We start from the raw sequence: 230,686 nt of genomic DNA, 5'->3' as shown, positions 1-230,686 counted from the left end.
TGTTGCTTGATAAAATTGTTTACCACGGCATAGGACTTGCCGCTGCCCGGCGTACCCAACACGATGGACGCACGGAAGGGATTAACTACATTGATCCAACCGTTGTTCCAGCGTTTCCTGTAATAGAAACGTGTCGGCAGATTGACCGAATACTCGCTTTCGATAAGCCTCGTTTCCTGCATGAAACTCTCGTTCTCGTTGTTGAAAACATCCTCCATCAAATTGTGTTTCAACAGGCGGCTCATCCACAGACCACCCATCAACAGGCAGACATAGCCCGTTCCAATGGTAAGGACATACAGTCCCGTCACCGCTTCAAGCGGCAGCGGCAGGGGCAGCAACCACCAGTTCAGGAAAAACAGCACGAACCCGACGGCAAATGCTGTCCAGATTCTCCCCCAAGTGATTTTCTCACCCTTGACACCCTTCGTACCCAGACAGGACAAGGCAAGCAAAAGGACGGAAAACAGCTTCGTGTAGAGAATGGAATGGAACAGCCCCGCCGTGCGGTCGAAGTTCAGAAGGATTTTGTCCACCACGCCGATGTTCACGCCCCACAGCCGGATGGCTTCGTAGCAGAACCAGTACACGTTCATGACCACTAAAATGATACTCACGGCACGCAGAAAATCCATGATTTTCGCCAATGCCCTCAAATCGTCTTCTTGTTGTGACATACATTGATTTTTTAATTGTTGATACTCTGATTACATACCCAAGCCCTTGCGTTTTTTCTTCTTTTTGCGCTTCATCGCCCGGATGAAAGCCTCTTCCTCGGCATCTACCGCCGGACCTTCGGGAGTGAGCAAGCCCATACCGCCCGATATATCTTCACTGTCGTAGGCGGTCTGCCCGTGTGCCTTGTCCGCAGCATCCACAGGGATGGATAGCGGTATCGGCGGTTGTCCGGCGTATGGCAGGGTGAAGTGTTCCTGCAAGGCATTCGCCGAAAGCTCCTTACCCATGCGCGAACCGTTCAGCACGCATCCCGTGCGGTGGTCGATGAAGGTAGCCCCATAGATGCGCCCTTCCTCTGTGTAGCGCAGTACGGTGTCGATGCCCTTCTCTTTGAGTTGGGATACAAATTTGTCCTTGTCATAAGTGCCTTGCAGCACGGAAAGGACGGTGCGTTTCGTCATGTCTGCCAGTTTCCTATCCTTGATTTCCGATTTGGAACGGACAAACTTCTTCTGTACGGCTTCATAGCCTGCGGACTTCCCGAAAAGCGAGGATTTGAACGGGTTGCCCACCTTGTTACCCTTGTCGTCCGTGACGGAATAGACCAGCCCGTGATACTCCCGTCCGCGCACGTTGCCCCTCGCTTCCTCCACCGTCATATTATATAAGGAAAGGAGCGCACGGTATTCGCCCATCGTCTGGAAACGGTACTGCCCATTCAGAGCCTTCACGGTGTTGCCTACCTGCTTCTTCACATCACCTGCCGATGCGGCCACCTTGCGCAACGGATTATCCAATCTCTGATTTTTACGTTCTGCCGGATGCAATCCGTACTTCTGTTCCAGTTCCCTGCGGATACGGTCGCTGCGGCGGTAGAGAAAATCCCGGTTGAGCCTTTTCCCGTTCTCGTCCACGTTGACCGTCACGATGTGCAGGTGGTGGCGGTCGATGTCCTCGTGCTTGAATACAAGATAAGGCTGGTTTCCGAAACCGAGTTTTTCCAGATACTCGCGGGCGATATTCTGCAACTCAATATCGGTCAGCACATCCTCCGGGTGCGGGTTGAGAGAGATATGCACCACCGGCTTCTCGATCTTCATCTGCGGTGGCAGGAAGGTGAGAAAACCCTCCATCGCCTTGCCTATGTCCACCGTTCCCGAACCGTCATTGTAGATGCGGTTGGTGGTGAGAAGCCGCCCCTGCGCCTCGTTAATCTTCTCCCCGTTGTAGGCAATCGCGCCGTACAACGAACTTCCTACACTGATTTTTGCGACCATTTTGCCTCCATTTCCCTTGAAAGTTCCACAATCCGGCGGCTCAGTTTCACGAGTTCGACGGTGTGTTGCTCTAATTTGTAGAGCAACGCCATCGCCTTTTTCTCTGAAAAATGCAGCCTCAGTTCCTTCACGACTTGGTTGTAATTCGTACCCACGGCACGGAATTGTGCATGAAAATCCGACAGTTTGGTGTAATAGTCCACCAACGTCTTGTCCACCTTCAGCACCTTGAACGGTTGCCCGAAGAAGTGCGCTTTGAGGAAAACAGACCGTGCATAGACACCCGATTTTCCGAACATGGCGAGGAAACGGTTGTGTTCCTCCTCGTTGAAACGGACGGTGTACCGGTACACCGCCGGATCAAGTTTGGGATTTCTCCCTGATTTGCTTTTCCTTTTCTCTTTCATATTACTTTGGATTTAGCGGATTGACGGCATAAGCCGCCGCTTCGGATTACAGCACCGCAGTTCTGAAAGGCTTCCCGACTTCGGAGGGAAAGCCCGCCCCCTGCAAGGGCAAGTGCTTTTCGTGGCTGCTCAAAATATTTTGAGCGGCTGAAAAGACATCTTGCTATGTTCAGGTGAACATAAAAATCCGTCAGGGGACGGATTGGGAAAATACCTTTCAGGACTCCGGGCCGCGCGTCATCGGCGAACCCTGCTGTCCGGGTGCAAAGTTACGCCCTTAAAGCGGTATCGGACAGATGCTTGACCCGGTCAATGACTGCCAACCGGCGCAACGTGCCGCCACTTGCCGGAGAAGTGATACAGGTTCCAAAATATACTTGTTTATTTGCAGCATGATTCAAGAAACGAACGATTTGAAGATATGATAAACGGAACATTCAAATACCCGGAAATCCGCTTCTTCGGATACTTGCCGAAACGGATACCCGAACCGTCGGAAACCCGGTTCTCCGACAATTCGGTGACGTATGGATTCAATGACTTCATGACGCAATGTCGTCAATCACCATTTGTCCGACGCACCGCTTCACCACAGAACCGGATACGCGACGACCCGCCTGCGTGTGTAGTCACGGAAGCGGATGGTGCGACAGCCAAATCCGTATGGAAACAGAAAAACAAATCATCAACAATTAAAATAAATGGAACTATGAGTAAGGAAATCTTCGTTGCATTCGCAACACAGAAAGGTGGCATCGGCAAATCCACTGTCACGGCACTTGCCGCCAGCTACCTGCACAACGTGAAAGGCTACAATGTCGCCGTCGTGGACTGCGACGACCCGCAGCACAGCATCCACGGGCTGCGCGAACACGAAATGGGGCTTATCGACAGCAGCACCTACTTCAAGGCTCTCGCTTGCGACCATTTCCGCCGGATCAAAAAGAACGCCTACACCATCGTCAAAAGCAATGCGGTGAACGCCCTCGACGATGCCGAGAGGATGATTGCCACTGAGGACGTGAAACCCGACGTGGTGTTCTTCGACATGCCCGGCACACTCCGAAGCAACGGCGTGATAAAGACGCTCTCGCAGATGGACTACATTTTCACTCCGCTGAGTGCCGACCGCTTTGTCGTGGAGAGTACCCTGAAATTCGTCACGATGTTCCGCGACAGGCTGATGACTACCGGACAGGCGAAAACAAAGGGGCTGCATCTGTTCTGGACGATGGTGGACGGCAGGGAGAGGAACGACTTGTACGGCATCTACGAGGAAGTGATAGCCGAAATGGGCTTTCCGGTACTTTCCACCCGCTTGCCCGACAGCAAGAAGTTCCGCCGTGACCTTTCGGAAGAGCGCAAGAGCGTTTTCCGCTCCACCATCTTCCCGATGGACACGGCACTGCTGAAAGGGAGTGGCATCCGGGAGTTTTCCGAAGAGATAAGCGACATCATCAGACCGCAGTGAGCATGGGCAGCAGGAAAGTGAACACGGAAGGCATCGACGAGGAACTGCTGTTAGCCTCCATCGGGCGGCGCACACAGGACGGGACACTGCGCCCCGCACAGGAAGTACCCGCAGCTGCACCGACCGAAGAGGACACCGCCGCACCGGAACCATCTCCTGTGCAACCCGTAACACGGGAAAAAGCGCAGAGGGAAAGTGGACGCTGGAAAAGGCAGGACGAGGACTACAACGAGCTATTCCTGCGCCGCAACGAGATAAAGACCCGCCAATGTGTCTATATCAGCCGTGACGTCCACGGCAAGATCCTCAGAATCGTGAACGACATCGCCGGAGGGGAAATCTCAGTAGGCGGATATGTGGATACCGTGCTGCGCCAGCATCTGGAACAGCACAAGGAGAGAATCAACGAACTGTACAAGAAACAACGTGAAGATCTGATTTGAAAATGGAAAAAGAAATGACACCGAATGAAAAAAGACCACAGCAAGACTGCGGAGGTATGTTTACCCAAGTGCAGGCGAGTGTGGAAATACTGTCGCCTGTCCCGGTAAGCGGCAAATGCAGTGAGAAGGACTATGAACGCCTGTTCATCCGCGACCCGGAAGTAAAGGCACGTGAGGGGAAGATGGCGTATGTGCGCCCGGAGTACCACGAGCGTATCATGCGTATCACCCGTGTAATCGGGCATGACCGGCTTACGCTGTCCGCTTACATCGACCATGTGCTGACGCACCACTTCAACCAGTGCGAAGATGCGATAAAGAGCCTTTATGCCCGAAATTACAATTCAGTATTCTAACCAAAAACGGAAGGATATGAATTACACAATCAGCATGACAGACATTCTGCTGGCGGTATCGGTCGGCTGCAACCTCTGGTTCCTGTTCCTGCTCCTTTACGAGCGCATCATGGACACGCGGATTGTCCGCTTCTTCAAGGGCATTGTCGGATTATGGCGGTCACTGGACGGGAATGAGGCTAAACGCATAGCGGCACACGAGGAAGTCCCTGCGGAAAAGGCGGACATCATCGGCAAGAGCCGTTTCAGGATGGCATCCACCCGGACAACCGCTGCCATACCGACGCAAGAAGCCGCCACTATTGAAAAAGGCATTGAGCTGTCGGAGGAAGAGGCTACTTTTGACGACGGAAAAACGGGAAACGCATCCCGCCCGGCACAAGTCCCGGAGGAAAAACTCGATGAGACCTTCACGAGCATACCGCCGGAGGAACTGGGATACGGGGACGACGAACCGGAAGAGGACGCCTCGGACACGCCACGGGCTTCGGGCAGCAGCTTTGACGAGATTGACGACGCCTGCAAGACCGCCAAAAACCCGGACGCGACACAGGCGGAACGTGAAAAGGCGGCTAAGGTGTTCACCGACATGGAGGGCACGGAGTTGTACGAGAAAATGATGGAAGGCTCTTCGGAGATAGGCATCCGCATCAAGGGGCTTATCGAGATTCGGCTGAAGAAATCTGAAAAGGAGTTCGTCGTGCCGGACAACATCGAGGAGTTCGACATTCGCAACTATGTATGACAACAATAAAAGAAATGAACATGAAAGAATGACATCAACCCACGCGGCGAGGAAACGCAAGGCGCATCCCCATCCGCAACGGACACGCCCACGTCCGTGGAAACAAACGGGCATCCACTAAAACCAAAGTAAAGAAACAAAGTATCAACCGCCCGACAAAGGACCATCCACCCTTTTGACGGCAAAAAACAAGAACAGTTTATGAACAAGAACATCTTGAAAAACAGAAAAGCAATCCTCTCCGCGGCACTTGTCATCGCCGCAACCGCCTCCGCTTTCGCGCAGGGAAACGGCATCGCGGGCATCAACGAAGCCACCTCTATGGTGAGTTCTTATTTCGACCCCGGAACTAAACTGATATACGCCATCGGTGCAGTCGTCGGGCTTATCGGGGGCGTAAAAGTGTACGGCAAGTTTTCATCGGGCGACCCCGACACCAGCAAGACAGCCGCCTCGTGGTTCGGCGCGTGCATCTTCCTGATTGTTGCCGCCACCATCCTGCGCTCATTCTTCCTTTAATAAATAATGTATGGCTGAATACCCAATCAACAAGGGTATCGGCCGTCCGGTAGAGTTCAAGGGCTTGAAGGCACAGTACCTCTTCATCTTCTGCGGAGGTCTGCTGGCTCTCTTCGTCCTGTTCGTCATCCTCTACATGGTCGGTATCGACCAGTGGATATGTATCGGCTTCGGCGCGGCATCGTCCTCCCTCCTTGTATGGCAGACCTTCGCGCTGAACGCCCGGTACGGTGAACACGGGCTGATGAAATTAGGAGCGGCACGGAGCCATCCCCGATACCTTATCAACCGGCGGCGGATAACCCGTCTGTTCAAACGACAACGAAAGGAAGAAAGACAATGAGGAATACATCGAAAATGACAACACTGGAAAACAGGTTCCCACTTTTAGCGGTGGAGCATGGCTGCATCATCTCAAAGGACGCCGACATCACGGTGGCTTTCGAGGTGGAACTACCGGAACTTTACACCGTGACGGGTGCGGAGTACGAGGCGATACACAGTTGCTGGTGCAAGGCTATCAAGGTGCTGCCGGACTACTCCGTCGTCCACAAACAGGACTGGTTCATCAAGGAACGCTACAAACCGGAGCTTCAGAAGGACGACATGAGCTTTTTAAGCCGCTCTTTCGAGCGTCACTTCAACGAGCGTCCGTACCTGAAACACACCTGCTACCTCTACCTGACCAAGACAACAAAGGAGCGTAACCGGATGCAGAGCAATTTCAGCACGCTGTGCCGGGGACATATCATCCCGAAGGAGCTGGACAGGGAAACCACGACCAAGTTCTTGGAAGCCTGCGAACAGTTCGAGCGCATCATGAACGACAGCGGGCTTGTCAGGCTGCGCCGCCTCTCCACCGATGAGATTGTGGGTACTGAGGGAAAGACGGGACTTATTGAACGCTACTTCTCGCTCATGCCGGAAGGTGACACCACCTTGCAGGACATCGAGCTTTCGGCAAGGGAGATGCGCATCGGCGACAACCGCCTGTGTCTGCACACCCTCTCCGACGCGGAAGACCTGCCGGGCAAGGTGGCTACCGACACCCGTTACGAGAAGCTCTCCACCGACCGGAGTGACTGCCGACTGTCATTCGCCTCCCCGGTGGGGCTTCTGCTCTCCTGCAACCATATCTACAACCAGTATGTGCTGATAGACAACAGTGAGGAAACCTTGCAGAAGTTCGAGAAGTCCGCCCGTAACATGCAGTCGCTATCTCGCTATTCAAGGAGCAACAGCATCAACCGCGAGTGGATAGACCAATACCTGAACGAAGCCCATTCCTACGGACTGACCTCGGTACGGGCACACTTCAACGTCATGGCGTGGAGCGACGATGCGGAGGAACTGAAGCATATCAAGAACGACGTGGGCAGCCAGTTGGCAAGCATGGAATGCGTGCCGCGCCACAACACCATCGACTGCCCGACACTCTACTGGGCGGCGATACCCGGCAATGCGGCGGACTTCCCGGCGGAAGAGAGTTTCCACACCTTCATCGAACAGGCGGTGTGCCTGTTCACAGAGGAAACCAACTACCGCAGCTCGCTCTCGCCCTTCGGCATCAAGATGGTGGACAGGCTCACGGGAAAACCGCTGCACCTTGACATCTCCGACCTGCCCATGAAGCGAGGTATCACGACCAACCGCAACAAGTTCGTGCTGGGTCCTTCGGGCAGCGGCAAGTCTTTCTTCATGAACCACCTCGTGCGCCAATATTATGAGCAAGGCGCACATGTGGTATTGGTGGACACGGGAAACTCCTATCAGGGCTTGTGCGGCATGATCCGACGCAAGACAGGCGGAGCGGACGGTGTGTATTTCACCTACACGGAAGATAAGCCCATCAGCTTCAACCCGTTCTACACCGACGATTACATCTTCGACGTGGAGAAGAAGGACAGCATCAAGACCCTGTTGCTGACGCTCTGGAAGTCGGAGGACGACAAGGTGACAAAGACGGAGAGCGGCGAGCTGGGCAGTGCCGTGAGTGCCTATATTGAGCGCATCCAATCCGACCGTAGCATCGTGCCGTCGTTCAACACCTTCTACGAGTATATGCGTGACGACTACCGCAAGGAACTGGCACAGCGTGACATCAAGGTGGAGAAGTCCGACTTCAACATCGACAACATGCTCACCACCATGCGGCAGTATTACCGGGGCGGGCGTTACGATTTCCTGCTCAACTCCACGGAGAACATCGACCTGCTCGGCAAGCGGTTCATCGTCTTCGAGATAGATTCGATTAAAGAAAACCGCGAACTGTTCCCCGTCGTGACCATCATCATCATGGAAGCTTTCATCAACAAGATGCGGCGGCTGAAAGGCGTGCGGAAACAGCTTATCGTGGAAGAGGCTTGGAAGGCCCTCTCATCGGCGAACATGGCTGAATATCTGCGCTATATGTATAAGACGGTCAGAAAATATTACGGCGAGGCAATCGTGGTGACGCAGGAGGTGGACGACATTATCAGTTCTCCGGTGGTCAAAGAGAGCATTATCAACAACTCGGATTGTAAAATCCTGCTTGACCAAAGGAAATATATGAACAAGTTCGACCAGATACAGGCGTTGCTCGGACTGACGGAAAAGGAGAAGTCGCAGATACTCTCCATCAACATGGCGAACAACCCTTCACGGCTCTACAAGGAGGTGTGGATAGGCTTGGGCGGCACGCAGTCGGCGGTCTATGCCACGGAGGTCAGCGCGGAAGAGTATCTGGCGTACACCACCGAGGAAACGGAAAAAGTGGAGGTTTACCGTCTGGCGGAGAAGCTGGGCGACGACATCGAAGCCGCCATCCGGCAGCTTGCCGAAAGGCGGAGAAACAAGGAATAACTAAAAAACAGAATGTATCAACCAAAAAAGAAAAACGCGTATGAATTTACCAAAAGTGAAAATGCTGCAAGTCAGCAAGTGCCTTATCGGATTGGCGGTCATGATGCTGCAATCCTGCGACGTGGCCGACAACCGCCGCGACATGCTGTGCGGGAACTGGGAGAGCGTGGAGGGAAAACCTGACGTGCTTATCTACAAGGAGGGCGAAGCCTACAAAGTGACGGTGTTCCGTCGTAGCGGTCTGCGCCGCAAGCTCAAGCCGGAAACCTATCTCTTGCAGGAGGAGAACGGCAACCTGTTCATGAACACCGGCTTCCGCATCGACGTGTCCTACAACGAGGCCACGGATGTGCTGACTTTCTCGCCAAACGGGGACTATGTGCGGGTGAAGCCGCAGCCGGGACATCCGACCGAAGAATAACAACCACTAAAATCCAAAGTAACATGAGAACAAGAATAACAATGATTATCTGCCTGTGCCTGCTTTTCGCGGGCAGGGCAAGCGCACAGTGGGTCGTAAGCGATCCGGGCAATCTAGCGCAGGGCATCATCAATGCCTCCAAAAACATCATCCATACCTCCAAGACCGCCACGAACATGGTGAGCAACTTTCAGGAGACGGTGAAAATCTATCAGCAGGGCAAGAAGTATTACGATGCCCTCAAATCGGTGAACAATCTGGTCAAGGACGCCCGCAAGGTGCAGCAGACCATCCTGATGGTGGGCGACATCACAGACATCTATGTGAACAGTTTCCAACGGATGCTCCGTGACGGGAATTTCAGACCCGAAGAGCTTTCCGCAATCGCTTTCGGCTACACGAAACTGCTGGAGGAAAGCAACGAAGTGTTGACGGAACTCAGGAACGTGGTGAACATCACCACGCTCTCCATGACCGACAAGGAGCGCATGGACGTGGTGGAACGCTGCCACTCGAAGATGAAGCGTTACCGCAACCTCGTGAGCTACTACACGAACAAGAACATCTCCGTGAGTTACCTGCGTGCGAAAAAGAAGAACGACCTCGACCGCATCATGGGGCTGTACGGGAACATGAACGAAAGATACTGGTAGCCTATGAAGTTCGACAACCTTCATCAGATTTTACGTTCACTTTATGAGCAGATGATGCCGCTGTGTGGGGACATGGCTGGTGTGGCGAAAGGCATCGCCGGGCTGGGTGCGCTGTTCTACGTCGCCTACCGGGTATGGCAGTCGCTGGCGAGAGCTGAACCGATAGACGTATTCCCGATGCTCCGTCCTTTTGCCATCGGTCTGTGCATCATGTTCTTCCCGACTGTGGTGCTGGGCACGATAAACAGCATCCTCTCACCCGTCGTACAGGGCACGGCAAAGATGCTGGAGGCGGAAACGCTGGACATGAACCGATACCGGGAGCAGAAGGACAAACTGGAATACGAGGCGATGGTACGCAACCCCGAAACCGCCTACCTCGTGTCCAACGAGGAATTTGACAAGCAACTGGAGGAACTCGGCTGGTCGCCCTCCGACATGGTGACGATGGCGGGAATGTATATCGACCGGGGAATGTACAACATGAAGAAGAGCATCCGCGACTTCTTCCGCGAGATACTCGAACTGCTGTTCCAAGCCGCCGCCCTCGTGATAGACACCGTCCGCACCTTCTTTCTCGTGGTGCTGGCGATTCTCGGTCCGATAGCCTTCGCCCTGTCGGTATGGGACGGTTTCCAAAACACGCTCACGCAGTGGATATGCCGCTATATACAGGTCTATCTGTGGCTACCGGTATCGGACATGTTCAGCACCATACTGGCGAAGATACAGGTTCTGATGCTGCAAAACGACATCGAGCGGATGCAGGCAGACCCGAACTTCTCGCTGGATTCGAGCGACGGGGTGTATATCGTATTCCTCTGCATCGGCATCATCGGCTACTTTACCATTCCCACCGTTGCGGGCTGGATTATCCAAGCCGGAGGCATGGGCGGTTACGGTCGCAACGTGAACCAGATGGCGGGACGAGCCGGAAGCATGGCGGGCAGCGTGGCGGGTGCAGCCGCAGGAAACGCAGTCGGACGTGTCGGCAAATTGCTGAAATAATCAATGTGCAATCATAAATTGGAAAATATAAATGGAATTCAAATCACTTAGAAACATCGAATCGTCGTTCAGGCAGATACGCCTGTTCGGTATCGTCTTCCTCTCGCTGTGCGCCGTGGTGACGGTGTGGAGCGTGTGGAACTCCTACCGTTTCGCAGAGAAGCAACGGGAGAAAATCTATGTGCTGGACAACGGCAAGAGCCTGATGCTCGCCTTGTCTCAGGATTTGTCGCAGAACCGCCCGGCGGAGGCACGGGAACATGTGCGCCGTTTCCACGAGATGTTCTTCACGCTATCACCTGAAAAAAGCGCGATTGAACACAACGTGAAACGTGCCTTGCTGCTGGCGGACAAGAGCGTGTACCACTATTATTCGGACTTCGCGGAGAAGGGGTACTACAACCGCATCATCGCCGGGAACATCAACCAAGTGCTGAAGGTGGACAGCGTGGTGTGCGACTTCAACGCCTATCCCTACCGTGCCGTGACCTACGCCACACAGAAAATCATCCGGCAGAGCAACGTCACCGAGCGCAGCCTCGTGACCACCTGCCGCCTGCTGAACGCATCGCGGTCGGATGACAACCCGAACGGTTTTACCATCGAGGGTTTCACCATCATTGAGAACAAGGATTTACAGACTATCAAACGGTAACAGGACATGAAAAGTATCAGAAAATCAATGTGGGGCATGTATTGGAAACTCCACGACAAACGGAAACGCTTGGCGGCAAGTCTCAAAGGGTATCTGGACGGCTTGCCGCCGGAAACACGCCGCCGCATCGTGCTGGGGATGTTCGCCGCCTTCGCGGTGCTTGCCCTTTACACCTTCGGCAGAGCCGTCTATGACATCGGCAGGAACGACGGCTCACATATGGAAACGGGACACGCCGGACGGGTGGAACTGCCGACCCCGGCGGAAACAGGCAATCACTTAACACCTTATTTATATGGAACAGACAAAGAATGAACCGACGAAAGAGAACAAAGCTGCTCCCGAAACGGGGAAACCGAAAAAGGAGCGCGAACCGCTGACAGAGGCGCAACGGCTGAAACGGCAGAAGATGATCGTGCTGCCCGCTATGGTGTTGGTGTTCATCGGGGCGATGTGGCTGATATTCGCCCCGTCCTCCGGCAAGGAGCAACCGCCGGGAACGGACGGATACAACACCGAGATGCCCGACGCTGACAAGGCGAACCGGCAGATTATCGGCGACAAGCTGAAAGCCTACGAGCATGGGGAGATGGAAGAGCGTCAGGAGAGCCGCAACCGTGCCATCGGGCAGCTGGGCGACATGTTCGACCGCGAGATAGCGGGAACGGAGAACGGAGTGGACTTCGACCTCGCCAATCCGGGCGGCAAGGAAGAAAGGGCAAAGCCAGCCACGCCGCAGACCATCCAGTCCTCCGCAGCCGCCTACCGTGACCTGAACGCCACGCTCGGAAACTTCTACGACCAGCCGAAAAACGACAATGCGGAGATGGACGAATTGTTGGAGCGCATCGCATCGCTGGAGTCGGAACTGGAAAGCGAGAGGGGCAAGGCTTCCTCTATGGACGAGCAGGTGGCTCTTATGGAGAAGTCCTACGAGCTGGCGGCAAAGTACATGGGCGGTCAGAACGGAGGACAGCCATCGGCGGAACAGAGGGCAGAGCCAACTACCGTGCAGAAAGGGAAGAAGAACAAGGCAATGCCTATCAGACAGGTGGAGCATCAAGTAGTTTCTTCACTCTCACAGCCTATGAGTAACGCGGAGTTTGTCGCCGCCTTATCGCAGGAACGCAACCGGGGTTTCAACACGGCTGTCGGCACGGCGGAGGTATTGGACAGGAACACCATACCGGCGTGCGTGCATGGGGCGCAGAGCGTGACGGACGGGCAGACGGTAAGGCTGCGCCTGCTGGAGCCTATGGCGGTGGCAGGCAGGACAATACCCCGGGGTGCGGTGGTGGTCGGCACGGGCAAGATACAGGGTGAGCGGCTCGACATCGAGATTACCTCGCTGGAATACGACGGCACGATTATCCCCGTGGAGCTTGCGGTCTATGACACGGACGGACAGCCCGGCATCTTCATCCCGAACTCGATGGAGATGAACGCCGTCCGGGAGGTCGCCGCCAACATGGGCGGCTCGCTGGGAAGCAGCATCAACATCTCCACCAATGCCGGGGCGCAGCTCGCCTCCGACTTGGGCAAGGGGCTGATACAAGGCACGAGCCAGTACATCGCCAAAAAGATGCGAACCGTCAAGGTGCATCTGAAAGCCGGGTACAGGGTCATGCTTTACCAAGAAAAATATTGAAAACAATAAAAATTACCACTAAAATCCAAAAGTAATGAGAAAAGTAATCATCATGTTTGCCCTCGCTATGGGCATCATAACTGCCAACGCGCAGGAGAATGTAACCGTTGAAACGACCAACGGAAGTGAACAACCGACCTTGACGAAGGAGGTCTATCCGCAGAAGGAGGCGGACGGCGACCTATATCACGGGCTGTCACGCAAGCTGACCTTCGACCGCATGATACCGCCGCACGGTCTGGAAGTGACCTACGACAAGACCGTCCACGTCATTTTTCCGGCGGAGGTGCGCTATGTCGATTTAGGCTCGCCCGACCTGATTGCCGGGAAAGCCGACGGAGCGGAGAACATCATCCGTGTGAAGGCTACCGTAAGGAATTTTCCCAACGAAACGAATATGTCCGTCATCACGGAGGACGGCAGTTTCTACACCTTCAACGTGAAGTACGCCGCCGAACCGCTGTTGCTCAACGTGGAGATGTGCGACTTCATCCATGACGGCAGCACGGTGAACCGCCCGAACAACGCGCAGGAAATCTATCTGAAAGAGCTGGGCAGCGAAAGCCCGATGCTGGTGCGCCTTATCATGAAGTCCATCCACAAACAGAACAAGCGCGAGGTGAAGCATATCGGCTGCAAGCGTTTCGGCATCCAATACCTGTTGAAAGGCATCTACACGCACAACGGCTTGCTTTATTTCCACACGGAGATAAAGAACCAGAGCAACGTGCCTTTCGATGTGGACTACATCACTTGGAAAATCGTGGACAAGAAGGTTGCGAAGCGTACTGCCGTGCAGGAGCAGATTATTCTGCCGCTCCGCGCGCAGAACTACGCCACCCTCGTGCTGGGCAAAAAGAGCGAGCGCACGGTCTTCACGATGGCGAAGTTCACCATCCCCGATGACAAGTGCCTCGTGGTGGAATTGAACGAGAAGAACGGCGGCCGTCACCAGTCCTTCGTGATTGAGAACGAGGATTTGGTACGCGCGGGTACCATCAACGAACTTCAAGTACGCTGACCATGAGAAAGTACATCGCAATAATCATCGCGTCGCTTGCCCTTTTTACAGGGCAGGCGCACGCCCAGCGGTGTCTGCCGAAGATGCAGGGCATCGAGGTGAGGGCGGACATGGCGGACGGCTTCAATCTCGGCGGCAAGGACGGCGGGTACAGCTTCGGGGCGGCTCTCTCCACCTACACGAAGAAGGGGAACAAGTGGGTGTTCGGTGGCGAATACCTGTTGAAGAACAATCCCTACAAGGACACCAAGATACCCGTGGCGCAGTTCACGGCGGAGGGCGGCTATTACTTCAAGATACTGTCGGACGCCCGAAAGATTGTTTTCGTCTATGCCGGGGCTTCGGCTCTCGCCGGATATGAGGCGGTAAATTGGGGGAAGAAGGTGCTGCATGACGGCTCCACGCTGCACGACCGGGACGCCTTCATCTACGGCGGTGCGCTGACGCTCGATGTGGAGTGTTACGTGGCAGACCGTATCGCCCTGCTTGCCAACCTGCGGGAGCGTTGCCTTTGGGGTGGCGACACACGGAAGTTCCACACGCAGTTCGGGGTCGGTATCAAGTTCATCATCAACTGACACGGGCATGGAAAGGACGGAAATAGATGCTGTCAGAAGGATGCCGCTTGCGGATTTTCTCGCACGGCTGGGGCATGAGCCTGTCAGAAGGAGCGGTAACGAGCTGTGGTATCTTGCCCCGTACAGGGGCGAGCGCACATCCTCTTTCCGTGTGAACGTGGCGAAACAGCTCTGGTACGACTTCGGTTTGGGCAAGGGCGGCGACATCTTCACGCTTGCCGGGGAGTTTCTGCAAAGCGATGACTTCATGAAGCAAGCGAAGTTCATAGCGGAAGCCGCCAATATGACGGTTGCCGGATGGGAAAAGCCCGTCTATCTCTCGAAGCCGACCGAATCCGTTTTTGAGGATGTGGAGGTCGCTCCGCTGCTCCGCTCACTGCTGACGGAGTATTTAGAGGAACGGGGCATCCCTTACGCCATCGCATCCCGTCACTGCTGCCGCTTGAACTACGGTGTGCGTGGGAAACGGTATTTTGCCGTTGGCTTTCCGAACATGGCAGGTGGCTATGAAGTCAGAAGCCGATATTTCAAGGGTTGCATACCTCCGAAGTCTGTATCACTGGTAAAGGCGAATGACATCCCGGCTGACGAGTGCCTCGTGTTCGAGGGCTTCATGGACTTTCTCTCTGCCGTGACGCTTGGTGTAACCGGTAACGCTGACTGTCTTGTGCTGAACTCAGTCGCCAACGTGGAGAAGGCGGCGGGATTGCTGGACGGATACGGGCGCATCGGCTGCTTCCTCGACCGTGACGAAGCCGGACGGCGGACGCTTGCCGCACTTACCATGCGATACGGGGAACGTGTCACCGACCGTTCCTCCCTCTATGACGGTTGCAAGGACTTGAACGAGTACCTGCAACTGACAACGAAAAAACAGAAAAACAACCATCTAAAAATCGAAGAACAATGAACATACTGAACAACAGAAACAAGAGAACATCAATATTCAAGGCAGTGGCGTTATGCCTGATAGCCGCCATGTCATTCACCCTCGTGTCATGTGACGATGACATGGACATCCAGCAGTCCTATCCCTTCACGGTGGAGGTCATGCCCGTGCCGAACAAGGTAGTAAAGGGGCAGACAGTGGAAATCCGCTGTGAACTGAAAAAGGAGGGCGACTTTTCGGGTACGCTCTATACCATCCGCTATTTCCAGTTCGAGGGGGAAGGCTCGCTCAAAATGGATAACGGCATCACCTTCCTGCCTAACGACCGCTACCTGCTGGAGAACGAAAAATTCCGCCTGTACTACACGGCGGCGGGTGATGAGGCGCATAATTTCATCGTGGTGGTGGAGGATAACTTTAGCAACTCCTACGAACTGGAATTTGACTTCAACAACAGGAATGTAAAGGACGACGATCTTACCATCGTTCCCATCGGCAACTTCAGCCCCTTGTTGAAATGATGCGTGTATTCATGACAATGCTCTGTTCACTTCTGACGGTCTGTTCTGTGTCCGCGCAGATCAGCCGCCAAGAGGGAACGGACGGGCAGGCGGCAATCTACCGACTGCCGCTTATGGAACGTGCTTTTTTATGCTGCCGCTACTTTGAAGGCTGGCACTCAGAAAAACACTACCCATACGTCGGTTGGGGTCACAAACTTTTGCCAAACGAGAAGTATTCGGCACGAACCATGACAAAACGGGATGCGGATGAACTTTTGCGGAAAGACCTGCGCAAATTTGTCGCCATGTTCCGTAAATTCGGGGTTGATTCGATTTTGCTTGGCACGTTAGCTTACAATGTGGGACCGGCGAAGCTGTTAGGCAGCAAAACAATCCCCAAAAGCACCTTAATCAAGAAGCTGGAAGCTGGTGACAGGAACATCTACCGTGAGTATATAGCCTTCTGCAACTACAAAGGAAAACGCCACGCCATGCTGCTCAAACGGAGAAAGGCGGAGTTTGCGCTGTTGTATATCCCATAAAAGGACTGACAAAACTGGCAAAAGACGTGCCATATTTAACTTGGCACGTCTTTTGCTCTATCACTTGATAGATTATCGTAGGATTTTCTCGTTAATTGACATCGTTGAGCCATTTTTGCCTATCGGTTTCCAAATGACACTTCAAGTTGTAAGTGTTGTGAGAGCAATACAAAACATAGTTATTAACCATAAAAAGTATAGCGAAATTATGAAGAAAGTATTTAGGAAAATTCAGAAAGGAACAACAAAAATGATTGAACGTATCAAATCGTTGGGGGAAATGGAGACGAAGCAGAAATGTGTAGTTCAACGGTTCGAGATTATCATTCCCCTCCACCAAAAAATAACGACCCAATATATAGCCTCCGCAAGTTTTACTTGCGGATTTTTTAGTTATCGCAGATTGGACAAAGGTTTCTTTGCTACTTTCTTTGTCCGCCATCATGCTCACTGAAAGAAAGTAGGGCGGCTCTCGCCGCCCCGCCACTCAAAAGCGTGTGTAAAGTCCCGTCACCATCGTGAACATTTCCTCCAGCATATCAAAATAGATACCCTCGTGTACGGCAATGTCCTTTGTCTTGCACTCAAAGGTCTTTTTGCTGAACGTCCTGCGGTAGAAGCGCATATTGTAGAGGTCTGCCCCTTCGTCATAGATGATGTCAAGGCGGTTGGCACTTGTTTTGTTCCTTGCAAGGCTCATCCGTAAGCCGTTGCCCATATCTATGAAATCACGGCTACCTGTCATGGCGGTGAAGCGTTTTCCGCCTATCTGCTGTAATATCGTCTTGGCTATCATATCTTTTGTTTTTAGGGTTTTAAGTATTGGCGGTGCGGACACCGCCATCCCGTTCAAAATTCTCGCATTTCGGAAATGGGGGTCTGCCGTTGTAGCCACTCTTTCACACATTCCATATTGTACTCGCTCGTGATGACTGCCGTATGGCTGTCGGTGGCGGTGAAACGTGTGCTTTCGTAATCATCTATCCACCCCTTGAGGGTGTCCGTTCCCCACGCTCCGGTATCGTCAAAGATACCGTCCAATGCCGTGATAGGTTCGCTGAACTTGACTATCAGCGTTTGATAGGTCGTGTTCATAGTCTGTCCTCCTTTCCCTTCTTTGCGTTCAGCCACTTGTCCCGTGCGGCTCGGCACTCGTCCAACGTGGGTTTGACACAAGAGAACAATTCTCTGTCTATGGGGTGGCGGTAGTCGTACTGCACAAGTGTCCGCCTGCGTCTTCCGATACCCGATTGGAAACGCTCGTATTTCTCCGTACCTGCTTCCGCGCAGGTGCTTACTCCGTTGATGGTCATTCGTGTTGTCATAATGTTGCTTTTTAGATGGTTAAAAATGTACTGACAGAACTCTGTTCTTCATCACCATTTCGGGGTTGCTTGTGTAGCGTTGGTGCAGGTAGAAATGGTGTGAGCCGAAGCCGTAAAGGAAAAACTTGTCAAGTTCGTGCTTCTCGGCAAACTCCTTTACGCTCTTTCTCAATTCCCCCTCACTCGTTGTGAGAGTGAGGAGGTTCACAAATTCAAGGAACATCGTGGGGATTGCATCATCCCACACACAAATCATACTTTCAATTCTTACTTCCATATCAATGTTGTTTTAGGGGTTATGCTATGCCGCTTTCATCCGCTCACGGATAAGGTTGGCGTTCTTGTTCACAAGGTCTATGATGCGCTCGTGATATTCGGTGTCCTGGTTGTGCTTGCCGTGGCACTGCACCACTTCGAGGGTTCGCAAGTCCACCTCTACGGTTTCAATAATCTCATCGCCAATCCTTGCCGATAGTATGAGGGTGTCGGCTTTCTTGTAGTATCCACTGCCAAACACGCAGATGCCCTGCGTCTTGCCCTCGTTGTAATACTCGTCTATGCTTTCAAGCACCTTGACGATTATTTCCTCGTCCGTGATTACCAAGCCGAAGAATTTGGATTTGTTGGCGATGAAATCCTCCGCATCTTTCTTTCGTTGGAGTTGTCGCTGTTGCTCACGCTCACGCCTTTCAATCTCCCAACGGCGTTGCTCTGCGGCTCTTTCCTTCTCGTGTATGGCTTCAATTTTTCGGGTTGCGTTGTCGTGTGCCGCCATGAAATCTTCGGGACAGATGTTCTTCGGGTTACGGAGGTCTTGACCGAGTTTTTTGAGCATACGCAGATAGTCGCACCACATTGAGAGGTTGTCTATCTGATACTTGTGACGCTTGGCAATCAGATATGATGCCCAACATTCATCGGCAGTACGGGTATTGAAAAGAAAGTGTTTCATGACCTCAATCTCACCGCCTTTCATAAGGGTTTCAATTCTTGGGTCTGAAAGCAAGGCTTTGAAAAGACGCACGGGGGAGATGCCGTGGAAATCGCCCTTGAAGCCGTTACGTCTGAGTTGGGGCAATATCCTCATCTTTGGATATGCACAGCTTCTTGCCACCACATCATCGTATAGGCTGTTGTGCGGTCTTACCTCCATATCGCTGCCTAATGCCCACACATCGCAATAGCAGAAAAGGAAGCCACGGAGCAACGCCATGTCCGTAACCTTGCCGTCGGGTGAAATCCAACGCTGCACGACCTCGTGGCAGTAGAAACGCATCGGTTCGCCTTTCCTGCTCTCGCATCTGACCTGCGCCACGCGGATTACCTGATACCCTTTGCAGGTGGTTATCACGCTGAAATTCTGCGTTTCCTTGTAGATGCGTCTGCGTGTGTCCTGCACTTTGAGTTCGGCATGGCATTTGGGGCAGGTGCAGCCTTCAAGGGTGTCGCATAGTCCGCTGTCGCTGTGCCACTCGTGACCGCAGTCGGAACAGGTGATGTTCCCTTTCTTGGTGCGGTAGCCGATATGCTCAACGCAGTGGCGGTATGCCCAATCTATTTGTGTCGCTGATATGGGGCGAAGGTTGGCGGAAAGTCTTGCCACCTCTTTCTGTATCTTGGTCTTCGGTTTCATAAGCCTAAATCAAATAATGAGGGTTGGGGTTGGTTTTCTTTTCTCGCTGACGGTCTGTGGCGGTTCTGCAACTTGCGGAGTTCCTCCTCTTGGTATTTGCGGACAGCGTTCTGACGTGCCTCCGCCTTTTCCTCTGCCGTGAGTTTCACAACGTGGTTCACAACCACTTGGCAGTCCATCGGTTTGCCCACCTCTATCTCGTTTTCCTCATAGTAGTGGATGGCTTGCCCGAATATCTCTCCGTCCGTGAAACCGTTGCAACCGCTTTTCTGCACATAGTTCAGAATGTGGGTCACGCACTCGTCCATGTTCTTGGCAGGGTTGCGGTACTTCTTTGCAAATAGCGCATCTTCCTCCGCACGCTGTTCCAAGTACATATATATCGTTCTCTTGAAATGGTCTGTTCCTTTCATATCGCTGTCATTTTTAGATTATCTGTTTCAGTATCTCTCTCCAATAGGTCGGCTCTACCTCGCTGAGAAGGAAGTCCATGAAATCCCTCCGTGCGTCCTTGTTCAGTTCGTGGTACAATCTTCGGAAAGTTTCAAAATTGCCGTTGATGTACGTTTCCACCATATACACGAAGATGTTGTCCACCTCGTAATATCTGCACTGCTGCGCTGCCGTCTTGCTGTTTCTTTTTGCCATGTCGGTAAGGGTTAAAGGGTGAATAACCAAAGGATGAAGCCAAAGAAGGCAATGGTGGAAAGGATAGCCACGATTACACCTATCGCCACTCGGAACACTCCGTTTACAATCTCTCTGATGATGCCCCAAAGGATGCCGAACACCCCGAAGGCGGTGCGCATCATCAAGCCGCATATCGCCAACCCGATGTGTTGCGCCATTTGTCTGAAATTTGCCGTTGCCGTCATATCTTCGCTGTTTTTGATTTTTTTGTTTTTAATGCGGATTCAAGAGCTGAGGGAGTTGAGTTTCAAACTATCTTATCTGCCTCTCGTTTATCCGACATTTTTTTTATGCGTCTTTCTGTCGCATCGGTCGTTTTCGTTTCGGGTGCTTGAAAAGGTAGGGATTAGGGAATGCAAGGTTTTTCGGTCAAAATACTACCCGCAGGGCTGGAGATTTTTACCGAAAACAGGAGGCTTGACCTTGCTTTCCCGTCCAATCCCGGAATTACCTTTGCGCCCAGAACGAAAATGACTGACTGATGCGGCTTACTGAAAGGCGCAAAATGGAGGTAAACGAAAACAGAGGCAGATTGTGTAGAAAAAAACTTCAGGGGAAAATCCGTAAAAAAAAGAATCACCAAAAGGAAAAAGACATCACCGGAAGCGTGAAAAGGGCAAACCACAACAAAGGAAGTATGATTGTTTCCGATCCGACGGAACTTGTTCAGCCGGGTGGCAACAATCATTCTTCCCGGTTTGTCCGGCTGTGTGTGGGCGCCTGTTTCATTCATGGGGCAGGCTGACACACTCTGCATTCACTTTCCGCTTCCGGCAAAAGAGACAGCGAAAAAAGAAAAATCATTTGAAAACCCGTAAAAGCACCTCTTGGCATAGGCGCAAAAGAAAGGGGCATTGCTTCATCTGTCTAAACATCGTTTAGGCGTGAGGCAATGCCCTTTTCTCCAGCTATGCGGTAGTCGGCACACGTTTGTTCCAAACTCGTTTTGGGCAATGGTGTGCCGACGGACAATACCGCTTTTACGGAAAATTCTTATGAATGAGGGGATAAAAAACGGGAGTTTATATCAAAATCTCGAATTAAATAGCTACTTTTGCATACGAAGAGTTCTTTGAAGGTTACGCAACGCGCAGAAGGATAATGCAGTAGATAACTAACTAAATCGTAACCTATTACTATCAAGAGCAATTAACCTACGCTCATTTCCAATAAATTACACTCTTTTCGTAACTTCATGTTGCAAAGATACGAAAATTAATTGAAAAATAGCACTCAACCAACAAAATAAAGTTTTGTAAGAAATAAACATACTTTTCTTATTAAAAGTTTGGAGGTTGTGGTAAAAATTATTATCTTTGCATCAAATTTACACAAAGTATATGAAAAAAAAATATTTCCTTTTCCCTCTTTTGATTGCAGTGTTGACTCTTATGAGTTGTGGAAGTTCCAAAAAGGTTGTTTATTTTCAGAATGCAGACGAGGTTAGTCTGGAGGCTTCTCGTATGCTTTATGATGCAAAAATAATGCCGAAAGATCTGTTGTCTATTTCTGTGCATACTACAGATCCACAGGCTTCAGCTCCATTCAATCTTAATTCCGGTCAGGGAACACAGGGGACAGGAGGTGCGAATAACGGTGGTTACCTCGTAGACAATGAAGGTAATATTGAGTTCCCTATATTGGGCAAACTTCATGTCTCCGGACTGACAAAAAACCAATGTCAGGATATGATTGCAGCCAAACTGAAACCGTATTTCTTAAAAGAGGAATCCCCATTGGTTAAGGTAAGTATGGCAAATTACCGTGTAACAGTTCTTGGAGAAGTATCAAGTCCTGGAGTTGTTCCTGTGTCGGCTGAAAAGATGAGCATTCTTGAGGCTATTGCCGAATCAGGTGACTTGACTCTTTACGGTAAGCGTAATAATATATTACTTATAAGGGAAAATGAATTTGGGGAGAAGACAACGCATAGACTTGATCTGACGGATGTCAATATTGTCAACTCTCCTTATTTCTATCTTCAACAGAATGATATTGTTTATGTAGAACCAAGTAAAAACAAGTCTGGATCTGTTGTATTTGGTCCAGCAACAACAATGTGGCTTTCGCTTGGAACATCATTATTATCCATTGTCTCTCTGGTTGTCGCCATTACAAGAAGATAATAATACTTAGATAAAGAGATACAGGGGGCTGTATCTCTTTTCATTTCATAATAGATAAATTAAGGTTAAATTAATTATAGATATAAAAATAAAATCATGTGTGGCATTGTAGGTTATATAGGAAAGCGACAGGCTTATCCTATTCTTATTAAGGGACTTAAAAGACTAGAATATCGTGGTTATGACAGCGCAGGAGTTGCACTGATAAATGAAAATAACGACCTTGGAGTTTATAAAGCCAAAGGAAAAGTCTCTGTATTGGAAGCTGTTGCAGAGAAAGGTGATACAACCGGTTGTATGGGAATTGCGCATACACGTTGGGCAACACATGGTGTGCCGAGTGAGGCGAATGCTCATCCTCATGTGTCACAGTCCGGTAATCTGACTCTTGTGCACAATGGTATTATCGAAAACTATGCAACTCTTCGCGAACAGCTTATAGAGCGTGGATACCAATTTAAGAGTGAGACAGACACAGAAGTCCTTGTGCAATTGATAGACTATATCATGACGACAAATGATGTCAATCTCGCTACAGCTGTGCGTAGTGCTTTGAATCAAGTGTTTGGCGCTTATGCTATAGCAGTGATAGACAGCCGTCATCCGGAACAATTGATAGCTGCAAGGAAATCTTCACCTTTGGCAGTTGGTGTAGTAGAGGATAATTCGGAGTTTTTCCTTGCGTCAGATGCTTCCCCGATAGCAGAGTATACAATGCAGATTGTATATCTCAATGATGAAGAAATGGCTATTATGGAATGTGGCAAACCTTTGCAGGTTTTCAAACTCAATGGTGAGGCTACAGATGCTGTCGTCAAAGAAGTCGATGTTGATTTGTCAATGCTTGACCATGAAGGATTCCCTCATTTCATGCTGAAGGAAATCTTTGACCAACCGAATGTTCTTAAGGATTGTATGCGTGGCAGGATTATAGAGTCACCTTACTCCCACCAACCGGAAGTCCTTCTCTCTGCAGTGAAGAATCACCGTCGTGAACTTTTGCAGGCAAAGCGTATTGTGATAGTGTCCTGTGGCACATCATGGCATGCAGGACTGATAGGTAAACAGTTGATAGAGCATTTCTGCCGTGTTCCTGTAGAAGTAGCGTATGCTTCAGAATTCCGTTATTCAGACCCGGTCATAGAGCCTAATGATGTGGTAATGGCTATATCACAGTCCGGAGAAACTGCAGACACTCTTGCAGCAATCAGGCAGGCAAAAGAGAAAGGTGCCCTTATATTTGGAATAGTCAATAGTGTTGGCTCCAGCATTGCGCGTGAATCCGATACAGGAACATACATCCATGTCGGTCCGGAAATCGGTGTAGCGTCGACCAAGGCGTTTACTGGTCAATTGGTTGTCTTAACAATGATAGCTTTAGCTCTTGGAATGGCTAAAGGCACTGTTGGGCAGGAAGAATATGAAGAAACAATAAACGAACTTGTTGCAATACCTGAGAAGATGAATAAGATTCTTGAGCAGAACGACAAGATTCATGCGTTGTCACAGAAATTCACTTATGCGCATAACTTCCTCTATCTTGGACGTGCATGGAACTATCCTGTGGCATTGGAGGGGGCACTTAAACTGAAGGAGATATCATATATACATGCAGAAGGATACCCTGCTGCAGAAATGAAGCATGGACCTATCGCTTTGATAGATGCAGAGATGCCTGTTGTCTTTATTGCGACGCATCATTCTCTTTATCAGAAGAATATCTCCAATATGCAGGAGGTTATTTCGCGTCAAGGACATATTATTGCCATTGTGACGGAAGGAGATGAAGAAATAAAGAAAATGGTTGATGAAGTCATTGAGGTTCCACAGACATTGGCTTGTCTTGCCCCTCTGTTGAGTGTTATTCCATTACAGTTGCTGTCTTACCATGTTGCAGTGGCAAAGGGACTGAATGTCGACCAGCCACGTAATTTGGCAAAGTCTGTTACAGTGGAGTGATTTTTATTATATGAATTAGAAATGGAAAATGTAACACTTATCCTTCAAGATGGCACTGAATTTCATGGCAAGTCATTTGGTTATGATAAAACGGTAGCCGGTGAGGTCGTTTTCAATACAGCTATGATGGGTTATCCTGAATCTCTTACGGATCCGTCATATGCAGGTCAGATTGTGGTTCTTACATTCCCTTTGGTAGGAAACTATGGTGTTCCGGCGTTTTCTTTTGAGGATAATGGTATTCCAACCTTCATGGAAAGTGACAAGATCCATGCTGTGGCATTAATCGTATCTGATTATAGTGAGAGCTATAGCCATTGGAATGCCAAAGAGAGTCTCTCCGATTGGCTCAAGCGTGAAAAAGTCCCAGGTATAACAGGCATAGATACTCGTGAACTGACAAAAGTATTGCGTGAACATGGTGTGATGATGGGCAAGATTGTTTTTGACAACCAACCTGGCAATATTCCTGAAGCAGAGTATGAGGGTGTGAACTTTGTTGAGGAGGTTTCGTGCAAGGAGATCATCCGTTATGCAGCTGCGAATGTGACAGAACACAATGAAGCGAAGACTGCTGTGCTTGTAGATTGTGGTGTTAAGGCGAATATCATAAGATGTCTTATCAATCGTGGAGTAAATGTCATAAGAGTTCCTTGGAACTATGATTTTACAGACATGGAATTCGATGGTCTGTTTCTTGCCAATGGTCCTGGTGATCCAGACATGTGTGTTGAGGCTGTTGAGAATATACGTAAGTTCATGGAGTGTGAACGTGAGAAGTCTGATAGTGCTGTGCGCCCAATTATGGGTATATGTATGGGCAACCAATTGCTGGCAAAGGCGGCGGGTGCAACTGTGTATAAATTGAAATATGGGCACCGTTCACATAACCAACCTGTGCGTATGGTTGGAACAGAAACATGCTTTGTCACATCACAAAACCATGGGTATGCTGTTGATTCCAAGACGCTTGGTTCTGATTGGGAACCTTTTTTCGTGAATATGAATGATGGATCTAACGAGGGTATAAGACATAAGAAATATCCTTGGTTTTCTGCCCAATTCCATCCGGAAGCATGCTCAGGTCCGGTTGATGCAGAATTTCTGTTTGACCGATTTGTGGAATTGCTTTAAGGCTCATATCCTTTTGGCATGAACCTGTTTGTGAAAATCTTATAAACTTATTTCATTTAGAACATGGTTGATAAAGATATAAAGAAAGTTTTGCTCCTTGGTTCAGGGGCTTTGAAGATAGGTGAAGCCGGTGAGTTTGACTATTCCGGTTCACAAGCGCTGAAAGCTCTTCGCGAGGAAGGGGTTAAGACTGTGCTGATCAATCCAAATATAGCAACAGTGCAGACCTCAGAAGGTGTCGCAGACCAAATTTATTTCCTTCCGGTGCAGCCGTATTTTGTAGAGCGTGTTATTGAGAAGGAACGTCCTGATGGCATACTTCTTGCATTTGGAGGACAGACGGCCCTTAATTGCGGTGTGGAACTGTACAAGAACGGTGTGCTTGAGAAATACAATGTCCGAGTCTTAGGTACTCCAGTGCAAGCGATTATTGATACAGAAGACCGTGAACTTTTTGTGAAAAAACTTGACGAGATAAATGTCAAGACAATCAAATCTCAGGCTTGTGACAATATAGAGGATGCCCGCAAGGCGGCTTCGGAACTTGGCTATCCGGTCATAATCAGAGCTGCATATGCCCTTGGAGGATTAGGTTCAGGTTTCTGTGATAATGAAGAGGAACTTAACACTCTTGCTGAAAAAGCATTCTCTTTCTCACCACAGGTTCTTGTGGAAAAATCTTTGAAAGGGTGGAAGGAAATAGAATATGAGGTAGTGCGTGACAGATACAATAACTGTATAACAGTCTGCAACATGGAAAACTTTGACCCATTAGGTATACATACCGGAGAGTCAATAGTCATAGCACCATCTCAGACACTTACAAATTCAGAATACCATAAACTGCGTGCCCTTGCCATAAAGATAATCCGTCATATAGGAATTGTTGGTGAATGTAACGTACAGTATGCTTTTGACCCTCAGTCGGAGGATTACCGCGTCATTGAAGTGAATGCACGCTTGTCACGTTCTTCTGCTCTTGCCTCAAAAGCTACAGGCTATCCGCTTGCATTTGTTGCAGCAAAACTTGGTATGGGATACGGGCTTTTTGAACTGAAGAATTCGGTCACAAAGACAACGTCTGCATTTTTTGAACCTGCATTGGATTATGTTGTGTGTAAAATCCCGCGCTGGGACCTTTCCAAGTTTCGTGGTGTAAACAAAGAGCTTGGCTCTTCGATGAAGTCAGTCGGAGAGGTTATGGCTATTGGTCGTAACTTTGAGGAGGCTATACAGAAAGGCTTGCGTATGATAGGGCAGTCCATGCATGGGTTTGTGGAGAATAAAGAACTTGAGGTTGCAGATGTTGAGACAGCTTTGAAAGAGCCTACCGACAAGCGTATTTTTGTCATCGCAAAGGCTATGCAGCGTAAGATTTACAACGTTGAGCAGATTCATGAAATAACGAAGATTGACAGATGGTTCCTTGAGAAACTTCAGCATATAGTGGACATTGATACGCAATTACGCAATTGCACTTCTGTTAATGTGCTTGATAAGGAATTGGTGCTTACTGCAAAAGTTTATGGATTTACTGATTTCCAAATTGCCCGTGCAGTTGGGCTTGAAAAGGAAATGGGCAATATGCATAAAGCGCTTCTTACTGTGCGTGCTCTCCGCAAATCATACAATATCTTGCCTGTTGTGAAACAGATAGATACCCTTGCCGCAGAATATCCGGCACATACAAATTATTTGTATATGACATATTCCGGCACAGGAAGTACAGCAAAACCTGCACATGATATCAAGTTCGAGAAAGACAATAAAACTGTGATAGTGCTTGGCTCTGGCGCTTATCGTATCGGGTCTTCTGTTGAGTTTGACTGGTGTGGCGTACAGGCACTCAATACTATACGTAAAAGCGGATATCGCTCTGTTATGATAAATTATAATCCAGAGACAGTATCCACTGATTATGATATGTGTGACCGTCTTTATTTTGACGAACTGACATTTGAGCGTGTTATGGATATCATCGAGTTGGAGTCTCCTCATGGTGTGGTTGTTTCAACTGGTGGTCAGATTCCTAACAACCTTGCCATGAAACTCGATAAGGAGAATGTGCCTATTCTTGGAACTTCCGCTAAGGATATTGACAATTGTGAGGACCGTGCACAATTCTCGTCAATGCTTTCGAGAATAGGTGTTGACCAACCTGAATGGTCAGCATTGACTAGTATGGACGACATCAATGACTTTATTGATAGGGTAGGTTTCCCTGTTCTTGTCCGTCCATCCTATGTGCTTTCCGGAGCAGCGATGAATGTTTGTTCCAATCGTGAGGAGTTGGAGCGTTTCCTTCAGCTTGCCGCGAATGTATCTGCGGAACATCCGGTGGTTGTATCCAAGTTTATCGAGCATGCCAAGGAAATTGATTTTGACGGTGTTGCAAAGGATGGTGAGATAATAGCTTATGCCATTTCTGAGCATGTGGAGTTTGCCGGAGTGCATTCAGGTGATGCAACTTTGCAGTTTCCTCCACAGAAACTTTATGTTGAAACCATGCGTCGCATAAAGCGTATAACGAAGCAAATTGCACGCGAATTGCATATCTCCGGTCCTTTCAACTGCCAGTATATGGCGAAAGACAATGATATTCTTGTAATAGAAACCAATCTTCGTGCCAGTCGCTCGTTCCCATTCGTTTCCAAAGTCTTGAAACTTAATTTTATAGACCTTGCTACGAAAGTGATGCTTAATGTTCCGTTTGATATGCCGGACAAGAATCTGTTTGACCTTGATTATGTAGGCATAAAGTCAAGCCAATTCTCCTTTAACCGTTTGCAAGGTTCTGACCCTGTGCTTGGTGTGGACATGGCGTCAACGGGAGAGGTTGGCTGTATAGGGGACGATACTTCATGTGCCCTTTTGAAGGCTATGCTTTCAGTGGGTCACCGTATTCCAAAGAAGACTGTTCTGCTTTCAACAGGTGCCACAAAGCAGAAGGCTGAAATGCTTGATGCTGCACATGAACTTATAAAGAATGGTTATGTGCTTTACGCTACCGGTGGCACGCACAGGTTCCTTTGTGAGAATGGTGTGGAAAATGTTGAAGTGTTCTGGCCGTCTGATGAGGGAAAATATCCGCAGGCACTTGAAATGCTTCATGAGAAGAAAATAGACATGGTGGTCAACATACCAAAGAACCATACAGCTCGTGAGCTGGACAATGGATACAAGATTCGCCGTGCGGCAATAGACTTGAATATCCCACTGATTACTAATTCTCGGCTTGCAAGTGCGTTCATACACGCTTTCTGCACTATGCCAATAGAAAACATTGCAATAAAATCTTGGTCAGAATATAAATAATGGCAATAGTTTCACCTTCGCTGCTGGCAGCGGATTTCCTTCATTTGGAGAAGGATATAGAGATGATAAACAAAAGTGGGGCAGATTGGCTTCATTTGGATATTATGGATGGAATGTTTGTGCCGAACATTTCGTTCGGGTTCAGCGTGCTTGATGCCATAGCAAAGGTTCTCGATAAGCCAATGGATGTGCATTACATGACAATGCGTCCGGAAGATTACATTGAAAGAACCGCAAAACTTGGCGCAAAATCCATGAATGTTCATATTGAGGCTTGTGGTGAAAGGCTGCCGGATATAATCCGGCGCATCCATACTGCAGGAATGAAAGCTGCCGTTACCATCAGTCCGGACACTCCGGTTGAGGCTGTCCGTCCATACATAAACGATGTTGAGATGGTTCTCGTAATGAGTGTTTATCCCGGTTTTGGCGGACAGAAATTCATCGAAGCCACCATAGGACGCATTCATGCCCTGCGGAACATGATTTCGGAATGTGGCAGCAAAGCCTTGATTGAAGTCGATGGAGGTGTTGGTGCTTCAACAGCCCCACGCCTTGTCAAAGCAGGTTGTGATGCACTTGTATCCGGTTCATATATATTCAAGGCAGATAATCCAATAGAGGTGATTGATTCACTGAAACAGCTAACCTTATAATCTTAAACAACTATGAACATAAAAGTTCGTCTGACTATCATGAACTTCCTGGAGTTTGCTGTCTGGGGAGCGTATCTTACATGTATGAACAATTATCTTGCGAATGCAGGTTTTGGTTCTATAATCGGATGGTTCTATTCCATTCAGGGAGTTGTGAGTATTTTTATGCCAGGCATAATGGGCATTGTCGCTGACCGTTGGATACAGGCACAGCGGCTTCTCTCCTTGTGTCATCTTGTCGCCGGAGCTTTCATGGCAGGCGCTGGATTCTACGGAATGTCTGATAACTGTGACATAAGCGTACTTTTCACCTTGTATGCAATCAGTGTTGCTTTTTACATGCCTACACTGGCATTGTCCAACTCTGTAGCTTTCAATGCCTTGACAAAAGCCGGATTGGATACCGTGAAAGATTTCCCGCCAATCCGCATTTTTGGAACAATCGGCTTTATCTGTACTATGTGGCTTGTGGACATTTGTGGTTATCAGTCAACAAGCCAGCAGTTTATAGTGTCGGGTGCTCTTAGCCTCATTCTTGCAGTCTATGCACTTACTCTTCCGGCATCACCAGTAAAAGCAGCTTGTGCGACATCAGGCAATTCTGAAACTATTGTCCAGAAACTCGGTTTGGACGCCATACAGCTTTTCAAGAAGAAGGAAATGGCCATATTCTTCATCTTCTCAATGTTCCTTGGAGTAAGTCTGCAAATCACAAATGGCTATGCCAACACTTACATATCATCATTCAAAGACATTGCGGAGTATGCTGATACATTCGGTGCACAGCATGCGAATATCCTCATTTCCATTTCCCAAATCAGTGAGACATGCTGCATCCTTCTGATTCCCTTCTTCTTGAAGCGTTTCGGAATAAAGAGTGTAATGATGATTGCAATGGGAGCATGGGTGCTTCGCTTCGGACTTTTTGGCACAGGCAATCCCGGAACCGGTGTATGGATGTTTGTGCTCAGTTGTATTGTCTATGGTGTTGCATTTGATTTCTTTAATATCTCCGGAGCATTGTTCGTGGACAAGACTACAGATTCCAATATTCGCTCTTCCGCACAGGGACTGTTCATGATTATGACAAACGGACTTGGAGCCACAATAGGAACTCTTTCCGCACAAGCCGTCGTAAACAATTATGTGTTCTATCAGCCGGAGAGTCTCCAGCTTGAAGGATGGCGCACTTGCTGGTTCATCTTTGCGGGCTACGCTCTTTTGGTTCTCGTCATGTTTGCAATAATCTTCCACCCAAAGAAAATAAACTAATGAAAAAAATACGAAAGCAGGGGGATGAACAGAATCTCCCTGCTTTCATTATTTAATGTTACGTTAATAAAACAAATTCATCTTCTTTATGCAGGAAAAAGTAGAGTTGAAGGTTCACAGTGTTTCCGAGATTGTCGGCAATCCTGAAGTTGGCATTGTCGTACTGACAGATAAGGAGGAAATCATGCAGATTGCCATTGTTTGCGACAAGGCGATGAAAGAATCCCTTCACATGCATATATCAAAGCAGAAAGTGTGCAACACAATGCTTCCTGATGTTTTGGCAAATATACTTCTTAATCAAGTAGGTTACAAATGCGAACTTGTAATCAACGACATAGTTGACGGTGTTTACAAAGCGATGATTATTAACACGGAGACCTCCCAGCCGTTGTCTCTTCGTGCTTCGGATGCAATCCTTATGCATGTCATAACCCGAGTTCCGCTCTACGCCACTCTGCAGTTGATGAAGCGCCAGGCAGTCCCTGCCACAACTGGAGGCATCTCAATGGCACTTCCCTACAATGCCTTGTCGGACAAGATGCTGCAGGATGCGATGCAAAGTGCTGTAGAGCAGGAAAAGTATGAGATGGCTTCCGCGATTCGAGACGAGCTGAAGAGGAGAGGGAAACTTTAGCCTGTCGACTCTTTGTTATGGAAAAACTTTTCCTCATAGACTGTTTTTATATAAACTATGGGCATATACCTTCAAACTAATAATTCATTCATTAAATGAAAGAAGTCCGCTTTTTTTACGCTCCTGAGGCGACAATAACCGAAGAACTGCCACAGGACGAGGCAACACATGCCATTCGTGTCTTGCGTCTTCAGTCAGGGGACGAGATATTCTTTATGGATGGCAAGGGCGCATTCCACCGTGCAGAGATAACACTTGTAACGAACAAGAAGTGTATGTACCGTATTGTAGAGACCATGCAACAAGAACCAACTTGGCGTGGACACATACATCTTGCCATAGCCCCTACAAAGATGATGGACAGGGTTGAGTGGATGGTTGAGAAAGCAACAGAGATAGGTTTTGATGAGATTTCGTTCCTCAATTGTCGTTTCTCAGAACGAACAAAAATCCGTACAGACAGGATTGAGAAAATAGTCGTGTCGGCTGTTAAACAGAGTCATAAAGCCTGGAAACCTATAGTCAATGAGATGCTGGATTTCAAGAACTTTATCTGTCAGCCACGTGAAGGGCGTAAATTCATCTGCCATTGCTATGAAGAAGTTTCAAAGGAGGATTTTTTCAGTTTGATAAGTTCTGTTTCACAAGAGGAATCTTTGCATGAAAGTGACGATATAACCGTACTTGTCGGACCGGAAGGTGACTTCAGCATAGATGAAGTCCGCATGGCGTTGGACAACGGCTATGAGTCTGTCACACTCGGCAAGAGCCGTTTGCGTACAGAAACTGCCGGCCTTCAGGCTGTATCCATGTCCAATCTTGCAAGAAGGATTTGAGCCAATAGGGTAGTGTAACATCGGTTCGGAATAAAATGTGTTCCACGACAGTTCCTTGGTTGTCATAAGCCAGAAAGGAACCTGATATTACATGAAATTCGGAAGATAATGAGTGACATAATAAAAGGTTATCTTCTGCATTGTAAAAGGTAACGCTTGATTTAATGAAAGGTAACACTTTGCACGGCAAAGTGTTACCTTTCATTGTATATATAATATTTTAACATCTGTTGTGTTTTGTGTTTATTAAAAACAACAGGATGTGTGACAATTTGCAATTAGTTGTCCAATTATGATTGCAGATTGGCAAACCATAAAATCTCCGGCTTTGAAAGGGGCTTTCTTGTCACAAATTTGCTCAGATTATAATGGAATAAAGGTGGATTTTTTGTACACCTATAGCCTATTACACTTCATCTGAAGCGTATATGAAAGCATTTGATACAGATTTATAGTCGAAGATTTCTTCGTCCTTGAAGAACCGTTTTAATTCAATTGCAGCATTCTCAAGTGAGTCACTTGTATGCACGATGTTTTCTTGTGACGACATGGAGAAGTCTCCGCGTATTGTTCCCGGGAGTGCTTTGCGTCCGTTGGTTGTGCCTGCCATCTGCCTTACGACATCAACGGCTCCTACACCTTCAAAACAGCAGACAATAACAGGTGTTGCCATCATGGCGTCCTTCAACAGTTGGAAGAAAGGGCGTTCGGCAAGGTGGGCATAGTGCTCACTGAGAACATCGTCTGTCAGTTGGCACATTTTCATTCCTGCCAAACGCAGACCTTTTTGTTCGAATCTTTTTGTCACTTCACCGACAAGTCCACGCTGTAGGCATGACGGTTTGAGGATTACTAATGTTTTTTCCATTTTGTGTTTAGTTAATAGGATGTTGGATTATACTATGTATTCTTACAGACATACAATGTCTATACTGTTGAGCGGAATACTTTTTTTCTTGTTGCTGTCAAGATTGCTCCACGGATAAAAAGGTAGCAGTTGAATGCTGCCCACAGTCCGTGATTTTTCAAAGTAGGGTAGAGTATGTAGTTGAGAGACAGAAACATCGCCATTCCTATAGCTGTGGACAGCAGCATGTAGCGTGTGGCAGCAGCACCAATGTAGATGCCGTCCCAGATGAACGCCGCCATGCCACATATTGGGAACAGGAGAATCCACAGCCTGTAGTCCATTGCGGAGTTGCGCACATCGGCATCATCTGTCAGCATACTGATGAACCATTGTCCTCCGATAAGGTATGTCAATGTGAATGCAGCAATCATTATGCCTCCCCAAATGAACAGATTGCGTACAACAAGGTTGTAGCTTTTTCTGTCCTGTGCCCCTATGGTCTTGCCGGCAAGAGCTTCTCCTGCAAATGCGAAGCCGTCCATGAAATAGCTGTATAGTGTGAACAGCTGCATGAGGATTGTGTTGACGGCAAGTGCCGTATCACCGAGTCGTGAGCCTGCCGCAATGAATGTGAAATGCACAGTGATAAGGCAGATTGTCCTGAGGAATATATCTTTATTTATTGAGAAAAATATGGATAAATCGTTTCTGGAAATCAATTTTATGGCATCTGTAAGCCGGCAAGTGTTGGAGAAAAGAATATTCTGATATTGCTTTTTTAGCATGAAGAGAGCCATGACAAAGCCGCCCCATTGCGCTGTCACGGTCCCTAAAGCTATTCCTTCGACTTTCATTCCGAGTCCATAGACAAGGGAAAGGCTGATGACGATGTTCAAAATGTTCTGTGCTATGGCTACGAACATCGGTGTGCGGGAATTCTGCATTCCTATAAGCCAGCCGTTGATAGCGAACAATCCCAATGATGCTGGCGCTCCAAATATACCTATATTGAAGTATATGCGTGCAAAATCACCAACCTCTGCTGATGGAGCGATAAAGAATAAAGCTGTCTCTCTGACAACAGCTGCCAGTGCTATAAGTATGATGGATATCAACAATGCAATTCCAAGACTGCACAAAAGGTGTTTCCTTATCTCCTGAAAGTCTTTCCTGCCATAGGCTTGCGCAGTCATGCCGCTTGTTCCCATTCGCAGGAAAGCAAACATCCAATATATGATATTGAACAGTGTTCCTCCGACAGCGATAGCCCCAATGTACGCAGGCGAGCCGAGATGTCCTGTGATTGCGACATCTATCAGTCCGAGCAGTGGTACTGTTATGTTGGAGATTATGCTGGGGAGGGCAATGTCGAGGATTTGTCTGTTCATGGCGAAAGGATGTGAGCCGGAAAATTCTATGCAGGAATGTGAGGGGAGGTCCAACCGGCAATGTGCATATTGCTACATGAGTTCGAGACCAAGTTCCTTGACAAGGAAATTGAACGATGGCAGTTGGCTCTTGAATTTCGCAAATAGTTCCGGCGGTGTGAGGATTTTCTTTAGTTCCGTGTTCTCAGCCAGACGGTAGGATATGTTTATCTCGGAATTTGCAAGTTCTTTTGCCAGTGTTGCCCAAATCCTTGTATGGATTTGCTTCAGTTGGTCAAGTAGGATACTGTTTGTAACGACTATTTCCACATTCGGAAAGTCCGTGATGTGTGGTTCAAGGTTCCGCATGCTTGTTGCAAGCCCGATGTATTCGCGTTTCTGTGCCATGCGGTTGCACATAGCCATCCATTGCAATGCAAGTTCGTCATTGTTGAAAACTTTTGCTTTGCCGTTGTCTATAACCTTTGTTTCTACGTTGGCGGCTTGTACATTGTCCTTTTTGGTAAGAGAACTGAATGTTCCGCCAAGCGCACCGAGTTTCATTTTTGGCATACCGGTAGCGGTCTTTGCCATATCATGATGCTTGTTCTCTGAGACTGCTGTTCCGGCATTTGTTGCAGATACGGTTACTCCGCTTCCTTGCTGTGCTGTCTGCTCTGCGTTCTGCGAGGAAGTCACAGCCCCGGCCACCTGCTCTGCCGGTTTAGGCTGTTTGGGAGTGATGTTCTTAAACAGGGATTTCAATCTTCGCCCCAGACGGGGCGCACCGTCGCTGCTGTCTGCCGGTTGTGTTATCTGGGCGACTTCTATGAGTGTAAGTTCGACGAGAAGTCGCTTGTTGCTGCTTTGGCGGTAGTTAAGGTCGCAGCGCGTAAGTATCTGCAGAGCCTTGTAGAGGAACATGGCTGAGCATTTTTGCGCTTGCTCCTGATAACGCTGTGCATAACGTTTGCTTGTCTCAAGGAGCGGGATGGTCTGTGCATCCTTTGACATCATCACGTTGCGTATGTGTTCGGCAAGTCCGCTGACAATGTTTCCGCCATCCATACCGTCGGAAAGCATTCTGTTGAGCAATACCATTGTCTCCGCACATTTGTTTTGGAGTGCAAGGTCTACAATTTGGAAATAGTTTTCTATATCCAGGAGGTTAAGGTCTTTGACAACTTTTTCCAATGTTATGTCTCCCTGACAGAATGATGCTGCCTGGTCAAAGATGGAAAGAGCGTCGCGCATTCCGCCGTCCGCTTTTTCTGCAATGACTTCTAAAGCCTCCTCCTCATAGGTATATCCTTCCCTTTCGGCAACCATTTTCAGATGATTGACAGTGTTTGGTACTGTCATTCTGTCGAAGTCATAAATCTGGCAGCGCGATAGGATTGTCGGGAGAAGTTTGTTCTTCTCTGTCGTTGCAAGGATGAATATAACGTAAGATGGCGGTTCCTCAAGTGTCTTTAGGAATGCGTTGAATGCCTGTGTGGAAAGCATATGGACCTCATCGATGATGAAGACTTTGTATCTGCCAACTTGTGGTGGAATGCGTGTCTGCTCCATCAGTTGCTTAATGTTCTCGACAGAATTGTTTGATGCAGCGTCAAGTTCGAAGATGTTGTAGGAGCGTTGCTCTGCAAAAGCCTTGCAACTCTCACACTCTCCACAAGCTTCACCGTCGGCAGAAGGGTTCTCACAATTGATGGTTTTTGCGAAAATGCGTGCACATGTTGTTTTTCCCACACCACGTGGACCGCAGAAAAGAAATGCGTGTGCAAGTTTTCCAGACTTGATAGCGTTTTTCAGCGTGGTAGTCAGAGCTTCCTGTCCTACGACAGATGCGAAGGACATGGGGCGGTATTTGCGTGCTGAAACTTGGTATTCCATAATTCAGTTGTCGGTTATTGTTATTTTTCGCAAAGTTACGAAAAATGGATGAGATATTAAATAAGGTATTTGATAAATTAAGAAATTATAAGGAACAGGTGATTTTACAAACAAATCTTAATTATTGCGCTTGGTGGTGGAAAAGTACAGGAAATTTGCGTACTTTTGCAAAGATGATTTTTTGTAATGTGTTTTCATGAATAGAGCGGCGATACATAGCATCCTTTCACGATATAAATATCTGATAACTTTCGTTATTGGCACCATTGTCGTCGGTTTTGCGGATTCCAACAGCCTCTATCATCGTGTATTGCTCCAATATGAGATTTTGGATTTGCAGTCAGAGATAGAAAAATACACCAAGATTTACGAGAAAGACAAAAGCCAGCTACGTGACCTTGAGCGTAATCCAAGAAACATAGAGCGCATAGCTCGTGAACGTTATTTTATGAAGACAGACAACGAGGATATCTTTGTGCTCAGTACAGATCCGCGTTATATCAACGATTTCCAAACGAATAAAAGTGAAGAAGAAAATGAATAAATCAAATGGTATAGTTATGCTCATCGGTGGGCTTCTGATGGTAATAAGTACAGGTCTTCTCGTGGCTTCAATGCTAATGTCGGGACATGATTGGGCTTCTGTTGCTGCGAAAATTGTACCATGGACATATATAATAGGTTCTGTTGCGTATGTTGTAGCACAGCGTAGGGATGCTACTGATAACGGAACATTGACACTCAGACGGTTGTATTCTATCCAGCTTGTTTCCGGAATTTGTTTTGTTTTAGCCGGTCTGTTGATGGTTGAAAATGTTTATCATTTCCTGCGTCCACTCATTGCCAGCAGTATTGACGGTTATTTCACATATATCCAGTTTGTTCACAACAATTGGGTTGTGCTGCTTCTTGTTGGTGCAATATTGCAGATGTATACGACTCACAGAATAACGTCAGAGATGAAAAAATAGTCTTAAAAACCTATAAAACATGGTGGGAGAAAATTAAATTGAATAAATTTTTTTTCATTCTTGAATATATCATAGTACCTTTGCAACGCAAAAGCACTTATATTTTTTACCTTAATTCGATGAATAAAATACTATACACCATACTGACAGTTTTGACTTGTACTTCCTGCGCTAAGACGTTTGAGGTGCAGGGAACTTCTAACATATCTACACTTGATGGTCAGATGCTGTATTTGAAAGCTATCAAGAACGGTGAACTGAAGAATATTGACTCTTGTGAGGTTGTACATGGACAGTTCAAGTTCTCTGGCTCAACAGATTCAGTATATATGGCAACTATATTTATGGATAACGAAAGTGTCATGCCTATAGTTCTGGAGGAAGGTAAAATATCCATTCAGCTTAATAATACAAAGCAGAACTGTACAGGCACTGCGCTTAATGACAAACTGTCACATTTTATAGACAACTACAATAGACTGCAAAGTCAGTATAACGACCTTTCACATCGTGAGAACCAAGCGATTATGGATGGTGCAGATATGAATGATGTCTATAAGAATCTTACTGCTGATGCTGAGCGTATAGCTGTAGCGCAGGATAAGTTGATAACAGGATTTATATGTGATAATTTTGACAATATCCTCGGTCCTGGCGTGTTTATGATGATTACGTCTGTATATGAGTATCCGGAGTTGACCCCATGGATAGAAGACATAATGAGTAAAGCGACAGATACGTTCAAGACTGACAGCTATGTGAAGGATTATATGGACGCTGCACAGCGTAACCAGAATATAATGAACGGTATGGAAACTCCGGCTCCTCAGCCACAAGCTCCTATAAGTTCAACTGAATCCATGCCGCCGACTCCGGCTGATATGGCAACTCCGGTAGAGTAGGACTATTAATAAGAAATAACATTGAGAACACTTATAAAGAATGGCACTGTTGTCAATGAAGGACAGTCTTTTGCTGGCAACATTATTATAGAGAATGACAGGATAAAGTCTGTTCTGCCGTTGGAAAATACTCCCCGTGGTGTTTATGATAAGGAAATAGACGCCACGGGGTGTTTTGTTATTCCAGGAGTGATAGACACTCATGTGCACTTCAGAGAGCCTGGACTTACCCACAAGGCTGACATTGAAAGTGAAAGCCGCGCTGCTGCTTACGGGGGAGTGACGACATATTTCGATATGCCTAACACTCAACCTCAAACAACAACTCTGGAGGCTTTGGAGGAAAAGTTCCGTATTGCAGAGGGGCAGAGTCATGTCAATTACAGTTTCTTTTTCGGTGCAACGAATGATAATGTAGAATTGTTTTCCGGTCTTGACCGCCACCGCATTCCTGGGATAAAGCTATTTATGGGTAGTTCCACAGGAAACATGCTTGTAGATAGTGGAAAATCATTGGAAAATATATTCAGAGTGTCAAAAGAGCTGTCCCTGCCATTGATGGCACACTGCGAGGATACTGACATCATAAACTCCAATATGGAGAAAGCCAAAGTACAATATGGTGAAGACCCGCATGTTACATTACATCCTGTCATACGCTCAAAAGAAGCATGTATTGTGTCTGCGACAAAAGGGTTGGAACTCGCAAAAAAATATGGTACACATTTTCATTTGGCTCACGTCTCAACACAAGAGGAACTTGCTCTTGTGAGTGAACTTAATGCCAACTATGTATGTGAAGGAACTCATGACAGCAGTCTTCCACAAATAACATGCGAAGCAACAGTAAGCCATTTGATGTTCTGTGATAAGGATTACGAAACCTTGGGAACACGTATAAAATGTAACCCTGCAATAAAAGGGTTTGCTGATAGGGAAGCATTGCGTAAAGGACTTTCCAATGGAACTGTATTTACCATAGGAACTGACCATGCTCCACATACTCTTGAGGAAAAGAAAGGAGGTGCAGCAAGAGCAATGTCTGGAATGCCAATGTTGCAGTTTTCTTTGGTGACAATGTTGTCGCTTGTTGATGAGGGAGTGTTGTCAATAGAACGTATGGTAGAGTTGATGTGCCATAATCCGGCACGGCTATTCTGTATTCGGGACCGTGGCTTCCTTCGTGAGAACTATAAGGCGGACATAGCCATTGTTTCAAAGAATGTGCCGGAATGGACACTTTCTGCTGCTGATGTGCAAAGCAAATGTCATTGGAGTCCGTTGGAGGGAAAGACTTTCAGTTGGCGTGTAATCCACACATTATGCAATGGTAATCATATTTTTGCTGACGGTGTGTTTGATGAAGAATCGCATGGTGAGGAGGTTCTTTTCCGTTAGTCGTATAATAGTTTTAATAAAGAGAATATGAAACATTACTATAACAACACCCCACAGGATTATTCTTATATTCAGGTCGAGTATGAAGCTCCATTACTTGAGTATCTCTTGAAAAACGTGAAAATGTCACGCAATAAGATAAAGGATACTTTGCAGGGGAGGGGAATAAAAGTTGGCGGCAAGACTGTCACTCAGTTCGACTATCCATTAAAGCGTGGAATGAAACTCGCTATCTCAAAGTCAAAGCGTAATGACACATTCAAGTCAAAGTGGGTTAAAATAGTCTATGAAGACCGCTATCTTATTGTTGTGGAGAAAATGCCTGGAATACTTTCCATGGCAGGTGCACACACAACACTTAATGTCAAAACTGTCCTTGATGAATATTTCTGCAAAACCAGACAAAAGTGTCGTGCGCATACTGTCCACCGCCTTGACCGTGATACAAGTGGATTGATGGTCTATGCAAAAGATATGGAAACTGAGCAGATACTTGAGCACAATTGGCATGATATAGTATTTGACCGTAGATATGTTGCTGTGGTGTCCGGTGAGATGGAGGAGGACCAAGGTACTGTTGCAAACTGGCTGAAGGATAACAAAGCATACGTGACTTACAGTTCTCCTGTAGACAATGGTGGAAAATATGCTGTGACACATTATAAGACTTTAGCACGCACAACTGAGCATTCGCTTGTAGAATATAAATTGGAAACAGGACGCAAAAACCAGATTCGTGTGCATACAGCCGACCTTGGGCATCCTGTATGTGGAGATGTGAAGTATGGCAATGGGGATGACCCATTGCACCGCCTGTGCCTACATGCATATATGCTGTGCTTCTATCATCCTGTCACACGCGAACCAATGGAATTTTCAACCCCGATACCTTCCACTTTCCGTAGACTTTTCAAGTAACTACTGACATTCTGTTTTATAAATATGAATCTACAGTCTGCAGGAACAAGCAAAACCACAAATCAAATAATATAACATGGAAAATTTAACATATTATGCCCTCTGCATTGTAGCCTTTATTATTGGAGTATGGCTTCTGAAAAGATGTGTTGGATGCCTGATACGCACAATCATAACAATCATTATTCTTGCAGGGTTGGCATATATTTATTTCAATTTTTACTCATAAAACTGCAAAAAAACATTAAATATGCTGTTACAGTAAATGATATGTAGTGTTAATTCGCTAAAAATGAGTAACTTTGCATTCACTTTCACGTGTTGGAAGCATATTATCTAATTATTAACCGCGGCACGTGTGCCGCACAAAACAATTATTTAACTCATGGCAACAAAAATTCGCCTCCAGCGTGGTGGTCGTAAGGGCTACGCATTCTACAGTGTTGTAATCGCAGATTCACGTGCTCCACGTGACGGTCGTTTCATCGAGAAGCTTGGAACTTACAACCCAAACACAAACCCTGCAACTGTTGACATCAATTTCGAGCGTGCTCTCCACTGGGTAGAGTGTGGTGCTCAGCCAACAGACACAGTACGCAACATCCTCAGCAAAGAGGGCGTTTATCTTATGAAGCACCTCAAAGGTGGTGTGAAGAAAGGCGCATTCGATGAAGCTGCTGTTCAGCAGAAGTTTGACGCTTGGAAGCAGGCTAAAGTAAACGGTGTTGATGCAGCAAAGGCTGCTATTGCAAAAGCAAAGGAAGCAGCAAAGGCAACACAGCTTGCAGCAGAGAAGGTACAGAATGAAGCAAAGGCTAAGGCTGTAGCAGAAAAGAAGGCTGCTGCTGTTGCTGCACAGGCTGAGGCTGCAGCAGAAGAGACAGAGACAACTGAAGCTGCTGAGGCTTAATCTCTCTCTTCTTCTCCAAAACCAAAAGAAATCTTTTGTCAGGAAATGCTTTTGCAATTTCTCTGCAAGAAACTTAAATCCGCACATATCCATTGGGAAATGGAATATGTGCGGATTTCTTGTTTGATTGTAGTTCTGCCTATTAAGGATTGTGTGAATGTTCGTATGGATTCTGACATTTTAGTTTATCCATTTCTGTCCCATACAGCAAACTTTCCATAATAAGCACAATGGAATTGTGACAAGCACAAGAGGGATTCAGATAGGGAGGCGTGATATTCGTTTTGGACAGTTTAGAAATAGACATTCCTCTGATTCCAATTATTCAGCACATTCTCTGCTTTACTTTTTATTTCAGGACTACCATACGCTATTGCTTTATTCAAATACTCTTTCGCTTTTGTTTGAGCAGATTTGCGATTTCTGAATTTGTACTTGCATCCTTTACGCCAGAAAGTCATAAGTGCAATACGGTAAGCGGCATTTCCATCTGTTGGTGCTCTGCTTACCAATTGTTCATAATAATCATACGCTAAATCATAATTAGCTTTTGAATAAGAATAGGCGGTACGGGCTCTTAATTGGTCTATGGTTAACTGAGTACGCTTTACTGGTGGAACATTATTTTGGCAAAAATATGCCATACACTCATAGTGATTCCCAACACGATGGATATTATCAATACGAACTACGTCTGCGTCTGTAATTTCAATCTGCGAATAAGTTCTGTTCTCGCGAAGATTTATCAAATACCGTTTTTGCATAATTCGTGATTTTGTGGAACGATACTTGCTTGATATTTCCATACGTACTGCGCTCTTTATCACGTCCCTACACAAGTCTTCATCAGATACTTCATAGTTTTCACCTTCTCCAATGAACAATTTTAGAGCTAAAGTGTAAGCGTTATCTTTCACTGCGCGACTTGTTGACAATTTGTCACTTAGTTGTTTGAGGTAATACTGGTATTCATCAACTTTGTTCTTTACACGTGTCTGAAGAAGTTCTTTTTCTTCAGCTGTTAACTGCTGGGCATAGCTTGGGAGGTAGAAGTGTAATGCTGATAATACAACTACAATTTTTAATATTAAGGTATTCATAAGTTATTGTTTTTATCGTGAACGTATTTCGTGGACAGACATAATGCTTCCATTTTGTTCTACAATATTAACTTGTTCAATATATGGAGACATGGTAATGCGCATAAGAAATGTATTGGGGTCTTCATGGTCAACCACGGTTGTCATATTTCTTGCCAGAGTGCGTACCAACTGGACTGAAGAAAAATGATTTGACATGATTGAAGGGATCATGTTCAACCTACTGTCAATACTTTTTGATTTATCTAAAAGGGAATTGATGGCATCGCTTATAGAAGAATTCGTATCTCCATTTTTCTTATCTTTCTTGATGTTAGATACACCTTCACAACTAGTGTTCACCCTATAGTCAGGATGTTGATATGCTATACCATTCTCTGCATGTATTGCAATAGAACTGACGTATTCTTGAACATTTTTGCAAAGAATATTCCAGTCGGCATCAATCATTCCTTCGCCAACGCCATTCATTACTGTCCAAAAAACATGACAAAAGAAACTACCGCCATCACCTGTGTAAGAGTACTCTTTTGCTCGACTACTCGTCATCTGTACCCAACCAGTGTTGTCTATGAAAAGTTTTTTGTAATACTCATGATTCTTTTCTTTCTGAACAGTATAATTTTGTCCTTGTACATATACGCTTTTAATGGATATTTCAGAACCTTCAGAATTACAACAGCCAGTAAGAACAACCGTAAGTCTTGTTTTTTTCCTCAAAATCATATTTCTTACCAAAGTTGCAGGGATGTAATTGCTTGGACCTTCAGTTAGGCACATTTGGGGAAATGGATCATCATCATTCAATGCACGACCTCCATGACCGCTGTAATAAAATATCACAATATCTTCTGGAACCACTTGAAGCTCATCGATTGCTTTCATAACATTGGACTTTGTGCAATTTAGCCCATCATATATGGCATGACCATCAAAATCATATCCATATGTCTCTAAACTTCTGGCAATAGTCTGTATTTCGTTTAGTACGATTCTCTCCTCGGATATCATGCCTTTCTGGATATTCTTTCCTGTTGTGTTGAAGAAACCTATAAAGCTGATTTTTTTGTGCGTCAATAGACAATACTACCAGAACACACACACCTATAAGTAGTAAACATTTTTGCATCTTCATCTTTTAATTATTTTTTTGCAGTAGTACTTATTAATAAGTTCATTGCAATATCGACTAACAACTTTGGTATCTACATAGTCATAGTTGAATAAAGTCTTATTGCCAGATACCACGGTCCAAGTCATATCTGATGTTGATATAATAACACTTGCCTTAAGGCTACCTTGCTTAATAAACAGGAATTCAACACTTGGCAAATAAGGTGCTTGGACTCTTATGGAATCATGCGAATAACTTCTATAATTATTCATAAGAACATACTGTAACACTACTGTCTGTTCTTTGCTTAATCTACAAAGAAACCTATCACGAATGAAATTATCATTAATATCCTTTTCCTTGTCGACTGTATCTCTATAAGCTAAATGATAGCATTTTACGCTGTCAAGAGAAAATAGAATAGAACTTAGTCTTTCCCCAAAGTGTCTGTAGACAGATGAATCTGGCTTTAGCCACGGCTCGTATAAATCTTTCGTACTCGTTTTTGTGCCAAAACATCCAGTTACCGCACAAGATGTTGAAGCAATGATGAGTAAATTAATAAATTTTCTCATGACTAATTGATAAAGTGCCTATCAAACTCCCGAATTTAGCCCTAAAAACATTAACGATTGTTGATTTATAGGTACAAAAAAGACGTGGGAATTTGTACTCTCTGCCTATCCCAGTCTCAGGCTTCTCGCATTGCCTCCCCAAAGGATAGACAACACAGTTAGCCCACGTCATGACATATTATAATACATACAAATTCCTTATCAAAAGACAAAGAGAGGTATGGGTATAATACCTCCCACGCGGACGTTCATGTTGCCGTATCTCTTTTGGGTGTATCAAACTTTGCGAGAATTTGAGACCAAAAGATAACGTTCGTAAACGTCTTTTTTATGTGCGCTTCGCATTGGCATTCATGGCTACAACCCACGTTCAATCCCTTTGCTTCACGCAACATTTACCAATATGTTTAACCCACAAGCCCATGAGGGCTAACCGGATTTGCAGACAAAGTTATTAATTTTCTTTCAAATTTGCAAAACAAATCAATAAAATATTTTTCAAAAAGTTTAATCCGCTTATAAATTCGCCTATAATATGTAACATATATAAACAAGGAACAGGTTCCGTCTCACGACGAAACCTGCCAACAACACAAACACAAAATAGGCTCTCAGGGACAAGCCCGTCAAGCCTATTTTTATTATCTTTAGTTGAGTCCGAAAAGAACTTTCAGACCACCATCTACACCGGAGAAGCCCATAAAAGAGAGGGCAAGCAAAGATGCTGTAATAAGAGTTATGGAAACTCCTTTCACTCCCTTCGGTATATTTGCAAACTCCTGCTGCTCACGAAGTCCTGCAAAGAGAATCAGGGCAAGACCGAAGCCTAATGCTGATGCGATAGCATAGTCTATAGACATGAGGAGTGAGTAGTCCTTCTGGATTACAGAGATTGCCACACCGAGTACGGCACAGTTTGTTGTAATCAGAGGAAGGAACACGCCGAGAGCCTGATAGAGTGGAGGAGAGACTTTCTTAAGAACAATGTCCACCATCTGTACAAGAGCGGCGATTACAAGGATGAATGAAAGTGTCTGGAGATAACCAAGTCCGAATGGATTGAGTACAAACATCTGAAGACACCATGTCACCAAAGTAGCAACGAACATGACTGCGGCAACCGCTCCGGACATGCCCAATGCTGTGCTGACTTTTTGGCTGACACCAAGGAATGGGCAGATGCCGAGAAACTGTGACAGGACGATATTGTTAACGAATATCGCTGCGATAAATACCAATATATATTCCATAGTTAAGCCTTCTTGAATTTGTTAATGACTGCAATGATATAGCCCAGTGTGAGGAATGCTCCTGGAGGCAGGACGAAAATCAGAATAGAGTACTCGGAAGGAATGAGTTCAACCCCAAACACTGTACCGTTGCCAAGAAGTTCACGGCAGATACCGAGTATTGTAAGACCGATTGTAAAACCAAGTCCGATGCCTATACCGTCAAGTGCCGAGTCAAGAGCGTTGTTCTTACATGCGAAAGATTCTGCGCGACCAAGAATGATACAGTTCACCACGATAAGTGGGATAAAGAGTCCGAGGGACTTGTTTATCTCTGGAGCATAAGCCTGAAGACATAACTGCACAATGGTCACGAGTGTGGCGATTACGACAATGTACACAGGGATATGCACCATATCCGGAGTGAGTTTCTTGATGAGTGAGATTACAATGTTCGAGCATATAAGCACAACCATTGTTGCAAGTCCCATCATCATACCGTTTATGGCACTTGTGGTAGTGGCCAAGGTAGGACACATACCAAGCATCAGCACAAAGGTAGGATTCTCCTTTACGATGCCATTAATGATAATTCCAATTTTTGACATAATGTGTTCCTCCTTTATTTGTTTTCCTTAAATGTGTTGAATGCCTGCTGTACAGCGCGAAGGAAAGAACGTGATGTGATTGTTGAAGCTGTTATAGCGTCAATCTCACCGCCATCCTTTGATACTGTAAGGTTGCTCTCTGCCGGATTCATGCCAACAATGCATCCAGGCTGCTCTTTCTGGAACCAGTCTGAAGCTTTTGCGCCAAGTCCCGGAGTTTCAGCATGTTCAAGGACAGTGTAGCCAAGGATTACACCATTCTCATCAAAGCCAACAAGAACCTTAAGATTGCCACCGAAACCATTAGGGTCAGTAGACTGCACAGCAGTTCCTTTGTCAGTAGTGTAGATAACAAAAACCTGGTCTTTGCCGTCAATGTTGCGTGTGACCTCTTTTGTATCCTGTACAGTAACCTGGTCAGCAGCAAGGACAGCCTTTATGCCGTCAGCAAGAGTTTTCTCAGCCTGCTTGTCAATGGCAGGCTTTGTCGTCTGATTGACAAATGCGAGGAGACCGCCACAGATGACTGCCACAGCTACGAGGACAATCACCATATTCTGAAGATTTGATTTGAGTTTTTCCATATCTTTGCCTCCTGTTTATTTGTTAGCCGGAACCTCTCCAAAACGCTTTGGTTTGGTGTACATGTTAATGAGTGGTGTGAATGCGTTCATTATAAGGATTGCGAAAGACATTCCTTCCGGATAAGCACCCCAGTTACGTATGATAACAGTCAGTGCACCGATTGACACACCATAGATAATCTGGCCTTTCGCACACATTGGAGATGTGACATAGTCTGTCGCCATGAATATGGCACCCAGCATAAGACCACCGGCAAAAAGCACTTGGAACGGATTAGCATAAGTATTACAGTCGCAAAGCCAAAGAAGACCGGCAAGTACGAATACTGTGCCAATGATTGATACAGGAATGTGCCAAGTGATGATTTTCTTCCAAAGGAGATAGACGAGTCCGAGGAGGAGTGCCAATGCACAAATCTCACCGATTGTTCCTGCGCCGGCTGTTGCATTACCAAGGAACATGTCTGTTGCAGAAGGAAGCTGCTCCAATGCCGAAGTATCACCCTTTATCGCCTGCTTCATGAGTGCGAGAGGGGTTGCACCAGTCTCTGCGTCAAGGTAGCTTGTCATCTGTCCCTGAAGAGGCCATGATGTCATGGCAGTAGGGAAGCTGACAAGCAGGAAGCAACGTCCCACAAGTGCAGGGTTGAAAGGATTCTGCCCAAGACCGCCGAATGTCATCTTGCCCACTCCGATAGCGATGAGAGCACCAACGACAATCATCCATATAGGGAGGTTGCTCGGAAGGTTCATACCCAATAGAAGTCCGGTGAGAGCGGCAGAACCGTCGCATACTGTCATACGCTCCTGCTTCAAAATGAATTTGCTTATTGCCCATTCGAAGAACACACAGGCAATGACGCTTGTGGCACACACAATGGCGGAACCAAGCCCAAAATAGTAGAAGCTGACGAGAAGGGCAGGAACAAGTGCGATGATTACACCGTACATATTCTTGCTCACACTGTCAGTTCCGTGTGCATGCGGAGAAAATGAAACTATAAGATTTCCCATTTTTATTATTCAATTTTATAAGGGATTTAAATTGATTTGAGTGATTTCATATCAGCCGGCTTGCATCCTGCCGGTAAGTTTACAGGCTTGTTTGCCGGTTTTACTGTCGGTATTGAAGTAGGAACGAATGGTTTGTCAGCAGTAGACATAGGCTTTGCTGTTCCCTTTCCTGCCGGTGCTGGTGCACTGCCACTCTTTGCCGGCGCAGGAGCCGGTGCTGCGTTGCGTGAGCGTATGATGCCCATTACTGTAGACTTTCCGACTCGTATGTTGTCCAGGAGAGGACGATGCGAAGGACATGTGAACTGGCAAGAGCCACATTCGATACAAGATGTAATCATCTCTGCTTCAACCTTATCCCACATCTTCTTTGAAGAACAAGTTGCAAGGAGGTAAGGCTCAAGACCCATAGGACAAGCGCCTACACATTTTGCGCAGCGGATACAAGGGTCTATCTCCTTGCGCTTAGCGTCAGCATCAGTGAGGACAGTGATACAGTTCTGACCTTTTCCTACTGTAACGTCAAGCGTATTGACGGCACGTCCCATCATGGGACCACCCGCAAGAACCTTGTTGTCGCCTGCCGGCATGCCGCCACACAGGTCTATAAGCTCCTGGAACGATGTGCCCATACGCACCAAGTAGTTGGAAGGAGTCTTTATCTGCTTGCCGGTAACAGTTGTGTAACGCTCAAAGAGAGGCTTATTCTTCATGACTGCCTCATACACAGCGTAGGCTGTCGCAGCGTTCTGTACGATTGCACCCACATTGACAGGTATTGCCGGAGGTGCCGGAACCTGACGGCGTATGACAGCATCGACAAGCTGTTTCTCGCCACCCTGTGGATATTTCTTAGCAAGAGGGACAACCTCTATGTTTGTGATGTTCTTCTCCGCAATCTTCTCTGCTATGAGTTTTATTGCAGCAGGCTTGTTCTCCTCAATGCCGATATAGCCTTGATTCACTTTCGCACCCTTCATGAGGATTTTCACGCCCTCAATGAGTTCGTCCGCTTTCTCAAGCATAAGGCGGTAGTCAGAAGTGATATAAGGTTCGCACTCCACACCATTGATTATTATGCACTCTGCTGTTGCAGTAGGTGGAGGGCAAAGTTTGATGAATGTAGGGAAACAAGCACCACCCATACCCACGATACCTGCATTCTTGATGCGGTTGACAATTTCCTCTGGTGTGAGTTCCGGATGCGCTTCCAGTGTCTCAAGCTTGTCTGAACGGTCAATTGTTGGCTCCCATTCGTCACCTTCCACCTTTATATATACGGCAGGTCTGTTTGCACCTACGGCATCAACAGCCTCACCGACCTTTATCACAGTACCGGAAACAGAGCTGTGGACAGGAGCACTGACGAAGCCACCGGCTTCAGCAATCAATGTTCCCACCTTGACCTTGTCACCTTCTTTGACAACAGGTTTTGCAGGAGCTCCGATATGCTGTGTCATCAGCAATACAGCCTGCTTAGGAAGTGGAGCAGGTTTTGTAACGGCGTCATTGCTCAGTTTGTTCTCTTCCGGATGGACGCCACCAAGTCTAAAAGTACGTACTTTCATTTGCTATACCTCCTTGAATTAAATGGTTTTGAGTGATTTCACGTCTGCAGGCTTGCATCCTGCCGGCATATTCACAGGCTTGTCGCAAGGCTTCACGGTAGGAACGGCAGTAGGAACGAATGCCTTTTCCACAGGAGCAGGTTTGAAGGACTTCTTTGCTCCGCTTTCCGCTTTTGCAGCAGGCTTTTCAGCAGGTGCAGGATTAGCTGCAGCCGCACCGAGCAAATCAACAATCTTTGACATAGTGTCCTCACCTCCGACCGGACATGAAAGCCCGTCTATTGAGCCTGCATTAGACCCTTTGATGAGAGCATTTGCCAGACCGGCACAACCGGGGAAGCCGCAGCCACCGCAGTTGGCGCCAGGGAGAGCCTCGATGATGAGTGGCAATCGGGCATCCTCCTCAACAGCAAACTTCTTGGAGAGAACATAGAGCAACACCGAAGCGATGAGCGCTATGACACCCAAGACGAGTACTGGAACGATAATCTCATTCATAATGTTTGTTTATTTTGTTAGTTATTTATGTGTAGTTTTCACTTTTCTTCAATAGTGAACCGGAATTTCAACTGTATCAGGTTCTTGCAGAAATAAAGCACAATGTAGTATATTCCGAATACAGCCATTCCGCCAATAGCGGCATAACCTTGGTTGTATGGCTCTGCAACAGGGCATAGTCCGTCAGGCTCTGTCATGTTAAGGATAGAGAGAATTGCAGCGACAGCCAGCACAACCGGTATGACAAATGCTATAAGTACCGCTGTCAGACCCATTTTTCCTCCCATTACGACACAGACATTCTGACCGACATGATATTTGCCGGATTTGCGTGTCCAGACATCGATGATTTTCTCTTTGCTGTCTGCGGAATTGCAGTGACGTGTAATCTTGCAATGCAGGCATGCAGCCGTCTGGGCGATGCGCACCTGTAGGTGCTCGCCTTCAATGGAAATGATTACGCCATCATGTTTTATTTGTTCGTTCATTGTGTTCTCTTGCGTGTCGCATACAAGCGTATATGTATTAAAATATGCACATGTATGATTTAAGGCAATAATGTTGCTTGCAAAGTTATATTATTTTTTTGAATAATGAAAGAAAAATAACAGATTTTCACAATGAAAAGATGAAAACATGCTAAAAAATCTTCAATTCTTCGTAAATTCTTTGTACAGGCAGTCCCATAACATTGAAATATGAGCCTTCGAGCTTTGTCACGCCAATATAGCCTATCCATTCTTGAACGCCATAAGAACCGGCTTTGTCAAGAGGGTGGTAGTTTGATACGTAATATTCGATTTGCTCGTCTGTAAGGTTGGCAAAAGTGACATCGGTTTTCACGCTGAAATGGCGCATTTTCGCTTTTGTGCGGAGGCAGACTCCGGTGATGACATGGTGGGTTCTGCCACTGAGTTTGCGCAACATAAGGCACGCATCCTTCTCGTCTTTCGGTTTTCCCAGCACTTCGCCGTTAAGGATGACGACAGTATCGGCTGTGAGTATAATGTCCTCATCGGTGAATTCGCCGATATTTTCATCATTGAAATAGGGAATAGTCTTCTTTTGTGCTATGTATTCCGGGACAACTTCCGCTTTCATTGTACTAGGGTAAGACTCGTCGATACCCAGGATGACCCATGTCCTGAACTCCATGTCCAGTCCGCCAAGAAGCTCTTTTCGTCTTGGGGAATTACTTGCAAGGATAATCATTTGTGTGTTTAAGAATATGGTTTCTGTATGTTGTTTTATGGCTGTTGTGTATGTTTCTTTTGTATACTACGACAGGCGTCTTGAAATGCAGTGTGAGAGATGGTGTTGCGAAAGGTAACCTTTTGCATTGTCAACCGTAATCTTTTGTATGGTAAAAAGTAACCTTTTATGTGGTAAAGTGTTACCTTTTGTTTTGCAGTGTAAAGTTTTGGGTGAAATAAAGTATCACAACTCACTATATAACAGATATATAAACTAAAATTTACCGATATGAACATTCTCCCATTTTAACCTGTCTTCGTTCTGTGGCTTGCGTTCATCCGTTGCAAAACCAAATGCGAGTACACAAAGGATGTGCTGCTCCTCAGGAATGTCCAGTATGCCCCGGATGACCTCGTTGGCACTTGTACCGTCGCTAAGTCCGCGCTTGTCCATCTGTGCCCAGCATGAACCGATGCCCAATTCTTCTGCCTGGTACTGCATGCTTATTGCCGCGATAGAGCAGTCCTCTATCCAGCAGTCCGATTCGTAAGGGCTTGCCGTGACGACGATTGCGAGCGGAGCATTCTTGATAAATGTACCGCCGAGGTCTTTTGCGTCAGAAAGTTTCTCAAGGTCAGTCTTGTCCTCCACAACGATAAAATGCCATGCGCGTGTGGATTTGCTTGTTGGCGCCATAAGCCCGGCACGAAGTATCAGTCTTACGTCCTCTCCGTCAAGCGGTTTCTCTGAGAATTTGCGGTGCGAACGTCGCGTCTGCACCAGTGTTTTGAAGTCTGTCATAATCCTTATTGTTGTCGGTTGCTGTGAATTATTGTGAATTTTTTGCAAAGTTACAAATTAATGTCAATAAAGGAAGCATGAATTATGTTTTTTTTATTACCTTTGCAAAGATTTCCTGAAAAATGACATATAATATAGTACACGTTATTTGATTATGATAAAGAAATTATTGGCAGTCATCGTGTTATGCTGTGCTTTGGCCGCATTCCTGTTTTTCGCCCCGATGTCAAACGCCGAAGGCATTCGTTATGTCTATGTTGACGCAGACGATAATGCCGACTCTGTCTACGCAAAGCTGGATACGATAAGCCACGGCTATTCGCTTGCTGCTTTCAAGTGTCTGTCTTCAGTGTCAGGCTATGCAGGACATGTCCGTACCGGACGTTATGCCTTGGAGAGTGGGGTGGGTGCGTTGCAGATGCTGCGCCACATGCGCAATGGTCAGCAAGCTCCTGTCATGCTGACCGTTCCTTCAGTAAGAACCATTGACAGATTTGCCGAAGAAATGTCCAAGCGGCTGATGATGTCAGAGGAAGAACTGCTGTCCGCGCTTACCGATGAAGTGACATGCGAGAAATACGGTTTCGACACTCTGACGATACAGTGCATGTTCATCCCTAACACTTACGACATCTACTGGAATGTCCCTGTAGAGAAATTCCTTGACAGGATGAAGAAAGAATCCGACAGATTCTGGACTTCCGAGCGCAAGGCAAAGGCGAAGGAGGCGGGAATGACGCCTGTTGAGGTTATCACACTGGCAAGTATTGTCGACGAAGAGACTGCAAACGATGGCGAGAAACCCATGGTTGCCGGCATGTATGTCAACCGTTTGAAGAAAGGAATGCCGCTCCAGGCAGACCCGACAGTCAAGTATGCTTGGAAGCGTTTTGACCTGAAACGCATCTACAACAAGCTGCTTTTTATCGATTCGCCATATAACACATACCGCAATGCCGGTCTTCCACCGGGACCAATACGCATCCCTTCCGTGGCAGGCATAGACGCTGTTCTTAATCATGTCCGCCACGACTACATGTATATGTGTGCAAAAGAGGATTTCTCCGGCACCCACAATTTTGCCGTGACTTACCCTGAGCACCTTAAAAACGCTGCGAAATACACGGCAGCCCTTAATGCACGTGGCATAAAATAAATGTTTACCCTATGATTTCAATAGACAATCTTCACGTAGAATTCAGCGCACGCCCCTTGTATGACCATATCTCGTTTGTGATAAACGACAGAGACCGCATCGCCCTTGTGGGCAAGAATGGTGCGGGAAAATCTACACTCCTCAAAATAATCAGCGGCATACAGACTCCGACAAGTGGCAATGTCACGATTCCTAATGGTACTACGGTCGGCTATCTTCCGCAGGTGATGAAGATCCAGGACGACACCACTGTCCGCGATGAGACACGCAAGGCGTTTTCCGACACAATACAAATGGGCAAGAAACTCGAGGCGATGCAGCAGGAAATGGCTGAGCGCACAGACTATGAGAGCCGGGAGTACATGGACCTTGTGGAGCGTTTCACCAACCTCCATGACCGCTATATGATGCTGGGAGGGGAGCAGTACGAGGCAGAGATGGAGCGCACGCTTCAGGGACTCGGCTTCTCACGTCCTGACTTGGACAGACCGACGGCGGAGTTTTCCGGTGGCTGGCGCATGCGTATAGAGCTTGCAAAGATTCTGTTGCAGAAGCCTGACATCCTGCTGCTTGACGAGCCTACCAATCATCTTGACATAGAGTCTATACAATGGTTAGAGCAGTATCTGGCACAATCGTCATGTGCTGTTGTCCTTGTGTCCCATGACCGTGCTTTCATCAATAACGTAACAAACCGTACAATAGAGATTGTCTGCGGGCATATCGAGGACTATAAAGTAAAGTATAATGAATATGTTGTTCTCAGAAAAGAGCGCCGCGAGCAGCAGTTGCGTGCTTATGAGAACCAGCAGAAAGAGATTGCGGACACCAAGGCGTTCATCGAGCGCTTCCGTTATCAGGCAACCAAAGCAGTGCAGGTTCAGCAGCGCATCCGCCAATTGGAGAAGATTGTGCCGATAGAGGTTGATGAGGTTGACACTTCCGCCCTGCGCCTGAAGTTCCCTCCATGCCTGCGTTCCGGCGATTATCCCGTGATATGCGAAGATGTGGAGAAGACATACCAGCATCTGGTCTTTGAGAATGTCAATCTCATCATCAAACGTGGCGAGAAAGTTGCCTTTGTCGGCAGGAATGGCGAAGGAAAGTCTACGCTTGTGAAATGTATCATGGGTGAGATACCTTTTGGCGGAACACTGAAAATAGGGCATAACATCCAGATTGGATATTTTGCCCAGAACCAGGCACAGATGCTTGACGACGAGTTGACTGTGTTTGAGACGATAGACCGTGTGGCAAAGGGAGAAGTTCGTCTCCGTATCAATGATATCCTCGGGGCTTTCATGTTCGGTGGTGAAGCGTCAGAGAAGAAAGTGAAATTCCTTTCCGGTGGTGAGCGTTCTCGACTTGCCATGATTCGTCTTCTTTTGGAGCCTGTCAATTTCCTTATCCTTGATGAGCCGACCAATCATCTCGATATGCAATCAAAGGATGTGCTGAAAGAAGCAATCAAGGCTTTTGATGGCACAGTCATTGTTGTGTCCCACGACCGTGAATTCCTTGACGGACTTGTCGACAAAGTCTATGAATTCGGTGGAGGTAAGGTGCGCGAATACCTTGGCGGTATATACGATTGGATACGTTCTCATGAACAATCAAAGGCGGAAATATCACAACCGAAAGCAAAAGAAGTTGTGGAAACTCCTGTGCAGAATGACGTTGCGCAGACGGAAGAACCTTCAAAGGACGACATACTGAGCTACGCGGAGCGTAAGGAACGCAACAAGAAAATCTCCAAATTGGAAAAGTCAATCAAGGAGGTGGAGGGGAAAATAGAGACTCTTGAAAAGCGTATCAAGGAGTTGGATGCTGTACTGTGCTCGCCGGAAGGAGCAAGTGACATGGCTGTTGTCAGTGAGTACACTTCCACCAAGCAAGTGATTGACGCAGAGACGACCCGTTGGGAACAACTGTGCGAGGAACTTGAAGGATTGCGTTAATGGTAAGGCTTTTGAGGAATGTGTCTGACAAACCTATTTATATTATAGTGAACATATATCGAATTATATAAACAAAGAAAATGAATTTCAAAAACTTAATGGCGATAATGACTATCGCAGCAGCACCGGTTGTTGCCGGAGCACAAGAGTTTGGAGCCGGAATCAAGATGGAAAATCTTGATAAGACAGCTAATCCGACAGAAGATTTCTATCAGTATGCTTGCGGAGGTTGGATGAAACTCAATCCACTTCCTGCGGCTTATTCACGCTTTGGCAGCTTTGACCAGCTTGGTGAGGATAACAACAAGCGTGTTAACGCCATCCTTGACGATATGCTCAAAGGCAGTTTCAATGAGGGAACCATTGAACGTAAATTGGGTGATTTTTATAAAATGGCTTTGGACCAGAAGCGTCGCAACAAGGAAGGTGTCAAGCCGGTAATGCCAATCATCAATGACATTGAGGCAGCCAAGAGTGTCGCTGACTTGCAGGCTCTCCAGTTGAAGTACACTCCGTTCGGCTATGGTGTGCCAATGGGAATGGGCTTTGGAGCTGACGAGAAGAATGCAAAGATGAACATTCTCAATGTTTACCAGGGCGGTCTGACTCTCGGACAGAAGGAGTATTATCTTGATGACGATAAGGCTACAAGCGACATCCGTGCCGCTTACAAGCAGCATGTTGTAAACATGTTCCGGTTGTTCGGCTTTAAGCAAGCTGTAGCTCAGAAAAAAATGGAGGCTGTCCTTAAGGTTGAGACAGCATTGGCAAAGGTTTCCAAATCAAGAACTGAACTTCGTGATGTAGAAGCCAACTACAATAAGATGACTCTTAAGGAGTTCAAGGCTAAGTATCCTAATGTGAAACTTGAGGAGCTTATGAATGCCGAGGGCGCAAAGAGTGAGTATATGCAGGAACTTATTGTAGGTCAGCCGGCGTTTGTAGAGGGTGCCAATAAGGTGCTTGGCGAGATGACTGCTGATGAAATGAAGGCATATATGGAGTGGGATGTCATCCATAGCGCAGCGAACTATCTCAGTGACAAGGTGCGTCAGGAGAACTTTGATTTCTTTGGCAAGACCATGCGTGGCAGCAAGGAAGAGCACCCGCTTTGGAAGCGTGCTACCGCACAGGTGGAAAGTGTCATGGGAGAGGCTCTTGGCAAAATCTATTGTGAGCGTTATTTCCCTGCATCGTCAAAGGCAAGAATGGAGAAGCTTGTTGAGAACCTTCAGGTTTCACTTGCAGAGCGCATCCTTGCCCAGGACTGGATGAGCACAAAGACTAAGATGGCTGCTCTTGAGAAGCTAAGCAAGTTCTATGTAAAGATTGGTTATCCTAACAAATGGAAGGACATGAGTGGTCTGACAATAGACCCTTCAAAGTCATATTATGAGAATGTCAAGGCTTGCCGCGCTCACTGGAACAGTGTGGAAGTCAAGGAGAAAGCCGGTCAGCCTGTCGACAGAGATGAGTGGTTCATGACTCCTCAGACTGTAAACGCTTATTACAATCCTACAACCAATGAGATTTGTTTCCCGGCAGGAATCCTTCAGTATCCGTTCTTTGACCCGGCATCGGATGACGCATTCAACTATGGTGCTATCGGTGTTGTCATTGGTCATGAGATGACCCACGGCTTTGATGACCAGGGCTGTCATTTCGATGGTGACGGAAACATGCGTGACTGGTGGACAAAGGAGGATGCAGAGAACTTCAAGAAAATCGGCAACCAGTGTGCGGACTTTTTCTCTGAAATCAATGTGCTTCCTGATCTGAAGGCTAATGGCCGCTTTACTTTGGGTGAGAACCTGGCTGACCATGGAGGACTTATGGTAGCATTCAATGCATACAAGAACGCTACAAAGAATGCTCCGTTGAAGACCATTGATGGTCTGACACCTGAACAGCGTTTCTTTTTGGCTTATTCCGGTGTTTGGGCTGGCAACATCACAGAGAAGGAAATCCGTAATCGTACAAAGAGCGATCCTCACTCCCTTGGTCGCTGGAGAGTGAATGGTACGCTTCCGCACATCGATATGTGGTACGATGCTTTCAACGTCAAGTCTTCTGACAAGATGTACATCGCTCCTGAAAAGCGTCTGAAACTTTGGTAATAGAATATACAGATGATAATAAAGACAGCAGAATATTCAATATCTTCTCCGACTGTCGGACAATGTCCGAATGATACAAAGAACGAGTTCGCATTCATCGGTAGGAGTAATGTCGGCAAGTCCTCGCTAATCAATATGCTTTGCAGGCATCGAGGACTTGCCAAGACATCTGCTACACCGGGAAAGACATTGATGATAAACCACTTCATTATAAATAAGGAGTGGTATCTTGTGGACCTTCCAGGATATGGTTTCGCAAAACGTTCTAAAACTGTTCAGCAGAAACTTGAGCAGATGATTGCCGGATACATCCTCCAACGGCAGCAGTTGGTGTGCACTTTCGTGCTTATCGATGTCCGTCACGACCCACAACTTATAGACCGTGAGTTCATCGATTGGCTTGGAGAGTCGAACATACCTTTTGCCATAATCTTCACAAAGGCGGACAAACTCGGAATTGTCAAGGCTCGTGCAGCGGCAAGCGCATGGATGGAGAAAATGCGTGACCGCTGGGAAGAACTGCCTCCATATTTTATAACCTCGTCAGACAAAGCCATAGGCAGAGATGAGGTTCTTGACTATATTGAATCAATCAACAACGAATTGGCAAATGGCTAATCCTGTTCTTGATGTACAGAATCTGACAAAATCCTTCGGCGAGAGAGTGCTGTTCCGTAATATCAGCTTTTCTATCGCCGAAGGACAGCATGTCGGTCTTATTGCTCAGAACGGCACGGGCAAATCAACCCTTCTCTCTATGCTTATGGGCATTGAGGGATCTGATACCGGTTCTATTATTTATCGCAATGATACAAAGACCGGCTTCCTCTGCCAGACTCCGGACTTTGATCCGGAAAAATCAGTATTGGAAACTTGTACGGCAGGGCAGACAGAGCATGAACAGCATCTGAATGCAAAGCAGATTCTTACACAACTCAAAATCCGTGATTTGAATCAGCCCATGGGGCAATTGTCCGGCGGACAGCAGAAGCGTGTCGCCCTTGCAGCCGTTTTGATGACAGACCCGGATTTCCTGATATTGGATGAACCGACAAACCACCTTGACCTTGAAATGATAGAGTGGCTTGAAGGATTTCTTTCTCGTGGCAACAAGACCATTCTTATGGTCACACATGATAGATTTTTCCTTGACCGTGTATGCTCTGTGATACTTGAACTTGACGGTGGAAATCTTTATACTTACCGTGGTAATTATTCGTACTACCTTGAGAAACGTCAGGAACGTATAGACAATCAGCGTGCCGAGATTCAACGCGCAAACAATCTCTACCGCCGTGAATTGGAGTGGATGCGCCGCCAACCACAGGCACGTGGACATAAGGCACGCTATCGTGAAGAGGCTTTCTATGAATTGGAAGCTATTGCAAAGCGGCGTATGGAAGAACGCCAGATACGGTTGAAGGCATCAACGGTATATATTGGTTCAAAGATTTTCGAGTGCCAGTACATCAGCAAGTCATGGGAGCGTGAAGGCAAAGAACCGCTTGTGATTATGAAGGACTTCTACTACAATTTCACACGTTTCGAGAAAATGGGTATTGTAGGTAGTAATGGTGCCGGAAAGTCAACGTTTATCAAGATGCTCCTTGGTCTGGAAAAGCCTGACGCAGGACGCTTTGACATTGGCGAGACTGTGCGTTTCGGCTATTTCTCACAGGAAGGTTTGAAATTCCGCGATGACCAGAAGGTTATAGATGTCATCCGTGAGATAGCCGATTATATAGACTTGGGACAGGGACGCCATCTTACAGCATCACAATTCTTACTGTATTTCTTGTTTACTCCTGAACAGCAATATAATTATGTATATAAACTTTCCGGAGGAGAAAAGAGAAAACTGTATCTGTGCACGGTATTGATGAAGAATCCAAATTTCCTTGTTCTTGACGAACCTACCAATGACCTTGACATTAAGACGTTGCAGGTTCTTGAGGAATATTTACAGGATTTTCCGGGATGCGTGATAGTTGTTTCCCACGATCGTTATTTCACGGATAAAATTGTTGACCATTTGCTTGTGTTCCATGGCAATGGTGAAATACAGGATTTCCCCGGCAACTATACACAGTACCGTGAATACCAGAAGCTATTGCCGAAAGAATCTTTGTCTGTCTCTCGTTCAGACTCAGCCTCTCTGCAGACAGTCTCTAAACAAACCGGCGGTCGACGTGATGGGGGAGAAAACAGACGGCGCATGTCGTTTAAGGAAAAACGTGAGTTTGAACAATTGGAAAAAGACATAGAACAACTCACAAAAGAGAAAAAAGACATAGAAAGCGCATTATCCTCCGGAACGGCAAGTGTGGAGGAAATCACTGAAATGTCGAAAAGATTCCCGATAGTTAACGAGGAATTGGATATGAAGGAACTCCGTTGGCTTGAACTGAGTGAGCTTCTATAAAAACGAATTATTAAAATGAAAATCCGTTAACGGGTTATGAATACATTTAAAGTAGCATTATTCGACCTCGATGGTACTCTTATGGACACTGAGGGACAGTACACTGTGTTTTGGGGAAAGATGGCTGCGAAGTATCGTCCTGATGTTCCCAATCTTGAACAGATTATCAAAGGCACAACGCTTACTCAGATTTTTGAGCGTTATTTCCCAGACAAGAATTGGCAGGAGGAGATAACATTGGCTCTTGACGAGTGGGAGAAGCAGATGGATTATGTCTTCATCCCAGGCGCACTTGACTTTATCCATGACATTAAAAGTCATGGAGTGCGTTGTGCCATAGTTACCAGTTCCAACATAAAGAAGATGGAGGTTGTTGCCGATAAGGTTCCTGAATTCCGCACCCTTTTTGACCGTATCCTCACGTCTGAGGATTTCGCTGCGTCAAAACCTAATCCGGATTGCTATCTGAAAGGTGCATCCGTATTTGATTGTAAAAAGGAGGAATGTGTCGTATTTGAAGACGCCTTTACAGGCTTGCAGGCAGGTATGTCTGCCGGGATATATACAATAGGATTGGCAACAAACAATAGCCGTGCTCAGATTCAGGACAAGTGCAACCATGTCCTTGACAATTTTGAAGGACTGACATACGATAGAGTTACGGCTCTGATTAACGAATAATCTACTTTTATTAACCATTTAATCAACTTATGGCAAAGAAGAAAGTAGAAAATGTTGAGACTACGGTCTCAGAACAGCCGAAATTACAGGAGGATGAAAAGAAAACTCCTGCAAAACGCACTTCGCGTAAGAAAACAACAAAAGAGCAGAAAGACACTTCTGCAGAAGAAACTGCCGGTACAGAGGCAAAGCCGAAACGTACGGTTCGCAGAAAGAACACCAAGAAAGCAGAAGTGAAGCAAGAAGAAATAAAGGTTGAGGAAGTGCTTCCGGAGCCAACTGTGGAAGTGGCTGATGCAGTAAACACAGCCAAACTGGAAGAACAATCTTCTAATAATCATACTGAAAAGAAACAAGAACCAAAACCAGTACCACCATGTCCTACATTGCTTATAAAGGATATTGTAGATCTTGTCAATGCTCCACAACGCCAGCTGCTCTTGAATGACCAGCAGATACAGCTGCTGACCGCAGAAGAGGCTGCAAAACGTTTCCGTTGGATAGAAGGCACTCTTGCGCTTGTGCTGAATTACGATGTTGTCCTTTCTGATACGAATATTTGGATAGAACTCCTTACAGGGCACACCTCTTCCCACTCTGATCCGCGGTTTAATGCACGCCTGCAGTTTGAGCGACAATTGGAATTCATCTCAAGACTTTCAAAATTCCGTGGTGCCCGTTTCTCCATGATGTCCGAGACGTATGAGGAGATTGACCGTTTTGCCACACAAATGGAACCTCCGGCAGTAGATGCAGATATGAAAGACGAGGTTGTTTGCAGGAATATAGCAGCACGACTTGCCAAGCGTCTGATACTTTCGCAACAGCGTGAGAACCGTCTACGTATAGAAGGCATCGGAGCCGAGAGCCATCATAGTGCTTTCGCTGACCCTGCCATCATCCGCCGTTGTGTGGAACTGTTCGCACAAGGAAAGAGGGTTCTGCTCCTCACGAATGATGCATCTGTTGCAATCCGCTCTATGGGAATGTGCGATGACCTTCAGAGAACCAATGGGATAGATGACGAGACTTGGGATAGCGTTTATGCACCGCTTCGTCCGATGGTAATGACATTTGATGACCTGAAGATTCTCGATGCCTACACCCGCCAGTATCATTTCTTGCAGATGGCAGCCGGAAAGCAGTGGATGGAAGATGTGCCACAGCAAATGTGCAAGTCTGTTGTAAATCCGTTGGAACTGTGGATTGACGGATTCCGTCCGGGCGACCGCCATTCTGACAAACAAGGAAATAAGCAGAAACATGGCAATGAGCAGAAAAACCGTGCGAATGCCAATCAAGGTCAGAGGCAGAAACAAAATAACGCTCAGGAGCAGAAGAAAGAAAACACAAAGCAACAGAAGAAAGCAGAACAGGTGCAGACTCAGGAAGAGACACCAAAGACAGACACAACTACACCTGTGTCACAGGCAGAAACCCCACAGCAGACAGAGGAACAACAGGAAAAGAAAACAAAGCACCGTGGTGGACGGCGTGGTGGACGTAAACCGAAAGTCCAAAGTCAGGAGCCTGTCAGTGTACCGTAGCAGAAATAAACGTTAACAATATAAATATGGGACGTAATAAATATTCTCAACACGAGATAGACATCATCGGAATGCTTCTTAAAAAGAAATGTTCCGGAACTCGTTTCCAGCAGAAACTCATACGACATCAGTTGCGGACAAATTTTGAGTTCAACATCTCTGATTTCAATGAACCGGGAAAAGCGTTTGGTTATGATGAACTGCAGGCTGCAATCCAACGAGGTGCTATCCGCATTCTTGATGATGCAACCATCGCTGATATGAAGGCGAAGCGTCAAAGAGACCGTGAACATGATGCTGCATTGGCTGTGGAACAGGCTATTGACAATGGTGAACAGACTGATTGGCAAGAGGCTATGCGTGAATGGGAAGAATGGGAAAACTCCAATAAAGAATAATTCCACAACGGCAATCATGATGGAACTTACATTTGTCAGCATAATAGATTATATAGGAACTTTCGCTTTTGCGATAAGTGGAATACGTCTTGCATCGGAAAAGAACTTCGACCTCTTCGGTGCATTTATCGTTGGCATGGCAACAGCCTGTGGTGGTGGCACTTTGAGAGATATTATGCTGGGTATGAATCCGTTCTGGATGACACAGTGGGTATATCTTGCCATCACAGGTTTCGCAATTCTCCTTTATATTCCGTTTCACAAGTTCATAAACAAGATTGGAACGACAATGTTTCTTTTCGATTCCATCGGTTTGGCACTGTTCACCGTCGTCGGATTCCAGAAAACCATGGATGCCGGCTTCCCTTTCTGGACGGCAAACATAATGGGTGTAATGACCGGTGCAGCAGGAGGTGTTATTCGTGATATTCTAATCAATGAGGAACCGCTTATCTTCCGCAGGGATATATATGCCCTCGCATGTGTTGTCGGTGGAATAGTCTATACTGTAGTACTTCTGTTAGGACTGTCAACCATCACAGCACAGATAGCATGTGCCGTTTCTGTAATTGTAATGCGTGTTGGTGCAATAACATACCATTGGCAATTGCCAATATTAAATGAAGATTGAAAATGAAGTATAACAATATTATATGGGACCTTGACGGGACTCTCATGAACACACTGGAAGACTTGGCAGATGCAACAAATTTCGCATTGCAGGCTTTCGACATGCCTGAGAGAACAATAGATGAAATCCGGCAGTTTGTAGGCAATGGAGTCAGAACACTGATAATCCGTGCTGTTCCCGATGGTGAGGATAATCCTCGGTTTGAAGAAGTTTTTGCAAAGTTCAAGGAGTATTACATGATACATTGCCAAGACCATACAGACCTTTATCCGGGCATTGCGGACACGTTGCAAGAGTTGCATAAGAAAGGTTTCCGAATGGCAGTCGTCAGCAATAAAATACAAGAAGGCGTGTCAGAACTTCATGAAAAGTTTTTCAAAGATACAATTGCCATAGCCATTGGCGAACGTCCGAATGTACAGAGAAAGCCAGCTCCGGACATGGTGCATATCGCAATGAAAGAGTTGGGTTGCACTGCTGAAGACACGATATACATAGGAGATTCGGATGTGGACATTATGACAGCAAAAAACTCCAGAATACCTTGCATCTCTGTCCTTTGGGGATTTCGTGACAAAGAATTCTTACTTGCCAATGGCGCAGAAAATTTTGCAGCAGTCCCTGCTGACATCCTAACAATGGTGGAGTAGGGCTATTTCATTAATCCACCTTTTGTTTGTTGCAATGGTCATAGAGCTTGCAACCGGCACATCCTCCATTGCATTCTGTCGGGTTCTTGAAAGAAGAATATATTCTCCTTGCCATAAAGATAATGGCAAGGAGAATTATAATACCAACGATAATATATTGTATCATTTCCATACGTTTTTGTTAAATACACTTACAATATAAGTAGTCCAATCCGGTATACCAAGGCAGAAACTATCCATGCCACAGCAGTGGTATATATAATTGCAAACACTGCCCACCACCATGAGCCGGATTCGTTTTTTATTGCGATTATGGCAGCCGTACAAGGGAAATACAGCAGCACAAACAACAGAAAGGCAACTGCACTCAATGCTGTTATACCCTCTGCTTCCATCTTTTGACGAAGGAGACTGTACTTTGTATCTCCGCTAACGACTTCCTCGTCGTCACCAAACGAACTGTCTCCGGAATACAGCACTCCTATTGTGGAAGCGACAATCTCTTTTGCACCGACACCGGCAACCAGTCCCACATCAAGTTTCCAGTTGAATCCTTGTGCATAAAATACAGGTTCTATGGCTTTGCCTATCCTGCCTATATAGCTCTGCTCCTGATGCTGTGACAACGGAGTGCCTTCAGGTGTCCGCGGGAAATAGCCGAGAGCCCATACTATTATAGATGCCACAAGAATGATGCCACCCATCTTCTTCAGGTACTGCTTGCCTTTTTCCCATGTATGGCGCAGGATTGCTTTTGCCGTAGGGAAACGATACGGTGGCAGTTCCATTACAAACGGTGTATCTTCCCCTTTTACAAGAAAACGTGAGAGTATACGGCTTGCCAAGACTGCAGTCAATATACCGGTGGCATATATGCAGATAAGGATAAAAGCCTGATATTCGACAGCAAAGAATGCTCCTACAATCATTATATATATAGGCAGGCGCGCCGAACATGACACGAATGGCATTATAAGCATGGTTATCAGACGCGACCGCCTGCTCTCCACCGTGCGCGTAGCCATTATTGCAGGGACATTGCATCCAAATCCCATAATCAAAGGAATGAACGATTTTCCATGCAATCCCATTTTGTGCATAGGCTTGTCCATGATGAAGGCAGCACGTGCCATATAACCGGAGTCTTCCATGAACGAAATGAATGTATACAGGATGAGAATCTGTGGTAGGAAGACTATCACAGAACCAACACCACCAATAATGCCATCTATGGTCATGTCCTTCAGCGGACCATCCGGCATGTATGTACTTACATAGTTTCCGAACCATGCCACAGCCTCTTCAATCCAGTCGGCAGGATATTGCCCAATGGTGAATGTCACTTCAAACATGAGGAAGATAACGGCAAAGAACAGTGGGAAACCAAGATATTTGTGCGTGATGACATGGTCAATAAGGTGTGTCACCTCGTATGTGTCCTGTTTTGCCCCAATGCCATATTCCGTTTCTTGCAGTGCGCCATTGATAAACCCATACTTAGCGTCCATTATGGCAGTCTCTGCATCCGTTTTCAGTTCTTGTTCTATCTCCTTGGCAGCCTTGTCTCTTACAGTGAATATCTCTTCTGCATGAGGGAGTGTCCGTGCATATTCTTCTATCTGGCTGTCACCTTCAAGGAGTTTTATTGCCACGAAACGAGTAGAGTAGCGACGCTTCACACCTTCATACGTATATAGCAAGTCGCGCACATCCTCGATACCTTTTTCTATATATTTTCCATGATTGATATGTATATGCCCCTCTTTTATCTTTCCTTCATAGATTTCAATTATTGTATGGAATAGTTCTTGCACACCTCTGCCGGTCTTGAACACAGTCGGCACCATAGGTATTGCGAGAAGGTTTCCCAAACTTTTGTGGTCAATGCTGTCGCCACGTTTCTCAGCCTCGTCAAACATGTTGAGAGCGCACACCATACGCAAGTGCATATCAATCAGTTGTGTCGTAAGGTAAAGGTTTCTCTCAAGGTTTGATGCATCGAGAACATTAAGTATTACATCAGGAGTATGGTTTACAATCTGCTTTCTCACATAGAGTTCTTCCGGGCTATATGCTGACAGGGAATAGGTTCCGGGCAAGTCGACGATGTGGAACTCATAGTCCTCAAAATAAGCGATACCTTCCTTGGCGTCAACGGTCACACCGGAATAATTGCCGACACGCTCATGCGCGCCTGACACATAGTTGAACAATGAAGTCTTGCCACAGTTCGGATTTCCCACAAGTGCAACGTCTATATGGTGGCGTTTCTTCTTTGCCATTTCATACATGGCTTCTTCTTTGCCACAGTCAAGCAGCAAGTCTTGCACCTCTTGCTGATTCTGCACCTTCTGTATGTCCTGTGACGAGACGACCTCAATCATGTCTGCCTCATCCCTGCGCATGGAAACTTCATATCCCATAATGAGATATTTGACAGGGTCTTGCAAAGGAGCATTAAGCAACACTGTGATTTCCTTTCCTGTTACGAAGCCCATCTCAACAATACGCTTGCGGAAACCTCCATGGCCAAGCACTTTCACAATGACTCCTTTTTCACCTGTATGTAGCTCTGATAATCTCATGTTCTTGATAATTTTGAATGCAAAATTAATTATTATTTATGAGATAATCAAATGTTTTCCACCATCACAAACCACAAATACCAACTATTAGGTATGAAATGTGAAAAATGTTTACATCAATTTGGGAAGATTTGGAGTTATAGCGATAAATTTGTAACTTTGCAGAAAGATGAATACATTTGATTGGTTGGTTTAATATTATGCGGATATGATTGATTTTGATGTGCCGGAAGAGAAACAGTATAGCGCACGTATAAGCCGTCAGAAACTCATGGAAATAAAAAACGGCGTCCAGAAGTATGTTTTTGCAGGGCGACGCTACAGAAATGTCAATTTCACGGCTGCGCAGCTGGCGAAGAATATTGGCACCAACACGCGATACCTAAGTGCTGCGATAAGGCTGCACTACGGATGCAATTTTTCGGAACTTGTCAACAAACTGCGTGTGGATGAGGCAAAGCAAATCATGCTTGAGCCCCACAGCACTCTGACCATGGAGGACATATCTTACTCTGCCGGTTTCTCCACACGTCAAAGTTTTTACAATGCCTTCAACAAGTTTGTTGGAATGAAGCCTAAGGAATGGCTTGCCAATGAATTGGAAAAGAAACGCGAAGAGGAGGAGAAGCAGCGCGAAGAGTTAAAGGCTACTGCGCCTTTTGGCGGCATTGCTTTTGAATGACATCTTACAAACAAGGATTATTATTATTACATATTATGGAACGTTTTGCTGATATTCAACTATTAAGATACAAACTGAAAGACTTTGAAACACTCACCATTCGTCAGAAGCGTTTGGTGTATTGCTTGTCGCAGGCGACATTATGGGGTAGGGACATAACTTTCGACCAACATGGAAGTTACAACCTGAAGATAAGGAAAATACTTGAAATATGTTTCCCTGACTCTGAATACCTGAAACGAGTATGGTTCTCAAGTGGTATACATCATCACTACAGCTGTCAGAAATTCTTACCGGATTTTACGAAACAGGATTTCATTCAGGCTGTCATGTCATGCCCTAAGGAGAACCTTCCTTTGGATAAAGGGCAGACTGTGGATGACCTTATAGCGGAGCTTCTTCCGGTGATGTTCGATTCGGAAGTTATGCCACAGCGTGTCAACCAACGCCAAGGGGAAGACCTCGTCGCAACGTCTGCATGCAATTTCTATAACGGTGTCACGCAAGAAGAAGCTGTTTCATTCTACGAAAACAAGAAGAAAGAATGGGTAGAGAACCATCCTGAGGCATCGAAGGATGAACTACCGTCTTTCGGACTGAACTCACGTCTTGTGAAAAACGGCACGGACATAACAGAAGAAACATATAAAATAGGTGGAAAATACTCTGCATATATAGAGAAAATCGTATTCTGGCTGGAGAAGGCAATAGAATTTGCAGAGGATGAATCCCAAAAGGAAGTGATTGCCTCGCTGGTCTCCTATTACAAAAGTGGTGACCTTAAGGAATTTGATGAGTATTCCATAAAGTGGGTAGGGCAGACCTCTCCGCGAGTAGATTTCATCAATGGCTTCATAGAAGTCTATGGCGACCCAATCGGATTGAAAGGTTCATGGGAAGGCATCGTGCACTATAAGGACCTTGAAGCGACACATCGCACAGAGATACTGGCAGAAAATGCTCAGTGGTTTGAGGACAATTCTCCTGTTGACAGCCGTTTCAAGAAGCCTGTTGTCACAGGTGTTACGGCAAACGTTGTATGCTGTGCCATGCTTGGCGGTGACGAATATCCGGCGACAGCGATAGGCATAAACCTTCCTAATGCCGATTGGATAAGGGCAAAGCACGGCTCTAAGTCAATCACAATATCAAACATCACTGCTGCTTACGATAACGCTTCCAAGCACAGTGGCTTCAGGGAAGAATACATTGATGATGCGGATACTCTGCAACTCATCGGAAAGTACGGATATATAACGGACGATTTGCATACAGACTTGCATGAATGCCTTGGTCATGGTTCAGGACAAATGGCATCGGGAGTTTCGCTTGACATGCTGAAATCCTATGCATCGACAATCGAGGAAGCACGTGCAGACCTTTTCGGGCTGTATTATATGGCAGACCCGAAACTCGTAGAGCTCAGTCTGCTGCCAAATGAAGAGGCTTATAAAGCACAGTATTACACATACATGCTTAACGGTCTGCTGACACAATGCGTACGCATTCCTATTGGCGAGGACATCCAAGAGGCTCACATGCGTAACCGTGCCATTATTGCCAATTGGGTTTACGCAAAGGCAAAATGTGCATGTGAGGAAAAATCGTCACAAAAACCTTGTGTTGAATTGTACGAGGTGAATGGAAAGACGTATATGCGTATCAATGATTATCCTGCGCTCCGCACGCTTTTTGGAGAGCTTCTTGCTGAGGTGCAACGCATAAAAAGCGAAGGTGACCATGACGCAGCACGTGACCTCGTTGAGACTTATGGCGTGAAAATTAATCAAAAGACGCATAAGGAGATAAAGAACCGTTACGAGAAACTTGGGATAGCTCCATACAAGGGCTTCATCAATCCGGTACTGACAGAGGTCGTTGATGCAGACGGAAATGTCACAGACGTAGTTGCCAACTATACAGAATCTTACTCAGAGCAGATGATGCGCTATTCAAAAGAATACTCTGCATGAGACATTGCAAACCATATTCGCATGCAATGTGTTTTCTGTGTTTTGCAGAAGTGCCAGCAACTGGTTTGCAAAAGGTTACCTTTCATCGTACAAAGTGTTACCTTTGGCATGCCAAAAGGTTATCTTTTGGCGGGTGAAGTGCCACCTTTTGTGTAGTGTGGAATTATGCTTTGATTTTCAAGTTGTTATGAATAAATTATAAGTTATGAACAGTCACGAGACAGCAAGGGATATTCGTTCGCGTTTTCGTTCGCTTATGGACGGTGTGGTTTCCGAGAACATGCGTAACAGTGGTGCAAGCTACCGTATTAATTGGGGTGTGTCACTTATGCACATCAAGGATTTGGCAAAAGACTATGAGCCTGATTTCCATGTAGCATTAGAGTTGTGGAAGGACAATGTCCGTGAATCAAAGATTATGGCTCTCCTGCTTATGCCGGCAGAAGAGTTCACTCCTGACATCGCCGGTGTATGGGTGGATGACATAAAATCGCAGGAAATAGCGGAGATGGCGGCAACACTATTGTTCTCGAAAGTGGAGTATGCTCCTGAAATGGCATACAAACTGATTGCACAGGGTGATGCCATGTACCAAATACTCGGCTACAACATCCTTTCACGCTTGTTCTCCGAGGGGAAAATCCCTGACGCACGGGGACTTGAAGAACTGATGGACCAAATTGGTCTTGCATTGAAAGATGATGGAATATCTGTCAGGCATGCTGCCTATAATTGCTTCCTGAAACTTGACACGTGTGACAAATTGGCAGACAGCCCGTATTGGCATGCTTTATGTAAGTCAATCCTGTAGAACATTACAAATCAAAAATAACAGAATTATGACAATTAAACCATTAGCAGACCGCGTATTGGTACAACCAATGGCGGCAGAAGAAAAAATCGGAGGTATCATTATTCCTGACACAGCAAGTAAGGAAAAACCTATCCAGGGAACTGTTGTCGCAGTAGGAAACGGCACAAAGGATGAGGAGATGATTCTCAAAGCCGGTGACAATGTGCTTTACGGAAAGTATGCCGGAACAGAGGTTGAGTTGGAGGGCGAGAAGTATCTCATCATGCGTCAGTCTGATGTACTGGCAGTTTTAGCATAATAGAATCATAACAGAACTAACAAAAGAGAAGAAAAATGGCAAAGGATATTAAATTCAATAGTGACGCTCGCGAACTTTTGAAGCGTGGCGTTGACCAGCTTGCAAACGCAGTGAAAGTGACTCTTGGTCCTAAGGGACGCAATGTTGTCATTGAAAAGAAATTTGGTGCACCTCAGATTACAAAGGACGGTGTTACTGTCGCTAAAGAGATTGAACTTGAAGACAAGTTTGAAAACACAGGTGCACAGCTCGTTAAGAGTGTTGCTTCAAAGACTGGTGATGATGCCGGCGACGGAACAACAACAGCAACAATCCTCACACAGTCTATTGTCAATGAGGGACTTAAGAACGTTACCGCAGGTGCAAACCCTATGGATTTGAAGCGTGGTATAGACAAGGCTGTCAAGGCTGTTGTGGAGCACATTGCAAAGAATGCAGAGAAGGTTGACGACAATTATGAAAAGATTGAGCAGGTTGCTACAGTGTCTGCCAATAACGACCCTGAAATCGGCAAACTTCTTGCAGAGGCTTTCCGCAAGGTCAGCAAGGATGGTGTCATCACAATTGAGGAATCAAAGTCTCGCGAGACATACATTGGTGTTGTCGAGGGTATGCAGTTCGACCGTGGCTACTTGTCCGGCTATTTCGTAACTGATACCGAGAAAATGGAGTGCCAGTACGAGAACCCATACATTCTTCTTTATGACAAGAAGATTTCAAACATCAAGGAGTTCCTGCCAATCCTTCAGCCTGCAGCAGAGAGTGGACGTCCGCTTCTCGTTATAGCAGAGGATGTAGACTCTGAGGCTCTTACCACACTTGTTGTCAACCGTCTTCGCGGTGGCTTGAAGATTTGTGCTGTCAAGGCTCCAGGTTTCGGTGACCGTCGCAAGGCTATGCTTGAGGACATCGCTACATTGACAGGTGGTGTTGTAATCTCTGAAGAGAAGGGTTTGAAACTCGAGCAGGCTACAATAGAGATGCTTGGTTCTTGTGACAAGGTTGTTGTTGGAAAGGACAATACAACGATAGTCAACGGTCACGGTGAGTCACAGATGATAAAGGATCGTGTTAACCAGATAAAGAACGAGATTAACTCTACAACATCTTCTTACGACAAGGAGAAACTTCAGGAGCGTCTTGCTAAACTCGCCGGCGGTGTAGCTGTGCTTTATGTAGGTGCAAACTCTGAAGTGGAGATGAAGGAGAAGAAGGATCGTGTTGATGATGCTCTTTGCGCTACTCGTGCAGCGATAGAAGAGGGTGTTGTCGCAGGTGGCGGAACAACATATATCCGTGCACTTGAAGCTCTGAATGGCTTGAAGGGAGATAATCAGGACGAGGAGACAGGTATCCGTATCGTTGAGCGTGCCGTTGAGGAGCCATTGCGCCAGATATGCTTCAATGCCGGTGTTGAGGGTGCTGTCGTTGTCAATAAGGTCGCTGAGGGTGAAGGTGACTTTGGTTATAATGCTCGTACAGGAGAATATGAGGATCTTCGCAAGGCCGGTATCATTGACCCGGCAAAGGTTAGTCGTGTCGCTCTTGAGAATGCAGCATCGATTGCAGGCATATTCCTGACAACGGAGGCTTGCATCTGTGATGCTCCGGCACCGGAAGCACCAATGCCTCCAATGGGTGGCGCACCTGGAATGGGTATGATGTAATAGCCATAATACAATATAGAATTGGTTTATAATGGAAATCCCTGCTTTGTTTTGCATGCAAAGCAGGGATTTGTTTGGTTATAGAACTTTATTAACGCTTGGCAGGTGTTATGCCTGTTTCTGGATTGTGGATGTATTTGCTTTTACATTATTCTTATTGCTGTATGCCATGAACATTACGGCACAGAGGATAAGGACAATGCCGATAATGTTTCCACCTGTTATAACTCCACCGAATGCAGCAAGTGATACAGCCAATGCTGTGATAGGTTCGAGTGCACCAATTATGCTTGCCGGTGTGCTGCCAATGATATGTATGGATTTGGTTATGAGCAATAATGATATTACTGTCGGGAAAACAGCCAGGCCAAAAGCGTTGCCCCATGATTGCATGTCAGGCAGGGGAATTATGTCCATACCAAAATTGCCGGAAATGAAGAATACTATCGTTCCGAATGCCAAAGCAAAGAATGACAGGCGTGATATGCTCATGTCCTTTAATATGCTTCTGTTTACACCAATAAGGTATATTGCGTATGTCAGTCCTGACAGTATGGCTAATGTCATTCCTATCAGACTGAAACCGCCACCTGCCCCATCTTGTTTCAGCATACATATACCTAACGATGTGACAATTATGCAAAGGAATGTGGTGCGTGACATGTGCTCATGAAACACAAGCCATGAAAGCAAGGCGACAAACAATGGATAGGTGAATAATATTACTGAAGCAAGTCCGGGATCCATGTATTTGAAACTGTAAAAGAGTCCTGCCGATGAACTTGCGAACAGTGTTCCCATAATTATTGTTGCCAATGCTTCGCTTTTGGTGAGCCGGAAGGATTTTCCTTTAGCCAGCATATAGATGCCTATTATTGCTGTTGATATTGCATAGCGATAGAACAATACATTCATTGGGGTGATGCCATCGTTATAAAGTGGTATGGCAAATAATGGGTTCAGTCCATAGCAAGCGGACCCGATTACTGCCAACATATACCCCCAAACCAATGACATTGTGTTTTGTTTGAGTCTCATGGAATATGCTTCATAGTTAATTTTAGCAGACAACAGTGTGTTTGTCTGCTAATTAAAGGGAAGAGAAAATAAGATTGTATAAGGAGTTTGCTTATCGGAATGAATCGGTAAGTAGTTTTATCTCCACTTGTGGTGCGATGCGTTCATATAATATATTGTGTACGGCATCAAGGATTGGCATGTTGACATGCATTCTTCGGTTTATCTCTGTCATACACTTTGTTCCGAAATATCCCTCTGCTATCATTTCCATCTCTATCTGTGCCGATTTTACAGAATATCCCTTGCCAATCATCGTTCCAAAAGTGCGGTTGCGTGAGAAATGAGAATATCCTGTCACAAGGAGGTCACCCATGTATGCGGAATCAACAGTGAACGAGTATTCTTGGTCTTCTGCTGCGCATACCACTTGCAGGAAGCGGTTCATTTCCTGCAGAGCATTAGAGATAAGTACGGCTTGGAAATTGTCTCCGTATTTCAGTCCGGAGCATATTCCGGCAGCTATGGCATAGACATTCTTCAGGACAGAGCCGTATTCAATTCCGAGGACATCGGATGATGTCTTTGTCTTTATTGAATTTGATTTCAGTACCTCTGCAAATGCTTGGGCTTTTGCAGTGTCGGCACAGCCGATGGTAAGATATGTGAGACGGTCCAATGCCACTTCTTCTGCATGTGACGGTCCTCCTATGCAGGCAAGGTTTGCGTATGGGACATCATAAACCTGATGAAAGTATTCAGAGCATACCAGATTCTCGTCAGGGACAATACCTTTTATGGCAGTGACAATAAATTTGTCAGATATTCGCGCACGCAGTTTATTCAAGTGGTTCTTGAGGTAAGGTGAAGGTGTGACGAACACTAATGTGTCATAGTTCTGTACTATCTCGTTGAGGTCGGAAGAAAAGAAGATTTCGTTTATATTGAAATGAACGCCTGTGAGGTATGCAGGGTTATGCTGCAGATTCTTGAAATCCTCTATGCGGTCATTCCTTCGCATGTACCAGCCGATGTGATGTGTATGTGCGACAACAATCTTGGCGATAGCTGTTGCCCAGCTACCGCCTCCGATTATTGCTATTTTTCCACAATCAAACATAAGTTTAAGTGTTATGCGTTGGCTTTTTCAATCATTGACTCAAACTCGTCTACCTTAGGATTCTCAAGTCCGAGTTTGTACTTTTTGTTTACGCCGCAAACATCCATCTGAAGCTTTTGTGCTTTGACATTCTTGATGTCTGAAACGAGATAATAACCTGCTTTGTTGAAGAGCGGCACCCATTCCTCCGGCACTCCGACAGCTGCCCATTCAGCATTTGTTGAGCGCGGAGCTTTCTTCTCAGGCTTCATCTGAGGGAAGAGCATTATCTCACCGATGGCGAACTTTCCGGTCATGAGCATCACAAGGCGGTCGATACCGATACCGATACCTGATGTCGGTGGCATACCGTATTGCAAAGCACGAAGGAAATCATGGTCGATAATCATTGCTTCGTCGTCACCCTTGTCAGCAAGTTTCATTTGGTCGATGAACCTCTCTTCTTGGTCGATAGGGTCATTCAGCTCAGAGTAAGCATTAGCAAGCTCTTTACCGTTGACCATGAGCTCAAATCGCTCTGTAAGTCCCGGCTTTGAGCGGTGCATCTTTGTAAGCGGGGACATTTCGACAGGGTAGTCAGTGATGAATGTCGGCTGTATGAATGTTCCTTCGCAAGTCTCGCCGAAGATTTCGTCGATGAGCTTTCCTTTTCCCATAGTCTCGTCAACCTCGACACCGACTTTCTTTGCCACTTCGCGCATTTCGTCCTCACTCATTCCGTTGAGGTCATAACCGGTCTTCTCCTTAATCGCGTCAAGGATAGGCAGACGGCGGTATGGTGCTTTGAAGGAGATGACCTTGCCGTCGATTTCCACTTCCGGCTTGCCATTCACTGCAACACAGATTTCCTCGAGCATCTTCTCCGTGAAATTCATCATCCAGTTGTAGTCCTTATAGGAAACGTACAGTTCCATACATGTGAATTCCGGATTGTGGGTCTTGTCCATTCCCTCGTTGCGGAAGTTCTTTCCCATCTCATAAACACCCTCGAATCCACCGACAATTAGTCGCTTCAGGTACAACTCCGTGGCGATACGCATGTACATATCCTGATTGAGAGCGTTGAAATGCGTGATGAAAGGACGTGCGCTTGCACCGCCGGCGATGTTCTGCAGTATCGGAGTGTCAACCTCTGTATATCCCGCCTCATCAAGTATTCTGCGCATGGTGCGCACTACGGTAGCACGTTTGAGGAAAGTGTCCTTCACGCCTTCGTTGACAACAAGGTCGACATAACGTTGGCGATAACGCAGCTCAGGGTCATCGAACTTGTCATAAGCCACACCGTCCTTGTACTTCACGATAGGCAGTGGCTTCAAACTCTTGCTGAGCACAGTCAGTTCCATGGCATGAACGGAAATCTCACCAGTCTGTGTGCGGAACACATAGCCTTTGACACCGATGAAATCGCCGATGTCAAGGAGCTTCTTGAACACTTTGTTGTAAAGGTCTTTGTTCTCGTCAGGGCAGATTGCGTCACGCTGCACATAAACCTGTATGCGTCCCTTGGAGTCCTGTATCTCGGCAAAAGCTGCCTTGCCCATGATGCGCTGTGACATCATGCGTCCTGCTATGCATACCATGCGGGAGTTCTCCGGTGTCGCCTTTCCGGGGATTTCGTTTCCTTCCTCATCCTTTTCTTTAGGAAGGTCGACAAAGTTCTCTATGATTTCTGTGGAGAAAGCGTCTGTCGGGTATTCTGCCGCAGGATATGGATCGATTCCCATATTGCGCAATTCTTCGAGTGACTGACGGCGTACAATCTCCTGTTCTGAAAGTTCTAAAATGTTCATATCTCTTCTTGTTGCTTAATGTTCTGATTTTACTTTAGTTTGCAAATTTAATGATAAATAATGTAATGACAAAACCTTCCCATGTTATTTTATTAAAAATTAAGGCAAATGATTGTGCGCTGACATATAGTAGGTGTGCTACATGCATCTGATTGCAAAACCTTTGGATTTTGAGTGCACACCTCAATATATTTATGTAACTTTGCACACGAAAAAATATCCTTTCAGGGGTTGGGAAAATCAAATGTTTATTGTCATATAATCAAACAACACGACAACAATGCATACTACAGAGTACGACATAGACATTATTTACAAGAAAAATCAAAGCAAGATGCTTCGTTTGGCGACGCTTCTGCTGAAGGACATACAGGCTGCGGAAGATATTGTCGGCGATGTGTTCCTGTCATTATCCGACTGCGGCATTGACAATGTTATAAACATTGAAGGCTATCTCATTACGACGGTTCGCAACAGATGCTTGAACAGACTCAAGAGTCTGAGCTACAGGGAAAAGGTGAAGAGATGCCTGCCTATAGAGAGCGTTCCGGACAATGTTTCATGCAATGATTATAGCATGGAAGCGGAAGAGCGAATGCAAGCTGTTGAGGCATTCATCCTCGAACAACTCACTCCGCAGACGCAGACAGTGATGCGGATGCGATTCCAAGAGAACATGAAATATGCGGAAATAGCAACTGAACTGAACATCAGCGAGGCTGCTGTATATAAACACCTTGCGCAAGGAATCCGAAAGTTGAAACAGAGATTCAATCCATAATAGTACCAACCTTGAAAAAGATAATTCAATGGAGAAAACAGATATTATACTCAAACTTATTGAGAAGCCGGAGAATTTTACCGAAGAGCAAATCGCAGAGATACTCTCCGATGAGGAATGCCTCAAATTGTATCTCACCGTGTGCGATGTTGACAGTATGTATAAGGCATCACGCCGCAGCAAGAAGAAGTCTTTTGTGCAAAGATACCAGTGGGCAGCGTCTCTCGCGGCACTTTTTGTGTCGGGAATAGCTATTGCTGCTGTGAGCACCGGCTTCTTCCGCCATGATGATGGTTCTGCCGGACAGAATGAAAACGTGAAAAGCGAGCGGCAAGTGACACTGGCAAAGCAAACAGTGCCGTCAAAGACAACAACCTCAAACGCAATACGGAAAACATTCGACAATGCCACACTTGAGGATGTTTTCGCAGAGATGGCGCGCCATTACGGTTTTACTGTTGTATTCGAGGATGAGAAAGCGAAGCAAATCAGAATCTTCTACGAATGGGACAGCGCAATGCCACTCTCTGATGTTGTCAAAGAACTATCCAATTTCAATAAAATCTCCCTGTCTCTGACAGAAGACAACGAGCAGATTTTGCTTACCGTCAAATAAAACGCATACCATAGTCATGAACAGAATTATTTTCACAATAATATTATGTGCAGCGCTCTTCTCTGCACACGCACAGAAGATTGTCCGCAATTACCACGGCACACCATTGCTGGAAGTTCTCAAGGATTTAAGCAAGACAACAGAGAAGAGGATAACATTCATTTACAACGATTTGGAAGACTTCTCCATTACAAAGAGGATAAAGCGCGACAAAGTGGCGGATGCCATACGAGAGGCGGTGGGATTCTACCCGATACGCATTGTGGAGAGCGACAGCCTGATTTGCGTGGAGTGCATCAATAGCGACCAAAGCCGTCTTGTCGGCCAACTTGTCGACAGTAAGAACAAGCCCGTGGCTTATGCCAACATACAATTGCTCAACCCGAAGGCCTCAACGTACATCACCGGTGGCGTGAGCAACGAGGTGGGACGCTTTGTCATTCCTTCTCCGATAAAGCAAGTGCTGGCGAAAATCAGTTGCGTAGGCTTCAAGACAATCACTAGTCTGTATAATGTCACCGACATAGGCAAGGTTTCCATGCGTGAGGCGGGCATTATGTTGCAGGCAGTGCAAGTTGAGCAGAAGGAGGCTGTGCGCGATGGCGATAGGGTGAAGTTCTATCCTTCAAAGGATTTGAAAAACAATGCTTACAATGGATACAGTGCGCTTTCTTTGATGACTCTTCCAGGCATCGATGTTGATGTTGTAAACAAGAGCATCACAAAACTTGGTGCGCCCGGACTCCTCATTTGTCTCAACGGACGCCCCGTTGAGAGCGACGAGATTGAGACAATCAATCCAAAGGATATTGAGCACATCGACTACTATCCTTATTACAACGCTGACTATCCCACAGCAGGTACAGTTATTGATTTCAGGGTAAAGCGCAGAGACCACGGCGGACAGATGTATCTCCATGCAGGCGAAGACCTTAACATTGTCTCAGGCAACGACATTGCAGACTGGAAGATATATAGCAAAAACACAGAATATCCAGCTGTCGATAGACCTTCAGCAACGCTTTGTGAACGTTGACAACAGCATCATGTCGTACAACAAAAGCTATTTCACTCCGAAGGCGTACATCACCATCGAGATGCCAAAGAGCAGCCAGCTGTCTTTGGGTGCTTTCATGGGAGTGTTCAACCCTGACTTCAATCTCTATGACACAACGGTGAAGTCCATCGACCCATACCAGACCCTTACCGGCAACCCTGATTTGCCGATCAGAGACGTGTGGTCGGCATACTATAGCTTCTATATGCAGCGAAACTGGGGCTATCTGCAGTTGTACGGCAGTTATGAGCATTCAAGCGATGTCATCTATCAGACGACTGTCTATGATTCTCAGGAAAACGTGTTCCGTCACTCTTTCCTAAGCGGTGGCAAGAAAGAAGATTTGGGAATCAATGCCAACGGACAGCTTAACATCATTCCAAAGAAACTAAAGTTTTCAATGGGATTGACATACAAACACAAGACAGAGCACGGCGTGCCACGCAACACTGTGGACTTTCTCTGGCAGTACTACGGGCTGACATACATCGCGAAGAGGTTCAATGCGCAGTTGTCATACAAGTCTGAGTCAAAATACATCAGCCTTGGCAAGACTGTGACAATGCCAGCCTTACTCAGATTCTCTGCAGGATACAACTACAAAGGCCTAAACCTTAACTTCAGCACTAGGAATCCGTTCATGCGCTGCCACACTAAGAGGGTCTACTCCGTTGATGGCTTCAACCAGACGTCACGCTCTTATACACCGTACGAATCCTACGACTTCTTCAACATCAGCGTATCTTATCGCTTCAACTACGGCAAGAAACACAAATTCAATGACGTGGATGTCGATACGCAAAAGAAATCAGCGATATTGTGATGTCATTATGCAGAAATACCTTTACACTGTTTAGTTGTTAAAACGGTGTAAAGGTATTTCTGTACAACGACACTATGCCGGACAGCCTCTTCTAAAAAGCATATTCTTCCGCGGCAGGTTTCGTGACAATGCCTTTTTTCTTCATGCCGTCAATCTTTGCTACCAATGGGCTTTCAAGTCTGATGTGGCGGATGTGTTTTGTCTCGTTGTGTGCCGGCAGGCTGTCAAGCCATTCCTTGTCAAACAGTCCGTCATCCTTGTATGGGTTGATTGTGAAATAAGCAACGCCAAGTGAAGTGAGGTTCTGGAAGAAATGCGTGCCTTGTGAAGGGTCAATGCGGTAATTTGTTAAGCCACATTCGACAATCACCCGTGCACCGGAGATGGCAGGCCATTTCACCGGGATGCCGAGCCAAGGATCGCTTGAGCCCCATCTTCCGGGACCTACAAGGATATAGCCTTTCCCCTCCTGAAGCATACTGTCATTGATTTTCTCCATTTCGTCGGCAATTTCAGGATTCATGGAAGCGTTGTATCCGTCTGTCTTGACATACACAATATCATGCAGGTCGGACATTATGCCGTGTCCTATCGCACTTTCGGAGCGCAGTACAAGGTCTTCGTCATTGACAGCGTCAAGGTCTTCGTCAAGCATCATCTTGTTGTCAACCATCGGTCGGATTTGCAGTAGATAGAACTCGCCGGTCTTGTCATCATTGACTGTGCAGGCAAACTCTATCTCCACGGGGCGCATCATTTCCTTTGCGCCATATTCAAGAATTTTCTGAAGCACTTGTGGCAATGGCAGCACGTTGTACTGGAGGATGCCGCTGAAGGATATAATCTTGCGGTTTCTCCCTTCATAATATCCGTCGCGTATCACCTGGTCATACGGGTCAAACGTGGAGCACAGCCATTTCAGCACTCCGTCCTTGTCAGCCTGACGCACGGAAAGGTTCAGTAAATTGAAGCCGTCGTCTGTCTTGAAGTTGAGCTTTGTCTGTGCAAGGTCAAGCGCAAGGAACCGTGTCTGTGTCTCACGCAGTGCGATTTCCATTTCCGACAACTGCATAATCTTTTTCGGCAAGTAAGGGTCAACACGCAGATTCTCGCCTCCGTCCACGATATATTTGCCGAGACCGAGAGCCATGTTCACGATTCCGTCCTCTGCCTTCTGGTCTTCGACGGGATAGTAGTTTATGGAACGCGCCACGCCCGATATGTGCGGATAGAAGCGTGTCTCGTGAGTCTGTCCCACAAGTTCCTGAATGATGACCGCCATCTTCTCCTGGTCGATGATGTTTGCCGTAGCAGTCATGTATGCTTTGGAATCCTTGTAGAACACTGATGCATAAACAGCCTTTATCGCATCGGCAAGCATTTCGAGACGCTCACCGGTATCTTCTGTGGGAGGAATCATGTAGGTTGAATAGATTCCAGCAAACGGCTGATAGTGTGCGTCTTCAAGAAGTGAGGAAGAACGTATTGCGAGTGGTCCTTGTACCACATCGACAAGGCATTTGAAGTCCTCCTCCAGCCTTTGGGGAAGATGCGCTTTGATGAACGCGTCAAGAATCTCCTCGTCGGAAGCATTGGACAATGCCATGGGGTAAAGGTCGTTTTTCTCCATGAACTCGTCAAAGACATCCGTACACAAGACCACAGTCTTCGGTATCATGACCGGCAACTGCTCAAAGCTGTTCAGGTCGGCGTGCTTCTTTATCAAGTGGTCAAGGAAGGCAAGTCCGCGTCCTTTTCCTCCAAGTGAGCCGTCGCCGATGCGTGCGAAATTGGAGAAATGGTCGAAGCGTTCGCGGTGGAAGACCGCCACAACACCCTGGTTCTTCATTCTGCGGTATGCCACAATGGCATCGTAGATAATCTGCCTGTGCTTGTCAACATCCTGCAATGACTGCCACGTGATTTTCTTAAGGAATTCCGAAATAGGGAAGAGTGCCCTTGAGCAGAGCCATCGGGAGACATTGTTGCGTTGGATGTGCATCAGCAACGCCTCGCGCGGAAGAGTGAAGATGTTGTCCTGCAGCTCCTTGAGGTTGTGAATTCGCACAAGCGGCTCGAGAGTTTCTGAGTTGCGGAAGATGAAATCTCCGAAACCAAACTTGTGTAGGATGATTTTCCTCAGGTCATGGTCGAGTGACTTTGAGTTCTTGTTGATGAATGAAGCGTCACACGATACTGCCGCTTTCACATTGCTTTCTTCGGAAGAGTCCATAATCAACGGCACGAATCTGTCAACGGCACGGACGGCGCGAAGCAGCTGCACACCGGCATCGGGCACAGCCTTGCCACCGTCAGTCATAGGGAAACGACAGTCGGAAATCACTCCTAAAGTATTGTCTGAGTATTTTTGGTATAACTCCCATGCTTCCCGGTAATTGCGTGCAAGGACAATTTTTGGTCTTCCACGCATTCGAAGCGTCTCCAAAGTGTTGTTCAATGCTTCGGACGCGAAGTTCAATGACTGTTGCAGAATGAACTTGTAAAGTATGGGAAGGAAAGAAGAATAGAAGCGTACGGAGTCCTCTACAAGCAGAATCATCTGTGCTCCGGCAGACAAGTCTTTCTCCAGATTCATCTTATCCTCCATGAGTTTGATGATGGACAGCAGCAGATCGGCATTGCCAAGCCAGCAGAAGACATACTCGAAGGCAGACAAATCCTCGTTCTTCATGCGCTCATTCACACCGTGGGAGAATGGTGTGAGCACAACGATTGGAAGGTTTGGATAGGCGGCTTTTATCTGACGTGCAATGTCAAATACGTCGTTTGACTCCGTACTTGGCATGCAGATAATCAAATCCGGCTGCTTGTCTGTCCATTTCTCAACATCTTCACGTGAATAAGCACGGAAGAAACGTGGCGGATAGCGTAGTCCGAGACGTACATATTCATTGAAAAGTTTCTCGTCGATACGCCCGTCATCCTCCAACATAAACGCATCGTATGGATTTGCGACAATGAGCACATTGAATATTCGCCTTTGCATCATTGACATGAAGTCTGTATCTCTGAGAGTCAGTCTGTTTTTCTTAGGTAACACCTCTGTTGGCTTCTGTTCTTCCATTGTATTCTTTTGTTTTCGTTCCTTTGGCAAAGTTACTAAATAAAATCAAGGTTTATTAAAATAAAAAGGAAAAATTATAATTTGTTTGCAGAGAAGCGGAGCGACCAGTCTGCCTTTCTGTGCAATCATTGGTTGGATTTTCTTTTTGTGGACGATGTGGAATGTCATAATGAAAGGTAACGCTTCATTGTGTAAAAGGTAACACTTGACTTGGTGAAAGGTAACGCTTTGCATGGTTAAGTGTTACCTTTCATTGTATATGTGGTGTTTTAATGTCTGTTAGTTTTTTTAGTTTGCCAAAAGAGGTGGTGCGCAAGACAAATTGCAAGCGTCTGCCCTGTATTTGTGGCAAATTGTCAAACGACAATGCTTTTGTCTTTTAACGGGGCTTTCTGTTACCAACTGTCACTCTCTAAATATGATTTTTGCACACCAAACGGTAGTCTGTAATATATGCGAAATGTGCCCCATTTCATTCTTTAGGCTTGTATTTATGGTGCTTCACCGCTTTTTGCGGAGTGATATCCATAGGCGAGGAATGCGCCTGTCCTCTGTATCCGGCGTATCTTTGCATTATCTTGCTGACATAGCCAACTGTTTCCGTACCTCGCATATAGCCGTATTTCACAACAGGGTCATTATAATATTGTGCTTGGGACAGCTTCAGCACATACTCTTGGACATTACTCCATTGGTGGTGATCCTTGCCGTGTTTTTGTGTCAGAGCCATTGCGTCGCGTATATGATGCTTGCCTCCATTGTATGCCGCCAAGGCGAAACGTATGCGGTCTCCATTGCGCGGGATGTCCCGGAATTCAGACATCAGCATCTTCATATACCGCATTGCAGCAGCTATGTTATGCTCCGGAGAATAGATGTCCTGCATGGACAGCCCAAGCACCTGTGCCGTCGACGGCATTATCTGCATCAGTCCGCATGCTCCCGCCCATGAGTGGGCGCGTGGGTCAAAGCACGATTCCTGATAGCATTGCGCCGCAACGAGCCGCCAATCAAGCCGCGCCGTCGGGGCGTATTTCCTGAACATGCCGTCCCACCGTGAGATGATGCCTTTCTGCCTGTCCATCATCGGTTGGTAGACATGGCGTGTCACGCCACCGGTGGCAAGCAGCGATTTCTGCATTTTTTCTGTTTCGGCAAGCATACTGTTATGATACCATTGCTTGATACTTTCAGCCACATCCCTGTTGTTTGTCAGCCATTTTGGTCCACAACTGTAAAGCCCTTTTCCGGCTTTGACCTTTGATTCCGGGACAATTACAATGTCCCCCTCGCCGGAAGCAAGTTTGCCAATCATTTCAGCACTGTCACGACATACTTCAACACGCAGCTTGACTCCAAGTCTCTGAGCATACTTTTCGGCAAGAAGATAATGCAGCCCCATCCCGTGACCACGGTATTCATAATAGGTGTCAGGACCATTTGTCGTGAAAGCGATGAGTTCACCTTGGGAGACAATGTCGTCAAGAGACAATTCTGTGGCAGAATCAGCCTCAACTTCTTCTGTAACAACATCACCCCATGGAGTCTCTATTTCTTCATGTGACTGTTTCTGTGTGCACGCAGTTATGACAAATGGCAATATTAATAAAGATATATATTTCATTTTTATATTTAACAAGTACAAAATTAGACATTTTATTGCGCATGTCAAAATTTTATTGTAACTTTGCCACGAATTATAAGATTTATTTACACAACAGGTGCTTCTGTTCAGGGGTGCCATTTTCAGGAACAACAAATATGTTAAGAATCGCTGTACAGTCAAAAGGCCGCCTTTACGAGGATACAATGAACCTCCTTAAAGAGACGGGAATCAAAATCAACAGTGCCCGCCGCACACTTCTTGTGCAATCGGCAAATTTCCCATTGGAAGTGCTTTACCTCCGTGACGATGACATTCCGGAGTGCGTTGCAAGTGGTGTTGCGGACATAGGCATTGTGGGTGAGAACGAGTTTGTCGAGCGTGGAGAAGACGCAAACATAGTGAAACGTCTCGGCTTCTCCAAGTGCCGCATTTCGCTTGCCATACCGGAGGCTGTGGAATATACCGGTGTGAAATGGTTTGACGGAAAGAAAATCGCGACATCTTACCCGAACATTCTCAGGAAATTCGCTGAAAAGGAAGGCATAAGCATGGACATCCACGTCATCCAAGGCTCTGTGGAGATTGCTCCCGGCATCGGGCTTTCGGATGGAATCTTTGACATTGTCAGCTCCGGTTCAACACTTGTCAGCAACAAGTTGCGCGAAGTGGAGACAGTCATGAAGAGTGAGGCTTTGCTTATCTGTAATAAGGAACTGACTACGGAGAAGCAGGCTGTTTTGGACGAACTGCTTTTCAGGATGCAGTCTGTCCTTGTTGCCGATGACAAGAAGTATGTCCTTATGAACGCTCCTTCGGATAAGGTGAAGGATATTTGTGCCATACTTCCCGGCATAAAGTCTCCTACAATCCTTCCTTTGGCGACAGAAGGCTGGACATCAATCCATACCGTGATAGACCAAAAGCACTTTTGGGAGATTGTAAACCAGTTGAAGACTGCAGGAGCAGAAGGTATCCTTGTGCTTCCTATCGAAAAAATGATTCTTTAGTCCAATATGCCTGTTGCCATGAATGGCAAGCGCGTTTTTGGTGCAGGCTGTATTTCATATTTGTTTCCGGAAATGAATATAATAAAGTATCCGACTGTATCTGAATACAAGAAAATATGTGAGCGTCCTCATTTCGACGCTACACAGTTGAATAAGGTTGTCTGTGGCATTCTTGATGATGTGCGTTGCCGAGGCGATATTGCCGTAAGGGAATATTGTGAAAAGTTTGACAAGGCATGCATTGAGGACCTTTTGGTTACCAATGCGGAAATAGAAGAGGCGTACGACTCTGTAGCCCTGGAACTTCGTGATGCCATCATCCTTGCTCACAAGAATATCAAGGAGTTCCATGAGTCGCAACGGTTTGAGAGTAAACCTGTTGAAACAGCTCCGGGCGTTGTCTGCTGGCAGAAATCAGTTTCCATAGAGAAGGTTGGGTTATACATTCCCGGTGGCACTGCCCCTTTGTTCTCTACGGTTCTTATGCTTGCCACTCCGGCGAAGATAGCGGGATGCAAAGAGATTGTACTGTGCACTCCGCCTGACAGAGAAGGTAAGGTAAACCCTGCCGTCCTTGTTGCTGCAAAGGTTGCAGGAGTCTCCAAAATATTCAAGATTGGTGGTGTGCAGGCCATCGGAGCAATGGCTTATGGCACGGAGTCAGTGCCGAAGGTCTATAAGATTTTTGGTCCGGGAAACCAATATGTCATGGCAGCCAAGCAGCAGGTTTCACTCTCTGATGTCGCAATCGACATGCCGGCAGGACCGAGTGAGGTGTGTGTCGTTGCCGATGAGACAAGTAATGCAGAGTTCGTTGCTGCCGACCTTCTGTCACAAGCAGAGCATGGCGTGGACTCGCAGGTGATTCTTATATGCACATCCGAGGACAAAGTCAATGAAGTGCAAGCAGAGGTTGCCCGCCAACTGGCATTGCTGCCACGCAAGGAGATTGCAGCAAAGACACTTGAAAATTCACAGTTTGTGCTTGTGGAAGACACGCATGCTGCCATGGATTTATCCAATGCCTATGCACCTGAACACCTTATTATATGTACCAAGGATTATAATGAGTTGGCAGGCATGGTTGTCAATGCAGGAAGCGTATTCCTCGGGGAATACGCATGTGAGAGTGCGGGCGATTATGCTTCAGGCACGAATCACACATTGCCCACCCACGGGTATGCGACGACATATAGCGGCGTGAATCTTGACAGTTATAACAGAAAAGTAACCTTCCAGCATTTGACAGAAGAAGGCGTGAGGTCAATAGGGCGCGCGGTAGAGGTGATGGCAGAGAATGAGCATCTTGACGCTCATAGGAATGCCATGACAGTGCGTCGGGTGAAAGTGGAGGGGATGTAGTGTTGAATAAAAGGAAATTGCCGATAAATGAGACAGTTAAAGGAACTTGTAAGAAAGAATATTTGGGCTTTGAAGCCTTATAGCAGTGCACGTGACGAATATAGCGGGCATGTTGCTCATGTGTTTCTTGACGCAAATGAGAATCCGTACAATGGTCCATACAACCGTTATCCGGACCCTTTGCAGCATGAAGTCAAAGATGCACTATCTAGGATAAAAGGTGTTTCCTCTGATTGCATCTTTCTTGGGAATGGATCTGACGAGGCAATAGATTTGGTTTTCAGATGTTTCTGCGAACCGGGTATCGACAATGTCGTCGCCATAGAGCCGACGTATGGAATGTACAAGGTTTGTGCAGACATTAATGGTGTTGAGTACAGACCGGTCTTGCTTGATGCCAACTATTGCATGTCATCAAGTGCTGTCCTTTCAGCTTGCGACAAATATACAAAGGTTGTGTGGATATGCAGTCCCAACAATCCATGTGGCAATGACATCGACAGGGAAGAGATAAAAAAAGTCATAGAAGGCTTTTCCGGAATTGTTGTTATTGATGAGGCTTATTCGGATTTCTCCGCACAAAAGACTTTCAGAGCAGAACTGGATGCTTATCCTAACATTGTAATACTCAATACGATGAGTAAGGCGTGGGGATGTGCGGCGATACGTCTTGGCATGGCATTTGCATCAAAGGAGATTATTGGCATTTTCAATAAAGTGAAATATCCTTACAATGTCAATCTTATGACTCAGCAGAAAGCACTTGAGATTCTGCAAGCCAATGCAGATGTCTGCCATTGGGTGAACATATTGTTGGAAGAACGTCATCGTGTCATTGCTGCTTTCAAAGAGTTGCCTATATGTGTGAAGACTTTTCCGACATCGGCAAATTTCTTCCTTGCGAAAGTCTCTGATGCACAAGGTATTTATGATTATTTGGTAGACAAAGGTATTATTGTTCGGAATCGTACAAATGTACAGTTGTGTGACAACTGTCTCCGAATAACGATAGGAACTCGCACAGAGAACAATGAATTGCTGGGTGCATTACGTACATATACAGCAAACAACTGATTTGTGCGAAAACAGAACATGTGTTTTTGCTGATTAATGTTTCTGAAATGATAAAGGAATTACAAATACGTGTATCGCCACAAATAGCTTCGCAGCAAAGTCTGATTCGCGATTATATTAGTCGTGAACATGGAATTGATGCCAGGACGATAACCCATATACGAGTGCTGAAACGCTCTATTGATGCCAGACAGCGTCAGATTTATATAAATCTCACATTACGGATGTATATAAATGAGGAGCCACAGGATGAAGAATATGAGAAGGTTGTGTATAATGACGTGTCAGGAGCACGCCAGGTTGTCGTTGTTGGTGCCGGTCCCGGCGGTTTGTTTGCAGCTCTAAGATTGATAGAATTGGGATTACGTCCCATAGTCATAGAACGTGGCAAGGATGTGCATGAACGCAAAAAAGACCTTGCCCGAATCAAAAGGGAGCAGGCTGTCGATGCAGAATCAAACTATTGCTTTGGTGAAGGTGGTGCAGGAGCTTATTCGGATGGAAAGCTATACACTCGTTCCAAGAAGCGTGGGAATGTTGACAAGATATTGCGTGTGTTCTGTCAGCATGGCGCGCCTTTGTCCATTTTGTCGGATGCTCATCCGCATATAGGCACAGATAAATTGCCAAGCGTTATCGAGTCCATGCGCAACACAATCATAAAATGTGGAGGAGAAGTGCATTTTCAAACGAAAATGACAGAGCTGATTCTGCAAAATGATACTGTGACTGGTGTTATTGCCAATGGGAAGGAATTCTTTGGACCAGTGATTCTGGCAACAGGACATAGTGCCCGAGATGTCTATCGTTATCTTGCACTCGCCAATATAAAAATGGAGGCAAAAGGCATAGCAGTCGGAGTGAGGTTGGAACATCCGTCAGAATTGATAGACCAAATACAGTATCACTCAAAACAGGGTAGGGGAAAGTACCTTCCTGCAGCAGAATACAGTTTTGTGAACCAAGTCGATGGACGTGGTGTATATTCTTTCTGCATGTGCCCCGGAGGATATGTGATTCCTGCTGCAACTGATAAAGAGCAGATAGTTGTGAATGGAATGTCGCCAAGTTCACGTGGAGGCAAATGGTCTAACAGTGGCATGGTTGTCGAAGTACGTCCTGATGACATTGAAGGAGGAACGTATGATTCATTGAGCATGATGCGTTTTCAGGAGAAACTGGAAAAAGATTGTTGGCAGCAAGGAAACATGAAACAAACGGCGCCTGCCCAAAGAATGGCGGATTTTGTCAATGGAAAATTAAGTTATGACCTGCCACAGTCATCCTACACACCGGGACTGATAAGTTCTCCACTTCATTTTTGGCTGCCTCAGCAAATAAGCAAACGGTTGCAGGAGGGATTCAGAATGTTTGGCAGGCGCTCACATGGATTTCTTACCAATGAGGCTTGCATGATAGCTGTTGAGACAAGAACATCGGCTCCGGTACGTGTGCTTCGTAACAGTGACAATTTACAGCATGTGGAAATAAACGGATTGTTCCCTTGCGGTGAAGGTGCAGGATATGCCGGTGGAATTGTTTCTGCCGGTGTTGACGGAGAACGGTGTGCAGAAATGGTAAACTTTTATTTCTCATAGCAGATAAAAGTTTACCATTTCTGTCATGATGTGTAATTATGTCTGTTACCGCAAATGTATAGACTGTTTGTTTTGAATTTTGCTTGTATTTTATTGTTTCACAATGTGTTATATGTGGTGCTGTAAAATATTTCCAAAATAGTTGTAGTAATATTTTGAGTTTTGTTTTTTTTGTATTACCTTTGCAAAAGATTTCCAAAACGGAAAACTTTCAGGTTTGAATTTTGGAAAAAGTTTCCCAAAATGGAAAATTATTTTTAGAAATCAAGGTAATTAAATTGCAGGATTTTTTACATTCTTATACTCATATTTGAACAATAAATGGAAATCAAGAACTTTACAATTACAAAGCGTGACGGAACCAAAGATGCATTCTCGCTTGACAAAATCATGAATGCAATAATCAAGGCGTTCAATTCTGTTAACGAACCGGTTGACTTGGGACGTATTTCAAAGATTTTGAGCAATCTTGATATAAATGATGGGGTCACAGTAGAAGATATCCAGAACCAGACGGAGATTGCTTTAATGAAAGAAGGTTACTATAAGGTAGCCAAATCATTCATGCTTTACCGCCAGCGCCATACAGAGACACGTGACGAATTGGATCGTATGAAGTTCTTGGCAGATTATTGCCATGCGTCAAATGCTGCAACAGGAAGCAAATTTGATGCAAATGCCAATGTGGAACACAAAAACATAGCAACTCTTATAGGAGAGCTGCCAAAGGGCTCGTTCATAAAATTGAATCGTCGCATGCTTACTGACCGTATAAAGACAATGTACGGAAAGGAACTTGCAGACGAGTACATGCAGCTCTTGCAGACACATTTTATATATAAGAATGATGAAACCTCCCTTGCGAACTATTGTGCTTCCATAACAATGTATCCATGGCTGATAAACGGAACAGACGGCATTGGCGGCAATTCTACAGCACCGACAAACCTGAAGTCTTTCTGTGGTGGTTTCATCAACATGGTGTTTATTGTCAGTTCCATGCTGTCCGGTGCTTGCGCTACTCCCGAATTCCTGATGTACATGAACTATTTTATAGGCAAGGAATATGGTCTTGACTATTGGAAGCATCCTGAACAGCAAGGTGATTTGTCATTGAAAAAACGTTCAATTGATAAAATCATTACAGACTGCTTTGAGCAGATTGTCTATTCCATAAACCAGCCGACAGGAGCCCGCAATTTCCAGGCTGTATTCTGGAATGTGGCATATTATGATAAGTGTTATTTCCAGTCATTGTTTGAGAACTTCTATTTCCCTGACGGCTCACAGCCTGACTGGGAAGGACTGTCATGGCTGCAGAAGCGTTTCATGAAATGGTTCAACAAGGAACGCACAAAGACAGTGCTGACTTTCCCTGTTGAAACCATGGCTCTTCTGACAGAGAATGGAGAACCTCGTGATAAGGAGTGGGGAGATTTTACGGCAGAAATGTATGCAGAGGGACATTCATTCTTTACATATATGTCGGATAATGCAGACTCTCTGTCATCTTGCTGTCGCTTGCGTAATGAAATCCAGGATAATGGATTCTCCTACACTCTTGGCGCAGGTGGAGTGTCAACAGGTTCAAAATCAGTGTTGACAATAAACCTTAACCGCTGCATTCAGTATGCAGTGAATAACGGCAAAGACTATAAGGAGTTTCTTGAGCATATCATAGATTTGTGCCATAAAGTCCAAACGGCTTATAATGAGAACCTTAAGGAACTGCAACAAAATGGTATGCTCCCACTGTTTGATGCAGGGTATATCAACATTAACCGCCAGTACCTGACAATAGGTGTGAACGGTTTGGTTGAGGCTGCGGAGTTCATGGGGCTAAAAATAAATGATAATCCGGAATATAAGACTTTTGTACAAGAGATTCTTGGTCTTGTTGAAAAATACAACAAACAATATCGTACAAAAGAATTGATGTTCAACTGCGAGATGATTCCGGCAGAGAATGTAGGCGTAAAACATGCAAAATGGGATAGGGAAGACGGTTATTTCGTTCCACGTGATTGCTATAATTCCTATTTCTATGCTGTTGAGGATACATCTTTGACAATCATAGACAAATTCAAGTTGCATGGTGCACCTTATATAGAGCATCTTACCGGTGGTTCTGCTCTGCACATGAATCTTGAAGAGCATTTGTCAAAAGAACAGTATAAGCAGCTTATACATGTTGCTGCTGTTGAAGGATGCAACTATTTTACATTCAATATTCCTAATACAATCTGTAATGATTGTGGCACCATAGATAAGCGTTATCTGCACGAATGTCCTAAATGCAAATCCCATAATGTGGACTATATGACACGTATTATTGGATACCTAAAGCGAGTAAGCAATTTCTCTCAAGCAAGGCAGGAAGAGGCACAGCGCCGGTATTATGCAGGTTCTGATAAGATGTAGTTTTTTATATTATCAACATTAATATTTCATTTACCGAGGGACTCGACATGGCTTGTTGGAAAGTCCCTCGGTTTTTTACAGAATAATACAATCTTTGTTATATAATTATGAAGTTTGTCAACGAAAGTATTGTCTTTCAGGAAATTCCTGATGAAGTTACGCTAGCAATAAACATAAGCAATTGTCCTTGCCGTTGCCCTGGCTGTCATAGCAAATATTTGTGGGGAGATATAGGAGATATTCTTACACACGACTTGTTGGAGAAAATGATAACGAAATATGACAACGCTATCACTTGTGTAGCATTTATGGGTGGAGATGCCACAATCAATGATTTGAATGATTTGGCTATCTATATGAAAAATATACATCCGGCATTAAAGGTCGCATGGTATAGTGGTAAAACTTTGATTGCACCAACGTTGCATAAAGAATACTTTGATTACATTAAGATAGGTCCTTACATTGAACATCTTGGCCCCTTAAATAAAAAAACAACGAACCAAAGATTATACATGAAACAAGGTTCTGAATGGTGTGATATAACTTGTAGATTTTGGGATAAATAATTTATCCAACAATTGTTCTTTTATAATCAAAGAATGCGCATTATGATAAATAGGATATAGCTAATAATTGCTTAAAGGAAAGTACCCTACTGTTTTACAAAATACATAATTACAAAATACATAAAACGAAATAAGTGATGTTAACCAACACTGCATAAATAAGGCAACGGTTATATTTTTTTCCTTCAGCCTTGGTCGTCATTCGCCATAAAGCGTATGCAGGAAAGACTATCAGAGCTGGCAAATCCAAACCAAAGGCTAAAATAGAAAAGCATGGCATAAGTAATACATATATAAACATTATGTACTCTGCACCACGACGACCAACACGGACTGGTATAGTACGTTTCCCTACAGGTATATCATCATTTATATCACGAAGATTGTTTATCATTAGAACACACATAGATATTAAACCACAGACAGCACCAGCATAATATGATTTCACCATTAGTGTACTAATTAGTTCCGGATGCGAGCCATTTGATGACAGTAGCAGATATGTTGTTCCACTGCTTGCAATGACTCCATAATATAGGAAGACAAAAATATCGGCAATTCCAAGATATGCCAAAGAATGGCTTGTTGCAGTATACAGCCATGCAAAAAGTAGTGCAGACAGTCCGATGGCAAGTATCACCCAACCACCAATAAGGATAAGAGGAAGCCCAAGCAGGCATGCTATGAATGCAGTTATAAGGCATGCACGCCGCATACCGGAGACACTAATGCTTCCTTCTGCAATTGCACGCTTGTACCCTACTCTGCCTGCTTTATCCGCACCTTTAAGGAAATCATAATAATCGTTTGTCAGATTGGAGAGTACTTGAAGAGAAACGGCACACAATGCAGTCAGCACTGCTGTCATTGTGTTTACAGGAGTTCCGCTTTTATCCACAACTACAACGGCTATCAGAACTGGTATGAGTGACAGCAAAAGAGTTTGTGGGCGTATGGTGCGGAACCAAAGTGCAATGCTATTACATATAGAACTCATATTTTGCGATTATTTCGTTGCTGTATAGATAGTTGTTATTCCAAATGTCAGTGGTTGGAAATGAACATTTTTGAATCCAGCGTCTTTTATGTGGCTTACCATTTCCTCTCCCCACATAAATTCTTTTACAGAGCGGTTCAGATAAGTGTATGCTGACTTGTCATGGCTGAAAATGCGTCCGACAAAAGGCAATACATGTGTAAAGAACAGGTCATAGCCAAACCGTATGATACAATTCTCCGGATAAGAAAATTCCAATATAACCAACTGGGCTCCAGGCTGCATGACACGGTAAAACTCAGCCAAACCTTTATCAGCATCAGGGAAATTCCTGAGTCCATAGGCACAAGTGAGAGCGTCGAAACTGTTGTCTGCATAAGGCATCTCAAGTGCACTGCCGTAATCAAAATGAATACTATCAGCAAAGCCAGCCTTGCACACCTTCTCTTGACCGATACGCATCATTTCTCTTGACACATCGATGCCTTGTATGTTGATGGATTTTCGCTGCCGCATAATCTCTATAGATAAATCAGCAGTACCAATCGCCACATCCAAAAGGTTTGATGCAGGTGTTAGTTTTTGTACAGTCTTGCGACGCCATGATTTGTCTATGTTAAGCGACAAAAGATGATTCAGCATATCATAAGTTCCTGCTATGCCATCAAAAAGTGTTCCTATAGTTTTTTTCTCTTCCAACATTCTGTGTGTCAATTATTTTTCCAGTTGCTTGCAAAACTCCCGCCCTATCTGCAGTCCTTCATCATAGAGGGACTGCATTTTTGTTGCATTTCGTTCTATGCGGTCTACTTTTATCGGTCTTTCCGGTCTGATTACTATGATTTTGCCTTCTTCCTCCAGTTTTTCAACCATTTCCAACTGATTGTTGTAGACCTCGCTTCTCTGATTCAATGATTTGCGGAAATGTGGATATTTTGGATAGAAAAGCAAGCGCATGGCATAAGACAAAGCTGAAACAACCCAATTATGCTTAATTTTCTTTCGATAGCCTTTATTTCGTGTCAATATGACAATACATTTCTTATACCCTAATTCCATGGCACGCAATACCGGGATACTGTCTACAATTCCTCCATCAAGCATAGGAGTCCCCAAAACATTGACAACATTGCCGACATAAGGCAAACTGCTGGAAGCGCGAACGACGTCAAGAGACAGTTGGCTGGCACTTTCACTATTGCCAATGCTTTCATAGGCAGGCATGTGGTTGGAGAGATATTCTGCCTTGCCGGTCAGCATGTTTGTAGTAACCATTTCAAATGTTTCCGGTGTGGAAAAATACTTGTTGAAATCATAAGGCCACAGTTCATAAGGCAGAGCACGGTAGAGCAAATCCACATTGAAGATGCAGCCCGTCTTGAGAAATTGGCGGATTCCAAGATACTTGTGCCCGTAGTCCTTCAGCATGGTGACGTTGGAGAAGTGCGCCCTCCCCTTCTGCTTTGTCAGGAAGCTGCATCCATTGCACGCTCCGGCAGACACACCGACAGAATAAGGAAACTGTAGCCCGGCTTCCATGAATGCGTCCAGCACACCGGCTGTAAAGACACCTCTCATTCCTCCACCTTCAAGAACAAGTGCTGTATTTTCCATTCTTTTTAATTTAAATAAATGTAAATTTCAGTCAATAACTTTGCAAAGTTAATAATTTCTCGGAAATAATTTGTAACTTTGCAAAGTTTATTAACACCTCTTAAAACTATCTTTCATAGCAAACTTGTTATTCAATTTATAGGCTCATGTTTACAAAAGAAACATATATAGAGCGCAGAAAAACGCTTAAGCAACTTGTAGGCAATGGCATCATTGTGCTGTTTGGCAACAATGAGTCACCATGTAACTACCCGTCCAACTGTTATTATCCATTCCGCCAGGACTCCTCTTTCCTGTATTATTTCGGTCTGAATGAAATCGGGCTTATCGGAGTAATCGATTGTGAGAGTGGCGATGAGTGGCTGTTAGGCAATGATGTTGATGTTGAGGACATTGTATGGTATGGCACGGTTCCTACTATCAGTGACCTTGCGGCAATTGTTGGTGTAGAGAAGTCTGCTCCGGTAAACACCATCAGCAAGATAGTGGCAGATGCAAAGCAGAAGAGCAGGAGAATCCACCTGCTTCCTCCGTATCGTCATGACAATCAGATTCAGATAATGGACTTGATCGGCATCCATCCTGCCTGCCAGAAGGAAGCTGCGTCGCTTGACCTGATAAAAGCTGTTGTCGAGATGCGTTCCACAAAGACAGCGGAAGAGATTGCAGAGTTGGAGCGTGCATCAATGATTGGTTATGAAATGCACACAAAGGCAATGCGCATGGTTCGCCCGGGAAGGACAGAGAAATTCATTGCCGGACACATTGACGGTGTGGCACATTCCTTGGGAGCACACGAGTCTTTTGCCACAATCTTCTCACAGCATGGCGAGATTATGCACGGCGGACCATCCATGGACAAACTTGAATCTGGTCGCCTTGTGCTCTGCGATTGTGGAGGAGAGACAATAAACAATTATTGCTCAGACCACACACGCACAATGCCGGTGAACGGAAAGTACACCCGGCAGCAGAAGGAAATTTATGACATTGTGGACGAATGCCACGATTTGGTGCTGGATATAGCGAAGCCGGAAATGAAGTATTTCGATGTCCATCTTGCAGTTTGCCGCCTGATGACAGAACGCCTGAAAGAACTCGGACTGATGAAAGGTGATGTCGACGAGGCTGTTGCACAAGGCGCACACGCTATGTTCCTGCCTCACGGATTGGGCCACATGATGGGAATGGATGTCCATGATATGGAAGGTCTCGGACAGATTCATGTAGGTTTCGATGAGGAGACACGCCCTAATCTTGAGCAGTTCGGAACAAACTGCCTGCGCATGGGAAGGCGGCTGAAGGAAGGCTTTGTCGTGACAGACGAACCCGGAATCTATTTCATACCGGCACTCATCGATGACTGGAAGGCGAAAGGTCACTGCAAAGACTTCCTGAACTTCGATTTGCTCGACAAATACAGGGATTTCGGAGGCATCCGCATTGAGGACGACCTGCTTATCACAAGTGACGGCTGTCGCTTCCTTGGTGAGAAGAGAATCCCTTACCACACAGCCGATGTGGAGAAATATATGGAAGAAAATGCAGAGTAGAAAAAGCATATTAAACTAACAATAAAAAACAAATTCAGAATGAAAAAAGTTATTATCATGGCTTCAATGATGCTTGCAACAGCATCATTGATGGCGCAGACGACAGAAAAAAAAGATTCTGTAAACCCTAACGCGCCGGTATTCACTGTGATAAAGGAGAACCCTATCACATCAATAAAGAACCAGGCAAGGTCAGGCACCTGTTGGAACTACTCCACCCTCTCCTACTTTGAGGCTGAGATTCTCAAGAAGTCCAAGAAGACGTACGACCTCTGCGAGATGTTCGTGTGCAACAAGAACTACATGGATCGTGCTGTCCTGACAGTGCGCATGCATGGCGATGCACAGTTCTCACAGGGCGGCTCTGCTTATGATGTCCTCTATGTTCTCAAGAACTATGGTATCTGTCCTGAAGAGGCTATGCCACTTCCCGGAACAATGTACGGCGACACACTGAACAATTTCAATGAGTTCTTCTCTGTAATGGAGCCTTTTGTCGACGCTGTGGCACATAGCAAGGCAAAGACAATAAGCCCGACATGGAAGACAGCCTTCCAAGGCATTCTGGACGCATATCTCGGCAAATGCCCGGAGACATTCAAGTATGAGGGAAAGGAATACACTCCAAAATCATTCGCGCAGTCACTCGGCTTGGACTGGAACGACTATGTCACAGTGACTTCCTACACTCACCATCCTTTCTACACAGAGTTCCCTGTCGAAGTGCAGGACAACTGGCGTCAGCCGGGTTCTTGGAACCTTCCTATGGACGAGATGGCACGCATCATTGACAACGCTGTCATGAACGGCTACACTGTCGCTTGGGGTGGTGACGTAAGTGAGGACGGTTTCACACGCGATGGTCTTGCGCTCCTCATCGATACAAAGAATCAGGCACTTGACGGCTCTGACATGGCTCGTTGGCTCAAACTCACTCCTGCACAGAAGAAGGACAAAATCAAGGAAGCAGGTGTGACAGTCAAAGAAATGACTCCTTCACAGGAGCAGCGTCAGAAGGAGTACGACAACTGGACACTTACTGATGACCACGGCATGCTTATCTACGGTATTGCAAAGGATCAGACAGGTCGTGAGTACTACATGGTGAAGAACTCTTGGGGCAAGACAGGTGACTATCAGGGCACTTGGTACATGTCAAAGAACTTCATTGTTGCAAAGACTATGGACTACATGGTCAACAAGAATGCCATACCAAAGGACATCCGCAAGAAGATGGGCATCTGATTCTCTGCGGCCTGTTTGTTTTCACATAACCCCTGCGAATAGTTTGGCAATCCGCTTGTTTTCTATCAGATAATGGGATGTTACCGGTCAAAAAAAACAAACCATTACCTTTGGCACAACAAAGTGATACCTTTTGCATTATAAAGCAATACCTTTTATGATGCAAAGTGTTACCTTTTGTAATGTAACGAGCAAGTCGTTGATAGCCAAGGAAATATCAATTGGGATTCGCTGAATGTCGCTAATGGGTTTTATACACCAATGGGTTCTACAAATTGCGTATATATTAATGTGGTTTGTAGAACCCATAACTCTAAAATAAAAGGACAATAAATATGCATTTCAAATGGAAATATACTCTGACCTCAGAGGCTGAGGAAAGCATGGCACAGACACTGGCTGCAAAACTGAACATTGCCCCTGTGCTTGCTCGACTACTACTGAGGCGTGGCATTACCACTGAATCGGCAGCAAAGCGTTTCTTCCGTCCGCAGCTGACGGACCTTATCAATCCATTTCTTATGAAAGACATGGACCTTGCGGTTGACCGCCTCAATGATGCGATTGGCCGCAAAGAGCGTATCCTTGTCTATGGAGACTATGATGTGGATGGCTGTACAGCCGTGGCTTTAGTCTACAAGTTTCTGAAACAGTTCTACTCCAACATAGATTATTATATCCCTGACCGTTATGATGAAGGTTATGGAGTTTCAAAGAAAGGTATTGGCTATGCTAAGGAGACCGGTGTGTCCTTGATTATCATCCTTGACTGTGGCATAAAGGCTGTTGATGAGATTGCTTATGCCAAAGAACAAGGTATAGACTTCATCATCTGTGACCATCATGTACCTGATGAGAAACTTCCTCCGGCGGTAGCAATCCTCAACCCAAAACGAGCGGATGACAGCTATCCGTTCAAACACCTTTGCGGATGTGGAGTAGGATTCAAATTCATGCAGGGCTTTGCCCGTAACAATGGAATACCATTCTCACAACTGCAGCCACTGCTTGACTTGTGTGCCGTCAGCATAGCTGCCGACCTTGTTCCGGTTGAGAATGAGAACAGGATTCTCGCCTATCATGGTCTGCGTCAGTTGAACCAGTCTCCGTCTATCGGTCTGAAAGCTATCATTGAGATATGCGGACTTCAGGACAGACAGATTACAATGTCTGAGATTATCTTTAAGATTGGACCGCGCATTAATGCCAGCGGGCGCATGGAGAACGGCAAAGAGAGTGTTGACCTTCTTGTCGAAAGGGACTATAACGCTGCCATACTGATATCCGAACATATAAATGAATACAATGAACAGCGCAAGGATATTGATAAACAGATGACCGAAGAGGCAAATAATATTGTCGCACGCCTTGAAAGCCAACGTCATCAGACGTCCATTGTCCTTTATGACGAAAACTGGAAAAAAGGTATTGTTGGCATTGTAGCCTCACGACTTACAGAACTGTATTTCCGCCCTACGGTTGTCATCACTCGTGATGGCGATGTCGCAACAGGTTCAGCACGCAGTGTGGCTGGGTTTGATGTGTATTCTGCAATAAAGTCATGTCGTGACCTTTTGCTTAATTTCGGAGGGCACACTTACGCCTGTGGACTGACATTGAAATGGGATGATGTCAAGGAATTCCAGCGCAGGTTCCAGAAATATGTGGAGTTGCATATCATGCCGGAACAAACCGAGCCTATATTGGAAATTGACGCATCTCTTGAATTCCGTGACATAAACAAGAAATTCCATTCCGATTTGAAGAAATTCGCACCGTTTGGACCTAAGAATCCAAAACCGCTTTTTGTCACGAAGGATGTCTATGATTTCGGAACATCAAAGGTTGTAGGACGACAGCAGGAACACATAAAACTGGAACTTGTGGACTCAAAGTCTAATAATGTCATGAATGGCATTGCGTTTGGGCAATCAGGGGCAGCAAGATACATAAAATCACGCCGTTCTTTTGACATAGCTTACACCATAGAGGATAATGTCTATCGCCACGGTGCCCCACAGCTACAGATTGAGGACATACATACAGTAAATGACTGACACTTTGGAACCGGATTACAAGCAAATACTCAAGCAATATTTTGGTTACGATAATTTCCGTGGAATACAGCAGGAGATTATCGAAAGCATCGGAGCCGGACATGACACGCTCGGGCTTATGCCGACCGGTGGCGGCAAATCCGTTACGTTCCAAGTGCCGGCTTTGAGTATGCCCGGAGTGTGTCTTGTCATCACTCCACTCATCTCCCTGATGAAAGACCAAGTGGACCACCTGCGCCAAAGAGGGATTACGGCATACGCCCTGCATTCCGGATTGTCGCATAATGATGTGGTGCAGATTCTTGACAACTGTATCTATGGCAACATCAAATTCCTGTATGTATCACCGGAGCGTCTTTCATCCTATATCTTTCTTGCCAAGCTACGGCACATAAAGGTGAGTTTTATCACCATTGATGAGGCACACTGCATCTCGCAATGGGGATATGATTTCCGTCCTGCCTACCTGCGTATTGCCGATTTGCGTGCGTTGCTTCCCGGCAAAGCCGTTCTCGCGCTTACAGCCACCGCTACGCCCCCTGTCATTGAGGACATACAGAAGCAGCTTGCTTTCAATGAAGGCAGGGTGTTCCGAATGTCTTTCCGCCGTGACAACATATCATATATTGTACGGGAAACGGTTGACAGGCGAGGAGAGATAATCCATATTCTTAATAGTGTCAGTGGCAGCGCTATTGTGTATGTCAATAGCCGGCAGGCTACCAAGGAATTCAGCTCTGTGCTCAATCAAGCAGGCATCTCAGCAACATTCTTTCATGCGGGACTTGACATTGCCGTAAAGACAAAGCGCCAGCATGATTGGCATTGCGGTACAACTCGTGTCATTGTGGCGACAAACGCCTTTGGCATGGGCATTGACAAGCCAGATGTACGTCTTGTTATCCATGCCGATGTCCCTTCTTCCATAGAGGCTTATTTCCAAGAGGCAGGCAGAGCCGGACGTGACGGAAAATTATCCTATGCGGTGCTGATAACCATGAAAAGCACCCCGGCATTCATGCGTCGCCGCCTCTTGCAATGTTTTCCGGACAAGGAGTATATAAGAAAGGTGTATGAACGGCTTGCATATTTCTATGAGATAGGTGTTGGCATGGGAAAGGGGCTGTCGGTAATATTCCCTTTGGACAAGTTCTGTCTTGTATACAGCTACTCAACCTATGCTGTTGATGCAGCCTTGCATATTCTTGACAATGCCGGATACATCAGCTATGACACGACCCCTGATGACAATTCGAGAGTGAAATTCATTGTGAATCGTGATGACCTTTATCGTTTGCGCTCAATTCCGAAAGAGGAAGAAGACATGATTGACGCAATGATGAGAATATATTCCGGACTTTTCAGTGACTTTGTGTATGTTGATATAAGGGCGATAGCCTTTAAGTGCTCATCCACTCCACAACGCATATACACTCTATTCAAAGACCTTCGTCAGAGAGGAATCATTGAGTTCATTCCTCCAAGAACGGAACCACGACTGACTTTTCTGGTAAGCAGAGTTGATGAAAGCCATGTGTATATACCCGAAGAAGCATACGACAATCTGCGTGACAGAATGGTTGAACACATAGAAAGCATGATTCATTATATTAACTGTGATGCCATTTGCCGCCAGCAGCAGCTTATCAGATATTTTGGTGAAGCTTCCGATTACGAGTGTGGAAAGTGTGATGTCTGTATAGAAAAGAAAAAGCATCCGCAAGACCCACCTGCCGAAATCAAAAAGACTATATTGGATTTGCTTGCAGATGGCAACAAACACCATATCATGGAAATTGCACAATTGCCTTATAAAAGAGAACTCATAAATCAAACCATAGCAGAGCTTTTTGAGAATGATGACATAACATCCGACGGTATAATGGTTAAAATTTACTAATGCAACAGCACTTTTCCTAACATTTTCTTGCTGAAAAGATGTAAAATGTGTAATTTTGCCATCAAATAATACAAATAAATATGAATAAGTCATTTACATACTTCTTTTACTTTTACTTTTACTTTGCAGGGTCATGTAAAGTGGGAAGTTGCGTGTAAATTTCAACTTATGAAATCAGATATATAAACATAAAATATATGCAGAATCCCGCTAAGATAACAATCTGGTGGGATTTTTCATTTTTATTATAAAAACAACAGATAACAAATGAAGCGAATAGCAATACAAGGTTTTGAAGGCAGTTTCCATGACATTACAGCGCATCACTATTTCCAAGGGGAACAAATACAGATGATTTGTTGCGCCACGTTTGAGGAAGTTTTCGAGCAAATGAAGAATGACCCGACAGTAATCGGTCTGACTGCTATAGAGAATACCATTGCAGGTTCTCTTCTCCATAACTATGAACTGCTGCTGCAAAGTGGTATGACAGTTGTAGGTGAGGACAAGACACACATCAGTCACTGCCTTTGCTGCCTTCCGTCACAAAGCATAAAAGATATAAAAGAGGTTCACTCCCACCCTGTTGCATTGATGCAGTGCCGCAAATATCTGTCACAACATCAGAACATGAAAATCATTGAAGCTGATGATACAGCAGGGGCGGCACAGTGGATTGCTGAAAACCAAGTTACAGGGGTTGCCGCCATTTGCCATGCCGATGCCGCAAAACTTTATGGACTGACTATACTCGAGAACAACATAGAGGACAACAAGCACAATTACACACGTTTCCTTGTACTTTCCGACCCGCGCAAGGCTGACATGCTCCGCCCTATCAATGAAACAAACAAGTCAAGCCTTGTATTCTCTTTACCGCATGAAGAAGGCTCATTGTCGCAAGTGCTCTCTATCCTGAGCTTCTACACTATGCAGTTGACAAAGATACAGTCATTGCCTATAATCGGCAGAGAATGGGAATATATGTTTTATGTTGACATCACTTATGACAATCTTGTGAGATACCGACAGGCAGTCGATGCTATAATCCCATTGACACGTGAATTGAAAATCCTTGGCGAATACAAAGCCGCATAATGATAAAATGCTAATACGACTATGATACAGCCCGCAGACAGACTGAATTTGGTTCAGGAATATTATTTCAGCAGAAAATTAAAGGAAGTTGCAAAACTTAATGCTGAAGGTAAAGATATTATTTCACTTGCCATCGGCTCACCTGACATGCCACCGTCAGACAGCACAGTGAAGAGACTGTGTGAAGTGGCCAATGACCCTACTGCACACGGTTATCAGCCGACGGTAGGCACGCCGGAGCTAAGGAAAGCCATGGCAGGATATTACAAAAGATGGTTTGGTGTAGACCTTGACTGGCAGACAGAAATCCAGCCTCTCATCGGCTCAAAGGAGGGAATCCTGCATATTACTCTTGCTTTCTGCAATCCGGGAGACAAGGTGCTTGTCCCCAATCCGGGCTATCCGACCTATACCTCACTCTCCAAACTGCTCGGACAGGAAATCATCAATTACAACCTCTGTGAAAAAAACGGGTGGCAGCCAGATTGGGAACAACTTGAAAGCATGGATTTGTCCAATGTGAAACTGATGTGGACAAACTATCCTAACATGCCTACCGGAGGCAATGCACAGATAGAGACTTACGAAAGGCTTGTTGATTTTGCAAAGCGAAAGAATATTGTTGTTGTGAATGATAATCCATATTCTTTTATAATCAACGATAATCCAATATCACTTCTACAAGTAAAAGGAGCCAAGGAATGCTGCATAGAGTTGAATTCCATGTCCAAAAGCCATAACATGCCGGGATGGCGTGTAGGGCTTTGCGCATCAAACAAGGAATTCATCTCTTGGATTCTGAAAGTGAAGTCAAACATTGATTCCGGCACTTTCCGCGGACTGCAGCTTGCGGCAGCAGAAGCCTACCTGAACACTGACGAATGGCATCATGAGGCAAACTACACGACATACAAGCGCCGTCGTGTCATCGCAGAAGAAATCATGACAACCTTGGGATGCACTTTTGACAAAGACCAAGTGGGAATGTTCCTTTGGGGAAGGATTCCTGACAGCTACAAAGATTGCGAAGAACTTACAGAGAAAGTGCTCCATGAGGCTCGAGTGTTCATAACTCCAGGATTCATCTTCGGCTCTAATGGAGAGCGTTTTATACGAATCTCCCTCTGTGCCAAGGATGAGAAAATGAAAGAGGCACTGGAGCGTATCAAGGCTGTCATGTAAAACGTGAAAAGAACAAATACGTGCAGCAATATGCTGTAATAACAATAGTAACAACGAATATCTTAATAAAATAATGGAACTCAATCTTAAACCACTGAATTTACCAAGCGATCAGAAACGCCCGTTTGTCATCGCAGGACCTTGCTCCGCAGAGACAGAGGACCAGATAATGACCACTGCAACAGAACTTGCAGCAAAAGGCTGCCACATGTTCCGTGCCGGAGTGTGGAAGCCACGTACCAAACCGGGTGGCTTTGAAGGACATGGCGAACCGGCTCTGCAGTGGATGAAGCAAGTTAAGGATGCCACTGGCATGTACATCGGTACAGAAGTAGCCACACCGGAGCATGTCGAACTCGCAATGAAATACGGCATTGACATTCTTTGGATTGGTGCGCGCACCTCGGCGAACCCATTTGCCATGCAGGCTCTCGCCGATTCCATGAAAGGACTTGACATTCCAGTGTTTGTCAAGAACCCTGTCAATCCGGACCTCGAACTGTGGATTGGCGCGCTTGAAAGACTGAATGCCGCCGGTATAGAGAAACTCGCAGTGATTCATCGCGGATTCTCCTCATTCGACAAGACCATCTACCGTAACCAGCCGATGTGGCAGATTCCAATAGAATTGCGCCGCCGCATTCCTGATCTGCCAATCATCTGCGACCCTTCCCACATGGGAGGCAAGCGCGAACTCATTGCGCCACTCTGCCAGCAAGCTCTCGACCTCGGTGTCGACGGACTGATGGTGGAAGCTCATTGCAATCCTGATAAGGCGTGGTCTGACGCAAAGCAGCAGGTTACTCCTGATGTCCTTGACTACATACTGTCATTGCTTGTTGTCCGTGATTCCGCTTGGACAACGGAGGGAATACAGCAGCTGCGCCATGAAATTGATGTCCTGGACAACCAACTTATGGACCTTCTTTCAAAACGCATGCGTATCTGCCGTGAGATAGGACAGTACAAGAAAGAGCATAACATGACTGTCCTTCAGACAGGACGCTACAATGAGATTCTCAACAAGCGCGCCGCGCAAGGCTCACTTTGCGGTATGGCACCTGAGTTCGTGAAGCAAGTCTTTGAACATATCCACGAAGAGTCTGTGCGTCAGCAGCTTGAGATTGTAGGGAAATAAAAAGATCGCTATATGAAAATTCTTGTTTTGGGAGCGGGAAAGATGGGCAGCTTCTTCATCGACTTGCTGAGTTTCGACCATGAAGTCGCAGCATTCGAGAAAGACCCGAAGCGTCTCCGTTTCACATACAACTGCCAACGTTTCTCCACATTGGATGAGATTAAGGCATTTGAACCGGAACTTGTCATCAATGCTGTTACAGTAAAGTTCACTGTTTCTGCATTCAATGAGGTTCTGCCATACATTCCGGAAAGCTGCATACTGTCCGATATAAGTTCTGTAAAGACCGGCTTGCGCGAATATTACGAAACTACGGGACACCGTTATGTCTCAACCCACCCCATGTTCGGACCGACATTCGCCAATCTTCAGCAACTCTCCGAAGAGAACGCAATCATCATAAACGAGGGCGACTACATGGGACGCTGCTTCTTCAAAGACCTTTACTCACGCCTTGGACTGAACATCTACGAGTACAGCTTTGAGGAACACGACCGCACAATGGCTTATTCGTTGAGCATTCCCTTTGTCTCCACCTTTGTCTTCTCCGCCGTCATGGAGCATCAGGACGCACCGGGCACGACCTTCAAGCGCCACATGCGCATAGCAAAAGGCGTGCTCAATGAAGATGACTACTTGTTGCAGGAAGTTCTTTTCAACCCATATACTCACGACAATGTGGCAAAGATACGTACGGAATTGAAAGAACTCCTGGACATCATCGACCACAAGGACGCGACAGGCATGCGCCATTATCTTGATAAAATCCGCCATAATGTAGAGCGGGACATCAAAGAGATAAAGTGATTGAGATTATGCCAAGGAAAAAGCTCAACAAGAGCATTTTCCCGAGTCAGCGACTCGAGGTTGTCAAGTCGCTGACTCGAGCATCTCGAGTCGGCGACTCGGGAAAGTGATGTCAGTGACACAAAAAAAACACTAATATAGCAAAATGACCAAAAAGATTATATTCATGGGACTTCTGAGTTTTGTTTGCAGCCTTTTGGGATGCAATGCCCAAACGGGCATGTTCAAGAGTGTAGAGGTGGAGGAATTCCATACTGTCATAGCAGATTCCACGACGCTGCTGTTGGATGTGCGGACACCTGAAGAATATGCGGAGGGACATATCGGTAACGCAATGAACATTGATGTGCTGAATGGTAATTTCTTGGCAGAAGCCTTGAAATCATTGCCAAAGGAAAAGACCATCGCCCTCTACTGCCGTAGTGGCAGGCGGAGCAAGAAAGCCGCAACAATTCTTGCAAAGAACGGCTATAGTGTCGTGGAACTGAACTCCGGTTATCTTGGTTGGACAAAAGCAAGTTCAATTCCGTTGAATAAATTTTGATAAGTAGTGTTTTGTGACTGAGTTAACAAAGACAGAGCGCAAAAAGGTGGTATGAAAGAAAGATTCACCACTTTTCTGTGCTTTTTGCATTGTTCCACGATTTGGCTTGTCCTCTCGCTTCTTGTATCTCTTCAAAATGAAGGTGTCCCCACTCTATCACATAGCCTATCTCTTTCAGGAAACTTGCGCCAAGTGGTGTAATGGAATACTCGACACTTGGCGGAAAAGTGTTGCGGACATTACGGACTGCGAGTCCCTCTGATTCAAGGTTATCAAGGGTTGAGGCGAGCATCTTTTCCGAAATTCCGGGGATTTCACGGAACAAATCTCCAAAGCGCACACCGGCAGGGCTTTGTGCGGATTGCTTCATAGGAGAGTTGCACAATACTTCCATGCGAAGCAACACCACCAACGCCCACTTGCGGCTCATCCATTCAAGGACAGGGGCAGCCTTACAATAATCATAGTCCAATCTTTTCATTGTTTTTGCATTTGTATATGTTATTTTCTTGCAAAGTTAAAGAAAATATTCATAAGTAAGGACGCTACTAACCTGCAAGTAAGGGGAATAATGTGCGATTTGTTTTCAAATTGGTGTTTTTGCAATTACCTTTGTGGCTTGAAAACCATAAAAGTAATAAAAACATGAGTTCAACATTACATTTCAACAATCCGGTATGGCGTCCGCCATACGAGGCTGCATCCCAACTGTTGCAGGTCACAACGGGATGCACATGGCACAAATGCAAGTTCTGCACATTGTACGGAGAACAACGGTTCCGTATGTCTCCAATGGACGAGATAGAGAGTGACCTGCAACTTATCGGCAATTGCAACCCACGTGTTCATCGCATATTCCTTACCGGTGCCAACCCCTTTGTGCTCACGGCAGGCAGACTTGCTGACATTGCGGCACTTGTCCGCAAATATATTGAAAAGGGAGAGCCGACCATAGGCTGTTTTGCAAGGATAACAGACATAAGGGACAAATCTCTTGATGACCTGAAGTTGCTGCACCAGTTAGGGTTTGACTATCTGACAATCGGTGTGGAAAGTGGTGACAGCGAAACATTGGAACGTGTCTGCAAAGGATACTCTGCGGAGGACATCATCATGCAATGCCGAAAACTTGAAGACGCCGGCATCCGCTACAACTTCTTTTATCTTGCAGGACTTGCCGGCTCCGGCAATGGCAAGCGCAACGCTTTGCGGTCAGCAAAACTGTTCAGTCGGTTGACGCCTGCCAGCATAGGAATACTGTCGCTTACGCTCTTTCCTGAAAGCGAGTTGTACAAGGAAATGCAGAACGGGCTGTTTGAGGAAGCCGCTGAGCATGAAAGGCTTGATGAGATAATATGCCTCGTCAGAAACCTGCATTGCAAAACCCATATCCTTGGGCGGACAGTCAGCAACCCTGTCCCGTTTACAGGCTATCTGCCGACTGACCGCCAAAGTATCATAGACAGGCTTACGGAAGCAAAAACAATGCTTAGTGAAGAACAGTTACGTTCATACCGCGATAGCATTGTGTCGTTATGACAAGCATTGGTTTCAAATCATAAACGAATGCTGTAGGCTTCAATTGCTGACGTGTGTTTATGCCTGTTGTCTGTCTTGCCAACGTGTAAACTGAAACATCTTGTTTGCTTGCAAAATGATAGGAATAGCAGTGAATCTGCAAACATAAAAGTTGTCAAATGTTAAAATACGGTTGGTATGACAAAAGGTAACACTTGACTTGGCAAAAGGTAACGCTTTATATGATCAAGTGTTACCTTTTGTTATTCAAAGTATTACCTTTCACTGTGCTATCAAAGTGGGATAGTTTGGTTGTTTGCCCCCCCCACAAACAAACTTTATTTGCTCATCGGGTTAGGGGTGGATGCCATAGTTTTCTCTGTCTGTTACTCCTTATTGATATAATCCAGAACCTGTTCTGCATGGATTTTTGTCTTTATCTCTTTTGGGGAGAAGATTTTCTCTATGACACCATCTTCATTGACAAGATAAGTTGTGCGCAAAGTGCCGATGGTGCGTCTGCCACATGCCACCTTCTCACCCCAGCATCCGAGAGCCTGCAGAAGTGTTGTCTCTGTGTCCGCAATCAGTGGGAATTCAAGTCCTTGGGTCTCTGCAAACTTCTTTTGCAGTGACTCTTTGTCCTTGCTTACGCCGATGATAGCGTAGCCGGCAGCTTCAAGTTCCGCCTTATGAGCCTGCAAAGAGCAAGCCTCGGCAGTGCATCCGCTCGTGTTTGCCTTTGGATAACTATAGAGCACAATCTTACGTCCACGGTAATCGCTGCTCTTGATTTCATTGCCGTTCTGGTCTCTTCCGAGTATCTCCGGGATTCTGTCACCTACATTCATAATATTGTTGTTTAAGTTGTTTGTATAAATAACTGTTTGTTGGTTGTGCTTCTTTATTTCATGAAAGAATGCACTATTTATAGAATGATACATATTCGTTGAACTCCGGTTCATCGTATCTTGTACTTACTCCGACTCCTATGGCCACAAGCCGCTCAGCCGGAATGTTGTGCTTCTCTTCAAGATATTTCTTTACATTGGCAGCCCTCTCTTCGCATATAGAGTTGACATTGGCTACCGATGTTGCAGCACTTGTATATCCACCGATAATGATTTTCTTGTCAGGGTTTCTTGTCATATATTCTGCAATATTGGCTATTATCAGTTTCTGGGACTCACTTATGTTCACTGAATCCTTCTGGAAACGCACGGTTTTGTTCAGAGGTGTCTGTGCACCTGCGGCAAATATCATCATTGCAGCCGCGAAAGTCATTATTGTCCTTTTCATATGGTTTTATATATTTGGTTTAACGGCTGCAAAGGTAGTCATTTTTTGCGTGACATGAAATTTTTCTTTTTCATTATAGGCTATATTACTGAACATTAAAGAAATTTGGCATACAAAAATAAAAGATGAAAATTGTTAATGAAAAACAATCTCCATCTTCTGTTTCTTGTTGTCCTGCTTCATCTTACCGTGACATGGAAGCACCCCTGCTTCACCTCGTATTTTATATAGCACCGCCCTGCCTCACGGAAATCCCTCAGCACTTCGGAAAGAATCCATTTGAGAGTGTCGTTCTGCACTTCACGGCGGAAGCCCTGACGAGGGTCGTAGACGGTCTTGTAACGGTTTTGTGCTATGTCGAATGTCGTGCCGTAAAGGTGGCAGGAGTTGTCCGTTGCATTGATGTTCCGCTTTTGCAGCTTGCCAATATCCTCACGGGTGCGCAGCACACTGGTGATAAGGATTTTGTGAAACGGTATGCCTTTTACGTACAATGAGTCAAAATAAGCTCTGCCAATGTCGTTCAGCAGTGTTGACGCCCGTGGCACAAGATACGGTATGCTGCTCTTCAGGTTGTCAACATAGAAATATGGATTCGCCCCGATATATACCAGTTCCGACATCCTTTTCTCAGCATCAAGGCGATTGGTGACAGGCTTTACTCCCCATTTCTCTGCTTCGGAGAGGTGGACAGCCTGGCTGTCAGGGAAACAGTCCTTGAATCTTGGCACAGAGTAGATTGGGTGAGGAACAAATGCTTTGTCGTATGTTACGGCAGGTTCCGGGCTATGGACGTATTGCGTTGCAGTCGGAATGTTGCCGACGATGTCACGGGTCGTTATCGTATCTGTCGTGGATGCTCCGCCATGGCCTCCTGCCATTGCCAGGGAGTCCTTCTGCATGCGCTCTGTTTTGGTCATAGCCACTTCAGGACAGGCACACCTGAATAATGCAAGCACAACAACCACAATACCAAAGACCTGCAAATATAAGGATTTTGATACTTTCATTCTTAAAGTTTATTTAATTCGGAGCACAAAGTTAAGGAAAAAGATTGAAATCTGTAAACTTTTTTGTAACTTTGCAGGGAATTTTTAAGATTTAATAAAGGTTGATAGAGAAACATATCATAATAGAAGATGTTGACCCTGTAATGTTCTATGGGGTTGGCAATGTTCATTTGCAGATGTTGAAATCCCTGTTTCCCAAACTGCGTATCAATGCCCGTGGCAATGTCATCAAAGTGCTTGGGGATGAGGAGGAAATGTGCCAGTTTGAGGAGAACATAGAGACGATGCGCAAGCATTTGATAAAGTACAATTCTATCAACGAGGAGGATATAATCGACATTGTCAAGGGAAAGCAGACGAAGGCTGACGCTGTGAAAGGCGTTGTGTGCTACAGCATTTCAGGTCGTCCGATAAAGAGCCGTTCTGCCAACCAGCAGAAACTGATAGAGGCGTTTGAAAGGGATGACATGGCATTTGCAGTCGGTCCGGCAGGAACAGGCAAGACATATCTGTCCATAGCCCTTGCAGTAAAGGCATTGAAGGAGAAGCAAGTGAAGCGGCTTATACTCTCCCGCCCTGCTGTTGAGGCAGGAGAAAAACTGGGATTCCTGCCAGGAGACATGAAAGATAAGATTGACCCATACCTCCAACCGCTTTATGACGCGCTTGAGGACATGATTCCTGCGACCAAACTGCAAGACATGATGGACAAGCACATCATACAGATTGCTCCGCTTGCCTTTATGCGAGGAAGGACGCTGAATGATGCTGTGGTGATACTTGATGAAGCTCAGAACACGACAACGGCACAGATAAAGATGTTCCTGACACGCATGGGATGGAACACAAAGATGATTATCACAGGCGATCTCACTCAGATTGACCTGCCAAGGAATGCTCGTTCCGGTCTCGGCGAGGCATTGAAGATACTTGAAGGGGTTGAGGGAATTTCAATAATCAATCTTGACCAGAGCGACATTGTGCGCCACAAACTCGTTACAAGAATAGTAAACGCATTTAACAAATACGACAATGAAAGCATTGACTAAGACAGATTTCCGGTTTGCCGGACAGAAAAGTGTGTATCACGGCAAAGTGCGCGATGTGTATAACATCGACGATGATTTGATGGTAATGGTTGCCACAGACCGTATTTCGGCATTTGACGTAATCCTTCCAAAGGGCATTCCTTTCAAAGGACAGGTGCTGAATCAGATTGCAGCGAAGTTCCTTGATGCAACCAGTGACATTTGCCCTAACTGGAAACTTGCCACTCCGGACCCTCAGGTCACTGTCGGATTGAAGTGTGAAGGCTTCCGTGTTGAGATGATTATCCGTGGCATACTCACCGGTTCTGCATGGCGCGATTATCAGAAGGGATGCCGTGAAATCTGCAGTGTGAAACTGCCGGAGGGAATGCGTGAGAACGAACGTTTCCCTGAACCGATAATAACCCCAACTACAAAGGCTGACGAGGGTCATGACCTCAACATTTCCAAGGAAGAGATTATCGCACAAGGAATCGTGTCTGCTGAGGACTACGCTGTAATGGAAGACTACACACGCAAGCTTTTTGCACGTGGTCAGGAGATTGCCGCTAAGCAGGGGCTCATACTTGTAGACACAAAATATGAGTTCGGAAAGCGTGACGGCAAGGTTTATCTTATTGACGAAATCCATACACCGGACTCTTCACGTTATTTCTATGCTGACGGTTATGAGGAGAAGTTCGAGAAAGGCGAGCCGCAGAAGCAGCTTTCAAAGGAGTTTGTACGTCAGTGGCTTATAGAGCATGACTTCATGAACGAGCCTGGACAGACCATGCCTGAAATCACAGATGAGTATGCGGAAAGCGTGTCCGAGCGTTATATCGAACTCTACGAAGGCATTACCGGTGAGAAGTTCGACAAGGCTCAGGATGTCAGCGACATCAATGACCGCATAGAGAAGAACGTTTCCGCATATCTTGCGTCCCGTAAAGGATAAGTGGTTGCCAACGGTGGAAACTACGCTATAAGCCGATTTGTGTATTTCGTAACATAAATTCAGAAACTCATTTCACAACGATGGATAAATATGGAATTATAGGGCATCCTCTCGGACACTCTTTTTCTCCTGGATTTTTCAATGAAAAGTTCTTGAACGAGAATATCGATGCTGTCTATGAGAAGTTTGACCTTCCGCAGATAGAAGCGGTCATAGAGGTTCTGGCATCCAATCCGGAACTACGCGGACTGAATGTCACTATCCCATACAAGCAGCAGATAATGCAGTATCTTGATGAGTTGAGTGATGAAGCACGCGAGATAGGAGCGGTAAATGTTGTACGAATCTCTCACAATAATGGTACGGTGTACATGAAGGGCTATAATAGTGATGTCATTGGATTCACACGCTCAATAGAACCGCTGTTGGAGAAATATCACAAAAAGGCTCTTATCCTTGGTACCGGTGGAGCCTCAAAGGCCGTGGAATATGGCTTGAAGAAACTTGGCATTGAGATTGTGAAGGTCAGCCGTTATGAACGTCCGGACACTATACAGTATGATAAAATCACTGCAGATGTTATCAAGGAATACAATGTCATCGTCAACTGCACTCCGGTGGGAATGTATCCTAATACGGAGGAATGTCCGCAACTCCCGTATGAAGCTATGGACAGCCATACTCTGCTTTATGACCTTGTATATAATCCGGATGAAACCCTTTTCATGAAGAAGGGACGTGAAAGAGGTGCCGTTACGAAGAACGGGCTTGAGATGCTTCTGCTTCAGGCGTACGCTTCTTGGGATTTCTGGAATGAATAAATGAAAAAGGAAGGATAAAAGTCCGAATATATTGACGGCTGTGTCCTTCCGTTTTCCGTATTTCATACAAGTGGCTTAAAATAAAAAGAAAAGAACGTATTTTGTTAAATACACTATATTCAAAAGACAAATGAGTAATAATCGTTATATGATGCGCGGTGTGAGTGCCGCAAAGGAAGATGTGCATAACGCTATCAAGAACATTGACAAGGGAGTGTTCCCACAAGCTTTCTGTAAGATAATCCCGGACATTCTGGGCGGTGACCCAGAATATTGCAACATAATGCATGCCGATGGCGCAGGCACAAAGTCATCCTTGGCATATATGTACTGGAAGGAAACCGGAGATATTAATGTCTGGAAAGGCATTGCACAGGATGCTATTGTGATGAATACCGATGACCTCCTTTGTGTAGGTGCTGTTGACAATATCCTTGTCTCATCAACCATCGGACGAAACAAGATGCTTATCCCGGGTGAGGTTATCTCTGCTGTCATCAATGGCACAGACGAACTTCTTTCTGAAATGCGTGAAATGGGTGTCGGCATCTACCCTACCGGCGGCGAGACTGCCGATGTAGGCGACCTTGTACGTACAATCATTGTGGATTCTACCGTGACTTGCCGCATGAAGCGCAGTGATGTCATTGACAACAAGAACATACAGCCAGGCGATGTGATTGTCGGTCTGTCATCATGTGGTCAGGCTACATACGAGAAGCAATATAACGGCGGAATGGGTTCAAACGGTCTCACTTCTGCCCGCCATGATGTGTTCTCAAAATATCTTGCAGAGAAATATCCGGAATCTTACGACCGGAAAGTTCCTGATGAACTTGTATATTCCGGCACAAAGAAGCTCACCGATGCAATAGAAGGACTTGGAGTTGACGCCGGCCAGCTTGTGCTTTCACCAACACGCACTTACGCTCCTGTAATCAAGAGAATCCTTGACGAACTGCGTCCGGAGGTTCATGGCATGGTACACTGTACAGGCGGAGCGCAGACAAAGGTTCTTCATTTCGTGAGTGACAACTGCCGTGTCATAAAGGACAACATGTTCCCTGTGCCTCCTCTCTTCAAGATGATTCATGATGAAAGCGGAACGGATTGGAAAGAAATGTATCAGGTCTTCAATATGGGACACCGTATGGAAATTTATGTCCGCCCTGAGATAGCAGAGCAGGTTATTGCAATCAGCAAGTCGTTCAACATTGATGCACAGATAGTTGGTCATATTGAGGAAGGCCAGAAATCGCTTACAATCAAGTCGGAGTTCGGCGAGTTCAATTATTAAGATTTTATAAAAAACAACCAAGTGTTAATATGACAGAAAATAATAGCATATTACAGAAACTTGATGGCTTGGAGGCACGATACGAAGAGGTTTCCACACTGATAACCGACCCGAATGTCATCGCCGACCAGCAGCGTTATGTCAAGTTGACACGCGAATATAAGGATCTTGAGGACATCATGAAGCTCCGCAAGCAATACGTTGATTGCCTTGAAGGAATTGCCGAAGCAAAGGATATAATCATGAACGAGTCTGACGCCGACATGAAGGAGATGGCTCGCGAACAACTTGCGGAGAATGAAACGTTGATGCCGGAACTGGAAGAGAACATCAAACTGGCTCTCATTCCAAAAGACCCGGAGGACGCGAAGAATGTGGAAATGGAAATCCGTGCAGGTACAGGTGGTGACGAGGCGTGTCTGTTTGCCGGAGATTTGTTCAAGATGTACAAGTCCTATTGCGAGTCAAAAGGATGGAACCTCTCTGTTACTGATGTCTCAGAGGGTGCTGTCGGCGGATTCAAGGAAATCGACTTTGCCGTTTCCGGCGAGAATGTCTATGGCATTCTGAAATATGAGTCCGGTGTCCACCGTGTTCAGCGTGTGCCTGTGACAGAATCCAATGGTCGTATGCAGACAAGTGCTGCCACTGTTGCCGTACTCCCGGAGGCAGAAGCGTTTGACGTTCAGATTAATGAGGGCGAGATAAAATGGGATACATTCCGCTCATCAGGTGCCGGCGGTCAGAATGTCAACAAGGTGGAATCCGGTGTCCGCGCCCGCTATATGTGGAAGAATCCGAACACAGGCGAAACGGAAGAAATCCTTATCGAATGTACTGAGACGCGCGACCAGCCGAAGAACAAGGAAAGAGCACTTGCCCGTCTGCGCACTTACATTTATGACAAGGAACACCAGAAATATCTTGATGATATAGCCTTACGCCGCAAATCCCTTGTATCTACAGGCGACCGCTCTGCGAAGATACGCACATACAATTTCCCGCAGGGACGTGTCACCGACCACCGTATCGGCTTTACCACCCATGACCTTCAAGGTTTCCTTGGTGGCAACATTCAGGACATGATTGACGCTCTCACTGTTGCGGAGAATGCAGAACGCATGAAGGAAGCAGAACTGTAAGCCGTTGGCAGACAAAATGATTCACATATAAATCAATAAAAACAAGATACAGACATGACAAGAGAAGAGCTGGTAGCACAAATAGCAAAGAAGAAAAGTTTTCTCTGCGTAGGACTTGATGTTGACTTGAACAAGATTCCTGAACATCTGCTGAAAGAGGAAGACCCGATTTTCGCTTTCAACAAAGCCATAATTGATGCCACTGCACCATATTGTGTAGCCTACAAGCCGAATCTCGCATTCTATGAAGCGTTCGGAGTAAAAGGCATTCAGGCTTTCGAGAAGACAGTGAGCTATCTGAAAGAGAATTATCCGGAGCAGTTTGTCATTGCTGACGCAAAGCGTGGCGACATAGGCAACACATCAAAAATGTATGCAAGGACTTTCTTCGGAGAATATAATGTTGATGCGCTCACAGTTGCTCCATATATGGGGGAAGACTCGGTGACACCATTCCTTGATGGATATGATGGCAAATGGGTTATCCTGCTTGCATTGACATCAAACAAAGGCTCCTTTGATTTCCAATTAACAGAAGATGAAAATGGAGAGCGATTATTTGAGAAAGTCATAAAGAAGTCCCGGCAATGGGGCAATGATGAGAATATGATGTATGTGGTAGGTGCAACTCGTGGTGAGATGTTCAAGGACATTCGCAAGGTAGCTCCGAACTCATTCCTTCTCGTTCCCGGCGTAGGCGCACAGGGAGGCTCTCTTGAGGAAGTATGCAAATACGGCATGATAAAGGATTGCGGCCTGCTTGTCAATTCCTCACGTGGAATCATCTATGCTTCCAACGGAACGGACTTTGCTGAGATTGCTGGGCAAAAGGCAAAAGAACTGCAAGCAGAAATGGAGGCACTGCTGCAATCATAACGATTAACCGGAAATTGATGAAAATAATCAACGACCCTGTCCATGGATTCATAAAGATACCAAAAGGGCTGCTCCTACAAATAGTCCAACATCCATTGATGCAACGACTTACACGTATCAGGCAATTAGGGATGTCGAGTTTTGTGTACCCAGGAGCACAACATACAAGATTCCAACACTCGATAGGTGCATACCACCTAACGAGTGAGGCTGTTCATGCCCTTACACAAAAAGGTATATTCATTTTTGATTCTGAAGCAGAAGCCGTTGAAGCCGCAATTCTAATGCATGATATTGGGCATGGACCATTCTCTCATGTATTGGAAAACACTTTGATTTCTGGAATATGCCATGAAGACATTTCTTTGAAGATGATGGAGCAAATCAATCATGACCTTGGTGGTCAACTGAATCTTGCTTTGTCAATCTTCAAGAATGAGTATCACAAGCATTTCTTACACCAGCTAATATCGTCACAGTTGGATATGGACCGCCTTGATTATCTTAACCGTGACTCATTTTTTACAGGTGTGCAAGAAGGGGTTGTCGGTGGTGCAAGAATTTTGAAAATGCTTAATGTCATTGAGGATGAGCTTGTAATAGATGAAAAAGGAATATATTCCATTGAAAACTATCTGACATCACGTCGCTCTATGTATTGGCAGGTTTATCTTCATAAAACAGTTGTCGCTTGTGAGAAGGTTCTTGTCAATCTACTCTTACGTGCCAAATATTTAGCTAATAATGGTGTGGAATTGTTCTGTTCCCCATATCTTAGATATTTTATATATAACAATATAAATAAGGATATTTTCGAGAAAGATTCGCAAGCATTGTACAACTATGCCATGCTTGATGATAATGACATTTGGTCTGCGGTAAAAGTCTGGGCAAATCATGATGACAAGATACTTAGCATGCTGGCTAACGCTCTAATCAATCGCAAGCAGTTTAAGGTGGAAATTCATGACGAGATAATCTCTGAAGAATACATTGCAAACATGCAGCAAAGGTTAGCGGAGCGTTGTGGCGTATCACAAGAAGACACAAAATATCTGTACAGTGTAGATTCTGTCAAAAAGAACATGTACGACATAGACGGAGAGAGCATCAAGGTTCTTTCGAAGGATGGTTCCACAGAAGATATTTGCAAAGTCTCAGACCTTCTTAATGCTGCGCTATTATCACGTCAAAAACCGAAATATTATCTATCTTACCATAGGGCTATCGCCAATGAATAATGTAAAACGCTGAAAACATTATCAAATTCTTTGTAAATACAAAAACTTTTTGTATTTTTGCAAAAATTATAAGTTCAAATATGGAATTCACAGCAAAACAAATAGCAGAGTTTATCCAGGGACATGTAGAAGGTGACGATAATGCTACCGTAAACACATTTGCCAAGATAGAAGAAGGTAAGCCTGGGGCAATCTCATTTTTATCAAATTCAAAATATACACATTATATTTATGAGACGGAAGCGTCTATTGTACTTGTAGATGACAGCCTTAAACTTGATAAAGAGGTTAGCTGCACGCTGATTCGTGTAAAGAGTGCTTATGAGGCAGTTGCCAAGTTGCTTCAGCTTTATGAGTCAATGAAGCCTAAAAAGAAAGGCGTCAGTTCGCTTGCTTTCATTGATTCAACAGCCAAAATTGGAGAAGACTGCTATATAGGTCCTTTCGTGGCTATAGGTGCAAACGCAACCGTTGGTGACGGTTGCATACTTCATCCTCATGTAACTGTTAGTGATGGTGCAGTCATTGGTGAAGATACAGAAATACATAGCAATGCCGTGATATATCATGGATGTAAAATCGGAAAACGTTGCATACTTCATGCCGGTTGTGTTGTCGGTGCTGACGGATTTGGGTTCGCTCCGTCAGAGAATGGATACGACAAGATTCCGCAAATCGGCATAGTGACCATTGAAGACGATGTTGAAATCGGCGCAAACACTTGTATTGACCGTTCAACAATGGGCTCGACATTTGTGCGTAAAGGCGTGAAACTTGACAATCTTGTGCAGATTGCCCATAATACTGATATCGGTGCAAATACAGTGATGTCAAGCCAAGTCGGTGTTGCCGGTTCGACAAAAGTCGGAGAATGGTGCATGTTCGGCGGTCAGGTAGGTGTTTCTGGACATATCACCATTGGCAACAAAGTCATGCTTGGAGCACAATCAGGAGTTCCCGGTTCCATTAAGGATAATCAGCAGCTTATCGGCACGCCTCCTATGGAAATGAAACCTTATTTCCGTTCCCAGGCAATCTTCAGAAGACTTCCTGACATATATAAAGAATTGAACGAGTTAAGAAAAGAAATTGAGGCACTCAAATCTAATAAGTAATGTCTAAGCAGAAAACACTAAAAGGAAGTTTTTCCCTTTGTGGAAAAGGACTTCATACAGGATTACACCTTACCGTGACCTTTAATCCTGCCGCTGAAAATACCGGCTACAAAATTCAACGTATTGATATAGAAGGTGAACCTATCATAGAGGCTGTTGCAGAGCGTGTCGTTGACACTCAGCGTGGTACAGTAGTTGGAAAGGGTGATGTTTATGTCTCTACAGTAGAACACGGTCTTTCTGCACTCTATGCACTTGGTATAGACAATTGCCTAATCCAAGTCAACGGACCGGAATTTCCTATTTTGGATGGTTCTGCTGCTCCTTATGTCGAAAAAATAAACGCAGTAGGCATCGAAGAGCAGAATGCGCCAAAGGATTACTATATCATACGCAAGAAAATAGAAGTAAAGGACGAAGAGACAGGCTCATGCATAACGATTTTCCCTGACGAGGAATTCTCTATCACTGCCATGTGTTCTTTTGACTCAAAGTTCATAAGCAGTCAATTCGCGACTCTTGATCACATGGACAATTATGTGGAGGAAATATCAAAAGCTCGTACATTCGTTTTTGTGCGTGACATATTCCCACTGCTGCAAGCCGGTCTCATCAAAGGTGGTGACATGGACAATGCCATCATCATCTATGAGCGCGAACAGTCACAAGAACAAGTTGACACACTTTGCAATACACTTGGAGTGCCACGCATTGATGCGACAAAGCTTGGGTACATCCAGCACCGCCCTCTTGTATGGGACAACGAATGCACTCGTCACAAACTTCTTGACATCATAGGTGATATGGCACTCATCGGCAAGCATATCAAGGGAAGGATTGTGGCGACACGTCCGGGACATACAATCAACAACAAGTTTGCGCGCTTGATTCGCAAGGAAATAAAGAAACATGAGATTCAGGCGCCGATATATGACCCGACAACAGAACCTGTGATGGACGTCAACCGCATCCGTGAACTCCTGCCCCACCGTTATCCGATGCAGTTGGTCGACAAAGTTATAGAACTTGGTCCTAATTCGATTGTTGGTTTGAAGAATATAACCACTGATGAGCCATTCTTCACAGGACATTTCCCTAACGAGCCTGTAATGCCGGGAGTGCTGCAGATTGAGGCCATGGCACAGTGCGGAGGACTGCTTATTCTCAACACACTTGAGAATCCTGAAAGCTGGTCAACATATTTCTTGGCTATAACGGATGTGAAGTTCAAGAAAAAAGTTGTTCCGGGGGACACTTTGTTGTTCAGAGTGGAGCTCTTAGGACCGGTACGCCATGGAATAGCGACAATGAAAGGCTACATGTTCGTTGGCGACAAGGTTGTCAGTGAGGCAACATTCACTGCTCAAATAATAAAAAACAAATAGTATATGGCAAACCAAATCAGCCCTATGGCTTATGTTCACCCGGATGCAAAGATAGGTGATAACAATATTATCGGTCCTTTCTGCTATATTGATGCCGATGTCATTATTGGCGACAATAATAAGATGCAGAATTCTGTAACCTTGAACCAAGGTACAAGAATGGGGTCAAACAATGAGATTTTCCCAGGTGCGAGTATCTCTACAAAACCTCAGGACCTCAAATATAGAGGCGAGGCTACAATCTGTGAGATTGGTGACAACAATTCCATTCGTGAGAGTGTGACCATATCTCGTGGCACTGCAAGTAAGGGGAAAACCAAAGTGGGTTCCAATAACTTGCTTATGGAAAATATGCATATTGCACATGATTGTGTCATAGGAAATTATTGTATTATCGGCAATTCCACAAAATTTGCCGGTGAGGTCGTTGTTGATGACTTTGCGATAATCTCAGCAGAATGCCTGTTCCACCAATTCACGCATATTGGAGGTTATGTCATGATTCAAGGAGGAAGTCGCACCAGTCAGGACATTCCACCTTATGTTATTGCAGGCAAAGAGCCAATCCGCTTTGCCGGACTCAATCTTGTAGGTCTGCGTCGCCGTGGTTTCTCAAACGAGACAATAGCATCCATACGTGAAGCTTACAATAAGATTTATGCGAAAGGCATTCTGAAAGAAGGAATCCAAGAAGTCAAGGACACAATGGAAGTTACCAAAGAAATACAATACATCATTGATTTCATTGAGACCGCCCAGCGTGGCATACTAAGATAATGCAAACACTTGTTGTCATACTCGGATCAACAGGTGTAGGCAAGACTGATTTGTGCATAAATATTGCAAAGCACCTTGGCTGTGAGATAATAAACTGCGATTCACGGCAGTTCTTCCGTGAAATACCAATAGGCACTGCCGCACCTACTGCTGAACAACAGCAGCGGGTGCGGCATCATTTTGTTGGTAATCTGTCTGTTGATGATTACTATTCCGCTTCGGAATACGAACAAGATGTTCTGCGTTTCCTTGAAAAGCAAGATAAGGATGCGACCTTTCTGCTTACAGGCGGTTCAATGATGTACCTTGATGCAGTATGCAATGGCATAGACGAAATGCCGACTATTGAAGAGTCAATCCGCATCAAACTGAAGACCCGATTAGAGGAAGAAGGGCTTGAGCCTCTTGTAGCAGAACTTCATGAACTTGACCCAATGCACTGGAATACAGTGGACAAAAAGAATCCGCGGCGCATACTCCATGCCCTTGAAGTTTGTCTTCAGACAGGTAAGCCCTACTCTTCTTTTATGACAAAAGAGAAACCAAAGCGACCGTTCAAAGTCGTCAAAATCGGTCTCACACGACCACGTAGGGAACTCTTTGGTCGTATCAATGAACGAGTGGTTCAAATGATTAAAATGGGTTTGGAAGAAGAGGCACGCAGCGTTTACCACAAACGTGGACTCAATTCATTGAACACTGTTGGATATAAGGAGATGTTCTCCTATTTTGATGGGAAAATAACAAAAGAAGAAGCTATACGCAAGATACAGTCAAACTCCCGTCATTACATGAAGAAACAGGAAACATGGTTCAAGAGGGACAAAGATATAAAATGGTTTAACCCAAAGGAATATAAAGAAATCATAAATTATATAGACATCTCTCTTAAGTAAAGATAAAAATGCGTAACTTTGCATTCTAACGTGAAACGTACAAATATCATGAAGAAAACAAAGCGTTATATCGGGAAAGTCAAAAAATGGTCTAAGCAGTTCTGGGCTTGGTATAAAAATCTTTACAAAGGCAAACCATGGTACAAAAAGACTGCTGCAGGCATAGTCTCCATGTTCGTACTCTTGTTTGTCTATCTTGGAGCCGTGGACTTGAACTTTTTATGGCTGTTTGGAAAGTCTCCTGGCTTTTTTGACATCATGCACCCAAAAACAAACGAAGCTTCGGTGATCTACTCTGCCGATGGTGTGCAGATTGGCAAATACTTCAATGAAAACAGAACACCGGTTGAATACAAAGATGTCAACCCGCAGTTTTGGCGCGCGCTCATAGATACAGAAGATGAGCGTTTCTACAAGCATGCAGGCATAGACCCCATAGGACTCTTTGGTGCGGTGAAGGACGCTGCTACAGGTCGTGGAGGAAGAGGTGCATCGACAATAACGCAGCAGCTCGCAAAAAACCTTTTCCGCGTGCGTACAAACTATTCGACGGGACTTTTCGGTCGCATTCCGGGCATTAAGATACTCATAATGAAGTCTAAAGAGTGGATTCTTGCCATAAAGCTTGAAATGTGCTACTCAAAAGAGGAAATCATCACCATGTATGCCAATACTGTGGATTTCGGTAGCAATGCTTTTGGTATAAAGACTGCTTCAAAGACATATTTCAATACAACTCCGGACAAACTTAAGACAGAAGAGGCTGCCGTGCTCGTGGGAATGCTGAAAGCAACCACATTCTACAATCCGCTTGTAAACCCAGAAAACTCGAAAAACAGGCGCAACCAAGTGCTGGAAAACATGGTTGCCCATAACGATTTGTCACGTACAGCGTGTGATACTCTGAAAGCGAAAGACATTACGCTTAATTACAGTGTTGAGAAGAATTATGACGGCAAAGCACAGTATTTCCGTAATGCTGTTGCTGACTATCTGAAAGATTGGTGCAAAGACGAAGGTTATGACCTTTACAGCGACGGTCTGAAAATCTATACTACCATAGACACTCGCATGCAGAAATATGCAGAACAGGCTGCCATAAAACAGATGAAGCAAGTTCAGCAGAACTTCAACAACCATTGGGGACTGCGCCGCACACAAGATAATTTCATGCCGGGACAGAAACCGTGGCAGGATGAGAAGCATCAGGAGATAGAGGGATTCATTGAAGGAATCGCACAAAAACAGCCTTGTTACAAGGCGTTGGTTGCCAAATATGGTGAGAACTCCGATTCTGTAAACTATTACCTTAACAAGCCACACACTGTAAAACTCTTCGATTATGAGAAAGGTGAGATAGAGAGAACTATGTCGACTATGGACTCTATCCGCTATATGGTCAGCTACATGCATTGCGCATTCATCGCCATGGAGCCAAACACCGGACATGTGAAGGCTTGGGTTGGAGACATTGATTTTGACCATTGGAAATACGATAAGGTCACCGCCATGCGTCAGCCGGGTTCAACATTCAAGCTGTTTGTTTATACAGAAGCCATGAATCAGGGACTTACTCCGTGTGACAAACGACGTGATGAATATTTCTCAATGCAAGTCTATGACGAGCGAGAGAAAAAAGAGGTGACATGGGCACCGACAAATGCCAACGGATACTTCACCAACGATTCCATGGCGCTGAAATCAGCATTTGCAAGGAGTATCAACTCTGTTGCTGTCCGTCTCGGTCAGGAAATGGGAATAAAGAATATCGCACGCACGGCACACGACATGGGCATCAAGTCCCCACTTGACGAAACCCCTTCTCTCCCACTCGGCTCCAGTGATGTGAACCTGCTTGAACTTGCGGACGCCTACTGTACTGTGGCAAACAACGGCATGGAGCATGAACCTGTCCTTGTGACACGTATCCTTGACCATGACGGCAAGGAAATTTACGTTGGACCGACAGAGGAGACTCAGGTCATACCATACAAGTCTGCATTCCTTATGCAGCAGCTCTTGCAGGGAGGCATGCGCGAACCGGGAGGAACAAGCCAGGCGCTTTGGGGATATGTCGGAGAATTCCGTGATACAGAGTTTGGAGGAAAGACAGGAACATCAAACAATCATTCCGATGCATGGTTCGTTGGAATCTCCCCGAAACTTGTTGTCGGTGCATGGGTTGGCGGTGAGTACCGGTGTATCCATTTCCGTACAGGTGCTCTTGGACAAGGTTCTCGCACAGCTTTGCCTATCTGTGGATATTTCTTGCAATCCGTACTTAACGACCCGAACTTCAAGCACTATCGTGCAAAGTTTGATATACCGAAAGACCCGGACATAGAGCGTGGCATGTATATCTGTGACAGCTATTACGAGCACAAAAAAGACACATTCGATGTTGACAGTCTTGATTTCGAAGACTATATGATAGAAATAGACGACGATGGTAATCCTGTCAACCAGTCGGCACCGGCAGCTGCAGAACCGGCACAGAAGCAGGAGCAACAGATTATGCTTGAAGACCTTTAATGCTCTATGCACGATGCCCCCTGATTAACGCATATAATATCGTGGAATAACAGCGCACATATCAAAAGGTGACCTTTTATATGGTGAAAGGTCACCTTTCGCTACCCTAAGTGTTACCTTTTACCAAATAAAGTGTTACTTTTTTGTGTTGCGATGTTAGGTAGCTGATTTTAAGAAAATTACCTGTTAAAATCTATAGGCTGAAAGTACAAGAATATGTCAGAAGGATTGGATTTTTCAAACAAGCAATTCAAGGATGCGCTTAACATAATCGAGCGCACCCGGAATTCCCTTTTCTTCACAGGAAAGGCAGGAACCGGCAAATCCACATTCCTCCGGCATATCGACGCGACAACAAAGAAGAAGCATATAATCCTTGCGCCGACAGGTATTGCTGCTATAAATGTTGGCGGGCAGACATTGCATTCGTTTTTTAAGATACCGTTTCATCCTTTGCTGCCAACCGATGTTCAGTATAATGCCAGGAACATTCGCGGCACACTGAAATATAGCGCGGAAAAGATAAAGCTTATACGCGAACTTGAACTAATCATTATAGATGAAATCTCCATGGTTCGCGCAGACATCATAGATTTCATTGACAAGGTTCTCAGGGTGTACTCTCAGAACATGAGACAGCCTTTCGGAGGAAAGCAACTGCTGCTTGTTGGTGACATTTATCAGCTTGAACCAGTCCTGAAGGATGATGACAGAAAACTTCTTCAGCCATTCTACACCTCAGGATATTTCTTTGCAGCACACGTGTGGCGACAAATGCAGCTTGTAAGCATAGAACTGAAAAAGGTGTACAGGCAGTCTGACAAGGAATTCATAAACATCCTTGACCGTATACGCGAATCAGCTGTTTTGGAATCGGACATCAAGGCTATCAACAGCAGAGTCACCACTGCGCCTGTGAAACAACAAAATGCAGACGACTCAATAGCCATAACGCTCTCCACACGGCGTGACACTGTTGATTATATCAACCATAAGGAACTGAATGAACTTGAAGGTGAAGTATCCGTCTACAAGGGACGTATCACAGGCGATTTCCCGGAGTCCATGCTCCCTACCCTTATGGAGTTGGAGCTAAAGCCTGGTGCGCAAATCATCTTTATTAAGAATGACCAGAACAAACGGTGGGTGAACGGCACGCTGGGAATTATCACGGGAATGGATGAAGGCGAAGGAAAACTCTATGTCCACACAGAAGCCGGTGAGGATTTCGATGTGGAGCAAGCCCAATGGTCCAATGTCCGCTATACGTTCAATGAAAAAGAAAAGAAGGTTGAAGAAGAAGAACTTGGCACATTCACCCAATATCCACTCCGCCTTGCATGGGCTATTACAGTCCATAAGTCACAAGGTCTGACATTCAATAATGTTAATATAGACCTGACAGGAGGCGCTTTTGCAGGAGGACAGACTTATGTTGCCTTGTCACGTTGCCGCTCTTTGGAAGGCATTACACTGAAAGAACCTCTCCGTAAGAAGGACATTTTTGTGCGTGAGGAAGTGAAGCATTTCGCCAGACAATATAATGACCAAAGGGCGATAGACACAGCATTGCGACAGTCTCAGGCTGATATTGAGTATGCTGAAGCCATTGACTGTTTTGACAAGGGAGACTTTCAAAATGCTCTTGACCATTTCTTCGTCGCCATACACCGGCGCTATGACATTGAAAAGCCTGTGGCACGCCGACTGATAAGGAAGAAACTGTCGAAGATTACTTTGCTTGAGCAGGAAATAAACCGCCTCAATGAAGAAATCAGCAGGCAAAAGGAGGAACGAGAAAAGCATGATGAATTTCTCAAGGAACTTGCCGTTGAATATGTCATTATGGGCAAGGAATGTGAAAAAGAGCATCTTCCCACTGCTGCAATCTCCAATTATGAGAAGGCACTGCGACTTTGCCCAACATATAATGACGCAAACAAACGGCTGACGAAACTGAAATCACAACAAAAGAACCAATAGATTCACACTTTATGAAAACAATTTTTATATCACTTTTGGCAGATGAGTCAATGCACCAAGTATTGAAAGCTAAATTCATAGAGGGCAATCCTCTGTTCATGTCGTTTGTGGCTATCGCCCTCATCATTGGATTGACATTCTGTATAGAACGTATCATATACCTTGCCCTTGCTGACATAAATACAAAGAAATTCCTTTCAAAACTCGAAGAACTGTACAAAGGAGGGGATAAAGAGGCTGCGCTGGACTTCTGTCGTAACACTCGCGGACCAGTGGCAAGCATCTGCTTTCAGGGCTTATTGCATTCTGAGGACACAGCAGATGACATAGAGCGCACAATAACATCTTATGCGGACTTGGAATTGGCAAAGCTCGAAAAAGGATGCTCATGGATTACATTGTTCATAGCTATTGCACCATCTCTCGGATTTCTCGGCACTGTAATCGGTATGGTTATGGCATTCGATGACATAGAAATGGCAGGCGATATCTCTCCAACAATCGTTGCCGGAGGTATGAAAGTCGCATTGATAACAACAATCTTCGGCATCATCTCCGCCGTGGTGCTACAAATATTCTATAACTATATACTCTCACGTATAGAACATCTGACATCACAAATGGAGCAGGCTGCCATCGAACTGATTGAGATTTTACGAAAACAGTAGACTACAAAAAGAAGAAATACCTTATCCAACATGATAGAACTAATCATAATCTTGATGTATCTTGCCATTGTCACGATATTATGCGTGACAATATGGTCTGTGTGCCGGGAACTCAGAATTGTGGGAAAGACATCCGGAGTCTCCAATGGCATAAAGAAGCGCAAGATATGTATTACAGTAAGAGCAGGCATGTTGTTGATGCTCATTTTGTCATTCGTATTTGCGGATACCACTCCTATAAAAACCAATTTTGTTTTATATACTGACATCTTTTGGTTGAAGGCATCCAATATGCTTGTATTCACAGGATGCATGGCTGTATTACTTGCTGCATGTGCTACCATTTATTGCTTTTTCTTAAATATTAAGGCGAATGATAAGATTATCAAATAGACTACGCAAGCACCAAAAGCGCCGTGTACCGCAACTGAACACGACATCGACTGCAGACATTTCTTTCATGCTGCTCATATTCTTTCTCGTGACAACCTCAATGGATTCTGACAAAGGATTGCGCCAGCAGCTGCCTCCAAAGAATGAGGACAAAGAAACAGTCGCTACCGATGTTGACCTCAATACCGTAATGGCTGTTGGCATAACAGCGGAAAACGAGTACACATACAGCCTCCCGGGGCAGGCTGAGCCGACACCATGCACAGATGCGGAATTGCGCAAGCAGTTGGCAATCTTTATCCCACGACTCGGAGACAAGCATATAATAGAGATACAGGCAAGTCGCACTGCATCGTATGACAGATATTTCCGTTTGCAGAATATCCTGACATGTGTTTACCGTGATGACCTGAAACGAAAGTATAAACAACGAATAAGTGAAACCTATGTTCCGTAAAAGAGACAGAAAAATACCTACACTGAACACATCCGCTTTGCCTGACCTTATATTTACAATCCTTTTCTTTTTCATGATAGTCACGCACATGAGGCAGACTGACGTGAAGGTAAGGCTTGAATCTCCACAAGGCACTCAGCTGCAAAAACTTCAGAAGAAGTATGCCACAGCATATATTTATATAGGTAAGGACAAAAATGATGATGTGAAAGTGCAGTTCAATAATGAAATCGTTGATTTCAACCAACTTACAGAATATGCCGGAAAGCAACGCGAAGCTTTGCCCATAGAAGAACAACAGTATTTCACTGTTTCAATAAAAGCAGACAGAGACATTCCACTTGGTGTCCTTGCACAAGTGAAAAAGGCTTTGCGAGAAGCTCATGCATTGAAAATAAACTATTCTGCTACAGAAATAACAGAAAGCCAACAAAAGGAAGAAAACAAGTAAAAACAGATAATTATGCCCAAATACACTCTTGATGCTCTGGATAAGAAAATTATCCGAATGATCAGCAATGACGCACGAGTGCCATTCTTGGAAGTGGCACGTGCATGCAATGTCAGTGGCGCAGCAATACACCAACGCATTCAAAAACTGCAGAGCCTTGGAATTGTAAAAGGCTCACAATTCATAATTGACCCTGAGAAGATAGGTTATGAAACTTGTGCCTATGTGGGATTGTATCTGAAGTACCCTGAGCGTTTTGACAATGTTGTGGAGGAACTGAGGAAGATGCCGGAAGTTGTGGAATGCCATTACACGACCGGTGGTATGGATATGTTCATAAAACTATATGCAAAGAACAACCATCATCTGTTAAGTATCATACACGATAAACTGCAGCCACTCGGACTTTCACGCTCAGAGACCATCATATCATTCAATGCTGCCATATCGCGCCCACTGAATGTTGCTGATATTAACGATGAGGATTAACTGCCTATTTTTGGAGCAAATCCTGCTAACACCATATGAAAAAGTGTGAAACCCGTCACATTGTACGGAATTATTGTTAATATAAGCATGACAAATATGTAGTTGTTGGGAAAATATCAGTAATTTTGCGGTCACAGAGCAAATGTCGGGAAAGCAGCCATCCTATTTGAGAACGTCTCTGTGAAATAATTATTAGTATTAACCTCAAAAACAAAATGCGTATGAAAAAGTTAGCACTTATCCTCACTTGTCTACTCACTGTATTCACAGTCGTTGCTTTTGCCGGCAATGACAAAGTCATAACTGTAAAGCAGTTGCCAAATAACGCACAGCTTTTTCTGAAATCACATTTCAACGCCAATAAAGTGGCGCTTGTGAAAATGGAAAACAAAATCATTACAAAGGATTATGAAGTGACATTTGTCAATGGAAATAAAATAGACTTTGACAGCAACGGAAATTGGGAAGAAATAGACTGTAAGGCTACGGTTGTCCCCAAAAAGGTTGTTCCTGTTAAAATATACAACTATGTAAAAAGCAACTATCCGAAAGAAAAAATCGTAAAGATAGAGCGGGACAGAAAAGGGTATGCGATAAAACTCTCTAACCGTATGGAACTTGATTTCAACAATAATTTCCAATTGACGGAAATAGATAGATAGGCGTGAATCCCTGAACAAGAAAGGCTATATGGAATAAACATACACCATATGGCCTTTTTATTATGCCCTTTCCATGGAAAATAAACGGCATGAGTTTTCTAATTCTCTATTTATCATAATAGTAAAAAACGATGCTTCCGGAGGTAACAGACAGCACTTAACTTTGCCAGCAGTGAGCTTTCATGCTACAAATGGTTATCTTTTGAACAGGAAAAACTGACCTTTTGCAGTCAATAAGGATAGGAAAAGCACAATGGTTCGTTATCAAGAACGAGTGAAAGGTAACGAATCATTGTGCCTTTTTATGTGTGTGATTTTTGTTTTTAATGATAATGTGTTGATACGTAGGAAGATAGAGTGATTTTAGACTCCGTGCGATATTTAGCTGTCTCTGCCCTCTATATTGTTTCTATGCAAAATACGGAGGGCAAAAAAGTCATGAGTTTTTCAATCCTCCTATCTTGTCTGCTTGTTCTGATTTACTCATTATGCCTGACAATATCTTAAGTGCATCTCCAACAGTAGGAACGTTGGAGATGACAATACGTGGCGAACCGCTGACAGACTTAAACTGACAACGACGTGGGTTGGATGTGGCATATCCAATGATACTTCCAAATGCCTTGGTCTTGTAATAAGGGCTGCTTTGGTCACGAAGGAGATGCAACTGCATCAGTCCCTGCTTAAGCACAATTTTCTCACAACCAAGCCTCTTGCCAAGTCTGCGCAGCATAACCACAGACATCAGCTCCTCGCCTTCGTGGGGAACAGGACCGAATCTGTCTTCCAATCTCTTGCGATAGTCCTCCAAATCCTTGTCTGTCTCTATTTTGTCAAGCTCGCGGTAAAGCAGCATACGTTCAGCACTTCCCGGCACATACATGTCAGGGAAATACATTTCCAAGTCACTTTCAACACCGCAGTCATCGACAAAGTCCAGGCTTTCCATGCAACGTCCTTCGCTCTGTGCTTCAAGCAGTTGCTCTTCCTGAAGGTCTTGGAACTCTTCATTCTTAAGTTCTTGCACTGCCTGTTTCAGGATTTTCTGATAAGTCTCATATCCAAGGTCTTCCATGAATCCGCTTTGCTCCGCTCCCAGCAAATTGCCTGCTCCTCGCAGGTCAAGGTCTTGCATGGCAAGCGAGAAGCCGCTTCCCAAATCAGAGAAAGTCTCCAAAGCTTCCAAACGTGTCCTTGCATCATGGGACAGATAAGACAGAGGTGGAGACAACAAGTAGCAGAATGCCTTTTTGTTACCTCTGCCGACACGCCCACGCATCTGATGCAAGTCACTAAGCCCGAATTTGTGCGCATCGTTTATGATTATAGTGTTGGCATTCGGGACATCAATGCCGTTCTCCACTATTGTTGTGGACAGCAGGACATCATAATCATAGTTCATGAATCCCATGATAATCTTCTCCAGAGCATCCGGATTCATTTGTCCATGACCTATGGCAACCCTGCAATCAGGAACATGTTTTTCTATAAGCCGTGCAATTTCAGTAAGGTTTGAAATGCGTGGGTTTACAAAAAACACTTGCCCGTTGCGTGACATCTCAAACTCAATCGCATCGGTTATGATTTCGTGGCCATAAGACCCTAACTCCGTGTGTATAGGATGACGGTTTGGTGGAGGGGTGCGCATAATGCTCATGTCTCTTGCACCCATCAGCGAAAACTGAAGAGTACGTGGGATAGGTGTGGCTGACATCGTCAGCGTATCGATGTTTGTCTTCACCTGACGAAGCTTTTCCTTTGTCGAAACACCGAATTTCTGCTCCTCGTCTATTATCAGCAGTCCAAGGTCTTTCCATTTTACCGACTTTCCTATGAGTTTGTGAGTGCCGACGAGTATGTCGATTTTTCCTTCTGCAAGGTCTTTCAGCACCATTGAGGTTTGTTTGGAAGTTCGTGCACGAGACAGGTAGTCCACTCTCACAGGCAGTCCGTCAAGGCGTTTTGCAAATGTCTTGTAATGCTGGAATGCAAGCACCGTAGTTGGCACTAACACAGCAACTTGCTTGCTGTCGCACGCAGCCTTGAACGCTGCACGTATCGCCACCTCTGTTTTTCCAAAACCTACATCACCGCAAACAAGCCTGTCCATTGGGCGTGACGACTCCATGTCGTGCTTCACCTCCTGCGTCGCTTTCAGCTGATCAGGTGTGTCTTCGTACAAGAATGAGGCCTCAAGCTCGTTTTGCAAGTAGCAATCAGGAGAAAAGCCAAAGCCCTTTTCATGACGCCGCTTTGCATACAGCTTGATCAGGTCGCGTGCAATATCCTTTATCTTCTTCTTTGCACGCTCTTTCAGACGTTCCCATGCACCTGTGCCAAGATGTGACAAACGTGGCGGCTCACCGGTTGTGCTACTGCGATATTTGCTTATTTTATAAAGAGAATGTATCGAAACATCCACTTTGTCATTGTTCTGATAGACAATACGGATAACCTCCTGATATGAGTTTCCGACAGGTACACGCACCAGACCTGCAAATTTTCCGATGCCGAAATCAACATGGACGATGAAATCTCCGGGCTCCATTTCTTGTAACTCCTTCATCGTAAGAGTCATTTTGCCATGCCGCGCATTGTCGGACTTCAGATTATATTTATGGAATCTGTCGAAAATCTGATGGTCGGTGAAAAGACAGAGCTTCAAATCGTTGTCGATAAAGCCTTCATGCAGAGTAAAGCCTATACTTTGGAACTCTATCCTGCAAGTATTCACATAGTTATCACTTGTTGCCGAAAGTATCTCATTAAGTCTTTCAACCTGCTTTTCACTGTCAGCGAGTACGCCTATTTTGTATCCGGAATCAACATGTTGGCGAAGTGTCTCACGCAATAAATCGAAATTTTTGTGGAAGAGAGGTTGTGGGACAATGTGAAATCGCATTGTCGCATCATATTGTTTGCTACCTTGTATCTGAGAGCCATACTCCACAATCTTCATTCTCGCGAACTCTTCCTGCATAATCCTCTGTGAGCATAGCTGAGAGTCACGGCGCATCTCCTTTATTATCTGCGCCTGCTCCATTTCCGTTGCATTGGCAAGGCGTTCTTCAAGTGCCTGTTTCGAGAAACCTTCTTCGTAAATCTGCCCCACCCTTTCAAGGACAAAAGCAGCATCTTTGGTTATTAGCGGAATACTGTTTGGGAAAAAAGAGGTCAATGGGCGTTTCTCTGTTTCCACTACCGACAGTTGCGGTACAATGATGACTTGCTCCATTCTGTCCTTTGACAACTGAGTTTCAACCTCAAAAGTTCGTATCGTATCTATCTCATCGTCAAAGAAGTCTATCCTTATAGGCAGTTCGGACGAGAAAGAATAAACATCAAGGATGGAACCTCTGACTGCAAATTGCCCGGGTTCATAGACATAGTCTACCTGCATAAAGCCAAGTTCTCGAAGCTGACGTTCTACCTCGACAATGTCTATATGCTGTTCACGTGCCAACGGCAGCTTGCGCGTGTCAACATCGTGCTTGGAGACAACAAGTTCCGCTAATGCCTCCGGATATGTCACAACCAGCAGGCGTCCGCCACAAGTGTGCTTTCCAAAATTCTGCCTTTCAGACAGTTTTGCCAATACTTCCGTACGCAAAATCTCATTTGCAGGGTCATGCTGACCATATTTCACGGCACGCTTGTAGGATGAGGGGAAAAAGAACACCTCACTATCACCAACCAATCGGCACAAGTCTGCATACAAATACCCTGCTTCGTCTGCATCGTTGAGCACAAAAAGCATTGTACCGCCAAATGCTACATCTTTTTCCGATGTCTTCATTGTATCGGCAAGCCTGCCGCTGACGGAAGACAGCAGCAAAGGAACTGCTGAGCATGACAGTCCCTCCAAAAAGACAGTATGCACAGACTTGTCCGCCAGCTCTTTGGTAAGAGCTCCAGCCTGTGCTGACTCCGCATAACGCGAAAGGATAGTGTTTTCTTTCATCTCTTTTAATTATTCTTTTACAACAGCAACCACAAGACACCGGATTACCGATGCCTTGTGTCAAAATAATAGCCTAAAAGGTTTTGTTTGCAAAATTACAATAATATTTCCTAATATGCAACAATTTGCTACATGAACTCGATTAACATGTTGAAAACAAAACATAAATACAACCGTAATTATTTCGCAAAAGAACACCAAAAGCACGTTTTGCAAGTCTGTGTTTGCCAATCAATTGCTTTTTTGTGTGCAAGTGATTCCATGCCGACGACAGTAGAAGTACCTTGCATAAATGACATTATGTGCACATATTAGTGAATAATTGTAACACACACGTGAATTTGTTTAATATATTTTGTCAATATCATTTTTTTTCAGTACCTTTGCAGGCAAAAAACATAAAGAATTAATGAAAAAGTCATGCTTCCTCGTACTGTCCCTGCTTATGTGCTGCCATATCAGCACTTTTGCACAATATATGGAAGTTCCGAGGGATACATCATACACGATTATTTCAACGTTTTTCCATAACAAGAAATATCATCCAAACATAGAACTGGCAAAACAGGAATTGCCTGAAAATGTTGTTGCTTATGAGAATGTTGTATATACAACACTGCACAACACTCCTTATGGTGAGCGAGAGCTTCGCCTGAACATCTATCGCCCAAAAGGCAAAAATGTTTATCCTGCCCTTATCATGGTGCATGGTGGAGGCTGGAATTCCGGTGACAAATCGTTGCAAGTCCCTATGGCAATGGCTATCGCAGCACAAGGTTATGTCACAATTACTGTCGAATACCGCCTTCGTCCGGAAGCCAACTACCCTGCCGCTTTGCACGATCAGAAGACGGCTGTACGTTGGGCTCGTGCCAACGCAGCACAGTATGGCATAGACAAAAAGCGGATTGCAATGTCCGGCTGCTCAGCAGGAGGACAGCTTGCCACACTTGTAGGCATGACCAATGGCTCGAAACGCCATGAAGGTAATGGAGAATGGGCAAAGCAGAGCAGCAAAATACAAGCTGTTGTCAGTATGGATGGCTGTTCAACATTCATATCGCAGAATAACATCGATGATACGAATGAGAAGGCGCGCAAGCATAATAAGATGCCAATGACAGCTCAATGGCTTGGCGGACTGTATGAGGATGCCAAAGAAAACTGGACAGAGGCTTCGCCTGTGGTGTGGGTTTCAAGGCATTCTGCACCAGTCTGCTTCATAAACAGCCAGCTTTCACGTTATTCTGACGGCAAAGAAGAACTCATAAAAAAGTTGGACGCTTATGGCATTTATCACGAAAGTTATATACATGATGCGCCATTGCACACATTCTGGTTCTTTCATCCTTGGTTTCAGCCTACAGTAAATTACACGGTAAAATTCCTTGATAAAATATTCAAAAACACAGGAAAAAGGAAGTAAGATAGACTTTGTAACCCAGTAAACAAAGCTCTACAACTCAACAAACTTGGGAACGTATAGTAAATGAACAAATATCTTGACATAGCAAAAAAATCCGTTACAGGACTCAACAAATTTGAAGTCACACTCCTAATCACGATACTTGCTCTCACAGCAATAGGCTTTTTGATTAAGGGTGAGGTGACAATCAATACTACTATTGCTGCCATTGCAGCCATATTGGGAGTGTTCTGTGTCGTACTTGGGGCAAAAGGATCTATCGCGAATTGGATATTCGGTACGGTGGAAGCCTTCCTGCATATATATATATGCTTTTTCACACATATATATGGTGATATGCTGCAGAGGTTGGTGTACAACCTGCCAATGCAGTTTGTTGGCTGGAAGAAATGGAAAAAACGCATGCGTGATGATAATTCGCAGACTATCCACACACGCTACATGACATGGCAGCAGCGGTTTTTGACAGCCGTGGCTGTAGCGACAGGCACTCTTGCCCTTGGAGTGTTCCTTATATATTTTGGTCCATGGATGATAGATACGTTGCAAGCCGTATTGCCGGACATGCAGTTTAAGACACTGAAACTGGACTATGACCACCCAATGCAGCTATGGCTTGACTCTTTCACCACTGTGATGTCGGTAATCACGATGTATGTATCTGTCAAAGCATTTGTTGAACAGTGGTATATGTGGCTTGCAATCAATGTCGCCTATATAGCAATGTGGCTGATGTCCGCTTCGGAATTTTCCTTTATGACAGTGGCAAAGTACAGTGTCTATCTCATCAACTCTTTCTACGGAATCTATATGTGGAATAAGTTGAGTAAAGACTAAACGATAAAATAGATGCCTGATAAGGCAGCAAAAGACTTAAATACACTTTGAATCATGAAAAGTGACAGCATAATAATCATACCGACTTATAACGAGAAGGAGAACATTGAAAAGATCGTGCGTGCGGTGTTCGGGCTTGAGAAGGCTTTCAATATCCTCGTAATCGATGATGGCTCTCCTGACGGTACAGCGGATATAGTGAAACGGTTAATGGAAAAGGAGTTCAAAGAACGCCTGTTCCTTATCGAACGTTCTGGCAAACTTGGGCTTGGCACGGCATATATACAAGGATTCAAATGGGCTCTCAGGGAAGGTTATGACTATATTTTTGAAATGGATGCCGATTTTTCACATGACCCTAACGACCTTCCACGCCTGTATTCAGCATGCGCTGACGAGGGAAACGATGTCGCTATTGGCTCGCGTTATGTCAGTGGCGTGAATGTTGTCAACTGGCCTATGGGACGAGTACTTATGTCCTATTTTGCATCAAAGTATGTAAAGGCTGTCACAGGATTCAATATTCATGACACCACTGCTGGATTCAAGTGCTACAAACGCCGTGTCCTGAATACCATAGAGCTTGACAAAATAAAGTTCAAGGGCTACGCTTTCCAAATAGAGATGAAATTTACTGCTTATAAAATAGGCTTTAAAATCAAGGAAATCCCGGTTATTTTCGTGAATCGGCGTGAGGGAACCAGCAAGATGTCCGGTGGTATTTTTGGCGAGGCATTCTTCGGCGTGATGAGACTGAGGCTTGACGGATGGTTCAGGAAATATCCTTCCATAAAGGATTAAGGTCTTGCTTTTCATGATTCCTCGGTATTTTTTTTCCATAATCGCATTAATAGACAAATACAGCAACGCTTAGAACTCCAATGAAGGTAGCCATAGTAAAATATAACGCAGGAAACATATATTCCGTTGTCAATGCTTTACGCCGTATAGGCATAGAGCCGATACTTACTGACAACGCCGAACAGATTCGCAATGCTGACAAGGTGATATTTCCGGGACAAGGCGAGGCAAAGTCTGCTATGGAATATCTGCGTGCGCGTGGTCTTGACAGCGTTATACGCTCATTGAAGCAGCCGGTTCTTGGTATATGTGTGGGACAGCAGCTTCTTTGCCGCCATTCGGAAGAAGGGGACACGGACTGTATCGGCATATTCCCAATGGAAGTGAAACGCTTCTGCCCTACTTGCCATGAAGAAAAAATTCCACAAATGGGTTGGAACAGCATTACGGACTTGAAGTCTCTGCTGTTTGACAATGTCATGGAAAACGATTATGTCTATTTCGTGCATAGTTATTATGTGCCTCTTCATAAAGACTATACTATCGCGACAGTTGACTTCACTCTGCCATATTCGGCAGCCATCCATACGGAAAATTTCTACGCCACTCAGTTTCATCCTGAAAAAAGCGGCGATGTCGGTTCCCGTATCTTGGAGAATTTCATAAAACTTTAACAGCGGCATATCCGCAAACTACAGAAAGAATAATGATAGAACTCATACCGGCCATAGATATCATTGACGGCAAATGCGTCCGACTTACCAAAGGGGACTATGACTGTAAGAAGGTGTACAACGACGACCCTGTTGCCGTTGCCATTGAATTTGAGCGTCTTGGTTTCAAGCGTTTGCACGTTGTTGACCTTGACGGTGCGAAGTCACGTCACATTGTAAATGATGCCACACTTCGTGCAATAACCTCTTCCACGAGTCTGACTGTTGATTTCGGTGGAGGAATAAAGACGGCTACTGATATAGAAAAGGCATTTGAGGCAGGGGCTGCAATGGTTACACTCGGCAGTATTGCTGTGACTTCTCCTGAACTGTGCGCTCAATGGCTACAACAATATGGGGCGGAAAGAATCATACTTGGTGCTGATGTACGCAACGGAAAAATCAGTATCAATGGCTGGAAGGAAGATTCACAAGAAGACCTTCTCCCTTTCCTGCATAAGTATGTAGATATGGGAGCGAAGAATGTGCTATGTACAGAAATCAGCAAAGATGGAACTTTGCAAGGTCCGGCGGTGGCATTGTACAAGCAAGTCATGCAAGAATTTCCGGACTTGCACTTGATAGCTTCCGGTGGAGTTTCTTCCAATGAAGACATTGAGGAGCTTGACAACTGTGGTATTCCTGCAGTTGTTTTCGGTAAAGCGTTCTATGAGGGGCGCATAGATGTCACAAAGCTGATAATAAAATAACAAAACACCTTACCAAATGAGTCTGGCAAAAAGAATAATCCCCTGTCTCGATGTCAAGAATGGCGAGACTGTCAAAGGTACCAATTTCGTGAATCTGCGTTCTGCGGGAGACCCTGTGGAATTAGGCAAGATATATTCGGAGAATGGTGCCGATGAGATTGTGTTTCTTGATATAACAGCATCCTTTGAGGGAAGAAAGACCTTTGTTGAAATGGTGAGCCGTGTTGCGCAGGAGGTGAATATACCGTTCACCGTAGGCGGTGGCATTAACCAATTAGAGGATGTCACCAATCTGCTGAATGCCGGTGCTGATAAGGTAAGTGTAAATAGTGCAGCCCTAAGACGACCTGAGCTCATTTCAGAAATAACGTCATTGTATGGTTCTCAGGTGTGTGTCTGTGCCATAGATGCGCGTATGGATGAGGATGGCTGGCATTGCTATTTGAATGGAGGACGCATACGTACAGAACACGGGCTTTTTGAATGGGCGAAAGAGGCACAGGAGCGTGGTGCCGGTGAGATTCTGTTCACGTCAATGAACCATGATGGAGTGAAGACCGGATATGCTAACGAAGCCTTGGCGCGTTTAGTTGACGAGTTGTCCATCCCTGTAATAGCTTCTGGAGGTGCCGGTGAGATGCAACATTTCAAGGATGCCTTTACCATTGGCAAGGCTGATGCCGCACTCGCAGCTTCTGTGTTCCATTTCGGGGAGATTTCCATTCCTGCATTGAAAAAATATTTGAGTAATGAAGGCATAAACATAAGATTATGAATATAGATTTTGAAAAAGGTGGCGGACTTGTACCGGCTATCATTCAGGATGCAGAAACGAAAAATGTCCTGATGCTTGGATATATGAACGAAGAAGCCCTTCGGAAGACACTTGATACAAAGAAAGTGACATTTTGGAGTCGTGGCAGGAACTGCCTCTGGACGAAGGGCGAGACAAGTGGCAATTTCCTTGACCTCATTGACATAAAGGTAGACTGCGACAATGACACACTTCTTGTAAAAGTACACCCGCACGGTCCTACCTGTCACACCGGCACCGACACCTGTTGGGGCGAAGAAAACAAATAAAAGTCATTTGCTGTTTCCTTTGAAGCATATTATATAATAATGTGCAAACGATAAGCGAGTATAAAGAACATATAATAAGAAATATAGTCATAATGAATAACGATAATAATCCTCTCCTGTTTCTTTCCGATTTACAGGATTTCATAGAAAAGCGTCATCAGGAAATGCCTGAAGGTTCATATACAACATCCCTGTTCAAAGATGGTCTGAACCGTATGGCTCAGAAAGTTGGTGAAGAAGCTCTTGAACTTGTCATAGAGGCAACAAATGGCACGAATGACCGTTTGGTCTATGAAGGTTCAGACATGCTGTATCACCTTATTGTGCTTCTCACATCAAAAGGGTTGCGTATCGAAGACCTTGCAAAGGAGTTGCAGGTACGTCATGATCCCAATTGGCAGAAACATTAACAAAGGACGCAAGGCTATGCTTATAGACTATAAGAACGCTACAATATATCAGGACGAACAGTGCATCCTGAAAGACATTAATTTCCGAGCCGATGAGGGAGAGTTCATCTATCTCATTGGTAAAGTTGGTTCAGGTAAAAGTTCTCTCCTTAAAACATTCTATTGCGAACTCGACCTTGACGAGGCAGAGAACGCTGTGGTTCTTGACCGTGAAATCATGAAGATAAAACGCAAGCATATTCCTGAGCTGCGTCGTGAGATGGGCATCATATTCCAAGATTTCAAGCTACTCCATGACCGTACAGTGTACAACAACTTGCATTTCGTGTTGAAAGCTACAGGATGGCAGAAAAAGGATGAAATCAATACGCGCATAGATGAGGTGCTGGAGGCTGTCGGTATGACAGGAGCCAAAGAAAGCTTGCCACATGAACTGTCGGGTGGCGAACAGCAGCGTATAGCTATTGCACGTGCTTTGCTCAATAAACCGAAGGTTATAATTGCCGATGAGCCGACTGGAAACCTTGACCCGGAAACTGCCGAGAACATAGTTGCACTGTTGAAAGGCATTACACGCACAGGGACAACGGTTATCATGTCCACGCACAACATACCAATGCTTGACAAATTCCCAGGAATAGTCTATCGCTGTGAAAATAGCACACTAACAGAAATAAACAACAAAAACATATAGGATTATGAAAGTAATGAAATTTGGTGGCACATCTGTCGGCTCACCAGAAAGAATGAAAGATGTATGCAAACTCATCACCAAAAGTGGTGAACCAACATTCATTGTTCTGTCAGCTATGTCTGGTACTACCAACTCTCTTCTTGAGATCTCCAACTATTTCTACAAGAAGAACATCGATGGTGCGCACGACATCATTAACCAGCTGAAAAAGAAGTACATGAAGCACGTTGATGAGTTGTACACAGACAAAGGCATCAAGGCTGAAATCACCGAATTTCTGAATGACTGTTTCCAGTATCTGCATTCTTTCTCAAAAGACACTTTCACAAGTTTCGAAGAGCGTGCTGTTGTGGCACAGGGAGAGATAATGTCCACAAATATGGTGGTTGCTTATCTCAAACAGATTGGGATTAAGGCAACATTGTTGCCGGCATTGGATTTCATGCGTACAGACAAAAATCAGGAGCCGGACATGACTTTCATAAAAGAGAACATTAAAAGGATTCTTGATGAAAATCCCGGATACCAGATTTATATTACCCAAGGATTCATCTGCCGCAATGCTTATGGCGAGATTGACAACCTGCAACGTGGTGGCTCAGACTATACAGCATCCATCGTTGGCGCAGCAATAAAGGCTGATGAAATACAGATTTGGACAGACATTGACGGTATGCACAATAATGATCCACGCATCGTGGAACATACAGAACCGGTACATCAGTTGAACTTTGAGGAAGCTGCAGAACTGGCATATTTCGGAGCTAAGATTCTCCACCCTACTTGTGTACAGCCGGCAAAGAACGCAGGAATTCCTGTTGCGTTGAAGAACACAATGGCTCCGGAAGCTCCCGGTACTATCATCAACAATGAGCTTCAGCGTGGTACGATAAAGGCGGTTGCTGCGAAAGACAACATTACAGCCATCAAAATAAAATCATCGCGTATGCTTCTTGCATCAGGATTCCTGAGCAAAGTGTTCAATACTTTTGAGAAATTCAAGACTTCTATTGATATGGTCTGCACGTCGGAAGTTGGTGTTTCAATGTCTATAGACAACACAACTCATCTTGATGCCATTGTAGACAAACTGAAGCACTACGGCACAGTAACTGTCGACAAGGACATGTGCATCATTTGCGTGGCAGGCGACCTTGATTGGGAGAATGTCGGATTCGAGGCAAGGGCGACAGCTGCAATGAAAGACATTCCTGTACGCATGATATCCTATGGTGGTTCAAACTATAATATATCATTCCTCATTCGTGAATGTGATAAAAAGCGTGCTTTGCAGAATCTTTCTGACGCATTGTTCAAATAATCAATGATACATGCCGCATATCATCATTATATGCGGCATGTACTCAGGGCTGATATACATTACAATATTTTCAAAATCAAGGTACATATATTTCACAACGATGTTTCCGATAGATAAATTTCAAAATATAGAAACCCCATTCTATTATTACGATACGGAACTGCTCCGCACAACACTAAACACAATAAATAATGAAATCGGCAAGTATGAGAACTATTGTGTACATTATGCTATAAAAGCAAACGCAAACCCGAAGGTACTTCGGATAATCTCTGAGGCTGGACTGGGTGCAGATTGTGTCAGTGGCAATGAAATAAAGGCTGCTCTTGAAGCCGGCTTTCCAGCAAGCAAAATAGTGTATGCAGGAGTAGCTAAGACTGATAAGGAGATTCTTTTTGGCATAGACAATGACATCTTCTGTTTTAACTGCGAAAGCATTGAAGAACTGGAAGTCATACAGCAACTTGCTGCATCACGAAGCAAAAAGGCGCGAATAGCATTCCGCATTAATCCAGACGTTGGTGCACATACTCATTCCAATATAACCACAGGGCTTGCAGAAAACAAATTCGGCATTCCTATGGCTGACATGGAAAAGGTCATTATGTTGGCTAAGAACATGCCAAACATTGAGTTTATAGGACTTCATTTCCATATTGGAAGCCAAATACTTGAAATGGAAGACTTCGAGGCTCTCTGTAATCGTATCAATGAATTGCAGGAACGTCTTGAGGAACAAGGAATAGTGGTACAAAACATTAATGTCGGTGGTGGATTGGGCATAGACTATGAAAATCCAAACCAAAAGCCTGTTCCTGATTTCAAGTCCTTTTTCGAAGTGTACGCAAAAAATATGAAAGTGCGTCATGGACAAAAGATTCATTTTGAACCCGGACGTTCTGTCGTTGGGCAAATTGGCACTCTCATAACACGTACCATATATGTAAAGAAAGGAACAAAGAAGGAGTTCTGCATACTTGACGCCGGGATGACAGACCTTATCCGCCCTGCTCTATATGATGCCTATCACTATATAGAGAACATTTCCAATCCAAATGGGGTAAGCAAGGAATACGATGTTGTAGGTCCAATATGTGAATCTTCCGATGTTTTTGCCAAAAACTACGATATGGCAGAAACAAGACGTGGGGACTTTATAGCAATACGCTCTGCTGGAGCTTACGGTGAGATTATGGCGTCACAATACAACTGTCGCCCATTGCCGATTGGGTATCTTTCTGAAGAGTTCAAATAAAACGACAGTAAGGCCTTAATTAATGCCTGAAAAGATATGAGCAAGAACATTTCAATAATAGTAATAACCAATGACAATGACATTGTATTGCGTGACACGTTACCAACGGTATTGGGTCAGCAATATGATGCCAAGTTTGAGGTGATTGTCGTCCGTGAGACAAAGAAGGGTGACATAAAAGATATTCTTGAGCCGTTCTACAATCAATATGAAAATCTCCACTCAACATACCTTCCCGATCGGCCGCAATATGTCACTAATGAAGAAATAGAAATATTACTTGGAGTAAAAGCGGCAAAATATGATAATGTGGTGATGATTTCTCCGGCATTCTCCCCTGAGTCAGACGAGTGGCTCCAACAGGTCGGCAATGTTTTGGAAGACACCCCCTTGTCGGACACTCGACCAATAATGCTTGGAGATGCACACCTTAAAAAAATAGGATTTTTCAAACGCTACAAACATAAGCGTGAAGTGAGGAAAATCATCAATAAATGGTGTAAGCCACATGGAGTGAGAAGAAAAAGCTTGTATCTCAGCAAGGAAAATACGGGGCTGTTCTCCATAGCATTCCTGCATGATAGTTATATCATTGATATGTCGCTCCGCAACATAATCTACAAGCAGATTTATATATAATTAAAATTCCACGGCGTGAAAGTTCTACACTACATACCAAACTTCAAGAAAAGTATGGGACAGGCTGCAAGGTTTGTCCAAATGCTTCAAGTAGTTATGGGAAAAACTGTGGAAACAAACATTATGTCTGGCAACATTTCACGAGCAGAGTTTATCAAACGGACAAATGAATTGCAACCGGACATAATCCATATACATGGTTGCTGGAGCGTTAAGGCTGCAACAGTGGAGCTATGGGCATTACACCGCAATATTCCTGTCGTTCTTTCTCCACACAATGGACTGTCACAAAGAGAAATCCAGACTGATTTTTGGAAGAAGAAACTGCCATGCATCATCACTTATCAATTCCTTGCCATAAGAAAGGCTATGGTTCTGCATGTGACATCGTCGCAAGAGCTTGAGGATATCAAGCAACTTGGATGGAAAAAACGCATAGCCCTTATTCCTGAACCAAATGGAGAAGAAGATGATGAGCAGATAGTGGAAACTTTCCGTGCCTTATATCAGAAAGTCATAGATACAGCTCAACGTAACAAACTTTCTTGTCATGAGAAAGCATGTATATGGGCTTTGTTGCATGCCTCTGTAAGTATACGTCATATCCAATGGTTAAAAACAGAAGAGCCAGACCTATCTGAAAAACAGTTTGAATGCGTACCTTCTTTCACCCCGGAAACTTTGGAAATGTTGCAGAAGCTCTCTACTCACAATTGGAAGAATATCCAAATATATGCAATAGACCATGGGATAAAGGAGCCGGTATTATTAGGAACGAAGACGTTGGCTTTACAAATTCCGGTTACAATAGACAGATTGCCGGCACGCTTCAAAACAAAATCAACAATCGTCCCATACACTACCTCCGATAAAGAACAGAAAATACTCAAAGAGTATGACTCTGATAACAACGCAATAGCTTTGGCTACAGACATGTTGTATTTACATAAAATGCTGTGCAAAAACCAATATGACAAAAATTGGCAATCGCCAGGCATACTATTGCTGTCCATTTACGAGCACCTTATGTATACGACATATAACGAAGAAATATTCTGCAGTATAATCAAGCGTCTTGACATTACTGAATTCTGCTCCTGCATAATGCAGATACTTGCCGAAAAACTGCAACTCTCCATTGGCTTCATGCCGCTTGACCCCATGTCAGGCAAAGCCACAAAAATGTTATATAAGAAATTTAATGATTTCAACATTCCGATAAAGACAACATAATCAATATATACCTTAGCATCCTATGGCAAACAACGAAATAGAAAAGGATATGCGCTACCTGCAATTGCTTGCGCGCAATTTTCCGACAATATCTTCCGCAGCAACGGAGATAATAAACCTCTCCGCTATACTCAATCTCCCGAAGAGCACAGAGCATTTCCTTGCCGACATACATGGTGAGCATGAAGCCTTCCTGCATGTCCTTAAGAATGCATCGGGGAACATAAAGCGAAAAGTGAACGAAATTTTCGGCAACACACTACGCGAGTTGGAGAAAAAGGAACTGTGCACACTCATTTACTATCCGGAACAGAAACTTGAGTTGGTGAAAGCCAATGAAGAAGATCTTGGCGACTGGTATCACATAACGTTGCATCAGCTTGTTGCTGTACTCCGTGATGTATGCTCCAAATACACTCGTTCAAAAGTAAGGAAATCACTGCCTGAAGAGTTTTCCTATATAATACAGGAGCTTCTCCACGAACGCACAGAAGACCAAAATAAGGCGGCATACGTTAATGTCATTATCGAGACAATCATCTCCACACAGCGTGCGGATGATTTTATCATCGCAATATGCAACGTCATACAGCGTCTCTCCATTGACCTACTTCACATCCTTGGTGACATATATGACCGAGGACCGGGAGCCCATATCATCATGGACACACTTACAAACTATCATTCTTGGGACATACAGTGGGGCAACCATGACATTCTTTGGATGGGAGCCGGAGCCGGCAACGACGCATGTATCTGCCATGTCATCCGTATATGCCTCCGGTATGCAAATCTCACCACAATAGAGGAAGGATATGGTATAAACCTTGTACCTCTCGCCACATTTGCCATGGAACATTACAGTGATGACCCATGTACAGGTTTTGAACCCATCACGCTTGACAAGCATACCAGCCTTGACAAGAAGCAACGACGCCTGACAGCCATGATGCACAAGGCAATCTCTATAATCCAATTCAAACTTGAGGCTGAACTTTTCCATAAACATCCTAATTGGCATATGGAGAACAGAGATATAATCTCCACTGTCAGCCTTGAAAACAACACATGTTGCGTCGATGGAATAACTTACGAGATGCAGCATGCCACATTCCCAACAGGAACAACCCTCACAGATGAGGAAAGATTGCTGATAAAAAGACTGCACCATTCATTCCGTGTTTCTGAGAAGCTGCAGAAGCACATCAGATTGATGCTTTCGCATGGATGCATGTATGCCATCTATAACGGAAATCTTCTCTTCCACGCATCCATACCGCTCAATGAAGACGGCTCTCTGAAAGAAGTTGAGATAACTCCCGGCACATTCCTGAAAGGCAAAGAGTTGATGCACAATATCGGCATGCTTGTCCGCTCTGCTTTCCAGCAGGACTCTTCACCGGAAGACAGGCAATATGCCCGTGACTATTTCCTGTACCTTTGGTGTGGAAAAGACTCTCCCCTGTTCGACAAATCAAAAATGTCAACATTCGAACGCTACTTCATAGCCGACAAAGCTCTCCATAAAGAGGAGAAAGGATACTATTTCAAGCTCCGCGATAATGAGAAAATCATTGACGGTATAATGGACGCTTTCGGGCTGACAGGACAAAACCGGCACATCATCAACGGACATGTACCTGTTCATGTCGCCAACGGCGAAAATCCTATAAAAGCCAATGGAAAGCTCATGGTTATTGATGGCGGATTTTCAGAAGCCTATCATAAAGAGACCGGTATAGCAGGCTATACACTCGTCTACCATTCACGAGGCTTCCAGCTTGTTCAGCACGAACAGTTCACAAGTGCAGAAGATGCTGTGCTCAGGGGGACGGATATTGTCTCTACAATACAGATAATTGAGATGTCAAACAAACGAATGCATGTTGCAGACATTGATAAAGGAGCGGAACTTAGGGAACAAATCTCAAACCTCAACAAACTTCTGTATGCTTACCGTCATGGTTTCATCAAGGAAAGGGAGAGAAACAAATAAACATCGCCAATCCTGACTTGCCGACAAGGTATAAAAAATATTCACGATAATGAAGACAATGATTTTCGCTGCGGGTCTTGGTACAAGACTGAAACCTCTGACAGATACAATACCCAAAGCACTTGTCCCTATAGGAGACAAACCTCTGCTGCAACACATACTTGAAAAAACAGACGGCAATGGAAACACTATTGTCATAAATGCCCACCACCACAGCGGACAAATCAAAAACTTTATAACAATAACCAGAAACAATTGGAAATCAACGATAAAGATATCTGATGAATCAGACCGACTATTGGATACGGGAGGTGGCATAAGAAAAGCTGCCCACCTTTTCTGTGAAGGTGCTGATAATGATGATAATAGTAATGTCCTTATACATAACGTTGACATTCTGTCCAATGCAAACCTGCAAGAGTTCTATGCACGCAATATCAAGAATGACGCTACACTGTTAGTCTCCCAACGGAAGACTTCACGCTATCTGCTTTTCGACCAAGAAATGCGGCTCGCAGGTTGGACAAACATTGCAACAGGAGAGATAAAATCCCCATACGCCGAACTCTTGCGGCAAAAGGGCTGTAATCCCGGTTCTTTGACTCTCAACTCCCGACCGTTAAAGCTGCTTGCATTTTCAGGCATCCACTCTATCTCACCAAAAGTCATGGCAATGATGGACAGTTTGCCCGAAAAGTTCAGTATAATGGATTTCTATATCAGCGTATGTGACAAAGTTTCTATACAAGGGGAAGAAAAGGATGACCTCAAAATACTTGATGTCGGAAAACTTGAAACTCTTGAATCAGCAACAACATTCATAAAACAATTATAAAAACCGAATGCAAAAGATTATCATTTTAGACTTTGGCAGCCAGACAACCCAGTTGATAGGCCGCCGTGTCCGTGAGCTTGATACATTCTGTGAGATTATGCCGTACAACAAATATCCGGAGGACGACTCCGATGTTATTGGCGTGATTCTCTCAGGCTCACCATTCTCTGTGCATGACCCGGAAGGTTTCAAACCAGACCTCTCACGGTTTGTCGGCAGACTGCCGGTTCTTGGAATCTGCTATGGCGCACAGTACTACTCCTATTCCAACGGCGGAAAGGTAGAGAAGACGAACACACGCGAATATGGTCGCGCACATCTCGCTTATATTAATAAGGAGAATGCGCTTTTCAAAGGTTTTGATGACAATTCACAGGTATGGATGTCACACGGTGATTCCATAACCGCTGTTCCTCAGGACTGCGAGTGCATTGCGTCAACCTCTGACGTGAAGTACGCTGCTTATGCTTCCACCGAGAAACCGGTGTGGGCTGTGCAGTTCCACCCTGAAGTGTTCCACTCTGTCCAAGGCACACAGTTGCTGAAGAACTTCGTTGTAGGCATCTGTGGCTCAAAGCAGGATTGGAGCGCGGACTCTTTTGTTGAAACGACAGTAAAGGAGTTGAAAGCGCAGATTGGTGATGACCGCGTAATCCTTGGTCTTTCCGGCGGTGTTGACTCTTCCGTTGCTGCTGTGCTTCTGAACAAAGCCATAGGCGACCGCCTCACATGTATCTTTGTTGACCACGGCATGCTGCGCAAGAACGAGTTCCGCGATGTTATGGAGGATTACAAGTGTCTCGGACTCAATGTTATCGGTGTGGACGCAAGCGAGAAGTTCTTCGCTGACCTTGCCGGAGTCTCTGACCCTGAGCAGAAGCGTAAGATTATCGGCCGCGACTTTGTGGAAGTTTTCAATGAGGAGGCAAAGAAAATCAAGGATGCAAAATGGCTTGCACAGGGCACTATCTATCCTGACCGCATTGAGTCACTGAACATCACGGGTAAAGTCATCAAGTCCCACCATAATGTAGGCGGACTTCCAAAGGAGATGCACCTCTCTCTTTGCGAACCACTGCAGTGGCTGTTCAAGGACGAGGTGCGCCGAGTCGGACGCTCAATGGGGATGCCTGAACACCTCATCACACGTCATCCGTTCCCTGGACCGGGACTTGCTGTGCGTATCCTTGGCGACATCACACCGGAGAAAGTGCGTATCCTTCAGGATGCCGATGACATATACATCCGCGGGCTGCGCGAATACAAGACACGCCTTTCCGGTGAGCAGGCACGTGCCGTCCTCGCTGCAGGAGTGCCGGCAGACATGGAGAATGGCGAGATTGAGGTTTCACTCTACGACCAGATCTGGCAGGCAGGAACGGTACTTCTGTCAACAGTCCGTTCCGTAGGCGTTATGGGTGACGAGCGCACTTACGAGCATCCTGTTGCTCTCCGTGCCGTAACTTCAACAGACGCGATGACTGCCGACTGGGCTCACCTCCCTTACGATTTCATGGCGAAATGTTCCAATGAGATTATCAACAAAGTCAAGGGGGTCAACCGCGTTTGCTATGACATCTCCTCAAAACCACCGTCAACAATCGAGTGGGAATAATATGCGACTGTTGAAAATTAGTTATACTAAAAAATAGTTACTTATACAGGAATTGTACCCTGCTATTGTGGGGTACAATTATTTTTTGTACCTTTGTATCATACGACAGAGCAATTCTACAAATGATGGAAAAGGAATTTACAGACGGTGTTTATGAGGTGGTGAACGCTATTCCTGCGGGTAAGGTACTGACTTATGGACTTGTAGCTAAACTTGCAGGGTGGCCAAACCGTTCCCGCATGGTGGGACATCTGTTAAAAGGATGTTCTGCAAAGAATGGCATACCGTGTCATAGAGTTGTAAACAGTTGTGGACGACTTGCACCGGGATGGGCGGAACAAGCGGATTTGCTGAAGACCGAAGGTGTCATAATAAAGGCAAACGGATATGTGGACATGAAACAACACTTATGGAACTTTGATGAATCAGTGCCATGAAGCAATGGCTGTCATCAATATCCCCACCCAAAAATTTATATAAAATAATCAATAGCAAATGAAAGGTGACACTTCATGTTACAGAGGGTTATATTTTATATAGCAAAAGGTAGCACTTTGGAATACAAAGTGCTACCTTTTGCTATACTAAGTTTATCCTTGTTTCGGTTTTTTAATCAATCTCCTCAAAATCAACGTATTCCCCCTCGTTTTTATCTATTTTGCTGTTGCGTGGTTTTGGCTGTCCGGAAACTGTCGGGTTATGTTGTTTTGTATTATGTCTTGATGTGGTTGCTTGCCCTCGGAATGCCCTGAATATATTCAGGAACTTTGACAATACTGTGACAAAAAATATCACAGCAAGAAAAACGACAATCAAGAAAAGTATGCCTAAAAATTTTATAATAAACATATCACTAATTCTAATTATGTAAAAATGACCTTGAAAAGGCAGTTATTTCTTCACGACATCAAGAATCACGGATAGAACAATGTATGCCAATATCACAATGGCAATACCGGCTATCTGCCATATTGACAAAACAACAGCACTGAAAGCGATGAAGCCATATTTTACCGGATTGCCATGGTGGCTTATTCCCCAATGCTTGAATTTCAATGCAAACATAGGTATTTCCGAAACCAGCAGCCAGCAGCTGACAAGCATCAAGACAATAAGTGCCGGCACTGCATAAACGTTTGACTCCAAAAAGTTTTTATAACCGACTATGAGTGCTCCCCAAAACAATGCGTTTGCCGGTGTAGGAAGACCTATGAATCCCATTGTCTGCCGCTCATCAAGATTGAATTTCGCCAATCGCAGAGCGGAAAAGGCTGCCATTATGAATGCAAAGAATGGAACTACATTGCGGAAAGGCTCAAGGAAAGACGGATAATCAATAGCAAGCAGTTCAGAAAACAGTATTGTCGCCGGAGCCACGCCGAATGTTATGACGTCAGCAAGAGAGTCAAGCTCTTTGCCTATTGGTGAGGACACTTTGAGCAGACGTGCTGACATTCCGTCAAAGAAATCAAATGCAGCACCGGCAACAATCCATAGCAAAGCAAGCGACGCATATCCGCTAAATGCGTAGTAAGTTGCTATACATCCCGAAACAAGATTGCAGGATGTTATCATATTAGGAATATTCTGTTTCAATTTTGCTAAAATTTAAGTTATCCTTTGTTTTGCCAAGATTCCTTTGGAGACAGATGCTGACTATATATCCTTTGCAGGCTGTTTCAAGTAAGCTATTATTGTCTGGTCACCAACGGTCTTTTGTCCCATTTCAACGCATATTTCTGCATCTGTAGGAAGGAAGAGATCCACACGTGAGCCGAATTTGATGAACCCTAAATGTTCATCAATATAGCAGTCGTCATCTTGCTTTGCATATGTGACAATTCGCCGAGCCATAGCTCCGGCAATCTGGCGGCAAAGAATCTTCTGACCGTTTGCTGCTTCGATTATGACATCCGCATGCTCATTCTCTGCAGCAGCCTTCGGCAACCACGCCTTATGGTAGTTTCCGTCAAAATGCTCAACTTTCAGCACATGTCCGTCAACAGGGAACCAATTGGCATGGACATTGAACAATGACATAAAGATGCTGACCATTTTGCGCTTCTCATGGAAATACTCATCCTCGTCAACATCTTCGATGACAACAATTTTTCCATCAGCAGGGGCAACAACTTTATACTCTGTGCTACATTCGCTGTCAACAGGAAATTTGCGTATAGGGCATCGGAAGAAATTAAGGACAACACACCAGATGCTGCCAAAAACAATCACAAAAGTCCAAAAAGGGACTTGTGACTCAAAAGTACGCCATAGGACAACGGCGACAGCTATAAGCACGAATGCTGAGTAAACAAGGGTTTCATTTCCCTCACGATGTATTCTGATACGCTTTATGCGCTTGATTTTCTGCATTTTCTTTCCCATTAAAAACAGGTCGTTAGATTTGTTTGGATTATATTTTCTGCAAAGTTAATAAAATTAATTTAAAATAAGGAATGTAAATTGTCTTTTTTGACCAAAACACGCTTTTTTAGTTTATTTTAGAAGAAATTGTTGTAGGTGTGAAATAAAATGCCTAACTTTGCCTTGAAATATCTTTGTCATGGCATGTCATGTCAAAACAAATAAAAAGCACTTTTCATGGAAGATTTCGTACACCTTCACGTCCATACTTATTATTCAATACTTGACGGTCAATCGCCTGTTGGCGCTTTGGTCGACAAAGCCATTGCCAACGGAATGCGTGGAATGGCTATAACCGACCACGGCAACATGTTTGGCGTTAAGGAATTGTTTGATGTCTGCAACAAGAAAAATTCCGCCTTGAAAAAAGAAGGCAAAGAGCCTTTCAAGCCTATTTTCGGATGTGAGGTGTATGTCGCGCCACGCCACAAGGAGGATAAGGACAAGGAAAAAGATCGCAAACGTTATCACCTCATATTGCTTGCAAAGAATCTTAATGGTTACAGGAATCTCATTAAGATTGTAAGTCGTGCATGGGTTGACGGTTTTTACAAGAAGCCACGTACAGACCATTATGACTTGGAGAAATACCATGAGGATATTGTCTGCTGCTCAGCATGCCTTGCCGGTGAAGTGCCTGCAAAAATTCTCAATGATGACATTGAAGGCGCAAGAGAGACTCTCCGCTGGTATAAAAGTGTGTTTGGCGACGATTATTATCTTGAACTGCAGCGTCATGAGGTTACAGACCCTAACCAGCGTGCAAATCGAGAGACATTCCCGTTACAACAAAAAGTCAATAATGTCATAATACAATTAGCAAAAGAGGAAGGAGTAAAACTAATTTGCTCCAATGACTGCCACTTTGTGAACGAGGAAAACGCTGAAGCGCATGACCATCTGCTCTGCCTGTCTACAGGAGCGGATTTGGATGACCCAAACAGAATGCTGTACTCAAAGCAGGAATGGTTCAAGACGCGTGAAGAGATGAACGCCATATTCAGTGATGTCCCTGAGGCTTTGAGCAATACATGCGAGATTCTGGACAAAATAGAGACATATAACCTTGACTCTGACCCGATAATGCCATTCTTCCCTATCCCAAAGGAATTTGGTGTGGAAGAAATGTGGAGGGAGAATTTCTCAGAGCAAGACTTGTACAGAGAATTCACATCCGATGAATATGGTGAAAACCAGCTGCCGGAAGAAGAAGGTGTGCAGAAGATAAAAAAACTTGGAGGGTACGACAAACTGTACCGTATCAAGTTCGAGGCTGACTATTTGGGAAAACTTGCATACGAGGGTGCATCACGTCTGTATGGCAATGAATTCAAGGTGATTCCTTATGGGAAAGCATTGCAGCCGGATGAGCTTACTGCATGGGCAGAAGAGAATGGCATAGGCAAAGAAGTTGATGAGCGTATACGCTTTGAGTTGCACATCATGAAGACGATGGGCTTCCCCGGATATTTCCTTATAGTCCAGGACTTCATCAACTCAGCACGCAAAGAATTGGGGGTATGGGTCGGTCCCGGACGTGGTTCTGCTGCAGGTTCTGTTGTGGCTTATTGCCTTGGCATCACGAAGCTGGACCCTTTGAAGTATGATTTGCTGTTCGAACGTTTCTTGAATCCGGACCGTATTTCTCTGCCTGATATTGATACAGACTTTGATGACGACGGACGTGGCAAGGTCTTAAACTGGGTTATGGACAAGTATGGCCATGAGAACTGTGCCCATATTATAACATACGGCACGATGGCGACAAAGAACTCCTTGAAAGATGTCGCCCGTGTAGAGAAGCTCCCTCTTGACAGAAGCAATGCTCTTTGCAAAGCCATACCGGACCGCCTGCCTGACGGGTTGAAGATGAATCTCCCCAACGCAATAAAATGCACGCCCGAACTCAGGGAAGCCGAAGCCTCGCCGGACAAACGTGAGTCCAACACCATTAAATATGCCAAGATGTTGGAAGGAACAGTCAGAGGAACAGGCATCCATGCTTGTGGTTTTATCATCTGCCGTGACCCTATCTCTGACCATGTGCCTGTTTCCACGGCAGATGACCCGGATTTCCCAAACACAAAGACAGCTGTCACCCAATATGACGGTCATGTGATTGAGTCCACAGGACTTATCAAAATGGACTTCCTCGGATTGAAAACTCTTTCCGAGCAGAAGGAATGCTGTCGTATTGTAAAAGCTGTGCATGGGGTGGATATTGACCTTGACAATATCCCTATTGACGATGAGTTGACTTACAAACTTTACCAATCCGGAAGAACAATTGGTACTTTCCAGTTTGAGTCTGCCGGTATGCAGAAGTATCTTCGCGAGCTCCATCCTACTGTGTTTGAAGACCTTATTGCGATGAATGCTCTCTATCGCCCTGGACCTATGGACTATATTCCATCATTCATAGCCCGTAAGAATGGCAAAGAGCCTATCACCTATGACATCGACATAACAGAAAAGTATCTCAAAGATACTTACGGTATCACTGTCTACCAAGAGCAAGTGATGCTTCTTTCACGTCAGCTTGCCAATTTTACACGTGGCGAGTCTGATGCCTTGCGTAAGGCGATGGGTAAGAAGAAGAAGGACATCGTTGACAAGATGAAACCTAAATTCATTGAGGGTGGAAAGAAAAACGGACATGACCCGAAAGTGCTTGAGAAAATCTGGACTGACTGGGAGAAGTTTGCATCATACGCTTTCAACAAGTCACATGCTGCTTGTTATTCATGGGTAGCATATCAAACAGCTTACCTCAAAGCACACTACCCTGCCGAATTCATGGCTGCAATCATGACAAGGCGTAAGAGTGATATAAGGGAAATAACAAAACTGATGGACGAATGCAAAGCAATCAATGTACCTTGCCTTGGTCCGGATGTAAATGAATCTTATGTCGATTTCGGTGTCAATAAAAAGGGTGAAATACGCTTTGGTCTTGCAGCAATCAAAGGTATGGGAGCAGGACCGGCTTTGGCGATAATATCTGAAAGGGAAAACAATGGACCATACAAAGATGTCTATGACTTGATGGAGCGTGTCAACCTTTCCCTTGTCAACAGGAAATGCTTTGAGTCATTAGCCCTCAGCGGTGCTTTTGACAGCTTTGGCTCTCCACGTGAACTGTTCTTTGCACTTGATTCTAAAGGAACAACCTTCATGGAAGCACTTGTCAGATACGGGCAGCTTTTCCAGCAAGAGAAGCAACAGGCACAGAATTCTCTGTTTGGCGGTTTCGACGATATTGAAATTGCCAAGCCGAAACCGGGGCAGTTTGAAGAATGGAGTGCTATTGAAAAACTGAACAAGGAGCGCGACCTTGTCGGGATATATTTGTCTGCACACCCACTTGACGAATACCGTGTCATATTGGAAAACATGTGCAACACCCACCCTGCAGAACTTGGACAAGGTGCAGACAGAGAGGAACTCTCACAGAAGGAAAGCATAACACTTGGTGGCATCGTGACCGGCATACGCACAGGATTCACCAAAAACGGCAATCCTATGGGGCGTGTGACCATCGAGGACTTTGAAAACTCCGGAGAACTTGCATTCTTCGGTCAAGACTGGGCAAAATGGAGTGGAATGATGCAGGAAGGCTGCTCCATATACATTACAATGAAATGCGCAAAGAAGTTCCAAAACTCAAACTACTACAACATTGATGTCATTGATGTGCAATTCCTCCAAAAAATCAAGGAAGAAAGCCTTCATCGCATAACAATAGCAATTCCGTCAAAGCAATTTGAACAATCTGATGCAAACACAACCACAGAGAATGACATAAGTGATTTCTCAACAATCCTTTCAAAAAAAGCAGGACCAACAGAAGCATGCCTTGAAATCATGGATTCAGAAACAGGAAAATCATTGAAACTGCGTGTAAGGAACACCATTACTGTCACGGGAGAACTTCTTGACTTCATCAAAGAGCATGAAAACTGGAATTACTATATAAACTGACAAAGACAGACAACTAATTGTTAAATAAAATAGAATAAATCATGGAAGTAAAAATCACAAACGAGAACTACGAGACACTGAAAAATAGCAATGAACCATTGGTCATTGATTTTTGGGCAACATGGTGCGGGCCATGCAGGATGATAGCACCAATCATCTCACAGCTTGCTGAGGAATATGACGGAAGAATCACCGTCGGAAAGTGTGATGTTGAGGAGTGTGAGGATATCGCTGTAGACCTTGGCATCCGTAATGTCCCTACAATCCTGTTTTTCAAAGGCGGAGAGATTGTTGACAAGGTTGTCGGTGCCGTAAACAAAGCTAAAATCCAAGAGAAATTTGAGGCTCTGCTGTAATGAAGCAACGTGCACCACGCAACAAGACCATAACAATACAACTTGACGAAAAGCAAGAATTGAAAAACCGTCTTGCCACGGTTGGCACACTACGTAACGACCGTGACTGGACGGATTGTGTTATACATGGAGACATCATGGATGTTCTAAAGGAATTGCCTGATGCTTTCGCAGACATGATTATAGTAGACCCTCCATACAACCTTTCACGGAAATTCGGGAAACAGTTCTTCTCGAAAAAAACGGAAGAGGACTATGAAGCATACATGCGTTCGTGGCTACCGGATGTGTGCAGAAAACTCAAGGATGACGGCTCTCTTTACCTGTGCGGTGACTGGCACTGCACATCAATTCTGCAGCGTGTCCTTGCTGAGAATCTCCACATCATTAACCGCATCACATGGCAACGTGACAAAGGGCGCGGCGCAACTGCCAATTGGAAGAACTCGATGGAGGATATCTGGTTTGCCGTGAAGAATCCGGATAATTACCACTTCAATCTTGACGCTGTAAAAATGCGCCGCATTGTAAAAGCTCCCTACAAAACAGACGGAAAACCGAAAGACTGGCATCAGAGCCGGGACGGCAAGTTCAGAGACACATGTCCCGGAAATTTCTGGGATGATATCTCCATACCGTTCTGGTCAATGCCGGAAAACACAGAGCATCCAACCCAGAAACCGGAGAAGCTCTATGCAAAACTTATTCTTGCATCAAGCATGGAGGGTGACACAATCTTCGACCCATTCCTCGGAAGCGGCACAAGTGCTGTTGTCGCAAAAAAGCTCGGAAGACATTTTGTCGGATGCGAGATAGAAGAGGAATACTGCCTTGTAGCACAGAAAAGACTCAATATCGCGGAAGACAACCGGACAATACAAGGATATAAGGACGGTGTCTTTTGGGAAAGGAACTCACAACCATATCAATAAAAAAATGGAACCAATAATAACCCACTTTACAGACACAGACCTCTACAAGTTAACAATGTGTTGCGCCATTCTCAATTGCTATCCGCGTGCAATGGCAAAGTACAAGTTTGTCGACCGCAACAACACGGTATATCCTCCTGGATTCGGCAAACTCGTAGAGGAGCAGATTATTTACCTTGAAAACCTCCGCTTCACGGAAGAAGAGAGAATATTCATGCAGAAACGCTGCTACTATATTCCACAATGGTTCTTCACATACCTGAAGGGATTCCGATTCAAGCGTGACTGGGTCAATGTCCATCAGGATGAGGAAGGACACCTTGAAATCATGTTTGAAGGATATTGGCACGAAACGGTACTCCTCGAAGTGATGATTCTTGCCATAATATCAGAACTGCATCACCGTCTGTCAGGAGAACTTGACAAGATTGATTTGAGAGACTATTATAAAATGTCGTATGACAAGGCGCGCCGTATGCTTAGTGCCGGTCTGTGCATCTCGGAGTTCGGAACACGTCGCCGATTTTCTCTCGCGACAGAAGACATGGCTGTCAAAGCATTCATGGATGCTGACCGTGACCTGCGCAAAGAACTTGGAAAAGAATACAAAGGTTCTTTCCCCGGAACTTCAAATGTATGGCTTGCACTGAAATACAATGTGATTCCTATCGGAACGATGGCTCATGAATTTGTCTCAGCCATAGCCGGAATGTATGGTCCGCAGGAAGCGAACCACATTGCAATGGATATGTGGCAACGTACTTTCATAGGGTCGCTTGGCATATTCCTCTATGATACCTATGGCTTCGATGCCTTTGCGGCAAATTTCTCTGAACATTTCGCACGTGTTTTCGCCGGACTACGTGTCGATAGCGGAAACAATCTTGAACAACTGGAAAAAATATGCAACAGATACCATGAACTGGGGCTTGACCCTTCAACCAAGCAAGTTGTATTCTCCAATGCGCTTGACGAAGAGTCCGCCATCGAGCTCCACAAGGCTGTCAACGGTCGTGTTATAGACAGTTATGGTATCGGTACTGCTCTCTCTGCTGACGGTGCATTATGGGATATCAAGCCATCAAACATCGTCATAAAACTTCTTGGTATCAAAATGACAGAGAAGCGCCACTGGAGCAAGACCTGCAAGATGTCAGAAGATAAAGGTAAGGTTACGGGAGACAGTGATATTATACAGATTTTCAATTATCTATTACATCGTGAAGATTAGTCACAGGTTACTTTGTTCACTACTGTTGCTTTTGATATGTACAGAAGGATTCGCACAAAACGACTTCACCATATCGGAAGTAAAAACCGACACAACCCTTGCAAGCCTTTCTGTTCTCCATGTCAATGAGAACGGAAAGACCTGCAAGGGTGTAATAATCTGCAATAAAAAGATAGCGAAAGACCTTATTGATATTTTCCGGAATCTGTATAAAGCACGCTACCCTATCCATTCCATACGCCCGGCATCGGAATACGGAAATGATGACGAGCGTTCCATGTCCGACAACAACACATCATGCTATAATCCACGGCGCACAAGGAATGGCGGATTGTCAAAACATGCCCGTGGAATGGCAGTAGACGTCAACCCGTTATGGAATCCTTGCATTCATATTTCAGACCGAAATGCAGGGCTCATTGAGCCAAAGAATGCTAAGAGAACAAGGAAAAGTACACCTAAAGAGCCACGTATCGACAAGAATGACCTATGCTACCGTCTCTTCATCCGGCATGGCTTCAAATGGGGAGGCGCATGGAAATCTCTGAAAGATTACCAGCATTTTGAGAAATAATGGCAAAGAAATTTGTTTCATGGTTGGCTTTTTTTCAATATGTAAACAAAACGGAACTATTACTTTGCATAATGACTAATCTGTTGGCATTTTGAAAAACTCAAACCACAACAAATGTTAAAACAGTATTGGTTTTTCGAAAGGTAATACTTTGTTTGGTGAAAGGTAACGCTTTGCAATGCCAAAGGTAACACTTTGTATTGCAAAGCGTTACCTTTCATAATGTCATCTGTATCTTTAACCTTCCATACATATAAATTTTACTCTGGCTACGAATGTATCTTACTCTATACAGAAACAGTGCTTGTTGTTTCTGAAAACCACATTCATGGTCTTTCCTCTTGCACCTTCGGTGTCCGATATGCAGAGTGCAACATGTCCCATTGTACGGCGCAGGTTTATTTCCACACAAGGATTTATACCAAAACCGTTACCGCTATTTGTACGGACAATCATCATGTCTATACCGAACGGTCCAATGTAGTAGCCTGAAAGAGCATGTTGCATCCATTGACAAACTTCACAAGCTATATCATCCAACAATTCATCAGCAATATATGCTGAAAGTATATTCCTTTTATCTTCTTCAGGGGCAAGCATGTTGCCCGTGTACGCACCGCCAGATGTGCTAAACAGTGACAACCCTTGATACCTAACTGTGCCATCATCGTCTACGTTGAATTCCATAGCAAAGTCCATCACTTTGTCAAGATATCGCTCCACCATTATATGTCCCTGGCTTTCAATGACTTTTTCTGCCCACCGTTTTGTAGCTTGATTCCCACCAATCCATTGCCTGACCCCTCTGCCACTGCTGCTCCATGGAGATTTCAGCACAATACTGCCCCAACTTTCTGCAAGTATTTCTATATTATTTATATTATGTACTGCAATTGCCTCACCACAGAAAATATCAGAAAGATGTACAAGGTAGTCAAGAAGTTTTGCAGAAGTAGCGCGGTCTGACAATTCTCTTTGACGTTTCAGGACCTCATCAGACGGCATCAGTTCACGAGGAACACCGGCTCTAACCAATTGATTGACAATCGCACAATCCCATCCCCATACATCCACATTATCGATGTTCTTCCGGAAAGGTTTCTTGATAACATCGCTTAATATGCAGAAATGTACCCCGACACATCTTCTTCTCAAGATGCTTTCCACTGCTTCTTGTTCGGAATGCGCCTCAGAGACATCGGATACAACGACAATATCTCCGTCTTTTGCCCATAATGCCGGAAGCCAGCCAAGACTCCGGCGGAGCATGATGCCGGCCTTTGGTGAAGTCCAAAAAGGAGAATTTGCAGCAAGGGCGATGTCGTGTTCGGGATTGAATATGTGTAATGTCATGATATCTGTAATTGATAGGTTTGCCTCTTTACGTAGAATTTATAAATTAATGCAAAATTAATGATAATTTCAAGAAAAGCGAAAAGTTGACATAAATTAAGTGATAAAAAATGCTTAAATTGTTAAAATGATTAAAATCAAGTGCTTGGTTAAGCACCATAAAACACCTTTTCCAAAATAATTTATTATCTTTGCATTGTAAAGAAATCCAACAAGTGAGAAAGCACAGATAATACATATATAACATAGTATATTTTTTTATTTACAAAAACATGGCAAAAGAAAAGAAATTCATTACTTGTGATGGTAATGAGGCTGCTGCGCACGTGAGCTATATGTTCAGTGAAGTTGCCGCAATTTATCCTATCACACCGTCATCTCCTATGGCGGAGCACACAGACGACTGGGCTGCCCATGGCCGTAAGAACCTTTGGGGACAGACAGTAAGCGTACAGGAAATGCAGTCTGAGGGCGGTGCTGCCGGTGCTGTCCACGGTTCTTTGCAGGCTGGTGCACTGACAACAACATTCACTGCTTCACAGGGTCTGTTGCTGATGATTCCTAACATGTATAAGATTGCAGGTGAGCTGCTTCCTTGCGTGTTCGACGTTTCTGCACGTACACTTGCATCCCACTCTCTCTGTATCTTCGGTGACCATCAGGACGTATACGCTTGCCGTCAGACAGGCTTCGCAATGTTCTGCTCAGGTTCTGTACAGGAGGTTATGGATCTTACAGCCGTTCCTCACCTTGCAACACTGAAGACTCACGTTCCTTTCTTGAACTTCTTTGATGGTTTCCGTACATCTCACGAGTATCATAAGGTAGAGGTTATGGACATGGAAGATATCCGCCCACTCGTTGACGAGGCAGACATCAAGAATTTCCGTGACCGTGCTCTTACCCCTGAGCGTCCTGTAACACGTGGTACAGCGGAGAACCCTGAGACTTTCTTCACACACCGTGAGGCTTGCAACAAGTACTATGACGCTATACCGGATGTAGTTGAGCACTACCTTGGCGAAATCTCTAAGATTACAGGCCGTGAGTATCACAACTTCAACTACTATGGTGCTGCTGACGCAGAGAACATCATCATTCTTATGGGTTCTGCAACAGAAGCTGCACGCGAGGCTATCGACCACCTCGTAAGCGAAGGCAAGAAGGTTGGTATGGTTGCTGTACACCTCTATCGTCCATTCTCAGTAGAGTACTTGATGAAGGCTGTACCTAAGACAGTGAAGAAGATTGCTGTCCTTGACCGTACAAAGGAGCCTGGAGCAGAGGGCGAGCCACTTTACCTTGACGTTAAGTCTGCATTCTATGACGCAGAGAATCGCCCTGTAATCGTTGGCGGACGCTATGGTCTTGGTTCTTCAGACATCACTCCTGCAAAGATTATCTCTGTATTCAACAACCTTGAGCTTCCTGAGCCAAAGAACCACTTCACTGTTGGTATCGTTGACGATGTGACATTCACATCCCTCCCACTCGTTGAGGAGATGGCTCTCGGTGGAAAGTCTATCTACGAGGCTAAGTTCTTCGGTCTTGGTGCTGACGGCACTGTTGGTGCAAACAAGAACTCTGTGAAGATTATCGGTGACAACACTGACAAGCACTGCCAGGCTTATTTCTCTTATGACTCTAAGAAGTCAGGTGGCTTCACATGTTCACACCTCCGTTTCGGTGATGAACCAATCCGCTCAACATATCAGATTACAACACCTAATTTCGTGGCTTGCCACGTTCAGGCTTATCTGAACATGTATGATGTTACACGCGGTATCCGTGAGAACGGCTCATTCCTCCTTAACACAATCTTCGAGGGCGAGGAGCTTGTCAACTTTATTCCTAACAAGGTTAAGCGCATCTTCGCTCAGAAGAATATCACTGTTTACTACATCAACGCAACAAAGATTGCACAGGAGATTGGTCTTGGCAACCGTACAAACACAATCCTCCAGTCTGCATTCTTCCGTATCACAGAGGTGATTCCTGTTGACCTCGCTGTAGAGCAGATGAAGAAGTTCATCGTTAAGTCTTACGGCAAGAAGGGTGAGGATATCGTAAAGAAGAACTACGCAGCTGTTGACCGTGGTGGTGAATACAAGAAGCTTGATGTTGATCCGGCTTGGGTTAACCTCGCTGACGATGCTGTTGTTGAGGATAATGCTCCTGCATTCGTTAAGGAACTTGTACGTCCTATCAACGCTCAGATGGGTGAAGACCTCAAGGTTTCAGATTTTGTTAAGTTTGATACTGTTGACGGTACTTGGTATAATGGTTCTGCTCGTTGGGAGAAGCGAGGCGTATCAGCGTTCGTTCCATCATGGAATGTTGACAACTGTATCCAGTGTAACAAGTGTTCTTTCGTATGTCCTCACGCTGCTATCCGTCCATTTGCTCTTACAGACGAAGAGAAGAAGGGTATCGATGCTCCTATGCAGGAAATCAAGGCTCCGGCAGCTCTGAAGGGTATGCACTTCATCATTGAGCCTTCTGTTCTTGACTGTCTCGGATGTGGCAACTGTGCTGACGTCTGTCCAGGCAAGAAGAACAAGGAGACTGGTGAGGTTGAGAAGGCACTCAAGATGGTTCCTTTCAACCCGGATGCAGAGGATATGAAGAAACTGGCTAATGACTGGAATTATCTCGTTGACAATGTGGTTTCAAAGCAGAACCTCATCGATATCAAGGCTAACCCGAAGAACTCCCAGTTCGCTACTCCACTCTTCGAGTTCTCTGGCGCATGCTCCGGCTGTGGTGAGACTCCATACGTTAAGCTTATTTCACAGCTCTTCGGTGACCGTGAGATTATAGCTAACGCTACAGGCTGTTCTTCAATCTACTCAGCTTCTATTCCTTCAACACCATACACAACAAACGAGAAGGGACAGGGTCCTGCATTCGACAACTCTCTGTTCGAGGACTTCTGTGAGTTCGGTCTCGGTATGGTAATTGGCAACAAGAAGATGAAGGAGCGCGTGACAATCCTCCTCAAGAAGGTTGTTGACGAGAAAATGGGCTCTGCTGAATATCAGGCTGCTGCTGCAGAATGGATTGAGAAGCAGAATGATGCAGACGAGACAAAGCGTCTTGCAGAAATCCTCAAGCCGGAAATCGCAAAAGGTGCAGAGACCGGTTGTCCTGTATGCACAGAACTTAAGACTCTTGACCACTATCTCGTGAAGCGTTCACAGTGGATTATCGGTGGTGACGGCGCTTCTTACGATATCGGTTACGGTGGTCTTGACCACGTACTTGCTTCCGGTGAGGACCTCAACATCTTCGTTATCGATACAGAGGTTTACTCTAATACAGGTGGTCAGGCTTCAAAGGCTACTCCACTCGGTGCTATCGCACAGTTCGCAGCCCAGGGAAAGCGTATCCGCAAGAAGGATCTTGGCATGATTGCCACAACTTACGGTTATATCTACGCTGCTCAGGTTGCTATGGGTGCTGACAACGCTCAGTGTCTCAAGGCATTCCGCGAGGCAGAGGCTTATAACGGTCCATCTATCGTCATCGCTTACGCACCATGTATCAACCACGGTCTGAAGATTAAGGGTGGCATGGGACGCTCACAGGCAGAGGAAGCACGTGCGGTAGCTTGTGGTTACTGGCACCTCTGGCGTTACAACCCAGAACTTGCAGAGCAAGGCAAGAACCCATTCACTCTTGACTCTAAGGAGCCAAACTGGGATCTCTTCCAGGACTTCCTCGATGGTGAGGTACGTTACCTCTCTGTAAAGAAGGCTTATCCACAGGAGGCTGACGAACTCTTCGCTGAGGCTAAGCGTATGGCACAGTTGCGTTACAAGACTTATGTACGCAAGGCTGCTGAGAATTGGGAAGACTAATACTGGAATACTTACTTAATAAAAAATGGTGTGTCAATTGGCACACCATTTTTTATATATAATCTACTTTAATCTAAATTACACAATATCACTTTCTTAACGTGGCACCCGAGTTAAGAATTCAAGGTGCAAATTTAATATAGCAAGCCTTTATCTATCATAATGACGTTAACAAACTGTAAATCACATAATATTTCCACAAAAATACTTACCTTTTTCTAAAATATTATGTAATTTTGCACTCGAATTCAATAACAACTTAAAAATTACAGTTATAATAAAAAGATGAAAAATATTTTTCTTGCACTTGTAACACTCGTAATGAGCATCAGTGCACATGCTTTCGATTTTGATGGTATTGACCTTAATGGCAATGTTGTAGAGATTACTCGCCAAATCTCAGCAAAAGGCTATGTGTATGACGAGGCAAAAGATTGTCTGAAAGGAACATGCCAAGGAACAGAGATTTACTTAACTATCAATTATCAAGATGTAAAACAGAGGAATAAGATCGGACAACTTACTGTTGACATCCCTATGAAATCTGCTAACGCTCTTGCCGACATAGCAATGACTTTCAATGTTATCTATCATCAGGTTTCAAATGCCAATGGAACATATCTCTATAATATAGGAAATGATGGTACAGTCCTTGCCCTTTCAAAGACAAATAATGGAATAAGACTTACATACAATACTCCATATTACAAGGAATCAAAATAATCTTATCAAATTAGGATATAAAAAATGGATGTACATTACGTGCATCCATTTTTTATATATAGTTTTTTTAATGAATATAAAATAACAAGAGAGCATTCATTTATTAATTACCGGTGCAGTCTCTTGTTATAATAAGCATTTGAAAACTTTATCTGATTCTGTCTATTGAACGGATAAGTTTTTCATCTTTCTTTATAGCCATGCGCGCAAGCCATTGGAAAACAATCGCAACGACCGGCAGAATAGCAACAAAACGAATCTCAAAAGTGTTATCCCCTGTATTGAACATATACATCTCAAAAGCGTAAAGTCCAACCCATAGAAGAAGAAGCATTATTGTTACCAGACAATTGCGACTCTGCTTTTTTCTGTCATTGTAATTGAATATGTTGATTACCGATGTTATGACACTTGCAGCAAGTGAAGCAAACAGTCCAACAACACTAAAACTTACATTACCCGTATTCCCATCTATAATGCACATGTTGTACATTTCCGAAGCACTCCCCATACCAACAAGGTTTATCATACCTATTGGCAGACATGCACAGATAACGACCAATACAACCGACAGAAAAAGATAGACACTTTGAATGCGCTGAATCATAATCAGTCCTCCTCTACCTTTTCACGAGCAGGGTCACGCCAATAAACCTGTCCTTGCTCAAATTCTTCTGCCGCAAGAAGAGTTGGTTTTGGTAATTTCTCATAATAACGTGAAATCTCTATCTGTTCACGATTTTCAAATACCTCTTCAAGAGAATCATTGTAAGAAGAAAATTCAGCAAGTTTCTTGTTCAAGTCCTGCTTGATTTCCGCTGCTATCTGATTGGCACGCTTTGCCATGATGGCAACACTTTCATATATATTGCCAGTATCATCACTCAGTTCAACAATGTTACGTGTAACAGTGTTTGTTGGGGCTTTTGATTTCTTGTAGTCCATATTTTTAGTTTTATTTCTACTTTATATCTTTTACCTTAATATATTATTGTACATTTGTGTATTTTTTGCAGACTGTGATGAATTGTTCTGCAATATCACGGTTTTTTGAATCAGGGTATTCATTAATGAAGCCGTAACATTCATCTTCTGCATTCTGATAACGCTCCTGCCTCTTTTCCTCGACACTATGCTGTGCAAGATAGAATTTACTTTTCATGATAAGCAGAGAAAAGTCCTCACGTATATCCATGTACGGATAATCTTTCAAAGCATTCTCCGCTGTTATTATGCATGCTTCGTAATTAGACCCTCCTGAAAGGCAGTTTCCAAAATAAGTTCCAAGATTATAGTACAACTTAGCATTATAATATTCTTTCATAACAAGCTTATCCTGCAAAGCAATCATTCGCTGTTGCGCTTCCTTACGACGTACTGCCTGAGGGTAAATGTCAAGATAATCCTGATAAGCCTTTATAGCTGCCAATGTAGGCGTCTGGTCAAGACGAGGTTCCGGCGAACTTTCGGAAAGGCTTTCTGCAGCATAGAAATAAGACATTTCTGCGAACATGCCACGTGGATATGATGTTGAATATCGCTTAAATGCTTCATTTGCAAGCTCGTAATCCTTACTTTTGTACAATGACATTGCATACATATACAGAGCCTCTTCAGCATTGTCGGTTCCTTTCATCGAAATTACAAGATCCCCAAGCAAAGCTGAAGCTTGGCTGTATTTTCCAGCAGCAAAGCACTGTTTGGCATACTCGTATTTATATTCGCTGTCAGAAAGCTTGTAGACAGAGTTGAACTCTTTGGCACATCCTGTCAACAAAGTGGTTGCAAATAACGCTATAAAAATATTTTTCATTCCGTATTACTTTATTCAGCAACTGTGGCTATATATGCACACATTTAGATTGCAAAATTACTCATAATTTCCCAAAATACAAAAGAATACAACATATTTTCCTAAATTATTTATCATTTATAACAAATCTTTCGGAAAAAATCTGTAATTTTGCATCTATGCATAAATTCAAACTCACATCTCAATACAAACCTACCGGTGACCAGCCGGAAGCAATACACCTGTTGACGGAAGGCATAAAGCGTGGCGACCCTGCTCAGGTTCTGCTTGGAGTAACAGGCTCCGGCAAGACCTTTACAATGGCAAATGTCATTGCAGAGTGTAATCGCCCGACACTTGTATTCTCACATAACAAGACTCTTGCTGCCCAACTCTATAAGGAGATGAAAGGATTCTTCCCGGAGAATGCGGTGGAATATTATGTCTCATACTACGATTACTACCAGCCGGAGGCATATCTCCCCTCCTCCGACACATACATTGAGAAAGACCTTGCCATAAACGAAGAGATTGACCGCCTGCGCCTGTCTGCCGTTTCTTCCCTTCTGTCAGGCAGGCGGGATGTCATTGTCATTGCATCAGTCTCTTGCATCTACGGTATGGGAGGACCTGCAGCCATGAAAGGCTCCGTGATTACGCTGAAAAGCGGTATGCAGATAGATCGCAATGACTTGTTGCGAAAACTTGTTGAAGCCTTGTATGTCAGAAACGACCTTGCTTTGGAAAGAGGCAATTTCCGTGTCAAAGGTGATACAATAGATGTTGCGATGGCATATTCCGAACGAATCCTGCGCATAGAGATGTGGGATGATACAATTGACTCTATATCAGAGCTTGATGCAATGACTTTTGCAAGACTTGAATCGTTCGAGGAATATCAAGTCTATCCTGCCAATATCTTTGTCACTTCAAAGGACCAGATAGAATCAGCCGTACGCAACATTCAAGATGACCTCATGGAACGCATAACGTTCTATGAAGAGCTTGGCGATACGGTACGTGCACAGCGCATTAAGGAAAGAGTTGAATATGACATAGATATGATTAAGGAAATGGGACACTGTTCCGGTATTGAGAACTATTCAAGGTATTTTGACGGACGCGAACCCGGACAAAGACCTTACTGCCTGTTTGACTTTTTCCCGGATGACATGCTTGTATTCATTGACGAGAGCCATGCTTCCATTCCTCAGCTTCATGCCATGTATGGCAATGACCGCTCAAGGAAGCAGAATCTGGTGGAATATGCGTTCCGGCTGCCTGCCGCATTTGACAACAGACCGCTGAAGTTTGAAGAGTTTGAGACACTTGCCAAGCAGGTTGTATATATTTCTGCAACACCTGCTCCGTATGAACTTGAACAGGCGGAAGGCGTTGTTGTCGAGCAGATTATCCGACCGACCGGTCTCCTTGACCCAAGAATAGAGGTGCGCCCGACTGCCAATCAGGTTGACGACCTTCTGAATGAAATTGTCGAACATAAGGAGAAAGGAGAGAGAACACTTGTCATTACGCTTACAAAACGCATGGCGGAGGAGATGACAGAATACCTGTTAAACCACGATGTTCCAACAGCTTATATACATTCCGATGTAGATACACTTGACCGCATAAAGATTCTTAACGAACTACGTGCCGGAGCTTATGATGTGCTTGTCGGGGTAAACTTGTTACGTGAAGGACTTGACATTCCGGAAGTGTCACTTGTAGCAATACTTGATGCAGACAAGGAAGGATTCCTGCGCAATGCCCGTGGCATGACACAGATGGCAGGACGTGCTGCACGAAATGTAAACGGCCTTGTCATCATGTATGCCGACCGTATAACACAATCCATGCAGGTAACCATCGACGAGACCGCACGCCGTCGCGCAAAGCAGATGCAATACAACGAAGAGCATGGAATCATACCTCAGCAGATTATCAAAGAGATTCAGGACGGTGGTCTCTCGGCAATGCGTCAGCAGGCTTTCGATGCTGTCAAAGGTACTGCAAAAACATCACGACAGAGTGTCTATGATGAGAACAAGAAGAGGCTGCACATTGAAGAAGGAGCATACATTGAACCGGAAGAGCGCAAATATATCCTGCCTGATGATGACCAGCAGATGGTTGCAGACCCTATTATGCGCAACATGACAGAGGCAGAGCTTCGCAAGTCAATCCTCCATACCACCGCTATGATGAAGGAAGCGGCAAAGAATCTTGACTTCATACAGGCGGCACAGTACCGCAACGAACTCCTGCGCCTGCAGGAACTCTTACCCGAACAACATTAAAAACACAATAGAAAGAAAAGCGAACAAGAATAATGAAAGAACCATCAGCATGGCTCAGTGCAATCCCCCTTATTACTCTTATTGTACTGCTCAGTGTAACAATCTTCGTTTTTGGCAGTGATTCATTAGCAGGGCCGTCACAAATAGCTCTACTGTGTTCCACCGCTGTCTGCGTTTCTCTCGGCATGGGCGTATGCAAAGTGAAATGGAGCACTATAGAACAGAATATCGAGTCTAAGGTACGAGAGACAACAGTGTCGATATACATCCTGCTTGTCATTGGGATGCTTTCTGCATCATGGATGATAAGCGGCATCGTCCCTACTCTTATCTGCTATGGCATACAAGTCATCCACCCTTCAGTGTTCCTTGCATCCGCTTGCGCCATAAGTGCATTCATTTCAATAATGACCGGCTCTTCATGGACAACAATCGCGACAATCGGCATTGCCCTGCTTGGCATTGGCAGAGCCCTCGGCTTTGAGGACGGCTGGATAGCAGGGGCAATAATCTCCGGAGCATATTTCGGGGATAAGGTGTCACCGTTAAGTGACACGACAGTGCTTGCATCTTCCGTTTCCGGAACTCCACTGTTCAAGCACATACGCTACATGATGCTTACAACAACGCCCACAATAGTCATCACACTTGTGATATTCAGTATTGCCGGATTGTGGATGGGAAATGTAAACAGCAGTGACACAGCATTGTACACAAGTGCATTGGAGAAAACATTTACAATCACGCCGTGGCTGCTGATTGTTCCGGTTGTCACAGCATATCTTATATACAGGAAGGTTCCGTCACTCATTGTACTGTTCTCTTCATCCATAATGGCAGTGGTAATGATGCTTATCTTCCAAAGAGAAGTTCTCCTGCAAATCTCCGACTCCCTGTTCAAATCCATTATCATAACCATGAGCCAGTCAACTGCAGTAAATACGGGCGTGCCAATCCTCAATGACCTTGTATCCACAAGCGGAATGACCGGAATGCTGAACACTATCTGGCTTATCCTCTCAGCCATGGTCTTTGGAGGAGCCATGACGGCTTGCGGAATGCTCAAAAGTTTCCTTCATGCTATCTTCCGCCGTATGGTAAAGACTCGTGTCGGACTTGTTGCTGCAACAGTGATGAACGGTATAGCCATGAACATAATGACAGGTGACCAGTATATATCCATAATCCTTACTGCGAACATGTTCAAAGAAGAGTATAGTAAACAGGGCTATGAATCCCGCCTACTCTCCCGTTCATGCGAGGACAGTGCCACGGTTGTCTCCGTGCTCATTCCATGGAACACCTGCGGCATGACGCAGGCAACAGTCCTTGGCGTTGCGACATTGGTCTATCTCCCCTATTGCTTCTTCTGCTATCTCTCACCGTTAATGTCCATATTTCATGCAGCTTTAGGCTGGAAAATCACGAAAAATGAAAGGTAGATTCGCTCCGTCACCAACGGGCAGGATGCATCTTGGCAATGTTTATTCTGCCTTATTGGCTTGGCTTTCAGTAAGAAGCCAAGCCGGGCAGTTCGTCCTGAGAATAGAGGATATAGACCAACAGCGTTCAAAGAAAACCTATGCGGAACTGATTGAGAACGACCTGCATTGGCTCGGTTTGGATTGGGATGAGAAATATGTGCAAAGCGAAAGGTTTCATCTCTACGAAGAACAACTGCATAAGTTGGAAGCCGGTGGACATACATACCCATGTTACTGCACACGTGCGGACATTATGGCAACACAAGCACCACATGAGTCTGACGGCAGGGTGGTTCACACTGAATGCCAACGGTTGAATGATTTCCGTCTTCATAGGTTGAATGATAACCGCACAATAAGGTCCACAAGACTCGTTGTTCCGAACAAAGATGTGACATTCACCGACATGCACTATGGCGAACAGAGTGTTAATCTTGAAAGGCAATGTGGGGATTTTATCGTAAGGCGAGGCGATGGCGCATGGGCATACCAATTTGCAGTGGTTGTTGATGATGCACTTATGGGCATAACAGAAGTGGTACGAGGACGCGACCTGCTTCTGTCCGTGCCACAGCAACAGTATCTTCATGGTTTGCTGGGCTTCACCCCACCGTCTTTCTGTCATTTGCCGTTGCTGTGCAATGAATCAGGGCAACGGCTTTCGAAGCGTGACAAAAGTCTTGACATGGAGTACATCCGCAGTACATTTGCACCAGAAGAAGTCATCGGAATCCTTGCTTTCCATGCCGGATTGACAGAATCGCCTGAGGCAATAAAAGCCAAAGACCTCATCCCACTCTTTTCGTGGGACAAGGTTCCTTATGATAATATAGTTGTATGTGGTAGTTGTATCTTTCCAAAAGGTATCGTTTCACATCGTAATAAGTAACCTTTTATCCACTAAAGTGTTACACTTTGTATCATAAAAGGTTACACTTTGTCGGATGGAATATTACAAACAACTATTTTACTGATTCTTAATGATTTACAAATACTGTTTTAGAGCCTATTTCATGAATACGAAGTAGACAGCGAGAATTAGGCATACAAAAGCTGCAAAATGGTTCCAATGGAGTTGTTCTCCTTGGAATAAGAAGCCTGCAACAACAGTAAACACTGTCAGGGAAACTACTTCCTGAATAACTTTCAGCTGCATAAGTGTGAACGGTCCTCCATTGTCAACAAAGCCTATTCTATTGGCAGGTACCATAAGGCAATATTCAAAAAAAGCAATGCACCAGGAGAACACGATGACACCTATCAGTGGCCATGAATTGGTAACATTCATTTGATGCAGTTTCAAGTGACCATACCATGCAAGGGTCATAAAAAAATTGCTACCTATAAGCAGCAATAAAGTATAAATTCCGGTCATGACTAATGAATTAAATACAGGTAAGGGCATAATCCCCTACCTGTATTTTGTTTGTTGTCTTTTAATACTGGCTTGATGTGTTGTAGCCAAGTTTTTCCATTTCGAGCGTAGCCCAAAGGAACGGGCCGACACCCTTAGCGTCATTGTCACGGATAGGTTCTGACATGTAGTAGTCGAATGTACCGTCACGACGAGGATTCTTCTCTGGACCAAGGCCGGAAACGCTCACACCTTCTGTGAGTGAGATTGTAGGTGTAGAACCATCCTTCGGAACATCAACACGGATGAAATTGTTTATGATTCCCTTGTACGCCTTGATACCTGCCTGGCGGAAGCTGTCGTCAAGATAGCCGAGACGTGCGCCTTTCAGGAGGCAGTAGGTGAACATACAGGAAGCTGTTGACTCGATGTAGTTGCGTGGGTCTTTCACATCCATCACATCATACCATACACCTGTCTTTGGGTCTTGATAATTGATGCATGCGCGGAGAGTCTTGTTGAGCATGTCAATGACTTCCTGACGGCGTGCATAATCCTTTGGAAGGTAGTCAAGGATTTCAATCTGTGCCATTGTGAACCATCCCATGGCACGTGCCCATGTGTGACGGCTCTGTCCTGTAGTCTTGTCAGCCCAGAACATTCCGCGTTTGGAGTCCCATGCATGCTTCCACAAACCTGTCTTTGCGTCGTATGTACGAGCATCGGTCATGGTTATCTGGTCTACGATGTCATCATAGAAAGCCATGAGTTCTTTCTGCTGAGCAGCAGCGATTTTCTTGTTCATCTTCTTTTTGCCGGCAGGAGCAACGCCCTTGTTGGCAACTGTCAGACCTTCTTTCACCATGTATGGAGCTGCCATTGTCTTGTAAGGAAGTCCCATGAAGATACCGTCGAGCCATACCTGGTCGTGGTAAATCTGCTTGTGCCAGTAAACGCCTTCATCAGTGCGTGGCTGGTTGATGAGCTGGCGGAAATACTCCTTCAGTGCGAGTTTCACGCCAGCGCGTGGAGCAAGAGAGTCAACACGGAAGATGAAATGTGCCGTGCGGACGTTGTCAAGATTGAAGTCTTCATATTTGAATCCTGTTGTCTTGCCTTCATCGGAAATCATCTGTGCAGGATAACGCATGACATAATTCTTGATAGCCTCGCCACCGTGAGCGTAGTATGTGTCAAGCATACCTTCAAGTTCGATACCCATAACGTATGACCACTTTCCCTTCGGATGCTTGATAGAGTCGGTGAAGTCAAGATAGATTGGGTTCGGGTTGCGCTTCATCTCAGAGTAAGTCATCCATTCAGCGTAGCTTTTGTATGGAGCCTTCTCGATGAAATCAGAACCGGAAGTGTTCATAAGTTTGCCGTTTACCTTTACATTGTCGAAGAAAATGTCGTGGCAGCGGTTCTCACGGAGGAACGGCTTGACACTTACGTTGTTGAATGTACAGTTCTTGACATGGATGTCATAGACAGCATCTTTCTCCTTTATGCCATTGATCTGTACACCATACTTGGACTTCTGGCATGTGACATTCTCCATCCACACATTGTGTACATAAGGGATATGGCCGCGCTCAGAAACTTCCTTTGGCCAATAGTTGATGTTTATGCGCATTACAGACTCTTTGCACTCGCCTACTGTTACGTTACGCATGTAGATGTTCTTTGTCACACCGCCGCGGCAGGTGTTTGTCTTGATGCGGAGAATACGGTCAAGATTTGGGGATGACATGTTACAATTCTCTGCAAAGACATTCTCTACACTGGCAGAGATTTCTGAACCGATTACAACACCGCCATGACCGTCTTCCATGGTACAGCCACGGATGATGATATTCTTTGAAGGGCGTCCGTCACGACGTCCGTCAGCATTACGTCCGGATTTGATTGCGATACAATCATCACCGGTATGGAACATACAGTTCTCTATCAGGACATTCTCACATGATTCCGGGTCACAGCCGTCGCCGTTAGGACCTTCGTTGATGACTTTGATGCCACGGATAGTAATGTTCTTTGAGAACAGTGGATGCAGAACCCAGAATGGAGAGTCAATCATTGTAACACCTTCGATGAGGATGTTCTCTGAGTTGACAAGGTTGACAAGCTGCATACGCAGTCCCTTGCCCATGCCGAACTGACGCTGCTCGACAGGAACACCTTCGTCACACATCTTCTGCAACAGTTCGCGTGAACCCATGACGCCGTTCATTGAGCGTGATGTCTCACCGCCTTTGTATCCCCACCATTCTTCTCCGGTCCACATCCAGAATGTGTTCTTGTTTCCGTTGCCGTCGATGGTTCCCTCACCTGTGATGGCGATGTTCTTTGCACCGTTTGAGTAGATACATGGAGAATAGCCGTAAAGGTCAAGTCCTTCATAGCGTGTGTACACCTTCGGATAGAGTTCCGGCTCGAAAGCGAACTTCAACACTGCCCCTTTGGAAAGTACCAGATTGACATCTGACTTCAAAGTGATGGCGCCTGTCCAGAACGTGCCTGCCGGGATAACTACCTTTCCACCGCCCTTTGCAGAACATTTGTCGATAGCTGCCTGAATGGCTTTCTGGTTCTTAGCGGCTTTGGCTTTAACACTGATTGAAGGCTTGTAAACCTTCTCTGAAAAAGTCGGAGCCTTGATGCTCTGTTCAATCTTCTTGTAGAGAGCAGCATCCCATCCTTCTGCAAAGATAGAGCCACTCAGAAGACAGAGAGCACAAATTAAAACTGAGAGTTTCTTCATGTTTTGTTTTTATTAGTTAATGATAGATTTTAGAAGTCTGCACTTACAGTAACATTATCAAGATGTATGTCCTTTACCAAGCCTGTCTTATATACAGGGACATCAGAAAGTCCACCGAACTTACAATTCTTGACATTTATATTGTAAATCTGTGCTTCTTTTGAATCTTTTGCCTCAAGACCATTAAGGAGTATACCGTATTTTGATTTCTTGCAAGTAACGTTTTCAACATATACATTACGTACTGTCGGGATATGTCCGCGCTCGGCAATTTCCTTTGGCTCATAGACGAGGTTGATGCGCATCACAGCTTCACGGCACTGACCGACACGGATATTACGTACATAGATGTTCTCGTTTATACCGCCACGGCATGTGTTTGTCTTTATACGGATGACACGGTCAAGATTAGGAGAATCCATTTCACAATCCTCTGCAAAGACATTCTGTACACCACCGGAGATTTCAGAACCAATTACAACACCGCCATGACCGTCAGCCATCTTGCAATTGCGGATGATGATGTTCTTGCAAGGAACGTTGGCTTTCAAGCCATCGGCGTTACGACCGGACTTCAATGCGATGCAGTCGTCACCTGTGTGGAATGTGCAATTCTCTATCAGTACATCCTCACATGATTCTGGGTCGCAACCGTCGCCATTAGGACCTTCATTGTAGATTGTAACTCCCTTGACTGTAAGATTTTTGCAGAACAGTGGATGAATGACCCAGAATGGAGAGTCTCGGAGTTCAACGCCTTCAATGATTGCGTTCTCACAACGTACGAAATTCACAAGCTGTGGACGGAGACCTTTTCCCTTGCCAAAGACACGCTCTTTTGTAGGAACTCCGGCATCTGCCATTTTGAGAAGGTTAGCACGGTTGCCGACTTTGTCAGTTCCCTGCCACTCGTCCACACCTTCATGGTATCCATGGCGCTTGTTGCCTTTCATGTACCACCAACGTTCATTAGAACCGTTGCCGTTGATTATGCCCTCACCTGTCAGTCCGATGTTCTTTGCATCGACAGCATAGATGCATGGTTGGTAGTTGATGATATTAAGACCCTCCCAACGTGTCTCTACATTAGGATACAGGTCGCGGTCGAAAGCGAAAACAAGTTCTGCACCTTTCTCCACAACAAGATTAACATTGGAACGCAGAGTTATGGCTCCGGTCTGATACTTTCCTGCCGGGATGACAACCTTGCCGCCTCCTGACTTGCTGCACTTTAGAATTGCAGCGTTGATGGCTTTCTGGTTTGCCTTTGCAGAAGCAGAAGGTTTGATGGATGGCTTGAACACTTTGTCTTTGAATGTCGGCGCCACTATACGTGCACTGATTTCCTTGTAAGTCGTGTTCCACGCATCCTGAGCCATAGCAGCCAAAGGCAGCATGAGACACAATGCGAGTGTTTGAAAAACTTTTCTCATAATTGTTGGATTTAAGTTTGTTATATAAATTAATAGAATATTGTTAGTTATGATTTATTGGCAACTTTTGACTACGTTATTACATGCATCATTATATGCCGAACTGTTCTATCGAAGAACGCTCGCCAACAATCCAAAGGACATCTCCGCGTTCAAAAACATAGTCGGTATTTATCTTTGTAAGTTCCTGTGACTCACTTTCCATTCCAACGACAAGCAAGGCATATTCCTCACGAAGACGGCTGTTTCTTAACGTTTTGCCGACAATGAATGACTTGGATGTGACAACAACCTGACGTAGAAGCATTTCCCTCTCCTCAAAGATGTTGCTATCAAGAGGATATACATCAGACTGCATGACTTCATTCATCCGTGAAATTTGTGCATCAGAACCTATAACCTGAAGTCTGTCACCTGAGAATATCTTTTCTTTCCCGTAAGGAATGTTCAAGCGACGGCCATCACGCAGTATGCTTGCCACATGCACACCAAAATTCTGTGCAAGTTTCAATTCTGCAAGGGTCTGACCTGACCATAAAGAATGTGACGGCACAACTATCTCTGAAAGATTCAAGTCGCGCTCCACAAGACGCTCACCATACGCCGGCATTTTTGCACCTTTCACCTGGGCAGCAATGTCACGTGAACGAAGGTTGTTCATAAAGAGGCGTTCCATCTTTATGCTACGCTGCTTTACGGAGCGTGATATGACTATCAACACTATGACTATCACCCCAAGGCATATAACAACAGCATCGGTAAAACGTGCAAGGTAGTTGCATATATAGAATAAGAACGCAAGACATATTGCAGCACGCGCAACTACAGTAGAAATCAATGGCAATCGATTGAGTACTGATAGATTCCACAAATGCTGCCACTCTGTACTATGATTCTTTTTGATTATTATCGCACGCATAAATGGTGCAATAAGCACTACTGTAAGTACACCGGTCAGACCGTTAGCCCACCAATGAGGGATAATTGTTCTTGAGAATATAAGGAAGAATGAGAGCATGAGGTAAGTCACGGTGGCAATAAGGATAGAATACACCACTGTATTGACTACCATAGATCTTAACAGGCGCTTCCACAATACTTTTGCAGGGACCATGCTGTCAGCCATTTTACTGCTTGTGGCATCACTCCGTCGTAAAGACAAAGAGTTGATTGCTATAATCCATGATTTAGGGAGTTTCTTTTCTATAAAAGCATACGCTGGCTCTGCACCACGAATCATATACGGTGTTGTAAATGTGGTTATGACAGAGACTGCCACAATGACAGGATAAAGGTAGTCCGCAATCACATGCATAGACATTCCAAGTGAAGCAATGATAAACGAGAATTCACCTATCTGTGTCATGGAGAAGCCACACTTGATAGAGTTATGTAGCGACTGACCTGAGAGGAAATATCCTAATGTACCGAATATTGTCTGACCGATAATTATAGACAAGACAAGTACTATTATCGGTGTAGAGTACTCATAAAGAATATTTGTATCAACAAGCATTCCCACTGACACAAAAAATATTGCTCCGAAAAGGTTCTTTATAGACTCTGTGACTTTTATGATTTTTTCAGCCTCCACTGTTTCTGCCAAGATACTACCCATAACGAAAGCACCGAAAGCCTCACTGAATCCTGCTTTTGATGAAATCACCGCCATAAGGCAGCAAAGACCAATTGATACGACAAGTAAAGTCTCCCCGGTCATAAGTGAACGGGTCTTTTTCAAGAATAATGGAATGGCAAAGATGCCAACAACGAACCATAAGATAAGGAAAAAACCTATCTTCAAGACAGATGCAAGCATGTCTCCTCCCTCAATGTTCTCTCCACTGGCAATGGCTGACAGCATCACCATTAGGACAATGGCGAGAATGTCTTCAAGGATAAGCACGCTCATCACCATCAATGCAAAGCCCTGATGGCTTACTCCAAGGTCAGCAAAAGCCTTATATATGATTGTCGTGGATGACATGGCAAGCATACCACCAAGGAATACACAGTCAATATGACTCCAATTGAACAGTTGTCCAACTGTATATCCCAACATCATCATGCAGAAAACGATTGTCATAGAAGCTATGATTGGTGCTGCCCCCATCTTTACAATTTTCTTGAAAGAGAAGTCAAGACCAAGCGAGAAAAGAGTGAACATCACACCAATGTCCGCCCATTCTCTTATGTTCTGCAATTCCACATCAGGCACAAGTATCGGCATGTGAGATGATACAAGGAATCCGGCTACAATATAGCCAAGTACAAGCGGCTGCTTAAGTTTCCTAAACAGCAGCGTAACAATGCCGGCGACAATTAATATAAGTGCTAAATCTTGTATCATTGTTTATTATGGAATCAGGTCAATACCATCTTATTGAGTTTGAATAACTGCTCCGCTTGTCATATTTCAGTGCGTCTGTCAGAGTTGCAGCATTGCAGCGGAAAGAGAAATTATATGATGTGTATGGTGACAACACAACTGAACATGACATGTTGAAGCAGTGCAAGTCCCTCGCAAGAGATGCTGTAGTCATGGACAATTTATGATAATCAAAATCATATCCACTTGAGAACGATATGTTCCAGCCATCCGCTATACGCACATTGCCACTGAAGTTGAGTGTCTGAGTGAACTTGTAAGGATAGCGCATAGACTTTGTATTGAACTCGCCACCGGTATTCTCACGCATCGTTATGCCATAACCAATGGTGAGCGACCATGGCATGGAGAACTTCATATATCCATCCTCGTCAGTTTCTGCCATGCCTGCATTGTCCTTGCGTGCTCCATTTTGACCTTTCTGCATATCATCATCAATATTGGTCTCGACACCGGTATCCTCTTCTTCATCATCATTATTATTTGGAGAATCATCTTTGGAACCTTTGCCAAATAACTTCATAATCTTTTCAGGAGTGATTGTATAAGAAATGTTCTGCGACATTCCTTGGAAACGTCCAAAACGTCCATGGCTGTATTCTGTGCGTGTTCCGACGTATGGACGTCCATTCTCATCCAACTCATAAGCGTATGTAGCGAAGACGGCATTCATGTTAAATGTATAGTTCTTCCACCATTTCAAACGCAGACGCGTAGAGAGGTCTGACCAAGGTCTTTCTTTTGCCGCCATATTATAGGACATACTGAAACCAAGTTCATCAATGATGCTTAGTTTCTTAAATCCGGTGGAGTCTCTGTCTGACTTCACTTTCATCTCTATATTATTACTGATATCAAGCGAAACACTACCGGTCTTTCCTTGTGACACAGTTCCGAAAAGCATCCCTGAATATGGAGAATAAGGAACAAGTTCAACAGTACCATCAGCATTCGTCTTTTGGTAAGAATCCCAAAAACCATAACGCTGAGCAGAGAAGTCAGGTGCATAGCTGAAACTCAACGAAGGAGTGAAAACGTGGCGCACTGCCTGTATCTTTTCACCAAATAATTTCCTGTTAGGGACATAAAAGCCATAAAGTTTTGTGCTCGCCGAAACTGAGAAATTCCAGTTATACACATTATGGAAGCCATAGGTTGTATCAGCCACCTCCCTTTGTGCCGCCTCATCCCATGATTTGTTTATCTTTTGGAAATATGTACGGTCTGTAATGTTGAATGACGGAGTTATGTTTATGACATCAAAAAGTGACAGTGATGCGCCAATAGGAATCTGATGCTGCCAACCGTTACGCCAATCTTTGACAAGGTTGGAATGCATAAGTTTGTCTTCCTTCGTGTTGATTGAGTTTGAAATATGTCCGGTATAACTCATGTATATTTTTTCATACCACCGCTGCTTTCCTACCGCATATTTGCGCTTGAAAGGATAAAAACGAGCAATAGATATATTCAAGTCCGGTAATGTCATTGCAATGGAAGAGTCTCGCATGTTCTGCGAAACATTCATGGATGTGGACAATGACATTCCAATACTTGAGAATGTTGTGCTGTAACTTACAGAAGATGTTCTTGTGCTCTGTGTCATTGCCTGTGGGTTGTACATGGAATTCAGGTTGCTTGACTCATAAGAGGTTGAAGCAAAATTGACACTTGCAGAGAGTGAACTATAAGGATTCGCCTTGGAATCCTGTCTGTGGCTCCACTGTATCTTGAAGCTCTTGGTATGAGAAGTTTGAAGGTTGTCATCTTCATGTTTTGTATCAAGATAAGACATGAAGACAGAACCACTGTATTTATAACGTTTCCGATAGTTACTTGCTGCTGAGATTCCCCAAGAGCCTTTAGTGTATATTTCTCCAAGCAGTTTCAAATCCATTTTGTCGTTTATGGCAAAATAGTATCCACCATCGCGCAAATAGAATCCTCGTGCAGACTCATCACCATAAGTCGGCATAATAAATCCTGAAGAGTAGCTCTTTGAGAATGGAAAAAAGCCATAAGGAATAGCCAATGGCAATGGTACATCTGCCACAACAAGATGAGCCGGACCAAACACGACATCTTTGCCAGGACGAACACGTGCACGAGATAAAGCTATATAGAAATCCGGTTCCTCTGCATCACAAGTTGTGTACCTGCCATGCTTCATGTATATGACACCGGAACTGTCACGTTTGGAAACCTCTGCACGCATAAAGCCGTCATCCTGCTCTGTGTAAACATTTTGGATGAGACCTCTTTTTGACTTGAAATTGAAAGCCATTTTTTCACTCTCATACTTGTCATTGCCCATATTAAAGACCGGAGTGCCAAACGCAACACCAAGTGTATCCTTGCCTCCTTCAGCACGGACAAGGCTTGAGTCCAAGCTCATGTGGATTTGCTCAGCATTGAGCTTCATGTCCTGATAATCAACGCTTGCTTCACCAAAAATGTGTGCAGTCTTTGAGTCGGCATAATAGACCATGGAATCCGTACCGGAATATATCACCGGCGCATCAATACCGTTTTTCTTAGACCTGTTTATGGAATCCAAACGTATGGAGTCGTCAATGGCCTTATTGTGCTTGTAGATTGCAAGTTGGAGAGAGTCCAATGCAAGTGTGTCTATATCCCTGATACTGACTGTATCAGAGTCTTTTATGGCAGCATTGCCGACGCTGTCCTTGCCGTCTTTCTTTCCGGCAATAGGTACAACATCCGCAGCAGCCACGAAAATGGCAACAAAAGAAAATATGGATATAACGAACTTCGTCCTCATAATATATTGCAAAATTACATAATTTTAATGAGAACAAAGTCCACAAACTCCAATAATTAGGATTTCTTAATAAGTCAAGGCATACTTGCTTAAGTTTCAAACCAGCAAAATATCACCCGAAAAGCATGTGCCATTCACGGAACTTGCACACGCATTCTTTACCAAATTTCATCAGAGAGTGCTCAACATGGTCATAAGTTTTTTGTCTGTCAGGATGTGTTTTTGAGAAGAACTTGTCGGCATAACAGATAAGCTGTTCTTCCAATGTTTCCGGAATCAAATCCATAGGTGGCAATGGCAGGTTTCTGCTCATTATTTGCTCTTTTGTCAGCCCTGTGCCTGTATGTCTTTCGCACACACGAGCAAATGGTTCAACCTCTTCTGAAGATATCCCGGATTCTTCTCTCAACATCCTTGCGCCAATAGTGCCATGGCATATATAAGGCTCTGTACCGAAACACTCTATACCTTCTGCATTACAGCGTATTATGCCAATGTCATGAAGCATTGCTGCAGCATATACAAACTGTCTGTCTGCCTTTATTTCCGGATGCCTGTTAAGAATGTTCATCGCATAGTCTGCAACGTTTTGGCTATGCACATAAAGTATATCCCGAAGTTTGGAATCCTTGGGATAGTAGCTATTTATTATCTTATCATAATCCAACATAAACAATCATTTGCCAAACAACTATGACTACAATAACTGCAAAAACACTATACATGAGATTACCGACAATGCCGGAGGTAATCTCATGCACTAATTCCATACATAATTCTTGGTGCATGAAAAAAAATGTATTATTTCATGACTTTCTTCTCTATCACTTTGGCAGCTTTCTGTGCATTAGCGTTTGCAGCCATAGCGTTCGCCTTGCGGTGGAAGGCCATTCGTTGCCTATTGCTGTTCAGAAGCACAAGCGAATCATTTGTCATAAAGACAAAGTCAAGTGTGTCATACACCTCTGTTGGTCTTGCATCTTTATTTGTGGATGCATCATCTTCAGTGTTCTTAACACCTGCCATTCCTTCCGGTGAACTAATCAGAATCAGGCGTCCGTTGCGACATTTCCAACCGGTGTAGTGCTTGACTGCCGGATATTCAACCGGACTGTCATCCTCAAGGCTTGAATGCTGCATGACATAACCAACAGGAGAAGCTACACTTGAACGTTTCAAGGAAAATCCATATTCCCTTGGCACAAGATACGCCTCCTTGAGTGAATCAGGTATCTCGTTCAGCTTTCTGCGCAATGCACGGCGAGACATGTGTGCAGCATCCTTCCAAGTCGGTCGAACTTCAAAAGTCCATGTACCTTTCAACTGGTCAAGGTCAACAACCATAGTTGCCTCTGTGCTGTCTTCCGAATTAATCATAAGACCAACCCAATCGCCAATCTGTGGCTGTCCTATGATTTTTCCCATCCGTTTTGCTGTCTCTATATTGTAAATTATAGGATCCACACCGCTTTCAAACGGCAGGAACACTATGACAGAGTCATTGGTTCCGTCGCAGGAGAGACCATAAACCATGGAGTCCTTCTCTTCTGCGACGGTCGGTTTGGCTGCCTCTGCGGACTTGTCATGATTGCACGAGCACACACTCGCCAATACGATTACCCCAAGGCTAAATAAGATTTTTCTCATCAAGAACTTTTCTTGTCCACTATTACTTGTTCACCTGGAACTTTGTACAACCTTCTGCAAAATATGCATTGATTTGCTTAGCCGCAGCAATACCGGCATTTGTGTTCGCTTCTGCCGTCTGTGCCCCCATCTTCTTTGGTGTTGAGAAATAGCGTCCCTCAAACTTGGCAAACTCCGCATCAGCATCAGGCTTGATATCGGTAATGTATTTCAAATCTTCACGGCAAGCCATCAAACGTAGAAGTCCGGCTTCATCGATGACCTCCTTGCGTGCGGTATTGATGAGTATTGCGCCTTTCTTCATCGTGTTACACAAGTCATAATTGATAGACAGCTTTGTCTCTGCTGTTGCAGGAATGTGGAGAGATACAATGTCTGCCTCCTTGAACAGTTCTTCTTGTGATGCACAAGCCTTAACACCTGCCGCTTCAATGGCTTCCGCAGGACAGAAAGCGTCATAAGCAATCACATTCATGCCGAACCCTTTTGCCACACGCGCCACATTACGGCCGACATTTCCAAAGGCGAGAATACCAATAGTCTTGCCCATAAGTTCAGAGCCTGCCTTGCCGTTATAGAAGTTGCGTACTGTGAAGACAAGAATACCAAGCACGAGTTCTGCCACAGCGTTAGCATTCTGTCCCGGAGTGTTCTCCACAATAATATTGTGTGCTGTTGCAGCTGCCAGGTCAACATTGTCATAACCGGCACCGGCACGAACAACAATCTTCAGATTCTTGGCAGCATCCATAACCTCACCATCTATTTTGTCAGAGCGTATGATTATCGCATCAACATCTGCGACTGCTGCAAGGAGCTGCGCTTTCTCTGTGTATTTCTCAAGAAGCACAAGCTCGTTGCCTGCACCTTCAATAACATCTTTCATACCAGCAACCGCAGTAGCGGCGAATGGCTTTTCTGTTGCAATTAAAACCTTTGCCATAGGAATATGATTAAAATATATGTTAAATAATATTGTCCTGAATACTCCGGTGTCCTATCCGGAATATTCAGGACATAAGGATATCTCAATTAATGATTGGACTCAAACTCTTTCATGCAAGCCACAAGAGCCTCACAGCCCTCTATGCTCATGGCATTATAGCAAGAAGCACGGAAACCTCCGACGTCACGGTGTCCCTTGACACCCACCATACCCTTGGACGTAGCAAACGCCATAAACTCATCCTGAAGGTCTTGATATTCAGGTTTCAGGACAAATGTGATGTTCATCAAAGAACGGCTGTCTTCTTCAGCTGTACCAACGAAAAGTTTATTGCGGTCTATCTCGCCATAGACAATCTTTGCACGCTCTTCAGCGAGCTTCTCCATTGCTTTCACGCCACCCTGTGCCTTGATGTAACGGAGATTCAAGAGTGCAGAATATATAGGCACAACAGGAGGAGTGTTGAACATTGAACCCTTCTTCACGTGTGTGCGGTAGTCAAGCATTGTAGGAATCTGGCGTGACACCTTTCCAAGTGTATCTTCCTTCACAATGACAAATGTAACACCTGCCATAGCAAGATTTTTCTGTGCACCACCATAGATGAGTGCATACTTGCTCACATCTATAGGACGTGAGAAGATATCAGAAGACATGTCGGCAATCAGAGGAACAGGAGAGTCTATATCCTTGCGCAACTCTGTACCGTAAATAGTATTGTTGGAAGTGATGTGCAGATAGTCCGCATCTGTAGGAATCTCAAAGTTCTTTGGGATATATGTGAAGTTCTTGTCTGCCGAACTTGCAACCTCAACGACTTCACCAAAGAGTTTTGCCTCCTTCATAGCTTTGGTTGCCCATACACCTGTGTTGAGATAAGCAGCCTTCTTCTCGAGATAGTTGTAAGGAATCATGCAGAACTCCAATGAAGCGCCACCTCCAAGGAACAGCACCTTGTAGCCTTCTGGAATATCGAGGAGTTCCTTGAAAAGAACTTCAGCCTCGTCTACTACCGGTTGGAAATTCTTAGCACGGTGGCTGATTGTCATAAGTGAAAGTCCTGAGTTTTCAAAGTCAAGACAAGCTGCCGCAGTCTGCTCAATAACCTCACGTGGGAGAATTGAAGGACCAGCATTAAAGTTGTACTTCTTCATATTAAATGAGTTTATATGGGTTTGTAATCCTTTTTTGTATTTATTTCGTTACAAAATTACAACTTTTTGTCGATATAGGCAAATATTCTGTACACATTATTGCAAATATGTGCATATTATTGTCACTTTTCTTCATTTATTTCCGCACTTCTCGCCAAGTTGTCAATCTCTTCAAACTTTTCTCCCATGTTCAGGTTAAAGTAGATTGTGTAAAGGAGTGGAATCCATCTTTTCTGTTGCTTTGGCCTGAGACGCCGGAACTTCTCTACATACGGCAATGACAGCTTGTAATATGAGTTGACTTCCTCACGCTTCGCTTTGGACTCCTTGCCTTGCTTATTCCTTAAAAGAGCTTTATTGAAATAGGAAGAACCCACATTGAAATATGCTTCAGCAATCTTGTCGTTGCTATGGATAATGGAGTCACCTAAAACCACACATGCATCATATTCACCTTTATTCAATTGCAATGTGTTTTTGGCAAGACGGTAAAACAGGTTTCCTGGCTCTATCTCCAATGCTTTCTCCACAATGGTTTGCACAGTGTCCAACTGATTGACTGATGCATAATAGTCTACCAGACGAGGAAAAAAGAATGTGTTTTCAGAGTAGTCATTGAATCCTTTTTTCAGATACTCAACAGCCCGGCTCATATTATTCTGTTCCAAATAACACTTATAAAGTATTATCAATGTCAATGGTGCCTTCTCTTTATATGTCAATGCTTTCTCTTCATATTTTGCTATATTTGGGTAGTTTTTTTCCTTGTAGGCACAATAAATGGCAAGATATGCGGCTTTTGACGCCACCGTATCGGTATTGACAAAGTCAAAAGCAGAGAACAGAGGCTGCTCATGGCAGTCAAGATATGTGTCAAGACATTTGTATGCCTCATTATATTTCTTTCCAGAAAGATAGTATTGTGTACCTTTCATCAGGTTCTTACGGAACAGATTCAGATATTCTGAATTCTTCTTGCGCAGGCGCAACTGCACCCTCCCCTTCTTGTCGGGCAGAGCGTCAATGGAGTCTAAAGATTCGAAAGTGGCAATCATATTGCACAAAGACAAGAACATCGCAGATGTGTCTTTCAACTGTTTCAGATACAGACTTTCATTAAAGTTCTCATATTTCTTTTTGACAATATCAGCTAAAAGAACATAATTGTTAAGTCTGTCCTTTTCTTTCTGTTCGGGCATTGCCACGACTTTCCTCATCAATTTTTCTGCATTGTCAAGGTTCTTGTTTGCCTTTAGGCTTGTCCGCGCCTCTATGATATCGGCTTTTTGAGCAAAACAACCAATACTAATAGTTATTCCAAGCAATAATATCACTATCTTGTTCACCATATTTCATGCAATCTTTCGTTTATAATGCAAAATTATATCATTTTTCCCGAATAGCCAAAAGTAATCCATTTATTTAACACAAACTATAAAAGAGAATAAAAAAAGACGAGAATGTAACACTATAAAAGTAACATTCTCGCCTTCATAAAAATATACAGTAAGAGACAAAAGCGGTGTCTCTTGGATTATACATTCCGTTACAGATATGACCTTAATGGTGTACCGGAAGTTTATTTGATGTTCTCAAGGATATAGTTCACACGCTCCAATGGGAATGACCAGTTGACCTGAGTCTTGTCCGGGTCGGCAGCCTTTACTTCCTCGAATACAGTCTTTGCTTTGTTAAGGTCAGCAATTACACCATCCTTCATCTCAGGCTTGAGATTGCCACGTGCATCAGTATTTGCGTCAATGACACCGGCAGCCTTGGTGAGGTAGCAGATGCCGACATTCAGCTTCGCAGCAAGGAAGTCCGGCTTTGCAGCAAGAGCCTTCTGATAAGCAGCGATAGCCTCGTCGAACTTGTTCTCTGCCTGTGCATTCTGACCTACATAAGCATTAGCCATAGCATCGTTAGGATTAGCCTGCAGACGAGCGTCAAGAACCTTCTTTGCACCAGCCTTGTCGCCACTTTCGTCATAGAGGGCTACCAACTTGCCGAACACTCCCTCATTCTCAGGATAAGCCTCTGCAAGTTTCTTCACATCATTGATGTATGCAGCAGTGTCAATCTGAGCTGCCTTTGCCTGCTCCTCAAGCGCACCTAGCTTAACTGTAATCACATCATTGAGAATTTCCTTGTCGCCAGACTTGAAAGCGTAGTCGGCATACTCAGAGCATTTCTTGCCGTCTTTGTTGAAATATGCCGCAAGTGCTGCATAATAGCAAATCTGACCGTAGTTTGTCTCTGCAGAGAAGTCTGTCTTTGAGAATAGAGAGTTCTGGCGTGCCTCAGCAAACATACCGAAATATTTCTCTGCTGAAGCATAATCCTTTGAGTTATATGCATCAAGACCTGCGTTTATGAGATTATTGCGCATAGGAAGGATACGTCCGGCATTCTTTGACATGAACTTTGGCTTCACCTGTCCCTTCTCGTTAGGCTGGTTGTCAGCCTCATTACATAGCATAGCTGCCTCGACAGCATTATAAGATGCCTTGGCTTTCTCTATATTCAGTTTGTTCATCTCGTCAGTGTTCTGGGCGAGCTGCGCCTTCACAGCACCCTCCTCTGCCTTTGTGCTCTCTGTAATGGCGAGGTCAACAAGTTTGTTATAAGCCTTAGCCTTCTCAACGTTCGTCATTGTTGCAGCAGCGGTCTTGAGCAGTCCGTTTGCCTCACTGTAGTTTGAAGCAGACATAACCTTCTTGAGACCGTCAGGATTCTGCGCATTCGCTGCGAGTGACATCATCACTGTGGCAGCCATCAACATAATTTTCTTCATAGTTGAATGTTTTAAGTTAATTATTTTATTCTGTTTCTTGTTGCTCTGAAGATTCGTCTTTAGCCACATCCTCTTGGTTCAATTGCTCTACAGATGCTTGCCCAAGCACCTTGCAGACAGAAGCAATGACATCGTTCTTCTTTTCAAGGTTTATCAGACGCACACCTTGTGTCGCGCGTCCCTGAAGACGACATTCCTGAACAGAAAGACGGATTGTAATGCCAGATTTGTTTATAATCATAAGGTCATTCTCGTCCTTCACATTCTTTATGGCAACGAGCTTGCCTGTCTTTTGTGTGATGTCGAGAGTCTTCACACCCTTGCCACCACGTGCCGTGATACGGTAGATGTGGTCAACACCATCTTCTGCCTCAGGATTCTCCATATCAATAGGAGTACGTTTTCCATAGCCTTTCTCTGACACAACAAGGATAGATTCTTCAAGAGGGTTGTTCACAACAACCATTCCTACCACCTCATCGTCAGCACCGTCAAGACGCATGCCACGGACACCAGTAGAAACTCGTCCCATTGTACGGATGTCATTCTCGTCAAAACGGCATGCCCGACCATTGCGTGATGCTATGATAAGTTCATTCTTTCCGTTTGTAAGACGAACGTCAACCAAGTCATCACCTTCTATGAGGTTGATGGCTATCACACCGTTTGCACGTGGACGAGAATACTGCTCAAGGCATGTCTTCTTCACTGTGCCGTTCTTTGTACAGAACACAACATAATGGTTACGGACAAATTCCTCATCGTTCAAGCCACGGAGGCGCAGGATTGACTGTACGGAATCATCTGCGTCGATATTGAGCATATTCTGTATGGCGCGTCCCTTTGAATCCTTGCCACCCTCCGGAAGTTCGTAGCACTTGAGCCAATAGCAACGTCCCTTCTTTGTAAAGAACAACATCGTGTTGTGGAGTGTCGCAGGATAGATTGACTCTGTGAAATCCTGATTGCGGTGTGACGCACCTTTTGACCCGACACCGCCACGCGCCTGTTCACGGAACTCAGACAGCGGAGTGCGCTTGATGTATCCAAGATGTGATACAGTAACGACAACAGGGTCGTTTGGATAGAAATCTTCCGGATTGAATTCCTCTGAAGAGTACTTTATCTCAGTACGGCGCTCATCACCGTACTTTTCCTTAACTTCCTGGAGTTCATCCTTCATGACCTTCTTGCAAAGTTCCGGATTGTCAAGAACGGACTGCAAGTAGTCGATGGTCTTCATAAGTTCGTCATACTCATTATGCAGTTGGTCCATTCTCAGACCTGTAAGCTGGGATAGACGCATGTCAACGACATACCTTGCCTGTACTTCATCAAATTGGAAACGATCCATAAGGTTCTGCACCGCAATAGCCGGAGTCTTTGAACCGCGGATTATGCGCACGACCTCGTCAATGTTATCACAAGCAATGATAAGGGCTTCTAGGAGATGTGCACGTTCCTGAGCCTTTTTAAGGTCATATTTTGTACGACGTATTGTCACGTCATGACGATGCTCCACGAAATATTTAACACATTCTTTCAGTGTCAGGAGGCGTGGACGTCCTTTAACGAGAGCTATGTTGTTGACTGAGAAAGAGCTCTGTAGAGCTGTCATCTTAAACAGTTTGTTCAGTATAACATTAGCGTTCGCATCCCTCTTGCAATCAACAACAATACGCATGCCCTGGCGACCAGTCTCATCATTCACATTTGAGATGCCGTCAATCTTTCCCTCCTTAACAAGTTCTGCTATGTATTCTATCAACTGAGCCTTATTGACACCGTAAGGTATCTCCGTTATGACAATCTTGTCATGCTGCTCGTCACTTTCTATCTCAGCCTTTGCACGCATGATGATGCGTCCACGACCTGTCTCGTATGCGTCCTTCACACCCTGAATGCCATAGATGTATGCGCCTGTTGGGAAATCAGGAGCCTTGATGTGCTGCATCAAACCGTCCGTGTCTATCTCAGGATTGTCTATATATGCGCAGCAACCATCAATAACCTCACCGAGATTATGTGTCGGCATGTTTGTAGCCATACCGACAGCAATACCGTTACCTCCGTTGACAAGGAGATTTGGCACTTTTGTAGGCATGACAGTTGGTTCCTGAAGAGAGTCGTCGAAGTTGTTCATCATGTCGACAGTGTCCTTCTCCAAGTCGTCCATAATGTGTTCGCCCATCTTTGACAGACGGCACTCGGTATATCGCATGGCAGCCGCAGAATCACCGTCAATAGAGCCAAAGTTTCCCTGACCGTCAACGAGAGTGTAGCGCATGTTCCAATCCTGGGCCAAGCGCACCAATGCACCGTAAACGGAGCTGTCACCATGAGGGTGATACTTACCAAGCACCTCACCGACAATACGTGCACATTTCTTGTATGGCTGATTGCTTACATTGTTGATGCCCATCATACCATACAAGATGCGGCGGTGGACAGGCTTGAAGCCGTCCCGCACATCTGGAAGGGCACGTGCAACGATGACGGACATTGAGTAGTCAATGTAGCTTGACTTCATTTCCTGCTCAATGTCTATCTGAAGAATTCTGTCATTATCAACAGTCTGTGTTATATCCATTTTAGCGTATTTAGTAGTTCTTTTTCGTTCTAACGATTTTTGCTTGCAAATATTAATTTACAAATTTAGCTCTTTTTTCAGACATAGAACTCGCCAGAACGAAAAAAAATGCGTTTTTTAGACTTTTTTACCAAAACACGATGATGTGAGATTCTTATCAATGAGTTTATGCGCGAAATATGTTTTTTTCTAAAATCCATAAAACATGAAATATCTCATCAACAATAAAAATCTGTCCATAGGGCTACATGCAAGCCAAAATGGGTATTTTCCTACAAATTGACACATAAAAGGAACATTTTGCAAAATCAAAACCTTAACAAGCGTTAAGAAATTGTTTATATGACAAAAGGTAACACTTGGCCGTGCAAAGTGTTACCTTCCACCAAGCCAAATGTTACCTTTCGCCATACAAAACATTACCTTTCATAATGTCATTCAGAGCTGTTTGTTTTTATGCAAACCGGACTTTTGAAATTCAAGGTTATTGAACTGTTTTGCAATATTTGCGTCATTTGAACGCCAATTGCTCAAGACGGTCTTTTAATCGCTCTGCCTCTGACTTGCGAATCGCCAGTGTGATAGTACATGTATTATCAAATTGCTGTTCTACAATGCGAGGTTGCAGGTCTTTCACTACTTTCATCACATCATTCATCATTGGATAAGCGAAAGAAAACTCTATCTTTTCTTCTATAATGCGTTCTTCTATTTCCGAATTGTTTATACAGTCAAGTGCAGCCTCACGATATGCAACAATCAGTCCGGATGTGCCAAGGTTTACCCCGCCATAGTACCTTACAACAACAATCAGAGTGTCGGTAAGTTCCGCCTTTACAAGTTGACCGTAGATAGGCTTGCCGGCTGTCGAAGACGGTTCTCCATCGTCATTCATCCGAAAAGACACGCCGTCACCAACACCTTCAACACCAATTATATATGAATAGCAGACATGACGCGCGTCATAGTACTTCTTTTTGTAAGACGAGATGATTTCCTTCACCTGCGCTTCTGTCTCTACATGATGAGAGAAGGCGAGGAACTTACTCCTTTTCTCGGAATAGAATCCCTCGCCTCCCTTGCCTATTGTCTTGAAACTGTCTTCCATTAAGATAACTTATGAATAACCAATCCGGAACGTAACTTTGGTTCAAACCAAGTAGCCTTAGGAGGCATGATGTTTCCTGAGTCCGCTATATCCATAATCTGCTTCATGGATACCGGATACAATGTGAGGGCTGCACGCATCTCACCACTATCGACACGACGCTTCAGTTCTCCCAAACCACGTAATCCGCCGACAAAGTCAATGCGCTGTGAGGAACGGAGGTCGCCCATGTTGAGGATGTCTTGCAGGATAAGGCGTGAGGATATGTCAACATCAAGCACCCCGATAGGGTCATTCTCGTTGAATGTGCATGGCTTTGCATTCAATGAGTACCATTCGCCATCAAGATAGAGTGAGAACTCATGCGGTTTCTGCGGACGATATTCTTCCGTGCCTTTTTTCTCTACGGTGAAATTCTGTGCCAGTTTTTCAAGGAACTGCTCACTTGTATTGCCATTCAAGTCTTTTACAACACGATTGTAGTCAAGCACTGTAAGTTGGGAAGCTTGGAACGCCACCGCCATGAAGTAGTTATACTCCTCGTCACCTTTATGCGAAGGATTGTCCTTTGCCTTCTCTGTGCCGACAAGTGCAGCGGCGGCTGAGCGGTGATGACCGTCAGCAATATAGAGTGCAGGCATCTTGGCAAATTCTTCAGTAATAGTCTTTATATCATTATCATCAGACACAATCCACAGCTTATGCCCAAAACCGTCTATAGGAGCAACAAAGTCGTATTCCGGCTCTGTTTTGGCATATTTCATTATGAGGGTGTCAAGAACCTCATTGTCCGGATACGCAAAAAACACCGGCTCGATGTTCGCATTATTGACACGGATATGCTTCATGCGGTCTTCTTCCTTGTCACGACGTGTAAGCTCATGCTTCTTGATCACACCGCTGTCATAGTCTCCAGAATAGGCACCGACAACCAGACCATACTGGGTCTTCTCCTTGCCACCATTGGCAGGAAGACATGATGTCTGCGCATAGATGTAATATTGCTCTTTATCATCCTGCACAAGCCACCCCTTATCCTGGAACATCTGAAACTGGCGGGCTGCCTCGTCATAAACCTTCGGGTCATATTCACTTGTTCCCGGCTCGAAATTGATTTCCGGCTTAATGATATGGTACAACGATTTTTCATTGTCCCCCGCTTCTATGCGCGCCTCTTCAGAGTCAAGCACGTCATAAGGGCGTGATTCCACTTGTTCGACAAGCTCCTTCGGTGGGCGAATCCCCTTGAATGGTTTAACTATTGCCATAATTCGATGTGTTTTTAGTATTAATTTTATTTGTTACTCCACTGTATATGTGTACGTTACTCAAAGACATCCTCAACAGAGACTCCGCTTTCGATGCTATCTTTGTAACATGAATCGTAGCCTGCTGGTATGTCGAATTTTGCATCCGGGTCATAGCCAAGGGTCTTATCGCGGTACACTTTTTTCATATAATATCCCCAGATAGGCAATGCCATTGCCGCACCTTGTCCAAGACTCATGGAATTGAAATGAATGTCGCGGTCTTCACCGCCCACCCAGCACCCGCTGACAAGGTCAGGAGTTACTCCCATGAACCATGCGTCAGAGTTTCTGTTGGTTGTTCCTGTTTTTGCGCCTATATCCCCATGCAAGTCAAACATATAGCGGAGGCGTGAAGCCGTACCGCCATTGGCAACGGCACGAAGCATATCTATCATTTTGTTGCATCCTTCCTGTGACAAGACCTCTATCATACGAGGCTGAAACTCTGCCAGAACATTACCACTGTTATCTTCTATGCGTGTCACAAACAATGGTGCACAACGTATGCCGTTATTTGCGAAAGCCGTGTAGGCACTGACCATTTCGCCAACACTAACCTCACACGGTCCGAGACAAAGAGCCATTGAAGGATGAATATCAGGACTGTCTATGCCATATTTCTGCAACAATGCCACGAACTGTTGCGGGTTAAGCCTTGACATCAAATATGCGGAAATCCAGTTGTTGGACTGCTGCAGTCCCCATTTCAGTGTGACCATGTCACCATACCTTGAGCGTGAGCCGTTGCGTGGCGTCCACGGTCTGCCTGCCACCATGTATGTCTGCTGCACATTCGGTGCCTCGTCACAAGGAGTGTAGCCGTTTTCCATGGCAAGGGAATATAAGAACGGCTTGATTGTGGAACCCACCTGACGACGTCCAAGCATGACCATATCATATTGGAAATGTGAGTAATCCAATCCTCCGACATAAGCCTTCACAGCACCTGTATGTGGGTCTATACTCATAAATCCGGCTCTAAGGAATGACTTGTAGTAGCGGATAGAGTCCATAGGTGTCATTATCGTGTCAATGTCACCATGGTATGTGAAGATGTTCATCTCCGTCTTCTTATAAAAAGAACTCTTGATTTCTTCATCACTGTATCCGGCCTCATTCATGGCACGCCACCTCTCGCTTTGCCTCATGGCACGTGCGAAAATATCTGCAATCTGCTTTTTTGTCAAATCTTCCGTATATGGGAAATTTGGTTTCGTAGCCTTTCCCTTATTGAATTTCGGCTGAAGATACTTTGCCACATGGTAATACACAGACTCTTCAGCATACTTCTGCATGCGTGAGTTGATGCTTGTGCGGATTTTCAATCCGTCCGTATATATATTATAAGGAGTGCCGTCCTTCTTGGTGTTTTTGTTGCACCAGCCATAGAGAGGGTCATTCTCCCATGCAATAGAGTCAACGTAGTACTGTGTGCCTGCCCATGAAGGATAGTCCTTTCGGTACGGTTTTGTGGCAGTCATGTACTTACGCAAGAATTCACGGAAATATGTAGCACTGCCATCCTTATGGTCTATCGTCCTGAAATGCAGTTGCAATGGCTCTGCCACAAGACTGTCATGTTCAGCCTGTGATATGTAATTAGCCTTTAGCATCTGTCCAAGAACAACATTGCGTCGGCTCTCCGACCGTTCGCCATAACGTACAGGATTGAAATATGAAGGGTTTTTGCAAAGACCGACAAGTGTTGCTGCCTCACAAGCATTAAGGTCCTTCGGCTCTTTGCTGAAGTAGGTATTGGCAGCCATTTTGATTCCCACTGCATTATGCAGGAAATCAAAATAGTTGAGATACATTGCGATAATCTCTTCCTTTGTATAATACCGCTCCAGTTTCAATGCAATGACCCATTCGATAGGCTTTTGCATGATACGCTCGAACTTGGATTCTGCATGGTCGCTGTAAAGCTGTTTCGCAAGTTGCTGGGTAATAGTCGAACCTCCACCGGCACTTGTCTGTCCAAGCAATCCACGCTTGATGACAGCTCTGCCGATAGCCCAGAAGTCTATACCGGAGTGTTCGTAGAAGCGAATATCCTCGGTAGCTATCAAGGCCTGCACCACATGTGGGGAAATACTGTCGTAAGGTACACGGATACGGTTGTTCTTGTTATGGTTCCATGTACCGATGACTTTTCCGTCAGAAGAGTATATCTGTGTGGCATACTTGTCAATGGGGTTCTGCAAGTCCTCAACCGGAGGCATATAGCCTATCCAGCCATTCCAAATGGCAGCACCAATTGATATGGACAAGACCATACTAAGCAAAAGCAGAACCCATAGGGTATGTATGAATGTACGTCTCATTAATTATCAAAGATAAATATTTTTGCAAAAATACAATAATATTTTGACATTTGGGAGAAATTTCGGGAAAAAATGCTTAACTTTGCATCAAATCGTCAAAAAGGCATATTTTTCAATAATGAAAGAACAAGATTTTGTCACTATTGCCGACTTGTCAAAAGAAGAGATTATGTATCTTCTGGAAATGGCAAAGGAGTTTGAGCTACATCCTAATCGTGAGATTCTTAAAGGCCGAGTTGTCGCAACTCTTTTCTTTGAGCCTTCCACACGCACACGATTGAGTTTTGAAACCGCCGCAAACCGTCTCGGGGCACGCGTCATCGGCTTTTCCGACGCGAAAGTAACCAGTGCGACAAAAGGCGAGACACTTAAGGACACTATCCTTATGGTCTCGAACTATGCCGATGTCATCGTGATGCGGCATCATATAGAAGGTGCCGCACAGTATGCTTCGGAGATAGCACCGGTACCTATTGTCAACGCCGGCGATGGAGCACACATGCACCCTTCCCAGTGTCTTCTTGACCTTTATTCCATATACAAGACCCAAGGGACATTGGACAACCTGAACATCTATCTTGTAGGTGACCTGAAGTATGGGCGCACGGTTCACAGTCTGATAACCGCAATGCGCCATTTCAACCCTACATTCCATTTTGTGGCCCCGAAAGAGCTTGCCATGCCTGATGAGTACAAGACTTACTGCAAAGACCATGGCATCACGTTTGAAGAGCACACGGATTTCAATGAAGAGGTTATAAAAGATGCAGACATTCTTTATATGACACGTGTCCAGAAGGAGCGTTTCTCCGACCTTATGGAATATGAACGCGTCAAGAACGTCTATATACTGAAGCGTGACATGCTATGCAAGGCAAAGGACAACATGCGTATACTCCATCCGCTGCCACGTGTGAATGAGATTGCATACGATGTTGATGATGACCCGCATGCATATTATATACAGCAGGCTGGTAACGGATTGTTTGCACGTGAGGCTATATTCTGCCATACTTTGGGAATAACGCTTGAGGATGTGCGCAACGACAAGACAATCATATAACAGCACAATCCCTTGCATGTCATAATTCATACACAAGTTATACCGTGGGCATTTGATGCAGATGGACATTGTAGGGATTTATGCAACATTTCAAACACAATAAACAGAACGATATGTCCAAGAAAGAACGTATTGTGGCGGCAATCGAGAACGGCACCGTCATTGACCATATCCCGGCAGAGAAGACTTATGAGGTGGCTAACCTTCTGAAAATATCAGAGATTGATACACCTGTTACCATAGGTTCAAACTATATTTCCAAGAAACTCGGCAAGAAAGGTATCATAAAAGTTGAGGACAAATATTTCAGCGACGCGGAAATATCACAGCTTTCCGTTGTGGCTCATCGTGTGGTTCTGAACATAATCCATGATTATGAGGTGGTGGAGAAAAAGACTGTTACCCTACCCGACAGACTGCTCGGAATCGTAAAATGCAACAACCCGAAATGCATTACAAACAATGAACCTATGTCAACATATTTCACCGTAGTTGACAAACTTTCTCCACATCCGGAACTGCGCTGCCGTTACTGTGACAAAGTGCAGGACATAGACAAGGTGGAACTTTGCAAATAGGTTTTCATGTCAGTTTTTCCGGCAAATATGTACAATCATTAACCCAAACATAGGTAAAAGACGACAATGGTAAAAGATCAAGTAATCTTCGATTTAATCGACCAGGAGTACCAGCGCCAGCATAAAGGCATGGAGCTCATCGCAAGTGAGAACTTTGTTAGTGATCAGGTAATGCAGGCAATGGGCTCCTGCCTTACAAACAAGTATGCAGAAGGCTACCCGGGCAAACGCTATTATGGTGGATGCCAAGTGGTGGATAAGGTGGAACAACTTGCAATTGACCGCGTATGCGAACTGTTCGGAGCAGAATACGCCAATGTACAGCCTCACTCCGGTGCACAGGCAAATGCAGCTGTGCTTCTTGCTGTCCTGAAACCTGGAGACTGCTTCATGGGCATGGACCTCGACCATGGCGGTCACCTCTCACACGGTTCTCTTGTGAATACCTCTGGTATACTTTACCGCCCTGTTGGCTATAAACTCAACCAAGAGACCGGGCGCGTCGACTATGACAACATGGAGAAGCTCGCTATCGAAAACAAACCGAAGCTCATTATTGGTGGTGGCTCGGCTTATTCACGCGAGTGGGACTACAAGCGCATGCGCGAGATTGCTGACAAGGTTGGTGCACTGCTCATGATAGATATGGCGCACCCTGCCGGTCTTATCGCTGCAGGCATACTCGACAACCCTGTTAAATACGCACATATCGTTACATCCACAACTCACAAGACTTTGCGTGGTCCTCGTGGTGGTATAATCCTTATGGGTAAGGATTTTGATAACCCTTGGGGCTATACAACACCAAAGGGGGTGGTAAAGAAGATGTCACAGCTTCTTAACTCTGCTGTGTTCCCGGGACAACAGGGCGGTCCGTTGGAACATGTCATTGCAGCCAAGGCTGTTGCATTCGGAGAAGCTCTACAGCTGGAGTTCAAGGAATGGGCAAAGCAAGTGCAGAAAAACGCTCAGGTGCTTGCCGACGAACTGATGAAGCGTGGATTCACAATCGTTTCCGGTGGAACAGACAACCACTCTATGCTTGTTGACTTCCGCTCCAAATACCCTGAACTGACAGGTAAGGTTGCTGAGAACGCTCTCGTTTCAGCTGACATCACAGTTAACAAGAATATGGTTCCATTCGATACACGTTCTGCATTCCAGACATCAGGAATCCGTCTTGGTACTCCTGCCATGACAACACGTGGTGCAAAAGAGGATATGATGGTTCTTATCGCAGAACTTATCGAAACAGTGCTCAACGATCCTGAAAATCCTGAGGTTATCGCAGCAGTACGCAAGCGTGTCAATGATGTAATGGCAGACTACCCAATGTTTGCGTGGTAAAAGCCTTATATCGCTTATAATGAGAAGTCTATGTGTAAATATTGGACATTCACATTATATAACACAAATTTGATGGGGAATGACATGGCTTTGCCCTTGTGTCATTCCCCTATTCATATATCATGCAAAATAGATTGTGAATTTTTCTATTTCAATCTGGCATACAAAACAGGCAAATTTCGTCAGTTCATTCGTTTAAGAAAAATCTCATGGTCAATGCAATCAGGCAACTCATCTTTATAGTGTGTTACCATAATTAATGTTTTGCCCGGGCGCCGACAGAAAGCATTGATGATGTCTTTCACCATACACCGATTATATAAATCAAGACCATGCAAAGGCTCGTCGAGAATAAGCAGTGCCGGGTCTTTGACAAATGTACGGGCAAGAAGTACAAGACGCTGTTCGCCACTCGAAAGTTTAAGGAATGTCCTTTCAGCAACATGCTCCACACCAAAGATTCTCATCCAGAAAAGGCATTGCTCTATTTGATGTGCTTTCGGTGCTTGGTACAATCCGTTCATGTCCGACATTCCTGATGCAACAATATGCAAGCATGGAAGGTCACGCTGGAATGCACGATGCATTTCGGGTGATATATATCCAATATGCTTCTTTATGTCCCATATAGACTCACCCTTTCCACGCTGATGCCCGAAAAGCACAATGTCATTAGCATAAGCCTGAGGATTGTCGGCACATACAATAGAGAGAAGCGTTGATTTTCCAGCACCATTTTCACCTGACAGTGCCCAATGCTCACCACGATTCACAGAAAGTGAAAGGTCTCTCAGTATTGTACGTGAACCATAACGGATATTTACATTACGGAAATCAACAATACTTTCAGCATCAATGCAAGTGTCCGGCAATGATTTTATCTGCTGCTCCCGCCATTCATCAAGAACATGTTCAGGAACAGGACTGACATTTTCTTTATATTGTGCGAGAGTCTTTTTCTCACCAACAACCATATCCCTTACCTCAACTACATGAGTAATAAAGTCCGGAATGTCATCACTCTTCGACTGAACAAGAATGATGCTCACAGTTGTTTCCGAAGCAAGCACTCTCAGGAAATCATGAAGCTGTTGACGCGCCGTAACATCCAACCCAATAAACGGATTGTCCATGATAAGCACACGTGGATTTGTCAAGAGGGTTTTTGTCAACTGGAATTTCCTCAACTCTCCACTTGACAACAAGATAACATGCTTGTCAAGGAGTGTTTCGAGATTGAACATATCATACAAACGCTTACGCACCTTCTCAAGTTCATTGTGCATGGCTCTACGGTCTGTTTCTTCCTCTGCAAGTCTCTGCCTTTCCTGTTCGGGAGTCTCATCTCTGACAACAAATTTGTCAAAAACAGTCTTGCGCACAAGTCCCTCCTCTGCTATGCGGAATGCCTCGTCAAGAAGGTCAGAAACAAGAGGTGACTCTTCTATATCATTCTGGTTCCAGCGTTGTTGGTAATAGTACGTGCCATCCGCAGTGCCATAAGAATCGCGAAAAGTCATGTACTTTATGTTATCGGAAACCATTTTCGCCTTGCGTGGCGCGAAGTCATAATGCACCGGATTCATTGGCTGCAATGCATGTGCACCGGTGATAATATCGACAAGCATGGACTTTCCACCGCCATTAGGTCCGACAATAGCAATATGTTCTCCCTGACAGAGAGTAAAATCTACAGGTTTAGCCATTCTCCATTGTGGCATACGGCATACCCCATTCTCTATATCTATTATTTTTTGCATCTATAAGAATTCTTCGTGACAAAATCCTTCCATGAGCCATAATGCTTTGCTCCGGTCTCCGGTTTGCCCATTTGGATGAAATGGCAATATGCTGCAGCAAGCGCATCGGTAGCATCCATGAACTTTGGCATGTCATCCTTGTTAATATTAAGCATTCTTTGCAACATGCCTGCAACTTGTTCTTTTGAAGCTCCACCATTACCAGTTAAAGCCATTTTTATCTTCAAAGGAGCATATTCATGGATAGGTATATCACGCTGTATAGCAGCAGCTATCGCAACTCCTTGTGCTCTGCCGAGTTTCAACATCGACTGTACATTCTGTCCATAGAAAGGAGCTTCTATGGCAAGTTCATCAGGCAGATATTCTTCTATGACTCCTGTCACACGTTTGAAGATATACCCCAATTTGAGATACGGGTCACTCATTTTCCTCATGTCGATTACGCCCATGCTTACCATTGCAGCCTTGTTGCCGACAACTTTCAGCACACCGTATCCCATAACATTCGTGCCCGGATCAATACCTAAGATTATCTTTTCAGGTAGATTCATCAAATGACTTTCTTATTATCGGTCCAAATAGGGATTGTGGGCAACCTCATATCCCATATTTGTCTGTGGTCCATGTCCCGGATAGACAGTAACGCTGTCAGGCAATTGGCACAGATAACGAAGGGAATTTATTATCATGAACATAGAGCCTCCCGGGAAATCTGTCCTGCCAATTGACAAACGGAATAGGGTATCCCCTGAAAACAGCACGCCTTCTTCCTCGCAATAGTAGCATACACCTCCCATAGAATGACCTGGAGTAGCAATGACTTTCAGTGTGTGTGAACCGAAACAAATCTCGTCATTACCATTAAGGAATTGACCTATCTGTGGAACAAAACCGACTATAATTCCACACATGGCTTCTGCCTGCTCCTTTATCTCACGTATTACGCGCTCATCGCCACGATGAATTTCAAGTTTCAGTCCGAACTCTTTGTACATGGCATCTATGCCAAGGTTATGATCAAAATGCCCATGTGTTGCAACGAGGTGTTTAGGCTTTAATCCTTCAGACTTTATGTATTCTATTATCTCATTCTGCTCTTCAGGTGTAAACGCACCGCAGTCTATGATGACACATTCTGTTGTATCATCACTGACAACATAACAGTTCTCATGCAGTGGATTAACCTCAAATGTCTTTATATTCAGCATAATATTTAATGAATGTAACTATTTATATTTATGGGATGACTATCTTCTCAACTGTGTTTGCCAAGATCCAGCCTTCTGTGCCGTCATCAAGGCGTACCTCATACCAGCCTTTTATTGTCTCATCCGTTATCTTCATGTACGTGCCCTCATGCACGACAGTCTCTTCCTGCGACTTCATTTCCGGAGATTTTCTTACGGCACTGTCAGTTGTTATTACAATCGCCCCATCATTGGCTGTAAGTGCCCGATACTGTGAATAGGCACATAAATTACACAGCACAAACAAGACAAACATGGCAATTCCACCAAAGAATGCTATCTGGCGGAGTATGACAATGTCCGCAAATAAAAATATCAGGACAAAAACAGCAACAGCAATCAAAGACACTATTGCCATAATAGCCCAAACATTTGTATTGAACATTTGTACAAAAACATTCCACCAAGCTACAATAAATGTGTCTGTTGTTGGATGCATTTTGTCAATAGTCTTTGAGCGTGCCACATGCAGATTATGCGCTATATCTTTGTCGGCAGGGGCAAGAAGCGCTGCTTTGTTATATGCGATAAGTGCCTGCGCAATATTGTCGCTGCGATAATATGCATTCCCCAGATTGTAGTAATTTTCCGCAGATGGTGTTTTTTTTACAAGCTGTCCATAGTGCTTTATTGCAAGCTGATAGTTACCATTAACGTATGCACCTGACGCAGTGTTGTTAGCTATTGCCACTGACGGCAGAACCATCAGAAGCATTATAACAAATGCAGCACCATTAGACTTCTTTGATTTGCCGGATTTCAAGAAATCATCGATATCGGTTATTCCATTCATAGCTTTTTCGTAAACAGCAGACATTTTTCCCAACGCCTCTCCTGGTGCGTATCGGGCATATTCACATTCGTCAATAGCATCAACAAATATTGTTATTATTCCTTTTCCTACATTACGTGCTGCAAGACGCTCTGTAATATTTTCGCGTGACAGCTCAGAGACAGGTATATTGAGTTTGTCACCAACATATCCCCACAAAGCGCGTAGCACCTCATCGTAGAATTCTGACTCCTTCTGTTCTTTCATAAGTTTTGCAGCACGCTTCAAACGCTTTACTGCCACCTTATTCGCTTTCTTTCCCTTCATACCAACAATGTCGGCATTTGAGACGGCACGCTTACGGAATATCCATATAAGGAGAAGACATCCTAAAGTTATAAGAACTATAACAGACTGGTAAACAGCACTTCCAAAGATAATATCCCGCTTCAGTGTATGGTCATCAGTATAATGTAAGCCTCTGATATCCTCATCTTTCTCAGAGAAATCGGCAACAGTGTTAGCATTGCCCTTTCCCGGAGTCACACTAATTGTCTGCGGTTGTGTCTTTATAGTCTTATAAGAGTTTGCTTCTATATCATAATACGTAAATTCAACAGCAGGAATCGTGTATTCTCCTTGACGCCTTGGCACAAAGAGGTAATCATAAATCATGCTGCCTTCCAAGCCATTTCCTGTTAACTTTGTCTTATCAGATGACTTTGGGGAATATTTGTCAAAATCTTTTGGAAACTGGACAACAGGTTGCTTTATCAGTTTCAGGTTACCATTGCCACTGATTACAACCCGCAATGTAACAGGGTCATTAGCAGTTACTGTCTTTTTGTTCAATGAACCGGAAATGGAGAATGTTCCGACTCCCCCTGAGAATCCTGCAGGACGAGTTGGCAAAGGCAATACATTGACATTGACAGAAGGAGCCACAATGTTCCTTTTTACCTCTATGTATCCAGAGCCACCATTGAAAAAAGCCTCAAAAGGATCCACATTTGTATTTTCTTGTACGACAATGCCCTTGAACGTTATTGACGGAATTTCTAACTTTCCCGTCATCTGAGGATACATCACATACTGACTCCATGTGACACACCGATAAGGACGTCCATTTACATTCTCAATATGGAAAGACTTCTGCTGTGGCAAGGCTATTTCCTGAGTATGGAATCCAGTCAAATCAGGCATCTTGCCTTCAAGTTGTGTCAGTTCTACTTGTGTATAGACCTTATATGTCAATAGTATCGGTTCCTGCTCATGGACAGTCTTTTTGTTGGCAGTCACCTTTATGAACAAGTCATTTCCGGATATTCTCGAACCTGCCTGACGAATCTGCGCACCTGGTTGTTGCTGCATCCTTCCACCATTATTCGTCGCTTGGGCTTGTCCACTGACCTTTATCTTCACAGCCTTTGACACTACATCCTTTCCTGACACCTTTGCATGCGCTGCACCAATCGTATATGTACCCGCCTTTTCTGCTGACAATATGTAAGTATAGGTTATGGAAGAAGAACTGCTTGTATGACCGTTAACCATTTGGAAACTTGACTGCGTACTTGTAGAAGGTCCCATCAGGACATCTATTCCATCAGGAACATTGCCACCACGGAAGCCTTTTACATCCTTCGTTTGTATGGTATACATCAATTTGAACTGTTCACCGACAGCAACATGTTGGGGCACAGTCACATTTATTGTCTGCGCAGCTGCATGAGCTATGCAGATTATCAGTATAAAAAAAGAGTATAGTCGTTTCATAAAATTACCAGTTCTTTTGATGACGGGAGCGACGTGGCTGTGTCTGTTCTTTCTTCAGCCGTTGCTGGGTAGCCTGCTCCTGCTGCATTGCAGCATTCAAGAGTTGTTCAGCATTCTCCTTACTCATTTTGTCTTGTGGAGTCTGCTGCTGATTATCTTTTTCTTTATTTTTGTCCTTATCTTTACTCTTGTCTTTATTGTCCCTATTATCCTTGTTCTTATCTTTGTTGTTTTGTTCTTTATTTTTATCTTTATTCTTATCTTTATTCTTATTGTTCTTGTCGTTATCTTTCTTTTGCTTCATGCACAATGCAAGATTATAACGTGTCTCATTGTCTTTCGGATTCATGCGCAATGATTCCTTATATGCCTCTATAGCCTCAGACCATTGCTTATGCTGCTGGAAGATAACACCCATATTATGATAGGCCTGTGCACGGCGCAACTTATTAGGCTGCAGTTCCCCTGCTCTTTGGAAACATTTTATTGCCATGGAATCCTTCTGTTGTGCCATCAACGCACATCCAAGGTTATACTGCACCTCAGGATTGTTTGGCTTTACGGCAACCGCTTTTCTGAATGTTGCCTCTGCTTTTTCATACTGCTGCGAATGGAATTGGCGGTTTCCTTGACGAATCAGCATGCGGTCATTCTGCGCCATAGAGGCTGCCGGGACAAGTACCAACATAGCAACCATGACAAGATGTTTCTTCTTGAACAGATTCATGGCTTTTTGATATGATGGTTTCGCTTCAAATACAAGGACTTCAAGTACCAAAAGCAATATGGCTATTAATCCAACTACCTGAAACTGCTCATCATACTCGCTATATATTACAGAACTTACCTCACTCTTCTGCATTTTTGCCAATTCAGAATTCAATCTTTCCTGCGCTTCATTAGTGTTATCTACATGGATGTATGTGCCACTTCCTGCTGATGCTATGTCGCGACACATCTGTTCATTCAAACGTGTCATGACTACATTGCCTGAATTATCTATCATATATCCACCTTCACCATTTGGTATTGGTGCACCTTTACCGGAACCAACGCCAAGGATAAATACTTTTATTCCTGCTTTCTTTGCTGCTTTTGCAGCCTCCATGGCTCTGCCTTCATGGTCTTCACCGTCAGTGATAACGATTATTGCCCTACCTATATTCCGCTGTTTCGTAAAACTGTTTTGTGCCAGTTCAATAGCCCTGGCTATGTCTGTACCTTGTTCCTCTATGAGTGAAGGTGTTATGCTCTGGAGAAACATCTTTGCAGAGACATAATCAGCAGTTATCGGCAGCTGAGTAAATGCATCACCGGCAAAGACAACAAGACCGATTTTATCGTTTACGAAATGTTCCACCATATTCTCAACAAGCATCTTAGACTTGTCAAGCCTTGACGGTTGAACATCCTCACAAAGCATAGAGTTGGATATATCCATACATATTATTGCTTCTATGCCATTACGCTTCTCATTGCTAACCTTTGTGCCTATCTGCGGGCGGGCAATCATGACTATCATAAGAGCCAAAGCCCCCATAAGCAGGCAGAACTTTATCATAGGACGATGTCGTGATACATCAGGCATCTGTCGCAACGTCAATTCCTTGCCACCCCAGCGTCTTAATGCTTTGCGGCGCAGCCAAAGCATCCAGAACCTCAATGCAAAAAGCACCGGGATAACAAATAATAATATAAGATATGTAGAATCTTCGAATCTCATTATGGAATCCTTCTGAAATATGTTAATCGTAAGAGAACCTCAAGCAGCAATGAAAGTATAGCTGCAATGACAAAAGGCTGAAAAGCCTCATACCGCTTAGAGAATTTCTTTACACTGAGCTTTGAACGTTCAAGTTTGTCTATATCCTGATAGATTTGATTCAGTTCCTTGTTGTTTGTCGCACGATAAAAATTGCCATCTGTTTTCTTCGCTATATCCTCAAGAGTCTTTGTGTCAATCTCAACGGGTAAGTTGACATACTGCACACTACCTGCAACAATCGTGGGATAAGGCGCAACTTTATTTGTTCCGACACCAATGGTATAGACACGTATACCCAGGCTCTTGGCAATCTCTGCTGCTGTCATCGGTGAAATCTCGCCACGGTTATTGGAACCGTCCGTAAGAAGTATGACAACACGTGACTTTGCCTTGGAGTCCTTAAGCCTCGTCACTGCATTTGCCAGTCCCATACCGACTGCTGTACCATCCTCTATCAATCCGCGTGCCGCAATGTCAGTCTGCACACTCTTCAGCAGATTAAGCAGAGCCGCGTGGTCTGTCGTCATAGGACACTGCGTGAAAGCCTCACCGGCAAATATTGTCAATCCGATGTTGTCGTTCTGTCTGTCCGAGATGAATGCCGATGCAACATTCTTGGCTGCTTCTATACGGTTAGGCTTCAAATCCTCAGCAAGCATTGATGTCGACACATCCATTGCAAGCATGATGTCTATACCTTCCACTGTCTTTTCATCCCATGCATTTTGAGTCTGAGGTCTGCATAATGCACACACAATCAGCACAAGCGTAAGGCATCTCAATGCCATTGGGAGCCATGACAGACGCTGGCGCAATGTCTTGGGAGCATCTTTCAACACCCATGTATCACTGAGTGTCATTGTTGCTTCTGTATGCTTGCGGAAACGCACATACCATATCAGGTACGGTATCAGCAACAGCAGCAGGAGCATATATTCTTTATTCGCAAATTCCATGTGTCTATTCTATAAGTAATACTACCTGCCAAAGGATATAGGCAAGCAGTGCAATGGCAACAACCACAGAGACATACACAGTATATTTCAATACTGTGAAAGAAGTATTCTTACGCTTCTCGTCCTCTGTCAATACTGTTTCTTCACGTTGCTCCGTAACAACCTCTTCCGTCTTTGTAGAGTTTATGAAATCTATCGCAGAGACAAGGTTACGGTCATTCTCATTTATAAGTGTTGAGTATTTTGCAAACTTGACAAGATCAGCTGTCTCAAACAACTCACGCAGCTCGGCAACCTTCATCGGGTCTTCCTTTGACAAGCGCGTTATTATTTCCGCTGTCGTCATCTCCATGGCAGAGAAGCCGAATCTCTCTTCCAGATATTTACGCAGAGTGTCAGTGAGACGGGTGTAATATTCTTTCTGATTGTCAGATGCCACCATGCGTTCCTGCTTCAGTTCGTCAATAGCCGTGATTGCCTTGACATGTGCCGGCACACGCTTCACTATCCTGAAAGAGATACGTATCGGTTTGTTGCTTTTCTTCAACAGATAGGAAAGCATTCCCAATACTGCCATGAAAGACGCTATTCCATAAAGGATAATCAGCGGAATCCATTCATCTAAAAGGAACGGGTTGGTCTGTACATCCTTTGGTGGAAAGAACTGCTCCATCTTTGTTGTGTCGACAGGCACATCCAGCACTTTCAATGCAAGTTTGTTGCCGACATACTTCTTACCGTCAACAATGACACTCAGTGGAGCTATATAGTGCAATTTCGGCTCAAACGATGTTATTGTGTATTCATAAGTGGTACGTGCCCATCCGTCATCAAGCATTACGGAATCCACCATTGCCTGCTCCAAGACTTCTATGCCCGGCATAAGTTGCCGTGAATTGGTAAAGTCAGGAATCATCAGAATGGATTTGTCCTTTGCCGTTACAGTGAGATACAAGTGACACTGGTCACCGAGAAGAATCTCCATACTGTCAATCCTTTCCTCCACCTGTACTTTCTGAGCATGGACACAACTTGAGATACCTACGCCAAACAGCATAGGCATGAGAATCATTAGTATTTTGTACAGTCTGTCTGTCATATTTTATTAAATATCGCCTGACATTCGTCTAACTGCGTCTCTTGAACAACATCATCAGACTTCTCACATAATCATCAGCAGTAGAGACAGATACAGAGTCTACTCCGGAGTGTGAGAATGTCTCTTTTATCTTTGCCTGCCTCTCCAGCCACTTTGCCTTATACGCCGTACGGACAGCTTTGGAAGATGTGTCAAGATACTGCTCGTATCCGGTCTCAGCATCCCTCACTCTCATTAATCCTACATCAGGCAACTCATTGTCGCGATGGTCATAGACCTGTATCGCAACAACATCATGCTTTCTGTTGCAGACTTGCAGCTCCTTTTTGAAAGACTTCTGCTGATAGAAGTCCGACAACAAGAATGCTGTGCAGCGGCGCTTCTGCATGCGTGTAAGAGTCTCTATAGCACCGGCAATATCCGTACGGTTGCTCTCCGGAGTGAAATCAAGCAATGTGCGTATAATATAAAGAATGTGTTTCCTGCCCTTCTTAGGTGGAATATACTTCTCAACATGGTCAGAAAAGAACACAACACCAATCTTATCATTGTTCTGGATGGCAGAGAATGCCAATGTTGCGGCAATCTCTGTTACCATTTCACTCTTTGACTGATTCTGCGATCCAAAAGAAAGAGAGCCGGAAACATCAATCATAAGCATCACCGTAAGCTCACGTTCCTCTTCAAAAACTTTGACATAAGGACGGTGGAAACGGGCTGTCACATTCCAGTCAATGTCACGGATATCATCGCCAAACTGATACTCCCTCACCTCTGAGAATGCCATACCACGCCCCTTGAAGGCACTATGGTACTGACCCGCAAAGATATTGCTGCTCAATCCTCGGGTCTTGATTTCTATTTTTCGAACTCGTGAGAGTATCTCGTTGGTATTCATTATGGAACTTGTATCTTATTGATAATCTGTGACACAATCTCTTCCGCTGTCACGTTGGTTGCCTCTGCCTCATAAGAGAGTCCTATACGGTGGCGCAGGACATCATAAGCCACGGCACGCACATCCTCAGGCACCACATATCCGCGACGCTTGATAAAGGCATATGCACGTGCTGCCTTGGCAAGAGAGATTGAAGCACGTGGCGAACCTCCAAACGAAATGAGTGATTTCAACTCGTCAAGACCATACTGTGCCGGGAAACGTGTAGCAAAAACAATGTCAGCAATGTACTGTTCTATCTTCTCATCGATATATACCTCACGGACAATTTCACGCGCACGCTCTATCTCCTGTGTCGTTGTGACCGGGGAAACCTCCGGAAGTTTGCCTGCGAGATTCTCACGGATGATGAGCTTCTCTTCCTCAAACTGAGGATAGTCTATGACAACCTTCAGCATGAAACGGTCCATCTGAGCTTCAGGCAACGGATAAGTGCCTTCCTGCTCTATCGGGTTCTGAGTAGCCATGACAAGGAACGGCGACGGCAGACGGAACGATGTGTCGCCGATTGTCACCTGATGCTCCTGCATAGCCTCAAGGAGTGCGGACTGCACCTTTGCCGGTGCACGGTTGATTTCGTCAGCAAGCACGAAGTTTGCAAACACCGGTCCCTGTTTCACCTGAAACTTCTCTTCCTTCTGTGAGTATATCATTGTACCTATGACATCTGCCGGAAGGAGGTCGGGAGTGAACTGGATACGGCTGAAATCTGCCTGCACAAGTTTCGCCAAAGTATTGATAGCAAGTGTTTTCGCCAAGCCAGGAACGCCCTCAAGGAGTATGTGACCGTCGGAAAGGAGTGAAATCAGCAGGCAATCGACAAGATGCTTCTGTCCGATAATCACCTTGTCCATGCCATTCACTATGTTCTGGACAAATCCGGACTCCTGTTCTATTCTTATGTTTAATTCTCTGATATCCATTTTGTTTTACGTTTTTATTTATAGTGAAAGTGTGCATCCCCCACTTTTGGAGGAATGCACATCCTTTATGCTATTATTAATATCAGTCCTCCAAAGGAACAGCGAAATATCCCTTCTTTCCTGTCGGATAGATACCTTGTATGTACAATACAGGAGATTTGGATTTTCCTGACTCCTTGACAATACGGTTAAGATCCTCGATTGTCTTCACACTCTCATCGTTGACCTTCTGTATGATGAAGCCCATCGGCACACCCGCTTCCTTGAACTTGCCGGAGTTCACCTTACCTACTTTCAAGCCGTAAGTGATGTCGAGTTCTTTCTTCTCATTCTCGTTGACAGAGCGGAAGTTTGCACCGAGGATATCAAGGTCTTTGTCCTTGACAACCTTTGTGTTGCCCTGCTCATTCTTTAATGTGAGGGTTGCAGTCTTCTTTGCCTTCTTGCGCACGTAAGTCACAACGACTTTGTCACCCGGACGCTTCTTTGCAAGGTACTCCTGCAGTTCCGCCATCTTTGTTATCTTATGACCATCGATAGAGGTAAGGACATCACCTTCCTGTATGCCGGCATCGGCACTTGCGCCGTCCTCCTGGACTTTGGCAATGTATATACCCTCATTTGTGCCAAGGTCAACTTCCTTGCCTTCCTCTTTCTGCATGTCAATGTAGCTGCGCACATCCTGTCCGCTTACTCCAATCAGACCACGCTGTACATTACCGTACTGCTTCAGGTCGGCAACAACCTTGTTCATGATAGTTGTCGGTATGGCAAAACCATAACCGATATTTGTACCTGTAGGGGATGTCAGCATGGCATTGATACCGATAAGCTCTCCCCTTGCATTGACAAGTGCGCCACCGGAGTTACCCTGATTGATTGCTGCATCTGTCTGTATGAATGCCTCCACACCATTTGCACCAAGGCTACGTGCCTTTGCAGAGACGATGCCGGCTGTAACTGTCGCACGGAGATTAAGAGGATGACCGATTGCAAGAACCCATTCTCCTATCTTTATGTCATCGGAAGAAATCACAGTTATCGCAGGAAGATTGGAAGCATTGATTTTTATCAGTGCCAGATCCGTAGCCTTGTCAGTACCGATTATACGCGCCGAGAACTCGCGGTTGTCGGAAAGCGTGACTGTAAGTTCGTCGGCTCCGTCAACCACATGGTTGTTGGTGACAATGTAGCCGTCCTTGCTGATAATCACTCCTGAGCCCGCTCCCTCACGTTTGGGAGTCTGCACCTTGCGTTTCTGCCCTTGCTGTCTGCCGCCGAAGAATCCAAATGGGTCAAACATATCTCCAAAAGGGTCATTCTGAACCTCCACCTCACGGACTTTGGAGTTCTGGAGGTACTTGATGTGCACCACGCACGGCAATGCCTTTTCGGCAGCTACCGTCAAATCAACAGCCTGCCCTGCAACAGGGATAGTAGGGAGTGCCGGTGCACTCAGAGTATTTGCCTTCATGCTTACAGACATTGTCGCAGCGATGAGACATGCACTTAAAACAAATTTCTTATTCATCTTATGTATATGGTTTTATGTCTTTCAACTTAAGGAGCACAGTTTAGTGGACAAGTGTTCATGTGTAATTTTACCGATATGTTATTGTTCATCTCTATTAACATTTTATCATTCGGCTAATGCAAAGGTAAGGCAGAAGACGGTAAACTCCAAACATCCACTAACATATTTGTCCGATTTTAACAATTAACCGTATCCCTTAAATACTCCTTTACAACTATGACCATTAAATTTGGACAAAATTAATATAAAATGTTCACAAAGATATGCAAGAACCAGAAAAGAGCAGACACAAGAGCTTCCCCGTTGATTCCAAAAATAGGAGTTATCGGAACAAAAAGCCAAGAATCACGACTGACATAATGAAAGATAACCTTTTACAATATGAAAGGTAACACTTGACAGTGCAAAGTATTACCTTTCGCAAAGTCAAGTGTTACCTTTCCCGATACACATGATGTTTCAACATTTGCTGTGCTTTTAATTTTCAAAAACCATTGATTCGTCTATCATTCTGTCATCATTTGCGCCGTTTTGCTTGCATTTCGGCAAAAGCCGGATTCTGACACAATTCCTGAAACAAGAAAAGTCACTCAGACTCCAAGTTCATGATTTTTATAGGGCAAGCCTGCACACATTTGCCACACTTGATGCAGTCAGGGTGCAGATAGCCTTGTTCCTGCCCGCGACTGTCATACGGAGTGAGCTGCATAGGGCACACACGTGCACAGCTCTTACATTTCATTTGGCACGAACTGCTCACATGGATGCTTTTGTAGCCCGAAGGAAGTTTGCCTTCCTTGGGCGCGACCCACGAAGAAAGTGTTCCCATGGGACAGAATGAGCACCATGTGCGTGGCGCATATATGAAAGAAAGCACAACGCCGACTATTGTCGTGACAAAAATGATGTTCCAAAACACTCTGCCCATTGCCGACCAGTCGCCCCAAGCAAAATACATCTGCACACCGAACATAGTGAATATCACAAACAACATGAACACTCGCCACCCTTTTGAACGAAGGAACGCCGGTATGGGCTTATGGGGAGAGTACTTTGAAAGCACGCGGTCATAGAAATTTCCACGCGGACAAGCATTGCCACACCACCAGCGTCCACGGCGTAAGCTGAACGCAACCGGAGCTATCATGCAGACAAGTGCCAGCAGACCAATGATTGGATAGAACGCACCAATGATAAGATAAACAATAAGAATCCAATAGAGCGAAAGCCCCTTTGTCGGGAAATGACGATGAAACTGTTTTGCTGCCATACTACATTTAAATTGATAAATATTATATTTTTTGGTTTGTTGATGCAAAATTACAATAATAACCATAGACAAACGAATGTTTTTTATTATTTTTGCATTGAAAAAATCTATCACAAGCATTGTTTATGACACTTCAGCAATTGAAATATATCATTGCAATCGACAAATACAAGAGCTTTGCACATGCTGCCAAGGCACTTGATGTCACGCAACCGACAATCAGCGGAATGCTCATCAAACTGGAAGAAGAGCTCGATGTGCGTATCTTTGAGCGTACAAACAAGACGGTCAGCACTACTGCAATCGGAAGGACAATCATCCGCCAGGCAGAGAAAGTGCTGATGGAAACGGAACGTATAAACGAGCTTGTCAATGAGGAAAAAGGCAAAATAAGCGGTAAACTCTTGCTGGCAATCGGTCCGACGATAGCTCCATACATCTTGCCAAAATTCATCAGGCACTATCGGGAAAACTATCCACAGGTGAGCATCGGCATATCGGAGATGAAAGCCGAAGACATGCTGAAGGCTTTGGAGCAAGGAAAGATAGAAGCTGGCATAGCAATAAGCGGCAATGCCCGGAGTGGGATAATGGAAATACCGCTTTATACGGAACGGTTCTTTGTATATCTTGCGGAAAGCTGCTGGCGCAAATTGCCTGTCTTCAAACCGGAGAACCTGGAACATGAGAGCATGTGGATAATGAAAGAAGCCCAATGCCTGCGGAACAGTGCCTTCAGCTTCTGCAAAGCCCGCACCAAAGGACACCACATTTACGAAGCAGGAAGCATCGAGACATTGACACGCATTGTTGATGAGAACGGAGGTTTCACAATCATACCGGAAATGCATCTCCCCTTTCTTTCCGAGAAACAACGGCAAAACGTGCGCCCCATTGACGGTGACCACTTGTCACAACGATGCATCTCACTTTATATAAAAGAAGATTTTATCCGCCAGGGAATCCTGAACACCATTACGCAGACTCTCATACGGTTTATGCCAAAAGGAATGCTGGAAGAGCGGATAATAAAATATGGAATAAAACTATAAAAACTATGATAAAGAATCTTATATTCGATTTTGGCAAAGTTCTTGTAGACTACGACTTTGAGATGTTTTTCCATAAATACATTACCGATGAGGAAAGATACCAAGACATCCTGCCTGTACTCTACAATGAAGAGGTTCAGGCATTGCTTGACAGGGAGGAAAAGCCTTTCAATGAGATTAAGGAGGACATAATCATGGATAACAGAAAGTTTGAGAATGAAATACGTATCTTCTGTGACAAGTATCCGGAATTGGTCACAAATGAAGTAGAAGGAATGAAAAACATGTTGCAGCAATTGAAGGACGAAGGGTTCAAGCTGTACGGTCTGAGCAACTGGTGCAGCAAAGTATATCACACTATGAATCAGTTTGATATATTCCGATTGCTGGACGGATACGTTATCTCCTCTGAAGAGCATGTTATCAAACCGGAACCTGAAATCTATCAGCGACTGTTCGACAAATTCAATCTAAAGCCGGAAGAGTGTATCTTTACCGATGACCGGGAAGTGAACATCATAGGGGCGAGACAACTTGGTATGACCGGTATTGTGTTCCATGATTCCGCACAATACGAAACAGAACTCCGTAAGATTTTGAAAGAGACAAACCGGTGATTCAACCTATTTGCGAAAATATGCCATGCCTTCATAGGAAAAAGAACACTGTACACGGAATGAATGGCATTTGATTGGCAAAGAAACAGAAACAAATGAAAAACAAAAATATTCTTTACAACAGTTGCACAAAAGATACTGTTTCAATACGCAAGGCATGTCCGAATGATATTCCACGGCTCATGGAGATATTTTCCATTGCACGCAAATTCATGAAAGAAACAGGAAATCCCAGCCAATGGTCAGAGGATTATCCTGACAAGAACCTGCTTCTTGACGACATCTGCCACGGCGACAGTTATGTATGCATATCAGGAGAAGAGATTGTGGCAACATTTGTGTTGCGTGAGGGAAAGGATCCAACATACAATATTATATATGATGGTGAATGGACTAACGACAACCCATACGCGACAATCCATCGTATTGCAAGCTGTGGAAAAACAAAAGGCATTTTCCTCCATGTCATGCAATACGCAATCCGACATTACGATACTGTCAGAATAGACACTCACCGTGACAACAAACCTATGCAGCATGTCATCAATAAAGCAGGATTCCGATACTGTGGAATCATCCATTGCTGGAATGGTGATGAACGGCTGGCATATCAATATGACAAATGATGATGCAAATTGATATTATTCCGCCGTTGTTCCTTCTGCAACCACATCCTGCTTTTCGGCATTCACCTCTTTCATATATGTAGTTATGAGATTACGCACTTTGAGAGGATTCTGCACAAAACTGACCTTATGGTTTGTTCCGCCACTGCCTACAAGTTCTATCGAGCCGGTATTTACAATACGTTCCATGAACGACTGCTCAAAGTTCACAGTCTCTATCTTGAACAAAGGAATCTCTGTCAGTCTTATGTTAAAGATTCCGTCTTTCTGTATGAAGCGTGAGTCAGTAATGGCAAACTCAGTCTTCACTCTTAGGAAATAACCGAAGAAGACTGAGCCTAACCCTGATACGCATGCAACAATCCCCACTACTACAAGAAGATTGACAGTTGCGGGCTCAAGGACATTCCCTGCGGCATACGCAAGGCAGAACAGTCCCACAACAACCAACAGTATGCCCCATAGTGTATAGCGGAAATTAAAATACCAATGCAAGCGTCCTTTGTACATGATGCGCTCACCTTGTTCGAGTGTCTTTTCAATGAAATTTGCCATATTTGTTATTGCTTTGATTTATTCGTGGTGATAAGGCTCTCCTTTTATGATTGTGCATGCTCTGTATAGCTGTTCACAGAATATGAGGCGAACCATTTGGTGGGAGAACGTCATTTTTGAAAGGGAAATCTTGGCATCTGCCCTGTCATATACGGAACGGGCAAAGCCATAAGGTCCTCCTATGACAAAGACCAGCCGGCGTGCTGTGTGCTGCTGGCGTTCAAGCCATGAGGCAAACTCTACAGAGCGAAACATTGTCCCTTGCTCGTCCAAGAGAACTACAACGTCTGAAGATTGTACGGCTCTGAGAATCATTTCCGCCTCCTTCTCCTTCTGCTGTTCCTCACTGAGTGATTTGGTGTTCTTCAACTCTGGAATGGTAGTTACCACAAAAGGCATATAGTGCCCAATGCGCTCGGCGTAATCCCCGATGCCTGCAATGAAATTCTTATTGACGGTCTTTCCTACCTGAATAAGTTCTGCTTTCATATATCTTTTTATCTGTAATTCGTGAACCAATCCGCATAAACAGCAATGCCTATAACAAATCGTCGATACGGTTTATCTGCTGCAAAATTAATAAATAATTGGGGAATCACAGAACTTTTCCTATTAAAATTTGCTCATTCCAAAAGAAATAATTAATTTTGTAGCAATATCAAAGTAATATTTCATTAATTAATATAAAACCTAAAAACTATGGCAAACAACACAGAACTCGTAGCCCAGTGCCGTCAGAAAGCACAGGAATGGCTGTCACCATCATTTGACGAGCAAACACGCGCTGAGGTTCAGGCACTGCTTGACGCTGAAGACCCGACAGCACTCATCGATGCATTCTACCAGTCTTTGGAATTCGGAACAGGTGGACTTCGTGGCATCATGGGAGTAGGAACCAACCGCATGAACAAGTACATCGTCGGTATGGCGACACAGGGATTTGCAAATTACGTATTGAAGGCGTTCCCGGGACGTACTGACCTTGCTGCTATTGTAGGACATGACTGTCGTAACAACGGACGTGAATATGCAGAAACTGTCGCTGCAATTTTCTCAGCTAACGGCATAAAGGTTTACCTCTTTGAAAGCCTGCGCCCTACTCCTGAAATTTCTTTCGCTATCCGTCAGCTTGGCGCACAGTGCGGTGTAAATGTAACAGCTTCCCACAATCCGAAAGAATACAACGGATACAAGGCTTACTGGGAAGACGGAGCACAGGTCCTCTCACCACATGACACTGGTATCATCGAAGAGGTGAACAAAGTGAAGATAGAGGATGTCAAGTTTGAAGCTAATCCTGACCTCATCAAAATCATCGGTGGCGAGATGGATTTCGACTATATGACAGCTGTCAAGGAAGGTATGGTCGACCAGGATGTTATCCTTCGTAACAAAGACCTCAACATCGTCTACTCTGCAATGCACGGTACAGGACGCGTACTTGTTCCGCTGTGCCTGCGCTCATGGGGATTCCAGAACATCAACGTCGTGCCGGAGCAGATGGTCATCGACGGCAATTTCCCAACTGTTGTCTCACCAAACCCGGAGAATGCTGAAGCAATGACTCTTGGTATGAAGCTCGGTACAAAGCTCAATGCCGACCTCGTTGTTGCAACAGACCCTGACGCTGACCGCCTCGCTATAGTCTGCCGCAACGGACAAGGTGAATGGCAGATTCTCAACGGCAATCAGACAGCGTGCATGTTCTACTGGTACACAATCAAGAACAAGAAAGCTCTCGGACAGCTCAAGGATTCTGATTTCATGGTAAAGACCATTGTGACATCAGAACTGATTGCAAAGATTGCAAAGAAGAATGGTGTGGAGTGCTTCGACGAGTACACCGGATTCAAGTGGATAGCATACCGCATCCGCGAACTTGAAGGAAAGCGCAAATACATTGGTGGCGGTGAGGAATCATTCGGTTACCTGCCTTATGACAAAGTGCGTGACAAGGATGCTCCTGCATCAATCTGCCTCATCTGCGAGATTGCGGCTTGGGCAAAGGATCAGGGCAAGACTCTCTTCGACTTGCTTCTTGACATCTACAAGGAATATGGTTTCCAGAAGGAAACTACTATCAATGTAGTTAAGCCGGGAAAGTCAGGTGCTGACGAAATCAAACAGATGATGGAGAATTTCCGTCAGACTCCTCCAACAGAGATTGCTGGTTCTAAGGTTATTCTGACTAAAGACTACAAGACATTGAAGATGAATGATAATGGTGTGGAGAAAGACTTTGAAATGCCTGCTACATCCAATGTTCTTCAGTGGTTCACAGAAGACGGTCTGAAAGTTTCCGTACGCCCTTCAGGCACAGAGCCAAAGATTAAGTTCTACTGTGAAGTTCCTGTTCCCGGAGAATTTGATGGTGACTACAATGCAGCAACAGCAAAGGCTGACGCTCGCGTTGAGGAAATAAAAAAAGCTCTTGGTCTTTAATCCTACAGAATGGAAAACAAAGAGTATTTAGATAAATTTGAAGGGGGTATACACAAGGCTGTATACCTTCTTCTTTTAAGAGATAATCTCATTGACGAACGCATGCCGGACATGCCGGACATCGACAGCCAATGGGAAAGTATTGCTATGGAATACCTACCCGACGGAATACGTGAATTTCAGAACTATCCTTTAGTCTCTCTTGGCTGGATGATGTATGTCGGTATGGCTGTCGCACATCTTTGGGACAAGGATTGGGAAAAAGCTCTCAGCAAAGGTAATCTGTACACTTACCTGCGCTCACTCCGCGGTTATGACCTCATGGATGAGGCTATACGTGAAAAAGTCCTCAATCTTAAAGAAGAGAAATACAACGCTGTGGAAAAGATTGTCGGCAACTGCTCACAAACAGCATTGGACATGCTGAGGAAAGAAAACATTGAGCCGGGAACACCAATGGCTTTCCATGCATACCTTCGCACACTGAAAGAAATGTATTGTCTTGGTGCTGCCACGGAACTGTTCCGCCTTGGCTACAGAATGAGACTAATGTCATAGGACTTTCACACAAACTCTTAACAAGATGAAAGCGACACTGATACAAATGGACATAAAGTGGGCTGATTCTGCTGCCAATCAAAAAGCAGCAGAACAAGCCATACATAATGCTCCAAAATCAGATATATACATACTTCCGGAAATGTGGAGTACTGGTTTTGCAACACATCCTGAAAACATAGCCGAGTCTGATGGCAAGTCTTTAGCATGGATGATTAAAATGTCAAAAGAACTTGACGCAGCCGTCTGCGGAAGCATTGCTGTATACGAAAACGAGCATTTCTATAACAGGTTCTACTTCGTTACACCTGACAATGAACCACAGCATTATGATAAACGTCATCTGTTCACATACGGGAATGAACACCATTCCTATACAGCTGGCGACAAACGCGTAATTGCCACATGGCGAGGTGTCCGCTTCCTGCTACAAATATGCTATGACCTACGTTTTCCTTGTTTCTCCAGAAACAATAATGACTATGATGCCATTATTTACGTTGCCTCATGGCCTGAAAGCCGAATACATGTATGGCATACCCTCCTCTGTGCCCGCGCTATTGAAAATCAATGCTATGTGATAGGCGTGAATCGCATTGGCATTGACCTAACATGCAAATACAACGGTAGTTCTGAAGCTTATGACGCCTACGGACGCATTATGGTCTCCTGTGATGACAACCGTGCTACAGCAATGACTTTTGACATAGATCTGGAGAAGCAGGATTCTTTTAGAAAGAAATTCCCGGTCCTCAATGACAGAGATTAAATACATGTTGCTCCTTATCTTCTTAGAGCGAAACAAGTTATAGCCGTTGCTATGGCAACATTGAGAGAGTCGGCTGTCTCCCTACCCTTTGGGTAATTCGGTATTAATAGTTTATGGCTCACTCTTGCAGCTATGTCAGGAGAAATGCCATTTCCTTCATTGCCCATAATGACCAGACCGTAGTTTTCCAACGGTTGTGTCGTTATATCTTTTCCATCAAGCAATGTTCCATAAACAGGGAATGGCTTTTCAGATGAGAGAGAACTGTTATACACCTCTATTTCATCAAGTACATCATGGAGATTACGGTAAGTAACTTTCACCCTTGCTATACTGCCCATGGTAGCCTGAACAACCTTTGGATTCCATACGTCCACTGTATCAGGGGAACAGATTATCCGCTCTATGCCAAACCAGTCGGCAATACGGATAATGGTTCCAAGATTACCCGGGTCCTGAACAGAATCAAGCCCAAGAACAAGACAGTCTTCATTATTGGGATTGAGAAATGACAATCCTTCATCTTTATTCTCTGTTAAAAAATTCTGCTCAAAAACGGCCAGAACCTGTTGTGGATGCTGCAAGAAGGAGACTTTCCGCAGTTCGTCAGATGTGACAGTGTATATTTCTGTATTCTTGTCTATAGAGGATTTGCTCTCCTCCCCCAGCCATTGCTCTGTGGCAACAATGATTTTAGGAGATGCGACTTTCATCAAATCTCCGACAACCTTTGGTCCTTCTGCAACAAAAAGCCCTTCATCCCTTCTTGCTTTCTTGTTCTCAAGAGTACGGATGAACTTTATCTTTGCTTTGCTAATCATCGATAATATTATTTGTCAGATACAGTGAAAACCAAATTCTTTGCCGTCTTCGGCTTTCCAACTTTGATAACACATCCTTGTTGCAGTCTGTTGTCAAGAAGAAGATTGCATAGCTCATCCTCAACATACTGCCGGACAGCACGTTTCAAAGGACGGGCGCCATACTGTACATCATAGCCTTTCTCTGCAACAAATTCTTTCGCCTTATCGGACATTTTGAGTTTGTAGCCTAATTCTGCAACACGATTATAAAGGTCTTTCATCTCTATGTCGATAATCTGCTTTATGGATTCAAGTGAAAGTTGGTCGAACATGACAATCTCATCCAGACGGTTCAAAAATTCCGGAGCAAATTGTTTTTTCAATGCCTTCTCAATGATTGAACGCGCATAGTCACTATTGATATTCCCGTCCGATGCTACAGCGCCGAATCCTATTCCCCGTGAGAATTCCTTCAGCTGACGTGTGCCGGCATTTGAGGTCATTATAACTATGGTGTTACGGAAATCTATCAACCGTCCGTTGCCGTCAGTCAGCCTGCCTTCATCAAGCACCTGAAGAAGCAGGTTGAAAATATTCTGGTGAGCTTTCTCTATCTCATCAAGAAGGACAACGGAATACGGATGTCGGCGTACACGTTCTGTCAATTGGCCGCCTTCGTCATATCCGACATATCCGGGAGGAGCTCCAACAAGCCGAGAGGTGTTGAACGATTCATTGAATTCCGACATATCAACACGTATAAGAGAACCTGCGGAGCCAAACACCTCTCTCGCCAACTGTTGGGCAAGGTATGTCTTACCTACTCCTGTAGGACCCAGAAACAGGAATGCGCCTATCGGACGATTGTGTGAACGCAATCCGAGACTGTTACGGCGAATGGCACGTACACAAGTTTCCACTGCCTTATCCTGACCGATGACACTGCCTTTGAGGATATCTCCTAATCTACGCAAACGGATATTGTCTCCTTCACTTATCTGAGACACTGGAACACCGGATATCAACGATACGACCTCACAGACATCTTTCTCCGTCACAGTTACATAATCCGTGGTATCGTCATCACCATAAGTCTGTAACTGAAGAAGCCGGCGCTCTAACTCTTCCTGCCTGTCGCGCAAGGCAGCGGCAAGTTCAAAATTCTGCTGCACAACAGCAGACTTCTTCTTCTGGCGCACTTCTGCAAGTTCATTCTCAAGGTTTCTCTGCTTTGGTGATATGACAGCAGTACGGAGATGTACACGTGAACCGACCTCGTCAAGAGCGTCAATAGCTTTGTCTGGAAACACACGGTCAGTAATGTAGCGTTGAGTCTGCACAACACAAGCACGTACAACTTCCTGTGGATATATCACATGATGATACTGCTGGTAGCGCGCCTTGATATTCTCCAATATTTTAATTGTCTCTTCCTCAGAAGTGGGATTGACAATAATCTTCTGAAAACGACGCTCTAAAGCACCATCTTTCTCAATGGATTTCCTGTATTCATCAAGCGTCGTGGCGCCAATGCACTGCACCGTACCTCTTGCAAGAGCCGGCTTCAGGATATTTGCCGCATCCATTGTTCCTGACGCCGAACCGGCTCCCATTAAAGTATGTATCTCATCAATGAAAACAATAACATCAGGACTCTGCTCCAATTCGGAAATAATCTCCTTCATACGTTTCTCGAAATCACCACGGTACTGGGTTCCTGCAACCACACTTGTAAGGTCAAGGGAAAGTATCCTTTTGCCACGCAACACCGGGGAGGATGTTCCTTCTGCTATCTGCTGTGCAAGTCCTTCAACAATAGCACTTTTACCGACACCGGGGTCACCAATCAGGACAGGGTTGTTCTTTTTTCTTCTACCCAAGATTTCAACAAGACGATACACCTCTTTATCCCTACCGACAACAGGGTCAAGTTTATGTTCTGCTGCCGATTTGGTCAGGTCATGACTGTACTTATCAAGAAATGGAGTCTTGGTATTACCGGGACGCCCTATCATCAAAGATTCCTCTGCACGTTCACGACGTGCAGCATTTGCAAAAGAATTATGAAGTGCGCGTGATGCTTGTTGGAACATCTCACGCATCTCTCTTGCCATTTCCTCTGCAGGGTCTTTTCCTTCATCATTACGGTCATCATCTATAGGGTCAAACTCTTGTTCTATCATATTCTCTAATTCTATTTATTTCAAAATACTTTTTTTCTTCTTTCGCAAAAATCCGGGAATGAAAGAGTTGAAATCATGTTTGAACTCTATTCCAAGACCTTGGGTATTGAGACTTGATTTTGTGAAATACCTGTCGGTTGTCTGATTGTATACACGTACAGACAGATTGCCATTTGGGAAGAGCAGATAACGGACATCAAAATCACCAATGAATGATGTCGTAGCATTCTTGTTGTCACGATATCCGAACTGACCATTAATCTGCAGACGGTTATTAAACATCCTACCTGAGACAAGCCCCTCATACTCGGCATTATTCATTCCTTCATCACCGGGAGATATATTTGCACCGAAATTCCAATCACTGTTTTTCAGCACCATGTCTGATATAATATTGTTAATCTGTTGCGAAACCGTACCAGACAGAAAAGACTGCATAGCCAATGAGCCTTGCGACATGGCTGCAGGGTCAGATGATGCATTTGTATTGTCAGAGTAGAACCTGCCTATCGAGAGAAGGTAGACAACCTGCTGATTACGTTCCTGTTCAGAATCAATGATTGATGTTATCATCTGCTGTATGTCAGCACTTGCCTGTGGAAGATTCAAGTCAAAATCCACCATCGGATGCTCTGCTGTGCCTGTAATGTTCATAAGACAGTTTACGCGGACAGAGTTGTTCTTAAACGAATTTCCAATATTCAAATCTGACAAGGGCACGGAAGGGACTATATATTGCGCTTTCAGATTGACCAATGCCTGGAATGGTTCTCCACCAAAAGATATAGAGCTACCTGGAAGGAAAGTGAAATTCTTTGACAGCACTTTTTGTATTGTCATCTTGTATTCTCCATCCTCAACATTATAGTTTCCAAAAATATGCAATCCGCCCTTATTGAAATATGTTGCACGCAAATCTCCTGAACCATTCAACTTTATATAGTCTCCCGTCCGTTGGTCCATAAGCAGCTGAATTGTACTTTCAGGTGTAATATGGACCAGAAAATTCATGCGGATATTTGTAGACAATTGATGCTTCTGCTCTATAGTAGCAGACAATGTGCTGTCTTGTTGCATGATATTGCCTTTTTCTTCCTTGGATTTCCAAGTTATGAATGACTGATTCTGCAATGCATCCGGTGACGATACATTATATGTGAATTCCGATGTCTCCTCCGGATAAGCATCAATGTCAAACACTATCTCACCGGATCGTCCCGTTATCTTACAGTTGCCGGTTCCAACAACACGCCCACAGAAGGTAGAACCATCCAGTGTTGGAAAATCATAGCATAGCAAATGCTCAGCCTTGACATCCAAATCGAATGTCATCTTTCCCAAATTCTTATGATGCAAACCACCGGATATTGCCCCTCGGTTTCCATACTTGTCATAGAAAACACAATCAGCGAACCTAATGTCGTTAGGAACGAAATGAACAGTATCATTTTTGAGTGTGTATTCTGTATTCAAAGGTGTTATCACAGTAGAACCATTGACAACAGCATCCCCTGTCAGATTGATTTTATTTAGCGGACCATACAAACGTATATCTCCTGTCCCATAAACCTTCACATCCTTCATAAATGATTCACAGAATGACTGCAAGAACTCAAAGCGTGTGTTCTCCGCCTTCATCCCAAGGTCTATATAGTTATTCTTTAGGGATATGTATCCATCGATGCCAAGTCTGCCGTCAACCTCAGGAGTAACATTATCATCATTGCAGACTGCGTTAATATTTATCTGTCCAAGTTCATTATCCCACTTGGCATGGCAAGTCAAGATTCCCATTCTGCCATATTGGAAACGAAAATCTTGGACATCAATGTCTGAATATGCAGTTGGAGTTGAGAATAACGATTTGACGACAGCCTTGCCTGTCACGAATCCACCAAACTCTACACTATGAAAGTCTATTAGATTCATTATGTATGCAACGTCCACTCCCTGCATATCCACAACAAGCGAATCTTCCATGGAACGTGTTGCAGCACCATCAATCTTTATACATTGAAGTCCATGCTCCAGCACAAAGTTATCAACACTTAAATCATAAGCTGTGTACACAATATCTGAGCTACGGAGATTCCATAAGGAGTCACCCATCTGTATCTCAGACGGCAATACGCTGACATTTACAACAGGCTTACCGTCAAGACCTCGGAAAAACTGGCTGTTTGTATTTACCGTGCCACACATTCTGCGCTCACGGCCATTATCAAAATCTATAGCTGTCAACAGTCTGTTGTCAGCAACTTTGCCTTGCAAAGAAAGCAAGAAATTAGTACCGTCAGATTCTACACGTGACGTTCCTCCACTTACATACAATGTATCAGAAAGAGAATACACATGCAATCTCGTATCAGCAAATTTTCTTCCTGAGAACTCTAACTGTGGAGCGCTGATACTTATATCAGCACTTTTCATTGGCTCATTAACGTATCCGACCAGCGTAAGTGGCTCTTGAGACAAGAAATTCACTCCAAGAATCTCGCCAAAACGTTTCATATCCGTAACACTGGCATCCAGTTCTATCCTATTATTGGTAGCTTTGTACATAGGCATTCCGGGCAGAGTCGGAAGACGTTTTGCCACAAGGTTTGTGAAAGTTTGCTGAATGGTAAACGGGTCAAACTCTCCTTCTGCAAAAGCATTTGCGAAATCAGACTCAAATTTGATTTCCGTATGTCCATAACCTACGTTGGTTGTTGAAGCCTGAAAAGTAAATGACAGCGGTCCATGTGGAATTGTATCCGCTGTCAATATACCTAACGCATACGGATTAAGATGAGCAACTTCTGCAGTCATTTCAATATCGCAAAGTTCTTTTGGTTTTCCTTCCAACAGACTTGATGCATCAGATGCAACAAACCTAACATTACCATTAGCATTCATGTCCGCTATGTCAAAAAACATCTCTGCTCTGCCATTGTTTAATTTGGATTCAAGTTTGACATTACGGTACTCATAACCATTCGCTATAACGTATGGAATATTCACTTTGCTATCCATTGCATGCAATGTGAATTTTCCGGTTTTAGGATTCTTTGCAACAATAGCGTCTGCATCCATAGCAAATTTCACATTTCCCAATGCTCTGGTATTCAGAAGATAACCAAGTCTGAAATCTTGTGGAGTACTTATGTCTGCTGTGATGAACTTATCTGCATACGACAATTTATGAGACAAAATTCCCACACCAGTGGCAAGGTCACCGGTCAAAATATATTTGCCATAATTACCCTCTGCTGTTGCAGAATAATCTATCGTTCCTAACCTGCCCAAAATAGGACTATCAGCTCCAAACACAGACATGACATCAGAAACGAACCCTGTACTTGCATGAATATCAGAATGGAGGTTGAATGTTAATGTCTCAGGTTTTGGCAAAGCCTTAAAGACAGATGTCCGTGACACAACATTTCCATGAGATTTAAACATAAAATCATTATCAGAAGTTCTTATGGTTAATTCATGGATATTCAGAGATTTATCTTTGCCGTCAATATTTACATCAAACAATATCTTACTGTCAAATTTCGATAGCCGTTGTTCAAAACAAGCAGCATCTTTTAATCCGACATAAGAGTTCTTACTTACAACATGGAATGACTGTATTCTGTTGCCCTTATAATTAGCCATAGCATTAAGTGTGATATCACTTTCTGCTGTACGTAAGTTAAAATCATTAATGGAGCAACGATGCTTGTTTGCATCAGCCACAAAAGACAAATTCTTTAATGACAACTTTGAATTTAGTTCATCAAAAGACAGTTTTTTCATTTTGACAGACAAACTGTCATCCGTCAAGGCATAAAGCATAATATGTCCCGATATCTTGTCCAAAGCAACATGATTCACGTCAAATCCAACTTTGTGTGCCATATCATTACGGTCATAATTCACCGATGAATTACGAATGACAAGTGACGCAATGTGCAAATCCAACGGTGTATGCTTTGTCGTATCCTTAGAAGCTAATGAATCAATGACAAATTGGCAGTTCAAAGGAGAACTACCATTTTGACGATACAGAGCCAAATGCATTCCGAAAATCTGGGCAGAAGAAATACTGATTTTGCCTTTCAACAATGGCAGAACATCTATTTTCGCAGAAATACGATGACATGCCAACATTTCCTTTTTCTGCCGGTCCTGTATCAATACATTGTCAATGATAATACGATTCAGAAAACAAAGATTCAAATTGCTCACTTTCACTTGAGTGCCAAGTTTCTCTGATAGAGCTTTTGAAACCTCCGATGCAGAAAGACGTTGTACTGTCGGTATATTTAACAGCACAACAATAACAGCATAGATACCAACAATGGTCCATACTGTATAAGCGAATATGTGTCTAAGATGCTTGATGTATTTTAATTTTGTTGCAAAATTACAAGAAATTTGTCTTATAAAGAAATAATCAATATGTTTTTTCTATGGTTTTACCGATTTTTTTGTTAATTTTGCAAAGGTCTTTATGGATAATATATGAATAATTTATTGTATTTCTAAATCATATAAAAAATCAAATTAAATGGTTAACGTTATCAAGTTACGCAAAGGCCTCGACATCAAGCTCCGGGGAACCGCAGAGCTGAAAGATGTTGCTGTTCAGAGAGGAAATGATTTCGCTCTCTGCCCGGATGATTATCAGGGAGTAACACCTAAAGTCGTGGTCAAGGAGGGTGACAAGGTCTTGGCGGGCGATGCGCTTTTTGTAAACAAGCAGTATCCGGAGGTGAAGTTCGCTTCTCCTGTAAGCGGGACTGTCTCTGCCGTAGAGCGTGGCGACCGTCGCAAAGTACTCGCTATCAAGGTTAACGCTGACGCTGAGATTCAATATAAGGATTTCGGCAAGAAAGACATCAAGTCTCTCAGTGGCGACCAAGTGAAAGAAGCATTGCTTGAGGCAGGTCTCTTTGGCTACATCAATCAGTTGCCTTATGCAGTAAGTACAAATCCACAGACAAATCCCAAAGCCATATTCATATCGGCTTTTCGCGATATGCCACTCGCCGCAAGTTTCCTCTATGAACTGGCAGGAAATGAAGAAGCTTTCCAAACCGGCATCACTGCACTATCCAAGATTCAGAAGACATACGTTGGCATAAACCCGCAACAGACAGACAAACTTGGCAGTCTCCGTAATTGCGAGCTGACTGTCTTTGACGGAAAATGCCCGGCATCAAATGTCGGAGTACAAATCAACCACCTTGCCCCTGTCAATAAGGGGGAGGTAGTATGGACAGTGTCTCCGACAGCCGTGATTTTCATTGGTAGACTGTTCCTGACAGGCAAAGTTGACCTTCGCCACAAAGTTGCTCTTGCCGGTGAGGAAGTGAAGAATCCAGCCTATTCAGAAGTTCTCGTTGGACAGAAGGTCGGCACACTAACAGAGGGACGCATCAAGGGAGATAATGTCCGTATCATCAACGGCAACCCACTAACCGGAAATAAAGCATGTCCTAAATGCTACATTGGTCCACAGATAAGTGAGGTGACAGTGATTCCAGAAGGAGACCATGCTGACGAAATGCTCGGATGGATTCTTCCACGCCCTAACCAGTTCTCATTCAGCCGCACATATTTCTCATGGCTTATGCCGAAAAACAAGGAATACAAGTGCGACACAAGAATCAAGGGTGGTGAACGCCACATGATTATGTCAGGTGAATACGACAAGGTACTTCCTATGGATATTTACGGAGAATACCTTATCAAAGCAATTATTACGGGCGACATCGACCGTCAGGAAGCACTCGGTATATACGAGATCTCTCCGGAGGATTTCGCTGTTGCAGAATTTGTTGATTCTTCAAAACTTGAATTACAGAAGATTGTCCGTGAGGGACTTGACATTCTGAGAAAGGAGAACGCATAATGAATCCATTAAAGAAATATCTTGACTCCATAAAACCAAATTTCGAGAAAGGCGGAAAACTTCAGGCTTTCGGCAGTGTGTTTGAAGGTTTTGAGTCATTTCTTTTTGTACCGAACACAACATCAAAGAGCGGAGCACATATCCATGACGCTGTAGACTCCAAGCGCATCATCAGCTTTGTCATCATCGCGCTTGTACCTGCCCTGCTGTTCGGAATGTACAACATCGGCTATCAGAACGCATTGCTGGCGAACGGAGGAACACTGCCTGCTGATGCATGCCATCTCAGCATGTTCCTTTATGGCTTCCTGCAGATGCTCCCAAAGATTCTTGTCAGCTACATTGTAGGACTTGCCATCGAATTTGCATGGGCACAGTGGAAGCATGAGGAAATCCAGGAAGGCTATCTCGCAACCGGTATCCTCATCCCTATGGTGATACCGGTGAACTGTCCGCTGTGGTGCCTTGCGCTTGCATGCGCTTTCTCTGTGATATTCTGTAAGGAAATCTTCGGAGGTACAGGCATGAATTTCGTCAACCCTGCACTTGCAGCACGAGCATTCCTGTTCTTCTCCTACCCTACAGTGATGTCCGGTGACAACTGCTGGGTGGCAAAAGACCAGGTTTTCGGTTTGGGTTATCAAGTTGCTGATGCTACAACGGCAGCAACTCCTCTTGGACTTGTCGTACAAGACCCGAACTACTCCATTGATACAATGAATGCAGTAATCGGTCTTATCCCCGGTTCTATGGGTGAGACATCCTTCATTGCCATAATCCTTGGTGCACTTTTCCTCCTCTTTACAGGAGTCGCATCTTGGAGAATCATGCTCTCTGTCTTTGCAGGCGGAGCTCTGACGGCATGGATGTTCTATTCTCTTGACATGTCTCCGATGACATGGTATGACCAGATTGTACTCGGTGGCTTCGCGTTTGGTGCGGTGTTCATGGCAACAGACCCTGTGACAGCAGCGCGTACAGAATGTGGAAAATGGATCTATGGTCTTCTCATCGGCTTTGTTGCAGTCGTTGTACGCGTCATGAACCCCGGCTATCCGGAAGGAATGATGCTTGCTATCCTGCTGATGAATGTATGCGCCCCTCTCATCGACTGGTGCGTTGTCCAGCGCAACATTTCCCGCCGTGCTAACCGTCTAAAGAAATAGGAGAACAATCATTATGGCAAAGAAACTTAATACTAACAGTAATCCGTACATTATTATATATAGTATTGTACTTGTAGTGATTGTTGCTTTCTGCCTTGCTTTCGTGTATTCTTCATTGAAAGAGCAGCAAGACAAGAACGTGGCACTCGATGTCAAGAAGCAGGTACTTGCCACACTTGACATCCGTGAGTTTGCTGACGATGCTGATGCTGAAGCGCAATACAAGAATATTGTTATCATGACAGACACCGTAGACGCAGAGACAAAGTCAATCATCTACACTTGCAAACTCAATGGCGAGTACAAATACATCCTCTCTGTAAAAGGTATGGGACTTTGGGGACCTATCTGGGGCTATGTAGCACTCAATGCTGACAAGCAGACTGTTTATGGCGCATATTTCAATCATGAATCCGAAACTGCCGGTCTTGGTGCAGAAATTAAAGACTCAAAGAAATGGCAGGACCAGTTCAAAGGAAAGAAAGCCATTGTCGATGGAGAAGTCAAGCTGGGGGTGAAAAAACCTACAGACATAAAGCCTGAGGAGAAGGACTTCACTGTAGACGGAGTCACCGGTGCAACCCTTACCTGCAATGGCGTGGACCTTATGTTCAAGGAATCATTCAAGAAATACAGCGATTTCTTAAATCTTAAAAACTAAAAAAGGAGAACCAAGACATGTCTAAATTATTTTCAAAAGAGAATCAGGATGTCTTCATGACTCCTCTCAACGGCAACAACCCTGTCCTCGTACAGGTGTTGGGCATCTGCTCTGCTCTCGCTGTGACATCACAGTTGAAGCCTGCCATAGTCATGGGACTTGCAGTGACAGTCATCACAGCATTTGCGAACGTGATCATCTCACTCATCCGAAAGACCATACCTTCACGCATCCGCATCATCGTACAGCTGGTTGTCGTGGCTGCTTTGGTGACAATCGTCAATCAGGTGCTTAAAGCGTTTGTCTACGATGTCAGTGTGGAGCTGTCTGTGTATGTGGGACTTATCATCACCAACTGCATCCTCATGGGACGTCTTGAGGCATTCGCGTCAATCAACTCCCCATGGCCTTCATTCCTTGACGGTATCGGCAACGGACTTGGCTATGCCTACATCCTTGTGGCAGTAGGTGCCGTGCGCGAGTTTTTCGGCAGAGGCTCACTTCTCGGCTTCCAGATTATTCCGGAAAGTTTCTATGACCTCGGCTATATCAATAATGGCATGATGACAATGCCGGCAATGGCTCTCATCCTCTGTGGTGTGGTAATCTGGATTCATCGTGCATATTTCTATAAGGAGGCATAACCATGGAACATATAATTTCACTTTTCTTCCGCAGCATCTTTGTGGATAACATGATTTTCGCGTTCTTCCTCGGCATGTGTTCCTATCTTGCCGTATCCAAGAGCGTGAAGACATCATTCGGACTCGGTTGCGCCGTGACCTTCGTTCTTCTCATCACCGTGCCTGTAGACTACCTCCTGCAGACAAAGGTGCTTGCAGCGGACGGCATACTCGGAGTTGACCTTTCCTACCTCTCTCTCATACTTTTCATTGCTGTCATTGCAGGTATCGTGCAGCTTGTGGAAATGGTTGTGGAGCGTTTCTCCCCGTCACTCTACGCCGCCCTCGGCATCTTCCTCCCGCTGATAGCCGTCAACTGCGCAATCATGGGCGCATCGCTCTTCATGCAGCAGCGCATCAACCTTGACCCGTCAAACTCACAGTACATAGGCGGTGTGGCAGACTCCATAGCATTTGCCGTAGGCTCAGGTATCGGCTGGACTCTCGCAATATGCCTTCTCGGCGCAATCCGCGAGAAACTTGCCTACTCTGATGTGCCAAAGCCTTTGCGCGGACTTGGCATAACATTCATCGCCGTGGGTCTGATGGCAATGGCATTCATGTGTTTCTCTGGTCTTAAAATCTAAAAACAGGAAAGGAATAAACAATGGACATTAATTTTATTTTAGCGAGCATTAGTGTATTCCTGGTGGTCATCATCATGTTGGTCATCATCCTGCTCGTTGCAAAAAACTACTTGTCACCGAGTGGCAATGTCAAGATAACAATAAACGACAAAGTACTTGATGTGCCACAGGGAGACTCAGTAATGGCAACCCTTAATGACAACGGCATCTACCTCCCCTCCGCTTGTGGCGGTAAAGCGTCCTGCGGACAGTGCAAGGTGCAGGTTCTTGAAGGCGGCGGCGAAATCCTTGACTCCGAGAAGTCACACTTCACACGCAAGGAAATCAAGGAGGGATGGCGTCTCGGCTGCCAATGCAAGGTAAAGAGCGACATGAAGCTCCACGTTGACGAATCCGTAATGGGTGTCAAGGAATGGGAATGCACCGTAATCGGAAACCGCAACGTCGCAACATTCATCAAAGAATACAAAGTGGCACTGCCACCGGGAGAGCACATGGACTTCGAACCGGGCTCTTATGCACAGATACGCATCCCGGCATTCGAGATGGACTATGACAAGGACATCGACAAGAGTCTCATAGGCGACACCTACCTGCCGGCATGGGAGAAATTCGGACTCTTCAACCTCAAGTGCAGCAATCCGGCACCTACCATCCGCGCCTACTCCATGGCAAACTATCCGGACGAGGGCGACATCATCACCCTTAACGTGCGCATCGCCACACCACCGTTCAAGCCAAAGGAACAGGGACCGGGCTTCATGGACGTCAATCCGGGCATAGCATCCTCATACATCTTCTCACTCAAACCGGGCGACAAGGTCATCATGTCAGGACCTTACGGCGAGTTCCGCCCACAGTACGGCACAGGACGCGAGATGATATGGGTGGGCGGCGGCGCCGGTATGGCTCCGCTCCGCGCGCAAATCATGCACATGCTCAAGACACTCAACACACGCGACCGTGAGATGCATTACTTCTACGGAGCGCGCGCCCTGGAGGAAATACCGTTCCTTGACGACTTCCTACAATTGGAAAAGGACTACGACAACTTCCATTTCCACCTCGCGCTCGACCGTCCTGACCCTAAGGCGGATGCGGCAGGCATAAAGTACACCCCGGGATTCGTGGCACCTGTCATGGGCGACACCTACCTCAAGCAGCACGAAAACCCTGAAGATTGCGAGTACTACCTCTGCGGCCCTCCTATGATGGCAAAGACAGTCCTCGACCTTCTCCACTCCCTCGGCGTGGAAGACGAGATGATTCGATTCGACAACTTCGGAGGATAAGACCACCGCAAGCATAACGGAATATGCAAGTCATGGGTTCATGGCTTGCATATTTTTATTTGACAAAAATCAAATATACAGACAAAATATTTTGGCAGTCTGAAATAGAACTTGTTCAAATAGAAATTCCTTTATCCAAAACGTTCAGGCAGAGCCTTATAGACTTCTTTGCCGAACGGAAATACTGAAGTTGTTTAAACTAATTGTATTTAAGACATTTTTTAACAAACATGACTATGAA

At 44.8% G+C, this 230,686-nt stretch carries 204 protein-coding genes and 3 pseudogenes (1 of these 207 cut by a window edge); 128 read left to right on the top strand and 79 right to left on the bottom strand.

What is annotated here, in order from left to right:
• The 3 genes in view from mobC to mobA are tightly spaced (at most 30 nt apart) and all read right to left on the bottom strand, a layout consistent with a single transcriptional unit that may run on beyond the window.
• A protein-coding gene (gene mobC / locus E5358_RS03205) for a conjugal transfer protein MobC (RefSeq protein WP_004291482.1) crosses the window boundary here: on the bottom strand, positions 1–677 show its 5' end (the start). It extends 1,342 nt beyond the left edge of the window; the window shows 677 of its 2,019 coding nt (coding positions 1–677); the start codon lies at positions 675–677; its stop codon lies beyond the left edge, outside the window.
• Positions 678–707: 30 nt separating this feature from the next.
• Entirely contained in the window at positions 708–1,955 is a 1,248-nt protein-coding gene (mobB, locus tag E5358_RS03200) for a conjugal transfer protein MobB (protein ID WP_004291483.1), read from the bottom strand.
• Positions 1,934–2,362: a conjugal transfer protein MobA gene (gene mobA, locus E5358_RS03195; RefSeq protein ID WP_004291488.1), complete on the bottom strand. Its 429-nt coding sequence runs from the start codon at positions 2,360–2,362 to the stop codon at positions 1,934–1,936. Before mobA ends, mobB begins: the two co-directional genes overlap by 22 nt.
• A 421-nt stretch (positions 2,363–2,783) precedes the next feature.
• Here mobA and E5358_RS03180 point away from each other — a divergent pair, with 421 nt between their 5' ends.
• The 19 genes from E5358_RS03180 to E5358_RS15495 all read left to right on the top strand — a co-directional run bounded on the left by E5358_RS03180 (position 2,784) and on the right by E5358_RS15495 (position 17,112).
• The gene (locus E5358_RS03180) at positions 2,784–3,833 is read left to right on the top strand and encodes a ParA family protein (RefSeq protein ID WP_004291492.1); all 1,050 of its coding nucleotides are present in this window, start codon (positions 2,784–2,786) and stop codon (positions 3,831–3,833) included.
• 2 nt (positions 3,834–3,835) lie between these two features.
• Complete coding sequence (locus E5358_RS03175; protein ID WP_135938843.1) at positions 3,836–4,276, top strand: DUF3408 domain-containing protein; 441 nt, start codon at positions 3,836–3,838, stop codon at positions 4,274–4,276.
• Between the two features lie 2 nt (positions 4,277–4,278).
• Entirely contained in the window at positions 4,279–4,632 is a 354-nt protein-coding gene (locus E5358_RS03170) for a DUF3408 domain-containing protein (RefSeq protein WP_004291505.1), read from the top strand.
• 16 nt (positions 4,633–4,648) lie between these two features.
• A complete protein-coding gene (locus E5358_RS03165; protein WP_004304280.1) occupies positions 4,649–5,377 on the top strand; it encodes a hypothetical protein in 729 nt (242 codons plus the stop codon).
• 201 nt (positions 5,378–5,578) lie between these two features.
• Positions 5,579–5,896 carry a DUF4134 domain-containing protein gene (locus E5358_RS03160; protein WP_002560983.1) on the top strand — a complete coding sequence of 106 codons (318 nt, stop codon included), beginning with the start codon at positions 5,579–5,581 and terminating at the stop codon, positions 5,894–5,896.
• A gap of 10 nt (positions 5,897–5,906) precedes the next feature.
• Positions 5,907–6,239, top strand: coding sequence for a DUF4133 domain-containing protein (locus E5358_RS03155; RefSeq protein ID WP_004291514.1), 333 nt, complete (start codon positions 5,907–5,909; stop codon positions 6,237–6,239).
• The gene (locus E5358_RS03150; protein WP_004291515.1) at positions 6,236–8,740 is read left to right on the top strand and encodes a TraG family conjugative transposon ATPase; all 2,505 of its coding nucleotides are present in this window, start codon (positions 6,236–6,238) and stop codon (positions 8,738–8,740) included. The genes E5358_RS03155 and E5358_RS03150 overlap by 4 nt, the downstream gene beginning before the upstream one ends.
• Before the next feature lie 40 nt (positions 8,741–8,780).
• Positions 8,781–9,161: a DUF3876 domain-containing protein gene (locus E5358_RS03145; protein WP_004291516.1), complete on the top strand. Its 381-nt coding sequence runs from the start codon at positions 8,781–8,783 to the stop codon at positions 9,159–9,161.
• Positions 9,162–9,184: 23 nt separating this feature from the next.
• Positions 9,185–9,814 (top strand): DUF4141 domain-containing protein, encoded by a 630-nt coding sequence (locus E5358_RS03140; RefSeq protein WP_004304283.1) that lies wholly within the window; start codon positions 9,185–9,187, stop codon positions 9,812–9,814.
• Positions 9,815–9,817: 3 nt separating this feature from the next.
• Positions 9,818–10,822 carry a conjugative transposon protein TraJ gene (gene traJ / locus E5358_RS03135; RefSeq protein WP_004291518.1) on the top strand — a complete coding sequence of 335 codons (1,005 nt, stop codon included), beginning with the start codon at positions 9,818–9,820 and terminating at the stop codon, positions 10,820–10,822.
• Positions 10,823–10,853: 31 nt separating this feature from the next.
• Positions 10,854–11,477, top strand: coding sequence for a conjugative transposon protein TraK (traK, locus tag E5358_RS03130; protein WP_004291519.1), 624 nt, complete (start codon positions 10,854–10,856; stop codon positions 11,475–11,477).
• A 27-nt stretch (positions 11,478–11,504) separates the two neighbouring features.
• Positions 11,505–11,792 (top strand): TraL conjugative transposon family protein, encoded by a 288-nt coding sequence (locus E5358_RS15250; protein ID WP_018697145.1) that lies wholly within the window; start codon positions 11,505–11,507, stop codon positions 11,790–11,792.
• Positions 11,773–13,125, top strand: a complete 1,353-nt coding sequence (gene traM / locus E5358_RS03125; protein WP_004291521.1) for a conjugative transposon protein TraM — start codon at positions 11,773–11,775, stop codon at positions 13,123–13,125. Before E5358_RS15250 ends, traM begins: the two co-directional genes overlap by 20 nt.
• A gap of 34 nt (positions 13,126–13,159) precedes the next feature.
• Positions 13,160–14,146 (top strand): conjugative transposon protein TraN, encoded by a 987-nt coding sequence (gene traN, locus E5358_RS03120; protein ID WP_135938842.1) that lies wholly within the window; start codon positions 13,160–13,162, stop codon positions 14,144–14,146.
• A gap of 2 nt (positions 14,147–14,148) precedes the next feature.
• Positions 14,149–14,724, top strand: coding sequence for a conjugal transfer protein TraO (locus E5358_RS03115; RefSeq protein WP_004291523.1), 576 nt, complete (start codon positions 14,149–14,151; stop codon positions 14,722–14,724).
• Positions 14,725–14,731: 7 nt separating this feature from the next.
• Positions 14,732–15,634, top strand: coding sequence for a toprim domain-containing protein (locus tag E5358_RS03110; protein WP_004291524.1), 903 nt, complete (start codon positions 14,732–14,734; stop codon positions 15,632–15,634).
• Positions 15,631–16,134: a DUF3872 domain-containing protein gene (locus tag E5358_RS03105; RefSeq protein ID WP_004291525.1), complete on the top strand. Its 504-nt coding sequence runs from the start codon at positions 15,631–15,633 to the stop codon at positions 16,132–16,134. The genes E5358_RS03110 and E5358_RS03105 overlap by 4 nt, the downstream gene beginning before the upstream one ends.
• The gene (locus E5358_RS03100) at positions 16,131–16,658 is read left to right on the top strand and encodes a glycoside hydrolase family protein (RefSeq protein WP_004291526.1); all 528 of its coding nucleotides are present in this window, start codon (positions 16,131–16,133) and stop codon (positions 16,656–16,658) included. The genes E5358_RS03105 and E5358_RS03100 overlap by 4 nt, the downstream gene beginning before the upstream one ends.
• A gap of 64 nt (positions 16,659–16,722) precedes the next feature.
• Positions 16,723–17,112, top strand: coding sequence for a hypothetical protein (locus tag E5358_RS15495; protein ID WP_168354566.1), 390 nt, complete (start codon positions 16,723–16,725; stop codon positions 17,110–17,112).
• 33 nt (positions 17,113–17,145) lie between these two features.
• Here the strand turns inward: E5358_RS15495 and E5358_RS03090 are convergent, their stop codons facing one another.
• The 9 genes from E5358_RS03090 to E5358_RS15245 all read right to left on the bottom strand — a co-directional run bounded on the left by E5358_RS03090 (position 17,146) and on the right by E5358_RS15245 (position 21,039).
• Entirely contained in the window at positions 17,146–17,454 is a 309-nt protein-coding gene (locus E5358_RS03090) for a hypothetical protein (RefSeq protein ID WP_004304290.1), read from the bottom strand.
• A gap of 53 nt (positions 17,455–17,507) precedes the next feature.
• A complete protein-coding gene (locus tag E5358_RS03085) occupies positions 17,508–17,753 on the bottom strand; it encodes a DUF6956 domain-containing protein (RefSeq protein WP_004291529.1) in 246 nt (81 codons plus the stop codon).
• Positions 17,750–17,983: a DUF3873 domain-containing protein gene (locus tag E5358_RS03080; RefSeq protein ID WP_004304291.1), complete on the bottom strand. Its 234-nt coding sequence runs from the start codon at positions 17,981–17,983 to the stop codon at positions 17,750–17,752. Before E5358_RS03080 ends, E5358_RS03085 begins: the two co-directional genes overlap by 4 nt.
• 19 nt (positions 17,984–18,002) lie before the next feature.
• Positions 18,003–18,260 (bottom strand): hypothetical protein, encoded by a 258-nt coding sequence (locus tag E5358_RS03075; RefSeq protein ID WP_004291531.1) that lies wholly within the window; start codon positions 18,258–18,260, stop codon positions 18,003–18,005.
• Positions 18,261–18,284: 24 nt separating this feature from the next.
• Positions 18,285–19,616, bottom strand: coding sequence for a PcfJ domain-containing protein (locus E5358_RS03070; protein ID WP_004291532.1), 1,332 nt, complete (start codon positions 19,614–19,616; stop codon positions 18,285–18,287).
• Positions 19,613–20,029, bottom strand: coding sequence for a PcfK-like family protein (locus tag E5358_RS03065; protein ID WP_004291533.1), 417 nt, complete (start codon positions 20,027–20,029; stop codon positions 19,613–19,615). Before E5358_RS03065 ends, E5358_RS03070 begins: the two co-directional genes overlap by 4 nt.
• A gap of 13 nt (positions 20,030–20,042) precedes the next feature.
• Complete coding sequence (locus E5358_RS03060; protein ID WP_004291534.1) at positions 20,043–20,264, bottom strand: hypothetical protein; 222 nt, start codon at positions 20,262–20,264, stop codon at positions 20,043–20,045.
• A gap of 11 nt (positions 20,265–20,275) precedes the next feature.
• Positions 20,276–20,491: a hypothetical protein gene (locus E5358_RS03055; RefSeq protein ID WP_004291535.1), complete on the bottom strand. Its 216-nt coding sequence runs from the start codon at positions 20,489–20,491 to the stop codon at positions 20,276–20,278.
• A gap of 161 nt (positions 20,492–20,652) precedes the next feature.
• The gene (locus E5358_RS15245) at positions 20,653–21,039 is read right to left on the bottom strand and encodes a hypothetical protein (RefSeq protein WP_009126113.1); all 387 of its coding nucleotides are present in this window, start codon (positions 21,037–21,039) and stop codon (positions 20,653–20,655) included.
• A gap of 607 nt (positions 21,040–21,646) precedes the next feature.
• Here E5358_RS15245 and E5358_RS03035 point away from each other — a divergent pair.
• The 8 genes from E5358_RS03035 to E5358_RS03000 all read left to right on the top strand — a co-directional run bounded on the left by E5358_RS03035 (position 21,647) and on the right by E5358_RS03000 (position 32,241).
• Positions 21,647–22,432: a polysaccharide biosynthesis/export family protein gene (locus E5358_RS03035; RefSeq protein WP_135938841.1), complete on the top strand. Its 786-nt coding sequence runs from the start codon at positions 21,647–21,649 to the stop codon at positions 22,430–22,432.
• A 96-nt stretch (positions 22,433–22,528) separates the two neighbouring features.
• Positions 22,529–24,391: a glutamine--fructose-6-phosphate transaminase (isomerizing) gene (glmS, locus tag E5358_RS03030; RefSeq protein ID WP_135938840.1), complete on the top strand. Its 1,863-nt coding sequence runs from the start codon at positions 22,529–22,531 to the stop codon at positions 24,389–24,391.
• 21 nt (positions 24,392–24,412) lie between these two features.
• Positions 24,413–25,525: a glutamine-hydrolyzing carbamoyl-phosphate synthase small subunit gene (gene carA, locus E5358_RS03025; RefSeq protein WP_135938839.1), complete on the top strand. Its 1,113-nt coding sequence runs from the start codon at positions 24,413–24,415 to the stop codon at positions 25,523–25,525.
• A 63-nt stretch (positions 25,526–25,588) separates the two neighbouring features.
• Positions 25,589–28,840 carry a carbamoyl-phosphate synthase (glutamine-hydrolyzing) large subunit gene (gene carB, locus E5358_RS03020; protein WP_135938838.1) on the top strand — a complete coding sequence of 1,084 codons (3,252 nt, stop codon included), beginning with the start codon at positions 25,589–25,591 and terminating at the stop codon, positions 28,838–28,840.
• The gene (gene rpe / locus E5358_RS03015; RefSeq protein ID WP_135938837.1) at positions 28,837–29,496 is read left to right on the top strand and encodes a ribulose-phosphate 3-epimerase; all 660 of its coding nucleotides are present in this window, start codon (positions 28,837–28,839) and stop codon (positions 29,494–29,496) included. Before carB ends, rpe begins: the two co-directional genes overlap by 4 nt.
• Positions 29,497–29,508: 12 nt before the next feature.
• A complete protein-coding gene (locus tag E5358_RS03010) occupies positions 29,509–30,768 on the top strand; it encodes an MFS transporter (RefSeq protein WP_135938836.1) in 1,260 nt (419 codons plus the stop codon).
• 88 nt (positions 30,769–30,856) lie between these two features.
• A complete protein-coding gene (locus tag E5358_RS03005; RefSeq protein WP_135938852.1) occupies positions 30,857–31,405 on the top strand; it encodes a bifunctional nuclease domain-containing protein in 549 nt (182 codons plus the stop codon).
• A 95-nt stretch (positions 31,406–31,500) separates the two neighbouring features.
• Positions 31,501–32,241 carry a 16S rRNA (uracil(1498)-N(3))-methyltransferase gene (locus E5358_RS03000; protein WP_135938835.1) on the top strand — a complete coding sequence of 247 codons (741 nt, stop codon included), beginning with the start codon at positions 31,501–31,503 and terminating at the stop codon, positions 32,239–32,241.
• A gap of 406 nt (positions 32,242–32,647) precedes the next feature.
• On the opposite strand, the gene ndk is transcribed toward E5358_RS03000, so the two are convergent.
• The 3 genes from ndk to E5358_RS02985 all read right to left on the bottom strand — a co-directional run bounded on the left by ndk (position 32,648) and on the right by E5358_RS02985 (position 36,357).
• Complete coding sequence (gene ndk / locus E5358_RS02995; protein WP_135938834.1) at positions 32,648–33,109, bottom strand: nucleoside-diphosphate kinase; 462 nt, start codon at positions 33,107–33,109, stop codon at positions 32,648–32,650.
• Between the two features lie 59 nt (positions 33,110–33,168).
• The gene (locus E5358_RS02990; RefSeq protein ID WP_135938833.1) at positions 33,169–34,479 is read right to left on the bottom strand and encodes an MATE family efflux transporter; all 1,311 of its coding nucleotides are present in this window, start codon (positions 34,477–34,479) and stop codon (positions 33,169–33,171) included.
• Between the two features lie 72 nt (positions 34,480–34,551).
• Positions 34,552–36,357 (bottom strand): DNA polymerase III subunit gamma/tau, encoded by a 1,806-nt coding sequence (locus E5358_RS02985; RefSeq protein ID WP_135938832.1) that lies wholly within the window; start codon positions 36,355–36,357, stop codon positions 34,552–34,554.
• A gap of 193 nt (positions 36,358–36,550) precedes the next feature.
• Between E5358_RS02985 and E5358_RS02980 the strand changes: the two genes are divergently transcribed.
• The 6 genes from E5358_RS02980 to E5358_RS02955 all read left to right on the top strand — a co-directional run bounded on the left by E5358_RS02980 (position 36,551) and on the right by E5358_RS02955 (position 41,453).
• Positions 36,551–36,898, top strand: coding sequence for an FtsB family cell division protein (locus E5358_RS02980; RefSeq protein WP_135938831.1), 348 nt, complete (start codon positions 36,551–36,553; stop codon positions 36,896–36,898).
• Positions 36,891–37,325 (top strand): hypothetical protein, encoded by a 435-nt coding sequence (locus E5358_RS02975; RefSeq protein WP_135938830.1) that lies wholly within the window; start codon positions 36,891–36,893, stop codon positions 37,323–37,325. Before E5358_RS02980 ends, E5358_RS02975 begins: the two co-directional genes overlap by 8 nt.
• A 119-nt stretch (positions 37,326–37,444) precedes the next feature.
• A complete protein-coding gene (locus tag E5358_RS02970; RefSeq protein ID WP_135938829.1) occupies positions 37,445–38,227 on the top strand; it encodes a DUF4369 domain-containing protein in 783 nt (260 codons plus the stop codon).
• Between the two features lie 21 nt (positions 38,228–38,248).
• Positions 38,249–39,625: a dihydroorotase gene (locus E5358_RS02965; RefSeq protein ID WP_135938828.1), complete on the top strand. Its 1,377-nt coding sequence runs from the start codon at positions 38,249–38,251 to the stop codon at positions 39,623–39,625.
• Between the two features lie 27 nt (positions 39,626–39,652).
• Entirely contained in the window at positions 39,653–40,543 is an 891-nt protein-coding gene (locus tag E5358_RS02960; protein ID WP_135938827.1) for an RluA family pseudouridine synthase, read from the top strand.
• A gap of 385 nt (positions 40,544–40,928) precedes the next feature.
• Positions 40,929–41,453, top strand: coding sequence for a 30S ribosomal protein S16 (locus E5358_RS02955; protein ID WP_135938826.1), 525 nt, complete (start codon positions 40,929–40,931; stop codon positions 41,451–41,453).
• A gap of 293 nt (positions 41,454–41,746) precedes the next feature.
• Here the strand turns inward: E5358_RS02955 and E5358_RS02950 are convergent, their stop codons facing one another.
• The 11 genes and pseudogenes from E5358_RS02950 to E5358_RS02900 form a co-directional block, all read right to left on the bottom strand.
• The gene (locus tag E5358_RS02950; RefSeq protein ID WP_135938825.1) at positions 41,747–42,553 is read right to left on the bottom strand and encodes a hypothetical protein; all 807 of its coding nucleotides are present in this window, start codon (positions 42,551–42,553) and stop codon (positions 41,747–41,749) included.
• A gap of 12 nt (positions 42,554–42,565) precedes the next feature.
• Positions 42,566–43,564, bottom strand: a complete 999-nt coding sequence (locus E5358_RS02945; RefSeq protein ID WP_135938824.1) for a caspase family protein — start codon at positions 43,562–43,564, stop codon at positions 42,566–42,568.
• A 1,325-nt stretch (positions 43,565–44,889) separates the two neighbouring features.
• Entirely contained in the window at positions 44,890–45,492 is a 603-nt protein-coding gene (locus E5358_RS02940; protein WP_135938823.1) for an electron transport complex protein RnfA, read from the bottom strand.
• Between the two features lie 2 nt (positions 45,493–45,494).
• A complete protein-coding gene (gene rsxE / locus E5358_RS02935; RefSeq protein WP_135938822.1) occupies positions 45,495–46,079 on the bottom strand; it encodes an electron transport complex subunit RsxE in 585 nt (194 codons plus the stop codon).
• A 14-nt stretch (positions 46,080–46,093) separates the two neighbouring features.
• The gene (locus tag E5358_RS02930; RefSeq protein ID WP_135938821.1) at positions 46,094–46,663 is read right to left on the bottom strand and encodes an RnfABCDGE type electron transport complex subunit G; all 570 of its coding nucleotides are present in this window, start codon (positions 46,661–46,663) and stop codon (positions 46,094–46,096) included.
• 15 nt (positions 46,664–46,678) lie between these two features.
• On the bottom strand, positions 46,679–47,677 hold the full coding sequence (locus E5358_RS02925) for an RnfABCDGE type electron transport complex subunit D (RefSeq protein WP_135938820.1): 999 nt from the start codon (positions 47,675–47,677) through the stop codon (positions 46,679–46,681).
• 218 nt (positions 47,678–47,895) lie between these two features.
• Positions 47,896–49,245, bottom strand: a pseudogene (gene rsxC, locus E5358_RS02920) (electron transport complex subunit RsxC); the annotation flags it as partial.
• An 18-nt stretch (positions 49,246–49,263) separates the two neighbouring features.
• On the bottom strand, positions 49,264–49,743 hold the full coding sequence (locus tag E5358_RS15485) for a (Fe-S)-binding protein (RefSeq protein ID WP_135938818.1): 480 nt from the start codon (positions 49,741–49,743) through the stop codon (positions 49,264–49,266).
• 38 nt (positions 49,744–49,781) lie between these two features.
• Entirely contained in the window at positions 49,782–50,231 is a 450-nt protein-coding gene (locus E5358_RS02910) for a SoxR reducing system RseC family protein (protein WP_135938817.1), read from the bottom strand.
• Positions 50,232–50,382: 151 nt separating this feature from the next.
• Entirely contained in the window at positions 50,383–50,955 is a 573-nt protein-coding gene (locus tag E5358_RS02905; RefSeq protein WP_135938816.1) for a Maf family nucleotide pyrophosphatase, read from the bottom strand.
• A gap of 255 nt (positions 50,956–51,210) precedes the next feature.
• Positions 51,211–51,738 (bottom strand): nitroreductase family protein, encoded by a 528-nt coding sequence (locus E5358_RS02900; protein WP_135938815.1) that lies wholly within the window; start codon positions 51,736–51,738, stop codon positions 51,211–51,213.
• Positions 51,739–51,892: 154 nt separating this feature from the next.
• Between E5358_RS02900 and mltG the strand changes: the two genes are divergently transcribed.
• From mltG to E5358_RS02850, 10 genes are all read left to right on the top strand, one after another.
• Positions 51,893–52,894, top strand: coding sequence for an endolytic transglycosylase MltG (mltG, locus tag E5358_RS02895; RefSeq protein ID WP_135938814.1), 1,002 nt, complete (start codon positions 51,893–51,895; stop codon positions 52,892–52,894).
• Between the two features lie 11 nt (positions 52,895–52,905).
• Positions 52,906–54,852: an ABC-F family ATP-binding cassette domain-containing protein gene (locus E5358_RS02890; protein ID WP_135938813.1), complete on the top strand. Its 1,947-nt coding sequence runs from the start codon at positions 52,906–52,908 to the stop codon at positions 54,850–54,852.
• Between the two features lie 80 nt (positions 54,853–54,932).
• Positions 54,933–56,969: a M13 family metallopeptidase gene (locus tag E5358_RS02885; RefSeq protein ID WP_135938812.1), complete on the top strand. Its 2,037-nt coding sequence runs from the start codon at positions 54,933–54,935 to the stop codon at positions 56,967–56,969.
• 12 nt (positions 56,970–56,981) lie between these two features.
• The gene (gene yihA, locus E5358_RS02880; protein ID WP_135938811.1) at positions 56,982–57,587 is read left to right on the top strand and encodes a ribosome biogenesis GTP-binding protein YihA/YsxC; all 606 of its coding nucleotides are present in this window, start codon (positions 56,982–56,984) and stop codon (positions 57,585–57,587) included.
• The gene (gene abc-f, locus E5358_RS02875; protein WP_135938810.1) at positions 57,580–59,391 is read left to right on the top strand and encodes a ribosomal protection-like ABC-F family protein; all 1,812 of its coding nucleotides are present in this window, start codon (positions 57,580–57,582) and stop codon (positions 59,389–59,391) included. Before yihA ends, abc-f begins: the two co-directional genes overlap by 8 nt.
• Before the next feature lie 36 nt (positions 59,392–59,427).
• Positions 59,428–60,072 carry an HAD family hydrolase gene (locus tag E5358_RS02870; RefSeq protein ID WP_135938809.1) on the top strand — a complete coding sequence of 215 codons (645 nt, stop codon included), beginning with the start codon at positions 59,428–59,430 and terminating at the stop codon, positions 60,070–60,072.
• A 29-nt stretch (positions 60,073–60,101) separates the two neighbouring features.
• Positions 60,102–61,619 carry a hypothetical protein gene (locus tag E5358_RS02865; RefSeq protein WP_135938808.1) on the top strand — a complete coding sequence of 506 codons (1,518 nt, stop codon included), beginning with the start codon at positions 60,102–60,104 and terminating at the stop codon, positions 61,617–61,619.
• 26 nt (positions 61,620–61,645) lie between these two features.
• Complete coding sequence (locus E5358_RS02860; protein ID WP_135938807.1) at positions 61,646–62,017, top strand: hypothetical protein; 372 nt, start codon at positions 61,646–61,648, stop codon at positions 62,015–62,017.
• A 16-nt stretch (positions 62,018–62,033) separates the two neighbouring features.
• A complete protein-coding gene (locus tag E5358_RS02855) occupies positions 62,034–62,648 on the top strand; it encodes a trimeric intracellular cation channel family protein (RefSeq protein ID WP_479682764.1) in 615 nt (204 codons plus the stop codon).
• Positions 62,649–62,650: 2 nt separating this feature from the next.
• Positions 62,651–63,298: an HAD family hydrolase gene (locus tag E5358_RS02850; protein ID WP_135938806.1), complete on the top strand. Its 648-nt coding sequence runs from the start codon at positions 62,651–62,653 to the stop codon at positions 63,296–63,298.
• 10 nt (positions 63,299–63,308) lie between these two features.
• On the opposite strand, the gene E5358_RS02845 is transcribed toward E5358_RS02850, so the two are convergent.
• Positions 63,309–63,464, bottom strand: a complete 156-nt coding sequence (locus tag E5358_RS02845; protein WP_168354565.1) for a FeoB-associated Cys-rich membrane protein — start codon at positions 63,462–63,464, stop codon at positions 63,309–63,311.
• Between the two features lie 25 nt (positions 63,465–63,489).
• A complete protein-coding gene (gene feoB, locus E5358_RS02840) occupies positions 63,490–65,883 on the bottom strand; it encodes a ferrous iron transport protein B (RefSeq protein WP_135938804.1) in 2,394 nt (797 codons plus the stop codon).
• Positions 65,884–66,091: 208 nt separating this feature from the next.
• Here feoB and E5358_RS02835 point away from each other — a divergent pair, with 208 nt between their 5' ends.
• From E5358_RS02835 to groL, 5 genes are all read left to right on the top strand, one after another.
• Positions 66,092–66,565: a helix-turn-helix domain-containing protein gene (locus E5358_RS02835; protein ID WP_135938803.1), complete on the top strand. Its 474-nt coding sequence runs from the start codon at positions 66,092–66,094 to the stop codon at positions 66,563–66,565.
• The gene (locus tag E5358_RS02830) at positions 66,562–68,538 is read left to right on the top strand and encodes a dipeptidyl-peptidase 3 family protein (protein WP_135938802.1); all 1,977 of its coding nucleotides are present in this window, start codon (positions 66,562–66,564) and stop codon (positions 68,536–68,538) included. Before E5358_RS02835 ends, E5358_RS02830 begins: the two co-directional genes overlap by 4 nt.
• Positions 68,539–68,743: 205 nt before the next feature.
• Positions 68,744–69,349 carry a DNA alkylation repair protein gene (locus tag E5358_RS02825; RefSeq protein WP_135938801.1) on the top strand — a complete coding sequence of 202 codons (606 nt, stop codon included), beginning with the start codon at positions 68,744–68,746 and terminating at the stop codon, positions 69,347–69,349.
• A gap of 28 nt (positions 69,350–69,377) precedes the next feature.
• Complete coding sequence (locus tag E5358_RS02820; RefSeq protein ID WP_135938800.1) at positions 69,378–69,650, top strand: co-chaperone GroES; 273 nt, start codon at positions 69,378–69,380, stop codon at positions 69,648–69,650.
• Between the two features lie 35 nt (positions 69,651–69,685).
• Positions 69,686–71,317 (top strand): chaperonin GroEL, encoded by a 1,632-nt coding sequence (groL, locus tag E5358_RS02815; RefSeq protein WP_135938799.1) that lies wholly within the window; start codon positions 69,686–69,688, stop codon positions 71,315–71,317.
• Between the two features lie 108 nt (positions 71,318–71,425).
• Here the strand turns inward: groL and E5358_RS02810 are convergent, their stop codons facing one another.
• The 3 genes from E5358_RS02810 to lysS form a co-directional block, all read right to left on the bottom strand.
• Positions 71,426–72,355, bottom strand: coding sequence for a DMT family transporter (locus tag E5358_RS02810; protein ID WP_135938798.1), 930 nt, complete (start codon positions 72,353–72,355; stop codon positions 71,426–71,428).
• Positions 72,356–72,446: 91 nt separating this feature from the next.
• Entirely contained in the window at positions 72,447–73,454 is a 1,008-nt protein-coding gene (locus E5358_RS02805; RefSeq protein WP_135938797.1) for an NAD(P)H-dependent glycerol-3-phosphate dehydrogenase, read from the bottom strand.
• A gap of 11 nt (positions 73,455–73,465) precedes the next feature.
• A complete protein-coding gene (gene lysS, locus E5358_RS02800; protein ID WP_135938796.1) occupies positions 73,466–75,247 on the bottom strand; it encodes a lysine--tRNA ligase in 1,782 nt (593 codons plus the stop codon).
• 280 nt (positions 75,248–75,527) lie between these two features.
• Here lysS and E5358_RS02795 point away from each other — a divergent pair, with 280 nt between their 5' ends.
• The 4 genes from E5358_RS02795 to E5358_RS02780 are packed head-to-tail and all read left to right on the top strand — an operon-like array spanning position 75,528 to position 78,524.
• Positions 75,528–76,028 (top strand): sigma-70 family RNA polymerase sigma factor, encoded by a 501-nt coding sequence (locus tag E5358_RS02795; protein ID WP_135938795.1) that lies wholly within the window; start codon positions 75,528–75,530, stop codon positions 76,026–76,028.
• A gap of 28 nt (positions 76,029–76,056) precedes the next feature.
• On the top strand, positions 76,057–76,644 hold the full coding sequence (locus tag E5358_RS02790) for a DUF4974 domain-containing protein (protein WP_135938794.1): 588 nt from the start codon (positions 76,057–76,059) through the stop codon (positions 76,642–76,644).
• A 16-nt stretch (positions 76,645–76,660) separates the two neighbouring features.
• Entirely contained in the window at positions 76,661–77,680 is a 1,020-nt protein-coding gene (locus E5358_RS02785; protein WP_135938793.1) for a carboxypeptidase-like regulatory domain-containing protein, read from the top strand.
• Positions 77,601–78,524, top strand: a complete 924-nt coding sequence (locus E5358_RS02780) for a porin family protein (RefSeq protein WP_135938792.1) — start codon at positions 77,601–77,603, stop codon at positions 78,522–78,524. The genes E5358_RS02785 and E5358_RS02780 overlap by 80 nt, the downstream gene beginning before the upstream one ends.
• Positions 78,525–78,615: 91 nt before the next feature.
• Here E5358_RS02780 and E5358_RS02775 read toward each other — a convergent pair whose 3' ends face one another.
• Together E5358_RS02775 and E5358_RS02770 are read right to left on the bottom strand one after the other, a co-directional pair.
• A complete protein-coding gene (locus tag E5358_RS02775) occupies positions 78,616–81,609 on the bottom strand; it encodes a PEP/pyruvate-binding domain-containing protein (protein WP_135938791.1) in 2,994 nt (997 codons plus the stop codon).
• 472 nt (positions 81,610–82,081) lie between these two features.
• Entirely contained in the window at positions 82,082–83,233 is a 1,152-nt protein-coding gene (locus E5358_RS02770) for an MltF family protein (protein ID WP_135938790.1), read from the bottom strand.
• Between the two features lie 137 nt (positions 83,234–83,370).
• On the opposite strand from E5358_RS02770, the gene hisG reads away from it, so the two are divergent.
• The 6 genes from hisG to nrdG all read left to right on the top strand — a co-directional run bounded on the left by hisG (position 83,371) and on the right by nrdG (position 91,246).
• Entirely contained in the window at positions 83,371–84,222 is an 852-nt protein-coding gene (gene hisG / locus E5358_RS02765) for an ATP phosphoribosyltransferase (protein WP_135938789.1), read from the top strand.
• A 72-nt stretch (positions 84,223–84,294) separates the two neighbouring features.
• Positions 84,295–85,584, top strand: a complete 1,290-nt coding sequence (hisD, locus tag E5358_RS02760) for a histidinol dehydrogenase (protein WP_135938788.1) — start codon at positions 84,295–84,297, stop codon at positions 85,582–85,584.
• Between the two features lie 27 nt (positions 85,585–85,611).
• Positions 85,612–86,658: a histidinol-phosphate transaminase gene (gene hisC, locus E5358_RS02755; protein WP_135938787.1), complete on the top strand. Its 1,047-nt coding sequence runs from the start codon at positions 85,612–85,614 to the stop codon at positions 86,656–86,658.
• A gap of 47 nt (positions 86,659–86,705) precedes the next feature.
• Positions 86,706–88,256: an NAD(P)/FAD-dependent oxidoreductase gene (locus E5358_RS02750; protein ID WP_135938786.1), complete on the top strand. Its 1,551-nt coding sequence runs from the start codon at positions 86,706–86,708 to the stop codon at positions 88,254–88,256.
• A gap of 321 nt (positions 88,257–88,577) precedes the next feature.
• Complete coding sequence (nrdD, locus tag E5358_RS02745; protein ID WP_135938785.1) at positions 88,578–90,677, top strand: anaerobic ribonucleoside-triphosphate reductase; 2,100 nt, start codon at positions 88,578–88,580, stop codon at positions 90,675–90,677.
• A 104-nt stretch (positions 90,678–90,781) separates the two neighbouring features.
• Positions 90,782–91,246 carry an anaerobic ribonucleoside-triphosphate reductase activating protein gene (gene nrdG / locus E5358_RS02740; protein ID WP_135938784.1) on the top strand — a complete coding sequence of 155 codons (465 nt, stop codon included), beginning with the start codon at positions 90,782–90,784 and terminating at the stop codon, positions 91,244–91,246.
• Between the two features lie 109 nt (positions 91,247–91,355).
• On the opposite strand, the gene menA is transcribed toward nrdG, so the two are convergent.
• Genes menA through E5358_RS02725 form a run of 3 tightly spaced genes read right to left on the bottom strand, consistent with a single transcriptional unit; the run spans position 91,356 to position 93,857 of the window.
• Positions 91,356–92,243 (bottom strand): 1,4-dihydroxy-2-naphthoate octaprenyltransferase, encoded by an 888-nt coding sequence (menA, locus tag E5358_RS02735; protein ID WP_135938783.1) that lies wholly within the window; start codon positions 92,241–92,243, stop codon positions 91,356–91,358.
• Positions 92,244–92,252: 9 nt separating this feature from the next.
• The gene (gene ubiE, locus E5358_RS02730; RefSeq protein ID WP_135938782.1) at positions 92,253–92,945 is read right to left on the bottom strand and encodes a bifunctional demethylmenaquinone methyltransferase/2-methoxy-6-polyprenyl-1,4-benzoquinol methylase UbiE; all 693 of its coding nucleotides are present in this window, start codon (positions 92,943–92,945) and stop codon (positions 92,253–92,255) included.
• A 12-nt stretch (positions 92,946–92,957) separates the two neighbouring features.
• Complete coding sequence (locus tag E5358_RS02725) at positions 92,958–93,857, bottom strand: patatin-like phospholipase family protein (RefSeq protein ID WP_135938781.1); 900 nt, start codon at positions 93,855–93,857, stop codon at positions 92,958–92,960.
• A 146-nt stretch (positions 93,858–94,003) separates the two neighbouring features.
• Between E5358_RS02725 and E5358_RS02720 the strand changes: the two genes are divergently transcribed.
• The 9 genes from E5358_RS02720 to E5358_RS02680 all read left to right on the top strand — a co-directional run bounded on the left by E5358_RS02720 (position 94,004) and on the right by E5358_RS02680 (position 105,381).
• On the top strand, positions 94,004–95,410 hold the full coding sequence (locus tag E5358_RS02720) for an aminopeptidase P family protein (RefSeq protein WP_135938780.1): 1,407 nt from the start codon (positions 94,004–94,006) through the stop codon (positions 95,408–95,410).
• A gap of 39 nt (positions 95,411–95,449) precedes the next feature.
• The gene (locus E5358_RS02715; RefSeq protein ID WP_135938779.1) at positions 95,450–96,655 is read left to right on the top strand and encodes a C1 family peptidase; all 1,206 of its coding nucleotides are present in this window, start codon (positions 95,450–95,452) and stop codon (positions 96,653–96,655) included.
• A gap of 335 nt (positions 96,656–96,990) precedes the next feature.
• Entirely contained in the window at positions 96,991–98,712 is a 1,722-nt protein-coding gene (recJ, locus tag E5358_RS02710) for a single-stranded-DNA-specific exonuclease RecJ (RefSeq protein ID WP_135938778.1), read from the top strand.
• Positions 98,705–100,612 (top strand): RecQ family ATP-dependent DNA helicase, encoded by a 1,908-nt coding sequence (locus E5358_RS02705; RefSeq protein ID WP_135938777.1) that lies wholly within the window; start codon positions 98,705–98,707, stop codon positions 100,610–100,612. The genes recJ and E5358_RS02705 overlap by 8 nt, the downstream gene beginning before the upstream one ends.
• A gap of 267 nt (positions 100,613–100,879) precedes the next feature.
• Entirely contained in the window at positions 100,880–101,710 is an 831-nt protein-coding gene (locus E5358_RS02700) for a prephenate dehydratase (protein WP_135938776.1), read from the top strand.
• Positions 101,711–101,731: 21 nt separating this feature from the next.
• A complete protein-coding gene (locus E5358_RS02695; RefSeq protein ID WP_135938775.1) occupies positions 101,732–102,892 on the top strand; it encodes a pyridoxal phosphate-dependent aminotransferase in 1,161 nt (386 codons plus the stop codon).
• 73 nt (positions 102,893–102,965) lie between these two features.
• Positions 102,966–104,030, top strand: coding sequence for a bifunctional 3-deoxy-7-phosphoheptulonate synthase/chorismate mutase type II (locus E5358_RS02690; RefSeq protein ID WP_135938774.1), 1,065 nt, complete (start codon positions 102,966–102,968; stop codon positions 104,028–104,030).
• 12 nt (positions 104,031–104,042) lie between these two features.
• Complete coding sequence (locus E5358_RS02685) at positions 104,043–104,837, top strand: prephenate dehydrogenase/arogenate dehydrogenase family protein (protein WP_135938773.1); 795 nt, start codon at positions 104,043–104,045, stop codon at positions 104,835–104,837.
• 145 nt (positions 104,838–104,982) lie between these two features.
• Complete coding sequence (locus E5358_RS02680) at positions 104,983–105,381, top strand: rhodanese-like domain-containing protein (RefSeq protein WP_135938772.1); 399 nt, start codon at positions 104,983–104,985, stop codon at positions 105,379–105,381.
• Positions 105,382–105,445: 64 nt separating this feature from the next.
• Here the strand turns inward: E5358_RS02680 and E5358_RS02675 are convergent, their stop codons facing one another.
• The gene (locus E5358_RS02675; protein WP_135938771.1) at positions 105,446–105,862 is read right to left on the bottom strand and encodes a winged helix-turn-helix transcriptional regulator; all 417 of its coding nucleotides are present in this window, start codon (positions 105,860–105,862) and stop codon (positions 105,446–105,448) included.
• A 164-nt stretch (positions 105,863–106,026) separates the two neighbouring features.
• Between E5358_RS02675 and E5358_RS02670 the strand changes: the two genes are divergently transcribed.
• Positions 106,027–106,920 carry a radical SAM protein gene (locus E5358_RS02670; protein ID WP_135938770.1) on the top strand — a complete coding sequence of 298 codons (894 nt, stop codon included), beginning with the start codon at positions 106,027–106,029 and terminating at the stop codon, positions 106,918–106,920.
• A gap of 365 nt (positions 106,921–107,285) precedes the next feature.
• Here E5358_RS02670 and E5358_RS02665 read toward each other — a convergent pair whose 3' ends face one another.
• From E5358_RS02665 to E5358_RS02655, 3 genes are all read right to left on the bottom strand, one after another.
• Complete coding sequence (locus E5358_RS02665) at positions 107,286–107,750, bottom strand: peroxiredoxin (protein WP_135938769.1); 465 nt, start codon at positions 107,748–107,750, stop codon at positions 107,286–107,288.
• Between the two features lie 73 nt (positions 107,751–107,823).
• Positions 107,824–108,198, bottom strand: a complete 375-nt coding sequence (locus tag E5358_RS02660) for an OmpA family protein (RefSeq protein ID WP_135938768.1) — start codon at positions 108,196–108,198, stop codon at positions 107,824–107,826.
• A 179-nt stretch (positions 108,199–108,377) separates the two neighbouring features.
• Entirely contained in the window at positions 108,378–109,208 is an 831-nt protein-coding gene (locus E5358_RS02655; RefSeq protein ID WP_135938767.1) for a DUF5715 family protein, read from the bottom strand.
• A 101-nt stretch (positions 109,209–109,309) separates the two neighbouring features.
• On the opposite strand from E5358_RS02655, the gene E5358_RS02650 reads away from it, so the two are divergent.
• The 18 genes from E5358_RS02650 (at position 109,310) to E5358_RS02565 (ending at position 128,379) form a co-directional block, all read left to right on the top strand.
• The gene (locus E5358_RS02650; protein WP_135938766.1) at positions 109,310–110,257 is read left to right on the top strand and encodes a PhoH family protein; all 948 of its coding nucleotides are present in this window, start codon (positions 109,310–109,312) and stop codon (positions 110,255–110,257) included.
• Positions 110,241–111,194, top strand: a complete 954-nt coding sequence (locus tag E5358_RS02645; RefSeq protein WP_135938765.1) for a phosphoribosylaminoimidazolesuccinocarboxamide synthase — start codon at positions 110,241–110,243, stop codon at positions 111,192–111,194. Before E5358_RS02650 ends, E5358_RS02645 begins: the two co-directional genes overlap by 17 nt.
• Before the next feature lie 80 nt (positions 111,195–111,274).
• Positions 111,275–112,015: a shikimate dehydrogenase family protein gene (locus E5358_RS02640; protein ID WP_135938764.1), complete on the top strand. Its 741-nt coding sequence runs from the start codon at positions 111,275–111,277 to the stop codon at positions 112,013–112,015.
• 130 nt (positions 112,016–112,145) lie between these two features.
• A complete protein-coding gene (locus E5358_RS02635; RefSeq protein WP_277821138.1) occupies positions 112,146–113,312 on the top strand; it encodes an AIR synthase-related protein in 1,167 nt (388 codons plus the stop codon).
• A 29-nt stretch (positions 113,313–113,341) separates the two neighbouring features.
• A complete protein-coding gene (prfA, locus tag E5358_RS02630; RefSeq protein WP_135938763.1) occupies positions 113,342–114,454 on the top strand; it encodes a peptide chain release factor 1 in 1,113 nt (370 codons plus the stop codon).
• Positions 114,455–114,508: 54 nt separating this feature from the next.
• A complete protein-coding gene (gene pyrF, locus E5358_RS02625; RefSeq protein WP_135938762.1) occupies positions 114,509–115,330 on the top strand; it encodes an orotidine-5'-phosphate decarboxylase in 822 nt (273 codons plus the stop codon).
• Positions 115,331–115,347: 17 nt separating this feature from the next.
• On the top strand, positions 115,348–116,571 hold the full coding sequence (locus tag E5358_RS02620; RefSeq protein WP_135938761.1) for an HD domain-containing protein: 1,224 nt from the start codon (positions 115,348–115,350) through the stop codon (positions 116,569–116,571).
• An 80-nt stretch (positions 116,572–116,651) separates the two neighbouring features.
• On the top strand, positions 116,652–117,686 hold the full coding sequence (gene lpxD, locus E5358_RS02615) for a UDP-3-O-(3-hydroxymyristoyl)glucosamine N-acyltransferase (protein ID WP_135938760.1): 1,035 nt from the start codon (positions 116,652–116,654) through the stop codon (positions 117,684–117,686).
• The gene (locus tag E5358_RS02610; RefSeq protein WP_135938759.1) at positions 117,686–119,071 is read left to right on the top strand and encodes a bifunctional UDP-3-O-[3-hydroxymyristoyl] N-acetylglucosamine deacetylase/3-hydroxyacyl-ACP dehydratase; all 1,386 of its coding nucleotides are present in this window, start codon (positions 117,686–117,688) and stop codon (positions 119,069–119,071) included. Before lpxD ends, E5358_RS02610 begins: the two co-directional genes overlap by 1 nt.
• Positions 119,072–119,074: 3 nt before the next feature.
• On the top strand, positions 119,075–119,848 hold the full coding sequence (lpxA, locus tag E5358_RS02605) for an acyl-ACP--UDP-N-acetylglucosamine O-acyltransferase (RefSeq protein ID WP_135938758.1): 774 nt from the start codon (positions 119,075–119,077) through the stop codon (positions 119,846–119,848).
• Positions 119,848–120,744 (top strand): tRNA (adenosine(37)-N6)-dimethylallyltransferase MiaA, encoded by an 897-nt coding sequence (gene miaA / locus E5358_RS02600; protein ID WP_135938757.1) that lies wholly within the window; start codon positions 119,848–119,850, stop codon positions 120,742–120,744. The genes lpxA and miaA overlap by 1 nt, the downstream gene beginning before the upstream one ends.
• Positions 120,745–120,792: 48 nt before the next feature.
• A complete protein-coding gene (locus E5358_RS02595) occupies positions 120,793–123,276 on the top strand; it encodes a transglycosylase domain-containing protein (protein ID WP_135938756.1) in 2,484 nt (827 codons plus the stop codon).
• A gap of 216 nt (positions 123,277–123,492) precedes the next feature.
• On the top strand, positions 123,493–125,259 hold the full coding sequence (locus tag E5358_RS02590; protein WP_135938755.1) for an ATP-dependent DNA helicase: 1,767 nt from the start codon (positions 123,493–123,495) through the stop codon (positions 125,257–125,259).
• An 11-nt stretch (positions 125,260–125,270) separates the two neighbouring features.
• Complete coding sequence (locus E5358_RS02585) at positions 125,271–125,927, top strand: MotA/TolQ/ExbB proton channel family protein (protein WP_135938754.1); 657 nt, start codon at positions 125,271–125,273, stop codon at positions 125,925–125,927.
• Between the two features lie 373 nt (positions 125,928–126,300).
• Positions 126,301–126,777, top strand: a complete 477-nt coding sequence (locus E5358_RS02580) for an ExbD/TolR family protein (protein WP_135938753.1) — start codon at positions 126,301–126,303, stop codon at positions 126,775–126,777.
• Entirely contained in the window at positions 126,767–127,228 is a 462-nt protein-coding gene (locus E5358_RS02575; RefSeq protein ID WP_135938752.1) for an ExbD/TolR family protein, read from the top strand. The genes E5358_RS02580 and E5358_RS02575 overlap by 11 nt, the downstream gene beginning before the upstream one ends.
• A 12-nt stretch (positions 127,229–127,240) precedes the next feature.
• Entirely contained in the window at positions 127,241–127,717 is a 477-nt protein-coding gene (locus E5358_RS02570; RefSeq protein ID WP_135938751.1) for an Lrp/AsnC family transcriptional regulator, read from the top strand.
• A 221-nt stretch (positions 127,718–127,938) separates the two neighbouring features.
• The gene (locus E5358_RS02565; RefSeq protein WP_135938750.1) at positions 127,939–128,379 is read left to right on the top strand and encodes a PepSY-like domain-containing protein; all 441 of its coding nucleotides are present in this window, start codon (positions 127,939–127,941) and stop codon (positions 128,377–128,379) included.
• Positions 128,380–128,815: 436 nt separating this feature from the next.
• Here E5358_RS02565 and mfd read toward each other — a convergent pair whose 3' ends face one another.
• On the bottom strand, positions 128,816–132,340 hold the full coding sequence (gene mfd, locus E5358_RS02560; RefSeq protein WP_135938749.1) for a transcription-repair coupling factor: 3,525 nt from the start codon (positions 132,338–132,340) through the stop codon (positions 128,816–128,818).
• Between the two features lie 409 nt (positions 132,341–132,749).
• Between mfd and E5358_RS02555 the strand changes: the two genes are divergently transcribed.
• The 17 genes and pseudogenes from E5358_RS02555 (at position 132,750) to E5358_RS02475 (ending at position 148,345) form a co-directional block, all read left to right on the top strand.
• Positions 132,750–133,766, top strand: a complete 1,017-nt coding sequence (locus tag E5358_RS02555) for an alpha/beta hydrolase (RefSeq protein WP_277821137.1) — start codon at positions 132,750–132,752, stop codon at positions 133,764–133,766.
• Between the two features lie 63 nt (positions 133,767–133,829).
• Positions 133,830–134,603 (top strand): nicotinamide riboside transporter PnuC, encoded by a 774-nt coding sequence (pnuC, locus tag E5358_RS02550; RefSeq protein WP_135938748.1) that lies wholly within the window; start codon positions 133,830–133,832, stop codon positions 134,601–134,603.
• Positions 134,604–134,654: 51 nt separating this feature from the next.
• On the top strand, positions 134,655–135,404 hold the full coding sequence (locus E5358_RS02545) for a polyprenol monophosphomannose synthase (RefSeq protein ID WP_277821143.1): 750 nt from the start codon (positions 134,655–134,657) through the stop codon (positions 135,402–135,404).
• 80 nt (positions 135,405–135,484) lie between these two features.
• Positions 135,485–136,078 (top strand): imidazole glycerol phosphate synthase subunit HisH, encoded by a 594-nt coding sequence (hisH, locus tag E5358_RS02540; protein ID WP_135938746.1) that lies wholly within the window; start codon positions 135,485–135,487, stop codon positions 136,076–136,078.
• A gap of 32 nt (positions 136,079–136,110) precedes the next feature.
• Entirely contained in the window at positions 136,111–136,827 is a 717-nt protein-coding gene (gene hisA, locus E5358_RS02535; RefSeq protein ID WP_135938745.1) for a 1-(5-phosphoribosyl)-5-[(5-phosphoribosylamino)methylideneamino]imidazole-4-carboxamide isomerase, read from the top strand.
• Positions 136,828–136,843: 16 nt separating this feature from the next.
• Positions 136,844–137,602: an imidazole glycerol phosphate synthase subunit HisF gene (hisF, locus tag E5358_RS02530; protein WP_135938744.1), complete on the top strand. Its 759-nt coding sequence runs from the start codon at positions 136,844–136,846 to the stop codon at positions 137,600–137,602.
• A pseudogene (gene hisI, locus E5358_RS02525) lies at positions 137,599–137,912 on the top strand (phosphoribosyl-AMP cyclohydrolase); the annotation flags it as partial. The gene hisF and the pseudogene hisI, both read left to right, overlap by 4 nt.
• A gap of 108 nt (positions 137,913–138,020) precedes the next feature.
• Positions 138,021–138,320: pseudogene (gene hisE / locus E5358_RS02520) on the top strand (phosphoribosyl-ATP diphosphatase); the annotation flags it as partial.
• A 16-nt stretch (positions 138,321–138,336) separates the two neighbouring features.
• Positions 138,337–139,014 (top strand): cell division ATP-binding protein FtsE, encoded by a 678-nt coding sequence (locus tag E5358_RS02515; protein ID WP_135938743.1) that lies wholly within the window; start codon positions 138,337–138,339, stop codon positions 139,012–139,014.
• A gap of 4 nt (positions 139,015–139,018) precedes the next feature.
• Positions 139,019–140,335 (top strand): aspartate kinase, encoded by a 1,317-nt coding sequence (locus E5358_RS02510; RefSeq protein WP_135938742.1) that lies wholly within the window; start codon positions 139,019–139,021, stop codon positions 140,333–140,335.
• A gap of 100 nt (positions 140,336–140,435) precedes the next feature.
• Positions 140,436–141,590, top strand: coding sequence for a diaminopimelate decarboxylase (gene lysA / locus E5358_RS02505; RefSeq protein WP_135938741.1), 1,155 nt, complete (start codon positions 140,436–140,438; stop codon positions 141,588–141,590).
• Positions 141,591–141,626: 36 nt separating this feature from the next.
• A complete protein-coding gene (locus E5358_RS02500; protein ID WP_135938740.1) occupies positions 141,627–142,229 on the top strand; it encodes a glycosyltransferase family 2 protein in 603 nt (200 codons plus the stop codon).
• 108 nt (positions 142,230–142,337) lie between these two features.
• Positions 142,338–143,462, top strand: a complete 1,125-nt coding sequence (locus tag E5358_RS02495; RefSeq protein ID WP_168354564.1) for a glycosyltransferase — start codon at positions 142,338–142,340, stop codon at positions 143,460–143,462.
• Between the two features lie 22 nt (positions 143,463–143,484).
• Positions 143,485–145,458 carry a fructose-1,6-bisphosphatase gene (locus E5358_RS02490; protein ID WP_135938738.1) on the top strand — a complete coding sequence of 658 codons (1,974 nt, stop codon included), beginning with the start codon at positions 143,485–143,487 and terminating at the stop codon, positions 145,456–145,458.
• Positions 145,459–145,507: 49 nt separating this feature from the next.
• Positions 145,508–146,293, top strand: a complete 786-nt coding sequence (locus E5358_RS02485; RefSeq protein ID WP_135938737.1) for a sugar phosphate nucleotidyltransferase — start codon at positions 145,508–145,510, stop codon at positions 146,291–146,293.
• A gap of 7 nt (positions 146,294–146,300) precedes the next feature.
• A complete protein-coding gene (gene guaA, locus E5358_RS02480) occupies positions 146,301–147,908 on the top strand; it encodes a glutamine-hydrolyzing GMP synthase (RefSeq protein WP_135938736.1) in 1,608 nt (535 codons plus the stop codon).
• 122 nt (positions 147,909–148,030) lie between these two features.
• Entirely contained in the window at positions 148,031–148,345 is a 315-nt protein-coding gene (locus E5358_RS02475) for an MGMT family protein (RefSeq protein ID WP_135938735.1), read from the top strand.
• A 172-nt stretch (positions 148,346–148,517) separates the two neighbouring features.
• Here the strand turns inward: E5358_RS02475 and E5358_RS15525 are convergent, their stop codons facing one another.
• The 3 genes from E5358_RS15525 to E5358_RS02460 all read right to left on the bottom strand — a co-directional run bounded on the left by E5358_RS15525 (position 148,518) and on the right by E5358_RS02460 (position 150,293).
• A complete protein-coding gene (locus E5358_RS15525) occupies positions 148,518–148,757 on the bottom strand; it encodes a DUF4834 family protein (RefSeq protein ID WP_135938734.1) in 240 nt (79 codons plus the stop codon).
• A gap of 42 nt (positions 148,758–148,799) precedes the next feature.
• Positions 148,800–149,483, bottom strand: coding sequence for a CDP-alcohol phosphatidyltransferase family protein (locus tag E5358_RS02465; RefSeq protein WP_135938733.1), 684 nt, complete (start codon positions 149,481–149,483; stop codon positions 148,800–148,802).
• A gap of 81 nt (positions 149,484–149,564) precedes the next feature.
• A complete protein-coding gene (locus E5358_RS02460; RefSeq protein WP_135938732.1) occupies positions 149,565–150,293 on the bottom strand; it encodes a phosphatidylserine decarboxylase family protein in 729 nt (242 codons plus the stop codon).
• A 216-nt stretch (positions 150,294–150,509) separates the two neighbouring features.
• Between E5358_RS02460 and dnaE the strand changes: the two genes are divergently transcribed.
• The 5 genes from dnaE to E5358_RS02435 are packed head-to-tail and all read left to right on the top strand — an operon-like array spanning position 150,510 to position 157,406.
• Positions 150,510–154,313, top strand: coding sequence for a DNA polymerase III subunit alpha (gene dnaE / locus E5358_RS02455; RefSeq protein ID WP_135938731.1), 3,804 nt, complete (start codon positions 150,510–150,512; stop codon positions 154,311–154,313).
• Between the two features lie 41 nt (positions 154,314–154,354).
• Positions 154,355–154,669, top strand: a complete 315-nt coding sequence (trxA, locus tag E5358_RS02450) for a thioredoxin (RefSeq protein ID WP_135938730.1) — start codon at positions 154,355–154,357, stop codon at positions 154,667–154,669.
• A complete protein-coding gene (locus tag E5358_RS02445; protein WP_135938729.1) occupies positions 154,669–155,601 on the top strand; it encodes a DNA-methyltransferase in 933 nt (310 codons plus the stop codon). Before trxA ends, E5358_RS02445 begins: the two co-directional genes overlap by 1 nt.
• Positions 155,602–155,605: 4 nt before the next feature.
• Entirely contained in the window at positions 155,606–156,832 is a 1,227-nt protein-coding gene (pncB, locus tag E5358_RS02440) for a nicotinate phosphoribosyltransferase (protein ID WP_135938728.1), read from the top strand.
• Between the two features lie 31 nt (positions 156,833–156,863).
• The gene (locus E5358_RS02435) at positions 156,864–157,406 is read left to right on the top strand and encodes a M15 family metallopeptidase (protein ID WP_135938727.1); all 543 of its coding nucleotides are present in this window, start codon (positions 156,864–156,866) and stop codon (positions 157,404–157,406) included.
• A 282-nt stretch (positions 157,407–157,688) separates the two neighbouring features.
• Here E5358_RS02435 and E5358_RS02430 read toward each other — a convergent pair whose 3' ends face one another.
• Complete coding sequence (locus E5358_RS02430) at positions 157,689–158,759, bottom strand: hypothetical protein (protein ID WP_135938726.1); 1,071 nt, start codon at positions 158,757–158,759, stop codon at positions 157,689–157,691.
• Between the two features lie 272 nt (positions 158,760–159,031).
• On the opposite strand from E5358_RS02430, the gene nifJ reads away from it, so the two are divergent.
• Complete coding sequence (gene nifJ / locus E5358_RS02425; protein WP_135938725.1) at positions 159,032–162,619, top strand: pyruvate:ferredoxin (flavodoxin) oxidoreductase; 3,588 nt, start codon at positions 159,032–159,034, stop codon at positions 162,617–162,619.
• 285 nt (positions 162,620–162,904) lie between these two features.
• Entirely contained in the window at positions 162,905–163,342 is a 438-nt protein-coding gene (locus E5358_RS02420) for a hypothetical protein (protein ID WP_135938724.1), read from the top strand.
• Positions 163,343–163,490: 148 nt separating this feature from the next.
• On the opposite strand, the gene E5358_RS02415 is transcribed toward E5358_RS02420, so the two are convergent.
• The 3 genes from E5358_RS02415 to E5358_RS02405 are packed head-to-tail and all read right to left on the bottom strand — an operon-like array spanning position 163,491 to position 165,155.
• The gene (locus E5358_RS02415; protein ID WP_135938723.1) at positions 163,491–163,949 is read right to left on the bottom strand and encodes a DUF4293 domain-containing protein; all 459 of its coding nucleotides are present in this window, start codon (positions 163,947–163,949) and stop codon (positions 163,491–163,493) included.
• Between the two features lie 2 nt (positions 163,950–163,951).
• Positions 163,952–164,287: a DNA-directed RNA polymerase subunit omega gene (locus tag E5358_RS02410; RefSeq protein WP_135938722.1), complete on the bottom strand. Its 336-nt coding sequence runs from the start codon at positions 164,285–164,287 to the stop codon at positions 163,952–163,954.
• Positions 164,288–164,330: 43 nt separating this feature from the next.
• The gene (locus tag E5358_RS02405; RefSeq protein ID WP_135938721.1) at positions 164,331–165,155 is read right to left on the bottom strand and encodes an outer membrane protein assembly factor BamD; all 825 of its coding nucleotides are present in this window, start codon (positions 165,153–165,155) and stop codon (positions 164,331–164,333) included.
• A 158-nt stretch (positions 165,156–165,313) separates the two neighbouring features.
• Here E5358_RS02405 and uvrB point away from each other — a divergent pair, with 158 nt between their 5' ends.
• Genes uvrB through gluQRS form a run of 3 tightly spaced genes read left to right on the top strand, consistent with a single transcriptional unit; the run spans position 165,314 to position 169,807 of the window.
• The gene (gene uvrB, locus E5358_RS02400; RefSeq protein WP_135938720.1) at positions 165,314–167,434 is read left to right on the top strand and encodes an excinuclease ABC subunit UvrB; all 2,121 of its coding nucleotides are present in this window, start codon (positions 165,314–165,316) and stop codon (positions 167,432–167,434) included.
• 29 nt (positions 167,435–167,463) lie between these two features.
• On the top strand, positions 167,464–168,876 hold the full coding sequence (locus tag E5358_RS02395; RefSeq protein ID WP_277821141.1) for a Na+/H+ antiporter NhaC family protein: 1,413 nt from the start codon (positions 167,464–167,466) through the stop codon (positions 168,874–168,876).
• The gene (gene gluQRS, locus E5358_RS02390) at positions 168,866–169,807 is read left to right on the top strand and encodes a tRNA glutamyl-Q(34) synthetase GluQRS (protein WP_135938718.1); all 942 of its coding nucleotides are present in this window, start codon (positions 168,866–168,868) and stop codon (positions 169,805–169,807) included. Before E5358_RS02395 ends, gluQRS begins: the two co-directional genes overlap by 11 nt.
• 117 nt (positions 169,808–169,924) lie before the next feature.
• On the opposite strand, the gene E5358_RS02385 is transcribed toward gluQRS, so the two are convergent.
• The 15 genes from E5358_RS02385 to E5358_RS02315 all read right to left on the bottom strand — a co-directional run bounded on the left by E5358_RS02385 (position 169,925) and on the right by E5358_RS02315 (position 193,513).
• On the bottom strand, positions 169,925–170,293 hold the full coding sequence (locus tag E5358_RS02385) for a DMT family protein (protein WP_135938848.1): 369 nt from the start codon (positions 170,291–170,293) through the stop codon (positions 169,925–169,927).
• Positions 170,294–170,354: 61 nt separating this feature from the next.
• Positions 170,355–173,036 (bottom strand): glycoside hydrolase family 88 protein, encoded by a 2,682-nt coding sequence (locus E5358_RS02380; protein ID WP_135938717.1) that lies wholly within the window; start codon positions 173,034–173,036, stop codon positions 170,355–170,357.
• A gap of 29 nt (positions 173,037–173,065) precedes the next feature.
• The gene (locus E5358_RS02375) at positions 173,066–174,469 is read right to left on the bottom strand and encodes a glycoside hydrolase family 28 protein (protein WP_135938716.1); all 1,404 of its coding nucleotides are present in this window, start codon (positions 174,467–174,469) and stop codon (positions 173,066–173,068) included.
• A 91-nt stretch (positions 174,470–174,560) separates the two neighbouring features.
• Positions 174,561–176,819 carry a cation:proton antiporter gene (locus E5358_RS02370; RefSeq protein WP_135938715.1) on the bottom strand — a complete coding sequence of 753 codons (2,259 nt, stop codon included), beginning with the start codon at positions 176,817–176,819 and terminating at the stop codon, positions 174,561–174,563.
• A 19-nt stretch (positions 176,820–176,838) separates the two neighbouring features.
• The gene (locus tag E5358_RS02365) at positions 176,839–179,640 is read right to left on the bottom strand and encodes a putative LPS assembly protein LptD (RefSeq protein WP_135938714.1); all 2,802 of its coding nucleotides are present in this window, start codon (positions 179,638–179,640) and stop codon (positions 176,839–176,841) included.
• A gap of 112 nt (positions 179,641–179,752) precedes the next feature.
• A complete protein-coding gene (locus E5358_RS02360; protein ID WP_135938847.1) occupies positions 179,753–180,307 on the bottom strand; it encodes an HD domain-containing protein in 555 nt (184 codons plus the stop codon).
• A 134-nt stretch (positions 180,308–180,441) separates the two neighbouring features.
• Positions 180,442–181,287, bottom strand: a complete 846-nt coding sequence (locus E5358_RS02355; protein WP_135938713.1) for a lipocalin-like domain-containing protein — start codon at positions 181,285–181,287, stop codon at positions 180,442–180,444.
• A gap of 22 nt (positions 181,288–181,309) precedes the next feature.
• Complete coding sequence (locus E5358_RS02350; RefSeq protein WP_135938712.1) at positions 181,310–182,230, bottom strand: NAD(P)-dependent oxidoreductase; 921 nt, start codon at positions 182,228–182,230, stop codon at positions 181,310–181,312.
• A gap of 89 nt (positions 182,231–182,319) precedes the next feature.
• Positions 182,320–183,387 carry a 3-phosphoserine/phosphohydroxythreonine transaminase gene (serC, locus tag E5358_RS02345; RefSeq protein ID WP_135938711.1) on the bottom strand — a complete coding sequence of 356 codons (1,068 nt, stop codon included), beginning with the start codon at positions 183,385–183,387 and terminating at the stop codon, positions 182,320–182,322.
• A gap of 122 nt (positions 183,388–183,509) precedes the next feature.
• Entirely contained in the window at positions 183,510–184,736 is a 1,227-nt protein-coding gene (locus E5358_RS02340; protein ID WP_135938710.1) for a tetratricopeptide repeat protein, read from the bottom strand.
• Positions 184,737–184,966: 230 nt separating this feature from the next.
• Positions 184,967–186,181: a hypothetical protein gene (locus E5358_RS02335; RefSeq protein ID WP_135938709.1), complete on the bottom strand. Its 1,215-nt coding sequence runs from the start codon at positions 186,179–186,181 to the stop codon at positions 184,967–184,969.
• 25 nt (positions 186,182–186,206) lie between these two features.
• Complete coding sequence (gene gyrA, locus E5358_RS02330) at positions 186,207–188,771, bottom strand: DNA gyrase subunit A (RefSeq protein WP_135938708.1); 2,565 nt, start codon at positions 188,769–188,771, stop codon at positions 186,207–186,209.
• A gap of 511 nt (positions 188,772–189,282) precedes the next feature.
• Positions 189,283–189,879, bottom strand: coding sequence for an IMPACT family protein (locus tag E5358_RS02325; protein ID WP_135938707.1), 597 nt, complete (start codon positions 189,877–189,879; stop codon positions 189,283–189,285).
• Complete coding sequence (locus tag E5358_RS02320; RefSeq protein ID WP_135938706.1) at positions 189,879–191,147, bottom strand: DUF1015 domain-containing protein; 1,269 nt, start codon at positions 191,145–191,147, stop codon at positions 189,879–189,881. The genes E5358_RS02325 and E5358_RS02320 overlap by 1 nt, the downstream gene beginning before the upstream one ends.
• Positions 191,148–191,203: 56 nt before the next feature.
• Positions 191,204–193,513 carry a transglycosylase domain-containing protein gene (locus E5358_RS02315; protein ID WP_135938705.1) on the bottom strand — a complete coding sequence of 770 codons (2,310 nt, stop codon included), beginning with the start codon at positions 193,511–193,513 and terminating at the stop codon, positions 191,204–191,206.
• A 118-nt stretch (positions 193,514–193,631) separates the two neighbouring features.
• Here E5358_RS02315 and pyrB point away from each other — a divergent pair, with 118 nt between their 5' ends.
• The 3 genes from pyrB to glyA all read left to right on the top strand — a co-directional run bounded on the left by pyrB (position 193,632) and on the right by glyA (position 196,501).
• Positions 193,632–194,576: an aspartate carbamoyltransferase gene (gene pyrB, locus E5358_RS02310; protein WP_135938704.1), complete on the top strand. Its 945-nt coding sequence runs from the start codon at positions 193,632–193,634 to the stop codon at positions 194,574–194,576.
• A 113-nt stretch (positions 194,577–194,689) separates the two neighbouring features.
• Complete coding sequence (locus E5358_RS02305) at positions 194,690–195,154, top strand: aspartate carbamoyltransferase regulatory subunit (RefSeq protein WP_135938703.1); 465 nt, start codon at positions 194,690–194,692, stop codon at positions 195,152–195,154.
• 66 nt (positions 195,155–195,220) lie between these two features.
• Positions 195,221–196,501 carry a serine hydroxymethyltransferase gene (glyA, locus tag E5358_RS02300; protein ID WP_135938702.1) on the top strand — a complete coding sequence of 427 codons (1,281 nt, stop codon included), beginning with the start codon at positions 195,221–195,223 and terminating at the stop codon, positions 196,499–196,501.
• A 182-nt stretch (positions 196,502–196,683) separates the two neighbouring features.
• On the opposite strand, the gene E5358_RS02295 is transcribed toward glyA, so the two are convergent.
• From E5358_RS02295 to E5358_RS02245, 11 genes are all read right to left on the bottom strand, one after another.
• On the bottom strand, positions 196,684–198,261 hold the full coding sequence (locus E5358_RS02295) for an ATP-binding cassette domain-containing protein (RefSeq protein WP_135938701.1): 1,578 nt from the start codon (positions 198,259–198,261) through the stop codon (positions 196,684–196,686).
• The gene (ruvC, locus tag E5358_RS02290) at positions 198,249–198,815 is read right to left on the bottom strand and encodes a crossover junction endodeoxyribonuclease RuvC (protein WP_135938700.1); all 567 of its coding nucleotides are present in this window, start codon (positions 198,813–198,815) and stop codon (positions 198,249–198,251) included. The genes E5358_RS02295 and ruvC overlap by 13 nt, the downstream gene beginning before the upstream one ends.
• A 15-nt stretch (positions 198,816–198,830) precedes the next feature.
• On the bottom strand, positions 198,831–199,472 hold the full coding sequence (locus E5358_RS02285) for an MBL fold metallo-hydrolase (protein WP_135938699.1): 642 nt from the start codon (positions 199,470–199,472) through the stop codon (positions 198,831–198,833).
• Positions 199,473–199,500: 28 nt separating this feature from the next.
• Positions 199,501–202,059 carry a BatD family protein gene (locus tag E5358_RS02280; protein ID WP_135938698.1) on the bottom strand — a complete coding sequence of 853 codons (2,559 nt, stop codon included), beginning with the start codon at positions 202,057–202,059 and terminating at the stop codon, positions 199,501–199,503.
• A gap of 4 nt (positions 202,060–202,063) precedes the next feature.
• Positions 202,064–203,782, bottom strand: coding sequence for a tetratricopeptide repeat protein (locus E5358_RS02275; RefSeq protein ID WP_277821136.1), 1,719 nt, complete (start codon positions 203,780–203,782; stop codon positions 202,064–202,066).
• On the bottom strand, positions 203,782–204,780 hold the full coding sequence (locus tag E5358_RS02270) for a vWA domain-containing protein (RefSeq protein WP_135938696.1): 999 nt from the start codon (positions 204,778–204,780) through the stop codon (positions 203,782–203,784). Before E5358_RS02270 ends, E5358_RS02275 begins: the two co-directional genes overlap by 1 nt.
• A 4-nt stretch (positions 204,781–204,784) precedes the next feature.
• The gene (locus E5358_RS02265) at positions 204,785–205,879 is read right to left on the bottom strand and encodes a hypothetical protein (protein WP_277821135.1); all 1,095 of its coding nucleotides are present in this window, start codon (positions 205,877–205,879) and stop codon (positions 204,785–204,787) included.
• Positions 205,880–205,907: 28 nt separating this feature from the next.
• Positions 205,908–206,777, bottom strand: a complete 870-nt coding sequence (locus E5358_RS02260; RefSeq protein WP_135938695.1) for a DUF58 domain-containing protein — start codon at positions 206,775–206,777, stop codon at positions 205,908–205,910.
• On the bottom strand, positions 206,777–207,760 hold the full coding sequence (locus tag E5358_RS02255; protein ID WP_135938694.1) for an AAA family ATPase: 984 nt from the start codon (positions 207,758–207,760) through the stop codon (positions 206,777–206,779). The genes E5358_RS02260 and E5358_RS02255 overlap by 1 nt, the downstream gene beginning before the upstream one ends.
• An 82-nt stretch (positions 207,761–207,842) precedes the next feature.
• Positions 207,843–209,291, bottom strand: a complete 1,449-nt coding sequence (locus E5358_RS02250) for a trypsin-like peptidase domain-containing protein (protein WP_135938693.1) — start codon at positions 209,289–209,291, stop codon at positions 207,843–207,845.
• 589 nt (positions 209,292–209,880) lie between these two features.
• A complete protein-coding gene (locus E5358_RS02245) occupies positions 209,881–210,564 on the bottom strand; it encodes a 4Fe-4S binding protein (RefSeq protein WP_135938692.1) in 684 nt (227 codons plus the stop codon).
• Between the two features lie 125 nt (positions 210,565–210,689).
• Between E5358_RS02245 and E5358_RS02240 the strand changes: the two genes are divergently transcribed.
• The 3 genes from E5358_RS02240 to E5358_RS02230 all read left to right on the top strand — a co-directional run bounded on the left by E5358_RS02240 (position 210,690) and on the right by E5358_RS02230 (position 212,859).
• Positions 210,690–211,616, top strand: coding sequence for a LysR substrate-binding domain-containing protein (locus tag E5358_RS02240; RefSeq protein WP_135938691.1), 927 nt, complete (start codon positions 210,690–210,692; stop codon positions 211,614–211,616).
• 5 nt (positions 211,617–211,621) lie between these two features.
• Positions 211,622–212,233, top strand: a complete 612-nt coding sequence (locus E5358_RS02235; protein WP_135938690.1) for an HAD family hydrolase — start codon at positions 211,622–211,624, stop codon at positions 212,231–212,233.
• Positions 212,234–212,328: 95 nt separating this feature from the next.
• Entirely contained in the window at positions 212,329–212,859 is a 531-nt protein-coding gene (locus E5358_RS02230) for a GNAT family N-acetyltransferase (protein ID WP_277821134.1), read from the top strand.
• Positions 212,860–212,874: 15 nt separating this feature from the next.
• Here E5358_RS02230 and E5358_RS02225 read toward each other — a convergent pair whose 3' ends face one another.
• Positions 212,875–213,414 carry a PH domain-containing protein gene (locus E5358_RS02225; protein ID WP_135938689.1) on the bottom strand — a complete coding sequence of 180 codons (540 nt, stop codon included), beginning with the start codon at positions 213,412–213,414 and terminating at the stop codon, positions 212,875–212,877.
• An 18-nt stretch (positions 213,415–213,432) separates the two neighbouring features.
• Complete coding sequence (gene rlmH, locus E5358_RS02220; RefSeq protein ID WP_135938688.1) at positions 213,433–213,903, bottom strand: 23S rRNA (pseudouridine(1915)-N(3))-methyltransferase RlmH; 471 nt, start codon at positions 213,901–213,903, stop codon at positions 213,433–213,435.
• 210 nt (positions 213,904–214,113) lie between these two features.
• Between rlmH and E5358_RS02215 the strand changes: the two genes are divergently transcribed.
• The 3 genes from E5358_RS02215 to E5358_RS02205 are packed head-to-tail and all read left to right on the top strand — an operon-like array spanning position 214,114 to position 217,183.
• The gene (locus tag E5358_RS02215) at positions 214,114–215,856 is read left to right on the top strand and encodes a phospho-sugar mutase (RefSeq protein ID WP_135938687.1); all 1,743 of its coding nucleotides are present in this window, start codon (positions 214,114–214,116) and stop codon (positions 215,854–215,856) included.
• A 9-nt stretch (positions 215,857–215,865) separates the two neighbouring features.
• A complete protein-coding gene (locus E5358_RS02210; RefSeq protein WP_135938686.1) occupies positions 215,866–216,414 on the top strand; it encodes a hypothetical protein in 549 nt (182 codons plus the stop codon).
• A gap of 25 nt (positions 216,415–216,439) precedes the next feature.
• Positions 216,440–217,183, top strand: coding sequence for an amidohydrolase (locus E5358_RS02205; RefSeq protein ID WP_135938685.1), 744 nt, complete (start codon positions 216,440–216,442; stop codon positions 217,181–217,183).
• Between the two features lie 14 nt (positions 217,184–217,197).
• On the opposite strand, the gene E5358_RS02200 is transcribed toward E5358_RS02205, so the two are convergent.
• From E5358_RS02200 to E5358_RS02190, 3 genes are read right to left on the bottom strand one after another with little or no spacing between them, the layout of a single operon-like run.
• Complete coding sequence (locus E5358_RS02200) at positions 217,198–218,004, bottom strand: TrmH family RNA methyltransferase (protein ID WP_135938684.1); 807 nt, start codon at positions 218,002–218,004, stop codon at positions 217,198–217,200.
• A gap of 8 nt (positions 218,005–218,012) precedes the next feature.
• Positions 218,013–220,169 (bottom strand): ATP-dependent Clp protease ATP-binding subunit, encoded by a 2,157-nt coding sequence (locus E5358_RS02195; RefSeq protein WP_135938683.1) that lies wholly within the window; start codon positions 220,167–220,169, stop codon positions 218,013–218,015.
• A gap of 15 nt (positions 220,170–220,184) precedes the next feature.
• Positions 220,185–224,393, bottom strand: a complete 4,209-nt coding sequence (locus E5358_RS02190) for a translocation/assembly module TamB domain-containing protein (protein WP_135938682.1) — start codon at positions 224,391–224,393, stop codon at positions 220,185–220,187.
• A gap of 316 nt (positions 224,394–224,709) precedes the next feature.
• Between E5358_RS02190 and E5358_RS02185 the strand changes: the two genes are divergently transcribed.
• The 6 genes from E5358_RS02185 to nqrF are packed head-to-tail and all read left to right on the top strand — an operon-like array spanning position 224,710 to position 230,445.
• Complete coding sequence (locus E5358_RS02185; protein ID WP_135938681.1) at positions 224,710–226,056, top strand: Na(+)-translocating NADH-quinone reductase subunit A; 1,347 nt, start codon at positions 224,710–224,712, stop codon at positions 226,054–226,056.
• On the top strand, positions 226,056–227,222 hold the full coding sequence (locus E5358_RS02180) for an NADH:ubiquinone reductase (Na(+)-transporting) subunit B (protein ID WP_135938680.1): 1,167 nt from the start codon (positions 226,056–226,058) through the stop codon (positions 227,220–227,222). The genes E5358_RS02185 and E5358_RS02180 overlap by 1 nt, the downstream gene beginning before the upstream one ends.
• 13 nt (positions 227,223–227,235) lie before the next feature.
• Positions 227,236–227,883 carry an FMN-binding protein gene (locus tag E5358_RS02175; RefSeq protein ID WP_135938679.1) on the top strand — a complete coding sequence of 216 codons (648 nt, stop codon included), beginning with the start codon at positions 227,236–227,238 and terminating at the stop codon, positions 227,881–227,883.
• A gap of 17 nt (positions 227,884–227,900) precedes the next feature.
• Positions 227,901–228,527, top strand: a complete 627-nt coding sequence (locus E5358_RS02170) for an NADH:ubiquinone reductase (Na(+)-transporting) subunit D (RefSeq protein WP_135938678.1) — start codon at positions 227,901–227,903, stop codon at positions 228,525–228,527.
• 2 nt (positions 228,528–228,529) lie between these two features.
• Positions 228,530–229,153, top strand: coding sequence for an NADH:ubiquinone reductase (Na(+)-transporting) subunit E (gene nqrE / locus E5358_RS02165; protein ID WP_135938677.1), 624 nt, complete (start codon positions 228,530–228,532; stop codon positions 229,151–229,153).
• Positions 229,154–229,173: 20 nt separating this feature from the next.
• The gene (gene nqrF, locus E5358_RS02160; protein WP_135938676.1) at positions 229,174–230,445 is read left to right on the top strand and encodes an NADH:ubiquinone reductase (Na(+)-transporting) subunit F; all 1,272 of its coding nucleotides are present in this window, start codon (positions 229,174–229,176) and stop codon (positions 230,443–230,445) included.
• The last annotated feature ends 241 nt before the right edge of the window (positions 230,446–230,686 follow it).

The sequence above is a fragment of the Palleniella muris genome (genome assembly GCF_004792655.1).
Lineage (GTDB): Bacteria > Bacteroidota > Bacteroidia > Bacteroidales > Bacteroidaceae > Prevotella > Prevotella muris_A.
Note: the sequence above shows the minus strand (reverse complement) of the source record. Positions and strands in the feature narration are given on the sequence as shown.

Excerpts from the sequence above, each read along its gene's own strand:
- mobB (WP_004291483.1), bottom strand. The coding sequence starts at position 1,955 with ATGGTCGCAAAAATCAGTGTAGGAAGTTCGTTGTACGGCGCGATTGCC.
- mobA (WP_004291488.1), bottom strand. The coding sequence starts at position 2,362 with ATGAAAGAGAAAAGGAAAAGCAAATCAGGGAGAAATCCCAAACTTGAT.
- E5358_RS03180 (WP_004291492.1), top strand. The coding sequence starts at position 2,784 with ATGATAAACGGAACATTCAAATACCCGGAAATCCGCTTCTTCGGATAC.
- E5358_RS03175 (WP_135938843.1), top strand. The coding sequence starts at position 3,836 with ATGGGCAGCAGGAAAGTGAACACGGAAGGCATCGACGAGGAACTGCTG.
- E5358_RS03170 (WP_004291505.1), top strand. The coding sequence starts at position 4,279 with ATGGAAAAAGAAATGACACCGAATGAAAAAAGACCACAGCAAGACTGC.
- E5358_RS03165 (WP_004304280.1), top strand. The coding sequence starts at position 4,649 with ATGAATTACACAATCAGCATGACAGACATTCTGCTGGCGGTATCGGTC.
- E5358_RS03160 (WP_002560983.1), top strand. The coding sequence starts at position 5,579 with ATGAACAAGAACATCTTGAAAAACAGAAAAGCAATCCTCTCCGCGGCA.
- E5358_RS03155 (WP_004291514.1), top strand. The coding sequence starts at position 5,907 with ATGGCTGAATACCCAATCAACAAGGGTATCGGCCGTCCGGTAGAGTTC.
- E5358_RS03150 (WP_004291515.1), top strand. The coding sequence starts at position 6,236 with ATGAGGAATACATCGAAAATGACAACACTGGAAAACAGGTTCCCACTT.
- E5358_RS03145 (WP_004291516.1), top strand. The coding sequence starts at position 8,781 with ATGAATTTACCAAAAGTGAAAATGCTGCAAGTCAGCAAGTGCCTTATC.
- E5358_RS03140 (WP_004304283.1), top strand. The coding sequence starts at position 9,185 with ATGAGAACAAGAATAACAATGATTATCTGCCTGTGCCTGCTTTTCGCG.
- traJ (WP_004291518.1), top strand. The coding sequence starts at position 9,818 with ATGAAGTTCGACAACCTTCATCAGATTTTACGTTCACTTTATGAGCAG.
- traK (WP_004291519.1), top strand. The coding sequence starts at position 10,854 with ATGGAATTCAAATCACTTAGAAACATCGAATCGTCGTTCAGGCAGATA.
- E5358_RS15250 (WP_018697145.1), top strand. The coding sequence starts at position 11,505 with ATGTGGGGCATGTATTGGAAACTCCACGACAAACGGAAACGCTTGGCG.
- traM (WP_004291521.1), top strand. The coding sequence starts at position 11,773 with ATGGAACAGACAAAGAATGAACCGACGAAAGAGAACAAAGCTGCTCCC.
- traN (WP_135938842.1), top strand. The coding sequence starts at position 13,160 with ATGAGAAAAGTAATCATCATGTTTGCCCTCGCTATGGGCATCATAACT.
- E5358_RS03115 (WP_004291523.1), top strand. The coding sequence starts at position 14,149 with ATGAGAAAGTACATCGCAATAATCATCGCGTCGCTTGCCCTTTTTACA.
- E5358_RS03110 (WP_004291524.1), top strand. The coding sequence starts at position 14,732 with ATGGAAAGGACGGAAATAGATGCTGTCAGAAGGATGCCGCTTGCGGAT.
- E5358_RS03105 (WP_004291525.1), top strand. The coding sequence starts at position 15,631 with ATGAACATACTGAACAACAGAAACAAGAGAACATCAATATTCAAGGCA.
- E5358_RS03100 (WP_004291526.1), top strand. The coding sequence starts at position 16,131 with ATGATGCGTGTATTCATGACAATGCTCTGTTCACTTCTGACGGTCTGT.
- E5358_RS03090 (WP_004304290.1), bottom strand. The coding sequence starts at position 17,454 with ATGATAGCCAAGACGATATTACAGCAGATAGGCGGAAAACGCTTCACC.
- E5358_RS03085 (WP_004291529.1), bottom strand. The coding sequence starts at position 17,753 with ATGAACACGACCTATCAAACGCTGATAGTCAAGTTCAGCGAACCTATC.
- E5358_RS03080 (WP_004304291.1), bottom strand. The coding sequence starts at position 17,983 with ATGACAACACGAATGACCATCAACGGAGTAAGCACCTGCGCGGAAGCA.
- E5358_RS03075 (WP_004291531.1), bottom strand. The coding sequence starts at position 18,260 with ATGGAAGTAAGAATTGAAAGTATGATTTGTGTGTGGGATGATGCAATC.
- E5358_RS03070 (WP_004291532.1), bottom strand. The coding sequence starts at position 19,616 with ATGAAACCGAAGACCAAGATACAGAAAGAGGTGGCAAGACTTTCCGCC.
- E5358_RS03065 (WP_004291533.1), bottom strand. The coding sequence starts at position 20,029 with ATGAAAGGAACAGACCATTTCAAGAGAACGATATATATGTACTTGGAA.
- E5358_RS03060 (WP_004291534.1), bottom strand. The coding sequence starts at position 20,264 with ATGGCAAAAAGAAACAGCAAGACGGCAGCGCAGCAGTGCAGATATTAC.
- E5358_RS03055 (WP_004291535.1), bottom strand. The coding sequence starts at position 20,491 with ATGACGGCAACGGCAAATTTCAGACAAATGGCGCAACACATCGGGTTG.
- E5358_RS15245 (WP_009126113.1), bottom strand. The coding sequence starts at position 21,039 with ATGAATGAAACAGGCGCCCACACACAGCCGGACAAACCGGGAAGAATG.
- E5358_RS03035 (WP_135938841.1), top strand. The coding sequence starts at position 21,647 with ATGAAAAAAAAATATTTCCTTTTCCCTCTTTTGATTGCAGTGTTGACT.
- glmS (WP_135938840.1), top strand. The coding sequence starts at position 22,529 with ATGTGTGGCATTGTAGGTTATATAGGAAAGCGACAGGCTTATCCTATT.
- carA (WP_135938839.1), top strand. The coding sequence starts at position 24,413 with ATGGAAAATGTAACACTTATCCTTCAAGATGGCACTGAATTTCATGGC.
- carB (WP_135938838.1), top strand. The coding sequence starts at position 25,589 with ATGGTTGATAAAGATATAAAGAAAGTTTTGCTCCTTGGTTCAGGGGCT.
- E5358_RS03010 (WP_135938836.1), top strand. The coding sequence starts at position 29,509 with ATGAACATAAAAGTTCGTCTGACTATCATGAACTTCCTGGAGTTTGCT.
- E5358_RS03005 (WP_135938852.1), top strand. The coding sequence starts at position 30,857 with ATGCAGGAAAAAGTAGAGTTGAAGGTTCACAGTGTTTCCGAGATTGTC.
- E5358_RS03000 (WP_135938835.1), top strand. The coding sequence starts at position 31,501 with ATGAAAGAAGTCCGCTTTTTTTACGCTCCTGAGGCGACAATAACCGAA.
- ndk (WP_135938834.1), bottom strand. The coding sequence starts at position 33,109 with ATGGAAAAAACATTAGTAATCCTCAAACCGTCATGCCTACAGCGTGGA.
- E5358_RS02990 (WP_135938833.1), bottom strand. The coding sequence starts at position 34,479 with ATGAACAGACAAATCCTCGACATTGCCCTCCCCAGCATAATCTCCAAC.
- E5358_RS02980 (WP_135938831.1), top strand. The coding sequence starts at position 36,551 with ATGAATAGAGCGGCGATACATAGCATCCTTTCACGATATAAATATCTG.
- E5358_RS02975 (WP_135938830.1), top strand. The coding sequence starts at position 36,891 with ATGAATAAATCAAATGGTATAGTTATGCTCATCGGTGGGCTTCTGATG.
- E5358_RS02970 (WP_135938829.1), top strand. The coding sequence starts at position 37,445 with ATGAATAAAATACTATACACCATACTGACAGTTTTGACTTGTACTTCC.
- E5358_RS02960 (WP_135938827.1), top strand. The coding sequence starts at position 39,653 with ATGAAACATTACTATAACAACACCCCACAGGATTATTCTTATATTCAG.
- E5358_RS02955 (WP_135938826.1), top strand. The coding sequence starts at position 40,929 with ATGGCAACAAAAATTCGCCTCCAGCGTGGTGGTCGTAAGGGCTACGCA.
- E5358_RS02950 (WP_135938825.1), bottom strand. The coding sequence starts at position 42,553 with ATGAATACCTTAATATTAAAAATTGTAGTTGTATTATCAGCATTACAC.
- E5358_RS02945 (WP_135938824.1), bottom strand. The coding sequence starts at position 43,564 with ATGATATCCGAGGAGAGAATCGTACTAAACGAAATACAGACTATTGCC.
- E5358_RS02940 (WP_135938823.1), bottom strand. The coding sequence starts at position 45,492 with ATGGAATATATATTGGTATTTATCGCAGCGATATTCGTTAACAATATC.
- rsxE (WP_135938822.1), bottom strand. The coding sequence starts at position 46,079 with ATGTCAAAAATTGGAATTATCATTAATGGCATCGTAAAGGAGAATCCT.
- E5358_RS02930 (WP_135938821.1), bottom strand. The coding sequence starts at position 46,663 with ATGGAAAAACTCAAATCAAATCTTCAGAATATGGTGATTGTCCTCGTA.
- E5358_RS02925 (WP_135938820.1), bottom strand. The coding sequence starts at position 47,677 with ATGGGAAATCTTATAGTTTCATTTTCTCCGCATGCACACGGAACTGAC.
- E5358_RS15485 (WP_135938818.1), bottom strand. The coding sequence starts at position 49,743 with ATGAATGAGATTATCGTTCCAGTACTCGTCTTGGGTGTCATAGCGCTC.
- E5358_RS02910 (WP_135938817.1), bottom strand. The coding sequence starts at position 50,231 with ATGAACGAACAAATAAAACATGATGGCGTAATCATTTCCATTGAAGGC.
- E5358_RS02905 (WP_135938816.1), bottom strand. The coding sequence starts at position 50,955 with ATGATTATCCTTGCAAGTAATTCCCCAAGACGAAAAGAGCTTCTTGGC.
- E5358_RS02900 (WP_135938815.1), bottom strand. The coding sequence starts at position 51,738 with ATGACAGACTTCAAAACACTGGTGCAGACGCGACGTTCGCACCGCAAA.
- mltG (WP_135938814.1), top strand. The coding sequence starts at position 51,893 with ATGATAAAGAAATTATTGGCAGTCATCGTGTTATGCTGTGCTTTGGCC.
- E5358_RS02890 (WP_135938813.1), top strand. The coding sequence starts at position 52,906 with ATGATTTCAATAGACAATCTTCACGTAGAATTCAGCGCACGCCCCTTG.
- E5358_RS02885 (WP_135938812.1), top strand. The coding sequence starts at position 54,933 with ATGAATTTCAAAAACTTAATGGCGATAATGACTATCGCAGCAGCACCG.
- yihA (WP_135938811.1), top strand. The coding sequence starts at position 56,982 with ATGATAATAAAGACAGCAGAATATTCAATATCTTCTCCGACTGTCGGA.
- abc-f (WP_135938810.1), top strand. The coding sequence starts at position 57,580 with ATGGCTAATCCTGTTCTTGATGTACAGAATCTGACAAAATCCTTCGGC.
- E5358_RS02870 (WP_135938809.1), top strand. The coding sequence starts at position 59,428 with ATGAATACATTTAAAGTAGCATTATTCGACCTCGATGGTACTCTTATG.
- E5358_RS02865 (WP_135938808.1), top strand. The coding sequence starts at position 60,102 with ATGGCAAAGAAGAAAGTAGAAAATGTTGAGACTACGGTCTCAGAACAG.
- E5358_RS02860 (WP_135938807.1), top strand. The coding sequence starts at position 61,646 with ATGGGACGTAATAAATATTCTCAACACGAGATAGACATCATCGGAATG.
- E5358_RS02855 (WP_479682764.1), top strand. The coding sequence starts at position 62,034 with ATGATGGAACTTACATTTGTCAGCATAATAGATTATATAGGAACTTTC.
- E5358_RS02850 (WP_135938806.1), top strand. The coding sequence starts at position 62,651 with ATGAAGTATAACAATATTATATGGGACCTTGACGGGACTCTCATGAAC.
- E5358_RS02845 (WP_168354565.1), bottom strand. The coding sequence starts at position 63,464 with ATGATACAATATATTATCGTTGGTATTATAATTCTCCTTGCCATTATC.
- feoB (WP_135938804.1), bottom strand. The coding sequence starts at position 65,883 with ATGAGATTATCAGAGCTACATACAGGTGAAAAAGGAGTCATTGTGAAA.
- E5358_RS02835 (WP_135938803.1), top strand. The coding sequence starts at position 66,092 with ATGATTGATTTTGATGTGCCGGAAGAGAAACAGTATAGCGCACGTATA.
- E5358_RS02830 (WP_135938802.1), top strand. The coding sequence starts at position 66,562 with ATGACATCTTACAAACAAGGATTATTATTATTACATATTATGGAACGT.
- E5358_RS02825 (WP_135938801.1), top strand. The coding sequence starts at position 68,744 with ATGAACAGTCACGAGACAGCAAGGGATATTCGTTCGCGTTTTCGTTCG.
- E5358_RS02820 (WP_135938800.1), top strand. The coding sequence starts at position 69,378 with ATGACAATTAAACCATTAGCAGACCGCGTATTGGTACAACCAATGGCG.
- groL (WP_135938799.1), top strand. The coding sequence starts at position 69,686 with ATGGCAAAGGATATTAAATTCAATAGTGACGCTCGCGAACTTTTGAAG.
- E5358_RS02810 (WP_135938798.1), bottom strand. The coding sequence starts at position 72,355 with ATGAGACTCAAACAAAACACAATGTCATTGGTTTGGGGGTATATGTTG.
- E5358_RS02805 (WP_135938797.1), bottom strand. The coding sequence starts at position 73,454 with ATGTTTGATTGTGGAAAAATAGCAATAATCGGAGGCGGTAGCTGGGCA.
- lysS (WP_135938796.1), bottom strand. The coding sequence starts at position 75,247 with ATGAACATTTTAGAACTTTCAGAACAGGAGATTGTACGCCGTCAGTCA.
- E5358_RS02795 (WP_135938795.1), top strand. The coding sequence starts at position 75,528 with ATGCATACTACAGAGTACGACATAGACATTATTTACAAGAAAAATCAA.
- E5358_RS02790 (WP_135938794.1), top strand. The coding sequence starts at position 76,057 with ATGGAGAAAACAGATATTATACTCAAACTTATTGAGAAGCCGGAGAAT.
- E5358_RS02785 (WP_135938793.1), top strand. The coding sequence starts at position 76,661 with ATGAACAGAATTATTTTCACAATAATATTATGTGCAGCGCTCTTCTCT.
- E5358_RS02775 (WP_135938791.1), bottom strand. The coding sequence starts at position 81,609 with ATGGAAGAACAGAAGCCAACAGAGGTGTTACCTAAGAAAAACAGACTG.
- E5358_RS02770 (WP_135938790.1), bottom strand. The coding sequence starts at position 83,233 with ATGAAATATATATCTTTATTAATATTGCCATTTGTCATAACTGCGTGC.
- hisG (WP_135938789.1), top strand. The coding sequence starts at position 83,371 with ATGTTAAGAATCGCTGTACAGTCAAAAGGCCGCCTTTACGAGGATACA.
- hisD (WP_135938788.1), top strand. The coding sequence starts at position 84,295 with ATGAATATAATAAAGTATCCGACTGTATCTGAATACAAGAAAATATGT.
- hisC (WP_135938787.1), top strand. The coding sequence starts at position 85,612 with ATGAGACAGTTAAAGGAACTTGTAAGAAAGAATATTTGGGCTTTGAAG.
- E5358_RS02750 (WP_135938786.1), top strand. The coding sequence starts at position 86,706 with ATGATAAAGGAATTACAAATACGTGTATCGCCACAAATAGCTTCGCAG.
- nrdD (WP_135938785.1), top strand. The coding sequence starts at position 88,578 with ATGGAAATCAAGAACTTTACAATTACAAAGCGTGACGGAACCAAAGAT.
- menA (WP_135938783.1), bottom strand. The coding sequence starts at position 92,243 with ATGAGTTCTATATGTAATAGCATTGCACTTTGGTTCCGCACCATACGC.
- ubiE (WP_135938782.1), bottom strand. The coding sequence starts at position 92,945 with ATGTTGGAAGAGAAAAAAACTATAGGAACACTTTTTGATGGCATAGCA.
- E5358_RS02725 (WP_135938781.1), bottom strand. The coding sequence starts at position 93,857 with ATGGAAAATACAGCACTTGTTCTTGAAGGTGGAGGAATGAGAGGTGTC.
- E5358_RS02720 (WP_135938780.1), top strand. The coding sequence starts at position 94,004 with ATGTTTACAAAAGAAACATATATAGAGCGCAGAAAAACGCTTAAGCAA.
- E5358_RS02715 (WP_135938779.1), top strand. The coding sequence starts at position 95,450 with ATGAAAAAAGTTATTATCATGGCTTCAATGATGCTTGCAACAGCATCA.
- recJ (WP_135938778.1), top strand. The coding sequence starts at position 96,991 with ATGCATTTCAAATGGAAATATACTCTGACCTCAGAGGCTGAGGAAAGC.
- E5358_RS02705 (WP_135938777.1), top strand. The coding sequence starts at position 98,705 with ATGACTGACACTTTGGAACCGGATTACAAGCAAATACTCAAGCAATAT.
- E5358_RS02700 (WP_135938776.1), top strand. The coding sequence starts at position 100,880 with ATGAAGCGAATAGCAATACAAGGTTTTGAAGGCAGTTTCCATGACATT.
- E5358_RS02695 (WP_135938775.1), top strand. The coding sequence starts at position 101,732 with ATGATACAGCCCGCAGACAGACTGAATTTGGTTCAGGAATATTATTTC.
- E5358_RS02690 (WP_135938774.1), top strand. The coding sequence starts at position 102,966 with ATGGAACTCAATCTTAAACCACTGAATTTACCAAGCGATCAGAAACGC.
- E5358_RS02685 (WP_135938773.1), top strand. The coding sequence starts at position 104,043 with ATGAAAATTCTTGTTTTGGGAGCGGGAAAGATGGGCAGCTTCTTCATC.
- E5358_RS02680 (WP_135938772.1), top strand. The coding sequence starts at position 104,983 with ATGACCAAAAAGATTATATTCATGGGACTTCTGAGTTTTGTTTGCAGC.
- E5358_RS02675 (WP_135938771.1), bottom strand. The coding sequence starts at position 105,862 with ATGAAAAGATTGGACTATGATTATTGTAAGGCTGCCCCTGTCCTTGAA.
- E5358_RS02670 (WP_135938770.1), top strand. The coding sequence starts at position 106,027 with ATGAGTTCAACATTACATTTCAACAATCCGGTATGGCGTCCGCCATAC.
- E5358_RS02665 (WP_135938769.1), bottom strand. The coding sequence starts at position 107,750 with ATGAATGTAGGTGACAGAATCCCGGAGATACTCGGAAGAGACCAGAAC.
- E5358_RS02660 (WP_135938768.1), bottom strand. The coding sequence starts at position 108,198 with ATGAAAAGGACAATAATGACTTTCGCGGCTGCAATGATGATATTTGCC.
- E5358_RS02655 (WP_135938767.1), bottom strand. The coding sequence starts at position 109,208 with ATGAAAGTATCAAAATCCTTATATTTGCAGGTCTTTGGTATTGTGGTT.
- E5358_RS02645 (WP_135938765.1), top strand. The coding sequence starts at position 110,241 with ATGAAAGCATTGACTAAGACAGATTTCCGGTTTGCCGGACAGAAAAGT.
- E5358_RS02640 (WP_135938764.1), top strand. The coding sequence starts at position 111,275 with ATGGATAAATATGGAATTATAGGGCATCCTCTCGGACACTCTTTTTCT.
- E5358_RS02635 (WP_277821138.1), top strand. The coding sequence starts at position 112,146 with ATGAGTAATAATCGTTATATGATGCGCGGTGTGAGTGCCGCAAAGGAA.
- prfA (WP_135938763.1), top strand. The coding sequence starts at position 113,342 with ATGACAGAAAATAATAGCATATTACAGAAACTTGATGGCTTGGAGGCA.
- pyrF (WP_135938762.1), top strand. The coding sequence starts at position 114,509 with ATGACAAGAGAAGAGCTGGTAGCACAAATAGCAAAGAAGAAAAGTTTT.
- E5358_RS02620 (WP_135938761.1), top strand. The coding sequence starts at position 115,348 with ATGAAAATAATCAACGACCCTGTCCATGGATTCATAAAGATACCAAAA.
- lpxD (WP_135938760.1), top strand. The coding sequence starts at position 116,652 with ATGGAATTCACAGCAAAACAAATAGCAGAGTTTATCCAGGGACATGTA.
- E5358_RS02610 (WP_135938759.1), top strand. The coding sequence starts at position 117,686 with ATGTCTAAGCAGAAAACACTAAAAGGAAGTTTTTCCCTTTGTGGAAAA.
- lpxA (WP_135938758.1), top strand. The coding sequence starts at position 119,075 with ATGGCAAACCAAATCAGCCCTATGGCTTATGTTCACCCGGATGCAAAG.
- miaA (WP_135938757.1), top strand. The coding sequence starts at position 119,848 with ATGCAAACACTTGTTGTCATACTCGGATCAACAGGTGTAGGCAAGACT.
- E5358_RS02595 (WP_135938756.1), top strand. The coding sequence starts at position 120,793 with ATGAAGAAAACAAAGCGTTATATCGGGAAAGTCAAAAAATGGTCTAAG.
- E5358_RS02590 (WP_135938755.1), top strand. The coding sequence starts at position 123,493 with ATGTCAGAAGGATTGGATTTTTCAAACAAGCAATTCAAGGATGCGCTT.
- E5358_RS02585 (WP_135938754.1), top strand. The coding sequence starts at position 125,271 with ATGAAAACAATTTTTATATCACTTTTGGCAGATGAGTCAATGCACCAA.
- E5358_RS02580 (WP_135938753.1), top strand. The coding sequence starts at position 126,301 with ATGATAAGATTATCAAATAGACTACGCAAGCACCAAAAGCGCCGTGTA.
- E5358_RS02575 (WP_135938752.1), top strand. The coding sequence starts at position 126,767 with ATGTTCCGTAAAAGAGACAGAAAAATACCTACACTGAACACATCCGCT.
- E5358_RS02570 (WP_135938751.1), top strand. The coding sequence starts at position 127,241 with ATGCCCAAATACACTCTTGATGCTCTGGATAAGAAAATTATCCGAATG.
- E5358_RS02565 (WP_135938750.1), top strand. The coding sequence starts at position 127,939 with ATGAAAAAGTTAGCACTTATCCTCACTTGTCTACTCACTGTATTCACA.
- mfd (WP_135938749.1), bottom strand. The coding sequence starts at position 132,340 with ATGAAAGAAAACACTATCCTTTCGCGTTATGCGGAGTCAGCACAGGCT.
- E5358_RS02555 (WP_277821137.1), top strand. The coding sequence starts at position 132,750 with ATGAAAAAGTCATGCTTCCTCGTACTGTCCCTGCTTATGTGCTGCCAT.
- pnuC (WP_135938748.1), top strand. The coding sequence starts at position 133,830 with ATGAACAAATATCTTGACATAGCAAAAAAATCCGTTACAGGACTCAAC.
- hisH (WP_135938746.1), top strand. The coding sequence starts at position 135,485 with ATGAAGGTAGCCATAGTAAAATATAACGCAGGAAACATATATTCCGTT.
- hisA (WP_135938745.1), top strand. The coding sequence starts at position 136,111 with ATGATAGAACTCATACCGGCCATAGATATCATTGACGGCAAATGCGTC.
- hisF (WP_135938744.1), top strand. The coding sequence starts at position 136,844 with ATGAGTCTGGCAAAAAGAATAATCCCCTGTCTCGATGTCAAGAATGGC.
- E5358_RS02515 (WP_135938743.1), top strand. The coding sequence starts at position 138,337 with ATGCTTATAGACTATAAGAACGCTACAATATATCAGGACGAACAGTGC.
- E5358_RS02510 (WP_135938742.1), top strand. The coding sequence starts at position 139,019 with ATGAAAGTAATGAAATTTGGTGGCACATCTGTCGGCTCACCAGAAAGA.
- lysA (WP_135938741.1), top strand. The coding sequence starts at position 140,436 with ATGTTTCCGATAGATAAATTTCAAAATATAGAAACCCCATTCTATTAT.
- E5358_RS02500 (WP_135938740.1), top strand. The coding sequence starts at position 141,627 with ATGAGCAAGAACATTTCAATAATAGTAATAACCAATGACAATGACATT.
- E5358_RS02490 (WP_135938738.1), top strand. The coding sequence starts at position 143,485 with ATGGCAAACAACGAAATAGAAAAGGATATGCGCTACCTGCAATTGCTT.
- E5358_RS02485 (WP_135938737.1), top strand. The coding sequence starts at position 145,508 with ATGAAGACAATGATTTTCGCTGCGGGTCTTGGTACAAGACTGAAACCT.
- guaA (WP_135938736.1), top strand. The coding sequence starts at position 146,301 with ATGCAAAAGATTATCATTTTAGACTTTGGCAGCCAGACAACCCAGTTG.
- E5358_RS02475 (WP_135938735.1), top strand. The coding sequence starts at position 148,031 with ATGATGGAAAAGGAATTTACAGACGGTGTTTATGAGGTGGTGAACGCT.
- E5358_RS15525 (WP_135938734.1), bottom strand. The coding sequence starts at position 148,757 with ATGTTTATTATAAAATTTTTAGGCATACTTTTCTTGATTGTCGTTTTT.
- E5358_RS02465 (WP_135938733.1), bottom strand. The coding sequence starts at position 149,483 with ATGATAACATCCTGCAATCTTGTTTCGGGATGTATAGCAACTTACTAC.
- E5358_RS02460 (WP_135938732.1), bottom strand. The coding sequence starts at position 150,293 with ATGGGAAAGAAAATGCAGAAAATCAAGCGCATAAAGCGTATCAGAATA.
- dnaE (WP_135938731.1), top strand. The coding sequence starts at position 150,510 with ATGGAAGATTTCGTACACCTTCACGTCCATACTTATTATTCAATACTT.
- trxA (WP_135938730.1), top strand. The coding sequence starts at position 154,355 with ATGGAAGTAAAAATCACAAACGAGAACTACGAGACACTGAAAAATAGC.
- E5358_RS02445 (WP_135938729.1), top strand. The coding sequence starts at position 154,669 with ATGAAGCAACGTGCACCACGCAACAAGACCATAACAATACAACTTGAC.
- pncB (WP_135938728.1), top strand. The coding sequence starts at position 155,606 with ATGGAACCAATAATAACCCACTTTACAGACACAGACCTCTACAAGTTA.
- E5358_RS02430 (WP_135938726.1), bottom strand. The coding sequence starts at position 158,759 with ATGACATTACACATATTCAATCCCGAACACGACATCGCCCTTGCTGCA.
- nifJ (WP_135938725.1), top strand. The coding sequence starts at position 159,032 with ATGGCAAAAGAAAAGAAATTCATTACTTGTGATGGTAATGAGGCTGCT.
- E5358_RS02420 (WP_135938724.1), top strand. The coding sequence starts at position 162,905 with ATGAAAAATATTTTTCTTGCACTTGTAACACTCGTAATGAGCATCAGT.
- E5358_RS02415 (WP_135938723.1), bottom strand. The coding sequence starts at position 163,949 with ATGATTCAGCGCATTCAAAGTGTCTATCTTTTTCTGTCGGTTGTATTG.
- E5358_RS02410 (WP_135938722.1), bottom strand. The coding sequence starts at position 164,287 with ATGGACTACAAGAAATCAAAAGCCCCAACAAACACTGTTACACGTAAC.
- E5358_RS02405 (WP_135938721.1), bottom strand. The coding sequence starts at position 165,155 with ATGAAAAATATTTTTATAGCGTTATTTGCAACCACTTTGTTGACAGGA.
- uvrB (WP_135938720.1), top strand. The coding sequence starts at position 165,314 with ATGCATAAATTCAAACTCACATCTCAATACAAACCTACCGGTGACCAG.
- gluQRS (WP_135938718.1), top strand. The coding sequence starts at position 168,866 with ATGAAAGGTAGATTCGCTCCGTCACCAACGGGCAGGATGCATCTTGGC.
- E5358_RS02385 (WP_135938848.1), bottom strand. The coding sequence starts at position 170,293 with ATGACCGGAATTTATACTTTATTGCTGCTTATAGGTAGCAATTTTTTT.
- E5358_RS02380 (WP_135938717.1), bottom strand. The coding sequence starts at position 173,036 with ATGAAGAAACTCTCAGTTTTAATTTGTGCTCTCTGTCTTCTGAGTGGC.
- E5358_RS02375 (WP_135938716.1), bottom strand. The coding sequence starts at position 174,469 with ATGAGAAAAGTTTTTCAAACACTCGCATTGTGTCTCATGCTGCCTTTG.
- E5358_RS02370 (WP_135938715.1), bottom strand. The coding sequence starts at position 176,819 with ATGATACAAGATTTAGCACTTATATTAATTGTCGCCGGCATTGTTACG.
- E5358_RS02365 (WP_135938714.1), bottom strand. The coding sequence starts at position 179,640 with ATGAGGACGAAGTTCGTTATATCCATATTTTCTTTTGTTGCCATTTTC.
- E5358_RS02355 (WP_135938713.1), bottom strand. The coding sequence starts at position 181,287 with ATGAGAAAAATCTTATTTAGCCTTGGGGTAATCGTATTGGCGAGTGTG.
- E5358_RS02350 (WP_135938712.1), bottom strand. The coding sequence starts at position 182,230 with ATGGCAAAGGTTTTAATTGCAACAGAAAAGCCATTCGCCGCTACTGCG.
- serC (WP_135938711.1), bottom strand. The coding sequence starts at position 183,387 with ATGAAGAAGTACAACTTTAATGCTGGTCCTTCAATTCTCCCACGTGAG.
- E5358_RS02340 (WP_135938710.1), bottom strand. The coding sequence starts at position 184,736 with ATGGTGAACAAGATAGTGATATTATTGCTTGGAATAACTATTAGTATT.
- E5358_RS02335 (WP_135938709.1), bottom strand. The coding sequence starts at position 186,181 with ATGAAGAAAATTATGTTGATGGCTGCCACAGTGATGATGTCACTCGCA.
- gyrA (WP_135938708.1), bottom strand. The coding sequence starts at position 188,771 with ATGGATATAACACAGACTGTTGATAATGACAGAATTCTTCAGATAGAC.
- E5358_RS02325 (WP_135938707.1), bottom strand. The coding sequence starts at position 189,879 with ATGGAAGACAGTTTCAAGACAATAGGCAAGGGAGGCGAGGGATTCTAT.
- E5358_RS02320 (WP_135938706.1), bottom strand. The coding sequence starts at position 191,147 with ATGGCAATAGTTAAACCATTCAAGGGGATTCGCCCACCGAAGGAGCTT.
- E5358_RS02315 (WP_135938705.1), bottom strand. The coding sequence starts at position 193,513 with ATGAGACGTACATTCATACATACCCTATGGGTTCTGCTTTTGCTTAGT.
- pyrB (WP_135938704.1), top strand. The coding sequence starts at position 193,632 with ATGAAAGAACAAGATTTTGTCACTATTGCCGACTTGTCAAAAGAAGAG.
- E5358_RS02305 (WP_135938703.1), top strand. The coding sequence starts at position 194,690 with ATGTCCAAGAAAGAACGTATTGTGGCGGCAATCGAGAACGGCACCGTC.
- glyA (WP_135938702.1), top strand. The coding sequence starts at position 195,221 with ATGGTAAAAGATCAAGTAATCTTCGATTTAATCGACCAGGAGTACCAG.
- E5358_RS02295 (WP_135938701.1), bottom strand. The coding sequence starts at position 198,261 with ATGCAAAAAATAATAGATATAGAGAATGGGGTATGCCGTATGCCACAA.
- ruvC (WP_135938700.1), bottom strand. The coding sequence starts at position 198,815 with ATGAATCTACCTGAAAAGATAATCTTAGGTATTGATCCGGGCACGAAT.
- E5358_RS02285 (WP_135938699.1), bottom strand. The coding sequence starts at position 199,472 with ATGCTGAATATAAAGACATTTGAGGTTAATCCACTGCATGAGAACTGT.
- E5358_RS02280 (WP_135938698.1), bottom strand. The coding sequence starts at position 202,059 with ATGAAACGACTATACTCTTTTTTTATACTGATAATCTGCATAGCTCAT.
- E5358_RS02275 (WP_277821136.1), bottom strand. The coding sequence starts at position 203,782 with ATGAGATTCGAAGATTCTACATATCTTATATTATTATTTGTTATCCCG.
- E5358_RS02270 (WP_135938696.1), bottom strand. The coding sequence starts at position 204,780 with ATGGAATTTGCGAATAAAGAATATATGCTCCTGCTGCTGTTGCTGATA.
- E5358_RS02265 (WP_277821135.1), bottom strand. The coding sequence starts at position 205,879 with ATGACAGACAGACTGTACAAAATACTAATGATTCTCATGCCTATGCTG.
- E5358_RS02260 (WP_135938695.1), bottom strand. The coding sequence starts at position 206,777 with ATGAATACCAACGAGATACTCTCACGAGTTCGAAAAATAGAAATCAAG.
- E5358_RS02255 (WP_135938694.1), bottom strand. The coding sequence starts at position 207,760 with ATGGATATCAGAGAATTAAACATAAGAATAGAACAGGAGTCCGGATTT.
- E5358_RS02250 (WP_135938693.1), bottom strand. The coding sequence starts at position 209,291 with ATGAATAAGAAATTTGTTTTAAGTGCATGTCTCATCGCTGCGACAATG.
- E5358_RS02245 (WP_135938692.1), bottom strand. The coding sequence starts at position 210,564 with ATGGCAGCAAAACAGTTTCATCGTCATTTCCCGACAAAGGGGCTTTCG.
- E5358_RS02240 (WP_135938691.1), top strand. The coding sequence starts at position 210,690 with ATGACACTTCAGCAATTGAAATATATCATTGCAATCGACAAATACAAG.
- E5358_RS02235 (WP_135938690.1), top strand. The coding sequence starts at position 211,622 with ATGATAAAGAATCTTATATTCGATTTTGGCAAAGTTCTTGTAGACTAC.
- E5358_RS02230 (WP_277821134.1), top strand. The coding sequence starts at position 212,329 with ATGAAAAACAAAAATATTCTTTACAACAGTTGCACAAAAGATACTGTT.
- E5358_RS02225 (WP_135938689.1), bottom strand. The coding sequence starts at position 213,414 with ATGGCAAATTTCATTGAAAAGACACTCGAACAAGGTGAGCGCATCATG.
- rlmH (WP_135938688.1), bottom strand. The coding sequence starts at position 213,903 with ATGAAAGCAGAACTTATTCAGGTAGGAAAGACCGTCAATAAGAATTTC.
- E5358_RS02215 (WP_135938687.1), top strand. The coding sequence starts at position 214,114 with ATGGCAAACAACACAGAACTCGTAGCCCAGTGCCGTCAGAAAGCACAG.
- E5358_RS02210 (WP_135938686.1), top strand. The coding sequence starts at position 215,866 with ATGGAAAACAAAGAGTATTTAGATAAATTTGAAGGGGGTATACACAAG.
- E5358_RS02205 (WP_135938685.1), top strand. The coding sequence starts at position 216,440 with ATGAAAGCGACACTGATACAAATGGACATAAAGTGGGCTGATTCTGCT.
- E5358_RS02200 (WP_135938684.1), bottom strand. The coding sequence starts at position 218,004 with ATGATTAGCAAAGCAAAGATAAAGTTCATCCGTACTCTTGAGAACAAG.
- E5358_RS02195 (WP_135938683.1), bottom strand. The coding sequence starts at position 220,169 with ATGATAGAACAAGAGTTTGACCCTATAGATGATGACCGTAATGATGAA.
- E5358_RS02185 (WP_135938681.1), top strand. The coding sequence starts at position 224,710 with ATGGTTAACGTTATCAAGTTACGCAAAGGCCTCGACATCAAGCTCCGG.
- E5358_RS02180 (WP_135938680.1), top strand. The coding sequence starts at position 226,056 with ATGAATCCATTAAAGAAATATCTTGACTCCATAAAACCAAATTTCGAG.
- E5358_RS02175 (WP_135938679.1), top strand. The coding sequence starts at position 227,236 with ATGGCAAAGAAACTTAATACTAACAGTAATCCGTACATTATTATATAT.
- E5358_RS02170 (WP_135938678.1), top strand. The coding sequence starts at position 227,901 with ATGTCTAAATTATTTTCAAAAGAGAATCAGGATGTCTTCATGACTCCT.
- nqrE (WP_135938677.1), top strand. The coding sequence starts at position 228,530 with ATGGAACATATAATTTCACTTTTCTTCCGCAGCATCTTTGTGGATAAC.
- nqrF (WP_135938676.1), top strand. The coding sequence starts at position 229,174 with ATGGACATTAATTTTATTTTAGCGAGCATTAGTGTATTCCTGGTGGTC.